At 68.8% G+C, this 223,420-nt stretch carries 227 protein-coding genes, 1 tRNA gene and 1 riboswitch (2 of these 229 cut by a window edge); of the genes, 116 read left to right on the top strand and 112 right to left on the bottom strand.

Annotated elements, in window-relative coordinates:
- A protein-coding gene (locus KXS11_RS08165; RefSeq protein ID WP_437385061.1) for an o-succinylbenzoate synthase crosses the window boundary here: on the top strand, positions 1-904 show its 3' portion. 74 nt of this gene lie to the left of the window's left edge; only the last 904 of its 978 coding nucleotides appear in the window; its start codon lies beyond the left edge, outside the window; the stop codon is at positions 902-904.
- 35 nt (positions 905-939) lie between these two features.
- Here KXS11_RS08165 and ccsB read toward each other — a convergent pair whose 3' ends face one another.
- From ccsB to KXS11_RS08190, 5 genes are read right to left on the bottom strand one after another with little or no spacing between them, the layout of a single operon-like run.
- On the bottom strand, positions 940-2,004 hold the full coding sequence (gene ccsB, locus KXS11_RS08170) for a c-type cytochrome biogenesis protein CcsB (RefSeq protein WP_437385062.1): 1,065 nt from the start codon (positions 2,002-2,004) through the stop codon (positions 940-942).
- Positions 2,001-3,665: a cytochrome c biogenesis protein ResB gene (gene resB, locus KXS11_RS08175; protein WP_437385063.1), complete on the bottom strand. Its 1,665-nt coding sequence runs from the start codon at positions 3,663-3,665 to the stop codon at positions 2,001-2,003. Before resB ends, ccsB begins: the two co-directional genes overlap by 4 nt.
- Positions 3,649-4,395 (bottom strand): cytochrome c biogenesis CcdA family protein, encoded by a 747-nt coding sequence (locus KXS11_RS08180; RefSeq protein WP_437385064.1) that lies wholly within the window; start codon positions 4,393-4,395, stop codon positions 3,649-3,651. Before KXS11_RS08180 ends, resB begins: the two co-directional genes overlap by 17 nt.
- Entirely contained in the window at positions 4,392-5,006 is a 615-nt protein-coding gene (locus KXS11_RS08185; RefSeq protein WP_437385065.1) for a TlpA family protein disulfide reductase, read from the bottom strand. Before KXS11_RS08185 ends, KXS11_RS08180 begins: the two co-directional genes overlap by 4 nt.
- A gap of 11 nt (positions 5,007-5,017) precedes the next feature.
- Positions 5,018-5,653, bottom strand: coding sequence for a histidine phosphatase family protein (locus KXS11_RS08190; RefSeq protein WP_437385066.1), 636 nt, complete (start codon positions 5,651-5,653; stop codon positions 5,018-5,020).
- A 104-nt stretch (positions 5,654-5,757) separates the two neighbouring features.
- Here KXS11_RS08190 and aspS point away from each other — a divergent pair, with 104 nt between their 5' ends.
- The 4 genes from aspS (at position 5,758) to KXS11_RS08210 (ending at position 8,667) form a co-directional block, all read left to right on the top strand.
- Complete coding sequence (gene aspS / locus KXS11_RS08195; RefSeq protein WP_437385067.1) at positions 5,758-7,098, top strand: aspartate--tRNA(Asn) ligase; 1,341 nt, start codon at positions 5,758-5,760, stop codon at positions 7,096-7,098.
- Positions 7,099-7,146: 48 nt separating this feature from the next.
- Positions 7,147-7,599 carry a flavodoxin domain-containing protein gene (locus KXS11_RS08200; RefSeq protein ID WP_437385068.1) on the top strand — a complete coding sequence of 151 codons (453 nt, stop codon included), beginning with the start codon at positions 7,147-7,149 and terminating at the stop codon, positions 7,597-7,599.
- Between the two features lie 88 nt (positions 7,600-7,687).
- Positions 7,688-7,870 (top strand): YegP family protein, encoded by a 183-nt coding sequence (locus KXS11_RS08205; protein ID WP_437385069.1) that lies wholly within the window; start codon positions 7,688-7,690, stop codon positions 7,868-7,870.
- Between the two features lie 44 nt (positions 7,871-7,914).
- Entirely contained in the window at positions 7,915-8,667 is a 753-nt protein-coding gene (locus KXS11_RS08210; protein WP_437385070.1) for a putative protein N(5)-glutamine methyltransferase, read from the top strand.
- 81 nt (positions 8,668-8,748) lie between these two features.
- On the opposite strand, the gene KXS11_RS08215 is transcribed toward KXS11_RS08210, so the two are convergent.
- Together KXS11_RS08215 and KXS11_RS08220 are read right to left on the bottom strand one after the other, a co-directional pair.
- Positions 8,749-9,057, bottom strand: coding sequence for a Dabb family protein (locus KXS11_RS08215; protein WP_437385071.1), 309 nt, complete (start codon positions 9,055-9,057; stop codon positions 8,749-8,751).
- A 48-nt stretch (positions 9,058-9,105) separates the two neighbouring features.
- Complete coding sequence (locus KXS11_RS08220; protein WP_437385072.1) at positions 9,106-9,366, bottom strand: glutaredoxin family protein; 261 nt, start codon at positions 9,364-9,366, stop codon at positions 9,106-9,108.
- Positions 9,367-9,558: 192 nt separating this feature from the next.
- Here KXS11_RS08220 and KXS11_RS08225 point away from each other — a divergent pair, with 192 nt between their 5' ends.
- Positions 9,559-9,858, top strand: coding sequence for a helix-turn-helix domain-containing protein (locus KXS11_RS08225; RefSeq protein WP_437385073.1), 300 nt, complete (start codon positions 9,559-9,561; stop codon positions 9,856-9,858).
- A gap of 13 nt (positions 9,859-9,871) precedes the next feature.
- On the opposite strand, the gene KXS11_RS08230 is transcribed toward KXS11_RS08225, so the two are convergent.
- The 4 genes from KXS11_RS08230 to KXS11_RS08245 all read right to left on the bottom strand — a co-directional run bounded on the left by KXS11_RS08230 (position 9,872) and on the right by KXS11_RS08245 (position 11,358).
- Positions 9,872-10,180, bottom strand: a complete 309-nt coding sequence (locus KXS11_RS08230) for a hypothetical protein (RefSeq protein ID WP_437385074.1) — start codon at positions 10,178-10,180, stop codon at positions 9,872-9,874.
- A gap of 211 nt (positions 10,181-10,391) precedes the next feature.
- Entirely contained in the window at positions 10,392-10,490 is a 99-nt protein-coding gene (locus KXS11_RS08235; protein WP_003792170.1) for a 30S ribosomal protein bS22, read from the bottom strand.
- A 138-nt stretch (positions 10,491-10,628) separates the two neighbouring features.
- Positions 10,629-10,823 (bottom strand): helix-turn-helix domain-containing protein, encoded by a 195-nt coding sequence (locus KXS11_RS08240; protein WP_056013890.1) that lies wholly within the window; start codon positions 10,821-10,823, stop codon positions 10,629-10,631.
- A gap of 130 nt (positions 10,824-10,953) precedes the next feature.
- Positions 10,954-11,358, bottom strand: coding sequence for an ArsR/SmtB family transcription factor (locus tag KXS11_RS08245; RefSeq protein ID WP_437385075.1), 405 nt, complete (start codon positions 11,356-11,358; stop codon positions 10,954-10,956).
- 70 nt (positions 11,359-11,428) lie between these two features.
- On the opposite strand from KXS11_RS08245, the gene KXS11_RS08250 reads away from it, so the two are divergent.
- Both KXS11_RS08250 and KXS11_RS08255 read left to right on the top strand, forming a co-directional pair.
- On the top strand, positions 11,429-12,871 hold the full coding sequence (locus KXS11_RS08250; protein WP_437385076.1) for a TrkH family potassium uptake protein: 1,443 nt from the start codon (positions 11,429-11,431) through the stop codon (positions 12,869-12,871).
- Positions 12,864-13,535, top strand: coding sequence for a potassium channel family protein (locus KXS11_RS08255; protein WP_437385077.1), 672 nt, complete (start codon positions 12,864-12,866; stop codon positions 13,533-13,535). Before KXS11_RS08250 ends, KXS11_RS08255 begins: the two co-directional genes overlap by 8 nt.
- A 128-nt stretch (positions 13,536-13,663) precedes the next feature.
- Here KXS11_RS08255 and KXS11_RS08260 read toward each other — a convergent pair whose 3' ends face one another.
- A complete protein-coding gene (locus tag KXS11_RS08260) occupies positions 13,664-14,140 on the bottom strand; it encodes a GNAT family N-acetyltransferase (protein ID WP_437385078.1) in 477 nt (158 codons plus the stop codon).
- Positions 14,141-14,206: 66 nt separating this feature from the next.
- Between KXS11_RS08260 and KXS11_RS08265 the strand changes: the two genes are divergently transcribed.
- Together KXS11_RS08265 and KXS11_RS08270 are read left to right on the top strand one after the other, a co-directional pair.
- A complete protein-coding gene (locus KXS11_RS08265) occupies positions 14,207-14,806 on the top strand; it encodes a TetR/AcrR family transcriptional regulator (protein ID WP_437385079.1) in 600 nt (199 codons plus the stop codon).
- On the top strand, positions 14,803-15,303 hold the full coding sequence (locus tag KXS11_RS08270) for a GNAT family N-acetyltransferase (protein WP_437385080.1): 501 nt from the start codon (positions 14,803-14,805) through the stop codon (positions 15,301-15,303). The genes KXS11_RS08265 and KXS11_RS08270 overlap by 4 nt, the downstream gene beginning before the upstream one ends.
- 15 nt (positions 15,304-15,318) lie before the next feature.
- Here the strand turns inward: KXS11_RS08270 and proC are convergent, their stop codons facing one another.
- The 3 genes from proC to tadA form a co-directional block, all read right to left on the bottom strand.
- Complete coding sequence (gene proC, locus KXS11_RS08275) at positions 15,319-16,161, bottom strand: pyrroline-5-carboxylate reductase (protein ID WP_437385081.1); 843 nt, start codon at positions 16,159-16,161, stop codon at positions 15,319-15,321.
- A 52-nt stretch (positions 16,162-16,213) separates the two neighbouring features.
- On the bottom strand, positions 16,214-17,401 hold the full coding sequence (locus KXS11_RS08280; protein WP_437385082.1) for a MarP family serine protease: 1,188 nt from the start codon (positions 17,399-17,401) through the stop codon (positions 16,214-16,216).
- 95 nt (positions 17,402-17,496) lie between these two features.
- On the bottom strand, positions 17,497-17,979 hold the full coding sequence (gene tadA, locus KXS11_RS08285) for a tRNA adenosine(34) deaminase TadA (protein WP_437385083.1): 483 nt from the start codon (positions 17,977-17,979) through the stop codon (positions 17,497-17,499).
- A gap of 51 nt (positions 17,980-18,030) precedes the next feature.
- Here tadA and upp point away from each other — a divergent pair, with 51 nt between their 5' ends.
- Both upp and KXS11_RS08295 read left to right on the top strand, forming a co-directional pair.
- Entirely contained in the window at positions 18,031-18,663 is a 633-nt protein-coding gene (upp, locus tag KXS11_RS08290) for a uracil phosphoribosyltransferase (RefSeq protein ID WP_437385084.1), read from the top strand.
- A gap of 491 nt (positions 18,664-19,154) precedes the next feature.
- Positions 19,155-19,865: a winged helix-turn-helix domain-containing protein gene (locus KXS11_RS08295; protein WP_437385085.1), complete on the top strand. Its 711-nt coding sequence runs from the start codon at positions 19,155-19,157 to the stop codon at positions 19,863-19,865.
- A 183-nt stretch (positions 19,866-20,048) separates the two neighbouring features.
- Here the strand turns inward: KXS11_RS08295 and KXS11_RS08300 are convergent, their stop codons facing one another.
- The 3 genes from KXS11_RS08300 to KXS11_RS08310 are packed head-to-tail and all read right to left on the bottom strand — an operon-like array spanning position 20,049 to position 22,791.
- The gene (locus KXS11_RS08300; RefSeq protein ID WP_437385086.1) at positions 20,049-21,047 is read right to left on the bottom strand and encodes a DMT family transporter; all 999 of its coding nucleotides are present in this window, start codon (positions 21,045-21,047) and stop codon (positions 20,049-20,051) included.
- Entirely contained in the window at positions 21,047-22,339 is a 1,293-nt protein-coding gene (locus tag KXS11_RS08305) for an AI-2E family transporter (protein WP_437385087.1), read from the bottom strand. Before KXS11_RS08305 ends, KXS11_RS08300 begins: the two co-directional genes overlap by 1 nt.
- Positions 22,336-22,791, bottom strand: coding sequence for an Asp23/Gls24 family envelope stress response protein (locus tag KXS11_RS08310; protein WP_437385088.1), 456 nt, complete (start codon positions 22,789-22,791; stop codon positions 22,336-22,338). Before KXS11_RS08310 ends, KXS11_RS08305 begins: the two co-directional genes overlap by 4 nt.
- A 148-nt stretch (positions 22,792-22,939) precedes the next feature.
- Here KXS11_RS08310 and KXS11_RS08315 point away from each other — a divergent pair, with 148 nt between their 5' ends.
- The 9 genes from KXS11_RS08315 (at position 22,940) to KXS11_RS08355 (ending at position 30,071) form a co-directional block, all read left to right on the top strand.
- Positions 22,940-23,518, top strand: coding sequence for an RNA polymerase sigma factor (locus KXS11_RS08315; protein ID WP_437385089.1), 579 nt, complete (start codon positions 22,940-22,942; stop codon positions 23,516-23,518).
- Positions 23,515-24,135: a hypothetical protein gene (locus KXS11_RS08320; protein ID WP_437385090.1), complete on the top strand. Its 621-nt coding sequence runs from the start codon at positions 23,515-23,517 to the stop codon at positions 24,133-24,135. The genes KXS11_RS08315 and KXS11_RS08320 overlap by 4 nt, the downstream gene beginning before the upstream one ends.
- Entirely contained in the window at positions 24,128-24,487 is a 360-nt protein-coding gene (locus KXS11_RS08325; RefSeq protein ID WP_437385091.1) for a hypothetical protein, read from the top strand. The genes KXS11_RS08320 and KXS11_RS08325 overlap by 8 nt, the downstream gene beginning before the upstream one ends.
- Before the next feature lie 326 nt (positions 24,488-24,813).
- Positions 24,814-25,155 (top strand): hypothetical protein, encoded by a 342-nt coding sequence (locus KXS11_RS08330; protein WP_437385092.1) that lies wholly within the window; start codon positions 24,814-24,816, stop codon positions 25,153-25,155.
- Positions 25,156-25,418: 263 nt separating this feature from the next.
- Positions 25,419-25,604, top strand: coding sequence for a hypothetical protein (locus tag KXS11_RS08335; protein ID WP_437385093.1), 186 nt, complete (start codon positions 25,419-25,421; stop codon positions 25,602-25,604).
- 365 nt (positions 25,605-25,969) lie between these two features.
- Entirely contained in the window at positions 25,970-26,401 is a 432-nt protein-coding gene (locus KXS11_RS08340) for a MarR family winged helix-turn-helix transcriptional regulator (RefSeq protein WP_437385094.1), read from the top strand.
- Between the two features lie 76 nt (positions 26,402-26,477).
- Positions 26,478-27,962: an AlkA N-terminal domain-containing protein gene (locus KXS11_RS08345; protein ID WP_437385095.1), complete on the top strand. Its 1,485-nt coding sequence runs from the start codon at positions 26,478-26,480 to the stop codon at positions 27,960-27,962.
- Positions 27,959-28,528: a methylated-DNA--[protein]-cysteine S-methyltransferase gene (locus KXS11_RS08350; RefSeq protein ID WP_437385096.1), complete on the top strand. Its 570-nt coding sequence runs from the start codon at positions 27,959-27,961 to the stop codon at positions 28,526-28,528. Before KXS11_RS08345 ends, KXS11_RS08350 begins: the two co-directional genes overlap by 4 nt.
- 172 nt (positions 28,529-28,700) lie before the next feature.
- Positions 28,701-30,071 (top strand): cryptochrome/photolyase family protein, encoded by a 1,371-nt coding sequence (locus KXS11_RS08355; RefSeq protein ID WP_437385097.1) that lies wholly within the window; start codon positions 28,701-28,703, stop codon positions 30,069-30,071.
- 10 nt (positions 30,072-30,081) lie between these two features.
- Here the strand turns inward: KXS11_RS08355 and KXS11_RS08360 are convergent, their stop codons facing one another.
- Entirely contained in the window at positions 30,082-30,747 is a 666-nt protein-coding gene (locus KXS11_RS08360; RefSeq protein WP_437385098.1) for a response regulator, read from the bottom strand.
- Between the two features lie 4 nt (positions 30,748-30,751).
- Positions 30,752-31,990, bottom strand: a complete 1,239-nt coding sequence (locus KXS11_RS08365) for a sensor histidine kinase (protein ID WP_437385099.1) — start codon at positions 31,988-31,990, stop codon at positions 30,752-30,754.
- Between the two features lie 176 nt (positions 31,991-32,166).
- Between KXS11_RS08365 and KXS11_RS08370 the strand changes: the two genes are divergently transcribed.
- From KXS11_RS08370 to KXS11_RS08380, 3 genes are read left to right on the top strand one after another with little or no spacing between them, the layout of a single operon-like run.
- Positions 32,167-33,258: an FtsX-like permease family protein gene (locus KXS11_RS08370; protein WP_437385100.1), complete on the top strand. Its 1,092-nt coding sequence runs from the start codon at positions 32,167-32,169 to the stop codon at positions 33,256-33,258.
- Positions 33,259-33,316: 58 nt separating this feature from the next.
- The gene (locus KXS11_RS08375) at positions 33,317-34,021 is read left to right on the top strand and encodes an ABC transporter ATP-binding protein (protein ID WP_437385101.1); all 705 of its coding nucleotides are present in this window, start codon (positions 33,317-33,319) and stop codon (positions 34,019-34,021) included.
- A 51-nt stretch (positions 34,022-34,072) separates the two neighbouring features.
- Positions 34,073-34,471, top strand: coding sequence for a hypothetical protein (locus tag KXS11_RS08380; RefSeq protein WP_437385102.1), 399 nt, complete (start codon positions 34,073-34,075; stop codon positions 34,469-34,471).
- 39 nt (positions 34,472-34,510) lie between these two features.
- Here KXS11_RS08380 and KXS11_RS08385 read toward each other — a convergent pair whose 3' ends face one another.
- From KXS11_RS08385 to thiM, 4 genes are all read right to left on the bottom strand, one after another.
- The gene (locus tag KXS11_RS08385) at positions 34,511-34,807 is read right to left on the bottom strand and encodes a pyrimidine/purine nucleoside phosphorylase (protein WP_437385103.1); all 297 of its coding nucleotides are present in this window, start codon (positions 34,805-34,807) and stop codon (positions 34,511-34,513) included.
- 46 nt (positions 34,808-34,853) lie between these two features.
- On the bottom strand, positions 34,854-36,455 hold the full coding sequence (locus KXS11_RS08390) for a bifunctional hydroxymethylpyrimidine kinase/phosphomethylpyrimidine kinase (RefSeq protein ID WP_437385104.1): 1,602 nt from the start codon (positions 36,453-36,455) through the stop codon (positions 34,854-34,856).
- Positions 36,452-37,159, bottom strand: a complete 708-nt coding sequence (thiE, locus tag KXS11_RS08395) for a thiamine phosphate synthase (protein WP_437385105.1) — start codon at positions 37,157-37,159, stop codon at positions 36,452-36,454. Before thiE ends, KXS11_RS08390 begins: the two co-directional genes overlap by 4 nt.
- Complete coding sequence (gene thiM, locus KXS11_RS08400) at positions 37,156-37,992, bottom strand: hydroxyethylthiazole kinase (protein WP_437385106.1); 837 nt, start codon at positions 37,990-37,992, stop codon at positions 37,156-37,158. The genes thiE and thiM overlap by 4 nt, the downstream gene beginning before the upstream one ends.
- Positions 37,984-38,087, bottom strand: a riboswitch (TPP riboswitch). (Overlaps the previous gene by 9 nt.)
- A gap of 60 nt (positions 38,088-38,147) precedes the next feature.
- Here thiM and KXS11_RS08405 point away from each other — a divergent pair.
- Positions 38,148-38,651, top strand: coding sequence for a DUF1622 domain-containing protein (locus KXS11_RS08405; protein WP_437385107.1), 504 nt, complete (start codon positions 38,148-38,150; stop codon positions 38,649-38,651).
- Here the strand turns inward: KXS11_RS08405 and KXS11_RS08410 are convergent.
- The 4 genes from KXS11_RS08410 to KXS11_RS08425 form a co-directional block, all read right to left on the bottom strand.
- The gene (locus tag KXS11_RS08410; RefSeq protein ID WP_437385108.1) at positions 38,648-39,331 is read right to left on the bottom strand and encodes an HAD family hydrolase; all 684 of its coding nucleotides are present in this window, start codon (positions 39,329-39,331) and stop codon (positions 38,648-38,650) included. The genes KXS11_RS08405 and KXS11_RS08410 overlap by 4 nt on opposite strands.
- A gap of 66 nt (positions 39,332-39,397) precedes the next feature.
- Positions 39,398-40,675: a CDP-alcohol phosphatidyltransferase family protein gene (locus KXS11_RS08415; protein WP_437385109.1), complete on the bottom strand. Its 1,278-nt coding sequence runs from the start codon at positions 40,673-40,675 to the stop codon at positions 39,398-39,400.
- A 100-nt stretch (positions 40,676-40,775) separates the two neighbouring features.
- Positions 40,776-43,037 (bottom strand): MSCRAMM family protein, encoded by a 2,262-nt coding sequence (locus KXS11_RS08420; protein ID WP_437385110.1) that lies wholly within the window; start codon positions 43,035-43,037, stop codon positions 40,776-40,778.
- A gap of 91 nt (positions 43,038-43,128) precedes the next feature.
- Positions 43,129-44,343: an alpha/beta fold hydrolase gene (locus tag KXS11_RS08425; protein WP_437385111.1), complete on the bottom strand. Its 1,215-nt coding sequence runs from the start codon at positions 44,341-44,343 to the stop codon at positions 43,129-43,131.
- A 159-nt stretch (positions 44,344-44,502) separates the two neighbouring features.
- On the opposite strand from KXS11_RS08425, the gene KXS11_RS08430 reads away from it, so the two are divergent.
- The 3 genes from KXS11_RS08430 (at position 44,503) to KXS11_RS08440 (ending at position 46,689) form a co-directional block, all read left to right on the top strand.
- Positions 44,503-44,952, top strand: coding sequence for a hypothetical protein (locus KXS11_RS08430; protein WP_437385112.1), 450 nt, complete (start codon positions 44,503-44,505; stop codon positions 44,950-44,952).
- A 124-nt stretch (positions 44,953-45,076) separates the two neighbouring features.
- Positions 45,077-46,054 carry a DMT family transporter gene (locus KXS11_RS08435; protein WP_437385113.1) on the top strand — a complete coding sequence of 326 codons (978 nt, stop codon included), beginning with the start codon at positions 45,077-45,079 and terminating at the stop codon, positions 46,052-46,054.
- Positions 46,051-46,689, top strand: coding sequence for a GntR family transcriptional regulator (locus KXS11_RS08440; protein ID WP_437385114.1), 639 nt, complete (start codon positions 46,051-46,053; stop codon positions 46,687-46,689). Before KXS11_RS08435 ends, KXS11_RS08440 begins: the two co-directional genes overlap by 4 nt.
- 24 nt (positions 46,690-46,713) lie before the next feature.
- On the opposite strand, the gene KXS11_RS08445 is transcribed toward KXS11_RS08440, so the two are convergent.
- A complete protein-coding gene (locus KXS11_RS08445) occupies positions 46,714-47,178 on the bottom strand; it encodes an SRPBCC family protein (protein ID WP_437385115.1) in 465 nt (154 codons plus the stop codon).
- Between the two features lie 102 nt (positions 47,179-47,280).
- Here KXS11_RS08445 and KXS11_RS08450 point away from each other — a divergent pair, with 102 nt between their 5' ends.
- Positions 47,281-47,712 (top strand): DUF1761 domain-containing protein, encoded by a 432-nt coding sequence (locus KXS11_RS08450; protein WP_437385116.1) that lies wholly within the window; start codon positions 47,281-47,283, stop codon positions 47,710-47,712.
- Between the two features lie 9 nt (positions 47,713-47,721).
- On the opposite strand, the gene KXS11_RS08455 is transcribed toward KXS11_RS08450, so the two are convergent.
- Together KXS11_RS08455 and KXS11_RS08460 are read right to left on the bottom strand one after the other, a co-directional pair.
- On the bottom strand, positions 47,722-49,353 hold the full coding sequence (locus KXS11_RS08455; RefSeq protein ID WP_437385117.1) for a sensor histidine kinase: 1,632 nt from the start codon (positions 49,351-49,353) through the stop codon (positions 47,722-47,724).
- On the bottom strand, positions 49,350-50,069 hold the full coding sequence (locus KXS11_RS08460; RefSeq protein ID WP_437385492.1) for a response regulator transcription factor: 720 nt from the start codon (positions 50,067-50,069) through the stop codon (positions 49,350-49,352). The genes KXS11_RS08455 and KXS11_RS08460 overlap by 4 nt, the downstream gene beginning before the upstream one ends.
- A gap of 182 nt (positions 50,070-50,251) precedes the next feature.
- On the opposite strand from KXS11_RS08460, the gene KXS11_RS08465 reads away from it, so the two are divergent.
- From KXS11_RS08465 to KXS11_RS08485, 5 genes are all read left to right on the top strand, one after another.
- The gene (locus KXS11_RS08465; protein ID WP_437385118.1) at positions 50,252-51,001 is read left to right on the top strand and encodes a GNAT family N-acetyltransferase; all 750 of its coding nucleotides are present in this window, start codon (positions 50,252-50,254) and stop codon (positions 50,999-51,001) included.
- Positions 51,002-51,339: 338 nt separating this feature from the next.
- Complete coding sequence (locus KXS11_RS08470) at positions 51,340-53,070, top strand: dihydroxyacetone kinase family protein (RefSeq protein ID WP_437385119.1); 1,731 nt, start codon at positions 51,340-51,342, stop codon at positions 53,068-53,070.
- A 62-nt stretch (positions 53,071-53,132) separates the two neighbouring features.
- The gene (locus tag KXS11_RS08475; protein WP_437385120.1) at positions 53,133-53,594 is read left to right on the top strand and encodes a ribose-5-phosphate isomerase; all 462 of its coding nucleotides are present in this window, start codon (positions 53,133-53,135) and stop codon (positions 53,592-53,594) included.
- On the top strand, positions 53,594-54,397 hold the full coding sequence (locus tag KXS11_RS08480; RefSeq protein WP_437385121.1) for a triose-phosphate isomerase family protein: 804 nt from the start codon (positions 53,594-53,596) through the stop codon (positions 54,395-54,397). Before KXS11_RS08475 ends, KXS11_RS08480 begins: the two co-directional genes overlap by 1 nt.
- Positions 54,398-54,502: 105 nt before the next feature.
- Positions 54,503-55,216, top strand: a complete 714-nt coding sequence (locus tag KXS11_RS08485) for a GntR family transcriptional regulator (protein WP_437385122.1) — start codon at positions 54,503-54,505, stop codon at positions 55,214-55,216.
- Between the two features lie 191 nt (positions 55,217-55,407).
- Here the strand turns inward: KXS11_RS08485 and KXS11_RS08490 are convergent, their stop codons facing one another.
- The 8 genes from KXS11_RS08490 to KXS11_RS08525 form a co-directional block, all read right to left on the bottom strand.
- Positions 55,408-56,778, bottom strand: coding sequence for an MFS transporter (locus KXS11_RS08490; protein ID WP_437385123.1), 1,371 nt, complete (start codon positions 56,776-56,778; stop codon positions 55,408-55,410).
- 233 nt (positions 56,779-57,011) lie between these two features.
- On the bottom strand, positions 57,012-57,779 hold the full coding sequence (locus tag KXS11_RS08495) for an SDR family NAD(P)-dependent oxidoreductase (RefSeq protein ID WP_437385124.1): 768 nt from the start codon (positions 57,777-57,779) through the stop codon (positions 57,012-57,014).
- A 65-nt stretch (positions 57,780-57,844) separates the two neighbouring features.
- On the bottom strand, positions 57,845-58,798 hold the full coding sequence (locus KXS11_RS08500) for a 3-hydroxyacyl-CoA dehydrogenase family protein (RefSeq protein ID WP_437385125.1): 954 nt from the start codon (positions 58,796-58,798) through the stop codon (positions 57,845-57,847).
- 114 nt (positions 58,799-58,912) lie between these two features.
- Positions 58,913-59,875 (bottom strand): sugar phosphate isomerase/epimerase family protein, encoded by a 963-nt coding sequence (locus KXS11_RS08505; protein ID WP_437385126.1) that lies wholly within the window; start codon positions 59,873-59,875, stop codon positions 58,913-58,915.
- Between the two features lie 221 nt (positions 59,876-60,096).
- Positions 60,097-60,792 (bottom strand): LON peptidase substrate-binding domain-containing protein, encoded by a 696-nt coding sequence (locus tag KXS11_RS08510; protein WP_437385127.1) that lies wholly within the window; start codon positions 60,790-60,792, stop codon positions 60,097-60,099.
- A 3-nt stretch (positions 60,793-60,795) separates the two neighbouring features.
- A complete protein-coding gene (locus KXS11_RS08515) occupies positions 60,796-61,341 on the bottom strand; it encodes a MarR family winged helix-turn-helix transcriptional regulator (protein ID WP_437385128.1) in 546 nt (181 codons plus the stop codon).
- Positions 61,342-61,428: 87 nt separating this feature from the next.
- Positions 61,429-61,698 (bottom strand): hypothetical protein, encoded by a 270-nt coding sequence (locus KXS11_RS08520; protein WP_437385129.1) that lies wholly within the window; start codon positions 61,696-61,698, stop codon positions 61,429-61,431.
- 174 nt (positions 61,699-61,872) lie between these two features.
- A complete protein-coding gene (locus KXS11_RS08525) occupies positions 61,873-62,412 on the bottom strand; it encodes a cysteine hydrolase family protein (protein WP_437385130.1) in 540 nt (179 codons plus the stop codon).
- Positions 62,413-62,545: 133 nt separating this feature from the next.
- On the opposite strand from KXS11_RS08525, the gene KXS11_RS08530 reads away from it, so the two are divergent.
- Positions 62,546-62,755, top strand: coding sequence for a hypothetical protein (locus tag KXS11_RS08530; RefSeq protein ID WP_437385131.1), 210 nt, complete (start codon positions 62,546-62,548; stop codon positions 62,753-62,755).
- Between the two features lie 9 nt (positions 62,756-62,764).
- On the opposite strand, the gene msrA is transcribed toward KXS11_RS08530, so the two are convergent.
- The 3 genes from msrA to KXS11_RS08545 all read right to left on the bottom strand — a co-directional run bounded on the left by msrA (position 62,765) and on the right by KXS11_RS08545 (position 65,201).
- Entirely contained in the window at positions 62,765-63,313 is a 549-nt protein-coding gene (gene msrA, locus KXS11_RS08535; RefSeq protein WP_437385132.1) for a peptide-methionine (S)-S-oxide reductase MsrA, read from the bottom strand.
- Between the two features lie 151 nt (positions 63,314-63,464).
- The gene (locus KXS11_RS08540) at positions 63,465-64,109 is read right to left on the bottom strand and encodes an MOSC domain-containing protein (protein ID WP_437385133.1); all 645 of its coding nucleotides are present in this window, start codon (positions 64,107-64,109) and stop codon (positions 63,465-63,467) included.
- Positions 64,110-64,166: 57 nt separating this feature from the next.
- Complete coding sequence (locus KXS11_RS08545; RefSeq protein ID WP_437385134.1) at positions 64,167-65,201, bottom strand: LacI family DNA-binding transcriptional regulator; 1,035 nt, start codon at positions 65,199-65,201, stop codon at positions 64,167-64,169.
- Between the two features lie 97 nt (positions 65,202-65,298).
- Here KXS11_RS08545 and KXS11_RS08550 point away from each other — a divergent pair, with 97 nt between their 5' ends.
- From KXS11_RS08550 to KXS11_RS08590, 9 genes are all read left to right on the top strand, one after another.
- Positions 65,299-67,290 (top strand): aldo/keto reductase, encoded by a 1,992-nt coding sequence (locus KXS11_RS08550; RefSeq protein ID WP_437385135.1) that lies wholly within the window; start codon positions 65,299-65,301, stop codon positions 67,288-67,290.
- 182 nt (positions 67,291-67,472) lie between these two features.
- Entirely contained in the window at positions 67,473-68,156 is a 684-nt protein-coding gene (locus KXS11_RS08555) for a LuxR C-terminal-related transcriptional regulator (protein WP_437385136.1), read from the top strand.
- Positions 68,153-70,438 carry a sensor histidine kinase gene (locus tag KXS11_RS08560; RefSeq protein WP_437385137.1) on the top strand — a complete coding sequence of 762 codons (2,286 nt, stop codon included), beginning with the start codon at positions 68,153-68,155 and terminating at the stop codon, positions 70,436-70,438. The genes KXS11_RS08555 and KXS11_RS08560 overlap by 4 nt, the downstream gene beginning before the upstream one ends.
- A 130-nt stretch (positions 70,439-70,568) precedes the next feature.
- Complete coding sequence (locus KXS11_RS08565) at positions 70,569-71,162, top strand: alternate-type signal peptide domain-containing protein (protein ID WP_437385138.1); 594 nt, start codon at positions 70,569-70,571, stop codon at positions 71,160-71,162.
- A gap of 124 nt (positions 71,163-71,286) precedes the next feature.
- A complete protein-coding gene (locus tag KXS11_RS08570; RefSeq protein WP_437385139.1) occupies positions 71,287-71,886 on the top strand; it encodes an alternate-type signal peptide domain-containing protein in 600 nt (199 codons plus the stop codon).
- 11 nt (positions 71,887-71,897) lie between these two features.
- Positions 71,898-72,497 carry a hypothetical protein gene (locus tag KXS11_RS08575; RefSeq protein ID WP_437385140.1) on the top strand — a complete coding sequence of 200 codons (600 nt, stop codon included), beginning with the start codon at positions 71,898-71,900 and terminating at the stop codon, positions 72,495-72,497.
- The gene (locus KXS11_RS08580; RefSeq protein WP_437385141.1) at positions 72,494-73,219 is read left to right on the top strand and encodes a hypothetical protein; all 726 of its coding nucleotides are present in this window, start codon (positions 72,494-72,496) and stop codon (positions 73,217-73,219) included. Before KXS11_RS08575 ends, KXS11_RS08580 begins: the two co-directional genes overlap by 4 nt.
- Positions 73,216-74,052 (top strand): hypothetical protein, encoded by an 837-nt coding sequence (locus tag KXS11_RS08585; protein ID WP_437385142.1) that lies wholly within the window; start codon positions 73,216-73,218, stop codon positions 74,050-74,052. Before KXS11_RS08580 ends, KXS11_RS08585 begins: the two co-directional genes overlap by 4 nt.
- Complete coding sequence (locus KXS11_RS08590) at positions 74,039-74,662, top strand: signal peptidase I (RefSeq protein WP_437385143.1); 624 nt, start codon at positions 74,039-74,041, stop codon at positions 74,660-74,662. Before KXS11_RS08585 ends, KXS11_RS08590 begins: the two co-directional genes overlap by 14 nt.
- A gap of 64 nt (positions 74,663-74,726) precedes the next feature.
- Here KXS11_RS08590 and KXS11_RS08595 read toward each other — a convergent pair whose 3' ends face one another.
- The 4 genes from KXS11_RS08595 to KXS11_RS08610 are packed head-to-tail and all read right to left on the bottom strand — an operon-like array spanning position 74,727 to position 79,493.
- Positions 74,727-75,806: an ABC transporter permease gene (locus KXS11_RS08595; RefSeq protein ID WP_437385144.1), complete on the bottom strand. Its 1,080-nt coding sequence runs from the start codon at positions 75,804-75,806 to the stop codon at positions 74,727-74,729.
- Positions 75,803-76,825, bottom strand: coding sequence for an ABC transporter permease (locus tag KXS11_RS08600; protein WP_437385145.1), 1,023 nt, complete (start codon positions 76,823-76,825; stop codon positions 75,803-75,805). The genes KXS11_RS08595 and KXS11_RS08600 overlap by 4 nt, the downstream gene beginning before the upstream one ends.
- Positions 76,822-78,459 carry a sugar ABC transporter ATP-binding protein gene (locus tag KXS11_RS08605; RefSeq protein WP_437385146.1) on the bottom strand — a complete coding sequence of 546 codons (1,638 nt, stop codon included), beginning with the start codon at positions 78,457-78,459 and terminating at the stop codon, positions 76,822-76,824. Before KXS11_RS08605 ends, KXS11_RS08600 begins: the two co-directional genes overlap by 4 nt.
- The gene (locus KXS11_RS08610) at positions 78,456-79,493 is read right to left on the bottom strand and encodes a sugar ABC transporter substrate-binding protein (RefSeq protein ID WP_437385147.1); all 1,038 of its coding nucleotides are present in this window, start codon (positions 79,491-79,493) and stop codon (positions 78,456-78,458) included. The genes KXS11_RS08605 and KXS11_RS08610 overlap by 4 nt, the downstream gene beginning before the upstream one ends.
- Before the next feature lie 243 nt (positions 79,494-79,736).
- Here KXS11_RS08610 and KXS11_RS08615 point away from each other — a divergent pair, with 243 nt between their 5' ends.
- Entirely contained in the window at positions 79,737-80,408 is a 672-nt protein-coding gene (locus KXS11_RS08615) for a FadR/GntR family transcriptional regulator (RefSeq protein ID WP_437385493.1), read from the top strand.
- A 78-nt stretch (positions 80,409-80,486) separates the two neighbouring features.
- Here KXS11_RS08615 and KXS11_RS08620 read toward each other — a convergent pair whose 3' ends face one another.
- The 3 genes from KXS11_RS08620 to KXS11_RS08630 form a co-directional block, all read right to left on the bottom strand.
- Positions 80,487-81,419 (bottom strand): carbohydrate ABC transporter permease, encoded by a 933-nt coding sequence (locus tag KXS11_RS08620; protein ID WP_437385148.1) that lies wholly within the window; start codon positions 81,417-81,419, stop codon positions 80,487-80,489.
- The gene (locus KXS11_RS08625) at positions 81,412-82,359 is read right to left on the bottom strand and encodes a carbohydrate ABC transporter permease (protein WP_437385149.1); all 948 of its coding nucleotides are present in this window, start codon (positions 82,357-82,359) and stop codon (positions 81,412-81,414) included. The genes KXS11_RS08620 and KXS11_RS08625 overlap by 8 nt, the downstream gene beginning before the upstream one ends.
- A 78-nt stretch (positions 82,360-82,437) precedes the next feature.
- On the bottom strand, positions 82,438-83,658 hold the full coding sequence (locus KXS11_RS08630) for an ABC transporter substrate-binding protein (protein ID WP_437385150.1): 1,221 nt from the start codon (positions 83,656-83,658) through the stop codon (positions 82,438-82,440).
- A gap of 237 nt (positions 83,659-83,895) precedes the next feature.
- Here KXS11_RS08630 and KXS11_RS08635 point away from each other — a divergent pair, with 237 nt between their 5' ends.
- Positions 83,896-85,245, top strand: a complete 1,350-nt coding sequence (locus KXS11_RS08635) for an alpha-L-fucosidase (protein WP_437385151.1) — start codon at positions 83,896-83,898, stop codon at positions 85,243-85,245.
- Positions 85,246-85,407: 162 nt separating this feature from the next.
- Positions 85,408-85,992, top strand: coding sequence for a hypothetical protein (locus KXS11_RS08640; protein WP_437385152.1), 585 nt, complete (start codon positions 85,408-85,410; stop codon positions 85,990-85,992).
- Between the two features lie 47 nt (positions 85,993-86,039).
- On the opposite strand, the gene KXS11_RS08645 is transcribed toward KXS11_RS08640, so the two are convergent.
- The 4 genes from KXS11_RS08645 to KXS11_RS08660 all read right to left on the bottom strand — a co-directional run bounded on the left by KXS11_RS08645 (position 86,040) and on the right by KXS11_RS08660 (position 90,494).
- The gene (locus KXS11_RS08645) at positions 86,040-86,834 is read right to left on the bottom strand and encodes an SDR family NAD(P)-dependent oxidoreductase (RefSeq protein ID WP_437385153.1); all 795 of its coding nucleotides are present in this window, start codon (positions 86,832-86,834) and stop codon (positions 86,040-86,042) included.
- 68 nt (positions 86,835-86,902) lie between these two features.
- Entirely contained in the window at positions 86,903-87,934 is a 1,032-nt protein-coding gene (locus KXS11_RS08650) for a diacylglycerol/lipid kinase family protein (protein WP_437385154.1), read from the bottom strand.
- A gap of 117 nt (positions 87,935-88,051) precedes the next feature.
- Positions 88,052-89,722, bottom strand: coding sequence for an MDR family MFS transporter (locus KXS11_RS08655; RefSeq protein ID WP_437385494.1), 1,671 nt, complete (start codon positions 89,720-89,722; stop codon positions 88,052-88,054).
- A 112-nt stretch (positions 89,723-89,834) separates the two neighbouring features.
- On the bottom strand, positions 89,835-90,494 hold the full coding sequence (locus tag KXS11_RS08660) for a TetR/AcrR family transcriptional regulator (RefSeq protein ID WP_437385155.1): 660 nt from the start codon (positions 90,492-90,494) through the stop codon (positions 89,835-89,837).
- 122 nt (positions 90,495-90,616) lie between these two features.
- Here KXS11_RS08660 and KXS11_RS08665 point away from each other — a divergent pair, with 122 nt between their 5' ends.
- Complete coding sequence (locus tag KXS11_RS08665) at positions 90,617-91,216, top strand: TetR/AcrR family transcriptional regulator (RefSeq protein ID WP_437385156.1); 600 nt, start codon at positions 90,617-90,619, stop codon at positions 91,214-91,216.
- Between the two features lie 88 nt (positions 91,217-91,304).
- Here KXS11_RS08665 and KXS11_RS08670 read toward each other — a convergent pair whose 3' ends face one another.
- From KXS11_RS08670 to KXS11_RS08700, 7 genes are read right to left on the bottom strand one after another with little or no spacing between them, the layout of a single operon-like run.
- Positions 91,305-94,349, bottom strand: coding sequence for a glycoside hydrolase family 2 TIM barrel-domain containing protein (locus KXS11_RS08670; protein WP_437385157.1), 3,045 nt, complete (start codon positions 94,347-94,349; stop codon positions 91,305-91,307).
- Entirely contained in the window at positions 94,346-95,794 is a 1,449-nt protein-coding gene (locus KXS11_RS08675) for an aldehyde dehydrogenase (NADP(+)) (RefSeq protein ID WP_437385158.1), read from the bottom strand. The genes KXS11_RS08670 and KXS11_RS08675 overlap by 4 nt, the downstream gene beginning before the upstream one ends.
- Positions 95,791-96,750 (bottom strand): 5-dehydro-4-deoxyglucarate dehydratase, encoded by a 960-nt coding sequence (locus tag KXS11_RS08680; RefSeq protein WP_437385159.1) that lies wholly within the window; start codon positions 96,748-96,750, stop codon positions 95,791-95,793. Before KXS11_RS08680 ends, KXS11_RS08675 begins: the two co-directional genes overlap by 4 nt.
- 2 nt (positions 96,751-96,752) lie before the next feature.
- Entirely contained in the window at positions 96,753-98,000 is a 1,248-nt protein-coding gene (locus KXS11_RS08685; protein WP_437385160.1) for an enolase C-terminal domain-like protein, read from the bottom strand.
- A gap of 4 nt (positions 98,001-98,004) precedes the next feature.
- On the bottom strand, positions 98,005-98,916 hold the full coding sequence (locus tag KXS11_RS08690; RefSeq protein ID WP_437385161.1) for a carbohydrate ABC transporter permease: 912 nt from the start codon (positions 98,914-98,916) through the stop codon (positions 98,005-98,007).
- Positions 98,913-99,875 (bottom strand): carbohydrate ABC transporter permease, encoded by a 963-nt coding sequence (locus tag KXS11_RS08695; RefSeq protein ID WP_437385162.1) that lies wholly within the window; start codon positions 99,873-99,875, stop codon positions 98,913-98,915. The genes KXS11_RS08690 and KXS11_RS08695 overlap by 4 nt, the downstream gene beginning before the upstream one ends.
- Positions 99,872-101,209, bottom strand: coding sequence for a sugar ABC transporter substrate-binding protein (locus KXS11_RS08700; RefSeq protein ID WP_437385163.1), 1,338 nt, complete (start codon positions 101,207-101,209; stop codon positions 99,872-99,874). The genes KXS11_RS08695 and KXS11_RS08700 overlap by 4 nt, the downstream gene beginning before the upstream one ends.
- 117 nt (positions 101,210-101,326) lie before the next feature.
- On the opposite strand from KXS11_RS08700, the gene KXS11_RS08705 reads away from it, so the two are divergent.
- The 5 genes from KXS11_RS08705 (at position 101,327) to KXS11_RS08725 (ending at position 105,779) form a co-directional block, all read left to right on the top strand.
- Positions 101,327-102,118 carry an NAD-dependent epimerase/dehydratase family protein gene (locus tag KXS11_RS08705; RefSeq protein WP_437385164.1) on the top strand — a complete coding sequence of 264 codons (792 nt, stop codon included), beginning with the start codon at positions 101,327-101,329 and terminating at the stop codon, positions 102,116-102,118.
- 2 nt (positions 102,119-102,120) lie between these two features.
- Positions 102,121-102,906, top strand: coding sequence for an IclR family transcriptional regulator (locus tag KXS11_RS08710; RefSeq protein ID WP_437385495.1), 786 nt, complete (start codon positions 102,121-102,123; stop codon positions 102,904-102,906).
- 100 nt (positions 102,907-103,006) lie between these two features.
- Positions 103,007-104,149, top strand: coding sequence for a hypothetical protein (locus tag KXS11_RS08715; protein ID WP_437385165.1), 1,143 nt, complete (start codon positions 103,007-103,009; stop codon positions 104,147-104,149).
- 206 nt (positions 104,150-104,355) lie between these two features.
- Entirely contained in the window at positions 104,356-104,928 is a 573-nt protein-coding gene (locus KXS11_RS08720; protein WP_437385166.1) for a hypothetical protein, read from the top strand.
- A 281-nt stretch (positions 104,929-105,209) separates the two neighbouring features.
- Entirely contained in the window at positions 105,210-105,779 is a 570-nt protein-coding gene (locus KXS11_RS08725; protein WP_437385167.1) for a PKD domain-containing protein, read from the top strand.
- Positions 105,780-105,904: 125 nt separating this feature from the next.
- On the opposite strand, the gene KXS11_RS08730 is transcribed toward KXS11_RS08725, so the two are convergent.
- From KXS11_RS08730 to KXS11_RS08750, 5 genes are all read right to left on the bottom strand, one after another.
- Complete coding sequence (locus KXS11_RS08730; RefSeq protein WP_437385168.1) at positions 105,905-106,489, bottom strand: dihydrofolate reductase family protein; 585 nt, start codon at positions 106,487-106,489, stop codon at positions 105,905-105,907.
- Positions 106,490-106,675: 186 nt separating this feature from the next.
- Positions 106,676-107,710 carry an aldo/keto reductase gene (locus tag KXS11_RS08735; protein ID WP_437385169.1) on the bottom strand — a complete coding sequence of 345 codons (1,035 nt, stop codon included), beginning with the start codon at positions 107,708-107,710 and terminating at the stop codon, positions 106,676-106,678.
- A gap of 246 nt (positions 107,711-107,956) precedes the next feature.
- A complete protein-coding gene (locus tag KXS11_RS08740) occupies positions 107,957-108,925 on the bottom strand; it encodes a hypothetical protein (protein WP_437385170.1) in 969 nt (322 codons plus the stop codon).
- A 64-nt stretch (positions 108,926-108,989) separates the two neighbouring features.
- Positions 108,990-109,346, bottom strand: a complete 357-nt coding sequence (locus tag KXS11_RS08745; RefSeq protein ID WP_437385171.1) for a GntR family transcriptional regulator — start codon at positions 109,344-109,346, stop codon at positions 108,990-108,992.
- A 261-nt stretch (positions 109,347-109,607) separates the two neighbouring features.
- Complete coding sequence (locus KXS11_RS08750; RefSeq protein WP_437385172.1) at positions 109,608-112,703, bottom strand: lamin tail domain-containing protein; 3,096 nt, start codon at positions 112,701-112,703, stop codon at positions 109,608-109,610.
- A 349-nt stretch (positions 112,704-113,052) separates the two neighbouring features.
- Here KXS11_RS08750 and KXS11_RS08755 point away from each other — a divergent pair, with 349 nt between their 5' ends.
- Together KXS11_RS08755 and KXS11_RS08760 are read left to right on the top strand one after the other, a co-directional pair.
- The gene (locus tag KXS11_RS08755) at positions 113,053-114,006 is read left to right on the top strand and encodes a patatin-like phospholipase family protein (protein WP_437385173.1); all 954 of its coding nucleotides are present in this window, start codon (positions 113,053-113,055) and stop codon (positions 114,004-114,006) included.
- Between the two features lie 67 nt (positions 114,007-114,073).
- Positions 114,074-114,910: a dienelactone hydrolase family protein gene (locus KXS11_RS08760; protein ID WP_437385174.1), complete on the top strand. Its 837-nt coding sequence runs from the start codon at positions 114,074-114,076 to the stop codon at positions 114,908-114,910.
- 3 nt (positions 114,911-114,913) lie between these two features.
- Here the strand turns inward: KXS11_RS08760 and KXS11_RS08765 are convergent, their stop codons facing one another.
- Positions 114,914-115,171 carry a hypothetical protein gene (locus tag KXS11_RS08765; protein ID WP_437385175.1) on the bottom strand — a complete coding sequence of 86 codons (258 nt, stop codon included), beginning with the start codon at positions 115,169-115,171 and terminating at the stop codon, positions 114,914-114,916.
- A gap of 194 nt (positions 115,172-115,365) precedes the next feature.
- Between KXS11_RS08765 and KXS11_RS08770 the strand changes: the two genes are divergently transcribed.
- Positions 115,366-116,544, top strand: coding sequence for a Fic family protein (locus KXS11_RS08770; protein WP_437385176.1), 1,179 nt, complete (start codon positions 115,366-115,368; stop codon positions 116,542-116,544).
- Positions 116,545-116,686: 142 nt separating this feature from the next.
- Here the strand turns inward: KXS11_RS08770 and KXS11_RS08775 are convergent, their stop codons facing one another.
- A complete protein-coding gene (locus tag KXS11_RS08775; protein WP_437385177.1) occupies positions 116,687-118,003 on the bottom strand; it encodes a GNAT family N-acetyltransferase in 1,317 nt (438 codons plus the stop codon).
- A 155-nt stretch (positions 118,004-118,158) separates the two neighbouring features.
- Here KXS11_RS08775 and KXS11_RS08780 point away from each other — a divergent pair, with 155 nt between their 5' ends.
- Entirely contained in the window at positions 118,159-118,689 is a 531-nt protein-coding gene (locus KXS11_RS08780; RefSeq protein ID WP_437385178.1) for a GNAT family N-acetyltransferase, read from the top strand.
- A gap of 43 nt (positions 118,690-118,732) precedes the next feature.
- Complete coding sequence (locus tag KXS11_RS08785; RefSeq protein WP_437385179.1) at positions 118,733-119,113, top strand: bleomycin resistance protein; 381 nt, start codon at positions 118,733-118,735, stop codon at positions 119,111-119,113.
- Between the two features lie 26 nt (positions 119,114-119,139).
- Here the strand turns inward: KXS11_RS08785 and KXS11_RS08790 are convergent, their stop codons facing one another.
- The 3 genes from KXS11_RS08790 to tdh are packed head-to-tail and all read right to left on the bottom strand — an operon-like array spanning position 119,140 to position 121,747.
- Complete coding sequence (locus KXS11_RS08790) at positions 119,140-119,361, bottom strand: hypothetical protein (protein WP_437385180.1); 222 nt, start codon at positions 119,359-119,361, stop codon at positions 119,140-119,142.
- 50 nt (positions 119,362-119,411) lie between these two features.
- Entirely contained in the window at positions 119,412-120,581 is a 1,170-nt protein-coding gene (locus KXS11_RS08795; RefSeq protein ID WP_437385181.1) for a glycine C-acetyltransferase, read from the bottom strand.
- Between the two features lie 53 nt (positions 120,582-120,634).
- On the bottom strand, positions 120,635-121,747 hold the full coding sequence (gene tdh, locus KXS11_RS08800; protein ID WP_437385182.1) for an L-threonine 3-dehydrogenase: 1,113 nt from the start codon (positions 121,745-121,747) through the stop codon (positions 120,635-120,637).
- A 208-nt stretch (positions 121,748-121,955) separates the two neighbouring features.
- Here tdh and KXS11_RS08805 point away from each other — a divergent pair, with 208 nt between their 5' ends.
- Complete coding sequence (locus tag KXS11_RS08805; protein WP_437385183.1) at positions 121,956-123,038, top strand: LysR family transcriptional regulator; 1,083 nt, start codon at positions 121,956-121,958, stop codon at positions 123,036-123,038.
- 174 nt (positions 123,039-123,212) lie between these two features.
- Here KXS11_RS08805 and KXS11_RS08810 read toward each other — a convergent pair whose 3' ends face one another.
- From KXS11_RS08810 to KXS11_RS08820, 3 genes are all read right to left on the bottom strand, one after another.
- Entirely contained in the window at positions 123,213-123,989 is a 777-nt protein-coding gene (locus tag KXS11_RS08810) for a GIY-YIG nuclease family protein (protein WP_437385184.1), read from the bottom strand.
- Positions 123,982-125,148 carry a DNA cytosine methyltransferase gene (locus KXS11_RS08815; protein WP_437385185.1) on the bottom strand — a complete coding sequence of 389 codons (1,167 nt, stop codon included), beginning with the start codon at positions 125,146-125,148 and terminating at the stop codon, positions 123,982-123,984. Before KXS11_RS08815 ends, KXS11_RS08810 begins: the two co-directional genes overlap by 8 nt.
- A gap of 83 nt (positions 125,149-125,231) precedes the next feature.
- A complete protein-coding gene (locus KXS11_RS08820) occupies positions 125,232-125,729 on the bottom strand; it encodes a suppressor of fused domain protein (RefSeq protein WP_437385186.1) in 498 nt (165 codons plus the stop codon).
- 651 nt (positions 125,730-126,380) lie between these two features.
- On the opposite strand from KXS11_RS08820, the gene KXS11_RS08825 reads away from it, so the two are divergent.
- The 6 genes from KXS11_RS08825 (at position 126,381) to KXS11_RS08850 (ending at position 132,955) form a co-directional block, all read left to right on the top strand.
- The gene (locus tag KXS11_RS08825; protein WP_437385187.1) at positions 126,381-128,060 is read left to right on the top strand and encodes a DUF262 domain-containing protein; all 1,680 of its coding nucleotides are present in this window, start codon (positions 126,381-126,383) and stop codon (positions 128,058-128,060) included.
- A gap of 253 nt (positions 128,061-128,313) precedes the next feature.
- A complete protein-coding gene (locus tag KXS11_RS08830; RefSeq protein ID WP_437385188.1) occupies positions 128,314-128,940 on the top strand; it encodes a hypothetical protein in 627 nt (208 codons plus the stop codon).
- A gap of 257 nt (positions 128,941-129,197) precedes the next feature.
- Positions 129,198-130,523, top strand: a complete 1,326-nt coding sequence (locus KXS11_RS08835) for a hypothetical protein (RefSeq protein ID WP_437385189.1) — start codon at positions 129,198-129,200, stop codon at positions 130,521-130,523.
- Positions 130,520-131,056, top strand: coding sequence for a flavodoxin domain-containing protein (locus KXS11_RS08840; RefSeq protein WP_437385190.1), 537 nt, complete (start codon positions 130,520-130,522; stop codon positions 131,054-131,056). Before KXS11_RS08835 ends, KXS11_RS08840 begins: the two co-directional genes overlap by 4 nt.
- 124 nt (positions 131,057-131,180) lie before the next feature.
- Positions 131,181-131,828: an NADPH-dependent F420 reductase gene (locus KXS11_RS08845; RefSeq protein ID WP_437385191.1), complete on the top strand. Its 648-nt coding sequence runs from the start codon at positions 131,181-131,183 to the stop codon at positions 131,826-131,828.
- A gap of 188 nt (positions 131,829-132,016) precedes the next feature.
- Complete coding sequence (locus tag KXS11_RS08850; protein ID WP_437385192.1) at positions 132,017-132,955, top strand: type IV toxin-antitoxin system AbiEi family antitoxin domain-containing protein; 939 nt, start codon at positions 132,017-132,019, stop codon at positions 132,953-132,955.
- 284 nt (positions 132,956-133,239) lie between these two features.
- On the opposite strand, the gene KXS11_RS08855 is transcribed toward KXS11_RS08850, so the two are convergent.
- On the bottom strand, positions 133,240-133,806 hold the full coding sequence (locus tag KXS11_RS08855; protein ID WP_437385193.1) for an OsmC family protein: 567 nt from the start codon (positions 133,804-133,806) through the stop codon (positions 133,240-133,242).
- Positions 133,807-133,970: 164 nt separating this feature from the next.
- Entirely contained in the window at positions 133,971-134,822 is an 852-nt protein-coding gene (locus tag KXS11_RS08860; protein ID WP_437385194.1) for an SDR family oxidoreductase, read from the bottom strand.
- Positions 134,823-135,136: 314 nt separating this feature from the next.
- Here KXS11_RS08860 and KXS11_RS08865 point away from each other — a divergent pair, with 314 nt between their 5' ends.
- From KXS11_RS08865 to KXS11_RS08890, 6 genes are all read left to right on the top strand, one after another.
- Complete coding sequence (locus tag KXS11_RS08865) at positions 135,137-135,655, top strand: DUF2510 domain-containing protein (protein ID WP_437385195.1); 519 nt, start codon at positions 135,137-135,139, stop codon at positions 135,653-135,655.
- Between the two features lie 131 nt (positions 135,656-135,786).
- Positions 135,787-136,476: an MmpS family transport accessory protein gene (locus KXS11_RS08870; RefSeq protein WP_437385196.1), complete on the top strand. Its 690-nt coding sequence runs from the start codon at positions 135,787-135,789 to the stop codon at positions 136,474-136,476.
- Positions 136,477-136,668: 192 nt separating this feature from the next.
- Positions 136,669-137,484: a hypothetical protein gene (locus KXS11_RS08875; protein WP_437385197.1), complete on the top strand. Its 816-nt coding sequence runs from the start codon at positions 136,669-136,671 to the stop codon at positions 137,482-137,484.
- A gap of 188 nt (positions 137,485-137,672) precedes the next feature.
- Positions 137,673-138,170 carry a hypothetical protein gene (locus KXS11_RS08880; RefSeq protein ID WP_437385198.1) on the top strand — a complete coding sequence of 166 codons (498 nt, stop codon included), beginning with the start codon at positions 137,673-137,675 and terminating at the stop codon, positions 138,168-138,170.
- Between the two features lie 156 nt (positions 138,171-138,326).
- Positions 138,327-138,575 (top strand): type II toxin-antitoxin system Phd/YefM family antitoxin, encoded by a 249-nt coding sequence (locus KXS11_RS08885; RefSeq protein WP_437385199.1) that lies wholly within the window; start codon positions 138,327-138,329, stop codon positions 138,573-138,575.
- The gene (locus tag KXS11_RS08890) at positions 138,572-138,832 is read left to right on the top strand and encodes a type II toxin-antitoxin system RelE family toxin (protein WP_437385200.1); all 261 of its coding nucleotides are present in this window, start codon (positions 138,572-138,574) and stop codon (positions 138,830-138,832) included. Before KXS11_RS08885 ends, KXS11_RS08890 begins: the two co-directional genes overlap by 4 nt.
- Positions 138,833-138,899: 67 nt before the next feature.
- Here KXS11_RS08890 and KXS11_RS08895 read toward each other — a convergent pair whose 3' ends face one another.
- The 13 genes from KXS11_RS08895 to KXS11_RS08955 form a co-directional block, all read right to left on the bottom strand.
- Positions 138,900-140,105, bottom strand: coding sequence for an acyl-CoA dehydrogenase family protein (locus KXS11_RS08895; RefSeq protein ID WP_437385201.1), 1,206 nt, complete (start codon positions 140,103-140,105; stop codon positions 138,900-138,902).
- A complete protein-coding gene (locus tag KXS11_RS08900) occupies positions 140,102-141,322 on the bottom strand; it encodes an acyl-CoA dehydrogenase family protein (RefSeq protein WP_437385202.1) in 1,221 nt (406 codons plus the stop codon). The genes KXS11_RS08895 and KXS11_RS08900 overlap by 4 nt, the downstream gene beginning before the upstream one ends.
- Entirely contained in the window at positions 141,319-141,984 is a 666-nt protein-coding gene (locus tag KXS11_RS08905; RefSeq protein WP_437385203.1) for a methionine ABC transporter permease, read from the bottom strand. The genes KXS11_RS08900 and KXS11_RS08905 overlap by 4 nt, the downstream gene beginning before the upstream one ends.
- Complete coding sequence (locus KXS11_RS08910; protein WP_437385204.1) at positions 141,977-143,056, bottom strand: methionine ABC transporter ATP-binding protein; 1,080 nt, start codon at positions 143,054-143,056, stop codon at positions 141,977-141,979. Before KXS11_RS08910 ends, KXS11_RS08905 begins: the two co-directional genes overlap by 8 nt.
- A 163-nt stretch (positions 143,057-143,219) precedes the next feature.
- Positions 143,220-144,212 (bottom strand): MetQ/NlpA family ABC transporter substrate-binding protein, encoded by a 993-nt coding sequence (locus tag KXS11_RS08915; RefSeq protein WP_437385205.1) that lies wholly within the window; start codon positions 144,210-144,212, stop codon positions 143,220-143,222.
- A gap of 261 nt (positions 144,213-144,473) precedes the next feature.
- Positions 144,474-145,397, bottom strand: coding sequence for a hypothetical protein (locus tag KXS11_RS08920; protein WP_437385207.1), 924 nt, complete (start codon positions 145,395-145,397; stop codon positions 144,474-144,476).
- The gene (locus tag KXS11_RS08925; RefSeq protein ID WP_437385208.1) at positions 145,394-145,747 is read right to left on the bottom strand and encodes a hypothetical protein; all 354 of its coding nucleotides are present in this window, start codon (positions 145,745-145,747) and stop codon (positions 145,394-145,396) included. Before KXS11_RS08925 ends, KXS11_RS08920 begins: the two co-directional genes overlap by 4 nt.
- Positions 145,748-145,804: 57 nt before the next feature.
- A complete protein-coding gene (locus KXS11_RS08930; RefSeq protein WP_437385209.1) occupies positions 145,805-147,196 on the bottom strand; it encodes an NtaA/DmoA family FMN-dependent monooxygenase in 1,392 nt (463 codons plus the stop codon).
- An 82-nt stretch (positions 147,197-147,278) separates the two neighbouring features.
- Positions 147,279-148,028, bottom strand: coding sequence for an ABC transporter ATP-binding protein (locus KXS11_RS08935; protein ID WP_437385210.1), 750 nt, complete (start codon positions 148,026-148,028; stop codon positions 147,279-147,281).
- The gene (locus KXS11_RS08940; protein WP_437385211.1) at positions 148,021-148,908 is read right to left on the bottom strand and encodes an ATP-binding cassette domain-containing protein; all 888 of its coding nucleotides are present in this window, start codon (positions 148,906-148,908) and stop codon (positions 148,021-148,023) included. The genes KXS11_RS08935 and KXS11_RS08940 overlap by 8 nt, the downstream gene beginning before the upstream one ends.
- Positions 148,905-149,864, bottom strand: a complete 960-nt coding sequence (locus KXS11_RS08945; protein WP_437385212.1) for an ABC transporter permease — start codon at positions 149,862-149,864, stop codon at positions 148,905-148,907. Before KXS11_RS08945 ends, KXS11_RS08940 begins: the two co-directional genes overlap by 4 nt.
- Positions 149,861-150,886: an ABC transporter permease gene (locus KXS11_RS08950; protein ID WP_437385213.1), complete on the bottom strand. Its 1,026-nt coding sequence runs from the start codon at positions 150,884-150,886 to the stop codon at positions 149,861-149,863. The genes KXS11_RS08945 and KXS11_RS08950 overlap by 4 nt, the downstream gene beginning before the upstream one ends.
- 3 nt (positions 150,887-150,889) lie before the next feature.
- A complete protein-coding gene (locus KXS11_RS08955; protein WP_437385214.1) occupies positions 150,890-152,488 on the bottom strand; it encodes an ABC transporter substrate-binding protein in 1,599 nt (532 codons plus the stop codon).
- Between the two features lie 381 nt (positions 152,489-152,869).
- Here KXS11_RS08955 and KXS11_RS08960 point away from each other — a divergent pair, with 381 nt between their 5' ends.
- Positions 152,870-154,216 (top strand): hypothetical protein, encoded by a 1,347-nt coding sequence (locus tag KXS11_RS08960; RefSeq protein ID WP_437385215.1) that lies wholly within the window; start codon positions 152,870-152,872, stop codon positions 154,214-154,216.
- Between the two features lie 126 nt (positions 154,217-154,342).
- Here the strand turns inward: KXS11_RS08960 and KXS11_RS08965 are convergent, their stop codons facing one another.
- Complete coding sequence (locus KXS11_RS08965; protein WP_437385216.1) at positions 154,343-154,819, bottom strand: GNAT family N-acetyltransferase; 477 nt, start codon at positions 154,817-154,819, stop codon at positions 154,343-154,345.
- A gap of 122 nt (positions 154,820-154,941) precedes the next feature.
- Between KXS11_RS08965 and KXS11_RS08970 the strand changes: the two genes are divergently transcribed.
- A complete protein-coding gene (locus KXS11_RS08970) occupies positions 154,942-155,391 on the top strand; it encodes a hypothetical protein (protein WP_437385217.1) in 450 nt (149 codons plus the stop codon).
- A gap of 24 nt (positions 155,392-155,415) precedes the next feature.
- On the opposite strand, the gene KXS11_RS08975 is transcribed toward KXS11_RS08970, so the two are convergent.
- Positions 155,416-155,712: a helix-turn-helix domain-containing protein gene (locus tag KXS11_RS08975; protein WP_437385218.1), complete on the bottom strand. Its 297-nt coding sequence runs from the start codon at positions 155,710-155,712 to the stop codon at positions 155,416-155,418.
- Positions 155,713-155,791: 79 nt separating this feature from the next.
- Between KXS11_RS08975 and map the strand changes: the two genes are divergently transcribed.
- Complete coding sequence (map, locus tag KXS11_RS08980) at positions 155,792-156,562, top strand: type I methionyl aminopeptidase (protein WP_437385219.1); 771 nt, start codon at positions 155,792-155,794, stop codon at positions 156,560-156,562.
- Positions 156,563-156,644: 82 nt separating this feature from the next.
- The gene (locus KXS11_RS08985; protein WP_437385220.1) at positions 156,645-157,166 is read left to right on the top strand and encodes a helix-turn-helix domain-containing protein; all 522 of its coding nucleotides are present in this window, start codon (positions 156,645-156,647) and stop codon (positions 157,164-157,166) included.
- 35 nt (positions 157,167-157,201) lie between these two features.
- Here KXS11_RS08985 and KXS11_RS08990 read toward each other — a convergent pair whose 3' ends face one another.
- Positions 157,202-158,473 carry a GNAT family N-acetyltransferase gene (locus tag KXS11_RS08990; RefSeq protein WP_437385221.1) on the bottom strand — a complete coding sequence of 424 codons (1,272 nt, stop codon included), beginning with the start codon at positions 158,471-158,473 and terminating at the stop codon, positions 157,202-157,204.
- A gap of 165 nt (positions 158,474-158,638) precedes the next feature.
- On the opposite strand from KXS11_RS08990, the gene KXS11_RS08995 reads away from it, so the two are divergent.
- Both KXS11_RS08995 and KXS11_RS09000 read left to right on the top strand, forming a co-directional pair.
- Positions 158,639-159,070, top strand: coding sequence for a MarR family transcriptional regulator (locus KXS11_RS08995; protein ID WP_437385222.1), 432 nt, complete (start codon positions 158,639-158,641; stop codon positions 159,068-159,070).
- Positions 159,067-159,729: a family 16 glycoside hydrolase gene (locus KXS11_RS09000; protein WP_437385223.1), complete on the top strand. Its 663-nt coding sequence runs from the start codon at positions 159,067-159,069 to the stop codon at positions 159,727-159,729. Before KXS11_RS08995 ends, KXS11_RS09000 begins: the two co-directional genes overlap by 4 nt.
- Positions 159,730-159,830: 101 nt before the next feature.
- On the opposite strand, the gene KXS11_RS09005 is transcribed toward KXS11_RS09000, so the two are convergent.
- The 3 genes from KXS11_RS09005 to KXS11_RS09015 form a co-directional block, all read right to left on the bottom strand.
- A complete protein-coding gene (locus tag KXS11_RS09005) occupies positions 159,831-160,181 on the bottom strand; it encodes a cupin domain-containing protein (RefSeq protein WP_437385224.1) in 351 nt (116 codons plus the stop codon).
- Between the two features lie 61 nt (positions 160,182-160,242).
- The gene (locus tag KXS11_RS09010; protein WP_437385225.1) at positions 160,243-160,695 is read right to left on the bottom strand and encodes an Lrp/AsnC family transcriptional regulator; all 453 of its coding nucleotides are present in this window, start codon (positions 160,693-160,695) and stop codon (positions 160,243-160,245) included.
- 104 nt (positions 160,696-160,799) lie between these two features.
- Positions 160,800-162,257, bottom strand: a complete 1,458-nt coding sequence (locus KXS11_RS09015) for an aldehyde dehydrogenase family protein (protein WP_437385226.1) — start codon at positions 162,255-162,257, stop codon at positions 160,800-160,802.
- 228 nt (positions 162,258-162,485) lie between these two features.
- Here KXS11_RS09015 and KXS11_RS09020 point away from each other — a divergent pair, with 228 nt between their 5' ends.
- The 3 genes from KXS11_RS09020 to KXS11_RS09030 all read left to right on the top strand — a co-directional run bounded on the left by KXS11_RS09020 (position 162,486) and on the right by KXS11_RS09030 (position 166,970).
- Positions 162,486-163,949 (top strand): APC family permease, encoded by a 1,464-nt coding sequence (locus KXS11_RS09020; protein ID WP_437385227.1) that lies wholly within the window; start codon positions 162,486-162,488, stop codon positions 163,947-163,949.
- A 36-nt stretch (positions 163,950-163,985) separates the two neighbouring features.
- A complete protein-coding gene (locus KXS11_RS09025; protein ID WP_437385228.1) occupies positions 163,986-165,419 on the top strand; it encodes an NAD(P)/FAD-dependent oxidoreductase in 1,434 nt (477 codons plus the stop codon).
- 171 nt (positions 165,420-165,590) lie between these two features.
- Positions 165,591-166,970 carry an NAD-dependent succinate-semialdehyde dehydrogenase gene (locus tag KXS11_RS09030; protein ID WP_437385229.1) on the top strand — a complete coding sequence of 460 codons (1,380 nt, stop codon included), beginning with the start codon at positions 165,591-165,593 and terminating at the stop codon, positions 166,968-166,970.
- 68 nt (positions 166,971-167,038) lie between these two features.
- On the opposite strand, the gene KXS11_RS09035 is transcribed toward KXS11_RS09030, so the two are convergent.
- Positions 167,039-168,610 carry a PucR family transcriptional regulator ligand-binding domain-containing protein gene (locus KXS11_RS09035; RefSeq protein ID WP_437385230.1) on the bottom strand — a complete coding sequence of 524 codons (1,572 nt, stop codon included), beginning with the start codon at positions 168,608-168,610 and terminating at the stop codon, positions 167,039-167,041.
- Between the two features lie 26 nt (positions 168,611-168,636).
- Here KXS11_RS09035 and KXS11_RS09040 point away from each other — a divergent pair, with 26 nt between their 5' ends.
- Together KXS11_RS09040 and KXS11_RS09045 are read left to right on the top strand one after the other, a co-directional pair.
- Positions 168,637-169,995: an aspartate aminotransferase family protein gene (locus KXS11_RS09040; RefSeq protein WP_437385231.1), complete on the top strand. Its 1,359-nt coding sequence runs from the start codon at positions 168,637-168,639 to the stop codon at positions 169,993-169,995.
- Positions 169,996-170,104: 109 nt separating this feature from the next.
- Entirely contained in the window at positions 170,105-171,637 is a 1,533-nt protein-coding gene (locus KXS11_RS09045) for a CoA-acylating methylmalonate-semialdehyde dehydrogenase (protein ID WP_437385232.1), read from the top strand.
- Here KXS11_RS09045 and KXS11_RS09050 read toward each other — a convergent pair.
- Positions 171,612-172,631, bottom strand: a complete 1,020-nt coding sequence (locus KXS11_RS09050) for a helix-turn-helix transcriptional regulator (protein WP_437385233.1) — start codon at positions 172,629-172,631, stop codon at positions 171,612-171,614. The genes KXS11_RS09045 and KXS11_RS09050 overlap by 26 nt on opposite strands.
- Positions 172,632-172,739: 108 nt before the next feature.
- On the opposite strand from KXS11_RS09050, the gene KXS11_RS09055 reads away from it, so the two are divergent.
- Together KXS11_RS09055 and KXS11_RS09060 are read left to right on the top strand one after the other, a co-directional pair.
- Positions 172,740-173,216, top strand: coding sequence for a VOC family protein (locus KXS11_RS09055; protein ID WP_437385234.1), 477 nt, complete (start codon positions 172,740-172,742; stop codon positions 173,214-173,216).
- A 73-nt stretch (positions 173,217-173,289) separates the two neighbouring features.
- Positions 173,290-174,396, top strand: a complete 1,107-nt coding sequence (locus KXS11_RS09060) for a DNA alkylation repair protein (protein ID WP_437385235.1) — start codon at positions 173,290-173,292, stop codon at positions 174,394-174,396.
- A 9-nt stretch (positions 174,397-174,405) separates the two neighbouring features.
- On the opposite strand, the gene KXS11_RS09065 is transcribed toward KXS11_RS09060, so the two are convergent.
- Both KXS11_RS09065 and KXS11_RS09070 read right to left on the bottom strand, forming a co-directional pair.
- Positions 174,406-175,029: a hypothetical protein gene (locus KXS11_RS09065; protein WP_437385236.1), complete on the bottom strand. Its 624-nt coding sequence runs from the start codon at positions 175,027-175,029 to the stop codon at positions 174,406-174,408.
- Positions 175,030-175,301: 272 nt separating this feature from the next.
- Positions 175,302-175,374 (bottom strand) — tRNA-Arg (locus KXS11_RS09070).
- Between the two features lie 208 nt (positions 175,375-175,582).
- On the opposite strand from KXS11_RS09070, the gene KXS11_RS09075 reads away from it, so the two are divergent.
- The 6 genes from KXS11_RS09075 to KXS11_RS09100 all read left to right on the top strand — a co-directional run bounded on the left by KXS11_RS09075 (position 175,583) and on the right by KXS11_RS09100 (position 180,538).
- The gene (locus KXS11_RS09075) at positions 175,583-177,337 is read left to right on the top strand and encodes a hypothetical protein (protein ID WP_437385237.1); all 1,755 of its coding nucleotides are present in this window, start codon (positions 175,583-175,585) and stop codon (positions 177,335-177,337) included.
- A 194-nt stretch (positions 177,338-177,531) separates the two neighbouring features.
- Complete coding sequence (locus tag KXS11_RS09080; RefSeq protein ID WP_437385238.1) at positions 177,532-177,861, top strand: PadR family transcriptional regulator; 330 nt, start codon at positions 177,532-177,534, stop codon at positions 177,859-177,861.
- 2 nt (positions 177,862-177,863) lie between these two features.
- The gene (locus tag KXS11_RS09085) at positions 177,864-178,226 is read left to right on the top strand and encodes a DUF1048 domain-containing protein (RefSeq protein ID WP_437385239.1); all 363 of its coding nucleotides are present in this window, start codon (positions 177,864-177,866) and stop codon (positions 178,224-178,226) included.
- Between the two features lie 174 nt (positions 178,227-178,400).
- Positions 178,401-179,216 carry an ABC transporter ATP-binding protein gene (locus KXS11_RS09090; RefSeq protein WP_437385240.1) on the top strand — a complete coding sequence of 272 codons (816 nt, stop codon included), beginning with the start codon at positions 178,401-178,403 and terminating at the stop codon, positions 179,214-179,216.
- 24 nt (positions 179,217-179,240) lie between these two features.
- Entirely contained in the window at positions 179,241-180,047 is an 807-nt protein-coding gene (locus KXS11_RS09095) for an ABC transporter permease (RefSeq protein ID WP_437385241.1), read from the top strand.
- 116 nt (positions 180,048-180,163) lie between these two features.
- On the top strand, positions 180,164-180,538 hold the full coding sequence (locus KXS11_RS09100) for a cupin domain-containing protein (protein ID WP_437385242.1): 375 nt from the start codon (positions 180,164-180,166) through the stop codon (positions 180,536-180,538).
- 87 nt (positions 180,539-180,625) lie between these two features.
- Here KXS11_RS09100 and KXS11_RS09105 read toward each other — a convergent pair whose 3' ends face one another.
- The 3 genes from KXS11_RS09105 to KXS11_RS09115 all read right to left on the bottom strand — a co-directional run bounded on the left by KXS11_RS09105 (position 180,626) and on the right by KXS11_RS09115 (position 183,893).
- Positions 180,626-181,447, bottom strand: a complete 822-nt coding sequence (locus tag KXS11_RS09105; RefSeq protein WP_437385243.1) for a carbohydrate ABC transporter permease — start codon at positions 181,445-181,447, stop codon at positions 180,626-180,628.
- Entirely contained in the window at positions 181,440-182,426 is a 987-nt protein-coding gene (locus KXS11_RS09110; RefSeq protein WP_437385244.1) for a carbohydrate ABC transporter permease, read from the bottom strand. Before KXS11_RS09110 ends, KXS11_RS09105 begins: the two co-directional genes overlap by 8 nt.
- A 102-nt stretch (positions 182,427-182,528) precedes the next feature.
- On the bottom strand, positions 182,529-183,893 hold the full coding sequence (locus KXS11_RS09115) for an ABC transporter substrate-binding protein (RefSeq protein WP_437385245.1): 1,365 nt from the start codon (positions 183,891-183,893) through the stop codon (positions 182,529-182,531).
- A gap of 228 nt (positions 183,894-184,121) precedes the next feature.
- Between KXS11_RS09115 and KXS11_RS09120 the strand changes: the two genes are divergently transcribed.
- From KXS11_RS09120 to KXS11_RS09130, 3 genes are read left to right on the top strand one after another with little or no spacing between them, the layout of a single operon-like run.
- Positions 184,122-185,588, top strand: a complete 1,467-nt coding sequence (locus KXS11_RS09120; protein WP_437385246.1) for an LLM class flavin-dependent oxidoreductase — start codon at positions 184,122-184,124, stop codon at positions 185,586-185,588.
- On the top strand, positions 185,585-186,880 hold the full coding sequence (locus KXS11_RS09125) for an acyl-CoA dehydrogenase family protein (RefSeq protein WP_437385247.1): 1,296 nt from the start codon (positions 185,585-185,587) through the stop codon (positions 186,878-186,880). Before KXS11_RS09120 ends, KXS11_RS09125 begins: the two co-directional genes overlap by 4 nt.
- Before the next feature lie 31 nt (positions 186,881-186,911).
- Positions 186,912-188,156 carry an acyl-CoA dehydrogenase family protein gene (locus KXS11_RS09130; RefSeq protein WP_437385248.1) on the top strand — a complete coding sequence of 415 codons (1,245 nt, stop codon included), beginning with the start codon at positions 186,912-186,914 and terminating at the stop codon, positions 188,154-188,156.
- 89 nt (positions 188,157-188,245) lie between these two features.
- Here the strand turns inward: KXS11_RS09130 and KXS11_RS09135 are convergent, their stop codons facing one another.
- On the bottom strand, positions 188,246-188,695 hold the full coding sequence (locus KXS11_RS09135; RefSeq protein WP_437385249.1) for a hypothetical protein: 450 nt from the start codon (positions 188,693-188,695) through the stop codon (positions 188,246-188,248).
- 142 nt (positions 188,696-188,837) lie between these two features.
- The gene (locus tag KXS11_RS09140; RefSeq protein WP_437385250.1) at positions 188,838-189,779 is read right to left on the bottom strand and encodes a LysR family transcriptional regulator; all 942 of its coding nucleotides are present in this window, start codon (positions 189,777-189,779) and stop codon (positions 188,838-188,840) included.
- Positions 189,780-189,936: 157 nt separating this feature from the next.
- Between KXS11_RS09140 and KXS11_RS09145 the strand changes: the two genes are divergently transcribed.
- The 7 genes from KXS11_RS09145 (at position 189,937) to KXS11_RS09175 (ending at position 195,943) form a co-directional block, all read left to right on the top strand.
- Positions 189,937-190,653 carry an SDR family NAD(P)-dependent oxidoreductase gene (locus KXS11_RS09145; RefSeq protein WP_437385251.1) on the top strand — a complete coding sequence of 239 codons (717 nt, stop codon included), beginning with the start codon at positions 189,937-189,939 and terminating at the stop codon, positions 190,651-190,653.
- Positions 190,654-190,703: 50 nt separating this feature from the next.
- Positions 190,704-191,462, top strand: coding sequence for an SDR family NAD(P)-dependent oxidoreductase (locus KXS11_RS09150; protein WP_437385252.1), 759 nt, complete (start codon positions 190,704-190,706; stop codon positions 191,460-191,462).
- 78 nt (positions 191,463-191,540) lie between these two features.
- Positions 191,541-192,431, top strand: a complete 891-nt coding sequence (locus KXS11_RS09155) for a substrate-binding periplasmic protein (RefSeq protein WP_437385253.1) — start codon at positions 191,541-191,543, stop codon at positions 192,429-192,431.
- A 78-nt stretch (positions 192,432-192,509) separates the two neighbouring features.
- The gene (locus KXS11_RS09160) at positions 192,510-193,295 is read left to right on the top strand and encodes an amino acid ABC transporter ATP-binding protein (RefSeq protein WP_437385254.1); all 786 of its coding nucleotides are present in this window, start codon (positions 192,510-192,512) and stop codon (positions 193,293-193,295) included.
- A 1-nt stretch (position 193,296) separates the two neighbouring features.
- The gene (locus tag KXS11_RS09165) at positions 193,297-193,935 is read left to right on the top strand and encodes an amino acid ABC transporter permease (protein ID WP_437385255.1); all 639 of its coding nucleotides are present in this window, start codon (positions 193,297-193,299) and stop codon (positions 193,933-193,935) included.
- Positions 193,935-194,579, top strand: a complete 645-nt coding sequence (locus KXS11_RS09170; RefSeq protein WP_437385256.1) for an amino acid ABC transporter permease — start codon at positions 193,935-193,937, stop codon at positions 194,577-194,579. Before KXS11_RS09165 ends, KXS11_RS09170 begins: the two co-directional genes overlap by 1 nt.
- A 56-nt stretch (positions 194,580-194,635) precedes the next feature.
- Positions 194,636-195,943, top strand: a complete 1,308-nt coding sequence (locus KXS11_RS09175; RefSeq protein ID WP_437385257.1) for a flavin-containing monooxygenase — start codon at positions 194,636-194,638, stop codon at positions 195,941-195,943.
- A gap of 131 nt (positions 195,944-196,074) precedes the next feature.
- Here KXS11_RS09175 and KXS11_RS09180 read toward each other — a convergent pair whose 3' ends face one another.
- A complete protein-coding gene (locus KXS11_RS09180; RefSeq protein WP_437385258.1) occupies positions 196,075-197,454 on the bottom strand; it encodes an LLM class flavin-dependent oxidoreductase in 1,380 nt (459 codons plus the stop codon).
- 87 nt (positions 197,455-197,541) lie between these two features.
- The gene (locus tag KXS11_RS09185) at positions 197,542-198,996 is read right to left on the bottom strand and encodes a hypothetical protein (RefSeq protein ID WP_437385259.1); all 1,455 of its coding nucleotides are present in this window, start codon (positions 198,994-198,996) and stop codon (positions 197,542-197,544) included.
- A 205-nt stretch (positions 198,997-199,201) separates the two neighbouring features.
- On the opposite strand from KXS11_RS09185, the gene KXS11_RS09190 reads away from it, so the two are divergent.
- From KXS11_RS09190 to KXS11_RS09230, 9 genes are all read left to right on the top strand, one after another.
- On the top strand, positions 199,202-199,849 hold the full coding sequence (locus KXS11_RS09190; RefSeq protein ID WP_437385260.1) for a hypothetical protein: 648 nt from the start codon (positions 199,202-199,204) through the stop codon (positions 199,847-199,849).
- Positions 199,833-201,797 carry a heavy metal translocating P-type ATPase gene (locus KXS11_RS09195; protein ID WP_437385261.1) on the top strand — a complete coding sequence of 655 codons (1,965 nt, stop codon included), beginning with the start codon at positions 199,833-199,835 and terminating at the stop codon, positions 201,795-201,797. The genes KXS11_RS09190 and KXS11_RS09195 overlap by 17 nt, the downstream gene beginning before the upstream one ends.
- 118 nt (positions 201,798-201,915) lie before the next feature.
- The gene (locus KXS11_RS09200) at positions 201,916-202,809 is read left to right on the top strand and encodes a universal stress protein (protein WP_437385262.1); all 894 of its coding nucleotides are present in this window, start codon (positions 201,916-201,918) and stop codon (positions 202,807-202,809) included.
- Positions 202,810-202,950: 141 nt separating this feature from the next.
- Positions 202,951-204,663: a GAF domain-containing sensor histidine kinase gene (locus KXS11_RS09205; RefSeq protein WP_437385263.1), complete on the top strand. Its 1,713-nt coding sequence runs from the start codon at positions 202,951-202,953 to the stop codon at positions 204,661-204,663.
- Positions 204,653-205,318: a response regulator gene (locus tag KXS11_RS09210; protein WP_437385264.1), complete on the top strand. Its 666-nt coding sequence runs from the start codon at positions 204,653-204,655 to the stop codon at positions 205,316-205,318. The genes KXS11_RS09205 and KXS11_RS09210 overlap by 11 nt, the downstream gene beginning before the upstream one ends.
- A gap of 218 nt (positions 205,319-205,536) precedes the next feature.
- On the top strand, positions 205,537-206,562 hold the full coding sequence (locus KXS11_RS09215) for a universal stress protein (RefSeq protein ID WP_437385265.1): 1,026 nt from the start codon (positions 205,537-205,539) through the stop codon (positions 206,560-206,562).
- 66 nt (positions 206,563-206,628) lie between these two features.
- A complete protein-coding gene (locus KXS11_RS09220; RefSeq protein WP_437385266.1) occupies positions 206,629-207,051 on the top strand; it encodes a pyridoxamine 5'-phosphate oxidase family protein in 423 nt (140 codons plus the stop codon).
- A 112-nt stretch (positions 207,052-207,163) separates the two neighbouring features.
- Positions 207,164-208,219 carry a pyridoxamine 5'-phosphate oxidase family protein gene (locus tag KXS11_RS09225; RefSeq protein ID WP_437385267.1) on the top strand — a complete coding sequence of 352 codons (1,056 nt, stop codon included), beginning with the start codon at positions 207,164-207,166 and terminating at the stop codon, positions 208,217-208,219.
- Positions 208,216-210,705 carry a phosphoketolase family protein gene (locus tag KXS11_RS09230; RefSeq protein ID WP_437385268.1) on the top strand — a complete coding sequence of 830 codons (2,490 nt, stop codon included), beginning with the start codon at positions 208,216-208,218 and terminating at the stop codon, positions 210,703-210,705. The genes KXS11_RS09225 and KXS11_RS09230 overlap by 4 nt, the downstream gene beginning before the upstream one ends.
- Positions 210,706-210,732: 27 nt before the next feature.
- On the opposite strand, the gene KXS11_RS09235 is transcribed toward KXS11_RS09230, so the two are convergent.
- A complete protein-coding gene (locus tag KXS11_RS09235) occupies positions 210,733-210,981 on the bottom strand; it encodes a hypothetical protein (protein ID WP_437385269.1) in 249 nt (82 codons plus the stop codon).
- A gap of 38 nt (positions 210,982-211,019) precedes the next feature.
- Between KXS11_RS09235 and KXS11_RS09240 the strand changes: the two genes are divergently transcribed.
- Positions 211,020-211,517 carry a MarR family winged helix-turn-helix transcriptional regulator gene (locus tag KXS11_RS09240; RefSeq protein ID WP_437385270.1) on the top strand — a complete coding sequence of 166 codons (498 nt, stop codon included), beginning with the start codon at positions 211,020-211,022 and terminating at the stop codon, positions 211,515-211,517.
- 10 nt (positions 211,518-211,527) lie between these two features.
- Here KXS11_RS09240 and KXS11_RS09245 read toward each other — a convergent pair whose 3' ends face one another.
- Positions 211,528-212,904 (bottom strand): MFS transporter, encoded by a 1,377-nt coding sequence (locus KXS11_RS09245; RefSeq protein WP_437385271.1) that lies wholly within the window; start codon positions 212,902-212,904, stop codon positions 211,528-211,530.
- A 69-nt stretch (positions 212,905-212,973) separates the two neighbouring features.
- On the opposite strand from KXS11_RS09245, the gene KXS11_RS09250 reads away from it, so the two are divergent.
- The 3 genes from KXS11_RS09250 (at position 212,974) to KXS11_RS09260 (ending at position 214,974) form a co-directional block, all read left to right on the top strand.
- Positions 212,974-214,254: a hypothetical protein gene (locus KXS11_RS09250; protein WP_437385272.1), complete on the top strand. Its 1,281-nt coding sequence runs from the start codon at positions 212,974-212,976 to the stop codon at positions 214,252-214,254.
- 202 nt (positions 214,255-214,456) lie between these two features.
- Positions 214,457-214,582 (top strand): hypothetical protein, encoded by a 126-nt coding sequence (locus tag KXS11_RS09255; RefSeq protein WP_437385273.1) that lies wholly within the window; start codon positions 214,457-214,459, stop codon positions 214,580-214,582.
- A gap of 173 nt (positions 214,583-214,755) precedes the next feature.
- Positions 214,756-214,974, top strand: coding sequence for a hypothetical protein (locus KXS11_RS09260; RefSeq protein WP_437385274.1), 219 nt, complete (start codon positions 214,756-214,758; stop codon positions 214,972-214,974).
- An 84-nt stretch (positions 214,975-215,058) separates the two neighbouring features.
- Here the strand turns inward: KXS11_RS09260 and KXS11_RS09265 are convergent, their stop codons facing one another.
- The 5 genes from KXS11_RS09265 to KXS11_RS09285 all read right to left on the bottom strand — a co-directional run bounded on the left by KXS11_RS09265 (position 215,059) and on the right by KXS11_RS09285 (position 220,549).
- Complete coding sequence (locus KXS11_RS09265) at positions 215,059-215,988, bottom strand: carbohydrate ABC transporter permease (RefSeq protein WP_437385275.1); 930 nt, start codon at positions 215,986-215,988, stop codon at positions 215,059-215,061.
- Positions 215,981-216,925 (bottom strand): carbohydrate ABC transporter permease, encoded by a 945-nt coding sequence (locus tag KXS11_RS09270; protein WP_437385276.1) that lies wholly within the window; start codon positions 216,923-216,925, stop codon positions 215,981-215,983. The genes KXS11_RS09265 and KXS11_RS09270 overlap by 8 nt, the downstream gene beginning before the upstream one ends.
- On the bottom strand, positions 216,922-218,253 hold the full coding sequence (locus KXS11_RS09275; protein WP_437385277.1) for an ABC transporter substrate-binding protein: 1,332 nt from the start codon (positions 218,251-218,253) through the stop codon (positions 216,922-216,924). Before KXS11_RS09275 ends, KXS11_RS09270 begins: the two co-directional genes overlap by 4 nt.
- A gap of 24 nt (positions 218,254-218,277) precedes the next feature.
- Positions 218,278-219,510 (bottom strand): Gfo/Idh/MocA family protein, encoded by a 1,233-nt coding sequence (locus tag KXS11_RS09280; protein ID WP_437385278.1) that lies wholly within the window; start codon positions 219,508-219,510, stop codon positions 218,278-218,280.
- Positions 219,511-219,760: 250 nt separating this feature from the next.
- Positions 219,761-220,549: a DeoR/GlpR family DNA-binding transcription regulator gene (locus KXS11_RS09285; RefSeq protein ID WP_437385279.1), complete on the bottom strand. Its 789-nt coding sequence runs from the start codon at positions 220,547-220,549 to the stop codon at positions 219,761-219,763.
- Positions 220,550-220,725: 176 nt separating this feature from the next.
- On the opposite strand from KXS11_RS09285, the gene KXS11_RS09290 reads away from it, so the two are divergent.
- The 3 genes in view from KXS11_RS09290 to KXS11_RS09300 are tightly spaced (each overlapping or abutting the next) and all read left to right on the top strand, a layout consistent with a single transcriptional unit that may run on beyond the window.
- Positions 220,726-221,610, top strand: a complete 885-nt coding sequence (locus KXS11_RS09290) for an SIS domain-containing protein (protein WP_437385280.1) — start codon at positions 220,726-220,728, stop codon at positions 221,608-221,610.
- The gene (locus KXS11_RS09295) at positions 221,607-222,482 is read left to right on the top strand and encodes an ROK family protein (RefSeq protein WP_437385281.1); all 876 of its coding nucleotides are present in this window, start codon (positions 221,607-221,609) and stop codon (positions 222,480-222,482) included. Before KXS11_RS09290 ends, KXS11_RS09295 begins: the two co-directional genes overlap by 4 nt.
- Positions 222,479-223,420, top strand: the 5' portion of a protein-coding gene (locus KXS11_RS09300; protein ID WP_437385282.1) for a 1-phosphofructokinase family hexose kinase. 27 nt of this gene lie beyond the right edge of the window; 942 of the gene's 969 nt are visible here — the first part of the coding sequence; it begins with the start codon at positions 222,479-222,481; its stop codon lies off the right edge, out of view. Before KXS11_RS09295 ends, KXS11_RS09300 begins: the two co-directional genes overlap by 4 nt.

Here is a 223,420-nt window from a genome sequence, read left to right on the forward strand (position 1 = left end):
GATCGACACACGCGAAGCGGTCCTCTTCAGAGGACCGGCCGGTTGGACGGAGTTCTCGCCGTTCATCGAGTACGACGACACCGAGTCCGCGGCGTGGCTCCGAGCCGCACTCGACTTCGGTTGGAGCGACCTCCCCGAGCTCCACCGGGACCGCATCGGCGTCAATGCGACCGTTCCAGCGGTCCACGCCGCCGACGTCCCCGCTGTCCTCGAGCGTTTCCCCGGGTGTCGCACGGCGAAGGTGAAGGTCGCCGAGCGCGGGCAGGTGCTCGCCGAGGACGTGGCGCGGGTCGCCGCTGTCCGTCACGCGATCGGGCCGGAGGGCCGACTGCGTGTCGACGCCAACACGAACTGGAACGTCGACGAGGCCGAGCGCGCCATCCACGCCCTGGCGCCATACGATCTCGAGTATGTGGAGCAGCCCTGCGCCACGGTCGAGGAACTCGTCGAGATCCGCGAGCGCGTCGCCTACATGGACGTCGCGATCGCCGCCGATGAGAGCGTCCGGAAGGCCTCGGACCCACTCGCCGTCGCGCGCGCCGGCGCAGCGGACCTCCTCGTCGTGAAGGCGCAGCCGCTCGGCGGCATCCGTGCCGCCCTCGGGATCGCGCGCGAGGCCGGACTGCCGATCGTCGTGTCGAGCGCTCTCGACACCTCGGTGGGGATCTCGATGGGCGCGCACCTCGCCGCAGCGCTGCCGGATCTGGAGTACGACTGCGGCCTCGGCACCACCGCGCTGCTCGCAGGCGACGTCACTCAGGCGCCGCTCGATCCGGTCGATGGCGGGATCGCGGTCCGTCGGGTGGACGTCGACCCCGCGCAGCTCGATCGGTTCCAGGCCTCGCCAGAGCGCACGGCGTGGTGGATCGACCGCCTGCGCCGCACCCACGCGCTGCTCCGCTGATCGTCTGCCGACGGCTCAGGGAGCGGCTCGCTGACCTAGAGCCCGCTGTAGGCGTGCAGACCCTTGAAGAAGACGTTCACGACGACGAAGTTGAACATGACGGCGGAGAAGCCGATGATCGCAAGGGTCGCGGCACGTGAACCACGCCAGCCGCGGGTCGCACGGGCGTGGATGTAGCCGGCGAAGATCACCCAGATGATGAAGGTCCAGACCTCTTTGGTGTCCCAGCCCCAGTACCGACCCCAGGCCCGTTCCGCCCAGATGGCGCCCGCCATGAGCGTGAACGTCCAGAAGATGAAGCCGATGATGTTGACGCGGTACGCGAGGTTCTCGAGGCGCTCGGCGGACGGCAGGGTCAGGAGGAAGCGGAGACGACCACCGGTCTGCACCGGCTTCACCAGACCGAGCTTGCGCTCGCGACGCCCCTGCAGGAGCTGGACGACGCTCAGGGCGAACCCGATCGCGAAGAAGGCCGTCCCGAGGCTCGCGACGAAGACGTGGATGACCAGCCAGGCAGACTGCAGTGCCGGGGGCAGTGGCACGACCTCGACGTAGAAGTTGGCCGTCGCGAGGCCGAGCAGCACGGTCACGAGGCCGATGACGAAGCTGCCGAGGAATCGGAGGTCGACCCTGGAGATGACGACGAGGAAGACCGCGACGATGAGCAGCGTGCCCGTCATCGCGAACTCGTACATGTTCGCCCACGGGACACGGCCCGCGGCGATGCCGCGGGTGACGTCGGCGGTGAGGTGCAGCAGGAAGGCGATGACCGTGAGGGAGACGCCGACACGGAGGCTCGGCGACTTGCGGGCCGCCGGTTGCTCGGGCTCGCCCTCGGCTGCCGGGCGACGCCCCTTGCTCCGAGCGACGCCGTCGTTCGTGACGATCGGCGACGCAGCGGCGACGGACGCGGACGACAGGACACCGACCCGTTCCTCGGCTGCCGCGGCGCGCTCGAGCTCTGCGCGTTCAGCGGCGTCCATGGCCGCCGTGACCTCGGCGCTGCGGCGCGCGAGATCGAACGTGAAGGCGATGAAGGCCAGCGCGTAGACGGCGACAGCCGACCAGAGGCAGAGGTTCGAGATTTCGACGAGGGTCACGGGGTGATTCTACCTTCGGGTTCGGACGGGACGGGTGTCGGGATGTGCGCCTCTGCGATGGCCGCGACCGCAGCTTCAAGACCTGGGTCCTCACCACGAGCGAGGCCGGCGTACTCCAGCGAGACGGTGCCGTCTGCTCCCGTGGTCGCCTTCACCCACACGCGGCGACGAGCCACGAAGAGGGAGGTGATGAGACCGGACAGCGACAGGATCGCGAAGGCCAGCACCCACAGCTGCGTCGGATCGTGGTGCACGTCGAACGACGCGAACCGCTTGACCGAGCCGGCGTAGTTGTCGGTCGACGGGTTCTCGGCGACGTTGTCGAACGAGACCGTGCCGAGGCCGTTCGGGAGGTCGGTGATCTGGCCGGGCAGGAGCTCGATCGAGTCGACGCCCGTGTCACCGCCCGTCAGCTGTGTCATGTCGTCGACGTCGAGGGCGTACACCGACTTCGGTGCACCCTCGTTGATCCCGAGGTCACCCGAGTACACGTTGAGCGTGAGCATCGGGTACGCGAGATCGGGATACGAAGAGAAGAACGGCGGCTTCGCTGCAGCTTGCGTCGGATAGAAGAACCCGATCATGCCGAGCTGCTCGGCGAGGCCGTCCGGCACCTTCACGATGCCGAGCGAGGTGAGCTGGGCGTCCTGCGGCAGGAACGGGATCGAGTCGCTGAACACCACGTCACCGGCGGGGTTCCGGATGGTGATCGTCGGTGCGTAGCCATTGCCCAGCAGGTAGACGTCGGTCCCTTCGAAGCGCAGCGGGTCGTTGACCTTGATGGTCGCGTCGTGCGGCTTCCCTCCCGGTGACGTCGCCGTGACGTTGGCCCGGTAGTCGATCGCCTGCCCGTACGCGTCGAGGTTCTCGGTCTCGTAGGTGACGCCGAACTCGTCGAGCGTCAACTTGTACGGCGCGAGCTCCGACTCGTTGAAGAAGCGGCCAGGATTGAACGAGTCGTAGTCGAGGAGCGTGTTGACGAAGGTCTGCCCCTCGACGAGCACGCGCTGGCCCGAGAAGCCGAAGCCGCCACCGAAGCCGACGGTGACGAGGATGCCCACGAGGGCGGAGTGGAACACGAGGTTGCCGGTCTCGCGGAGGAATCCACGCTCGGCCGACACCGAAGCCGAGCCAGCGGCGTCGTACCGCTCCACCCGGTAACCCTGGCGTTTCAGCTGCTTGGTGGCGTCGTCGATCAGCTCCTCGGCGGTCGCGCCGCTGTCGTCGCTGCGACGCTCGAATGCCGAGAGCCGCGACAGACGCGCCGGTGTCCGCGGCGGCTTCGAGCGCAGCGCCTGCCAATGGTGCTTCGTGCGCGGGATGACGCACCCGATGAGCGAGATGAACAGCAGCAGGTAGATCGCGGAGAACCAGGCCGAGCTGTAGACGTCGAACATCTGCACCTTGTCGAGGATCGGTGCGAGGTCGGGGTTGTCCGTGAAGTACTGGGTGACACCGTTGGGGTCGCTCGAACGCTGCGGCACGAGCGAACCGGGGACGGCGGCGATCGCGAGCATCAGCAGGAGGAACAGCGCGGTGCGCATGCTCGTCAGCTGACGCCAGAGGAACCGCAACCAGCCGACGAGACCGAGCTTCGGCTGGTTGACGCCGTCGTTCGAGGTGGGAGCGACAGAGTCGATGTGATCAGAGGGGCGTGACAAGGCTGCCCATCACCCCCTGCAACGAGTACATCCAGGCGGACCAGAGACCAGACACCATCAACACACCGATCAGGATGAGGAGCACGCCGCCGATGATGTTGATCACGCGGATGTGCTTCTTGAGGAACGTCAACGACCCCGTGACCCAACCGAGTCCGAGCGCGACGAGGAGGAACGGGATACCGAGTCCCAGACAGTAGAACAGCCCGAGCAGCGCACCGCGCCAGGCGGAACCGCCCGACAGCGACAGGGCACTGATCGCAGTGAGGGTCGGGCCGAGGCACGGGGTCCAGCCGATCGCGAAGACCATCCCGAGCAGCGGGGCACCGGCGATCCCCGTCTTCGGAGCCCAACTCGTGCGGACGGTGCCCTGCAGACGAGAGAACTGTCCGATGAAGATGAGTCCCATGAGGATGATGACCACGCCGAGGATGCGCGTGATCACACCCTCCCACTGCACCATCCACGCGCCGACCGTGCCGACGGCGGCGGCGATCGCGACGAACACCACCGTGAAGCCAAGGATGAAGAGACTCACTCCGAGCATCACGCGTCGGCGACCAGCTCGGGTCTTCCCCTCCTCGACGCTCGTCATGCCGCCGACGTAGCCGAGGTAACCGGGTACGAGCGGCAGGACGCAGGGTGAGAGGAACGACAGCAGACCGGCCGCGATGGCGATCGGGATCGCCACGAGGAGCTGGCCGCCGTAGACGAGCTCGCCCGGTGTCACTCTGGCGCGCTCTCGGCGATCGTGTCGCGGATGAGGGTGTCGAGGATGGTGCGGTCCTGCAGCTGGCCGAGGATCCGGGCGGCGACGCGTCCTTGGGCGTCGAGGACGATCGTGGTGGGGACGGCGTTCGGCGGGACGCTGCCCGTGAAGGCGAGCTTCGCCTCACCGCTGTCCACGTCGAGGATCGACGGGTAGGTCACGCCGAAGGTGCCGTTGAAGGACTTCGCCGTGTCGGCGGTGTCGCGGACGTTGACACCGATGAACGTCGCACCCTTGTCGGCGTAGGCGGCGTGCAGCGATTCGAGGTCTTCGGCCTCGGCGCGACACGGAGCACACGCCGCGTACCAGAAGTTGACGACGAGGACCTGGCCCGGGTAGTCGGCCGAGGAGATCTGTTCGCCGTCCTCGCCGACGCCTGCGAAGCTGATCGCGTCGCCACGCTCGTCCTGTGCGATCTCGGTGACGCTGCCGTCACCCGCGACGTAACCCTTACTGCTGCCCTCGCGATACTGCTCGGCGAGCGGGTCGCTGCCACAAGCGGTGAGGAGCAGCGCGCCGGCGGCCAGGAGGGCTGCGACGGCGAGCGCGCGGGAGCGACGGGCGATGGACATCCTGGGCATGCTCAGACTGCTCCGACATCGGTCGCGCCCGACGACAGGCGGGCGGCAGGGTCGACGTAGCCGACCTCACGGAAGCCGTGCTCGGTCCGCTCGAGGGTGGTGATGCTCGACAGCGCACAGCGGCGTTTTCGCGGGTCGTGACGGTAAGCCGCTCCGACGACGAAGCTGTGCATCATCCAGATCGGGAGCTGGTGGCTGACGATCACGACGTCGCCCGCCGGAGTGGCGCGCCAGGCGTCCTCGACAGCAGCCGTCATCCGGTTGACGATCGATGCGTACGGCTCGCCCCAGCTCGGACGCGAGGGGTTGCGGAGCTTTGGCCAGTTGAGCGGGTTGCGCAGCGCGCGGCTCATGCGCTTGCCCTCGAACTCGTTGAACGGCTCGATGACGCGTGGTTCGGCGACGATGTCGAGCCCGAACGCCTCGGCGACGGGAGCCGCGGACTCCTGGGTGCGCTGCAGCGGCGAGGCGTAGAGCGCGCCGACCGCGCGGCCACGGCTCACGAGCTCGTCGGCTGCGGCCTGCGCCATGCGCTCGCCGAGCTCGGACAGCCGGAACGCGGGGAGTCGCCCGTAGAGCACACGAGACGGGTTGTGCACCTCGCCGTGTCGCACGAGATGGATCTGGTCGGCTACCACCCTCCAAGTGTACGTTTTCCCAAGCTGCGCATTCGCCGTGATGATTCGAAGGGTGTCCTGACCTCGCCGGGATGCGCGCTCCCCACGACGGCTAAGCTGTCCGGGTGAGTGAACGCGTCGTTGTGAAGAACCTGGCCGCCCTGCCCGACGGTCCCGTCACCGTCTCCGGATGGGTCGAGACCGTCCGCGATCAGAAGAAGGTGCAGTTCGTCGTCCTGCGCGACGAGAGCGGTGCCGTCCAGCTGGTCAACCCGGCGGTCCGGGAGCTCGACCCCGAGGTCGAGGGCTCGGCCGAACGCCTGGCGATCACCGAGACCATCTCGGCACTCGCCCACGGCTCCTTCATCACCATCACCGGTGAGCTGAAGCACGACGAGCGCGTGAAGCTCGGCGGCATCGAGGTCAAGCTCGCCACCCTCGAGGTGGTCTCCGCCGCGGTACCCGAGACACCCATCGCCGCCGACTCCTCGCTCGACAAGCGCATGGACTGGCGCTTCCTCGACCTGCGCCAGCCGAAGCAGGCCCTCATCTTCCGCATCCAGACGACGTTCGAGCACGCGCTTCGTCAGTACTGGATCGACAACGACTTCATCGAGATCCACACTCCGAAGCTCATGGCGAGCGCGAGCGAGTCACGTGCAGAGCTGTTCGAAGTCGACTACTTCGAGGGCAAGGCGTACCTCGCGCAGTCGCCGCAGTTCTTCAAGCAGATGGCACAGCCCGCCGGCTTCGGCAAGGTCTTCGAGGTCGGACCGGCCTTCCGCGCCGACCCGTCGTTCACCAGCCGCCACGCGACCGAGTTCACGAGCATCGACGCGGAGATCAGCTGGATCGACTCCCACGAGGACGTCATGACGCTGCACGAGGAGCTCCTCGTCGCCGGCTTCACCGCGGTCAAGGAGAAGCACGGCGAGCAGATCTCCGAGCTGTTCGGCATCGAGCTCGAGGTCCCCGCCCGTCCGTTCCCGCGGATCCCGCTCGCCGAGGCCAAGCGCATCGTCGCCGAGCGCGGCTATGAGGTACCCCGCGCCGACGACGACATGGACCCTGAGGGCGAGCGTCAGATCGCGGCGTACGTCAAGGAGACGTTCGGCCACGACTTCGTCTTCCTCACCGACTACGCGTCGAGCATCCGCCCGTTCTACCACATGCGGAACGCCGAGGACGGCTCGCTCACGAACAGCTACGACCTCATCTACAACGGCGTCGAGATCTCGACCGGCGCTCAGCGCGAGCACCGCGTCGACATCCTCGTCGAGCAGGCCAAGGAGAAGGGTCTCGACCCGGAGGAGCTCGAGTTCTACCTCGACTTCTTCCGCTACGGCGTCCCCGCCCACGGCGGATTCGGCATGGGCCTCGCGCGCGTGCTGATGCTCATGCTGCACGAGACGTCGATCCGCGAGGTCACCTACCTGTTCCGCGGCCCGACCCGCCTCGCCCCGTAAGCGAGTGAGGGTGACCTAAGCTGGTCCTCGAACCACGGAAGGACCCCCATGCAGATCTGCATCCTCTACGGCACTGAATCCGGCAACGCCGAACGTCTCGCGGGAGACCTCGGGAAGGCCATCGGCGCTGAACACGAGTGGCGCGTCGTCGACCTCGGAGACGTCTCTCCCGAGGAGTTGTCCGTCGACGAGACGCACATCTTCATCACCTCGACGTACGGCGACGGTTTGCTCGGCGAGACCGGCCAGATCTTCTACGAGGCGCTCGAGGAGTCGGACGTACAACTCGACGGTCTGCGCTACGCGATCTTCGGTCTCGGCGACAGCAGCTACGAGGACACCTACAACCAGGGCAGCTCGTTGCTCGACGCACTCCTCACCGAGCACGGCGCCACCCGCTTCGGCGAGTTCGGCCTGCACGACGACGGCGGCTTCGACCGCAAGAAGGACGTCGCGCTCGCGTGGCTGCCGGGCATCCTCGCCGAGGCGGAAGCCAGGTAGGACACCCCTGGCGCAGCCCGACGCGCGACCCTATATTGACCTTGACGAACACGTGTCGTGTTCGCAGGGTTCAATCGAGGGGATCAGTATGGCTGGGAAATTCGAGTGGTTCCAGGACAAGAGCGGCGGATACCGCTTCAACCTCAAGGCCGGCAACGGTGAGATCATCGCAAGCTCCGAGAGCTACACGACCAAGGCCGCCGCGCTGAAGGGCATCGCCTCGGTCCAGGCGAACGCCGCCGACGCGACGATCGTCGAGCGCGACTCCTGAGCGTCGAGCAGCCCGCCGAACCGATCGCCGAGACCGCGTCAATCGTGGCACGGCTCCGGTCGGCGGGCTGCGTCTTCGCCGAGGAGGAGGCCGCACTCCTTCTCAATGCTGCACGCGACGCCCGTCGACTCGACACGATGGTCGCCGAGCGCGTCGCGGGGCGTCCCCTCGAACACGTCCTCGGGTGGGCGACGTTCCGCGGGCTGCAGATCATCGTCGCCGACGGCGTGTTCGTGCCGAGGCTCCGGACGGGGCTCCTCGTCGACGCCGCCCGTGAGCGGCTGCGCGACGGCTCGATCGTCATCGAACTCTGTTGCGGCGCCGGCGCCGTCAGCGCCGCACTCCTGACCGAGGCGCCGGGCCGGCTCACCGTCTGGGCGTCGGACATCGATCAGAGCGCGGTCGCGGTCGCACACCGCAACCTCGATCCGCTCGGGGGTCACGTCGTGCGAGGCGACCTGTTCGACGGGCTCCCGCAGTCACTCCGCTCCGTCGCCCACGTGATCGTCGCGAACGCGCCCTATGTTCCGACGACGTCGATCGCGATGATGCCGCCCGAGGCCCGCGAGCATGAGGCGAGGATCGCCCTCGACGGCGGATCGGACGGGCTCGACGTCCAACGACGTCTGATCGTGCAGGCTCGAGCCTGGCTTGCGCCGGGCGGTGCCGTGATCATCGAGACGAGCGAGCTTCAGGCTGAGAGCACCGCCGCCCTCATGTCGGCGGTCGGCCTCGCGCCGACGATCCTGCAGGACGAGCGCTTGGACGCGACCGCAGTCGTCGGCGTGATGGCGTAGCCCTTCGACAGGCGCAGGGATCGGGACGACAGGCGCTGGGATCGGGAGACACTCCCGATCATCGAGACTGTCGCGACGCGCTCAGTCGAGTTGGAAGTCGACCGCGGAGCGTGCGGAGACGAGCTGTCGCACGATCTGCACGACCCGCTGGTGCTCGGGGTGGACCTGGTACCGATCGAGCGCTTCGAGGCTGACGTAGTCGCCGACCAGCACGACGTCCCAGTTGCTCTCCGGGTAGGCGATGTTCCGCCCGACCTGCAGGGCGATGATGTCGTCGGGCATGAAGCCTGCGAGGGCCTCGAGCTCGGTCTGCATCGTGGCGAACGCGGCATCGCGCCCCGCTTCGTCAGTGGCGGTCAGTTTCCAGCTGACGATGTGGCGGATGGTCATGTCGGCTCCTGGCGATGTCGTGTCGGGGTGGGTACGGCGGTCGGGGTGTCAGTGCGTGAGGATCGCGGAACGGAGGCGGTCCGGATCGATGCGCCAGTAGTTGTGCACCTTGCCGTCGATCAAGACGACAGGGATCTCCTCCCAATGGCGGTCGTGCAACTCGGCGTCGTCGAGGATCGAGAGTTCCTCGCGGGTGATCGTCGGTGCGTCGGCGGGGAGGGATGCGACGACCTCGTCGATGACGGCCCGTGCGTCGTCGCACAGGTGGCAGCCGGGCTTGCCGACGAGGGTGAGCTGCAGAGTGGTCACGCTCCAACTCTACGGGCTGCCCGTCCCCAGCTTCACCCTGAGTGAGCAACACCTGTGGCCTTTCCGGGCGGGCTGTGACACGATGCGTGCATGCCAGCCATTTCGACCCTGAGGACACAGAAGCATCAGGTGGAGAAGCTCTGGGCTGGAACCCTCTGGCAGGCGCGCGTCATGGTCCGTTGTCATTGAGTCATGCCTGCACATTCCGACGCCGCGACGATCCTCGGCGAGCGACTCCGCACCGTCCGAAACGAGCGACAGCTCACGCTCGAGGACCTCGGCGACCTGGCGGAGATGCACTGGACGAACATCGGCAAGATCGAGCGCGGACAGGTGCACCCGAGCGTCGAGACGCTTGTCCGGTTGAGTACCGCGCTCGATGTCGACCCCGGCACGCTCATCGCCGGACTGCACGCGGACATGTACCCGGGGCGGACGCACAAACTGACCGCGCGCGACCTCATCGAAGCGCGCCGGGCACAGGAGAGCTGACACCGCTTCGGGATCAGAACGTCACTCGCCAGAGGTACTGACCACCACCGGGCCTGAACCAGGACACCTGCAGGCTGCTCGACCTCGAGAGGTCGCTCCCGAGCACCTCGACCTCCAGCGCACTGCCGGGCGGCACCCGGCACGGCGCGACGGCCGGGAGCAGCCCGGGACCGACCAGTCGCACCGTCACCCAGTGCGCTGCTTCGACACTCACGTTTCGCAGACGATAGCGCGGAGCGTCGTCGCGTTCGACGACGAACGGCACCCGGTACGCGAGCTCGCGACGGTTGCGGTGGGCGGAGAACGGCGGCTCGCTGGTCATGGGAACGACGCTACGGACGACCCCCGACGATCCCAGTCCGAATCGTGGCCGACCGACGCGCTCTGTGGACAATCACGCCTCACGGCACCCTGTGCAGCACGGTCGAACCGGGCAGGACGCGGAACCGACAACGCCAGAAAGCGCCGTGCCCGAATGGGCCGGCGCTTCCGGTGGACGCGAAGGCGTCTACAGCTCCTGTCGGAGCGGCAGGCTACTTCTTGTTGCGACGCTGGTGACGGGTCTTGCGAAGCAGCTTGCGGTGCTTCTTCTTCGCCATACGCTTGCGGCGCTTCTTGATAACAGAACCCACGGATTACCTCACAGAATTGGGGGGCTTGGCCGCAGGGATCGCGACCGAAGAGAACAAGTCTTGTCGACAGTCTAGCCGATCCGAGCGCGCGTCGTTCACACGACGTTCGCCGAAGGGCTGCTAAAAGGGGCTGGACGATCAGCCGGCATCGGCGACCGGGCGCTGCCGGACCGCGTCGACAGCCGTCTCCGGAACCCGGAACGATTTCCCGAACCGGATCGCCGGGAGCTCCCCCGAGTGCACGAGGCGGTACACGGTCATCTTGGACACGCGCATCATCTCGGCGACCTCGGCCACGGTGAGGAACCGGACATCGGCAGCATCCTGCGTCATCGAACCCCTCCTCGTCGCCTGGTCACAGTGTCGAACAGCGCTCCGACGACCGGTGCGCTGCATGGCAACTCTAGAGTGCCGAGCGGTGTCCTGTACATCCCCTGTGTGAACGGTATGGAACGCACCGGGGTTACGGGCGGAGCTTCTTCGTGACCGCCTGTACCGCGTGCGACATGTCCGCGGCCACCTTGCCGACGGTGCCGGCGACGGCTTTGGCCTGATCGGGCAGGGAGAGGCTCGCGAAATCGACGCCGTCGTCCGCGTAGTCGACGCTGAGGAACGGGATGAGCCAGTCCTCGACGTCTTCGAGCGGTGCGTAGTCGAGGCTGTAGTAGCGGTGCTGCCCCTCCTCGCGCACCTCGACGAGGTCCGCCTCGCGAAGCACCTTCAGGTGCTTCGACACCGTCGGTTGGCTGAGGCCGAGCTGCGCGACGATCTCGGAGACGCTCGTCCCCGCTCCGCCGTGCCGTTCGAGCAGCAGCGCGAGGATGTCTCGCCTCGTGGTGTCAGCGATCACGTCGAAAATGTCGGCCATGGCTCAACGATAGTGACCGATCGCACGGAGTACCATTGCCAGGCGCAGTCCGGAAGTGTTGAGGGGTCAGATGAGCGGCAATGCCATGCAGCGCCACCGCGACATCATCGCGCGCCACGGCTTCGCCCGCATCCGCGAGATGATCAGCGACTTCGCAGCGAAATCGACCTCCCGCTTCGCGATCCTGGTGTTCAGCTTCCTGATCTTCGTCTTCACTCTGCTGTTCTCACTGCCGATCGCGGCTGCCGACGGCAAGGCGACACCGCTCGCCGATGCGCTCTTCACCGCAGTGTCGGTCATCTGCGTCACCGGCCTCTCCACCGTCGACATGGCGACCCATTGGTCGTTGTTCGGACATGTGCTCGTCTTCATCGGCGTGCAGATCGGCGCGCTCGGCGTCCTCACCCTGGCCTCGATCCTCGGATTCGTCATCGCGCGGCGCCTCGGCCTCCGGCAGAAGCTCATGGCGGCCAGCGACACCAATCCGCTCCGCTCCCACCATGGCCCGGTCGCCGAAGGTCAGGCCGTGCGCCTCGGCGAGATCGGCAACCTCCTGGTGACCGTCGCCGTGAGCGCCCTCGTCATCGAGGCCGCGCTCGCCGTCCTGCTCTTCCCACGGATGCTGCTCGACGGCATCAACCCTTGGGACGCGGCCTGGAACAGCGTGTACTACGCGGCGATGGCGTTCACGAACACCGGCTTCACCCCGAACGCGGAGGGCCTCGCCGCATTCGAGAACGACTACTGGTTCTTGAGCATCCTCATGCTGGGCGTCTTCCTCGGGAGCATCGGGTTCCCGGTGATCTACGCACTCAGCCGCAACTTCCGCCGCCCGAGCCGTTGGTCACTGCACGTCAAGCTGACGCTCGTGACGACGGTCATCCTCTTCTTCGCCGGGGCGCTCGCCTTCATCCTCCTCGAGTTCAACAACCCGGAGACCTGGAACAAGTGGAACCTCTGGGACACGATCTTCCAGGGCTTCTTCCTCTCCGCGATGACGAGGTCGGGCGGCTTCTCCACGGTCGACATCGGAGACCTCAACGGGTCGACCCTCCTCGTCGCGGACATGCTCATGTTCATCGGCGGCGGGTCGGCGTCAACCGCCGGTGGCATCAAGGTCACGACGCTGGCCGTCCTGTTCCTCGCCGCGTTCGCCGAGGCGCGAGGGCGCGAAGGGGTCGAGGTCTTCCGCCGCCGCATCCCCCAGGACGTGCTGCGCGTGGCCGTCAGCGTCGTCCTCTGGGGTGCGACGATCGTCGCGCTGTCGACGATCATCCTCCTCCAGATGACCAAGGAGCCACTCGACCACGTCCTCTTCGACGTCATCTCCGGATTCGCCACGGTCGGCTTGAGTACCGGGCTCGCAGCGGACCTCCCCGACCCCGGCGTGTACGTCCTCGCCGTCACGATGTTCCTCGGACGCGTTGGTACAGTGACACTCGCAGCAGCGGTGGCCGCCAGCCAGAGCGGCCAGCTGTTCAAACGACCTGAAGAGAGGCCCATCGTTGGCTGACCGCATCAAGCACGACGCACCGGTGCTCGTCATCGGCCTCGGACGGTTCGGCGCCGCGTGTGCCGGCGAACTCGACCGCCTCGACCGCGAGGTCCTCGCCATCGACGACAACTCGGAGCTCGTCCAGAAGTGGTCGGACCGCGTCACCCACACCGTGCAGGCCGACGCCAAGAACATCGAGGCATTGCGCCAGATCGGTGCGCAGGACTTCTCCGTCGCCGTCGTCGCCGTCGGCTCGTCGATCGAAGCGAGCGTCCTGATCACGGCGAACCTCGTGGACCTGAAGATCCCGCAGATCTGGGCGAAAGCCGTCTCGCAGTCGCACGGCAAGATCCTGGCCCGCGTCGGCGCGAGCCACGTGATCTACCCGGAGCGCGAGGCCGGTGAGCGTGTCGCGCACCTCGTGTCGGGTCGCATGCTCGACTTCATCCAGTTCGACGACGACTTCGCGCTCGTGAAGATGTACCCGCCGAAGCCCATCCGCGGCTTGAACCTCACCGAGTCCGGCGTGCGCACGAAATACCGGATCACCGTTGTGGGAGTGAAATCGCCGGGCAAGCCGTTCACCTACGCGACGGCCGACACGGTCGTGTCGAACCACGATCTGATCATCGTCTCCGGCACCTCAGCCGACATCGAGCGCTTCGCCTCGCTCGAGGGCTGACCCTCCCCTTCCCCCTGTTCAGAATTCAGGGAACTGTGCGGCGCAACTCCCGTACAGCCCCGATTGCTGGCGGGAATCGGCCATGCGCGCGCGATCGGGACGAGAATCCCTGAATTCCGAACAGGAGTTCAGGTGAGGGATCGGGCGTAGCAGCGGGAGCGCGGTTCGTCGACATAAGCGCCGAAGCTCGGAATGGGCGAGTAGCCCTCGCGCTCGTAGAACCGCATCGCATCGGGTTGGGCCGTGCCCGTCTCGAGGAGCAACCTGCGCAGACCCAGCGCGCGCGCCTCGGCCTCGAGCGCACGCAGGATCGCCGTGGAGACACCGGTGCCCCGCGCGGTCGGTTCGACGTACATGCGTTTGACCTCTGCCGAGCGGTCCTGTCCTGACCGCTCGACATCGAGCAGCCGCAGGCCACCGCAGCCGACGCCGTGGCCCGTGGGGTCGGTCGCGACGAGGAACAGCTCGATGTCGCTGGCGGTCGGAGGACTTCCCGGCTCGTGGTCGTCGCTCCCGTAGCGTGCGTCGAGTTCCGCGCGCTGTGCCGTGCGGAGGCGCGTCCCCTCCTCGTCGTCCCAGTCGACCCGACTGATGCTGAACTCCATGTGACTCCATCCTCTGCATTCCGTAACAGACGATACGGTAACATGCGTTTCGAGGTGATCGAGAACATGGCGAGAACGAAGGACCCAGCGGCGCAGGAGCGCATCTCCCAGGCAGTCTGGGAGGTGCTCGGCGAGCGCGGCCCACAGGGCCTGACCTTGCGCGCCGTCGCCGCACAGGCCGGCTGCACGACCGGCCTGGTGCTGCACCGCTTCCCCGACAAGCGGTCACTCCTGCTGCACGCCCGCGACCTGCTCCACGAGCGGACGGCGGCGCGCACCGTCGCGCTCGAAGAGGCCGCCGACTCGTCGGCCGCGGCGCTCAGGACAGTCCTGCACCACGCACTCTCACTCACCGACGTCGCGCGGCAGGAGTCGCGCGTGTGGCTCGGCTATCTGGCTGCCGCCCTCGACGACGACGTGCTCGCCGCCCGGCACCGCGCCGGCCACACGGTGTTCGTGGAGCGCACCAGACGGTTGGTCGGCGCGATACGCCCCGAGCTCTCCACCACCGACGTCGTGTCGACCGCGACGATCCTGGTGTCCTACGTCGAGGGCGCGAACGCGCTCAGCACAGCGGACGACGAACGTTACGACGCAGCGGCCCAGCTCGCCGGGCTCGACCGGCTACTGTCGGTCCTCGGGCTCGACGGGGTGACGGCCCCGTGATCGTCGCCCCGCTGTCGATGACCGCGCCGGCGGTCCGTGCTGAGCTGTCCGCCCTCCTGCTCGACTATCACCGGCAGACCGAGGCCGAGAAGGCGACGGGTGGCACGATGACGGAACCCGCATCGGCGCAGGCTGATGCGCTTCCGGAGCGCTACCGCGCCGAAGTCGTGGACCCCGCACGGGCGTTCGCCGGACAGACCGTGCTGCTCGCGGCCGACGGTGCCACCCTGCTCGGGTGCGTGGTGCTGACCGGCGGACCGGAACCCGAGCTCAAGCGACTCTGGGTCACGCCCGCGGCGCGCCGACGAGGCGTCGCGGGCGCACTCATCGACCATGCTGCGACACTCGCGACGGAGCGCGGCGACCGAACCCTGAGATTGTCCGTCTGGTCGTGGCGCGAGGCGGCGATCGCGCTCTACGAGCGCAGCGGGTTCGCGCCAGCCGCCTCCTGGGACGACCGTCCGGAGCTCAGCTGCTTCATCCGTCGCCTCACCTGATGGCGGCGCGGCCGCTCAGGAGTTGGACATCTCCTGGGCACGGGCGATGGCTGCTGCGGCGGCCCGGTCGAAGGTCTCACGGAAGCCGGCGTCCGCCAGGACGGCGAGTGCTCGTTCGGTGCTGCCCTTCGGGCTCGTGACGTTGATCCGCAGCTGCTCAGGGCTCTCCCCCGTGCTCGCCAGCAGCTCGGTCGCACCGCGGAACGTGCCGTTCACCATGACCGCTGCCTGCTCCGGGGTGAACCCGAGGCCGATGGCCGTGCGTGTCAGCTCCTCGACGAGGTAGTACACGTAAGCCGGCCCCGAACCGGAGATGGCGCTGAGGGCGTCGATCTGCGACTCGGGGATGACGACGACCTGACCGACCGTCTCGAACAGGCGGGTGACGACCGCGAGGTCCGCGTCGCTCGATCGCGCCCCGGCGGCGAGCCCGGTGACACCGAGACCGACATAGGAAGGGGTGTTCGGCATCGAGCGGAGCACCGGGACGGACTCGGGGAGGGCTGCCTCGAACGCGGCACTGCGGATACCGGCGGCGAGGCTCACGACGATCGTGCCCGGTTGCAGCACATCGGCGATCTCGGCCAGCAGCTCCGCGACCATGTACGGCTTCACCCCGACGAGCACGATCTTCGCGGCGGCTGCAGCACGACGGTTGCCGTCGGGCTCCCGCTCGAGGGCGATGGAGGTCACTCCGGGCAGCTCGGCCAAGGCATCGGCCTTCGCGATGGTGCGGTTCGTGACGGTGATGCCACCGTCGACCTCGACACCCGGCTGGACGAGACCGCGCAACACGGCCCCTCCCATCGAACCGGCTCCGAGGATGGCGATGCTGGGCAGGCTGATCGTTTCACTCACCCTGCGAGTCTAGGCACGCGCGGGCGGCGCGGCACCTGCCCGACAGGGCGGTTCAGCCGGCGACGCAGGATCCCGACGGCACCGCGGCCTGGAGCGAGTCGGCGAGGGCGACGACGGGCAGGACCTCGTCCATCGCCAGGGCGTAGCCGATGGGTGCCGAGTTCGCGTCGCGGGCGAAGATGACGCCGGTCACCTCGCCCGCCTCGGTGAGCAGCGGCCCACCGGAGTTGCCCGGCTGCACCGATCCGGACAGCGTGATGACCTGACGGCTTGCGGGGTTCGCGCCCGTGATGTCGGCGACGAGGCTCGGGCCGACGATGATGACCTGCGCGCCGCCAGCGGTGTACGGCCCGCCGTAGGGGTAGCCGGCGACGACCGCCGTGGAGCCCGGCGCGGGATTCGCGACGAGCGGCAACGGGCGGGCGCCGAGGTCGTCGACGCGGATCACGGCGAGGTCGTCGACCGGGTCGAAGTACACGATGCGTCCGGCGCGTGGCATCTCGCCGGGCACCTCGACGACAGGGGCGGTGACGCCCGCGAGCACGTGCGCGTTCGTCATGACGAGGTCGTCGGCGAAGACGAAGCCGCTGCCGGTGAGACTGCGCGAGCAGGACTCGGCGGTGCCGCTGATGCGGACGACGGACTGCGCTGCCGTCTGCAGTGCTGCCGTCGAGGTGTCGAGCTGCGGGACTGCTGGGACGTCCGTCGTCCCGCCGAAGGCTTCGATGACACGCTGGGCTCCGCCATCGACGACGGTGGACCGGAGCTGTGCGAGCGTGCTCTTCACCTCGACGGGCGTGACGCGGTCGATCGTGCCGATGACCGCTGACGAACCGACAGCCTGAGCCAGCAGGGGGATGCCGAGCGCGCCGACGCCGAGCGCCGCCGTCACGAGGACGAGCGCGGTGACCACGAGGTTGAGCGCGGCACCGAGGAGCCGCTCGAGGCCGCGCAGAGGAGTCTGGCGGACGACCGAGCCGATCGCTCCGCCGATGAGCGCACCGAGGGTGTACCCGATCCCGAGGATCAGGACCGCAGCGCCGACGGCCGCCCAACCGCGCCACTGTGCGTCGGGCACCCAGGACGCGACGAGCGGGATCGCGAAGAAGGCGCCCACCCCGCCGGCGGCGAGACCGACGATGCCGCCGAGGCTTCCGAGGAGCCCTGCGCGCCACCCGCGGATCGTGAATCCGAGCAGGATGACGACGAGGACGATGTCGAGGATCACGCCGGGTTGCATCCTGCGATCCTGCCATCACCCGCCGACAACGGCCTCCGGGAATGCTGGGAGCCGGGGAACCCGGTCGCGGAACCTCGGCGCGCCCTCCGACCGACTCAGAGACCGCCGCCGGCGTCGGCGTCAGGGCCGCGGAAGAAGTCGGTGAGCAGCCGGGAGCACCGCTCGGCCTCGACGCCCGCGAACACCTCGACGCGGTGTTGGAGCCGACGGTCGCGCAGGACGTCGTAGACCGAGCCGACAGCGCCCGCCTTCTCGTCCCAGGCGCCGAAGACCACCCGAGGGATGCGAGCTGCGAGGATCGCACCGGCACACATGACACAGGGTTCGAGCGTCACCACGAGGGTGAGTTCAGTGAGATGCCAGTCGTCGAGAGCGGCTGCAGCACGGCGGATCGCGACGACCTCGGCGTGTGCGGTCGGATCGGTGTGCAACTCGCGCTCGTTGCGTCCCACCGCGACCACCGAGCCGTCGGGAGCGACGAGCACCGCGCCGACAGGCACGTCCTCCGTGGCGAGCGCGGCCTGCGCCTCAGCGAGCGCGAGCTCCATCCACGCGGCGAACTCCGCAGGTGCGTGCATCCGTCATCTCCCCGAAATCCTGGCCGCCGCGTGAGCGACTAGATTGATCGTATGCGAGTGCACGTAGCCGACCACCCTCTGATCACCCACAAGCTCACGGTGCTGCGTGACAAGACCACCCCGTCGCCCGTGTTCCGGGCCCTCACGGAGGAACTCGTCACGCTCCTCGCCTATGAGGCGACGCGCGAGGTGACCGTCGAAGAGGTGACCATCCAGACACCCGTCACCGAGACCGTCGGTGTCCGGATCAGCGAGCCCCGGCCGCTCGTCGTTCCGATCCTCCGCGCAGGCCTCGGCATGCTCGAGGGCATGGTCAAGCTCCTTCCCACGGCTGAGGTCGGCTTCCTCGGCATGGTGCGCAACGAGGAGACGCTCGAGCCGACCACCTACGCCGAGCGCCTTCCGGACGACCTGTCCGACCGTCAGTGCTTCGTCCTCGACCCGATGCTCGCCACCGGCGGCTCGCTCGCCGCGGCGATCGACTTCCTCTTCCAGCGCGGCGCCATGCACGTCACGGCCATCTGTCTCCTCGCCGCCCCCGAGGGCATAGAGCGTCTCGAGGCCGAGACCGCCGGTAAGGACGTCACCATCGTCCTGGGCGCCCTCGACGAAAAGCTCGACGAGAACGGCTACATCGTCCCGGGCCTCGGTGACGCAGGTGATCGCCTCTACGGCGTCGTCTGACCCAGGTTCCGCCGAGATGAGGCGGATCGTCGTTCTCCCGAGTGGAGCGACGATCCGCCTCTTCGTCATTCCGGGCCGACCTGGCAATCCCCACGCAATAAAACGTCATCTGACGCATCCGCTTGACAGGATCCGGGGGAATCCTGTTGTATTGCGAACTATGACGACCAACGCGCCCACCCCGACCTCCTTCGAGGCCCCAGGGTATGCCGGCATGATGATGCCCGGCCGCGCTGTCATGTGCTGTCGAATGTGTCGCTGAACCGACCCCAGCACCGGCACTGATTCCAGTCGCCACTGCTCTGAGCACCGCCGAGTCCGCCGCTCCCCCACCCGGTGAGCCGACTCCCGGACGAACCCCGTCCGCTCCCTGGCCCAGCGCCACCTCCCGAATCGCGGGACCGCATCACTGCCCACAGGCAGGCGGGATCACCGAAGCGCATCGCGCACGATTCGCCCAGCAGCATCATCATCTCCAAGGATTTCCGCTCATGTCTCTTGCAGCCGTTCAGACCCCCCGCCCCGCCCGCCAGCTCTCCGCCGTCGAGGACACCCCTCGCAGCGCTGCCCCGCACGTTCGCGCCGTGCCGGCCGGGCCCGAAGCTCGCGGCTTCGTCCTCTACGTCGGGCTCGACGAGGCCAAGGCGCAGGCCGCCGGAACGAGCCTCGGCGAGATCGTCGAAGCGATCAAGGCGCTGACCGCACAGTTCGCACCGGAGGCCGAGACGCACGCCGCCGTCGCCCTCGCGCCGCGCGGCGCAGGTGGCCGCGACCTCGACGTCGTCCGCCTGGCCCTCCAAGACCCCTCGGCACTCGCCGCCCACCGTGACGAGGTCGCGGACGAGGAGGAGCAGGACCGCGCCCACGCGGGTGTCGTCGTCGACATCTCGCGCAAGCGTCTCGTCCTCGACAATGAGGCAGCGCCGCTCACGTACAAGGAGTTCGAGCTGCTGCAGTACCTGGTGCTGCGCGAGGGCCGGACCATCGAGCGCGCCGAACTCATCTCCTCGCTGTGGAAGGCCGGCGACGAGGAGGAGGTGCCGAACGAACGCACCATCGACGTCCATGTCCGTCGCCTCCGCGCGAAGCTCGGCCGCTACGAGGACATCGTTCGCACCGTCCGTGGCGTCGGCTACCGCTTCGACCGCCACGCTGACGTCTCGATCCGCTACGCCAGCACGCCGTCGCCCGACCTGTTCTGAGCCGCCCCTCGACACGCTCGGGGAGAGCGCGGCGTTCGAGGACGGGCGCGACGTCCGGGGACCCCCCGTTCAGCTCGGAGGCCCACGGCACACGCCCGGCGCCGGGTCCATGCTCGCCTCGGGAAACACGACAGGCCCAGTGAACGGACATCCGTTCTCTGAGCCTGTCGAACGGCCGGGCCGCTACTTCACGCGGGGCCGCTCACCAGGCGCCGGGATCGGACGCATCGCGAGGGTCCAGACGCCGTAGACGGCGATCGCTCCGGCCACGACGAAGGCGACCAGCGCGTACCAGGGTGCGTTCGAGGCCTCACCGAGCACGACGATGCCGATGCCGACCGCGACGAGCGGATCGACGACCGTCAGGCCGGCGACCACGAGGTCGGGCTGGCCACTCTGATGCGCCTTCTGCACGAAGAAGCCACCGAGAGCTGCTGCGGTGAGCAGTCCGATGATGCCCACGACGGTGAGACCCTCGAAGTTCTGCGTGATGACGCGGTTGATGACGACCTTCGCGAGGGTCACGACGAAACCGTAGAGCACACCGGCCGCGACCACGTAGAACACCGTGTGCAGCTTTCGACGCCAGAGCGCGTACGCGGCACCGAGTCCGATCGTCACGACAGCCAGCATGATCAGGATGATGATGAGCTGCGGTTGACGGATGGGCTCCTCCACCGCGTACAGCGCGGCGACGATGACGAAGAGACCGATGCCGGCGACGCACAGGACCATCGCGCGGATCTGCTCCTTGCTGACCTTCACCTTCGTCACGCGTGCGTTCAGCAACGCGGTGATGACGAGGGCGATCGCACCGAGCGGCTGCACCACGATGAGCGGCGCGAACGCCAGCGCGACGAGCTGGAACACGATGGCGAGGCCGAGGAGCAGGGTACCGATCAGCCAGGACGGGCGACCGAGCAGCTTCGGGATCTGCTTGAGCCCGAACGCCGACGACGCCGCCTCGACCTTGCCGACGCCTCGCGACTGCAGCTGCGTCCCGACCGCGAGGAAGAATGCGCCGACGAGCGCGATCGGGATACCGATGGCCTGATACGGGGTCACGGAGATCGTGGGGATGTCGACCTCACCGACGAACCCCGCGGCCTGAGCGGCGACACCGAACGCACCCGACACGGCGAACGCTCCGAGCGCGAGTGCCGGGAAGGAAGCCGCCGTCATCACTGCACCGCCGACTTCGAACCGGCGGACGGCTTCACCGCGGCCGGGGTCTCCGCGTCACCGAGCTTGTGCTCCGGGACGAGTTTCGCGTCCTGGCTCGGGAAGACCACCTTCTGCACGATGATGATGACCGAGGCGGCCACCGGGATCGCGACCAGGGCCCCGAGGATGCCGCCGAGTGCGCCACCGCCGAACGCCGCGATGACGACGAGTGCACCCGGTACGGCGACCGCGCGGTTCATGATGCGCGGGCTCAGGATGTACGCCTCGACCTGCATGTAGACGAGGTAGTAGATGATCGCGATGAGTGCCACCTGCGGCGAGATGAACAGGCAGAGGGCGCTGTTCACGATCGAGGCGCTCAGGGTTCCGACGAGCGGGATCATCGACCCGATGAAGGCGAGCAGGGCGAGGAGCGGCGGGAACGGTGCACCGATGATGCTCAGGAAGATGAAGCTCAGCACACCGTTGACGAGCGCAAGACTGATCTGTCCGACCACGTACCGGCCGACCGCCTGGGTGATCTCCTCCGTGACCTGAGCGAAGCCCTCGCGACGGTAGGCGGGGACGAAGCGGTAGGTGACCGACTTCATCGAGCGCAGCGACGCGAGGAAGTAGAGGGTCAGGATGAGGACGATGATCGCGCCGGTGATGCCCGACGCGACACCAGCACCCACCGCGACGATGCCGCCGCCGATGTTCAGCAGGTTGTTCGGGTCCTTGAAGAAGGCGAACACGTCGGAGAGCGCGGAGTCGATGTCGAAGCTGCTACCGACCGTGCTCTGCACCCAGGCCACGAAGTCGCTGTTCAGGAACTGCTGGGAGATCTTCGGGTAGTCGTTCACGAGGTTGGTGATCTGCTCGACGAGCAACGGCACGATCGCGAAGATGATGCCGACGAACGCGCCGATGACGACCAGGAAGACGATGGCGATGGCGAGCGGCCTCGGCACCTTCTTCTCGAGCCAGGAGACGAGCGGGTCGAGGCCGAGAGCGAGGAACAGCGCCACGCCGACATAGATGAGCGTCGTGCTCAGTGTCGACACGATGCTGCCGAGCAACAGCGCCACGAGGACGCCGATGCCACCGACGAGGCCGATACGGAACGCGTTGATGCGAACGCTCGGTGCGGAGGGGCGCAGCGCGGCGATGGCCGCTGCAGAGGGCGCCTTCGATACGGCTTCCTTCGCAGCAGCCTGTTGGCGCTTGGCCTCCTCATGCTTGGCACGCCGCGCCTCGCGATCCTCCGGCGAAGCGGAGAAGCCGGGCAGCCGCAGGTTCAGACGCTTCATCGTGGGGTCTCCTCTGTCGTGGTTTCGGTGGTCTGATTCGCGGCGTCCGCGTCGACCGGGTCGATCTCGGTGACGTGGACGTCGTTGACGGTGACGTCGATCTCCCCGATGGTCATGCCGAGCAGGACGGTGATCGCGTTCGCGATCTCGCTGCGAACCTCGGCAGCGACCTCCTGCACGGGGTGCGGGTACTCGACGACGATGACGGCCTGGACGGAGATCGTCCCGTCGTCGTTCGTCACGCTCACACCCTGCGAGAGGTCGGCTTGACCGAGCACCTCGCGCAGCACGCCGATCGCGCGGGTCGTGACGTCGCCGAGCGCGTACACGCCCGAGACTCGGGAAGCGGAGAGGCCGATGACCTTGCCGACGACCGAGTCCTGCACGGTCGTGGTGCCGGGAACCTCTTCACCACCCGCCGTCGCGTCCGGGTCGGACTGGAATCTGTGCATCCTGCGTCTCCTTCGTGAGGCGGTCGCGTGGACCTGCTCTCTGTGCCTACAGTAGTGAGACGGAGCTCGTACCGGAGATGTCACGGTCGGATACAGGGAACCCCGTACAACTTTGATTCGGTGCTGGAACGACGACGGTGGAGGCTCGATGGTGGCGGCCGACTCGGTGCGCAGCGCAGGCGGGCTTCTGGAACACGCGACCGACCGCACCCTCGTCGAGCGCTGCGTCGACGGCGACACCAGGGCGTTCGAAGTGATCATCAACCGCTACGGCCGGATGATGAAGGCGTATGCGGTGAGACTCACCCGTTCGGCCGCCGACGGCGACGACGTCGTGCAGGAGGCGCTCATCTCCGCGTGGAAGCGCATCGACACCCTGGAGGACGGCGCCACGGTGAAGAGCTGGCTCATGCGGATCGTGAGTCGTCGCGCGATCGACCTCATGCGCCAGCGCAAGGACACCGAGTCCACTGACGACGCGATCATCGAGGCCCCGGAGCGCGACGGCCCGGAGCGCAAGGCCGAGGCGTCCTCGCAGCTGGGAGCGTTGTCCGCAGCGCTCGACCGACTGCCGGCCGGCCAACAGCAGGCTTGGGTCCTCAGGGAGATCGGCGGATACTCGTACGAGGAGATCGCCGAACAGCTGGGGCAGACCGTCGCGAGCGTTCGGGGCAGTCTCGCCCGCGCACGCACGACACTCGTACGAGAGATGGAGGGGTGGCGATGAACGACGATGATCCGGGCTCGGACCAGCTCGTGGCTGGCGGCTGCGCCCACGGCATCGACGCCCTGAGCGACTACCTCGACCGCGACATGCAACCGGCCGATCCGACGATCGACGACTCCCCCGAATGCCAGCGGGTGCTGCGTTCGCTCCGTCGTGTGCGTTCGCTCGCGGCTCCACTCCTGGCGGCCGACGAGGCCGCGGTCACGACCCTGGACCAGGGCTGGATCCGCGGAATCATGGAGAACATCGGGCGCGAGGCGAAGGCCGGGCGCGACATCCCGTTCGCCGAAGCTCCGGAGCAGGCGACGCTCGTCATCACGGAGGGGACCGTTCGCGGACTCGTCCGCGGCGCCGGCGATCGCACCCCGGGCATCCTCGTCGGACGCTGCGTCCTCGAGGGCGATGTGACGACCCTCGGTGAGCCGATCAGGCTGCGCGTGACCGTGAGCATCGGTTGGGGCCGCTCGGTGGCGGATGCCATCGCGCAGTTCCGCGAGGAGGCGTCGGCGAGCATCCATCAGCACACCGACCTCGTCCTCGCCGGCCTCGACATCGTGGTCGACGACCTGCACTTCGAATCCGACGAGACCGGGCAGGAGCCGACGGCCGATGAGTGAGACGACGAACCAGGGCGACGACGTCCGCGAGCTCGCACTCGCGCTCGACGAGATCATCGAGGGCGTGCCGGGCGTCGTCGGACTGACGGCCGCAGAACCGACGCTCCTGCGCGCGGCGAAGGAGTCGATCGGCGTGCTGATCGGCTCGAACACCCCCGCAGCACGGGTGAACGTCAAGCGCTCGAGCGGGAAGACGACGGTCGAGGCGAACATCGCGGTCTCCGAGGAACAGTCGGCACCCGCTGTCGCCCACGCGGTCCACGACGCGATCGTTGACGCGCTCCCCGCTCTCGACGCCGCTGGCGAGCGGGCGATCACCGTCCGCGTCGTCGACATCGCCCCTGCGGGCTGATCCCGCAGCCGACGAGCACGCACATCAGCTCAGCGCGCCGTTCGGACGGGCGGGCACACAACCGGGCCCGTTCGGGATCCAGATTCAGTGGCCGGAAATCGGCGGAGGACGCTCTCGCGCTCCGAGACGTCGTTCCACCTCTGCTCGGGTGCATCGCTCTGACACGCCTCGGTGGCTGCGGCGCGCGCGGTGATCAGCGATGTGGGACCGCTCTCAGCCAGACCACAAGTGTGCGATAAGAATAAAGAATCTTGAATTTAAGTAGGTTACCCTGCTAGTTTGTTCGACGTGCCGCCGCAACCCGCGGGGACAGTCAGGAAATATCAATGAAGATTCAGCTCATCGCGACCGCGATCCTTGCCGGGGCACTTGCCCTCGGGCCAACTCTGGGAACACCTGCGAACGCCGACTCAACAGCAACGGCCACAGGCGACGAATCAAGAGCGTCCAGCGCAGTGGTCACGATTGCCCCCAACGTGGGCTCAGTGACCGATGCCACAATGGGAGACTCAAGAAAACCCTGCGACTACGTCCACGGCGCTCAATGCGTTTCCTGGGTGACGAACTACTACACCTGTCACAACATCTTCCAGATCACATCCGATGCACGAAAGCACCGCGCGTGCACCCTCTTCTACAATCAAGGCATCGTGACGGTGTGGCCGTAAACCACCGCACGCGCGGCGCCCTCCGGTTTTCGGCAGGCACCGCGCTCGTCGTCTGTACCGCGTTCGCATGCTCAGCCTGCAGCATCGACCCCGAGCTGCAGGCCGAGACATGCTCTGCCTATGAAGCGTCGTGGGACGAGTTCACCTCGGTTCGGGATGACACCTCGCCGGATACCGAAGCAATGGTCGCCGCCGCGGATCAGCTGAAGCAGCAATGGGAGGACTTACAGTCCGACCCTGGAGCATCGACCGACGTTGCAGCAATGCTCGGCGTCTCAATCACGTCGTTCACCTCCGCTTGGTCAACGCCGTCGGAGGCGGCTCGCGCAGCGTTCGAGCGCTCACTGACGAACGAACGCGACTACATCGCAGGTCAGTGCTCGAAGATCGGCGCACCGATCGATTTCGACGGAGACGTAGCGCCGATCGCGATCCCGCGGATCCCGTAGCGTCCGCCATGCGGTATCCGAGACGGCTACCGCGCGCGAGACGAGCATTCACTCACGCAGCTCGTACGCCGATGACTCCGGTCGCGTAGCGTCACTCGGGCAACTCCCAGCAAAAATAACGGATTGATAACTACCGCTCGTTACCGATCCGTTATATGGTTTTGGAACGTTAGTTGTTTTGCTGTGGCAGCTGACGGAATGTGATTGCAGGACACTCTTGGTGCAAGGGAAAGAGAGCCGGTCGTAGCCTCTGCGACCGGCTCTCGTCATGTCCGCACCTCCCACCCGCAAGCGCTGAGGCACCATCGGGTCGCCGTCCAGGCTAGATTCAGGTAGTGGATCGTCGGACACCACCGGGAGGCAGCATGGACGACAGACGACTCGCGGTCGCCGCATGGGAGGCACTCTTCCGCGCCCAGGTGGACGTCATGCGTCACCTATCCCACGACTTCCCCGCGCACGGCATCTCCTTGAACGAGTACGACGTGCTCCACACGATGTCCCGTGAACCCGAGCGCCGGATCCGACTGCGCGATCTCAACTCGCGTGTCCTGCTGTCCCAGCCGAGCATCAGCCGCCTCATCGACCGCCTCGCCGCCCGCGGACTCGTCGGCAAGTGCCCCGACCCGGAAGACGGTCGCGGTACGTACGTCCGCATGACCGACGAAGGCTACGAGGTGTTCCGGAAGGTGGCCGTGAAACACGGCACGACGATCGCCGAACGCGTCACGACGTCGCTCAGCCCCGAGGAGATGGCCCAGCTCGCGGCCCTCAGCGACAAGCTCCGCGGCAGCTGACGACCCGATCGGAGCCGCCCACTGTCGTGTCCGATTTCCGCTAGTCGACTCCGATGCCGCGTGCAAGACTCGAAGCATGAACTTCGCAGAACGCTATCGGGCCATCCAGGCCAGGGATCAGCGCTTCGACGGGCAGTTCATCACCGCCGTGAGCTCCACGGGCATCTATTGCCGCCCGTCCTGCCCGGCGCGCACCCCGAAACCGGAGAACGTCACCTTCTATGCGACGAGCGCCGCAGCGCACGAAGCCGGCTTCCGCGCCTGCAAGCGATGCCTGCCCGAAGCGGTCCCCGGGACGCCCGCCTGGAATCTCGGTAACGACGTCGCCGCCCGCAGCATGCGCCTCATCGCCGACGGCGTCGTCGAGCGCGAGGGCGTGCCTGGCCTCGCCACCCGCCTCGGTTACTCGACCCGTCACCTGACCCGCGTGCTCACCGCGGAACTCGGCGCCGGGCCACTCGCCCTCGCACGCGCGCACCGCGCCCAGGGAGCCCGCCAGCTACTCACCGGCACCGATCTGTCGTTCAGCGACATCGCCTTCGCCGCCGGGTTCTCCAGCATCCGGCAGTTCAACGACACCATCCAGGAGGTGTTCGAACTGACCCCGGGCCAGCTCCGTGCGAAGCATCGCGTCAGTGGCGGACAGGAACCCGGATCGATCACCCTGGCCCTGCCGTACCGACGTCCGTTCGACGCGGCGGGAGTGTTCTCCTGGCTCGCCCCTCGCGCCGTCGAGGGGGTCGAGCTCGCTGGCCCCGACCACTACTCGCGTCTGCTCGCCCTCCCAGGGGGCTCAGCGTGGTTCGACGTCAGACTCGTCCGCGACGACCTCATCCTCACCGCGGAGGTGACCGATCTCGCCGACCTCCCCGTGCTCGTCTCACGAGTGCGGCGCCTCTTCGACCTGGACGCCGACCCGGCTGCTGCCGACGCGATCGTCGCCACCGATCCGCGCCTCACCGCCTCCGTCGAGGCCACCCCTGGCATCCGTCTGCCCGGTGCCGTCGACCCGGAGGAGATGCTGTTCCGCGCCATGGTCGGCCAGCAGATCACCGTCGCCGCCGCACGCACGCAGTTGCGACGGCTGGCCGAGGAGGTCGGCACCGTGGTCCCGGAGCGGCACGGACTCCATCGCCTCTTCCCGACCGCGACCCAGGTCGCCACCGGCGGACGCGCCGCCCTCGTGGGCCCGAGGGCGCGCATCGAGAGTGTGATCGGTGTGGCGGAAGCGCTGGCCCGCGGGGAGCTGACGATCGGATTCGGCGACGACCGCGACGATCTCCGCACCCGGTTGCTCGCGATGAAGGGCATCGGCCCGTGGACCGCCGACTACGTGAGCATGCGCGTGCTCGGCAACCCCGACGTGTTCCTCCCGGGCGATGTCGCGGTGCGGACCGGGGCCGGCCGCCTGGGACTCCCGGACGACGCGCGCACGCTCACCGCAGAAGCCTCGGCATTCGCCCCGTGGCGTTCCTACCTCTGCCTCCATCTCTGGAAGGCGGCGACCAAACCGGCCGCGACCGCCACCCCCGCAGCTCTCGAGAAAGGCCCAGCAGCATGACCACGATCACCTCCTCCCCCGCGATCGACACCCGGTTCCTGAGCGTGTCGAAGGGCGCTCCGACACGTCTCACCGCGATCAGTCAGACGCTCGACACCCCCGACGGCCCGTTCACCATCCTCGCCAGGGAGGACGGCGCCGTGCTCGCCTCGGGATGGTCGGCCGACCAGCAGACGATGCTGGAACGCATTCGGCCCGCCGACCGGCCCATCGGGACGACGCCGGGTGTCATCGCCGCCGCCGAGGCCGTCGTCGCGTACTACGACGGCGAGCTGACCGCCATCGACGACGTCCCGGTCGCACAGTTCGGTGGACCGTTCCGCACCCACGCGTGGACCGTCCTCCGGACCATCGCCGCCGGCCGACCCGTCACCTACACCGAGTTCGCTGCGGCGAGCGGCCGACCGTCGGCCGTCCGTGCTGCGGCGAGCGCCTGCGCGACCAATGCGCCCGCCCTGTTCGTGCCGTGCCACCGGGTGCTCAGGACCGACGGCAGCCTCGGCGGCTTCGCTTGGGGCCTCGACGTGAAGCGCTCGCTGCTCGACCGGGAAGCAGCGCTGAGCTGAGGCGGCCGTTCAGTGCAGGGGCGCCCTTCGACAGGCTCAGGGTCAGGCAAAAGGACTCGGGGACGGGACACGGACTGACCGGACCGGAGAAGCACTGACGGGACCGGAGGAGGGCGGAGCGCGTCGGCGCAACCCCGACGGTCCGGGTGACGCCACCCCGTAGGCTGACGTGATGGCCGCTGCTCCGACGATCGTCTGGTTCCGAGACGACCTCCGCCTTGCCGACAATCCCGCCCTGACCGCCGCCGTCCACCTCGGCGCACCGATCCTCTGCCTCTACGTCCTCGACGACAGCGAGTCCCTCCGTCCGCTCGGCGGCGCCTCGCGCTGGTGGCTGCACCACAGTCTCGACGCCCTCGGCACGGACATCGCTGCACTCGGTGGGTCGCTGGTGCTGCGATCCGGGGCTGCGGCGTCGATCGTCCCTGAACTCGCCGCCGCGATCGGTGCCGGCGCTGTGCTGTGGAACCGGCGATACGGTGCGGCCGAGCGCGAGATCGACGCCGGGATCAAGACCGCGCTGAAGGACGCCGGCCTCGACGCACGCAGCTTCGGAGCGAACCTCCTGGCAGAGCCGTGGGAGGTCGTCACCGGACAGGGCAACCCGTACTCGGTGTTCACGCCGTTCTGGAAGGCGTGCCTCGACCGCCACGCCACCCACCCGCCGCGGCATCCGCTCGCCGCACCTGAGGCGCTCGCCGGTCTCGACGGTGCGCCGTCCGGCGACGCGCTCGAGTCGTGGAGCCTTCTGCCGACGCACCCCGACTGGGCGGCCGGCTTCCGCGAGCACTGGACTCCGGGAGAGGCCGGCGCCGACGAACGACTGGCCGACTTCCTCGACGGTGGCGTCATCGGGTACGCCGAGGAACGCGACCTCCCCGCACGCCCGGCGACGTCGGGCCTGTCCCCGCACCTCCGGTTCGGGGAGATCAGCCCGCAGCAGATCTGGCACGCGGCACGCGACGGGCGCCGACACCTCGGCGATGACGGCGCGACGTTCCTCAAGGAGGTCGGTTGGCGGGAGTTCGCCTACCACTGCCTCTTCGCCTTCCCGGAACTGGCCACGAAGAACTGGCGCGAGTCGTTCGACCACTTCCCGTGGCCGGACGTCGACCAGGAGGCCTTCACCGCGTGGACGACGGGCCACACCGGCGTGCCGCTCGTCGACGCCGGCATGCGCGAACTCTGGACGACCGGCACGATGCACAACCGGGTGCGGATGGTGGTGGCGTCGTTCCTCACGAAGAACCTCCTCATCCACTGGCGACTCGGCGAGGACTGGTTCTGGGACACACTCGTCGACGCGGACCCCGCCTCGAACCCGTTCAACTGGCAGTGGGTCGCCGGCAGCGGTTTCGACGCCTCCCCCTACTTCCGGATCTTCAACCCGGAGCGTCAGCGAGAGCGGTTCGACCCGGACGACGCGTACATCAGGCGCTGGGTGCCCGAGTACGGGACGCCCGACTACCCGGAAGCGATCGTCGACCTCGGCCAGACGCGCCAGGCCGCCCTCGCCGCCTACGAGGAGACGAAGGGGCGCTGACCAACGTCGCTCACCTGGAGCGGAACAGGCCGGCGCGCTGGGCAGCGGCGATCGCCGCCGACCGGTTGGAGACGTCGAGCTTCGTGTAGATGTGGGCGAGGTGCGACTTCACGGTCGTCTCGCCGACGTGCAGCCTGCCGGCGATCTCCAGGTTCGTCAGTCCCTCGGCGGCAGCGGCGAGCACCTCGATCTCTCGCCCGCTCAACGCCTGTTGCGGCGCACTCACGCGCGCAACGAGCCGTGTCGCGACCGCAGGACCGAGCACCGAGTTCCCTGCGGCCGCCGAACGGATGCCGTCGATGAGCGCTTCGGGTGCCGCGTCCTTCAGCAGGTAGCCCGCGGCTCCCGCTTCGATCGCCCCGAGGATGTCGGCGTCGGAGTCGTAGTTCGTGAGGACGAGCACGGCGGGGCCGCCCGCCAGCGCCGTGATCTGCCGTGTCGCGTCGATGCCGGTGGGCCCGTCGCCGAAGCTCAGGTCCATCAGCACGAGGTCGGCGGTCGGGGCTGCCGCGACCGCTTCAGCAGCCGTCGCGGCCGTTCCCACCACGGACACGTCGTGGATGGGGGCGAGCACCGCGACGAGCCCGGCTCGGACGATCGGGTGGTCGTCCGCGATGACGACCCGGATCGGCCGCACGCCACCGCCCTCGCCGGTCTCCACGCTCTGCTCAGTCATCCGCTCATCCCTCCGTGTCCGGGCGTTCGGCGAACCGCACGGTGACCGTCGTGCCCGTCCCAGGCGCGCTCCGCACCTCGACGTCACCACCGAGCTCGGTGATCCGTCGTCTCATCGACACCAGCCCGAACGAGCCGCCGGCCTCGCGCTCACCGAGTCGCTCCGGCGCGAACCCGACACCGTCGTCGTCGATGTCGAGGATCACCTCCTCGTCGAGGTAGCTCAGGGTGACGTCGGCTCGGCTCGCGCCCGCATGCTGCACGACGTTCGCGAGGCTGCTCTGGGCGACCCGGAGGAGCGCCGTGGTCACCGGAGTGCTCAGCGAGATCGGCTCCCCCGTCACCGTCACGACGACGGGCACGCCGCTCTGCGCGCTCGTCGTGCTGGCGACGCGCTCGAGCGCGTCCGCGATGGTGGAGCCGACAAGCGCCGGCGGGCTCAGTTCGTCGATCAATCCCCGCGTCTCGGCCAGTGCCGTCGCCGCAGCCTCGCGCGCGAGTGCGAGGTGCGATCGCAGCTGCTCCGTGTCGGCGACACCGCCGCCGTCCGGAGTCGCCGTGCGCTCAGCGGCGTGCAGGAGGAGCTGGATGCTCGACAGCGCCTGGGCGACGGTGTCGTGCAGTTCGGCCCCGAGCCGTTCCCGTTCAGCGAGCTTCCCCGCCTCACGTCCCCGAGCGGCGAGTTCCTCCCGCGCGGCGACGAGCTCGGCGATCAACCGTTCACGTTCGACGGCTTCGCGGGCGAGCGCCTCGTAGCCGAGTCCGATCGCGACGGCGACCGCGGCACCGACGAGCGGCCCGATGACCCCTCCGACGCTGAAGCCGGAGTGCACACCGATCGCGACGATCGCCGCACCGGTCGACACGACGACGGCAGGGACGGCGACCGCACGCGGGAGCAGGTGCAGATACAGGAAGAACAGCGGGAAGACGAGATAGGCCGCGTCCGGGCTGAGCAGCACGAGGACGATCCACTCGACGGTCAGCACGGCGAGCCAGACGAACACGGCGGATCCATGGTGACGAGCACCGTCGGGCACCGGGACCGAGCGGGCACGTCGCGCCAGCAGCGTCCCGGCGGCGTACGTCGACAGCATCACGACCGCGAGCACGATCGCCGCGATCTCCGTCGGCCCGCCGAGCGTGAGGGCACGCAGGACCACGAGCGCGATGAGCGCGACGACGAGGGCGTGCAGACCGAGCCTGAGGGCGGTGAACACGGGGCTGAGAGCCGAGTGCGTCATCCGCCCAGCGTACGCGTGAGCCCGCCGCCGCGAATCATCAGAAAGGTGGAACGTCGCCTCCACCCGACGGGTCCGGAGGACCGTCCGGGTAGACGATGACCGGCACCCGCCCGCTCGCGAGCATGGAATGGTGCTGCACCACGAAGACTCCGTCGGGCGGCGCACAAGGAGATCCCATGTTCGTCGCCTGGCGCGACATGCGCTTCGCCACCGGTCGCTTCGTGCTGATCGGGGCGGTCGTCACGCTCATCACCCTGCTCGTCGGATTCCTGAGCGGCCTGACCGCCGGGCTCGCGAACCAGAACATCTCGGCGATCACGGGACTCGGTGCGTCGAGCATCGTCCTCGCCGCGCCGAGCGACGACGAGCAGGTGAGCTTCGCCGACTCCGCACTCGACCCCGACGCCGCGACGGCGTGGGCTGAGCTTCCCGGGGTCGAGCGGGTCCAGGAGCTCGGGATCAGTCAGACGCGCATGACCACGGACGACGCGCGCACCGCGGTCTCGGTGTTCGGGGTCGCTGAACACGGTGCTGCGGCTCACGGCTCTCCCGCCGACGGACTGACCGACGGCACCGTTCGGGTCAGCCGCAGCGCTGCCGAGGCGCTCCACGTCACCGAGGGCGACACGGTGTCACTCGGCGGCACGACCTTCGAGGTCGCCGCCGTCGTCGACGACCAGTGGTACAGCCACACGCCGGTCGTCTGGACCGGACTGTCCGACTGGCAGGCCGTCCAGTCGTCGATGGGAGCACCGGCTGACGGCGCGACCGCACTCGCCATCACCGGCAACTCGGATGCGACCGACGTCGCAGCGGCCGAGCAGCAGACCGGCACCGTCTCGAAGGACGTGCTGTCGTCGCTCCTCGCCATCGGTTCCTTCCGCTCCGAGATCGGCTCATTGCTCATGATGGTCGCGATGCTGTTCGGCATCTCCGCGCTGGTGATCGGCGCCTTCTTCACCGTCTGGACCATCCAACGCGCAGGAGACGTCGCGATCCTCAAGGCGCTCGGTGCGACGACCGGTCGGCTGACCGTCGACGCGCTCGGGCAGGCTCTCGTGCTCCTCGTGTTGGGCGTCGGGCTCGGTATCGGACTCACCGCCGTCCTCGGTGCCGCGGCGGGGAGCGCACTCCCATTCGTCCTGAGCCCGTTGACCACCCTCGTCCCGGGCGTCGTCATGGTCGTGCTCGGCCTCGTCGGGGCGGCATTCGCGCTCCGCTCGATCCTGTCGGCCGATCCCCTCACCGCGCTCGGCGGCAACCGATGATCACTCGGGCACCCATCCGCTCGTCCATTCCGACCACCCGCATCGCAGGAGGCACCGCATGATCCAGCTCACCGACGTCACCCTCACCTTCCCCGACGGCGACGGCCGCATCACCGCGGTCGACCGCGCACGCCTGCTCGTCCCCGCGGGAACCGTCGCAGCACTCACCGGCCCGTCGGGGTCCGGGAAGTCGAGCGTCCTCGCGGTCGCCGCCGGGCTCATCCGTCCGGACAGCGGCAGCGTCGAGGTCGCCGGCGTGGACGTCGCCGCGCTCTCGCCGAAAGCCGCGACGGACTTCCGCAGGACACGACTCGGCATCGTCTTCCAACAGTCGAACCTGCTGCCCTCGCTCACCGCGACGGAACAGCTGTGCGCCCTGCATGCGCTCGGCGGCCGCACCTCCCGGGCGAGCCGTACGGCCACCCGCGATCGGGCTGCGGAACTCCTCGCCGCCGTCGGACTCGCCGACCAGGCCGACAAACGGCCCCACCAGCTCTCCGGTGGTCAACGCCAGCGCGTCAACATCGCCAGAGCGCTCATGAACGAACCGGATGCGCTCGTCGTCGACGAACCGACGAGCGCACTCGACCACGAACGCGGGTCGGCGATCATCGACCTCATCCTCGAGCTGACCGCGACGTCCGGGGCAGCCACCCTGCTCGTCACCCACGACCGCACCCATCTCGACCGCATGGACCAGGTCCTCGTCATGCAGGACGGGCGCCTCACCGCGGGATCGGCCGAGCTCGCGCGCCAGGTCTGACGACCGCCACCACTCAGCGATAGGGTGAGGCCACGCCGAGAGAGGACCACCATGCGCAGCGTCACCCGAACCCTGACCATGATCGTCGTCCTGGGAGCGGTCCTCGGCACGAGCGCGTGCTCGGACGGCGCCGGATCATCGTCGGCGCAGAGTTCGGCGAGCGACGCCGGTGTCATCGCTCCGATCATCGTGCAGCTCGCCGATCAGGACGGTCGCACGGTGACCGTCGGCCTCGACAACGTGGTGGACCTCGTCGCCGTGGACCCGAAGGCGTGGACGGCGACGATCGCGGATCCGTCCATCGCGGAGTTCGTCGCAGGTGGTACCCGCGGCGGAGCGACGTTCAACCCGGGGCTGCAGCCGCTCGCCGCCGGCACCACCGAGGTGACACTGAAGAACGGCTCCGACGGCTCAACCGTGGTCTTCACCCTCGAGGTCACCGAGGAGTAGACCGCATCCGGTCCCTGAACCCGACGACGGCCGGCGATCCTACGCGTCGAGGTACCGGCAGAGGTACGCCGTGGCGACCTCGACCTCGAGCTGGAAGCTGCTGCTTCCGGGAACACTGAACTGGGTGCCCGGACCGAAGTCCTGCCACGCGGAGGTGCCGGGCAGCAGCACGCGGAGCTTGCCTGCGATCACCGTCATCTCCTCGGCCTTCCCGGTCCCGAACGTGTACTCGCCCGGCGCCATGACGCCGACGCTCGCGGTCTCGGCACCCGGCTCGTTCGTCGCGAAGCCGATCGACTTCACATTGCCGTCGAAGTACTCGTTGCTCGTCAGCATGGTGGCCTCTCCTCGTGATCCGCGACCGCTCCGGTCGATCCGCCCATCATCGTAGCGGCTCGGCGAAGAACGCCTCCTCGTGCGCCGACGACGCCAGGAACACCGCCCGCATCGACTCGAGCGCGTCCGCGTCGGCGCGGGCTGCGGTGAGCCCGACGATCTCGACCGCCCGCCGGTTGGCGACGGCGAACGACGGATCGGCGTAGGTGTCAAGCCACGCGGCGAACGGATGTCCGGCGTGCGACGACCCCACGAGACGTTCACCGAGGTCCTGGTAGATCCAGTAGCACGGCAGCAGCGCGGCCACCACGGTGCCGTAGTCGCCGGTGACCGTGGACGCGTGCAGATGGTCGAGGTACGCGGTCGTGGTGCTCGACGGCGCGACGTCCATGCCCGCCACGGCATACGTGCTCAGCCACGTACGGTGAAGCTCCATCTCCGCCTCGATCGAGCTCGCAGCGCCCTTCGCCCAGAACACCTGCTCGTCGGGGGTGGGGGCCAGTGCGCTCGCCCGGGCGAGGACACGTGAGTAGGCACGCAGATAGATCGCATCCTGCTGCAGGTACCAGGCGAAGCGCGCGGGATCGAGCGTGCCGTCCGCGAGGGCGACGACGAACGGCAGCTGATCGATGCGGGTCCTGAGCTCGACGATCTCCTCCCACCAGGCATCCGTGATCGCGGCGCCGCGCGCGGCCGGGTCACCCAGCCCACCGGCAGCCCAAAGGTCCGCGAAGTGGTTGATCGGCCCGTTGCCCGTACCGACCTCGAGCGCGTCGGCATGCTGCAGGCTCGACGTGAGCCAGGCCTTCGCCGATGAGAGCGCGGACGCCCACGACCCGGTACGCGCGGCGAGCGTCGCCATCGCACTCGACAGTGAGCAGCCCGTTCCGTGCGTGTTGCGGGTCGGGACCCGCGGCCCACTGAACTCGACAAGGGTGCGACCATCGCCGAGTCGCCCTGCTGCGTCGACGAGCGCGTCGGGACACGCCGCCGACTCCGCGCCCTTCGACAAGCTCGGGGACCGAGAGTCGGTCAGGGAGCGGGGGTCGGACAGGTGGCCGCCCTTGACGAGGACGATGGTGCCGGAGCGTTCCGAGACGGCGTGCGCTTGCGCGAGCGCATCCGACCAGGTGGTCGCCACGGGGCCCTCAGCGAGCACAGCGAGTTCAGGCAGGTTCGGCGTCACGAGGTCGACGAGCGGCAGGAGTGCGCGCATGGCGGCCTCTGCGTCGCTCTCGAGCAGGCGGTCACCGCTCGTGGCCACCATGACGGGGTCGAGGACGACGGGACCCGTCTCGGTCGTCTGCAACCACATACGCACCGCTTCGATGATCGCCGCGTCACCGAGCATCCCGATCTTCACCGCGTCGATCGCGACGTCGGCGGCGACGGCGTCGAGCTGCTCACGCAGGAACGCCGCGGGCGGCGTGTGGACGCTCCGCACCCCGTGCGTGTTCTGCGCGACGAGCGCCGTGACGACGGCCATGCCGTACCCGCCGTTGGCTGCGATGCTCTTGAGGTCTGCCTGGATGCCGGCCCCGCCGGTCGGGTCGGTGCCAGCGATGCTGAGCACCCGCGGCACCGACCGGGTCGTGATCGTGCGGTGCGTGGACGTCGGTGCGGTCGCGTCGGTGGTCAGTTCACTCATGCTGACGCCTCAGCCCACGCGTCGCCGAACGCCCGCGCGGCGACGGCGGGATCCTCGGCCCCGCAGATCGCGGAGACGACCGCGAGACCCGCAGCACCGGCGGCGTGGAGCGCAGCGGTGTCGGCAAGGGCCACCCCACCGATCGCGACGCAGGGCAGCTCGGTCGAGCCGGCGATCGCGGCGAACCCCCGGATGCCGAGCGGTGCCGGGTGGTCGGGTTTCGTGAGCGTCGGACGGATGACCCCGACCCCGAGGTAGTCCACGGTTCCAGCGGGCAGAGCCGCGACGGCATCGAGATGGGCGGCCGTGTTCGCGGTCAGCCCGACGACGGCGGCCTCGCCCACGATCCGGCGGACCGCGTCGACCGGCAGGTCGCTCTGCCCCACGTGGACGCCGTGCACGACGGCTCCTGCGGACCGCGCCGCGAGGAAGACGTCGACCCGGTCGTCGACGAGGAGGAGCGCGCGCCCCGCGACCACGTCCGCCGCGCGCACCGTCAGCTCGAACAGCTCACGTGCGCTGGCGTGCTTCTCACGCACCTGGACCGCCGTCGCCCCGCCGTCGACTGCGCGTCGCACGACGTCGAGGACGCCGCGGTCGCCACTCGCGGCTGCGTCCGTGACGAGGTAGGTCGCGAGCCCGCGGCGCACGAGTTCGGCGTGCGAACGGGCGGCGTCGACGGTCGATCCGGTCGTCGCACTCATGCGATCACCGCAAGCTCACGGACGGCGGACGCGTCGAGGAGGTGCAGACGGTCGAGGAACGCCGGGGCGAAGCTGCCGGGCCCCTGCACCGTCGCCGCAGCCTGCTGAGCGGCGATCGTGTAGGCGGTGGTCGCCGCGACCGTGGTCAGCAGGCGGTCGTCGTCGAGCGAGGCGTAGGCGGCGAACACCGCCCCGAGCGCGCACCCGCCGCCCGTGACGAGCGTGAGCCACGCATGGCCGTTCGAACAGCGCACGACACGGTCCCCGTCGGTGATGACGTCGGTCGGTCCTGAGACGGCGACGACCGCTCCCGACGCGCGGGCGATGCTCGTGGCCGCCTCGATGGCGCTGTCGACCGAATCGGTGCTGTCGACGCCGCGACCGCCAGCGCCCAGGCCGGCGAGCGCGATGATCTCGCTCGCGTTCCCTCGCACGATCGTGGGGCGGAGCGCCAGGAGTTCTGCGGCGAGCGCCGTGCGCACGGGCAGGAACCCGACGGCGACGGGGTCGAGGACCCACGGTGTGCCGGCGTCGTTCGCGGCCGTGGCGGCCTCGATCATCGCGACGCGCTGTTCGGCCTGCGGTGTGCCGAGGTTGACGAGGAGCCCGGACGCGATGCGGGCGAACGGTCCGGCCTCGCTCGGGATGTCGGTCATCGCCGGTGCTGCGCCGGCGGCGAGCAGCACGTTGGCGGTGAAGTTCGTCACCACCGCGTTGGTGATCGACTGCACGAGCGGTGTGCGCTCACGCAAGCGGTCGAGGAGCGCGGCGGACGCGGCGACGAGTGCGTCGGTGGACAGGTGGGCAGACTGCTGCGGTGTGCGAATGCTCATTCGCGACATCCCTTCGCTAGTACGAACTAGATCAGGTTCGACGGGTGTGTTCTCAGCCGAGATCGTCATGCGATCGGGCACCCCGTGTCACTCGCCACCACCCTAGCGTCTGCGGTCGGCTTCCCGTCCCGAGTCGGAGTGAGGATGATGGGGGCATGGATTTCTTCGAACTGGTCACGATCGTCTTCGAGGTCGCGGGCGTCGGCGCGATGGTCGTCGGCTTCGTCGTCGCAATCGTGCTGTCGGCACAGCTGTGGTGGCGCACCCGTGACGGCGAGCGGGCGTTCCGCATGTTGCGCGAGACGATCGGCTCGGTGATCCTCCTCGGCCTCGAGATCCTCGTGGCCGCAGACCTCGTGAAGACCGTCACCTCGACACCGTCACTGACGGATGCGCTCGTCCTCGCGATCATCGTGATCATCCGGACGCTCTTGAGCTTCTCGTTGCAGATCGAGATCGAGGGCACGCTGCCGTGGAGACGTCTCGCGACGACCGGCCCCCAGCAGTTCGCACGTGCCGTCAAGCGCGGCGGTGAGCGCACACGACGCCGCGCCGAGGAACAGGCCGACCAGTCACGCGCCACCGAGCCGTCCGCTCCGGTGACACCAGCGGTTCCGGACGACGAGGTGGGCTTCCCCGAACTCCGAGCGCGCGACTAGCCGACGACGGCCGCGGACCAGGTCTCGCGGATGAGCGCGGGCAGGTGCCGCATGTCGTCGAACACATGGGTGTCGGGTCCGGCGAGACGCTCGGCGGTCGTCATGCCACCGGCGTAGGCGTACACGACCATGCCGGCTGCGCGCGCAGCGAGCACCCCGGCGACGCTGTCCTCGACGACGGCACAGCGATCAGGCGCTGCGTCGAAGTCAGCGGCGGCATGCAGGAAGAGGTCTGGTGCCGGTTTGCCGACGGCGACGTCCGTGGCACTGAAGATCCGTCCGTCGAAGCGGTCATGGAGACCGATCTGGCTGAGGTTGCGGATGACGTCATGGCGCATGCCGTTGGATGCGACGCACAGCGCCACGCCGGTCTCGGCGATCCCGTCGAGCGCCTCGACGATCCCGTCGACGGGTTCGAGCTCACGCTCACAGATGCTCCGGAACATCGTGCTCCAGCGGGCGATCCAGTCGGCCTCGAGCGGCTTGCCGAGGCGGGCCTCCACGAGTGTCGCGTAGGTCTCGAGGGAGGCGCCGACGAAGAGTTCGCGGATCTCCTGCTCGGTGTAGTCGCCACCGACCTCGTTCAACAACTGCAGGTTCACCCGGACGGAGATGCGCTCCGTGTCGACGAGCGTGCCGTCGCAGTCGAAGATGACGAGATCGGGATAGTCGGCAGGCATGCTCCGAGCCTAAACGACGCGGGCTGTGGCGACGCCGGGTATCGACGATGCGCCGCGGACGTCGATTCAGCGACGCGCCGCGAGCCCCTGTCGCTGCCAGGTGACGAGCATGCGTCGCGCATACTGCGTCGCGGCGACGTAGTGGCCGATGAGCCCGAGCAGGATCGCGGCGAACCCGATGCCCGCGAACACCCCGTAGAGGGCGGAGCCGGCGTCGCCACCGCTGACCGCCAGTCCCGTGAGGAGTGCGAAGAACCCAGCGAACAGCAACACGGTCCGGATCTTCCCCGCGATACTCACCGGCACCTCGGGGGTTCCTCGGAAGGCGACGACGGCGATGAACGCCAGCAGGAGGTCGGGGACGATCATGACGACGAAGACCTGCCACGGGATGATCAGCCCGACGGCGAAGGAGGCGGCGACCACGACCACCGTGAGGCGGTCCGCCACACCGTCGAGCCAGGTGCCGAGTGCTGAGACGGTGCCCATCCGTCGGGCGATGGCGCCGTCCGCCACATCGCTCAGGAACACCACGGCCCCGACGATCAGCGCGGCGAGGTAGGAACGGGTGATCACGAGGGCCGCGAACACCGGGAGCAACAGGATTCGGGCAGCGGTGATGGCGTTCGGGAGGTTCTTCCAGTCGTCGTCGGCGAACAGCTGGGTGCGCAGGCGGGCGATCGGTGTCTTCTCGTGCAGGGTGACGGGGATCAGCGCTTCGTCGCCCGGGATGGCCGAGCCACGACGAACGCGCACGGCCGACACGATGACGACGACCACCACCAGCAGGAGCAGGAGCCCCCAGCCGGATGCGCCGAGGTACCGCTGCACGGCATCGAGCGACGAGCCGACGAGCACGCCGACACCGACGTAGACCGCCGACCACAGCAGCGCTCCCGACACGGACGCGAGGAGGAAGGACCGGTACGGAACGCGCGCGACACCGGCCGCGGTCGGGGTGAGCACACGGATGACCGGCACCAGGCGGGTGAGGAAGACGACCACGGCCCCACGGTGCTCGACCGCCTCGACCGTGCGATCCCACTTGTCGACGCCGACGAGCGCGACGAACCGCCCCGTCCGGAGACGGTCGCCCTGTCGACGACCGGCGAGGAACCCGACGTGGTCGCCGAGTGAGGCCCCGACGGCGACGACGACGAACAGCACGAACGCAGCTGGAGCGGTGTCGACCGTCGCTGCCAGGAGGAGCACGACCGTCTCACCCGGGACGAAGAGACCGAGGCCGAGGCCCGACTCGACGAACGCGAACACCAGGCCGAGCGCCCACACGAGAGGGTCGGGCAGGGCGGCGGCGAGATCGTTCGCCCAGCCGATGATGTCCACGGGTCCCCGTTCAGCAGTGCACTGCGCGCGTCTGTGCGGCGCGCGCCTCGCCCAGTCTACGGATGCGGAGGGGCGACGACGCCCCTCCGCTGACCCGTGCTCACTCGCCGGTGGACGCCGACTCGTTCCGGCGCCGCTTCCGGCGAAGGATGCCGGCGGTGGTGACCGAGCCTGCGCCGATGATGAACAGCGCGGCCGCGGCGGAGAGCCACAGTGCGGCGTTCGTTCCGGTCGAAGGCAGTCGACCCGAGGTGCCGGGCGCAGCAGGATCGCCCGACGGGCTGGGACTCGGGCTCGGAACGACGGCGTCGGGGATGAGGATGAAGGTCGGCACGGTCACGACGGAGCCGTCGTCGGGAACCACGACCGTCGCGGTTCCACCGCCCTCGGTGCCGCCCGGCAGCGAGTAGCCGTCCGGGACCGTCACCGTGACCTCGTGCTCGCCAGGGCTGAGCTCGTCGAGGCTGTACGCGCCATCGGCATCGGTGACGACCTCGACCGGACCACCCGGGGTGTCGACGGTCACGGTGACGCCTGCGACCGGATCTCCCGCGTCCGTCGTGACCGTGCCTTGGAGACCACCGAGCACGGCGTCCTGGTCGAGCACGAAGCTCGGGATCGTCTCGACCGTACCGTCGGCGCCCACCGTCACCGTGGTCGTCGTGACCCCGCCCTCCGGCACGGAGAAGCCGTCCGGTACGGTGAGTGTGACCTCGTAGTCGCCCGGGGGCACGTCGCCGAGGCCGTAGGATCCGTCGCCGCCCGTGGTCAGCTCGACCGGGCCCTCCGGCGTGGTGACGGTCACGATCGCTCCGGGGACCGGGTCCCCGCCGACCGTCACGACGTCTCCCGTGAGCCCGCCGAGCAGGGCGAGTTCGAAGTCGACGGCATCGAGACCGGCCTGCGTCAGCGACTCCGATCGGGTTCCGGCACCGCTCACGATGTATCCGCTGGGGGCGGTGATGGTCACCTCGTAGGGACCGACCGGAAGGCGCGGGAACGTGTAGCTGCCGTCCGCGGCGGTCACCGTCGACACCGGACCGTCCGGACCGTCGGCCGTCACGGTGACGCCGGCGACCCCGGTGCCGCCCGACGTCACGACCCCACCGAGGCTGGGGTCTGCGACGAGGACGAAGTTCTGATCGACGATGGGCGTCTCACTGTCTTCCGGGACCGTGAACGGGCCAGGCGTCTCCTGCACGCTGAACCCCGCGGGTGCCGTGATGGTCGCCGTGTAGGTGCCGACGGGGACGGTGTCGAAGAGGTAGTTCCCGTCGGTGTCGGTGACGACGCTGCCGACGCCGGGAATGGTGACGGTCGCGCCGACGATCGGCTGACCGTCGGTGTCGAGGGCCGTGCCGGACACGGCGACGGGGACGATGTCGCGGAGCGTGAAGTCGGCGACCGCGTCGGCGTCCGTGAGGTCTGCCGCCACTCGTGCGGGGCCGACCGCGATCTTGCCCGTCGGGGCGACGGCTTGGACCGTGTACCCCTCCGTCGCGAAGTAGCCGTCGAAGGAGTACGTCCCACCACCCGCGGTCGTCGTGGACGCCACGACGCGTCCGTTGGCGTCGATCAGTCGGATCGCGACCCCGTCGAGCGGGCCGTCCACCGCGTCGACGACCGATCCGGTGATGTCACGGGCGATCGACGCGAACCACGTCTGGTACACGGGGAACCCGGCGCGACGCTGGAAGGAGAACGTGAGACTGGAGATCGGTGCGGAGGGTTCGAACCACGCAGCGGCACCCTCGGTGTCCGCAGCGGCGGCGTTCCCACGCAGCACCTGGGTGGCGGCGTCCCAGCTCGGGATGTCGTCCGCGGCACCCGTGCAGGACGGTTTCCCGGCGAGCCCGGGAGCGCAGTAGTTGAAGCCGCCGTTGAACCCGAGCTCGTCGGCCGTGAGGGCGACCCCATCGGGGCCGATCGCCGTGATCCGCACCTGGTCCGCGTCGATGTCGCCGAGGACGAACGTCCAGCCGGAGGCCGGTGTCGGCGCGGCGAACGAGTACGTCGTCGTCGACGGAGATGCAGCGTTGTTGGCCTTCGGCCGGAGGTTCAGGTACTGCTGGTCGCGGCTGCTGCCGTACTTCGCACCCACCGGCGTCGATGCCGCGAGCCAGGTGGAGGCTCCGGAGATGAGCGCCGCACCGCCGAGCGAATCGCTCGTGAGCGCTGCGGTGAGGGCCGGTTCCCCTGCCAGCGTCATCGTGCCCTGGTACGAGCCGCTGGCGCCTGCGAACGTCGGCCAGGTGGCCCAGCTCGCCGTCGTGGCGGCGGACGCTGCAGGCACCGCCCCGGTCAGGACGAGGGCTGCAGCGCCGATCAGCGCGACGAGGGAGGCTCCGGTTCGGCGAGTCATGGCGTCAGGGTAGTTGCAGGCGCGTCACGCGCGAAAGCCCCTTGACCCGCATCCGAGGGTCGCCGAGGACGACCCCGAGGCGCGATGACGATCAGCAGGGTGTGCCGACGCTCGGGGCTCGGTCGTCGGCGAGCGCGGCATGGAACCATTCGAGCACCGCCGGGAGCGCTCGCAGCGCGACCATCCCATGGCCGGTCTTCGGGATCGTCCGATACTGCGTCTCGGTGCCGAGCGCGCACTCCGTCCGGACGAAGGCGGCGGTCGCGGACGGGTGCACGAGGGTGTCGACCTCGCCCTGCGCGACGAGGAGCGGCACCGGGATCCGGACCGTGCCGGGGGTGTTCTCACGGAGCATGGTCGCCCACGGCTCCGTGCTCGCAGGGTCGTTCTTCACGTAGCGACCGGCGAGGCCGTGCGCGACCGTCTGAAGCTCCTGGTGCCCACTCACGAGGCAGAGCTTCGCGAGCGCGGGCGTCGCCGCGACCCCGGCCGGGGTCAGGATGCTGTCGAGGGCGAGCCCCGGGAAGCGTTCGGCATAGACCTCCTGGTACGCCGTGAACGCGAAGGAGCCGATCGTCACGCCGGGGATCGCCTGCAGGTTGTCTTCCAGGAGCGCACCGAGATCGGCGGCGGGAGCCGCGACCGCGACCGCCTGCAGACGCAGTTCTGGTGCGTACGAAGCGGCGTCCTCAGCGGCGAAGAGTGCCGCCTGGCCGCCCTGCGAGTGACCCCAGAGCACGAGCTCGTCGCCGGCGTGCGTGCCGTCGATCGACCTGGCCGCCCGAGCCGCGTCGAGGACGCTGTTCCCCTCGGTGCGCCCGATCAGGTACGACGGCTCGCCCGGCAGACCCATCCCCGGGTAGTCCGTTGCGACGACGACATAGCCGGCGGACACGAGGTCGTCGAGGCCTTCGATGAGGACGAACGGGTCGACGGCGAGCGAGGGTGCGCAGTTCACCGCGGCCCCCGTCGTCGGATGCGCCCAGGACACGATCGGCCGGGCGGCGAGCGCCGGGCCGTCCGGCGCGACGACGACCCCCGACACGACCACGTCGGCACCGTTGAGATCCGTCGAGTGGTACAGCATTCGCCAGGCCCGCTGACCGTCTCCGACGCTCTCGATCGGTTCGACTCGGACGAGCTCACCGGGAACCCCGGGCGCGCGCGGTTCCTCGAGCGTGTAGAAGGGATGCTCCTCCGCCTGCTCCACGACCGACGCTGCCACCCTGCGGTCGAGCGAGGAGGTGCAGGCCAGCACGGCGACGGCGACGAGCACCGCCTGGAGCACGATGTATCGCCTGCGCATGGCTGGACAGTAGCACCAGCGGGGCATGAGCGCAGGCGGGAACATACCTCTCCAGGACGACGGCGGATCACGCTCGCGGGCGATCCGCGAGCGCGTCCGTTCGACGAGGCTTGAAGCATCAACCGAACCGCTCCGCACACCGCGGAGGAAGGAAAGACCATGTCCGCCTCAGCCACCACCGAGTCAGCCACCGCCTCGCCCGCCGAGGACGTGACGCTGGCCGACGCCCCCACTGAGCAGCTCGACTCCGAGCCGCTCGCCGACACGACCCGTCAGTACCCGGTCGAGCCCGTCCAGCCCGTGGTCGTCGCACCACCGGTGACCACCCAGGTGACGACTCCGACCGCCGACCGCGAAGGCGGGACCCAGACGCTGTCGATCATCGCGTTCGCGCTCTCGATCGCAGCAGTCGTCTCGCCGTCGTTCGTGCTGCTGCCGATCGCCTCGCTCGTGCTCGGCATCATCGCGCTGGCCAGGAAGCCGCGCGCGAAGGGCTTCGCCCTCACGTCCGTCATCATCTCGGGCTCGATGCTGGCACTGGCACTCATCGTCGCGATCGGTGCCGGGCTCGTGCTCGGCCTGTCGCTCTTCGGCGCCTACGTGAGCTGAGCGATCCCGACGACGCCCGCCTGCTCCTCGAGTCGGCGGGCGTCGTCGCGTTCGACGGTGCGGCGTCCGGTGGCTCCCGGGACTGTGTGTTGATTGTTACACAATCTTGCGGCAGGCTGTCGGGATGACGAGCACACCGGCCGCCCCCCGCATCGCGGCGGCGTCCGCGGCACCCTCGCGCTGGCCCGTCGTGGCGGCGATCCTGGCCGCGGTCTGCTTCGGCACCACGGGAACCGTGCACGCCCTGCTGCCCGTGGCGGTCGGCTCCGTCGCCTTCGGAGCCGCACGAATCGTCTTCGGCGGCGCTCTGCTCGTCGTGATCTGGGCCGTCGCGCGGCGGCGGACCACCCACCTGCCAGGCGACGCACGACGGCATCCCGTCAGGCTCCGACGACCGGCGCTCCTCGGCCTCCTCGCCCTCGGGACACTCGGCGTCGCCGCCTACCAACCGACGTTCTTCCTCGGCGTCGAGTCGAACGGCGTCGCGATCGGGACACTCGTCGCCCTCGGCTCGGCACCCGCGATCACCGGCCTGCTCGAATGGGCCCTGCGTCGGCAGCGACCGAGCGGGCGCTGGTTCCTCGCGACCGGTGTCGCCGCTGCCGGGGTCGCCGTGCTCTCCGGGCTCACCGGCGGCGCGCTCGGTGCGGTCTCCATCGGCGGTCTCCTCGCCTCGATCGGAGCCGGTGCCTCCTACGCGCTCTACACCCTTTGCAGCAAGACGTTGATCGAGCACGGCTGGTCGCCGCTCGGGACGATGGCCGCACTGTTCGGCACGGCCGGCCTGGTGTCGCTCCCGGTCCTGCTCACGACCGAGACCGCCTGGATCCTGACCCTGCCCGGAGCGCTCGCGGTGGCCTGGCTCGCGCTCGTCAACACCGTCGCCGGATACCTGCTGTTCGGCTACGCGCTCGGTGGGCTCCCCGCGTCCCGGGTCGCGACACTGACGCTCTTCGAACCGCTCACCGCGACCCTCCTCGGCATCCTGCTCCTCGGCGAGTCCTTCGGTGCCACGACGGTGTTCGGGGCGGCCCTCCTGATCGCCGGACTCGCGATCCTCGTGGTCCCGACCCGTCGACCGGTGCGACCGGTGCCGGCATGACCGCCGTGGACGGCGTCGTCGAGGCGCTCCGCGACGACATCCTGGACGGACGACTCGAAGCCGACGCACCCCTCCGCGAGACGAGCCTCGCCGAACGGTTCGGCGTCAACCGCCACACCCTCCGCGCGGCGCTGCAGGTCCTGGCCGCAGAACGCCTCGTCAGCTTCGAGGCGTATCGCGGAGCACGGGTCCGGACCTTCGACGACGCCGCGGTGATCGCGCTCCTGGAGTACCGCACGGCGATCGAGGTCGAGGCCACACGTCTGATGCTCGCGCGGGCGTCCGACACCGCATCACCCGTGCCGCGGTCCGTGACCGACGCGAACGACTCGCTCCGTCGGGCCTGCACCGAGCACCCGGAGGACCATCGGGCGATCGAGGAGGCCCACGCCGCCCTGCATCACGCGATCGTGGCGGCGGCGGCAAGCCCTCGACTGTTGGAGGCGCACGCAGGACTTCTCGCCGAGCTCGGCCTCTTCATGGTGCAGCTGCGCAGCGTGCTGCCGCCCACGGAGATGATCACCGGCCACGACCGGCTGGTCGAGGCGCTGGCGAGCGGCCCGCTCGCGGCCGAGTCCGAACTCCGGGAACACCTGCGGCACTCCACCGCGCAGTTGCTGGCGCTCCGGTCCTGAGGGCCACGCCGAGCAGGACCCGCACTAGGCGCTCGCAGCTCGTTCCTCGGCGAGCTGCGAGAGGCGCGCGAGCGCTCGCGGCCACTCGGCGGCGAACATGTCGGCGTACTCGTCCGGGGCCTCCAGATCGACGATGAGACGGGTACCCGTCTCCGAGGCGGTGAACGTGTACGCCTCGTGGAGGCCGGTGAACTGCTTCGCCGACTCGCTCGTCGTGTCGAGCTCGCCTCGAAGGACCTGGCCGTGGTACTCGATCTCGACGAACTCGTCCGGTCGGCTCCCCGTGATCGTGCCGACCAGCCCGCCCTCGGTCCCGTCTTCGTTCGGACCGACGAAGACGATCTCGGCGCCGAGGGCCCAACCGCCGCGGTAGGTGGAGCCCTCATGGAAGGCGCTCGTCCACTGCTCATAGGTGTCGAGGTCCAGCATGGTCGACCACACCGTGTGCACGGGAGCGGTGATGTCGGCGACGAACTGCAGCTTCTCCATGCGCGAGATGGTACCTCCGCGAAGACGTTCGGACCAGTGGGGAAACCGCCTGAGCGCTACACTCCGAAGCACCCGCGCACGCGGCGTTCGGAGGAGGACGACATGGTTCCGGCGATCAACTTCTGGGCGGTGCTCATCGCGACCGCGTCGAGCATGGTCGTCGGCTCGATCTGGTACACACCGAAGGTCTTCGGCAACTACTGGATGCGAGCCGCGAAGGTCACACCGTCCGGCGACGCCAAGGACGCGATCAAACCGATCCTCGTGACCGTGCTCGTGAGCTTCATCACGGCCTGGGTGCTCGCCGGCGCCGTGTTCCTGTCCTGGTCGTTCTACGACGGCAGCTTCCTCGTGAACGCGCTCGGCACCGGGCTCGTGCTGTGGGCTGGGTTCACCGCGGCGCGCTTCATCACCCACGATGCCTTCGACGGTCGTCCGACGGGCCTCACCGTGCTGAACGTCGCGCACGAACTCGTGACGATCCTGCTCATGGCACTCATCATCGGTGTCTGGCCACCGGCCGGCACCGTCTGACCTTCCCGATCAGCGGTCGACGGGTTCCCTGATCACCGGGCTCCCGGTGACCGGCGCAGGGTCGGTGAACTCGGTGCGGCGCCGCACGGCCGGATGCTCCTCGGCGGGCCCCGACCACGGCAGGGTGACGGTGAACGTCGTTCCGGCGGGCGAGGAGTCGACCTCGATGCCCCCCTCATGCCCTTCGGCGATCGACAGCGCGATGGCGAGGCCGAGCCCCGTGCTCCCAGCCGCCCGTGAACGCGACGAATCAGCGCGCGCGAAGCGGTCGAAGAGTTGCGGCAGGAACGCCTCGTTGATGCCCGGGCCGTCGTCGGCGATCGACAGGGACGCCCGCTGCGGTTCCTCGGTGCTCTTCGGGGCAGCGATGCGGGTGACGACCGAGGTGCCGGCCGGCGTGTGGACCGCGGCGTTCGAGAGCAGGTTCACGACGAGCTGGTGCAGCCGCTCGCGGTCACCTCGCACGACGATCGCGCGCTCGGGGACGTCCACCGACCAGTGGTGACCTGGCGCCGAGACCGCGGCGTCGCTCACCGCGGCGACGACGAGGTCGCTGAGGTCGACGTCGTCGAGGTGGAGGTCCTGGCCCTCGTCGAGACGCGCGAGCAGCAAGAGTTCACTGACGAGCGAACTCATCCGCGTCGCCTCCGACTCGATGCGGGCGAGCGCGTGCTCGGTCATCGGCGGGAGGTCCTCGCTGTCCTGGCGGGTGAGTTCGGCATACCCCTGGATGGCGGCGAGCGGCGTGCGCAGCTCGTGACTGGCGTCGGTGACGAACCGGCGCATGCGCTTGTCCGTCGCCGCCCGGACGGCGAGGGCGCGGTCGACGTGGTCGATGAGCCCGTTGAGCGCCTCGCCCACCTTGCCGATCTCGGTGCGCGAGTCCGTGTCGGCGTCGTCCACCCGCACCGTGATGCCGGTGTCGCCGCGCTCGAGCTGCAGTGTGGACACCTCCTCGGCCGCCGCCGCGACCCGGGACAGGGGACGGAGCGCGAGGCGCACGACGATGATCGTGCCGACGATGGTGACCACGAGCGCCAAGACCGCGAGCGCGGCGATGACGATCGTCTCCTGCAGCACGGCCGACCGTGCGGTGGCGAGCGAGACGCCCGCCACGAGGATGTCGCCGTCGCCGTGCGTGAGGAACTCGAGTCGGTAGCCGCCGAGCGAGCCCAGTTCCGTGTTCTCCCTCATGCTGCCGCCGTCAGCCACCGCCTCCTCGATGAGCGCCTGCGTGCGGACGTCGAGCGGGTTCGCGTCGGACTTCGTGAATCGTGCCGAGTCGACGACCTCGCCGTTCGACACGAGTGCGATCAAGGTGCCGGGGCCGTGCCCGACGTAGTCGACGAACGGCTTCACATAGCCGGGGTCCCCGCGGTTCGCATCGGGGTTGCCGACGGTACCGCCCGCAGCCTGCTGGTCGTAGAACTTCACCACGGAGTGCTCGAACGCTTCCATGGACCCGGTCAGTTGCGTGTCGACGACGGTCGTCACCGAGGCGTTCACCGTGACGACCGTGAGGACGCCCGACACCGCGAGCACCGCGGCGATGACCGCCGCGATGCCCGTGACCAGGCGTCGCTGCAGCGACCACGGATGGCGCCGGCCCTGCTTGGCCGTGTCCACCGACCCGGCGCTCATTCGACGGGCCGCAGCACGTAGCCGACACCGCGCACGGTGTGGATCATGGGCACCCGGTCGGCGTCGATCTTCTTGCGCAGGTACGACACGTAGAGATCGACGATGCTCGCCTTCCCCGCGAAGTCGTAGTTCCACACGCGGTCGAGGATCTGGGCGCGACTGAGCACCCGCTTCGGGTTGCGCATGAAGTAGCGGAGCAGTTCGAACTCGGTGGTCGTCAGGGCCACCGGTTCGCCGTCGCGCGTGACCTCGTAGCTGCGTTCGTCCAGGAAGAGCCCGCCGATGGTGATGCGCGAGTCGTCGTCGGACACCACATGGGCGGTTCTGCGGAGGAGACCTCGGAGCCGTGCGACGAGCTCTTCCAGCGAGAACGGTTTGGTCATGTAGTCGTCACCGCCGGCGGTGAGGCCCATGATCCGGTCGTCGACGGAGTCGCGCGCGGTGAGGAACAGCGTCGGGGTGCCCGGGGCGAGATCGCCCTGCGAGAATCCACGCAGTTGGCGGAGCACGCTCAAGCCGTCGATGTCGGGGAGCATGATGTCGAGCACGACGACGTCGGGCCGTTCGGCACGGTACTGCTGCACGGCCTCGCGACCGTTCCTGGCGACGTCGACGACCCACCCCTCGTACCCGAGGGCGAGGCTCACGAGGTCGGTGAGCACCGCCTCGTCGTCGACGAGGAGGACACGGATGGGCGAACCGTCGGCCCGATACATCCGCGGAAGCTTGGCGAGGACCGCCCGGCGGCGCCCGGACTCGACGATCTGCGTCGGCAGCTCGGAGGGCATGGCTCGATTATCCGCCGTCCGGCTGGGGGAACGCACTGCGACGGGCGATTCATAGAGGGCTCATATCTTTTCAGGCCGCGGGCATGGACGACGTGCCTACCGTGGAGGGCATGAGTCGAGCAGAACCCCTGGGGCCGTCGTTCCCCGCCCGCCGTCAGCCATCGGCGAGCGCGGTGACCGGTCGCACGGCTGAGCGCGCCGTCGACGAGCATGCCGCGAGCAGCACGCTCGGTGTCCTGCGGAAGCTCGTCCCCGACGCCGTGTCGCGTCCGCGACTCCTGCGTGGCCCACGGATCGAACAGCCGGTCGACGCCCGCCCCATCCAGACGCCGCGTCTCCTGCTGCGCCGACACGAGCTGCGCGATGCGGAGAGCTGGTACCGCATCCAGTCGAGCCCCGACGTGCTCGCACACCTGCCGTGGCCGGCACGCGACCGCGCGGCCTCCCGCGAGCACCTGCGGCACCGGACCGGGCACACGCGGTTGTGGCAGTCCGGCGACTTCCTCGCGCTGGCGATCGAGCACGGCGGCCGCCTCATCGGCGACGTCTCCCTGCATCTGCGCCAGGTGCGCACAGCCGACCGTTCGGCAGAGATCGGGTGGGTCCTCGACCCGGCCGCGGGTGGCCACGGTTACGCGACGGAGGCGGCGGGCGCCATGCTCGACCTCGCGTTCGAGCAGGTGCGGGCGACCGTCGTCACGGCCGTGATCGAGCCGGAGAACACGGCCTCGATCGCGCTCGCTGAGCGGCTCGGGTTCCTCCGCACGGCGGGTCCTCGGCGGTCGTCGAGTCTCGGGTTCGCGATCACGCCGCCGTTGCTGGCGGCTCGACGTGCGGAGCGTGCCGGGCTCGGGCACTGAGTCGGGCGTCCGCCGCCGGCGACCGGGTCCGTCCCGTTCGCCGGGTCTGCCGGGGTCGTGTCTCCCCCACACACCTCGACAGGCTCGGCGAGCAGGACGGGCCCACCCGTCCCGATCCGCCACCTGTTGCCTGGGCCGGCGCGGTGCGCTGGACCGAACGCGCCCCACTGGCGCGAGCGCGGGTCTCCAGAGGGGCGCGCTCGTGCGCCTGAGCCGCGCCCGGTCCAGCGCATCGCGCCGGCAGCGGCACAGGGTTTCGCTCGATTCCAATATCCTATAGGATTATCGCGATGTGCCGGCGTGGCCGGACCGATGGACTCGACGACGAGGAGAAGCAGATGACCAGGCTCTGGAACCGACCGGCCGACTTCGCAGACGAGATGGTTGACGGCTTCGTCCGGGCCAACGGCCGGTGGGTGCGCAAGGTGTCCGGCGGCGTCTCACGCTCCACCCGTGCCGCGGAGCCTGAAGTCGCACTCGTCATCGGTGGCGGCTCGGGGCACTACCCCGCCTTCGCCGGGCTCGTCGGCCCTGGCCTCGCGCACGGCGCCGCGATGGGCAACCTCTTCGCCTCACCCTCCGCCCACCAGGTGGAAGGCGTCATCCGAGCGAGCGAACAGGGCCAGGGCGTCCTCCTCAGCTACGGCAACTACGCCGGAGACGTGCTCCATTTCACGGCAGCCCAGGACGCCGTCCGAGCCGACGGCATCGACTGCCGCACGGTGACCGTCACCGACGACATCTTCAGCGCACCGCCGTCCGAGGCCGCGAAACGCCGTGGCATCGCGGGTGACCTGACCGTGTTCAAGGTCGCCGGCGGAGCAGCATCGACCGGGTACTCCATCGACGACGTCGAGCGCGTCGCGATCCTCGCCAACGCTCGCACCCGATCGATGGGGGTCGCCTTCACGGGCTGCACCCTGCCAGGGGCCGACGAGCCGCTGTTCTCCGTGCCGGAAGGACGCATGGCCGTTGGCCTCGGCATCCACGGCGAACCCGGCATCGACGAGACGGACATCCCGACGGCCGACGGCCTCGCCGAACTCTTCGTGCACCATCTCCTCGCCGAGGTGGAGATCCCCGACGGCGTCACCGTGCACGGCGCGCGCGTGGTGCCCATCCTCAACGGCCTCGGTTCGGTGAAGTCGGAGGAACTCTTCGTCGTCTACGACCGCATCGCGACGCTCCTCGAGGACGCCGGAGCCGTCCTCGTCGACCCGCAGGTGGGCGAGTTCTGCACGAGCTTCGACATGGCCGGCGTCTCCCTCACCCTGCTCTGGGTGGACGAGGAACTGGAAGCACTGTGGTCGGCGGCCGCCGACACCCCGGCGTTCCGCACCGGCGCGTTCGACACCGGCGCACTCGAGACGGTGACCGCTGCGGACGTCGCCGTTGCGGCGTTCGTCGTCCCTGAGGCTTCCGCCGAGTCGCAGCAGGCGGCGGTGTTCGCGGCGTCAGCGCTCACCGCGATCCAGGTACTCCTCGCCGAGCACGCCGACGAGCTCGGCCGACTCGACGCGATCGTCGGTGACGGCGACCACGGCATCGGCATGGACCGCGGCGCGACAGCGGCCGCCGAGGAGGGCATCCGCATGCGCGATGCCGGGGCCGGCACCGCGACCGTCCTCGACCGAGCTGGCGACGCGTGGTCGGATCGTGCCGGCGGCACCTCTGGTGCGCTGTGGGGCGTCATGCTGCGGACGGTCGCCGAAGCGCTCGGCGACACGCACGCGCCGACCGCCGCCTCGGTGAGCACGGGCGTCACCGCCGCGAAGGACGCCGTGATGAGCTACGGCAAGGCCTCGGTCGGCGACAAGACCCTCGTCGACGCCCTCATGCCGTTCGCCGACACCCTTGCCGCACGCGTCGCCGCCGGTGACGACCTCACGACCGCATGGACCTCCGCCGCTGCCGCCGCCACCACGGCTGCGGCCGCGACCGCAGGCCTCATGCCGGGCATGGGTCGCGCTCGCTCCCACGGCTCGAAGGCGCTCGGGGTCGAGGATCCCGGCGCGATCTCACTCGCCCTCATCGTCGAGCGCGTCGGCGTGCTCCTCGCTGATCACTGAACCTGCTCGGGTCGGCGCGACTCGGCCCGACACCACGTACACCACGCAACGGAAGGAACACCATGACCCGCACCTGGCGCGTCGTCATCGGCTCGGATGAGGCCGGCTACGACTACAAGGAGATCATCAAGCGCGACCTGGGGGTGAGCGATCTAGTGGTCTCCGTGGTCGATGTCGGCGTCGCCGCCGATGGTCGCACGAACTACCCGACGGTCGCCGTCACCGCGGCCGAGCTCGTCGCCAGCGGGGAGGCGGACCGCGCTGTGCTTATCTGCGGCACCGGTCTCGGGGTCGCGATCGCCGCGAACAAGGTCGCGGGCATCCGAGCCGTCACTGCGCACGACTCGTTCTCGGTCGAGCGCAGCGTGCTGTCGAACGACGCGCAGGTCCTCTGCATGGGTCAGCGCGTGGTCGGCATCGAGCTCGCCCGCCGCAATGTGCGCGAGTGGCTCACCTACGAGTTCGACACCACGAGCGCGTCGAACGACAAGGTGCAGGAGATCTGCGCGTACGAAGGGTCCTGATGTCCACTGAGCGTCCCGTGCTCGTCGGCGTGAGCCTGAAGATGTACTTCGGGCACCGCCAGACCCTCGACTGGTGCGAGGCGGTCGGCGGCATCGCGGCCGGGCACGAGGCGGTCCGGACGGGCGCCGTCGAGCTCTTCGTGATCCCCGGCTACCTCTCGGTCACGGGCGCGGTCGAACGTCTCGCCGGCCTCGCGGCGGTCGGCGCCCAGGACCTCTCGACCGCTGACCGCGGCGCGTTCACCGGCGAGGTGAGCGGGACCGAACTGCGGGAGGTCGGCGTGAGCGTCGTCGAGGTCGGGCATGCGGAGCGTCGCAGACTCTTCGGCGAGACCCCCGAGGTCGTCAGGGCGAAGACGACGGCGGCGCTCCGGAACGGGCTCGCGCCGGTCCTCTGCATCGGCGAGTCCCACCAGGGCGATCCGTCCACGGCCGCGGCGGACTGCGTCGCCCAACTGGACGACGCCCTGCGTGAGGCGGCGGCGGCCGGGATCACCGGCCGGGTCATCGTCGCCTACGAACCGCACTGGGCGATCGGCGCCCCGGCTCCGGCCGACGGCCACCACATCACGACCGTCTGCGAGGCCATCCGCTCGCATCTCGACGATCTGGCCGGGTCAGGGGTCGTCTGGGCATCCTCAGCGGTCATCTACGGCGGGAGCGCCGGCCCCGGCCTGCTCACCGACATCCGGGCCGGCGTCGACGGCATCTTCCTCGGACGATTCGCCCACGACCCCGCCGCACTCACCCTGGTCCTCGACGAGGCCCTCGCTCTCGGGACATCGGAGCCGCGCCTGCCGTGAGGACCGCGGCGCGCCCCGTAAGCTTGATTCCGACGACCATCGCGGCCGATCGAGCGGGGGTTCCCTCCCGCGACGACGACGCGAGCACAGACTCCGGAGGCTGCTGTGGCTGACGCCGTCTTCCCGCTGGGCGCTTCGTCCTCGCTCGAACGACGGGGCCTGCGCGACCGCGTCTACGACCTCGTGCTCGACATGCTGCTCTCCTCGGGCATCGAGCCGGGAGCGCGACTCTCGATCGACGCCATCGCCCGCGACCTCGACGTCTCGCCGACCCCGGTCCGTGAAGCACTCGTGCAGCTGGAGCGCACCGGCCTCGTGACCCGCGTCACGCACAAGGGCTACCGCGTCGCCGCCCCACTCGCCGACGATCAGCTGGAGTCATTGTTCGACGCCCGGATCATCCTCGAGAGCGGGGCGACCGCGCTCGCAGCGGCGCACGCCGACGAGCTCGTTCCCGCGCTGGAGCTCGCGCTCGCCGAGCACGTCGAGATGACGGCGCGGGTTCGCGCAGCGTCGACGAACGGGCCCATCCCCGTCGAGTTGCTCCGCGAGTACTTCGCGGTGGACTGGAACTTCCACCACCTCATCTTCGAGGGGACGCACAACCCGTTCCTCCTCGACATGTCCGAGGGCATCTCCACGCGCGTCCACCGCATGCGACAGACGGTGGAGACGGGTGTGACCGACGCCGCGCAGGCCGTCGTGGAGCATCGGGCGATCGTCGACGCCTTCGTTGACGGTCCGGAAGCGGCCGCGGCGGCCATGCGTTCGCACATCGAGCTCGTGCGCACGCGCGCTCGCACCGACGCCGAGCACTGACGTCCGTCCCTCTTTTCGTGTTCAGAATTCAGGGAGACCGCGCGACCGGATCCGCATCACCGCGGAATACTCGCGGGAATCAGACATCCGGACCGTTCGGCACGCAGAATCCCTGAATTCTGAACCACGAGCTGGGGGGAGGCAGAACGGGGCCGAGCGCCGAAGCGCCCGACCCCGTCCGGGAGGTGGAACTAGTGCGTGCGGTTGGCCGTCGTCTCGAGGAGCTCGTCAGCCTTGGCTCCACGGAAGAACTTGGTTCCGTACAGCATCGCCGCGGCGAGGAAGGCGAAGACGCCGAGTGACACCACACCCCAGACACCGCTGTCGGTCGGCACGCTCTCGTTGATCCCGGTGCGCATGATCGGGGCGACGAAGCCACCCAGGTTGCCGAGCGAGTTGATGAGTCCGATGCCGGCTGCTGCCGCGGTCCCGGTGAGGAACGCCGTCGGGTAGGCCCAGGTGATCGGCCCGACCGAGAGGAAGCTCGCCACCGCGATGGTGATGAACAGGATGCCGAGGAATGGCTGGTTGTTCGCACCCGCCCACGCCGAAGCCAGGATGAACACACCCGTCGAGATGTAGAACATGGTGCCCCAGTTGCGCCGGCGGAGGACGGTGTTCGCGTTGCGTCCCACGTAGAAGCAGGCGAACAGACCGACGAGCCACGGAATGGCCGCCACGAGACCGACCTGCCAGCCGACGTCCTGCCCGATGAGGTTCGCGACCTGCTGCGGCAGGTAGAACGTCGTGCCGTACACCGCGATCTGGAGGCAGAAGTAGATGATGGTGAAGTACCACACCTTCCAGCTCGTCATGGCCTTCCCGATGCCGGTCGGGCCGTCGGACTGCCGGACGGTGTCCTCGCGTTCCATCGCCGCCGTCAACGAGTCCTTCTCCTGCTGGTTCAGCCACTTCGCCTGTTGTGGCGAGTTCGTGAGGAAGTACAGCGCCGCGAACCCGGCGATCACCGCGAGCATGCCCTCGGCGAAGAACATCACCTGCCAGCCGTGCCACGGGGTCAGCGCGTCGCCGAAGCTGATGAGTCCACCACTGAGCGGCGCACCGAGCATCTGCGAGAACGGCTGCGCGAGGTAGAAGATCGAGAACATCTGGACGCGGACCTTGTTCGGGAACCACTCCGACAGGAACATGATGACGCCGGGGAAGAGGCCCGCTTCGGTCACACCGAGGAGGAAGCGCAGGATGATGAACATCGTGTCGCCGGTAGTGAACGCGAACAGTGCGGCCACGATGCCCCAGGTCACCGCGATGCGGGCGAGCCAGAACCGTGCGCCGAACTTCTTCAGCAGCAGGTTACTCGGGATCTCGAAGATCGCGTAGCCGATGAAGAAGATGCCGGCACCGAGCGCGAACGCTCCGTTGGAGATGCCGCGGTCGACGCTGAGCGCCTCCTCCGCGAACCCGACGTTCGTCCGGTCGAGGAACGCCACGAAGTAGAGGATGACGAGCATCGGCATCAGGTGCTTCGACGCCTTGCGGATCGCTGATTTCAACGCTGGATCGTGCGTGGAGCCGATCGCAACCGGGTTGGGTGTGGACAAGACACTCTCCTTTGAGATGACTGGTGCTGGGTGGGTCGTGCTGATGCGCGGGCCCTCGGCCCGGGCGAGGGGTTAGGAGCCCATCGCGGGCAGGATCATCCACAGGCCGATGCCGACGAAGACGAGTCCGAGACCGAGGAAGATGAGCCGGGACTTGGTCCAGCCGCTGGTGAGGTGCTGCATGGTGCTGCTCCGTTCGCTCGTGATGCTGAGGGTGTGACGGCGTATGCCGATCAGTGCATGTAGAGGCCGCCATCGACGTTGAGGGTCTGCCCGGTGACGAATCCGGCGTCCTCGCTGATGAGGTAGGCGATGGCGGCAGCGATGTCGCGCGGTGTCCCGATGCGCGGCAGGACACCGTCTGCGGCCATCGCGGTCTTCCGCTCCTCGGTGAGGGTGCCGCCCATGATGTCGGTGTCGATGGGGCCGGGAGAGATCGCGTTGACCGTGATGCCGTCATGGCCCAGTTCGCGGGCGACGCTGCGGGTGAAACCGATGACGCCCGCCTTCGCCGCGGAGTACGCCGTCTTGCTGAAGGTGCCGCCACCTCGCTGGGCGGAGACCGAGGAGAGGCTGACGACCCGGCCGACACCGTTGCGCACCATCGACTCCACCGCACGACGCGTCGTGTAGTGGACACCGTTGAGGTTGATGTCGATCACCCGCTTCCACTCGTCGGCGGACACCTCGAGGTAGGGCACCGGCGAGGCCACGCCTGCGAGGTTCACGAGGGCGACGAGCTGCGGGAGCTCGGCTTCGAGGGTGTCGAACGCCGTGCGCACCGCGGCCTCGTCGGCGACGTTCGCGCCAGCACCAGCGGCCTGGACACCGTGCTGCTCGGCGATCTCCGCGGCGACCGATCGGGCGGCCGATTCGTCGAGGTCGATGATGCCGATGTTCCAGCCGAGCTCGGCGAGGTAGTGCGCCGAGGCGCGACCGATGCCGCGTGGAGATGCCGCACCGGTGAGGACCACGGTCTTGGATTCGGGGAAGGAGGTCATTGCAGGCCTTTCTGCATGAGGGATGGGCTGGGGGCTGGAGTCATCCGGGGGTTCCGGAGGACGGATCAGTGGATGGGCGCCGGGCCCAGGTCGTCCATGAGCTGCTTGATCGCGACATACGCCTTGTTGCGGTAGGCGACGAGCTCTGCCGTGCGGTCCGCCGGCACGTCGAGGTAACCGGCACCCGATTTGGTACCGAACTTGCCGGCGTCCACGAGCTCCTTGAGCGAGTCCGGGGTGGCGAACCGCTCCGGCCAGCGGGTCTGCAGCGAGGCGTAGCAGAACGAGTACACGTCGAGGCCGGCCATGTCGGCGATCGCGAACGGACCGAACACGGGCAGACGGAAGCCGAACGTCGTGCGGACGATCGTGTCGATGTCCTCCGGTGTCGCGACGCCCTCTTCGACGAGCTGCGTGGCCTCGTGGAACAGTGCGTACTGGAGCCGGTTCAGGACGAAGCCGGTGGAGTCCTTGACCCGTGCGGTCTCCTTGCCGGTCTCGGCGACGATGGCCTCGACGGCGGAGACGGCGGCGTCTGCCGTGGTCTCGTGCGGGATGAGTTCGACGCCCGGGATGAACGGAGCCGGGTTGGAGAAGTGCACGCCCAGGAAGCGCTCGGGGTTCGTGACGGCCTCGGCGAGCGAACCGATGAGGATCGTCGAGGTGTTCGAGCCGATGATCGCCTCGGGCGACGCTGCGGCACTGATCCGGCGAAGGGTCTCGTGCTTGATCTCGATCTTCTCGGGGACCGCCTCCTCGATGAAGTCGGCACCGGCGACCGCGGCCTCGATGGAGGCAGCGGGCGACAGGTTCGCTCGAAGCAGCGCGACCGCGTCGGCCGGGAAGAGGCCGTCCGCGACGAACTGCTCGGCCTCGGCGATGAGGCGGTCGAAGTTCTTGCGCGCGATCTCCTCGGAGATGTCGGCGATGCGCACGGTGTGTCCGGCGAGCGCGAGGACCTGGGCGATGCCGCCGCCCATGTAGCCCGAGCCGATGACGGCGATGGTGTGTGAGGTCATGATGAGTCTCCTTGGGTTGATGCCCCTCGACGGGCTCAGGGACCGACGCTGGCTCGAGGAGCGGCTTCGCATCCCCCGCCCACCGAGTCCGTCGAAGTGCGTTGGGACGTGCGGTCAGGCCTGCGGCAGCAGGGTTCGGATGTACTTCTGGTTCGTGCCGCACATGCCGAGGCTGTCGCCGCCGTAGTGCTCCGCGAGGATGATGCCGTTGAACCCGACCTCGACGGCGTCGCGGAACACCTGACGGTAGTTGATGAGTCCGGCCTCCATCGTGGAGGGCACGGAGGTCGCCCAGCTTCCGTCGGCCGCCTCGTCGCGCGTGTAGTTCTTCACGTGCATGTAGTTGGCGTAGGGCAGCGTCTTCGCGAAGAGCTCGCGCCAGTCCTCCACGGGACGGTGGAGCCGGATGAGGTTCGCGACGTCGGGGTTCAGTCCCACGTTGTCGAGTCCGACCTCTTCGACGAACCGCACCGCGCTGTCGGCCGTACCGAGGTAGGTGTCCTCGTAGAGTTCGAGCGAGAGGGGCAGTCCGACGTCGGCAGCGTGCTTGCCGAGTTCACGGATACGACTGACCGCGGCGTTCCAGACCTCGGGGTCGTCGGGGTCCTTCGGGCCCTGCGCGGTCCAGAACCAGAGCGCTTTGCGCTGCGCTTCGTTGAACGGCTGGTGCAGTCCGGTGGAGAACACCTGCATGCCCCACTCGGCGGCCGCGTCGATCGTCCGATGCGCGTACTCGAGGTTCCGCTCCTCGTGGCCCGGCATGATCACGCTCTGGCGCTGCAGGTGCACGGAGGGGACGCCGACGCCGTGGGACTTCGCGATGGCCAGGAACTCGTCGCGACGAGAGGGCTCGAGGTCGGCCGGCCGCACGTGGCTGTCGGGCAGCTCGGCGAGGGTGAACCCGACGCCCGCGACCTGAGCGAAGAGGTCGTCCCAGGCCTCCGGCTCGGCGTCGTGGAGCGAGACGCCGTTTCGGTCGACCGGCGGGATGCCGTGGAGGCAGGTGGCGATGGGCCAGGTCTCCGCCGTCCAGGCCGATGAGGCCTGCTGCGGTGCGGTCACGGTCTTATCCGTCATGATGCTCCATTGCGCTCAAGGTGTTGCTCGGGCTCTCGCCCCGGTGAAAAAGATCCTATAGGAAATAGCAAACGAAACACAAGCACTGATGATCCTGTCCCTTTCTCAGGAACGCGACGGCGTGTCGGGGCCGAGGAGCCCCGATGCAGGACGACACGCCGCGGCGCTCCTGAGTTGGGTACGGGCGAGGAGGCGGAGCGGAGGAGCAGGCGACGGACGGCTCAGCCTTCGAGGAGGCCCCAGTCCTCGTCGTCGGCGTCGGCGATGCCACCTGCGATGAGCGCCTCGCCAGCCTCGGTCGAACGATCGCGCACCTCCACCAGCAGTTCGTCGAACGAACCGGCCGCGAGGAACCTCATCTGGTCCAGGTCTCCCACCGGAGCGATGCCGGCGAGCTGCCAGCACGATTCGAGCGGCTCGTCGGAGAGCTCGACGACGGAGGCCCACTGCTGTTCCGTGAACTCGCTCGCCACGGCCAGCGAACGACGAACGGCCGCCTCGGTCTCGAGGCGCAGCGGCTCCCAGGTGTCATCCCAGTCGAGGTCGTCGAGCATGCGGATCTCTGCGCGAGGATACGGGTCGTCGGGCAGCCAATCGACGACCTCGAACCGCCGCCCGCCCTCGGCGATCACGGCGACGAAACCCTCACCGCCGTCGACCTCGACGATCTCCGCGATGGTTCCCGTCCGGAAGCGGTGCTCGCCCCCGCCCATCTCCTGGCCGCGCTCGATGAGTACCACCCCGAACTCGGGTTCCTCCGCCTCGAGCAGGTGGGCGAGCATCGTCAGGTACCGCTCTTCGAACAGACGCAGAGCGAGCGGCATGTGCGGGAAGAGCACCGTGCCGAGCGGGAACATCGGCATCTCCAGCACGGGCAGCCCCGGCTGCCACGGATCGGTGCTGAAGGAGTCCGTCATGGGTCAGACCCCTCCGCTGCTCGTCGCTTCGGACGCATCGGCCCCGCGCGACGTCGATCCCGAAGGCTCCACCGCGCTGACGGCTTCGATCATCCCGGTGAGGAACCTGGAGACGGCCGAGGCCTCCTCGGGGGTCATCGACTCGGCCACCGCGATGATCCCTCGATGCATCGAGCCGAGTGTGGCGCGGACGTCGTCGTCAGTGGCGATCGTCGGCACGACCCGGGTGGATCTGCGGTCGCCAGGGTGCTGTTCACGCTTCGCATGCCCGCGACGCACGAGTCGGTCGATGAGGGCGGTCGTCGAGGCGGTGGAGATCTGCAACCGGTCGGCCAGCTCCCCCGCGGTCATCTCGTGATGGTGGCGCTGTGCGGCGAGGAGATGGCGGACGGCGGCGAGGTCGGTCTCACCCATGTTCATCGAGACCCTGGTGCGCCGACGCATGCCCTGCTCGGCTTCGCGGTACTGGCGCAGCAGGTCGAGGAGCGCGCTCGGCGCCGCCTGTTCGGCGCCGTACCAGTAGCCGGCGCGTTCCTGCGGCTGCGTCATACCGGCCTCCGTCGATCGCATCGTGTTGCGATCATAGTCGCCAGTTCCCGGATGCGACTCAGGCTGAGTGACGTGACGAGGTTCGGCTCAGGCGACGAGGAGCGCGCGCAGCGCCTGATCGAAGCGGATGGCCCGGTCGACCTCGACCGCGGTCTCGTAGGCCTCGCCGCGCAAGGCGACGTGCAACGGGCCGTCGACGTCGATGAAGCCGATACGACGATCGCCGACGAAGACGCCGTACCGATCGTCGGAGAGCTGCTCGAACCAGGCGCGGCGGAAGGCGGAACCTCCCTCAGCCTCGGGAACCGGTTCGGCGTCCGGCTCGAGGCTGCGCACCACGACATCCTCGGAACCCATGAAGACCCTTTCGACGGCGTGCGGACGATGGACGGACAGCTGCTCGCTCGAAAGTATCTCGACAGACTAGCTATTCTCGTCGTGGCTCATCTTGCCAGGCATCCACGGGTTCGCCAAGCCGACCGACGAGCCCGTCCGGCAGGGCCGGGCCCGTCCGCTCGAGAGACGGGACGCTCAGCCTCGTCCGCGTGAGACGACGCTCGCACCGGCATCCCGCAGCGCAGCCATGAACGCCGCGTGCACCACCTCACCGGGCACCTCGACGCCACCGAACTCGAGGTCGGGCGCCGCGCACCCGTCTTCGACGACGGTGACCGCGAGTCCGAGGTCGAGCGCGGCTCGTACGGTCGCATCGACACACATGCTGCTCATCATGCCCACGACGGTCAGTTCGTCGATGTCGCGCTCCGCGAGGATGCCCTCGAGACCGGTCGCGATGAAGCTGTTCGGGCGCGTCTTCTGGATGATCGGCTCGTCATCGCTCGCGGGCGTCAGCGTGGGCAGCAGGTCGGCGCCGGTCGTCCCGGCTACGAGGAAGGAGCCCTCGCCCGGCTCTGCGAGGTGCTGCACGAAGCCCACCCAGTCGCCGGCGGCGCGAGCATCGTCCACGACCGATCGGGCGACCTCGGCCGCAGGCCCCGGGCCGGAGAGCGGGTAGGCGCCGCCCGGGAAGTAGTCGAGCTGAATGTCGATCACGAGCGTGCCTCTGGCCATCGTTCATCCTCACATCACCCGACGGCCGAGCGCCACAGGGGGAGCCCCAGTCTCGCACCCGCGCGCGACATCGTTGTGAGATCGTTCCGCAACGGTCCGCTGATCTTCAGAAACGATTTGTAGGATGCTTCGTGTGGGGTGGAAGTGGCCGTGGCGACGCAAGCGCATCGACGATGCGCCGGTCGATGCCGGGTCCGACCCCTACCTGCAGTACCTGGAATGGGTCGCCGCAGGCAAGCCGTCGCTCGCCTCACCCGACGACCCGCCGCTCCAGATCGACCCGCGCTTCGCGCCACGGCTCGCCTCAGACGCCGTCAACGCCTCTCGCGCCGACGGCGTCTGACAGCCGAACCTACGCGGTCGCCCGCTCAGTCGCCTCGTCGCGGTGCGGGAGCTTCCAGCCCGGACGGACGAAGTGGCAGGTGTAGCCCCACGGGATACGCTCCAGGTAGTCCTGGTGCTCGGGCTCAGCCTCCCAGAACTCCGACACCGGCTCCACCTCGGTGACGACCTTCGCCGGCCAGAGACGAGAGGCGTCGACGTCGGCGATGGTGTCGCGCGCGACACGCTCCTGCTCCGGCGACGTGAAGAAGATCGCCGAGCGATAGCTGGTGCCGACGTCGTTCCCCTGACGGTTCTTCGTCGACGGATCGTGGATCTGGAAGAAGAACTCCAGCAACTCGCGGAACGACAGCTTCGACGGGTCGAACACGACCTCGAGGGCCTCGGCGTGCGTGCCGTGGTTGCGGTAGGTGGCGTTCGCGACGTCGCCGCCGCTGTAGCCGACGCGTGTGGAGATGACGCCGGGCATCTTGCGGACGAGGTCCTCCATGCCCCAGAAGCATCCGCCGGCCAGGACCGCGCGCTCGGTCGTTGCGTGCTGCTCAGTCGTTGCACTCATCGTGACTCCTCCTTCGTGCCGAGCACCGTGCGGGATCCCCGCGTGCTCCGGTCTTCGGCTCCATGGTATGCAACAGCCTCGCCTTCCGAGGTGTTCCGACGAACAGTTCGGACACAGACGCCACCCAGCTTGGTCGCTCCTCGGCGACGGCTCAGGCGGAGCGCTTGCGGAGGCGCGCGATCGACTCGTGGATCTCGGGCGCCAGCGTGAGGGAACCGTCACGTTCCGCCTGTTCCAGCGCGTCGGCCTGCTCGGGGTCGGCGGCGGCGAACCACGAGGAGATCGTCACGCCGTGGCCGGGCCGACGCACGAGCTCGATGGCGTCACCGGCCTGCACCGTCCCGCTCTTCACCACCTTGAGGTAGGCGCCCGGCCGGGCGGCGTCGGTGAAGCGCTTGACCCAGCGGGGTTCGCCGAGCCGCCGCTGGAAGGTGCCGCATGGCGTGCGCGGGCAGGTCACCTCCACGACGAGCTCCTCACCGATCCGCCAGCGCTCGCCGATCTCGGCGCCGTTCACGTCGAGGCCGGCGGTGCGCAGGTTCTCGCCGAACAGCCCCGGTACGATCTCGCGGTCGAGTTCGGCGGCCCAGTACTCGGCATCCTCCTCGGCGTACGCGTAGAGCGCCTTCGTCGTCCCGCCGTGGTGCTTGCGGTCGGCCTGCACGTCGCCGTAGAGACCGAGCGGACGGACGTGCAACGGTTCGGCGACGGGGCGCTTGTCGATCGCCGTCACCCCGATCGTGCCGTCATCGGGGAGCAGTCCGTCGACGCGGCAGAGGGCGATGAGAGCAGCCATGCGACCAGTCTGCCGTGCGGGCGCGGCGACGGCCAGCGGCCACGCGCGTCAGATGCGTCAGGCGGACTCGCGGAGCACGAGCGAGACACCCACCGAACGGCGCACCAACGGCCCGGTCAACGGGAGGCTGCCCGCGATCATGCCGTCGAGCAGCTCGAGGCTCGCCCGCGCGATCTCCACCTTGTCGACCGCGATGCTCGTGAGCTCGGGCGTGACGAAGCGACCGAGGTCGAGCCCGTCGACGCCGACGACGGCGACGTCCTCCGGCACACGGACACCGGCGCGGGCGAAGCCTTTGAGGACGCCGACGGCCATGACGTCGTTGAAGACGAGCACCGCGTCGACGTCGGGCAACGCGGACTGACAGCGCTCCGCCGCCGCGACGCCTCCCTGGTGGGTGTCCTCGGCCCAGGTCTCCGATGCTTCGGACCACGGGAGGTCGAGCTCGCGCAGCTGCTGCCGGTAGGCGAGCCGTCGGCCGGACGGCACCTCGGAGGCGTCGATCATCGCGATACTCCGGCGCCCCGTCGCCGCGAGGTGGGCGACAGCCGCGCGGATGCCGGCCTCGAAGTCGATGTCGACACCGGCGACCCGGGTCGCCGCGTCGCCGCCGTCGACGGCGTCGTGGTCGGTGCCGAGTGACACGAACGGCACGGAGGCGAAGGCACCTTCCAGCCCGACGCGGTCGGCTCCGCTCCGCCCGACGACGGCGTCGACCTGGCGTGCGAGTTCGGTGAGCTGTGCCCGTTCGGTCTCCACCGGACCGCCGACCTCGGCGACGAGCACCGTCCAGCCTCGCTCGGAGGCCTGCTGCACCAGCGCCGCGGCGAGTTCGGGGTAGTACGGGTTCCTGAGGTCGTCGACGACGAGGCCGAGCGTCGTCGTCCGCCCGCTCACGAGGTGTTGCGCGGCGCGGTTCGGGCGGTAGTTGAGCGAGGCCGCGACCTCGATCACCCGCTGCCTCGTGGCTGCACTCACGTCGCGCATGCCGTTGAGTGAACGGGTCACCGTCTGGCGGGAGACACCCGCGACGCGGGCGACGTCGATGATCGTCGCGCGTGCCGGCGATTGATCGTCTCGAGCCCTGGTCATGGTCACATCGTACTGATACGCTCATCACCGTGAACGTTCACGGTGCGTTCGCCATCGATCACCCAACCGCCCGTCAACGTCGAGGAGCACACACAACATGGAACACGTCGCCTGGGGAATCATCGGACCCGGAACGATCGCGGAGCGCTTCGCGACCCAACTGCACGCGAGCCGCACCGGTCGCCTCGCGGCCGTCGCCAGCCGCACCACCGCCCGCGCCGCGGAGTTCGGCGAACGCTTCGGCGACGGCAGCGCACCGGTCCGCGCGTACGGCTCCGTCGCGGAGCTGCTGGCCGACCCGGAGATCGACGCCGTCTACATCGCGACGCCGCACACCGAGCACGTCCGCCTCGTCGTCGAGGCCGTCGAGGCCGGCAAGCACGTCATCAGCGAGAAGCCGCTCTCCGTGAACCGTGCCGGCGCCATGCTCGCCGTCGAGGCCGCCCGCCGCGCGGGGGTCTACCTCGCCGAGGCGTACATGTACCGCTTCCACCCGCAGACCGCGAAGCTCGTCGAACTCGTCTCCTCGGGTGTCGTCGGCGACGTCCAGCACGTCGAGGCGTCCTTCGCGTTCGCGGCGGACCTCCCGGCGGAGCACCGCCTCATGAACCCCGAGCTCGCGGGTGGGGGCATCCTCGACGTCGGCGGATACCCCGTCTCCATCGCCCGGCTCCTCGCGGGTGCTGCCGTCGGCGCACCGTTCGCCGAGCCCGTCGAACTGACGGCCGCCGGCACCGTGGGCGCCACCGGTGTCGACGAGTGGGCGAGCGCTTCCCTCACCTTCCCCTCCGGCATCACCGCCCATGTCACGAGTGGTGTGCGCGTCGCCGACGACAACCGGGTCGTCGTCTCGGGGTCCACCGGCCGGATCGTCGTGAACGACCCCTGGCTGCCCTCCGCCGAGGACGGCTCGACGATCGAGGTGCACACCGTGTCCGGCACCGAGTCCATCCACATCCCCGGTGCCTCCCAGTACGCGATCCAGGCCGACGCCGTCGCCGAGTTCGCCGACGCAGGTCAGGCTCCGCAGATGGGCTGGGCGGACTCCCTCGGAAACGCCGCGACGCTCGACCGCTGGCGCGCCGCCATCGGCCTCGAGTACCCGTTCGAGTCGATCACAGCCGTCGTCCCGACGAGCACCGGACGCCCGCTCGCCGTGCGTGCCGAGCTGCCCATGCCCACCGGCCGGATCGCAGGCATCGACCACGACATCTCCCGACTCGTGCTCGGCGTCGACAACCAGCAGACACTCCCCCACGCCTCCGCGATGTTCGACGACTTCTTCGAGCGCGGCGGCAACGCCTTCGACACCGCCTGGCTGTACGGCGGAGGGCTGCAGGAGCGCCTCTTCGGCCGTTGGGTGGCGAACCGCGGCGTCCGCGACGACGTGGTGCTCATCGGCAAGGGCGCGCACACACCGTTCTGCGATCCGGAGTCGATCACGCGTCAGCTGTTCGAGAGCCTCGAGCGACTCGGCACCGACCACCTCGACCTCTACCTGATGCACCGCGACAACGCCGAGGTGCCGGTGGGTGAGTTCGTCGACGTGCTGAACGAGCACGCGGAGGCTGGTCGGATCCGGGCGTTCGGCGGGTCGAACTGGTCGATCGAACGCTTCGAGGAGGCCAACGCCTACGCCGCGGCCAACGGCAAGCAGGGCTTCGCCGCTCTCAGCAACCACTTCGGTCTCGCCCGCGCTCTCGACGTGCCGTGGGAGGGTTGTGTGCAGGTGACCGCGCCCGAGAGCCGCGCGTGGCTCGAGGAGACGAAGACGCCGCTCCTGCCGTGGTCGTCGCAGGCTCGCGGCTTCTTCACGGGCCGTGCGGAACCCGGCGACCTGTCGGACCCGGAGCTCGTGCGCTGCTACTACAGCGACGACAACTTCGAGCGTCTGGCGCGGGCTCGTTCGCTGGGCGCCGAGCTCGGTGTCGCTCCGACGGCGATCGCGCTCGCCTACGTGCTGGCGCAGGACTTCCCGACCTTCGCGCTCATCGGTCCGCGATCGATCGAGGAGACCCGTTCGTCGACCGACGCCCTGTCGCTGCGCCTCACGCCGGAGCAGGTCGCCTGGCTCGACCTCCGCAGCTGAGGGGTCGTTCCAGCGCGGTGCGCTGGACCCGGTGCGTGGCACCGGCGCGACCGCGGGCCTCTGGAGGCCCGCGGTCGCGTCAGTGTGGCGCTCTCGGTCCAGCGCACCGCGCTGGCCGCACAGGAGGCTATGCGACAGGTGGTGTTTTGCCCCTAGTCTGATCACATGTGGACCCGGATCCGATGACCGTCGCGGCCCAGGCGCGCCCGAGCGAGGGCCCGACAGCGCCCCGCCGCGTCGTGCTCGTCGACGACCACGCCCTCGTCGCCATGGCGATCAGCCCCGCGATCGAAGCCGACCCGGAGCTCCACTACGCCGGCCACGTCCACGACGTCACCGAACTGGAACGACGCCTGCTCTCCCCCGACCTCGTCGTCCTGGACCTCATGCTGCGCGACGCCTCCCACCCCGCCGACAACGTCGCCCGCATCCGAGCCCTCGGCGCGGAGGTGCTCATCCTCACCTCCGGCGACAACCGCTACCTCGTCCGCGAGGCCCTCCGTGCTCCGACGCTCGGCATCGTGCGCAAGTCGGCGAAACCAGCAGACATCATCTCCGCGATCCGAGCAGCAGCCTTCCGCCAGGACATCGTCTCCACCGAATGGGCGATGACCGTCGACACCGACCCCGAGATCCGCAGCGCCGCACTCACCGACCGGGAACGCGAGGTGCTCTCCCTCTACGCCTCCGGTGCCGGCGCGAAGAACGTGGCCCACGCGCTCGGCATCACCGAGAACACCGTCAACGACCATCTGAAGCGCATCAAGTCCGTGTACCAGCGCATGGGTCGTCCGGCGAACACGAAGGTCGAGCTGTACCGACGCGGTATGGAAGACGGGTTCCTCCCGGTCCCGAACTCGGCATGAGCACCACCCGCACGGCCCACCAGCGGGAACGCAACCTCGCCGCGGTGTTCTCGATCGGCCTCGGAGTGGTCGCCGCGGTCAGCTTCACCGGCATGTTGACCGTCGTCGTGCAGCCCCAGGCGATCGTCCTGCCGTGGCCGTACCGCGCGCTCCTCTTCGCACTCTTCGGGATCGCCATCGTGCTCGGCGTCTCCGCGGTACGCGCACGTCTGGAGACGATCCGACGGCTGGCGGGTGCGTTCGTCGTCGTGTCGCTCGTGGCGTATGCGGCGCTCTGGCCGTCACTGCTGCTCTTCGGCTCGACCGGACGGCCGGGCCAGCTCACCTGGGTGCTGACGACGACCGCGCTCCCCGTGATCGCCGCCGCCATCGCCTGGGGACCGGTCGGCGGCTGGACGCTCCTCGGGATCGTCGCGATCGTCGTCCCGGTCCTGCGCGCGCTCGTCGGCGACACCTCACCGAACGGTGTCGTCAACGACGTCCACTCGATCGCGTTCGCCATGCTGTTCTGCGTGATCACGACGACGCTGCTCGAGTCCGCGAGGCTCGCCGACGTCGCGGCGAGCGCGGCGCAGGCGACGACGGCGGAACGCACGCAGCAGCTCGCCCGCGAGGCGTCTCAGGTCCGGACCCATGCACTGGTCCACGACGAGGTCCTGGCGACCCTCGGTTTCGCTGCGCGGGCGACGCCGGAGATGAGGCCGCTCCTCGCAGACCAGGCACGGCGGGCACTCGCAGCGATCACGGCGCTCACAGGGGCCGCACCGCCGGCCGTCGGCACGGAGCCGACCGGCTCCGAGCCGACGGGATCGACGACGACGGCCGATCCCGAATCCGACCCCGAAGCCCGCGCCCTGCGGCGGGATCGTCTGGCGCACATGGTCCGGCACGTCGCTGCGGAGCACGGGGTCACCGCGCAGCTGCTGTCCGAGGAGTCGACCGATTCCACCCACGGCACGGCGCCGATGATTCCGAGTGAGGCGACCGCGGCGCTCCTCGGAGCGCTGCGGCAGGCGCTCGTGAACGCCGAGCGCCACGCCGGCCCCGCAGCACGCGTGCGCGTGATCGCCGAGCTCGCAGACGACCGCGTGCGGCTGATCGTCCAGGACGACGGCGTCGGCTTCGATCCGGACCTGCGGGTCGACGGGCGGATGGGCGTTCCCGTGAGCATCCTCGCGCGCCTCCGCACGGTGCGCGGCGGATGGGCGAGCGTCTCCTCGGCGCCCGGAGCCGGCACCACCGTGGTGCTCGAGTGGTCGCCGCCACCTGCGACGCCGGATCGGTCCGCTCGACGTCGACGCACCCTGCCGGTCGCCGAGGGGTCGGTGTGGCGGAAACGGCGGATGTCCGGGTTCGTGTCCGTGACGTTCCTCGCGATGCTCGGCCTGCTGGCGACCGTGGCCGCGCTGCGCACCGGTTCGCCGGCGCCGTTCGTGCCTGCAGCCCTCCTCGGCGCGGGGCTCGTCGCGCTCGCTCCACGAGCCGAGGACCGGGCCACGCCACGGGTGGCCGTCGCAGCCCTCGCCCTCGCCACGGGCGCTTCCGCCGTGGGCATGTCCTCCCTGCCGACCCCGGTGACCCTCGTCTACGCCGACGCGTGGTTCGTCCCGTGCACGGCGTTCGTCCTCGCACTGCTGGCGTTCCGTGGCCGCCCGGTCAGCGCCGCCGTCGGGGTCCTGCTCGTCGTCGCCGTCGTGGTCATCGGTGTCGGGATCGCGGACGTCGACGTGAAGCAGCTCGTGTCGGCCGTGGTGCGGCTGCTCTTCATCACGGCGATAGCGATCGCGCTCGTGTACACCGACGGCGCACTCAACAGCCGGGCGGAACGCGACCGCGCGACGGCACTCGCCGCGGCCGAGGATCGGGCCTGGGCGGTGACCACCCGTGCCGAGCTCCGGACGAGAGGGCTGGCGCTCGTGGCCCTCGTGGAGCCGTTGCTCCTCCGGATCGCCTCAGGTGACGAGCTGACGCGCTCCGAGGAACGCGAATGCCAGGTCCTCGAGGGTCGCCTGCGCGACGAGTACCGCAGTGGACGGCTCGCCCGCGAGCCCCTCATGGCTGCGGCGGCCGCGGCCAGACGACGCGGCGTCGACGTCGTCCTCCTCGACGACGTGCCGGAGCGCAGCATCCCCGAGGAGACCCTCGTCGCGGTCGTCGCATGGCTGGCGCTCGCTCTCGACGACGCCAGCTCCGACCGCTTCGCCGGCCGCCTCCTCCCGGACGGCAGGAGCGGCGTCGCAGTCGCGATCGACGGTGAGCGGGCCACAAGTTTTGGTGGCTGAGGACCCCTCATTCGGGGGCGGGTGATCCCTAGGCTGGCCGCGAGAACAGTGCGCGAGCTCTCGGCCCGATGATCCCCGAGCCAGACCGGCACAGCTCCGCACAGTCGTGCGCTCAGACGGAAGGCACTTCATGAACCGGTTCACCAAGGGCACGATCGCGATCGGAGCAGCAGTCGCGCTCCTCCTCGGCGGCGCAGGCTCGCTCGCCTACTGGCAGCAGACGGACACGATCAGCAGCGGCTCGCTGTCGTTCCAGACGGGCGAGTTGAAACTGATCACGCAGGGCGAGACGTGGACGATCAACGGCGTCTCCAAGACGCGGGACGAGGCTGCCGACATGCGACTGGTGCCCGGCTCGACCGTCGTCTACACGAAGCAGTACTCGGTCGACAAGACGGCCGACGACCTGCACGTGACGTTCAGCGCCGCGATCGGCGGGCTGAACGCGGTCAACATCGACGAGACCGATGTCACCACGGACGCGTTCGACGGCGTCATCGTCCCGAGCGTGCAGATCACCGGCGACCCGGTGCAGTACACCTCGACGCCGGGCGAGGTGTACCTGAAGAGTGCCGGCAGTATCCTCGTCACGATCACCCTCGCCTGGCCGTACGGCTCCGCGGACTCCTCCGAGGCGACCATGTCGAAAGCGATCTCGCTGACCGACACCGTCATCACGTTGAAGCAGGTCCCGGAGGCCCCGGCCGACCCCTGCGCCTGCTGACCCGAGCAGAGCGACCGACGGCGCGGGCCCGACCGCGTCCAGGGGCGGGCCCGCGACCCGAGCGACGGAGCCCGCCCCTCCCCTGATCCAGCCACTCCACGCAGCACCCACGGAAGGCACCGCAGTGCATCGCATCACGAAGGGCGTCATCGCGGTCGTCGCGGCGACGGCACTCCTGATCGGCGGCGGTGGCTCGCTGGCGTACTGGCAGCAGACGGACACGATCGCCGACGGTTCGCTGTCGTTCGGCACGGGTGAGCTGTCGTTCGAGCAGACCGGCTCGGACGTGTGGCGCCTCGACGGCGTCGCCCAGACCTCGGACGACCAGTCGACCCTCCTCCTGGTCCCCGGGCGGACCCTGTCGTTCGAGCGGCAGTACGAGATCACCGCCGACGGCGACGGCCTCTCCGCGGAGATCACCGCGACGCTCGGCGCGCTCACCGCCACCGACGCCGACGCACCGGGCCCCGACCCGGCGGCGTTCGACGGCGGTATCGTCCCCACCTTCACCGTCACGGGGGACGCGATCGCTCCGAGCCCCACGGACGGCGTGTACCGCATCACGGGCTCGGGCACGATCACCGTGGTGATCACCCTCGCCTGGCCGTTCGACGCCGAAACCGACGCCTCCACGATGGACCAGTTGCTCCGTCTCGAGGCGACCACGGTGACGCTCACGCAGGTACCCACCCCGATCGTCTCCGACCCGTGTGCCTGCCCGTGACCACGCCACCGATGACGACAGGGACCCCTGTGCGCTCCACCATTCCAGGCCGATTCCGCATCGGTCGGCTGACGGGACTCATCGTCGGCGCCGTTCTCGCGACCGTCATCGTCACCCCGTTGAGCATGGCCTTCTGGACAGCGGGCGACACCGTCCCGGCGTTCTCGATCCGAACGGGCTCCGCGTCGCTCTCCGTCAGCGGCGGCGACGACAGCGCACCGCCGTCGTTGTACCCGGGTGCCTCCGAGCCGTTCGCAGGGCACCTTGATCCGGTCGTCGTCGAGAACACCGGCGACGTCGCGCTCACCGTGCGTTTCCGCGTCGAACGGGCAGGGACGGGGAGCGAGGCCGACATCGCCTTCTCGAACGCGCTGGTGGTGACCGCATGGTTCGGCGAGGATTGCTCCACGGGGGTCGGGGACGCCGCATCGTTCACCGGAAGCACGTCGGGCCCGACGTCCGACGACGACGTGCTCGGAACCCTGGAACCTGGAGCGCTGGAACGACTGTGCGCGGTCTTGAGCCTTCCCATCGACGCGGACGCGTCACTGCAGGCGGCGACGGCACCGTCACTCGTCCTGATCCTCGACGGAGAGCAGGTCCGACCATGACGAGGACACGATCGACGACCAGTCCGCTCCGGCTCGGTCTCGTCGCCGGCGCCGGTGCAGCCGCACTCCTCGTGGGAGCGCCGCTCGTGTCGCAGGCCGCTTGGAACGCGACGGCGAGCACCACCGTGACCACGTCGGTCGCCCCGTTCGGCGCCGGCGTGTCTTCCGAGGCGACCATCACGTTCGCCTCCTCGGCCGCCGAGGCGACGAGCCCGTTCCTGTTCTATTGGGTGCCGAGCGGGAACGTGCTGCCGACGAGCCTCGGCGTCTCGGTCACCGTCCTGAACGAGGACGCGGAAGCCATCGGACTCCAGGCGCATGTGGTGGACACGTTCTCGGGCGAGACATGCGAAGCGAGCCCGGAGAACGTCGTGCCGTTCGGCTCGATCACGAGAATCACAGCGCCCGACAGCACGATGCCGCGGCAGCTGTGCCTCATCCTCACCCGCACCGACACCTCGGACATCGGCGAACGCAGCCCGATCCCGCTCACCGTGACCCTGACCAGCGGCCTCGGACAGCACTGGAGCACGACAGCCGACCTCGCACTCGCCGTCGAATTCACCCCCATGGCGGCGGGACGGTCGACCGGGCCCGATGCCGCGACCGACGACACGACCGGCACAGCCGATGCGACATCCGCTGGCGCGACCGACGAGCCGACGGATGAGCCGTCCGACGAGCCGTCGGACGGCGCGACCGACGCAGAGGTCGGCGAATGAGCGCGGCGCCGATCGGTCGTCCCGTGCGAGCACTCGTGACCATCGGGATCGCCGCAGCCGCCTGCCTCGGAGCGTTCGGCCCGGCCGCGGGAGCCTCCGCCGAGAGTGCCGCGCCGCTGCTGTACAGCGCCGACGGGGTCAACTGGTCCCCGACCCCACCCGCGTCGCTGTTCCCCGGATGGCGCCCCGTCCCCGGCGACTCCAGGACGGCCACGCTGCACGTGCAGTCGACGCGCCCCGGTGACACCATCGTCGCCGTGTACGCCGGCCGAGCGAGCGGCAGCGATCCCGAACTCCTGCAGCACACCCGGGTGTCGAGCGGCTCGACCGACCTCTCACTCGACACCCTCGTCGACGGACCAGTGTCCACCGGCACCTGTGCCCTGCTCGGCACGCAGAGCGTCCTACGACCCGGTGAGCAGCTCTCCGTACCGGTCACGTTCAGCATCTCCGCCGACCTCGGCGCGGCGCAGGGCGCCAGCGTCGGCCTCGGCCTCCTCGTCGCCCTGAGCGAGACCGGCCCGATCGCCCTGTCGAACGGGTGCCCGGTCGACGCCGAGATCATCGCCGCGTTCCCGACCGCTCCCCCGACGACGCTCCCGACTGCTCCGTCGACGGCCGAGCCCGCTGCGCCCAACGCTCACTCTGGTGCGGGCGGCTCTGGTGCGCTGCCGCGGACCGGTCTCGACGCAGGGTCCGGAATCGGCGTGGCCGCGCTCGCGCTCCTGCTCGGCGGGGTCGCGGTCGTCGGGAATGCCGCCCGTCGGAGGAGACTGCGGGCACTGCCGACAGCCGCTCATGGATCCACCGGGGACGCCGATGACGCAGCGTGAGACGACCGCGACGCCGCAGGACGGCGTGTTCCCGTCGGGTGACGGCACGACCCCGATCGATGCGCCGACGAAGCACGACGGCTGGTTCTTCTGGGTGCGCCGCGGGCTCTCGCTCGGGTTGCTCGGACTCGTCGTCATCGTGGCGCTCGCGGCGGTCGTCGTCCCCCTCGTCACCGGATCGCAGACGTACACGATCGCCGGTGGATCGATGGAGCCTCGCCTGCCACTCGGCTCGCTCGTCGTCGTGCAGGACGTCGACCCGTCGGACATCGCCCTGGGCGACGTGATCACGTTCCAGCTCGCGTCGGGCCAGCCGACGGTGGCCACGCATCGTGTCGTCGGATTCGAGGATGCCGCCGGCGGTGAGCGTCGCTACATCACCAAGGGCGATGCGAACGGGAGCGAGGACGGATCACCCGTGCGTGTCGAACAGCTCCGTGGTCGCGTGTGGTACTCGATCCCGCTCCTCGGGTATGTGAACGCCGTCGTGAGCGGATCGACCCGCGCCGTCGTCGTCCCGCTCGCTGCAGCAGCCCTCCTCGGCTACGGCGCATGGATGATCATCAGCGGCCTCCGAGCCCGCCGCCGCCAGCCGTCGGCCAGCGGATAGCGGGTAGCGGGAGCAGGTAGCGCCCGCACCAGCGCATCGCGCTGGCACGGACACCAGACGCGGGTCAGGTGAGGGGTTTGCGCGCGCGGTCTCGGGCGAGCAGGACACCGAGGAGCAGGATCAGGATGAGGACGACACCACGCGCCAGGCCCTGCCAGTAGAAGGACAGCCCGATCAGGTTCATGCCGTTGGTCAGCAGTGCGAAGATCAGCACGCCCACGAGCGTGCCGAAGAGGTTCGGACGACCCGTCCGGCTGAGCGTCGTCCCGATGAACACCGCACCGATCGAGTCGAGCACGTACAGTTGCCCACTGTTCGCGACGAAACCGTTGCTCCGCGCCGCGAGGATGAGCCCGGCGATCGCCGCGATCCCTGCTGCGAACACGAAGGCCGTCGCCATCGACGTCCCGGCCATCCGCCCCGCGATCCGCGTCGCCGTCGGCTGCTCCCCCGCCGCCGTGAGCACCCGCCCCCAGCGACTCCGCTCGAGCGCCGCCCACACGATCAACAGGACGAGCACGGCGATCAGGATCGGCGCCGCAACACCGAGCACCGAACCGGCGCCCAGCCAGGCGAACTCGTCCGGGACGCTGCTCCGCGACAGGTAGATGGGCGAACCGCCGTCGGTCGCGACCTGCTGCACACCACCCCCGATGAACCAGACGCTGAGCGTCGCGAGGAACGGGCGGATCCGCAGCACCACGATGAGGAAGGCGTTCACCGCCCCGACGAGCAGCCCCACGAGCAGACCACCGACGATCGCGACCCACGCCACGTAGTCGTCCGCGAGCAATGCCGAGGCGGTGAGCGCCGCGAGGTCGATCGCGACACCGATCGAGAGGTCGATCCCGCCCGCTCGCACGACGACGGTCATCGCGACGGCTGCCAGCAGGAGCAGCGCGTTCTGGTTCAGCACGCCGAGCAGGTTGTCCGCCGTGAGGAACGACGGCGACAGCACCGCGAACACGATGAGGAGGGCGGCGAGCACCGCGGGTGCGAGCGCCTGGGGAACCGCAGCACCCAGGCCACGGATCGTCAATGACGACAGCGGACCGTCGGGGCGCCTCGACGTGCGCGAGCCGCCAGCGCCCGCGGGTGACGGCGTCGTCGGCGCGGTATCGGCCCGCTTCGTGTCGATGCTCATCGTCGGACGCTCCGCTCACGGATGGCGGCGACCGCGAGCACCAGCAGGATCAGGACACCCTTGGTGATGCCGATCCACTGGCTCGGGACGCCGAGCTGACTGAACCCGTTCGTGAGGATCGCGACGAACACCGCACTGAACAGCGTGCCGGTGATCGTGACGACGAGACGACGGGAGAACGCGATCGAGAGGAACGTCGCGAGGAGGATGTCGATGAGCGACTGCTCGCCGATACCCGGCAGCGCCGCCGACAGTCGACTGGTCATCAGCACACCGGCGATGCCCGCGAGGACGGCCGCGAGCACGTAGCTGACGACGATGTGCCGGTTCACGTCGACACCGGCGACGCGCGCAGCGGTGGGGTTCTGGCCGACGGCCGCGTTCTTCACCCCCCAGCTGGTGCGGCCCGTGGCGAACGCGACGACCGCGAACACGAGCAGGAGGACGACGACTGCGGCCGGGACGCCCGCGACATGACCGCTCCGCAACCACACGAGGCCGGCATCGGAGACGGGCACCTTCACATTGTTCGTGATGACGATCGTGAGGCTCGTCACGATGCTCATCATCGCGAGCGTCACGAGCAGCGGACGGATGCCGGCGACGACCACGAGCCCGTTGACGAGGCCGATCACCGCTGTCGCGCCCAGGCCGATGAGCAGGGCGAGCGGCAACCCGAGCTCGGCTTGCAGCAGCACGGCGACGAGCGCACCGGAGAAACCGAGGACGGCCCCGATGGAGAGGTCGATGCCACCACGGACGACGTCCTCACCGCCCGTCACGACGACGATCGACAGACCGAACGCCGCGATCGCGTAGACGGCGGACTGCGTGAGGATGGTCGCGAGGTTGGCTGGGTCGAGGAAGCCCGGTGAGGCGACGGCGAACACGACGACCTCGATGACCACGATGGCGTAGCCGATGAGGCCGAGGCGGGACACCGGGCGACGGCGCTTCGTCGCCGACTCGGTGGCGGCCGACGGGGCCGGAGCGGTGGGCCGTGGTGCGATGGCGGTCATGCGGAGTCTCCTCGGTCGGGCCCGTCGACAGGCTCAGGGAGCGGGGCGGCCTCAGCGGAGGAAGACGACGCCGCACCGGTGGACCAGGCGAGGATCGTGTCGGCCGTCGCCTGCGAGCGCGGCAGCTCGGTGCGGATGGTGCCGCGGTACAGCACGAGCACGCGGTCGGCGAGGCCGATGAGCTCCTCGAGGTCGACGCTCACGAGCAGCACGCCGGCCCCCTGGGCGACGAGGGCGTCGATCTCCGCGTAGATCTGCTGGCGGGAGCCGATGTCGACGCCCGAGGTCGGCTGGTCGAGCACGAACACGGTCGACCCGGCGGCGAGCCACCGGCCGAGGACCACCTTCTGCTGGTTGCCGCCCGACAGGCTGCCGGCGACGGCGGTGTCGTTCGCGGGCCGCACGTCGAGGCGTGTGACGAGGTCGCCGGCGATGGCGCGCTCACGCCGGCCGCGCAGCAGTCCGCCGAGTCCGGTGATGCGGTCGAGCGCCGCGAGCGTCAGGTTCTCCCGCACGGACTGTCGGTTCAGGATGCCGTCGCGGTGTCGGTTCGCGGGGACGCACGCTCCGCCCGCGCGGACGAACGCGCGGGGCGAACGGATCGTGGTGCGGCCGAGTCGCACCGTTCCCCCGTGCGTGCGCAGCCCGGTGACGGCGTCGGCGAGTTCTTCGAGCCCTGAACCGACGAGGCCCGTCACCCCGACGATCTCTCCGGGTCGGACCGCGATCGAGACACCGTGCAGGCGCTCCGCGACGGTGAGGTCGTCGATCGCGAGCACCGGTTCCGCCATCGAGCTCGGGGCGACGCGCTCGCGGTCGCCGAACTCCTCGACGCTCCGGCCGACCATGAGCTGCACGATCGCGTCGAGTGTCGCGTCGCGGTCCGCGAGGTCGAGTTCGCCGACGCGCTCGCCGTTGCGCAGCACGACGACGCGGGAGGCGATGTCCCGCACCTCCTGCAGGTAGTGGGAGATGTAGATGACGGCCACACCCTGCTCCTGCAGCGCACGGACCGTCGCGAACAGACGGTCCACATCTCCTGCTGCGAGTGGTGCGGTCGGCTCGTCGAGCACGAGGACACGCGGCCTGGTGATCGTCGCGATCGCGAGTTGCAGGAGTTGTTGCTCGGCGACGCTGAGCTCATCGACGAGCGTGCTGCCCGGCACGTCGAGGCCGACGAGGTCGAGCAGTTCCCGCTCCGCGCGGCGGTCGAGCGCGCGCCCGGTGAGGAACGCGGAACGCGAGCCGAGGAAGAGCTGCTCGGCGACCGTCAGCCGACCGGCGAGGTGGCGGTCCTGGTGGATGACCCGGATGCCCAGACGCTCGGCGTCGGCGGGATTCCGGATGAGAGCCGATTCACCGTCGATCTCGATCGATCCTTCACTCGCCGTGTACAGGCCAGTGAGGATCTTGATGAGCGTTGACTTGCCTGCGCCGTTCTCACCGACGAGGGCGACGACCTCGCCCGGGTGGACGTCGAGATCGACGTCGTTCAGCACTCGGACGCCGCCGAAGTCCTTCGCGATGCCGCGCATGGCCACGACCGGACGGGCCGATGCGGTGCGCACGCCGGCGGGCCGGCCGCCCAGCTCCTGCTGGTCGACCGGTCCGTCGATCTCGATGTCGTGACTCATTCCAGGCCGAGGCGCTTGCGCTCGTCGGCGACGTTCGCCTTGTCGATGAAGACGGCGTCGAGGTAGGTGCTGAGCGGCACCTCGTCCTGCTTGCCACCGAGGTACAGTGCCACGTTGTTCGCGCTGGTGGTACCGAACAGCGTCGGCTGCTGGGCGACCGTGAACTGGTAGACGGAGTCCGGGTCGGCGATCAGGTCGAGGGCACCGGGCTCGGCGTCGACGCCGTAGACCTTGATCTCGTCGCGTCCGGCAGCGTCGATGGCCTGCGAAGCGCCGATCGCGGGGAGGTCCCAGCAGGACCACACGGCCGAGATCTCGCCCTTCGGGTAGCGGGTGAGTGCGTCGTTCGTCTTCTGCTTGGCATCCTCGATGGTGCCCTCGTAGACGTCCTGCAGCTCGGGCTCGATGATCTCGATGCCCGGGTAGTTCTTCAGCACGAGCTTGAACTCGTCGTAGCGGATCTGGCACGGCGTGACGTCGTAGAAGCCGTTGAACACGAGCACCTTGCCCTTGCCGCCGATGTCCTCGGCGAGCGTGCGCGCGAGGGTGGAGCCGATCTGCCAGTTGTCGGACCCGATGTTGTTCACGGAGTTCTCGCTGGCGTGGTCGATCGTGAAGACCGGGATGTCGGCGTCCTTCGCCTGCTGCAGGGCGGGAGCGAGCGTCGTGGCGTCGCCGAGGATGACGACGATCGCGTCGACCTTCTGCGAGACGAGGTTCTCGACGTTCGCGAGGTGCTTGTCGTCCTGCGCGTCTGCCTGCGTGGCGACGACCTTCGCACCGAGCTCCTCGAGGCGGTCCTGCACGCCCTGGTAGGTGAGACGACCGAAGTCACGGACGACGTCCTTCGCGGCGACGCCGACGGTCTTGCCCTCGAGCGAGGGGACATCGACGTCCGACGCGGCGGAGCTGGCTGCGGCGCCACTCGTCGACTCGGACGAGGAGCCCTGCTTGAGGCCGGAACAACCGGTGGCGAGGCCGGCGACGACCGCCAGCGAGAGGATGGACAGCGCGAGGCGCGATCGACGACGCATGGGGAACTCCAGAGGAAGGTGGGGTGCGGGACGGTACTGGGGAGGTGGTGCCGGCCGCGACGCCTGCTGTCGGTGCGATCGGGGGCGCTCCGCGACGTCGGGTTGCAGCAACAGTAGGGAGAGATCAGCGTCCAGGCGAGGGGCCGTTAACCTGACGTAACACAAGCGCCGGCAAACATCGGATGTATCATGACGCACAGCGTCACGATCCCGGAGCGGCGCTGCGAGCGAGCAGGGGGAGACATGGCCGTCACCGACGAAGCGATCGCGAAGATCCAGGCGATGATCGTCGCCGGCGACCTGAAACCCGGTCAGCGCCTCCCGCCGGAGAAGGAGCTCAGCGAGACGCTGGGACTGTCCCGCAGCTCCCTGCGCGAGGCCGTGAAAGCGCTCGAGCTCATCAAGGTGCTCGACGTGCGCCGCGGCGACGGCACCTACGTCACCACGCTCGAGCCGAGCCTGCTGCACGAGGCGATGTCGTTCGTCATCGACATGCACGCCGACGGCTCGCTCATCGAGATGTTCGAGGTGCGGCGCATCCTCGAACCGTCCGCCTCGGTCATGGCGATCCAGCACCTCGACGACGACACGATCGCCGAACTGCGCACCATGGTCGATCGGGTGGACGAGTCGACGACGGTCGAGGACCTCGTCGCCCACGACCTCCAGTTCCACGCTCGCGTCATCGAGCTGAGCGGCAACGCGTACCTTGCCAGCCTGCTCGCGGCCCTCGGGAGCAAGACGGTCCGCGCTCGCATCTGGCGCGGCCTGACCGAGGAGAAGGCGGTCGACCGCACCCTGCAGGAGCACCACGCGATCGTCGATGCCCTCGAGAAGCGCGACACCGAACTCGTGCGCGCCCTGGTGACGGTCCACGTGTCCGGCGTCGAATCCTGGCTCCGCCGCTCGCTCTAGCCCGCGAGGGGTCCCGAATGGCTGGCGTCCGACCCGCCGGGCCAGCCATTCGGGACCCCTCGCGGGCTGAGAGGAGGGTCAGCGACCTCCGAGGCCGCTCGTCACGATGCCCTTGATGAGGTGCTTCTGCAGGAGGATCAGCATGAGCACCGTGGGCAGCATCGAGATCACCGAGGCGGCCATCACGAGGTTCCACTGGCTGCCCTGCTGGCCGAAGAACTGCTGCAGACCGAGCGGGATCGTGCCGTAGGTGTTGACGTCGTTGATGATGATGAGCGGCCACAGGAACGAATTCCAGTAGGCGATGAAGGAGAACACCGCGAGCACGGCGAGGGTCGGACGCGCGAGCGGGAGCATCACGTGCGTGAAGGTCCGAACGACGCCGGCGCCGTCCACGCGCGCCGCGTCGTCGAGCTCCTGGGGCACCGTCAGGAAGAACTGCCGGCAGAGGAACGCGCCGAGAGCGGTGAACGCGAACGGGATGATGAGCGCCTGGAACGAGTCGACCCAGCCGAAGCCCTGCATCATGACGTACAGCGGGATGAGGAGGACGTCCTGCGGGATCATCATCGTCGCGAGGAACAGCACGAACACGACGTTGCGGCCGCGCCACCGCAGCCGTGAGAACGCATAGCCGCTGAGCACCGACACGGCCATGTTGATCATCGTGCCGATCACCGCGACGAACAGCCCGTTCAGGAGGAAACGGCCGAAAGGCAGGTAGCTGAAGGCCTCCGAGTAGTTCTCCCAGCGGATGGACGAGCCGAACAGCGTCGGCGGCGTCGTGAAGGTCTCCGCGGCTGGCTTGAGGGAGGTCGCCACCATGTACACGAGCGGTGAGATGAACGCGAGCGCGACGAGGCACAGCACGACGTAGGAGATGATCGAGCGGACCCGACTGCCCGACGTGGACGCTCCGCGCCGGAGTCCGCGGGGGTTCACGGTCACGAGCGACGAGGTGGGCGGGTGCTGGCGAACGGCGGCTCGGCGAGCCTCGGTCTGACTACTCATAGTGGACCCACTTCTTCTGGCCGAGGAACTGCACGGCGGTGATGGCCAGGATGATGATGAACAGGACCCAGGCGGCTGCGGATGCGACGCCGAGCTGCTGGAAGACGAATCCCTGGTTGTAGATGAACTGGACGAGCGTCGTGGTCGAGGAACCCGGACCGCCCTTCGTCAGGATGAACGGCTGCGCGAACACCTGGAATGCGGTGATGAGCGTCATCATCGCGGCGAAGAAGATCGAGGGCGAGATCATCGGGAACTTGATCCTCCAGAACGACGTCCAGGCGCCGGCGCCGTCGAGTTCGGCCGCCTCGAGCTGACTCTCCGGCACGGAATCGAGCGCTGCGGAGAAGATCAGCATGTTGTACCCGAAGCCCTGCCAGACACTCATCGCGACGATCGCGAGCATGGCCCAGTTCTCGTCGGCAAGGAAGTTCGGTGCCGAGATGCCGAGGGTCGATTGCATCGTCGCGTCGATGAGTCCGTCCGGCTGATAGATCATCCGCCAGATCACGGCGTTGGCGACGATCGGGGTGACGGTGGGGATGAAGAACAGCACGCGGAAGATCTGTCGATGCTTGATCTTCGGGCTGAGCCAGGCCGCGAGCCCCATCGACACGATGAGGTTGAGCGGCACGTACAGCACGACGAAGAGCGTGGTGTTGAGGACGACGGTGCGGAAGATCGGGTCGGCCAACAGGGTCGCGTAGTTGGCGAATCCCACGAACTCCGGGGAACCGAGCATCGGCCAGTTGTTCAGGCTGATGACGAGCGAGGCGATGATCGGCACGACGGTGAACAGCGCTAGACCGATCGCGTGGGGGCTCGCGAAGCCCGCTCCCCACCAAGAGCGTCTCGCATGGGCCGCGTCCGGATCGACACGCGCGCCGCGCTTGGACAGCCGCGCGACGACGCGGGGTGGGGCTGTGGTGGGGGTTGCCATGCTGGTTCTTCCTGTGCGGAGGCGCCGGATCGGACGACGGAACGGGCAGGCGACACGTGCCGCCCACCCGGTTCGGCGCTACTTGGGCAGTTGGCTCGCGATCTGCTCGAGCACCTCTGCGCCGCTCTGCTGACCGTTGATCGCCTGGATCGCATACTGCGAGAACAGCTGGGCGAGCTGGTCGCTGTTCTTGTTGCCTGGCAGGGGCACGGAACCCTCCTGGGCCGCCGCGAAGCTCGTGTCCACGCCCGCGATGCCTGCATTGTCGAACCACGCCGACTGCGAAGCGGTGCGCGATGGGAACGCCCGCCCCTCCTCGCCGAGCTTCGACAGGACGGCGTCGCTCGTCATGGTGGTGATCGCCTGGTAGGCCTGCTCGGGGTATGCGCACTCCTTCGAGATGCCGAAGCCCGAACCGGCGGAGAACGTCGCGGGCGCACTGCCCGCGGGAAGCGTTACGACACCGACGTCGAAGGTGGCCTTGCCCTTGGTGTTGAGCAGCGACCACGGTCCGTCGACGAAGGTCGCCGCCTGTCCGTTGATGAACGCGTTGTCGTCGGCCGAACCGTCGGCGCTGGCCTGCGTGGCGTACCCCTCCTCCACGAGGCCCGCGAGCCAGTCCAGACCCTCCGCGAACGCCGCGTTCGTGACGTCGAGTTCACCGTCGTCGGTGATGACCCGTCCACCGTTGTAGGAGAGGATCATCGACTCGAGGTAGAGGTCCTCCACGCTCGTGGCGTAGAGCTGCTTCCCGGCGGTCTTGAGGGCGGCGCCGGCCGCTTCGAAGTCGTCGACGGTCCAACCCGGCTGCGGTTCGGCGACCCCGGCTTCGGCGAAGAGGTCCTTGTTGTAGAACATGACGAGCGGGCCGGTGTCGTAGGGCAGCGCGTACAGCTTGCCGTCGACCTTCATCGCATCGAGGGCGGTGGTGTCGAACTCGTCGAGCGCCGTGCCGCCGCTCTCCGCGAGGTCGTCGAGCGGGAGGAGAACGTCGGTGTAGTTCGCGGCGCGCAGGCTCTGCACGGTGACGATGCAGGGGGCGCTGCCCGTGCTGAGCTGCGTGCGGAGCTTCGTCCAGTAGTCCGTGAACGGGGAGCCCTGGATGGTGACGTCGATCTTGTCCGCTGCCTTGACGTCGTCGGCGACCGTCTGCCATGCGGCCTGGTCCTCCTGGCCGGAGATCCACATGGACCAGACGAGCGAGTCCTCGCTCTGCGAGCCGGTGGCGCTGCCCCCGGAACATGCGGTGAGGGCGAGGATTCCGGCCATCGCCGCTCCAGCCATGAGCTGTCGTTTCATCGGTTGCTTCTCCACTTCGTCGTGTGTGCTACTCGGGTGTCCGACGCCGCTCACGAGTCACAGAGGCTGGACGTGAAGTGATCTAAACATCCGATGTCTTTTCTGTCAACTCTTGAAATCCGGCCAGTTTTGCGACAGTTTGGACGTGTTCGCCCCGGAGAGTACGGATGAATCGCGTTCGCCGGCTCCCCGGCTGCACGCCGCACCACCCGACCATCAACGATGAAGGATCCCGCCATGGCCATGTTCAAGGACGACTCCGTCCGACTGTCCGAGTTCGAGGAGTTCGCGCGCGAGACGCCCGAATGGTTCTCCGATGCGAAGCTCGGTGTCTTCGTGCACTGGGGCGCCTATTCGGTCGCCGCGTGGGCCGAGCCGATCGGAGAGCTCGGAGCAGACGACCACGCCCACGACTTCGCTCACAACCCCTATGCCGAGTGGTACGCGAACTCCATCCGCATCGAGGGCAGCCCGGCCCAGCAGCACCACCGGGAGACGTTCGGCGACGTCGACTACGACCACCTGCTCGATCTGTGGAAGGCGGAACGCTTCGACGCCGACGACGTCATCGCACTCGTGAAGCAGACCGGCGCCCGCTACTTCGTGCCGACGACGAAGCACCATGACGGCATCACCCTGTGGGACGCACCCGCGACGGACGGCCGCAACACCGTCGCGCGCGGCCCGAAGCGCGACCTCGTCGGTGAGTTCGCCGACGCGACGAAGCGCGCAGGTCTGAAGTTCGGCGTGTACTACTCCGGCGGTCTCGACTGGCACTTCTCCCCCTCAGAGCCCGTCGTCGAGACGGACGGGCCGGAGGGCTGGACGAACCGCGCCAATGACGACCCGTACGCGAAGTTCGCCTACAACCACATCGTCGATCTGATCGACCGCTACCGGCCCGACATCCTCTGGAACGACATCGAGTGGCCCGACCCGGGCAAGGACGCCGGCCCGCACGGACTCGTCCCCCTCTTCGACCGTTTCTACGCTGCGGTGCCGGACGGTCTCATCAACGACCGGTGGGGTGACACCCACTGGGACTACCGGACGACCGAGTACCAGATGGGGGATGTGACCGAAGGGGCGTGGGAGAACTGCCGTGGGATCGGCTACTCGTTCGGCTACAACCAGCTCGAGGACGCCTCGCACATGCTCGACGGCGAGGCGGCGATCCGCTACTTCGTCGACATCGTGGCGCGTGGTGGCAACCTGCTGCTGAACATCGGGCTCAAGGCCGACGGCACCGTGCCGGAGGAGCAGCGGGCGACGCTCGAGACGCTCGGTGCGTGGAACGCCACGAACGGTGCCGCGATCTTCGGGTCGCGTCAGCTTGACGCCTCAATCGCCTCGGGTTCCGAGAGCCCATGGACGCGCTGGACGCGAGCCGGCGGCACGGCGAACGCGATCGTCGACGCCGACGGGTCCGTGACGCTGACGGTCGCGCCCGATGCCCTGGCGGTGGACTCGGCACGTCTGCTCGACGGCACCCCGATTGCGGCTGCGGTCATCGACGGCGGCGTGCGTGTCGACCTCCCGGCCCGCACCACCCCCGGCCCGCAGGTCGTCACCTTCGACCTCGTCTAGCACCCCGGACGCGGTGCCGCCGCGGTGCGCCCGTCCCAGCGCGGGGCACTGGTGCGAGCGCGGGCCTCTGGGGACCCGCGCTCGCACCCATGGCCCGCGGCAGCGGCCAGCGCACCGCGCTGGTCACCCGTCGGAGTTCCACTGACGCGCGATACTGGACGGATGAGCACCGAGTTCCCGCAGCAGCCGACGTTCCCGCCCCTCGTGGTCGCCTCCGACCCGGTCGCGAGCGATCGGGCCACGCGCGGCGCGTTCATCGCCACCGTCGGGCTCGCGGTCGGCAGCGGTCTGCTCGCCATCGTGTTCGCCGCGCTCGGCGCCTCCGTCAACGGCTTCGCCCTCGGCGCCCTCTCGGTGTTCCCCTTCGCCGTCGCATTCGCGTACGCGTTCTTCCTCGCGCTCCGCCTCGCCTGGGTCCGCGGCCTGCAGTCGGTCGAGCGCACCGTGCTCGTGCTCGACGCGTCCGGGCTGCACGGAACACTGCCGCAGGGCACCGTCGACATCCCGTGGGTGGCGTTCGACCGCCTCTCCCTCCGCAGCCGAGGCAATCACCGCGTCATCACCTTCCACCTGCTGCCAGGGGTGACGACCACCAGCCCCGGTATCCGCACGACCCTGTCGCCCAGACTCTTCGCCACCATCGCCGAGCGCGGCTTCCCGATCGGCTCGGCCGCCGTGTCGACACCGCTCGAGACGATCGCCGACGCGTCGCGCGCCTTCACCGCCGGACGACTCGTCGTCCGCTGACCCAGGACCCCGCGGCACGCGGCCGGCAGGTGCCCGAGCAGGCCGGGTCAGCTGAGGAAGGGGCGCAGGTCGGGGTAGCCGGTGGTCGACCAGGCACCGTCGACGACGAGGTTGTCGCCCGAGATGTACGACGCGTCGTCGCTCGCGAGGAACAGGGCCGCCGCCGCGATCTCCTCAGGCTGAGCCGCACGGCGCACCGGGATGCGCTCGTCGTACGCCGCCTGCACACCGGGGATGTCGGTGAGCGACGCCGTCAGCGGCGTCGCCACGAGGCCTGGCGAGACGGCGTTCACGCGGATGCCGTGCTCACCGAGCTCGAGTGCGGCCTGCTTCGTGAGCATCACCGCGCCCGCCTTGGCCGCCGTGTATCCGACACCGAAGTGCATCGGGACGATGGAGTTGAGCGAGGCGATGTTGACGATCGCGCCCGCCTTCCCCTCGGCGAGGAACTGCCGCGCCGCGAGCCGCGTGCCGTTGAACGCGCTGTAGAGGTTCAGCCGGACGGTGAAGTCCCAGTCCTCGAACGAGATGTCGGTGAGTGTGCCGGGGCGCGAACCGCCGGCGACGTTGAAGAGCAGGTCGAGGGTGCCGAATCGTTCGACGGTCTCGGCCACGAGGCCCGCGAAGTCGCCCTCATCGGTGACGTCGGTTCGGCGACCGTGGACCTGGGCGCCGAACGTCTCGCTCGCGCTGGCGACGAGGTCGGCGTTGATGTCGGCGACCACGACCGACGCGCCTTCGGCGACGAGTCGTTCGGTGATCTTGGCGCCGATGCCGGAGACGCCTCCGGTGACGATGGCGACCTTGCCGGCGAACCGGCCCTGGATGGTGTGGTTAGACATGATGCGGTTCCGTTTCTGCTCGCCCGCTCTGGCCAGCGGTTCCAGCATACGCCTCTATAAGTCACATGTCAGATAGATGTGGACGCTCGCCCCGCGGAACCGTCTGAGACCGCGACCGCCCGAGGCACCCGCAAGCTCAACCCGTGGTGGTGGACACTCAGGGACGCACCGAGGACCAGCCCCTGGGCGTCGCCGTCGAGCTGGATCTCCTGCGCCTCGGTGAACCGCACCCGCATCCGGGTCGCCTGCGCCCAACGGATCGCGCGCGGCTTCGGCGTGACACTCGCGAGCAGGCGTCCGAAGCGCGTGCGGTGCAGCATCCGGTTGAACGCCAAACGGTACCCGATGTTCGTCCACCCCGAGCCGCGGCCTGGCCGGAAGATGACGGCGTCGAGGCGGCCGTCGTCGATCACCGCGTCCGGCAGCAGCAGCATGCCGCCCGTCAGTGTGCCGGAGTTGCCGACGATGACGGTGTGCGCGCGGGATGACACCTCCGGCCGCTCATCCAGCTGGTAGCGGAGGTCGAACTGCCGGTTGCCGACGACGCTCCGCGCGATGGGGTCGGAGTAGGCGAGCCAGCCGATGCGGCGCTTCAGCCGCTCGTTCGTGTGCCCGGCCATGTGGGCGTCGAGCCCGATGCCGGCCATCACCAGGAAGACGTGGTGCGTCTCGGTGCCGTCCGCGCGCTCCAGCACCGCGAGACCGACGTCGACTGCGCGGTCGCCGCCCTCGAAGGCGGTCGACACGGACTCGGCGAGGTCGTTGAGCGGCAGCCGCAGCTCACGCGCGAAGAGGTTCCCCGTGCCGGACGGCAGCAGACCGAGCGGGACACCGGTCCCGGCGAGGGCCTGCGCCGCCGCCCGGAGTGTGCCGTCGCCACCGGCGACGAGGATGAGCGCCGGCTGCGAGGCGACGGCAGCGGCAGCCGCTGCCAGGCCGTCGTCGGATCGGTCCGTCTCGAACCACTCGGACGCCGCCCAGCCGGCCGTCGACTCGCGCGCCGCCACGGCTGAGCGCAGCGCGGCGACCGACACCTTCGCAGGGTTGAACACCACTGCGGCCCGCCGTACGACTGACGCCTGCTGAGGTTCCCCGTTCACGTCCTTCAGGATAAGCGCGTTCGCTGCGGGTGGGATGCCAGGAGCCCCGGGCACGCTTCACGTGTGCACGGGGCTCCAGGAGGACGACCGAGGTCCGGGTGTCCGCCCGGACCGGGGTCAGCGCTCTCCGCGATCCACGGCCGGGGCCTCGGCCTGCGGCTCGGAACCGTCTCCGACGGCCGGAGCCGACTCGGCTGCACCGTTCGCCGATGCGAGCACCTTGCCGCGCTGCTGCGCTTCGATCGCCTCGGCCTCGTCGCCGCCGACGGCCTCACCGCGTGCGACGAGCCCGGCGACGTCCGACAGCGGGATCTGCTTCAGGAACAGCGAGAGCAGGAAGGCGGCGCCGATGAACGGCAGCAGGTACCAGAACACCGGGGCGAGGGCGTCGGCGTACGCACCGACCACACCATCGCGGATGGCGTCCGGCAGCTGACTGAGCGTCTGCGGGTCGATCGTCGCCGCAGCGTTCGACGCATCGCCGGCACTCGCACCGGAGCTCGCGAAGACGTCCGTGAGGTTCGCTGTGAGACGCGTGGTGAAGATCGTGCCGAACACGGCCACGCCGAGCGACGCACCGACCTCGCGGAAGTAGTTGTTCGTGCTGGTCGCGGTTCCGACCATCGAGGCGTCGACCGAGTTCTGGGCGACGAGCACCACGACCTGCATGATGAGGCCGAGACCGATGCCGAAGACGAACAGGAACACGCAGATCAACCAGATCGGGGTGTCGGCGCTGAGCGTCGTGAACGCGACCATCGCCGCGGCCGTGATGATCGTCCCGAGCACCGGGAACAGGCGGTACTTGCCCGTCTTGGTGATCAGGTTTCCGGAGACGACGGACGCACCGATGAGGCCGACCATCATCGGGATCATCAGCAGACCAGAGGCTGCGGCCGAGGTGCCGGACGACATCTGGAGGAACGTCGGGACGAAGCCGATCGCGGAGAACATACCGAGACCGAGGGTGAGGCCGATCGCGGTCGCGTTGATGAACGTGGGGTTCTTGAACAGCGACAGCGGGATGATCGGGTCCTTGGCGCGCGCCTCAGTGATCACGAACAGCAGTGCGGCGAGCAGCATGCCGATGCCGAACAGCCAGGTCTCGATCGCACCCCAACCGTGCGTCGCATCGCCGCCGAAGTCGGTGAAGAAGATGAGGCAGGTGGTGAAGGCGGAGAGGAAGATCACACCGAGGATGTCGATGGGTGCTGTGGCCTTCTTGTTCGGCAGCTTGAGCGTGAACCAGGCGACGGCGAACGCGGCGATACCGACGGGGATGTTGATGTAGAACGCCCACTGCCAGGTGAGGTGGTCGACGAAGAACCCACCGAGGAGCGGGCCACCGACGGCCGACAGACCGAAGACCGCACCGAGCGGGCCGAGGTACTTCCCGCGTTCGGAGGCGGGGACGATGTCGGCGATGATCGCCTGCGACAGGATCATCAGACCACCACCACCGAGGCCCTGGACGGCGCGCCAGACGATGAGCTGCGTGAAGTCGCCCGCGAAGGCACATCCGATCGAGGCGATCGTGAACAGGGCGATCGCGACGAGGAACAGTCGGCGCCGGCCGAGGACGTCGCCGAACTTGCCGTAGACGGGCATGACGATCGTCGTGGCGAGGAGGTAGGCGGTGGTGAGCCAGACCTGGTGGTCGACGCCGCCGAGCTGACCGACGATCGTCGGCATGGCGGTGGACACGATGGTCTGGTCGAGGCTCGAGAGCAGCATGCCGGCGATGAGGGCGGCGAAGATGATCCAGATGCGGCGCTTGGTGAGCAGCATCGGCGCCTCAGCGGGCGCGGCGGTGGCGGCGGTCACGGGCGTTCCTTTCGGTGAGTGGTGGGAGTCGTTTCGGGGCGTTCGGGGAAGACGGGGGGCGAAGCGCTGGAGCGGGTCAGTGCGGCCGGTCGGTGCGGCTGGCCGGATCGAGCACGGTCCGGAAGGCGGCGAGTGAATCGTTGATCGACCCGACGATGTCGAAGTCGGTGCCGTGGTCGAAGTCGGCTCCGCTTCTGAGGAGGCGAACCATCGTGGTCTTGATGGCGACCCCGAAGAGCTCGGCGCAGGCGCGCGCTCGCGGGTCGTCTGCGGCGACACCCTCGCGCTTGGCGATCACCGCGACGAACTGCTGCTCGCGTTCGCGATTGAGGCCCATGAAGCGGATGAGGAGCTTCGGTTCGCGCTCGAGAGCGGCGTGGAAGTCGACGTGCTCAGCGAGGCCGAGGCCGATGTGCTCGGCGTGGGCGGCGACGATGTCGACGAGGTCGTCGAGGACGGCGCGCCACCCGCGGGAGCCGAGAGCGAGGAACTCCGCGACGATCCGCTCGGCCTGCTCGGATTCGTCGATGCCGAGGACGGCGTCCTCTTTGCTCGGGAAGTAGTTGAAGAAGGTGCGGCGGGAGACGCCGACCTCGTCGCAGAGCTCTTCGATGGTGAAGCCGTTCAGGCCGTTGGCGGCGGTGAGGCGGCGGGACACGGTGGTGAGTCGCGCGGCAGTCGCGGCCATCCGTTCGGACAGTCGCGAGCCGGGCTCCACATTTGCACTCTGTGTCATAGAGTGCAGTATTGCACTCTCCGCAATATGGTGCAATTCCGGTGGCCCGAGTCTCAGGAATCCTCCAGCTCAGGCGCGGATCCGAGCTGCGTCGAGACTCGCCCGGCACCTAGAGTGAACGGATGGACCCTCGCCAAGCGCGCACCCGTCGTTCGCTGCGCGATGCCATCTACGTGCTGGCCGCGGAGAAGCCGATCGAGCAGGTGACGGTGGCGGAAGTCGCACGGGCGGCATCCATCACCCGCGACACGTTCTATCGCCATGCGCCGACACCCGTGCACCTCCTCGCGGACTTCCTCGGCGAAGAGCTCGACGAGTTCCTCGCCGCGCACGCCGATCTCCCCGACCGGAGCGACACGGAGCTGAGCGTGTTCGACGAGTCAGAGCGCGACCTCCTGCAGCACGTCGCCGGGCACGCGACCATCTACCGCAATGCGATGAGCCCGCGGCTGGTCGGCCCCCTGCGCGACGCACTGATCAACCGCATCGAGAACGCCCTGACACACCACCTGACCCGGCATCCGCACATCGCGCCGATGCGGGAGGCTGGCATCTCCCCAGAACGCCACGCCCGGATGCTCGTCGCCTACGCAGGAACCGGGACCGTCGGCGCGATCGAGGAGTGGCTGCTCTCCGGCGACCTCGACGACATCGATGCGGCCGCCCGCACGATCATCGCCGCCTCCCCCGGCTGGTGGCTGGGCCGACACCCCACTCCCTGACCGCCTTCGTGGGGCGTGCCAGCGCGGTGCGCTGGACCGAGCGCACCCCACTGGCGCGAGCGCTACCCTCCGGAGACCCGCGCTCGGTTCAGCGCATCGCGCTGGCCGTCGAGAACCACAGGCGGGCGCGGGCCGCACGGGGCGACAGCCGGTACGGGTGCAGCACACCGGGCCCGCACGCCGAGGTGCCGACTCCGTGCTGCGCGAGGTCCAGCGACAGGTGCGTCCGGCCGTCGGCGACCAGTGCATCGGCGTGCGTCGTCGCAGCGATCTGCGCTCGCGAGAACTCCGACACCGTCACCGCGAGTCCGTCGGGCCAGAACTCCGCGTCGTTGCGCACGAGCAGCGACCACCCGTCGGTGAGCTCGATCACGGCGTCCTGGACGGCTCGCCTCGACCCGCTCTCCTGGGGTCGCACATGGTCGGTGCGGAGCGCGCTCACGTCCGCCTCGAACCGGCCGGGAAGCACCCCGTCCGCGACGTCCGGCCAGCTCTCCCCCGGCCCGGCACCCCACCACCGCATCGATCGGGGCGCCGCGTCGACGCTGAGGTCGAGGCCGAGGCGTGCCCAGTCGATGGTCCATGGTCCGGTCGGCTCCACTGTCAGGTCGAGCAGGAGCCCGTCCGCCGCAGCCTGCCAGCGGTATTCGACGTCGACGCCGACATCGAACGTGGGCGGAGCGGATCTCGTGCGCACGAGCAGGGTGCCGTCATGTTCCTCGATACCGACCAGGCGTTCTTCCAGGCGGTCGAGGCCGCCCGTGCGCCAGCGCTCCTCCATCGACGGCAGGCTCGGCTCGTCCCATCCGGGAGCGAGGTCGTTGTCGACCGGCGCGCGCCAGAGGCCGAGCAGCGGACCGTCGACGCCCAGACCGCCGAGCGCACGGAGTCGGCCCGTCCGCCGGTCGAACCGGGCACCCGCGAAGGCGATCTCCCGGTCGACGACCACGGCTCTCGCTGACGCCGCCTGGGGCAGCGCCTTCGAGCCCTGCACACGAGCAGCCGATGCGACGACATGCCCTGCGGCGGCCCACGGCGAGGCGACCCGCAGGACCACGGAGACCGTGAACACCTGACGCCGCTCTGCGTCCGCGAAGCCCGGGAGGACGATGCGCACCGTGTCGCCCGGACGAACCGCCGACAGCGGCACCGTGCCCTCCGCCGACTCCTCGTCGCTCACGAGTGTCCAGCGCAGGTCGAGGTGGGAGAGGTCGAGGTGGTCGTGCTTGTTGGTCACCCAGACGCTGACGGCGTCGTCGGCCAGCGCGAGCCCGACCGGAGCGATGAGCGTTGCATAGGCGACGAGGCCTGGTCTCGGCTCACGGTCGGAGCTCACCAGTCCGTCGATGACGAAGTTCCCGTCGTGCGTCGTCTCGCCGAAGTCTCCGCCGTAGCGCAGCACGCGTCGACCGTCGGTCAGCGTCACGGCGAGACCGTGGTCCGCCCACTCCCAGATGAACCCGCCGGCGATGCGCCGGTGCCGTTCGAACAGTTCCTGATACTCACGGAGCCCACCGGGGCCGGCGCCCATCGCGTGTCCGTACTCGCAGAGCAGGAACGGCAGCGTGCGGCGCCGGCGCTCACGCTCGCCCTCCTCCGCCGGAGGTTCCTCGTCGATGGCGCGGCCGATCTCCTCGACCTCCTCCTGTGAGGCGTACATGCGCGAGTACACGTCGACCGATCCGCTCGACCAGTCGCCCTCGTAGTGGATGAGCCTGCTCGGGTCGATCGTGCGTGCCCGCTCGGCCATCGCGTCGAGGTTCGACCCCGTGCCCGCTTCGTTGCCGAGCGACCACATGATGATCGAGGCGTGGTTGCGGTCGCGGGCGACGGTCCGCTCGATGCGATCGAGGAAGGAGGGGAGCCAGCGCGGGTCGTCGCTGGGATTGCCTCGCCAGCCGACGTACTCGTAGCCGTGGGTCTCCAGATCGCACTCGTCGACGACGTAGAAACCCAGCTCGTCCGCGAGCTCGAAGAAGTGCGATTGCGGCGGGTAGTGCGCCGTGCGGATCGCGTTGATGTTGTGCTGTTTCATCAGCAGCAGTTCGGCGCGGGTGTCCTCGCGGAGCACGGCCCGTCCACGCTCCGGGTGGGACTCGTGACGGTTGACCCCGCGCAGGAGGATCGGTGCGCCGTTGACGCGGAGCACGCCGTCGACGACGTCGACCGTGCGGAACCCCAGGCGCAGCTCGACGGCCTCGGTGGCCGTCGCGACGGTTGCACGGTAGAGGCGCGGCGTCTCGGCCGTCCACGGTTCCACCCCCGTCAACGCCATCGTCCCGACACCCGTGTGCCCGAGTTCCTGCCGGAAGCCGAGCTCGGGGATCTCCACCACGACGGCGTCGGATCCGCCGGCTTCGCGCTCGACCGCCAGCTCGAGCGTCGCATCGCCCTGCTGGGCGCCGATGCCGCCGACCCATGACGTCGTGACGTGGACGTCGCGCAGGCCACCGGCAGGGCGGGCGAGGAGCGAGACCTCCCGGAAGATGCCGGGCAGCCACCACATGTCCTGGTTCTCGAGGTAGCTCATCGCGGAGAACTGGGCGACCCGCACGGCCAGCACGTTCCCGTCCGCTCGCAGCACCTCCGTGATGTCGAACTCGTGCGCGAGTCGGCTCCCCCGCGTCGTCCCGAGCTCGATGCCGTTCAGCCACACCGTCGCGGCGCTCTCGACGCCGTCGAACCGCAGCAGCACCCGATGCGGGAGCACCGCGGCGTCGGCATCGAAGACCAGACGGTAGTCGCCGACCGGGTTCTGCTGCGGGGCGTGCGGCGGGTCGATCGGGAACGGGAACTGCACGTTCGAGTAGGCGGGCGAACCGTAGCCCTGGAGGTTCCAGTGCGCCGGCACCTGGATCTCGCCCCAGCCGATCGGGTCCGCCGTGGCCGCGACGTCGTGCAGCCACCCATCGTCGATCACGTCGCGCGGGGTCGGCACGAGCCGGAACGCCCACGTGCCGGCGAGCGACTGCCTCGGAGCGTCGGACGACAGTGCGGCGCGCGGCGGGATCGAGCCGCGCCCAGGCCCACGGTCGTCGATCTGCGCGAGGAGGTCGGCACCGGCGGCGAGTTCGGCGGGCACCGTATCGGGCGCTGCGGACGGGGACTCGGGCTGGAGCGGGGCTTGGGTCACGGGACCAGCTTGCCATCCACCCGGCGGGGCACGGTCGTGTCGTCGCGGAGGACGGGCGGCAGGATCGCCGTCGGTGCGTCCTGGAACACGAGCGGCCGCTGGAACCGACGCACGGCGGTGACGCCCACCGAGGTGTGCTGGGTGTTCGTCGACGGCCACGGTCCACCGTGGTGCTGCGCCCAGCTCACGGCGACGCCGGTCGGCCAGCCCTGGAAGAGGACGCGTCCGGCCCTCTCCGAGAGGATGGCGACGAGGTCGTCGACGGACTCCTGCGGTTCAGCGTGGAGCGTCGCGGTGAGTGAACCGGGCAGCTGCTCGAGAGCTGCTGTGAGCTCGGCCGGGGTCGAGTAGCGCACGACGAGCGTCGTCGGTCCGAAGACCTCCTCGCTCAGCGCCTCCGCCTGCTGGAGGAAGGTGTCGACCGAGACGGCGAAGAGCGACGGCGTGCCCGGTTCGGTCGCGGGCACGATCGCCTCGACACCGTCGAGGGCCGTGAGTCGGTGCGCGCCGTCGACGTAGCCGCCGGCGATCGCATCGGTGAGCATCGTGCCACCGGTCGACGGGACGAGCGGGACGAGCGCCGTTTCGAGCGCAGAACCGACGGGCGCGAACACGATGCCGGGCTTCGTGCAGAACTGCCCGAGACCGAGCGTGAACGACCCGGCGAGCCCGGCGGCGAGACCCGCACCACGAGCGTCGTCCGCCGCCTGTGTCACGACCACCGGGTTGATGCTGCCCAGTTCTCCGAACATCGGGATCGGCCGCGGTCGGGCCGCGGCGAGGTCGGCGAGCGCCCGGCCACCGCGCACCGAACCGGTGAACGCGGCGGCGGCGATCCGCTCGTCCTGGATGAGCGAGACACCGGCGTCGAACCCGGAGACGAGCGCGAAGACACCGTCGGGTGCACCCACTGCAGCGAGCGCCTCGGTCACGAGCTCCGCTGTGCGCTGCGAGGTGCGAGCGTGCCCGGGGTGCGCCTTCACGACGACCGGGCAGCCGATCGCGAGAGCTGATGCGGTGTCACCGCCGGCGACGGAGAAGGCGAAGGGGAAGTTTGACGCGGCGTACACGGCGACGACGCCGACCGGCACGAGCATGCGGCGCAGCTCCGGCTTCGGCGGCGTCGCTGTCGGGTCGGCGTGGTCGATGACGACCTCGAGGTAGGAGCCCTCGTCGAGCGCGTCGGCGAACAGGCGGAGTTGTCCGGTCGTCCGCCCCACCTCGCCCTGGAGGCGCGCCTCCGGCAGGTGGGTCTCGACGACGGCGAGTGCGACGAGCTCATCGCGTGCGGCGTCGAGGCGGTCGGCGACGGCGCGCAGCCAGGCGGTCCGCTCCGCGCTGCTGCTCGCGGCGGCAGGACGGCGCGCGACGACGGCAGCGTCGAGCACGCGGTCGAGTTCAGACGGTGAGGTGACGACCGTCGTCGTGGTCTCGGTCAGGCTCATCGGACGAGCTCCTCGCCGCGCTCGAGGATCAGCCGCAGCTGCTCGGTCTGGGCTGGCGACGGGTCGACGAGTGGGGCCCGCACCGATCCGACGTCGAGGCCGCGCAGCCGCAGACCCGTCTTGATGAGGGAGACGGCGAAGCCTGGAGTCTGGTCGCGGAGGCGCACGAGCGGCGTGTAGAACCCGTCGAGGAGACGCGCCTGCTCGTCGTTGTCGCCCGCCTGGTACGCGGCGTAGAAGGCGTTCGCGATCCGTGGGGCCATGGCGAACACGGCCGAGGAGTACAGGGGAACGCCGACCGCGCGGTAGGCCGCCTGGCTCGCCTCGGCGGTGAGCAGGCCGTTGAAGAACTGGACGTCGTCGCGACCGGCGCGGCGCGCGGCGAGCACGAACTGCTGCATGAGTGCGACGTCGCCGATGCCGTCCTTGATGCCGACGAGGTTCGGCAGGGCGAGCAGGCGCTGCACGGTGGCCTCGCTGAAGTGCGCCGTTCCGCGGTGGTAGGCGATGATCGGCAACGAGGTGGACTTCGCGATGGCCTCGATGTAGGACGCGATGCCGTCCTGCGGTCCGCGGACGAGGTACGGCGGCAGGACGAGCAGACCGTCGACGCCCGCTTCCTCGGCGATGCGCACACCGTCTCGGGCGTGGCCGAGCGGACCGCCGACGCCGGCCAGAACCACCCCGGTACCGGCAGCGGCCTCGACGCCGGCGTGCACGGCGACGCGGTACTCGTCGAGCGAGAGCGCGTGGTACTCACCGGTGCCGCACGCGACGAAGGCCGCGCCCGCGCCCTGAGCGAACCCCTCGCTGACGTGACCGACGAGCAGGTCCCGGTCGACCCGGTCCTGTGCGTCGAAGGGCGTCACCGGGAAGAAGAGCACGCCTCGGAGGTCGCGCACTCCGTCACGGGCGGCCGTCTCGGTGGCTGGTGCGATGGACGTGGTGGTGGTCATGTTCAGAACCTCGGCAGAGTCGGTGAGTAGTCGGGCTGGATGCGGCGCATGTATCCGGTGTCGTCGCGGCGGGTGCGGCCGGACGCCAGGTACACCTGGTGCTGTCGTTCGAGGGCGTCCGGGTCGAGCTCGACTCCGAGGCCGGGGGCCCGCGGGACGGCGATCGAACCGTCGACGATCTCGAGCGCACCGGGACGGACGATGTCGTCGCCGCGGTTCCACGGGTAGTGCGTGTCGCAGGCGTACGACAGCTCCGGGCTCGCGGCGGCCACGTGCGTCATCGCCGCGAGCGAGATGCCGAGGTGCGAGTTCGAGTGCATCGACAGTCCGACGCCCCAGGCCGAGCACATCGCGGCGAGCTCACGGGTGTGGGCGAGACCGCCCCAGTAGTGGTGGTCCGACAGCACGATCTGGACGGCGTCCTTCGCGAAACCCTCCTTGAGCTGCTCGAAGGTGACGACGCACATGTTCGTCGCGAGTGGCAGCGGGGTCTCCCGGGACACGGCGGCCATGCCGTCGATGCCGAGCACCGGGTCCTCGAGGTACTCGAGCACCGGCTCCAGCTCGCGGGCGACGTGCACCGCGGTCTCGTGCGTCCAGGCCCCGTTCGGGTCGATGCGCAGGGGGAGGCCGGGGAAGGCTTCGGCGAGCGCCCGGATCGCGGCGATCTCCTGCTCCGGCGGGAACACGCCGGCCTTCAGCTTGATGGAGCGGAACCCGTAGCGGTCGATGAGGGCACGCGCCTGGCGCACGATCCCGTCGGGGTCGATCGCCTCGCCCCACTCGTCACCGGTCGCGGCCTCGCCGTCGAGTGCCGGGTGCTCCGCCCACTTGTAGAACAGGTACGCGCTGTACGGCACGGCGTCGCGCACGGCACCACCGAGCAGTTCACTGACGGGCAGACCGACGATCTTGCCCTGCGCGTCGTGCGCGGCGACGTCGAGCGGCGAGTACACGACCCGGCGTGCCCGGCGGTCGAGCGGCCCCTCGTCGCCACCGAAGACGGCGTTCACCGCGGCCTCGATGCCGTGGAGGTCGAACACGCTCTTCCCGATGACCGCGTCACGGACGGCGAGCAGGCGCTCGGTCACCTCCTCGCCACCTGAGCCCTCGCCGAGCCCGACCACACCGCCGTCGACGACCAACTGCACGATGTTGCGGAGCGCGAGCCGTTCGTGGACGCCGTCGGAGTTCAGCAGCGGCGGATCGCGGAAGGCGATCGGGGTGATGATGACATCACGGATGATCATTCGGTTATCCCTTCGTCGCGCCCGAGGTGATGCCTCGGATGAGCGACTTCTGCATGAGCAGGTAGATGATGAGGCTGGGGAGCAGGGCGAGGAGCGCACCGACGAGGAGCACACCGGAGCCCACCTGGGCGTCGGAGCGCAGGACGCTCAGCGCGACGGTGAGCGTGTAGTCGCTCGGATCGTCGGCGGCGATGAGCGGGAGCAGGTACTGGTCCCAGATCATCATGAAGCCGAAGATGGTCACGACGCCGAGGACGGGCTTGCACAGCGGCAGGATGATCGTCCACAGCATCCGGAGCTCGCCGATGCCGTCGAGGCGGGCGGCCTCCTCGATCTCGAGCGGGATCTCCTTCATGAACTCGGTCATGAGCAGGATGGAGAAGCCCCACACCGCCACCGGCAGGATCACGCCCCACGGGGTGCCGCGGAGGTTGATGAGCCCGAGCCCGCCGACGTCACCGATGACCTGCGACAGCGGGATCGCGATGACCTCCTCCGGCAGCATCATCGTGAGCAGGAACAGCAGGAGCACGAACGACTGCCCGCGGAAACGGTGCCGCGCGAGCGCATAGGAGGTGAGGATCGCGATGGCGATCTGGAGCACGAGGCCGCCGCCGACGATGATGACGGAGTTGAGGTAGTAGCCCCAGATCCCGCGGTCGCCGGCGAGCTTCCACGGTTCGAGCGACGGGTTCGTCGGGAAGAAGTTCAGGGTCGTGGAGTTGCCCGACGCGTCGAACGCCCCGGAGGCGATGAGCACGAACGGCGCCGCGAAGATGAAGAACACGGCCGCGCACAGCACGAAGCGCAGGACGTTGCTCGCACGCCATCCCGGCTTCCAACCGAGGGCGCTGTCGAACTGCCCCTCCGTGCTGACACGCTTGACGGTCTTGCGCGGTTCGTTGAGCACGCTCATCGCGTCCGCTCCTTCCGGTTCGACAGCATGCGGACCGCGACGGTGAGCACGAGTGTCGTGATGAGCAGGAGCACGGAGGCGGCGGACGCCACACCGAGGTCGTTGCTCTTGAAGCCGAGGGAGTAGACACGGGTCATCCAGACCTCGGTGGAACCGGCCGGACCACCACCCGTGAGGACGTAGACCTCGGTGAAGATGCGCAGGCTGCGGATGGCGGCGAGCGTCAGGACGACGCTGAGGGCCGGTCGCAGTGCGGGCAGCACGATGTAGCGCAGGCGCTGCCGGGTGGTGACGCCGTCGACGGCCGCCGACTCGTAGAGCGAGCGGTCGATGCCGGCGAGACCGGCGAGGATGATCACCATGTTGTAGGGCGCGGAGATCCACATGCCGACGACCATGACGTAACCGAGGGCCGTGTTCGGGTCGCTCAGGAACCCCTGAGCGTCGATCCCGACCATGCCGAGGATGCTGTTCACGAAACCGGACTCGGTGGGGAACAGCAGGATGCGCCAGATCTCGCCGACGACCGCGACCGCGGTGACGACGGGGAGGAACACGGCCGTGCGCACGAACCAGAGTCGGCGCGTGGTGCCCTCGAGCAGGAGGGCGAGCGCGGTGCCGAGGATCAGGGCGCCGATCGTCTGTCCGCCGCCGATGAGGACGGTGTGCGCGAGGGCGTCCATGAACCGCTGATCGGCGAGCACCTTCGCGTAGTTGTCGAAACCGATGAAGACGTCGCCGAGGAACGGCTGCACCTTCACGAAGCTCATCCTGATGCCCTCGACCATCGGGCCGAACTTGAAGATCACTCCGAGGAGGAGACCCGGCACGAGGAACAGCCAGGGGATGAGCGTGCGACGCGTGAAGCGGCGCCGACGCTGCGGGGGACGGCCGACCGACCCGGTGGGACGCGCGGGGCGCTCCACCGGGACGACCGGACCGGTGCTGAGGGTCGTCACCGAGACAGACCCTGGTTGTCGAGCTCCGCGACGAAGCCGGCGTCGATGGCCTCGAGGCCCGCGGGGATGTCGCTGCTGCAGTCGGCCAGGAGGGCGTTCAGTTCGTCACCGGCGATCTGACGGAACGGCAGGAAGTCGATCGCGTAGGGGAAGTACTGCGAGTCGCTGTACGCGTCGGCGACGACGTCCCAACGCGGGTCGTCCTTCACCGCTGCGACGTCGACGTTCTGGTTGACGGGCAGGCGCACGACCGGCTGGGTGACGACACCGGAGTCGGTCTTCTCGACCTTCATCGCGAGCTCCTGCGCCTCTGGCGTGATCAGGAACTCGGCGAGCTGCTTCTGCAGGTCCGCCTTCTTCGAACTCGCACCGAAGTAGATGTTCTCGCCCTCGGCGAGGCTTGTCACGCCGCCGTCGGGACCCGCGGGCATCGCGATGACCTCGACGTTCTCGGCGCCGACCGCGGTGTCGAAGGAGCTGATGTTGTACGGACCCGTCTGGTAGATGCCGGCGATGCCCTGCGCGAAGAACGGGGTGTCCGCGGTGGTCAGGTTGATCGAGCCGGGCACGACCACACCGGGCGTGCAGAACTGTGCGCGCATCCACTCGACAGCGGTCTCCGTCTCGGGCGAGTTCACGACCGAGGTGTACGTCCCGTCGCCGTTGTTCTCCAGCAGGCCCCCTCCGGCCTGGAAGATGTAGGAGGCGCCCCAACGGATGGAGTAACCGTTCTGCGCGCTGCCGGGGACGACCATGCCGTAGGTGTCTGCGACGCCGTTGCCGTCCGGGTCCTGCGTCGCGAAGGCCTCGCCGAGCGCGGTGAGCTCGTCCCACGTGGTGGGTACCGCGAGGCCGAGCTTCTCGCGCCAGTCCTTGCGGATGATGGTCACGTTGGCCTGGCGCGACCACGGCACGCCATAGGTCTCGCCGTCGGTCCCGACGTTCTCCTCCCAGGTGGCGTCGCTGATCTGGTCGTTCCCGGCGATCGACGTGCGGTCGATGGGGAGGAGGAAGCCCTGGGAGACGTAGTTGCCGAGGGAGCCGGCGTCGTTGATGAGGACGTCGGGGAGGTCCTTCTGTCCGGCGCGGGCCTGCAGCTGCGTGTCGAATTCGGTGACCGGCTTGTAGTCGATCTTGATGCCGGTCTTCTCGGTGAAGGCGTCGAACACCAGCTGGTAGCTGGCAGCCGATTCGGCGGCACTGCGGGTCCAGACCTCGAGGCTCTGGTCATCACTGCTGGAGCTGCCCGAGGTCGAGCAGGCGGCGAGGGTGCCGACCATGCCGACGGTGATCGCAAGAGCGACACCGGACCGGACGGTTCGAGTCTTCATCATTGAATCTCCATTTATATATGTGAATGCATCACACCTACGTGAATGCTTCCGCTATAGTAGGCAACGTTCGACGAAGATGTCAAAGGTCTGCGAGACCGGATCCGAAAGGCGAAGCTCGTGCACGTCCCCACCCGCATACTCATCACCGGAGCCGCCGGGCTCGCCGGAACCGGTGTCCGCCCCCTTCTCCTGGAGCGCGGCCACGAGCTGGTCCTGCTCGACCTGGCACCGATCGACGCACGCCCGGGCGAGCGCGTGGTCACCGGCTCCTTCACCGATCCCGACGTGCTCGCGGACGCCCTCGACGGCGTCCACCTCGTCGTCCACTTCGGTGGCTACAGTCGCGAGCAGACGTGGGAGGACATCGCACGGGTGAACATCGACGGCACCCGCCTCGTCCTCGACGCCGCCCATCGCGCCGGTGTCCGTCACGTGCTCCTCGCGAGTTCCACGCACGCGGTCGGCTACCACCCGGTGCCCACCACCCCGGTCCGCGCACTCGAACCGCGACCGGACAGTCTGTACGGCGTCGGCAAGGTCGCGATGGAGGCCCTCGGTGCCGTCTACGCCGACCGCCATGCCATGCGTGTCGTCAGTGCGCGGATCGGCACGGCAGAAGTCCGACCGAACAACGTGCGCTCACTGTCCACCTGGCTGTCGTTCCCCGACCTCGTCCGCCTCATCGAGGCCACCGCAGCACTCGACGCCCCCGGCTCGCACACGGTGTGGGCCATCTCCGCCAACACGCGGGCATGGTTCGACCTCTCGGACGGTCAGGGCATCGGTTACTACCCTGTGGATGATGCGGAGTTCGTCGCCGGTGAGGTCGGCGAGCCCGACGAGGTCGGCAACGGACTCATCGGCGGAGCATTCGCCGATCCGGAACACGAATTGGGGGTGCCCTGGTGAGCATGTCATCGGAGGAACGCACGGTGGGCAAGCCGGTGAAGTCGGCCGAGCGGACGCTGCAGCTGCTCGAGACGATGTCGGCGGCCGGTGGCCCGATGCCCGTCACCGAACTGCACCGATTGACCGGATTCCCCCGTTCGAGTCTGCACCAGCTGCTGCACACGATGGGTGCGTCGGGCTGGGTGGAGTTCAGCAGCGACGGCAGCATGGTCGCCGTCGGGACCCAGGCACTCGTCGTCGGCACCTCCTACCTGGACCGCGACGCCGCACTGCCGCTCGCCGCCGCGACCCTGGAACGGGTGCGGAGCGAGAGCGGATACACGACCCACTACGCGCGCCGCGAGCGCGGCGACGTGCTGTACCTGTCGACGCGGGAGACCTCGGAATCGCATCGCACGGCGTCGCGGGTCGGCCGCATGCTGCCGGCGAACGCGACGGCGCTCGGCAAGGCGCTGCTCGCCGAACTCAGCGAGGTCGAACGCGAGGAGGAGATCGGCACCGGCACCCTCCCCGCGCTCACCGCGCACACCCTGACCGACCCGACCGCGCTCGGTCGCGACCTCGAAGCCGCGCGAGCAGCAGGGTTCGCGGTGGAACGCGAGGAGAACACCCTCGGCGTGAGCTGTGTGGCCGCCGTCGTGCCGTACCGGATCCCCGCGACCGACGCGATCAGCTGCTCGATCCCCATCGACCGTGCCGACGGCGCCGAGATCGCGCGCGTCGCCGAAATCATCAGGCGGAACGCGGCAGAGCTCGCCGCGCAGCTGCGCACCGCGGGCGTCCGATGACCGCGGTGCTGCACGCGGTCGGGACCCGTCCGCGGGTGGTGGCGGCGGGAGCGGCTGCGGCTGCAACAGCCGTCACGGCTACGGCGATCGGTCGACTCGCATGACCGCGGCGACCTGGTGCGCGTACCCGTGGGACCTCCTCGGCGACCCCGGGGTCGTCGGGAGGGTGCGGGCGAGCGGCGCGACGGGTGTCGCGATCGCCGCCGCGTATCACTCGGTGCGCGCGGCGACACCGCTGCACCCGGAGCATCGGATCGTCGATGCAGCCCACGCGGCCCTCTACGTCCCGGTGCGCGACGAGGCATGGGCCGCGGCGCGGCTGCGACCGACGAGCGGCGCGGCATGGGCGGGCGAGGACGCGTTCGGGCGGGCGGCCGAGGTCGCGCGAGCCGGCGGGCTCCGGGTCGAGGCGTGGATCGTGCTGACCCATTCGAGCATCGTCGGCGCTTCGGCACCTGATGTGTGCGTGACGAACGCGTTCGGCGAGGTCTACCCGTACGCGCTCTGCCCGAGTTCGGTGGAGGTGCGCGAGTATGCGACCCGGCTCGTGCAGGAGGTCGTCGCGGCCGCACCGCTCGACGGGGTGATGCTCGAGGCGTGCGGCCCACTCGGCGTCGGCCACCTCGGGCACCATGAGAAGACGCAGGGTGCCGATTGGAGTGCGCTCGACGAGGCGCTGCTGTCGGTGTGCTTCTGCGCAGCGTGCGTCATCGCCCTCGGTTCGTTCGGGGCCGACGTCGAGCGGTCGCGGACCGAGATCCGTGCGGCGGTCGGTGCGACTGCCGCGGATGCGTCCTCCCCCGACGACGTCCTGACCGATGCGGCGGCCGTCCTGATGGTTCGCTCAGCAGCGCGTCGTGCGTTGCTCGAGGCGACGGTAGCTGCTGTGCGGGCGGCGGGCATCGCGCGGGTGACGGTGCACGCTTCGCCCGACCCGTGGGCGACGGGTCCGTTCGCGGCACTGTTCCCGGAGGCATCGCTCGTCGACGAGCTGGTGCTGCCCGGGCATGAGCTGCTGGGCGCGGATGACGATCGTCGAGCAGAGCTGCGTGCCATGGCTGGGGGTGCATCGCTCGCGGTGTACCTGCCGGCGCTTCCGCCTGAGACGCCGGAGACGATCGCCGAGCGCTGGCCGTCGACGATCGCGTTCGTCGACCACGCCTACCTCTACCACCTCGGCCTGCTCTCCTCCCCCCGCCTCGAAGCAGTCACCCGTTCTCTGGAGGCCAGCGCGATGCGCTGAACCGAGCGCGGGCCACTGGCGCGAGCGCGGGTCTCCGGAGGCCCGCGCACGCGCCAGTGACCCGCGGCCGAGCCAGCGCATCGCGCTGGCGCCGGAGACGTTGGGCAACACGTGAAGCTTAAAGTGCTGGCCAGGATCGCTTTCGGGGTACATCTGCTCTGTGGATAACTCGATTCCACGCGCGCACGACACCTAGCGTCGAGGGCATGCCAATTCATCTCCGTCGATGGTCGCGTGCGACCGCCCCTCTCGCGCTCTCACTCTTCGCCCTCACCGCCTGCACCGGCGGCGAAATCACCCCACCCACGCCGACCTCGACGACCGAACCCGTGTTCGCGAACGAGGAGGAGGCGCTTGCGGCGACAGTAGCCACATATCAGGCCTACCTCGACGTCGCGAACCAGATTCTTCACGACGGCGGTTCGAATCCCGAGAGGATCGACGCGGTCGTGTCCGCCGAGGTGGCGGACATTGAAAGAGAGTCATTTGCGCGCATGCTCGACCGTGGCTTTCACACGGTCGGAGACATCGTGCTCTCCGAGCCCAAGCTTCGCGAGTACTACAAGCACCCCGATGCGCTCGGCGTCGTAGCGCAGATGTTCGCATGCGAAGTCATCTCTGGCGTCGACGTCCAGACTGCAGACGGCATTTCACAGGTGCCCGAAGGCCGACCGGAAGCCGTAGGTTTCAACGTCTCGATCGGCCTCACGTCGAGCGCGCCTCAAGCGTTCACCATCACCGCGAAAGAAGCCGAAGAAGGAGACTCCTCATGCAGATAAGCACCGCGCTGAAACGCGCCGCATTGATACTCGCCATCGCGACAGGTGTTGCCATCGCCGCCCCAACTCCTGCTCTGGCAAGCACATGCGGTTCAGCCGACACCGTGTGGGGATGTGTCAGTCCGGGCGGGGTCGATATCGGTGGAAGCATCGCGCAGCCTGGCTCGAACGGATCGGGCAGCGGATCCCCCGGCGAGCCAGGGTGGACTCCTCACCCGGATTGGGAGCAGGGCGGAGACGGAACGCCAGGTTCCAACATCGGCCCAGGAGGCGAAACCGCCGTGTGCAGCATCATCTACCCCAAGGAATGCACGATCTTCGTCCCACCCCCGGCCGAGGCCGCCGAGGCCCTGCCAGCCGCTCCGCCCGTCACCATCAGCGACATCGCGAGCTTCGTCCCTGATGCCCCGACCGTCACGACGGAGCCGGGCGGGTGGGGAATCGTGAAGCTGCACACGAACGTCATCGCGAATGCCGCACAGCATGTCCGCTCGGGCACCCTCCTGGGTGGCTCTGCAGAGGTCAACTTCATCCCGCTCGGCTACACGATCGACTATGGCGACGGCGAATCGACAACCACGGCCACGGGCGGCGACAGCTGGGCCGCGCTCGGTCTGGCGGAGTTCTCGAAAACCCCCACGAGCCACCGCTACACCACGCCGGGCACGAACACGATCACCGCCGAGGTCACCTACGCCGCCGAGTACCGTGTCGGAGGCGGCGCGTGGCTTCCCGTCATCGGCACGCTCACCGTTCCGACCGACACCGCGCACACCATCACGATCCTGCGCAACTCGACGGTCGGTGTCGACAAGCCGTGCCGCCCGGGAAGCGTCGCCGTCGGCTGCTAGCAGCGCGTCGCGAGCGCACCCCACTGGCGCGAGCGCGCCGCTCCGGAGAGGTGCGCTCGCGCCACAACCCCGCGCCCACACCAGCGCACCGCGCCGACATACTCACCCACCGCACGGCACCGCGCTCAGCGCTTCACGGCGTACTGCGCGATGATCACCCCGGTCGTCGTCGTAACACTGCGTTCGAGTTGCAGGTCACTCCGGGAACCGTCGGCGAACAGCTTCGCGCCGGAGCCCAGCACGATCGGGTGGATCTGCAACACGTAGCCGTCCATGAGGCCGGCGGCATGCAGGGAGCGCACCAGCTCGCCACTCCCGATGATCGACAGCGCACCGTCGAACTGGTCCCGCAGCGCCCGCACCGTCTCGGCAGCCTCCCCGACGAGCAGTGTCGAGTTCGGATACGCGAGCGTGGTTTCCGACGACCGAGTCACCACGTACTTGGTCGCGTTCAGCAGGTGGTCGGTGAACGGGTTCGCTTCGGTCACACCTGCCCAGTGCCCGACGACGTCCTCGTAGGTTCGGTGCCCGAAGAGCATTGCGCCGGTCATGCTCATGCCCTCGCTCATGAACCGCATTGCGACATCATCCTGGTAGCCGTCGGCCCAGCCTCCCTCGGTGAACCCGCCGCGGGTGTCCTCGTCGGGCCGCCCGATGCCCTGCATGACGCCGTCGAGCGTGATGCTCTCCGTCGCAGTGATCCGAGCCATGGCAGACCTCCTCGCGCACCACGCAGTGCGGCGTCTCTGCTCCAGTCTCCCGCCGCACGGCGGAGGAGTCCAGGGTCCGATCAGTCGCTCACGGTCCGGGCGAGGGGCGTCAACCGTCTTCGAGAAGCAACTCGACACCGATGCGGCGGCGACCGGCTGAGTTCGGCTTCCTCCTGGCCCGTCGGATCAGATGAGACCTTCGCGACCGCCGGAGACCCAGTTCGGGTCAGAGGCGCGCGGACCGCTCACCCGTGCGGCGTAGCCGTCGATCTCGGCGCGCGTCTCGTCGCTCAGCTCCAGCTGCAGGGCCTCGAAGTTCGCGTGCAGGTGCGCGACGCTCCTCGTGCCGGGGATGGAGACGACGCGTGCGCCGAGCTGCTCGGCGCGGTCGTGGACCCAGGCAATGGCGAGCGCCTCGGAGGTCGTCCCGAGGCGGTGCGCCAGGCTGCGGAAGTGCGCCGCGAGCTCGAGGTTCGCGCCGAGGTGCTCCGGCTGGAACCTCGGGAAGTTCGCTCGGGTGCCACCGAGGTGGACGTCTTCGGGGCCGAAGGAGTCGGTGAACAGCCCTCGTGACAGCGGCGAGAAGGCCACGACGGTGACGCCGAGCTCCGCGGCGGTCGGAACGACGTAGGTCTCGATGTCGCGGCTCACGATGCTCCACTCCGACTGGATCGCGGCGATGGGGTGCACGGCGTGTGCGCGACGGAGTTCGTCTCCGGTGGCCTCGGACAGACCGATGCGACGGATCTTGCCAGCCGTGACGAGTTCGGCGAGCGCCCCGACGGTCTCCTCGATGGGGATGTTCGGGTCGACGCGGTGCTGGTAGTAGAGGTCGAGGTGGTCGGTGCCGAGGCGGCCCAGCGACAGGTCGATCTGCTCGTGGATGTACGCGCGGTCGCCGCGGATGCCCCGCTTGCCGATGCCGCCACCGTTGACGATGCCGACTTTCGACGCGAGCACCACGTCATCGCGTCGGCCGGCGAGGTAGCGCCCGAGGAGCTGTTCGCTGCGACCGTCGCCGTAGACGTTCGCCGTGTCGATGAGGTTCGCTCCGGCCTCGATGCTGGCATCGAGCACGGCGGTGACGTCGGCATCGGCGATCGCGCCGTACGTGCCGGCGATCGACATCGCCCCGTAGCCGATGGCTCCCACGGTCGCGGGCTCGTCGGCGGGACCGATGGTCGTGGTGGGGAGGGCAGTCGGGGTGCGCACGTCGCTCATGCCTTCACCGTATTCGCTCCTGGCCACAGCGGGCACCTCAGGCGTCATGCATCGCAACGATGCGGCGCTGACGGCGGAAGCGGGATGAGTGCTGCCAGCGCGATGCGCTGGACCGAGCGCGGGTCACTGGCGCGAGCGCGGGTCTCCGGAGGGGCGCGCTCGCGTCAGTCCGGCGCGGCCGAGCCGGTTACCCGTCGCTCGGTCCAGCGCACCGCGCTGACCGACGAATCGCCAGGCGGCGTGCGCCTAGACGCGCGCCGCGAGCGCCTGCAGCAGGCCGGCCGGCCGCTCGGGTTCGTCGATCGTGATCGCGAACTGCTTGTCGGCGGTCGTCGTCACCACAAGTCCCGCGCCGGCGCGCAGCACCACGGCCGACCGGCCGGGCATAACGCGGTATCCCCACCCACCCCAGTCCATCGGACGGATGTCGGTCGCCTCGACCACGTCGACCCGATCGAGCGGGATCCGCTTGAGGGGGATGCCGAAGAGGGAGACGACGCGGAGCCCTCGCCAGTCGACACTCACCCGGAGTCGGATGAACGAGGCGCACACGAGCGCCGCGGCCACCATCACGACGAGTCCGAACACGGCGACCTCGACCTCGCCCTGCAGCACGATGGGGATGTAGATCGCGGCCGTCAGCGCGACGACCACGGCCGTCATCCAGGCGAACATCGTCGCCGTGATCGTGCGACTCCACGCGCCGACCTCCGTCTCGCCGAGTTCCATCGACACGGGCACCGCACCCGGCAGGTGCAGAGGTTGCGCTGGCAGGATCGCCGCGGGGATGACACCCCAGAGCGAGCTCACCGCGAGCGGAACGATCCAGAGGCCGAGGACCGCTCCGTCGACTGAGCCGGCCTGCACCGTGAGCCAGGTGGGGATGATCCAGACCGCTGCGGCCATTCCCGCGACGAGCCCGATGAGGAGCACGATCATGCGCTTCGTGCGCATCTGCGGCCTCGGGACGGCGAGCAACACGATCGTGGCGACCGCCGAGACGAGCGCGACGACGAGCGTGGTGATGAGGACGGGCATCGTCGGCAGGCTGTCGTCGGGCGCGCCGGCGCCGGACCAGTGCGACGCGACCTCTGCCGGCAGCACCGGAGCCCAGGCGAGATAGCTCAGCCCGATCGCGAGCGCCGGGACCAGCATCGTGAGCGCGGCGATCACAGCCCGCAGGCGGGTGGGTTTCGGCGTGGCGGTGTCGGACATGTGCTCCCCCTGAGCGTGTTGATGCGGTTGGTCGAACGAACTGGGTTGCTGGTATTTCATTGTGTCACGATGGTCGCGAGCGCTCGATCATCCGCCCGAGCTCCTGTGGAGACAGCCCGACTTTGCGCGCTTCGGCGACGAGCTCCTCCACGAGCTCGTTCACACGGATGAGCCCCGGAGCCGCATCCTCGCGGACCCACGCGCCACGGCCCTGGCGCATGCCGACCAGGCCGTCGTCGCGCAGCTGCGCGTACGCACGGAGGACCGTGTGCATGTTGACGCGGAGCCCGGTGGCGAGGTCGCGGGCCGGAGGGAGCCGCTCCCCCGGCGCGAGCTCGCCGGCAGCGATGCCCGCGCGCACCTGGACGGCCACCTGCTCGGCGAGCGAGACGGCCGAATCGGGGTCGATGCGGAACAACATGTTTGCAATGCTACTAGAACAATACTTCTTCTGGGAAGGGTCTGGCCAGCGCGATGAGCTGGCGCGAGCGACGCGAACCCGCCGTCACCGCGGGCCTCTAGCGCGAGCGCGCCCCTCCGGAGACCCGCGCTCGCGCCAATGACCCGCGCTCGGACCAGCGCACCGCGCTGGCGCCAGCACACACAGGCTGGGGGACGCCGAAGGCCCCGGCCGCGCACGAAGCGCGACCGGGGCCGTCAGGTCGTTCAGACGGTCAGCTCATCAGGCCGCACGACGACGCGCACGCGCCACGAGCAGCGCCGCACCGAGCAGGAGCAGCAGCACGCCGGCACCGATCGTCCCGAACGGCAGCTCGGCACCCGTCGTCGCGAGCGCACCACCAGCGGACGAACCCGTGCCACCGTCGACCGAGCCAACTGCAGCGACGACGTCCAGCGCCGCCCAACCGAGCAGCGTCCCGTCGGCGGCGTAGACCACGATGCGGTGGGCACCGAGCGGGGCGTCCGTGGGGATCGTCGCCGAGAGGTCACCCGACGCGTTCGCCGTGCCCGCAGCGATCCGCTCCGGCGTCGAGTACAGCCACACCTCGGCGGCCGTTCCCGCACCGGACGCACCGAGGCCGACGGTGATCGTCTCACCGGGCTTCGCCGACGACGGCACCGTGATCGTGCCGCGGTTCCCCTCGTTCAGCGCAGACTCCGGCAGCGGGGTGACCCCACCGGTCGGCGGTGTGACCGTCGTGCCAGGCAGCGAACCCTGACGCAGCGCCTGCGACGCGAAGCCGTCCGCAAACCAGAACGCGGCACGCTGACCGTCGATCGACTGCGAAGCCGGCAGGGTCGCGAACCCCTCGTTGTTGATGTCGGGCAGGCCCGCCGGTCGCGCGACGTGCGCGACGGCCGGCTGTTCGGTGCCGTTGAGCGTGATCTGCGCACCCAGCCCGGCGCATCCGTCGTCGCACACGGCCCACAGGACACCGAGAGTGGTGTCGTAGTCGAGCGCCATGACCGCCGGGAGACCGGGGTCGATGGTCGAGACGAGCTGCGCGGAACCATCGGCGTTCAGCGCGAACGCGTAGACCCCACCGGTGTCCTCGACACCCACGAAGAACAGCCCATCTCCGTGCCCCGGGTAGTCGGCCGGGTCGTAGGTCGTCTTCGTGGTGTCGTCGAACAGCTTGCCGGCGAGGTCTCCGTCTGCCACCCACTCGACAGCCTCGACACCCAGGTTCGCGCCCACGGTCGGCAGGAGGGACGTGAGGTCCCACTCCTGCGTGGCGACGACGTCGGGGCCCGCGGCGTTCGGATCCATCTTGAGCACCGCGTTCAGGGTCTCGCCCTTGACGCTGTTGTCGCGCTCGACGCCCAGGTACACCCAGCCGTCACCGTCGACCGTGATGCCCTCGGTGTCGGGGCCCGCAGCGGAGGGGTTGGAGGCGTCCTTCTGGAAGCGCGCACGCTTGCCGGCCTCCCAGCCGTCGGCGAAGGAGACCGACCCGTCGGCCGCGATGGCCAGCTTCCAGAACGAACCGGTGCCGTTGTCGACCGCCCAGAGGAACGCGCCCTGGTCGGTGACCTGGGTGTCGAGGCCGGAGCTGTCCTCGAGGAACATCGGCGCATCGTCGATGACGGTCACGTCGGGCGAGCCGGGCCAGGCGCCAACGGGGATCTCGCCTGCGCAGAGGTTCGCAGCACCCTTGGTCGCCTCGGCGGTCACCGCGAAGGTGCCCGTGATGTCAGGGCAGCGACCCCAGGTCGTTGCCGCGTGACCCTCGCCCCAGGTGGTCGAGTCGAGCAGCGCGTCGCCCTCGAAGAGACGGACGGTGTCGCCGCCGCCGAGACCGAAGCCGAGCTGAGCGCGCTCGATGACGAGGTAGCCGGACGGCGCGATGGTGGTGCCGGCGGGGATCTCGTAGGCGTGGGTGTCGTCATCGTCCTTCACGACGATGCCGGCGACGTCGAGCACAGAGGCGGTCGGGTTGACGAGCTCGATCCAGTCGTCGGGCGATCCGCCGTCGGACTCGACCTCGTTGATGCGCACGGGGTTGCCGCACGCGTTGCGCAGGCCCTTGGTGGAGACGGCGGTGTCGACGAACTCGCCGGTGCCGTCGGGGCAGCGTGCGAGCACACCGTCGGCGTGCGCCGCGTACGCCTGCTCGACGACCGTGGTGCCGGCGGCGTTCCGCACGGTGGTGGTGTCGCCGTTGCCGAGGCCGAAGACGAAGTCCACGTTCTGGTCGAACACGAAGTACGCGCCGGGCTGGAGGACGGTGCCGGCGGGCAGCGGAGTCGTCTGGTCGGCGTGACCGACCGGGTCGTTGTCCATGAGGGTCCAGCCGGAGATGTCGACGGCCGTCTGCTCGAGGTTCACGATCTCGACCCAGTCGGTGGCGTCACCGTTCGACTCGATCTCGTTGATCGCGATGTTCGGGAGCACGCAGTCGTTCGCGGCGCCCTTCGTGATGCGGGCGAGCGTGAACGAACCCTCACCGTCGGGGCAGCGGGCGAGCGTCGCCGAGATGAAGTCCCCGTCGATCGCGGCGTGACCAGACCAGGTGCCGGAGCGGTCGAGCAGCGTGCCGCTCGCGTCGAACAGGCGGATCTCGTCGGCGCTGCCGATGCCGATCGGGTCGCGGAAGGCAACTTCGGAACCGCCGGACAGCCCGATGGTCGACTCCTCGACGACGAGGAACTCGCCGGGCGCGATCGACGTGCCGGGCAGGAACTGCCAGCGGTGGTCGTCGGAGTTGTCGCGGATCTCATAGCCGGAGATGTCGAGGGCCTCGGTGCCGGGGTTGAAGAACTCGACCCAGTCGGAGGGCTGTGAGTCGATCTCGTTGATGCGGATCTCGCCCGGTGTCGTCGGGACCTCGGGGGCCGCGAAGACGTTCGCCGCACCCTTGGTGGACTGGGTGGTCTCGGACCAACCGGAGCGGTCGGCGAGGACGCCGTAGGTGACCTGGGCGTGCTGCGTCCACGAGAAGTCGTCGGCGAGGGTGAGGCTCGGGTCGAACAGGCGGACGGAGTCCTCCTTGCCGAGGCCGAAGCCGAGCGCGTCCTCCTCGACGACGAGGAAGGCGCCGGGCTCCACCGTCGTGCCGACGGGGAAGGTGTAGACGCTGTCGTCCTTGTTGTCGCGGACGATCCAGCCGTCGAGGGCGACGGCGGTGGAGGCGGTGTTCGTGAACTCGATCCAGTCGCCGGGCGTGCCCCCGGACGATTCGACCTCGTTGATGCGGATGCCGCCTGCTGCTGACGGGTCCGGGTCGGCGATGGCGGCTGCTGGTGCGGCGATGAGGGCGGTTGCGCCGATGGCGCACGCTGCCGTCATCGTCAACACGCGTCTGAGCGTGGGCATGGATCTCCTGAGGAAAAGGGGTGCAGGGGGTCCCTTCGATTCCATCGGCGCCGGGTTGCCGCCCGGAGGATCGGACGTGACGCGCAGGTGAACGGCAGGTGAGCGGACGCACGGATCGTATGAGTGGCATGTGAAACGTGCTGTTCCGGGCACGTGCCCGGAACGGTCGACAGTGGGTGGTGCGCTCACTGGCCCGTCGTGCTACCGTCATGCCGATCGTGATTCGACCGTTGGAGGTGAGCCCCATGAACGCAGTACCCGCACTGGGCGCTCCCCGCAGCACACGATCGCGCGACTGACCTCGTCGTAGCCGGGAGCGCTCGCCAGCTCATCGCGAAAGGCGACTCCCATGGACAATTCCTCCTCCTCACACTCCTCCGACACGTCGACACGGCTGCGCGGCCGCGCACTCGTCCTCGGTGGTGGCGGTTCGGCCGGCAACGCCTGGTTGATCGGCATCATCGCCGGGCTCCTCGACGGCGGTCTCGACGTCACCGACGCCGATCTCGTCATCGGCACCTCGGCGGGTGCGACCGCGGCCGCGCAACTCGCCGGCGCACGCCCCGACCGGCTCCTGGCCGACATCCTCGACGCGGGGTCGCAGCAGCCACCGGTGCGCCCAGCCGACGGACGTCCGCTCACGGGTTCCCGCCCTGACGGCGGTGCTGCTGCTGCTGGCCCGATGGTCGACCACCTGCAGCGCACGAACGACGTCATCGCCTCATCGTCGGGCCCCGAGGACATGCGACGCCGCCTGGCAGCGTCGGCACTCGCCCTCGGAACCACGCCAGAGGCCTCGGCTCGGTGGCGCGAGATCGTCGGGGCCCGTTTCCCGAACCGCGATTGGCCGACCGAGCAGCGCCTCCTGCTCACCGCGGTCGATGCCCGCACGGCTGAGCCGATCGAATTCGACGGGAGCGACGGGGTCGATCTCGTGGACGCCGTCGCTGCCAGCACCTCGGGCGGTGCGCCGTACCTCATTGGCGACGATCGCTACATCGACGGCGGCTACCGGCGTTCGAGCGAGAACGCCGACCTCGCCCTGGGCTCCGAGCGGGTCCTCGTCCTGTCGCCGCTCGGCGGTCGCACGCGCGCACCGCTCGAGTGGGGCCTGCAGCTCGCCGTGCAGGTCGAAGAACTGCAGGTAGGCGGCAGCCGCGTCGAGACGGTCCTGCCGGACGCCGCGTCGCTGGACGCGTTCGGCCCGAACATGATGATCCCGACGACGCGCGTACCCGCGGCGCGCGCCGGCTTCGCCCAGGGTCGCGCATTGGCTGATTCACTGACCGTGTTCTGGGGGTGACGCGAGCGACGGCGGCGCTCGGCAGGGCGTCGCCGTCGCGCACGGTTCCGAGGACTACGCTCCCCACATGACCGACATCGCGCCTCGCGCTGACCTCACGGACTGGATCCGGACGCCGTTCACCGGCGGCGGTGTGACGCACGACCGCTTCGAGAAGGGATCTGGGCCGGGCGTCGTACTCATCCCCGAGCTTCCGGGCCTCACACCGGAGGTGCTCGGGCTGGCAGAACATCTCGTCGCCGAGGGCTTCACCGTGTCGATCCCGTCGCCGTTCGGCACGCCCGGTCGCGAGACGAGCACCGGCTACATCCTCGGGAGCGTCTCGAAGGTGTGCGTGTCGGCGGAGTTCAAGGCGTTCGCGACCGGCGCGCACCGGCCGATCGCCGACCATGTGCGTGCGCTCGCCTCCGACCTCAACACCCGCACACCGGGCGCTGGGGTCGGCGTCATCGGCATGTGCTTCACGGGCGGTTTCGCGTTGGCCGCAGCGGTGGACGACAGCGTGCTCGCATCGGTGATGAGTCAGCCGTCGACGCCGTTCCCGATCAGCCGTGCCAGACGGATCGACCCGGGGATGTCCCCTGGCGAGTTCGACGCGGTCGCCACCCGTGCCGCTGCGGGATCGGTGTGTGCGCTCGGACTCCGGTTCAGCGAGGACCGGGCTGTCCCGCGCGAACGGTTCGCGACCATCGCGGCGCGACTCGGCGACGCGTTCGAGGTCATCGAGCTCGACTCCTCACCCGGCAACCCGGGTGGCTTCTCGAAGACCGCCCACTCGGTGCTCACGGGCGAGGTCCGTGAACGCGACGGTCATCCGGCCTTCGAGGCGCGGCGTCGCGTGGTCGAATTCCTGCGAGAGCGCCTCGCGGGAGCAGAACCCGGGACCACCGGAGAGAGGCCGTAGCCCTTAGGAGCGCACCGAGACGGAGAACTTCCAGACGACCTTGCCGGTGTCCGTCATGGTGAAGCACTGGCTTGCGCTCGTCCACGAGGAGTTCATCGTCAGACGCTTCGTGTTGCAGGCGGAGTACGAACTGAAATCGGTGGGGTACAGGTACGTGTAGCCCGCAGCTTGGGCCGGTGCCGCGGTGGCGAGGAGCCCGCCAGCGGCGAGGGCGATGGCGGCTGCGAACCCGATCAGGGTCTTGCGAGGCTTCACGGTCATGATGTTCCAACTCCTTCGTTCGACGTCCGTACCCGGCCAGTGTAGCCAGGACGCACTCCGTGATGAACCCCTGACGGGGGACTCGCAACGTCTCAACCCCGAGGTCATCAGGCACTGCATTTAGTGAACTTTAGTGGGCTAAACTTCACTAAGGAGATTCCAAGTGAAGGTTGAACGCGGGAACGGAGGCTGACATGACGACGGCGATCACCCACGAGAGCCTGCCCTGGCAGTCACGAATCTCGCCCGACGCACTCCCGAAACGGCAACGTGATCTGCTCCGCGAGCCGTACCGGGCCGCGATCACTCCCCCGATCTCGGGCCTCGACATCGACATCGACGACGACCTGGTGGACGAGTTGAGCGAGGCACAACAGCTGATCGTCCGTTTCGACACCGAGGTCGGACACATCACCGCCCCGTTCTCATCCATCCTGCTGCGGAGCGAATCAGCATCGAGCTCACAGATCGAGAATCTGACGAGCAGCGCGAAGGCGATCGCGGAGGCCGAGCTCGACGAGCGCGACACCGGAAACGCACCACTCATCCTCGCGAACGTCCGCGCGCTGGAAGCCGCTCTCGACGCGTCCGACGAGCTGTCGAACGAGAGGATCATCGCGATGCAGCACCAGTTGCTCGGAGCCTCTGCACCCGAGATCACCGGACGCTATCGCGGCGAGCAGGTCTGGATCGGCGGAGGGAACTACAGCCCGCACGATGCCGACTTCGTCCCACCCCACCACGACCGCGTCCCCGCCGCGATGGACGATTTCATCGCCTATTCGCTCCGCCCGGCCCCCTTGCCGCTGGCTGCGATCGCGATCGCCCACGCACACTTCGAGACGATCCACCCGTTCCCCGACGGCAACGGACGAACCGGCCGGGCGCTCGTCCAGGCCGCCTTGCGCCGCACCGGGCTGACCCGCGGGGTCACCGTGCCGATCTCGGCAGGAATCCTGCAACAGCGCGACGCCTACTTCGCTGCGCTGACGAGCTATCGCGCCGGGCGCGTCGAGCCGATCTTGCGCGTCTTCGCAGACGGCGCGTTTCTGGCGATCGGAAACGGGCGCACGCTCGTGGCGGACATCGAACGGATTCAGGCGGACTGGCGCGCAGCGCTCGTCGGCGTCCGCTCAGACTCCGCCGCGCACCGGATCACTGCGCTCGCACTCGAGCACCCCGTCCTCAACAGCCGGGTGGTGCGCGAACACCTCGACGTCTCCGACCGCACCATGTTCAGCGCCCTCGACACACTCGTGGATCGTGGCGTCTTGCGAGTCGGCACGTCACGTCAGCGGAATCGGCTGTGGTCTGCGCCCCTGGTACTCGCCGCGCTCGACGGGTTCGCAGCGCGGAGCATGCGCCGGGGCTGACGGGACCCTGCTCCTCGGGGGTGTCCAGAATTCAGGGAATTCTGAACGGTTCACGCCCCAATGTCCGAAGCCCGCTAGGAATCGCGCGATTCCATAGGTCGGTCCGCAAGATTCCCTGAATTCTGCGCCGCCCCGAACGACCTCAGAAGTACGTGATCCCGTGCGGCGTGCGCGCCGGTGTGAGCATGGACCGGAGCGTGAGCACCGACGCCGGGTCGCCTGCCCGCAGCAGCCCGGATGCGGCGAGCGTCACCGGTGAGACTGAACCGAGCAGCAGTGCGCCGAGTTCGGCGACGTCGAGAACGATGTCGGCGTCGGAGCCGTCGGCGATGCGTTCCACCTGACCGCGACCATCGTTCACATCGAGGCGGTAGGTGCCGCGCGCGAAGCCGAGGGCGTCCACGACCTCGATCGTGAGCGAGCCGTCGGCAGCGTAGGGGCGCGACTGGAGCGTCGCCGGCACGTCGAGGACGCGCAGCCACACGTGGTCCTCCTCGTGATCGATGTCGAACGCTCGGGAGTCGGCGAGCGCCGTGACGATCGGATCGTCGAGGCGCGCACCGCGGTACTTCACGAGGTCGTTGAGGTCGATGGAGAGCAGGAACTCCCAGAGCGACAAGTAGGCGGCATCCGTCGCGTAGACGAGGTCGATGATCTCGACCGCCGTCTGGCCGCTAGGGCGCTCGGCGATCCGCCAGGTGACGTAGCCGTCGGCCTCGCCGGAAGCAGACGGACGGTGCACGGCGGCGCGGACGTTCCGCACCGGCTCGCCGTCGCGTCCGCGCAGCCCGAGCACGAAGGGCCACGTGGCCGTGTTGCGCACCATGGAGCCGATCGAGCGCTCGGTGAAGCGGTCGAACACGCGACGACCGACGCCGCTCTCACTGAGGGACTCGGGGGTGACGACCGACACGACACCGGTGGTCGGCGTGAGGAACGGCAGTGCCCGCGCGCGCTTGACGGTGATGTCGCGCTCACGGATGGCGACGCCGAAGCCGAAGCGCCGGTAGATCGTGCCCTCGCTCGCGGTGAGGGCGGCGAGCGCGAACCCCTCGGCGGCGCCGCGTTCGAGGGCGTGCGTCATCATGCGGCGGAGGATGCCACGGCGGCGTTCCGTCGGGCGGACGGTGACGTCGGAGATCGCCTGCGTGTCGATGGTGGTGCCGTCGCCCCAGCTGAGGGCCTTTGAGAACCACGCGAAGGTACCAGCCGGCCAGGTCTCGTCGATGGACCCCGCCACGGGCTCACGGAGGTAGACGCCGAGCAGCGTCACGCCGTCAGCAGCGAGCCCCTCTGCGATGCGCTTGAAAGCACCGGGCTTCGGGTTCGGCTCGTGGAATCCGAAGCCGACCTGGGCGAGCGATGCAGCGGTCTCAGGGGCGGGCTCGCCATCGGCGCCGAGGGCGGCGGGGAACTCGCGGAGCTCGTATCGGGCGGTGAAGTCGTCGTTGTCAGGCACAGCCCCACCCTATCCGGGTGGTCTGACCGGGGCCGGTGGCTCCGGGCACCTGCCCGTGTGCCGGGCCCTGCTCTGCTCTCGCGGCACGCTCTGCACGACATGCCCCGAGCGTTGCGCAGTGCCGCGAGAGCCGAAGCGGCGAGTAGCGTGATTGCATGCTTCCGGCACCCACCTCTCGGCTTCGTTTCCGGGAGATGACCCTCGCGGATCTCGACGCGATGGCGGCCCTGCTCGGCGACCCGGAGGCGATGGCGGCCCTGCTCGGCGACCCGGAGGCGATGGCCTTCTACCCGGCGCCGAAGACACGCGAGCAGGCGGCCGCGTGGATCGCCTGGAACGAGGACAACTACGCCCGCTACGGGTTCGGGCTGTGGATCATTGAGACGCTCGACGGCGAGTTTGTCGGCGACTGCGGGCTCACCTGGCAGCAGGTCAACGGCGTGAGCAGCCTCGAGGTCGGCTACCACGTGACGATCGCCCACCAGGGGCGCGGGTTCGCGACCGAGGCCGCCGCAGCGTGCCGGGACTTCGCGCGCGACCATGCCGGAGCATCTGAGCTTGTCGCGATCATCAACCCCGACAACATCGCTTCGCAGCGGATCGCCGAGAATATCGGTCTGCGACGGGTCGAGGACGATCGGGGATCGGACGGGTCGATTCGCTGGGTGTTCAGCGCGCGGCTCTGAGCGGAGCGTTGTCGCATCGGCGCCGAGGTGGAAGCATGGCCGCATGTCACCCACCCGCCACCCGGATCGCGCAACGCCGAACCTCCCGTCACGCGACTTCGACGCGACCGAGGGGTTCTACGCGGGGTTCGGCTTCGCGTGCGAGTTCCGCGACGACGGCTGGATGATCCTCACCCGCGGCTCCGTGCAGTTGGAGTTCTTCCCCTTCTTAGACCTCGACCCGCTCGCGAGCAACTTCATGTGCTGCGTGCGGGTGGCCGACGTCGACGAGCTCTACGGTGCAATGGCGGCATCGGGCGTACCCGTCGCGACGACCGGCGCCCCGCGACTCCACCCGGTGCGCATGCAGGACTGGGGTCTGCGCGCGGGGTTCCTGATCGACCCCGACGGAACGCAGCTCACCCTCATCGAGCAGCGCGACTGAGGCCGACCCCGCTGCGGAAACCGCGATCAGGGGAACGACTGCACGACGTTCACCACGCCGATCACGATGCTGGCGATGGACGGCAGGATCAACGCGGCGGGCGGTGAAGGCTTGCCCGTTGAGAGCTTGCCGGGAAGCTGAGCGTTGAAGCGATCGAAGAACGCGGCAACCCGCGCCCTGAACACGAAGGCGAATCCCCCGGCGAGGATGAAGAACACACCGCCGAGCATGAAGCGACCGACGTTCATCGCCGTTCCCCTATCGAGTTGCGCATGGCTCGACGATAGTGCGGCGGCAGCTACCCCCGCGCCGCGACGAACGCGTCCACGCAGTCGAGGATGTCCTGCTCGCTGTGCGCCGCACTGATCTGCACGCGGATGCGGGCCTCGCCTCGCGGCACGACGGGGAAACTGAACGGGATCACGTAGATGCCCTGCTCCAACATGCGCGCGGCAACTCGCACGGACTGCTGCTCGTCGTCGAACATCACCGGGATGATCGGGTGCGAACCCTCCAGCAGACGGAAGCCCGCGGCCGTCATGCGCTCGCGGAAGAGGTCGGCCTTGCGGAAGAGTCCTTCGCGCAGCTCGTCGCCCGATGCCGCGAGCTCGACCGCCCGACGTGCTCCGGCCACCAGCGACGGCGCAAGGCTGTTCGAGAACAGATACGGCCGGCCCGACTGCCGCAGCACGTCGACGATCTCCTGCTTCGCACTCACATACCCGCCCGATGCGCCGCCGAGTGCCTTGCCGAGGGTTCCGGTGAGGATGTCGACGCGGTCCTGCACGCCGAACAGCTCGGGCGTTCCGCGCCCGCCGGGGCCGACGAAGCCCACCGCGTGCGAGTCGTCGACGAGCACCAGCGCGCCGTACTTGTCGGCCAGGTCGCAGATCTCGTCGAGCGGAGCATAAAAGCCGTCCATCGAGAACACGCCGTCGGTGACGATGACGGTGCGGCGCGCGTCGGCGGTGTTCAGCAGCTGCTGCTCGAGGTCGGCCATGTTGCGGTTGCGGTAGCGCAGGCGGCGGGCCTTGCTGAGGCGGATGCCGTCGATGAGCGATGCGTGGTTGAGGGCGTCGGAGATGATCGCGTCGTGCTCGTCGAACAGGGCGCCGAACACGGCCCCGTTGGCGTCGAAGCAGGAGGAGAACAGGATGGTGTCCTCCGTGCCGAGGAAGGCGCTGAGTTCCTGTTCGAGGTCGCGGTGGATCTGCTGGGTGCCGCAGATGAACCGGACGCTCGCCAGGCCGTAGCCCCAGTCGTCGAGGGCCTGCTTCGCAGCGTCGACGATGGACGGCTCGTTGGCGAGGCCGAGGTAGTTGTTGGCGCAGAAGTTCCGGACCTCGCGCCCGTCGATCGTGACGTGGCTGCCCTGCCGGGAGGTGATCGCGAACTCGTGCTTGGTGAGGTCGTCGGCCTCGATGCGGTCGAGCTGGTCGCGCAGCTGGGTCTTGATGGTGCCGTACATGTCGTCTCCTCGGGGTCGAGTGGGCGGTGGGTCGTTGTGGCCTGCGGGGCCGCTCAGGCTGCGGTTGCTGCGTCGAGCGCCGGGCTGGCGGTCTCGTCGATGACGCCCGTGATGACGACGTCGCGGGCGTCGGTCCAGTCGATGAGCACCTTGCCGGCCGCTCCCCCGCGTGCGGCATCGAAGGCGTCCTCCCAGCGCGCGAGCGGGAAGCGGGCGGTGACGAGCGATTCGAGTGCGTGGCGGAGTTCGGGGCTGTGGTCGACCATGGCGCTGGCGTGATGCCAGGTGTCGAACATCTCGCGACCGTAGATGCCCTTGATGGTGATCATGCGGGTGATGACCTTGGTCCAGTCGATCTCGATGTTCGTCGACGGCAGGCCGAGCAGCGCCACCTTGCCGCCGGTGTTGAGGTTGTCGATGAGTTCGCTCGCGGCGGCGGCCTGGCCGGACATCTCGAGTCCGATGTCGAAGCCTTCGAGCATGCCGAGGGCGGCTTGGGCGTCGGCGACGCGTTCCTTCGAGACGTCGACGACGCGGTCTGCGCCCACGGCGAGCGCTTTCTCGAGGCGGTCGGCGACGACGTCGGTGGCGACGATGTTGCGAGCTCCGGCGACCCGGCAGACGGCGATCGCCATGAGGCCGATGGGGCCGCAGCCGGTGATGAGGACGTCTTCGCCGAGGATGGGGAAGCTGAGGGCGGTGTGGACGGCATTGCCGAGGGGGTCGAAGAGGGCGCCGACGTCGGGGGTGACCTGGGGGCCGTGGACCCACACGTTGGAAGCGGGGAGCACGACGTATTCGGCGAAGGCGCCGTCGAGGTTGACGCCGAGGCCGCGGGTGTGGCGGCAAAGGTGGCGGCGGCCCGAGCGGCAGTTGCGGCACGTGCCGCAGACGAGGTGGCCTTCGCCGGAGACTGGTGCGCCGATGTCGATGCCCTCGACACGATTGCCGACTTCGACGACCTCGCCGTAGAACTCGTGGCCGGGGACGAGTGGTGCGTCGACGGCGCCGGCGGCCCATGGGTCCCAAGACTGGATGTGGAGGTCGGTTCCGCAGATGCCGGTGCGGTGCACGCGGATGAGGACGTCGTCGGGGCCCATGGACGGCATGTCGCGCTCGACGAGTTCGAAACCGGCGGTGTCGGGTCGTTTCCAGAGGGCGAGCATCGGTGGTCCTTCCTGCGTTGGGCGGCGAGGGCTGGCGGCGGGTCGTGCGTGCGGCGCTGGCCGGTGGTGCTGGCCTGTGCTGGTGCTGCTGCGACGTGCTGTCGGGCTCTCGCGGACGGGCGACGTTGCGCTGTCCTGGCACTCACGGTAGCCGCGATGATCAGTCATGAATATTGAGGGTTTCGACGTAACCAGTTAGCTTGAGCTGATGAATCTCTCTCAGATGCGGATCATGCGCGAGCTCGCGGAGCGCGGAACGATCGCGGCCGTCGCGCGGCACCTGCATGTGACGGCGCCGGCGATCTCGCAGCAGCTCGCCGCGCTGCATCGCGAGATGGGTGTCGCGCTGACGTATCGGGTGGGGCGGGAGATCCGGCTGACCGAGGCGGGCTTGGCGTTGGCCGAGATGGCCGGCACGGTGCACACGCTCATCGATCGCGCGGCGGAGACGGTGCGCGAGTATGGCGACGACGCCGGTGCGCGGGTGCGGGTGGCGGCGTTCCAGAGTGCGGGGCAGGCGTTGTTGCCGGGGTTGCTTGGTTCTTCGTCTGGTTCGTCGTCTGGTTCGTCGTCCTCGCCTGGCTTGGTCTTCGGTGAGCACGACGTGGCTCAGCCGGAGTTCGCGGCGCTCGTCGACCAGTACGACCTCGTCATCGCACACCGCATGGACCATGACGAGCCGTGGCCGTCGGAGCAGCTGTCGGTGACGACGCTGTTGAGTGAGCCGTTCGACGTCGCGATGTCCGCGGACCACCCACTGGCCGGACGGTCGTCGGTGTCGGCGGCAGAGCTCGCGGACGAGTCGTGGATCGCGGCGCACGCGGGCTTCGCGCCCGACGTGGCGCTGGGCGTCGTGGAGGCGACGGCTGGCGTGCGGTTCCAGCGCGCGCACCGCGTGAACGACTACCACCTGGCGGCGTCACTCATCGTGGGGGGCGAGCTGCTGGCGCTGTTTCCGCGCTACACGGCACCGCGGGCGGATCCGCGACTGGTGCTCGTGCCCCTGGAGGATGTGCGCATCGCGCGCAACATCGACGTGCTCGCACGGCCGCATGCGCTCGCGCGGGTTGCTGTTGCGGGAGTGTTGGCGCGGTTGCGTGGGGCGGCGGATGTGCTTATCGAGGGGCACGTTCAGTCACCCAGGACGCAGGACCGAAACAGTGAGGCCAATCTCTTGCGACAGACTCGTGTGAGCGTGTCGAATAATCGTGGCTTCCTCAGATACCGCTTACCCTCCGCTCATTCGGAGCGACCACCGACTCCCCACAAAGGGTCCCGAGCTCGGACGTAGCCAGGAATGATCCTCGCTCGGCTACGTCGCGGCGAGGCAAATCGGAATACTGTGCAGTTGAGCGGTTGACTATAGCCGACGCGACCATAGGGCGCAGAGCGTGAACTCCGGCTTCCGAAGCGCCACCGGCTGAACTGATGTCCCAGTTCGACCTGCGAAAGGCGGTCAGGGCCCTCATTCCTCGTCGTCGTCGCCAAACTCGGCCATCACATTGCCCACGAGTGCGTGCATGTTCATCGCGCTGGGATCGGGCCGACGACGCCCTTCTGCGTATGCCAGTCGCGCCGCCGCCAAGTCAGCGAGTCTCACGGCTTGAATGACGATGACTCGCCGAAGACCGACGGACACCTCCCCACGCTCGTGGGCTACGGCGGCTACGCGCGAAAGCGTCTCGGCGCGACGAGCAATACGAACGTCGGGGTGCTCTCGCTCCTCGCGCAGCTCTGCATCGATGAGGTTGAAGCGGTATGAACTCGGGATCTCGATTCGCGGCGACACGGGCGGAATCTTCTCGTTCAGAATCGCTCGGTAGCGGGAAGACTCAATCGCTGCTAGGTACACGGAATATTCAAGGGCGTCGATCTGCTCGCGACGTTCCGCCTTCGGAAACCCCCGCACGGACTCCATCGGCCAGAGCTCGATCTCCGCAACCTCGAACGGGTCGAGGATGCGATAGGCGAGCGTGTCCGACCGCTGGCCTGTCAGGTGACGCCCGATTCGGGTTCCAAAGGACTCAGTCGTCTGCCCCACGTAGATGGGTTCACCGTCGTAGTCGTAAAACGCGTATGCGCCGATGCAAGAGCCCAGCCGCTTCCCACTCTCCGCGTCTGTCACCTTCAGCGCATCGCTCAGCAGCGATCGAAAGTATCGGACGAACGGTGTTGGCATCGACTTCTTCGCGGGCAGCGCACCTTCTGGTTCGTTGTACGACGCTATTCCGCGGCTACCCATGCGCAATCTCCGTTCCAACGGCAACGTTCGCGAACTCGCCTCGGACCGCACGGATGAGATAGTTCCGGGCGAGCCAGCTCACTGCCGGCACCGCCACAGCGTCGCCGAAGCCAAAAAGAGCCTGATTCGTTCTTGCCCCATCGAGCACGTATTCATCGGCACCCATGAGCCGTGCATACTCACGCGGTGTCATCCAGCGCACTTTGAGCTGGCCGTCGCCCAAACAGACAACCGCCTGCTTTGAAGAACCGCCGCGCGCAGTTCGAAGGCAACCAGAGACATCATCTGGCCGCACTTCCCACACCGCAATTCCGTTGCGAGTGCGCCGATAGGCGGTGCGGAATCGAATGCCTTCAGCAAGTTGCATCTCGGTTACACGAGCAAGCTGCATGGGCGAGAGCGAGTTCACGAAACGTGCGGTGCGATCCGTATCCCACCATCGCTCGTCATCATGCGCCATGCGTTCCGTTAGGTCACCGAAGCCAGAAAGTTTCACCGCAGGAGCGCTTGGCAAACTCGTTCTGTGCGTCCGCAACTTCGTATCGTCGAAGACCCATTGCAGCCAATCTGGCCTCAACTCGGAGATCCCCTCGGGGTCATCGCGTGGATCGACAACTGCAATGAGGAACAGACGCGGTCGCGACTGCGCGACGAACCGGCGCGCATCGATGGCCAACACATCAACCGAATAGCCGAGGTCGTTGAACGCGGTGATCGCAGCGACGAGGTCATCTCCACCATGGGAAGTGGCCAGCCCGACGACATTTTCCAGAACCGCGACCGGCGGCAAGACACCGCGATCCTTGAGCTCCCCGAGGAGACGAATGTACTCCCAGAACGTTCCCGACTCACTGCCTGCGAGCCCTGCACGACCGCCTGCAAGCGAGAGATCGGTGCACGGTGACGAAGCCCATGCGAGGGCGGCATCCTGAGGGAGCTCATCGACGGAGACAGTGCCAATATCGCCGAGTCGGAACTCGTGTGAGCCCTGGGGGTCGCGAAAATGAGTCTGGTACATCGATCGTTTGTCGGCCTCGTAATCGTTCGACCAGGTGACTTTGAACCCAGCGGCCTCAAGCCCTATCCGCGCGAGCCCGATACCTGCGAAGAACTCAAGAACCTTCGGCTTCGCCGCGTCGATCGATGTCACGTTGTCCACCCGTTCAGACTAGGTGGTGCCGCCGACATAAGGGCCACGACCGTCCGGTGAACGAGGCACAGATCAGAGGTCGATCCGATGACTCACCGCTCCGCCCGCTCGACATCCAGCAACGCATCCACGGACCCCACCGCCGCAACCAACGCATCCCACCCACGCTCAGACACCACTGCCGCCTCGCCGTCGGTCAGCATCCGCAACGTCCGCACGTACCCGACGAGCTTCCCGCCCTCACCTCGGATCTCGTCGAACGACGCACCCCACCGCGACGGCGACACGACCAGTGCCGAGATCGCCGTCCCCTTGAGGAAGGGCGTCCCGTTGCGCCACGGCGCGAGCACCGGCGGAACCCGACGGTTCATCGCGATCTCGTCACACACAAAGCGCAGCGCGACGAACGCCGCGCCCTGCTGACCGTCGACCACCTCGACCGCCAGCTCAACCCGCTCGCCCGATTCAGTCTCGATGCGCGACACCCCCGACGTCATGATCGTGATCGGACCGTCCCCCGGACGCTTCTCGACCACCATCACCGAACCACCGATGCGCTCATCGAACGGCAGCGGCGGCACACCGAGCACATCGAAAATGTGACCAGGGAACGCGTCGTCGGGGCGGGCGAGTGGGATATCGTCGGTCATGCCCCGAGCCTAACGAGTCGGTCGCTCCACTCACTAGGTGCAAGCGCACGACTCATAATCGTGAGGTACAGGCACAGCAAGCGCACGACCGAATAGGTGAGGTCACGGGATCCACGCCCGTCGGAGCCACTAAACCCCACCTAGCTTCTACATGGTGGGGTCTTGCTCTTCCTTGGTGAGCGCTGGTTTCGCCGTCTGAATCCCATGCTCCGACTCCGCGGCATGTGAACGTTCCCGGTCGCTACGTGAGCAACGCGAGACGACGCGTACCGCGGATCGTTGTGCCGAGAAGGTGTCTGGAGACGCGACCAACCCGATTCTGCCACTCCCGGTGCAGAGGAAGTTCTAGGCATGTTCCTCTCCGGCTTACGGCGCAGCCCAACCGCCGGCTGCGCTTCTTCGTCGGGGCTGCGGCGCGTCCGTCTTCGCTGCGCTCCGGTTTGGTGCTCCTCGCCCGACGCGCACGCCACACGGGCGGTAGAGATCTCTAATGTCGCGTGATGCCAGCGCCGTGAGCACGGCCACGGAAGATCACACGGGGTTTGAATCCCAACGCTAGAGTCGGGCAAGGCCACGCGCGATTGGAACTACATGACTTCTAGCTCAATAGACTTCGGACTCGCCGGAATCGGTGCCCAGCTCAAACAGCGTTTGCTAAAGGTGCCGCTCTATCAGCGCTCCTACGCATGGGAGAAGGACCAGGTCGACGAGTTCTGTGGTGACGTCCGTAACGCGTTCAACAGTGAGCAGCGTGAACACTTCATGGGCACGATAGTCCTAAGCGAGGACGGCTCACGCGCGACCGTAATCGACGGCCAGCAGCGGCTGGCAACCACAGCGCTCCTCCTCGCGGCGCTGCGCGACCACTATCGCGAGCAGCACGAGACCAATCGTGCCGACAGCATCAACCGAGAGTTCCTCAACTCATACTCGGATGACGAGGACGACTTCATACCCCGACTGACTCTTAACTCCGAGGACGATGAGTTCTATCGCCAGTTCGTCATCGAAGGGTCCCCGGAGGTTGCACCAACACGTGACTCGCATGCGCTGATCGCGGCGGCATACAAACAGCTGCGGAAGTTCTTGGCCGATGAGGCGGCCAACGCCGGCTCGAGTTGGGTGCAGCGCCTTATCGCTTGGCGCAAGTTCATCGAGGAGGGCCTGAATGTCATCTACGTCTTGGTAGCGACGGAATCTGACGCCTTCCTAATCTTCGAAACACTGAACGATCGAGGCGCAAAGCTCACCCTTGCCGATCTCCTTAAGAGTTACTTGTTCGGTAGGGCATCCGGCGCAGCTGGCGGGCTGGATCAGGTTCGCGAGCGGTGGCTACTGGCTCTTGGCGCCCTCGAAACCGACCAGGACCTGTTCATCACTTTCCTTCGGCAGTACTGGAGCTCGAGGTATGGTGCGACCCGTGAGCGCGACCTCTACCGCAAGATCAAAGACGAAGTTGTCAGCCCTGCCCAGGCCATCTCGTTCTCGGGCGATCTCGAGAAGGCTTCGACGCTCTACGCAGCATTGCGCGACCCGGGGCACAGTTATTGGCAGGGATGGGGGACCGAAACCAAGGTAAACATCGAGACTCTGAATCGTCTCGGACTCGAGCAGAATCGTCCGCTCTTGCTCGCCGTCCTTCAGCACTTCCGTCGAAGCGAAGCTCAGAAGGCGCTGCGCTTGGCAGTCAACTGGGGAGTTCGTGGCCTGGTCGTCGGGGGCATAGGCGGTGGCACGGCAGAGAAGGCGTACTGCGAGGCCGCGATCAGTATTCGCAATGGTACAACCAAGCTCGCATCTGAGCTGCTGGCGTCGTTGGTCGCGATCGTTGCTACCGACGAGGAGTTCGCAAGTGCTTTCGCCACGATCCGCGTACCAAAGACAAACATCGGCCGCTATTACCTGCTCGCGCTTGAGCGCGAGTCCCAAGGAGACGCAGAGCCGGAGCTCGTCCCAAACGCGGACGAGAACGCCGTGAACCTCGAGCACGTGCTGCCGAAGCGCGCGACGGCGTCGGCCTGGCCCGAGTTCGCGGGCGACCTCCGAGCCGAATGGGTAGATCGACTCGGCAATCATTGTCTCTTGAAGAAGTCGGAGAATGACGCGATCGGCAACCAGCCGTTCAGTGTGAAGAAGCCTGTGCTGCTGGCGTCGAGCCTCACTCTCACGGAGGAGATCGGGGAGGCGGCCGGCTGGACGCCGAAAACGATCGCAGACCGGCAACTCCGGCTTGCGAATCTTGCCGTTCGCGCTTGGAAGCGCAGCCTCTAAGAGACCAACATCCGTGCCGGATCTGTGCCGACGGCTCCACATAAATAGCCCCTTCAACCAGCGGTGCCCGATCATGATGACTTCCGCAGACTCACACGGCGAACGACGATCAACAACCGCCCACTAACCCGCCGAATCCGACTCAAAATCGTGAGGTTCGCGGTGCACGACGACCAACAAGGCTTCGTAGGTTCTCCACAGGCACCGTCTCGAGCCAGCGGCCAAATCCACCCCCTCCGTACACTTGATCGGCATGGAGCAACGGAGCGCACCACGGACCGAGTCGATGCACGTCTGGTACGTCGCCGGCGGGCTGCTCGTCGCATCCGTGCTGCTCGGCCCCTACGTGCGGTTCGAATCGCTCGTCGGCCTGGACGCCGGCCTCATCCCAGCGCTGATGTTCTCGGGAGCGCTCGTCCTGTTCGCGATCGGCGCCAATCGCTCGACCAGCGTCACCGCGCGCCGCCCGTTCGGCACGATCGCACTCATCGCCCTGGCGATCTGGACACTCATCTCCACCTTCGTCCTCGGTGCCGCCAGAGTCCCACCAGCGACCGAGTCGTTTCTGAGCTTCGGATACATCGACCAGCTCGTGCAGTTCGTCCTCGCCCTCATCGCCGCGACGCAGATCGCTCGCGTGGGAACCGTTCCTCGGGCCGCGAGCCTCGTGCCGCTCTGGGTGGTCGCCGCGACGACTGGCTCCTGGATCATCCAACAGGTCGTCACGGTTGCCGCAGGGTCGAACGTCTCACTGTTCGTTCCGTTCCTCGTGATGCTCGACTCGCTCGTGCGCGTCACTGGGCCGGTGCTCCTCGGCATCCTGGCCATCGCGCTGGCGAGCCGGGCGACGGCCGGGCGCGCCGCAGCGACGACGGCCTAGACCGGCAACGAGCGACGGTTCAGGGGCGGGGCGCTCCGCGCGGCCCTGGTTTTCGAGAGCAGGGTCGCACCTCGACGAGCTCGGTGACCGGTGAGCGCCCCACCCCGTAGGACGTTCGGCCCACGCCCGCCCTCCCGCGGCTGCGCATACTGGGCCACGGGGGCTCCACGGCAGTTCAACGCAGCAGCCGGTCCTCCCGTTCGCATGATCCAGTCGGCGCATCGCACTGGTGCGCCCCGAGATTCGAAGGGAATGCCATGAGCGTTCCAGCACGTCGTCGTCACGTCGCCCGGGTCTGCGCCGCACTCGCGGCCGGCTTCCTCATCGTCACCGCAGGAACAGGTGCCGCCGCCGGGTCCGCTCCGGCCGCACCCGGCCAGGTCACGGCCGCCACCGACGACCGCGAGGGCCCGCAGTTCTACACGGGCACGGTCGTCGACGTCACCGGCACCATCGACGGCGACGTCTACGCCGCAGGCCAGGACATCACGATCAGCGGCGACGTCACCGGAGACGTGATCGCCGCAGGCCAGACCATCACCGTCAACGGCTCGGTGGACGGCAACGTCCGACTCGCCGGCCAGAACGTCACGATCAACGGCGACGTCACACGGAGCAGCACGGTCTTCGCATCGACGATCACCGTCAGCGACACGGGCACACTCGGCGAGGACCTTGTCGGAGGCGCAAGTGACATCCGCATCGCCGGCGACGTCGGACGAGACCTCGTCGTCAGCACCGGAACGCTCAGTATCGACGGCACGGTCGGCGGCGACGTCACCTACACCAGCGACAGCACCGCGCGCATCGCCGACGGTGCCGTGAGCGGCAGCGTCACGCAGGTGGAACCACCCCAGACGAAGCCCGTCGAGATCTCACCCTGGGCCGCATTCCTCGCCTGGGCACTCGGCGTCCTCTACGCCCTCGTGGCACTGAGCCTCATCACCCTGGTCGCCGGACTGCTCGTCCCGCGCGTCCTGCAACGGGTCACCGACCGACTCGTGCCGTCGCCCTGGAAAGCACTGCTTGTGGGGTTCGTGGCGTGCATCGCCGTCCCGGCCCTGCTGATCGCATTGCTCATCACCGTCGTGGGCGCCCCGCTGGCGCTCGCGGGCATGCTGATCTGGACGGTCGTGGTCTTCAGCACGTTCCTCTACGGCTCCTACTGGCTCGGTCGGCTGCTGTTCCGCGACCGACACCACCCGGTGGTGAAGTCCCTCGTCGGCGGCATCATCCTCATCGTCGCCCTGCAGATTCCGTGGCTGAACATCCTGGTGTGGTTCGCGATGGTCTGCTTCGGAGTGGGCGCGCAGCTGCTGGAGATCCAACGCCGACGCCCGTGGGTCCTGCGGTCCGAGTCCGATCGAACGCCGGCACCGGTCCCAACCGGCGTGGGGATGCCAACCGCGACATCGACGCCGAGCGACACCCCGACGCCGACGGACACCCCGGCACCGACTGGGATCCCGATGCAGACGGCGACGGCAACGGCGGAACCCGACACGGAAAACCCGACCATGCATGACGAATCGCCGCACCCCGAGCCACGACCGCGGAACACCGAAATCGGAGGAACATCATGAAGGCACTGGTCGCCTACGACAGCAAGTACGGCGCGACTGAGGGCATCGCGGAACGCATCGGCGAACGGCTGCGCAGCCGCGGTCTCGAGGCCGACGTCACCCGCGCGGGCCACGTCCCGGACGCGAACGCGTACGACGCCTACGTGGTCGGGTCCGCGAGCTACGAGTCGAACTGGCGGAAGGACGCACGCGCATTCGTGAAGCACCACGCCGATGTGCTCGCCACACACCCCACCTGGCTCTTCAGCAGCGGCCCGCTCGGCACCGAGACGGTCGACAAGGAGGGGAAGGACGTCCTCAAGGGCGCTGAGCCACGGCAGTTCGCCGAGCTCGCCGACCGACTTCACCCGAAGGGCACCCAGGTGTTCCGCGGTGCGTACCACCACGACGAGGTCCGCGGGGCCGACCGGGTCATCGCGTGGCTGCCGGCCGTGCGAGACATACTGCCCGAGGGCGACTTCCGAGACTGGGCTGCCATCGACGCCTGGGCGGACTCGATCGCCGACGAACTCGGAGCCCCCGCCAGCGAGTGAGGATCAGGCGGGGACGGTCAACACCCGACCGGAGCGCTCCTTCCGATCGGATACGTTGCCGCAGGTCTGCTGAGAGAGCGCGCGACCTCGGAATGCATCCACCACACACTTCGTTCCCCCAACCATGACAACCATCGGAATCATCGGCGCCGGTCACATCGGCTCCCAGCTCGCCCGCCTCGCCGTCGCCCAGGGCCACGACGTCGTCATCGCCAACTCCCGCGGTCCCGAGACCCTCGCGGACCTCGTCACCGAGCTCGGTGAGCACGCGACCGCCGGCACGGCCACGGACGCAGCGGAACGCGGCGACCTCGTCATCGTCACCATCCCGCTCCACGCCATCGACACGATCCCGGCCGCCCCGCTCGCCGGCAAGGTCGTCATCGACACGAACAACTACTACCCGCAGCGCGACGGCAACATCGCCGCCCTCGACGACGAGACCACGACCACTGCGGAACTCCTGCAGGCCCACCTGCCCGAGTCGCACGTGGTGAAGGCGTTCAACCACATCTACTCCGCCGACCTCACCACCAAGGGCAAGCCCTCAGGCACCCCGAACCGTCGCGCCCTCATCGTCGCCGGAGACGACGCCGAAGCGAAGGCCACCGTCGCCGCCCTCATCGACTCCTTCGGCTTCGAGCCCGTCGACATCGGCGCCCTGTCCGAAGGATGGCGCATCCAGCGCGACACCCCCGGCTACGGCCCCGACTTCAACGCCGAGCAGCTGCGCGACGCCGTCGCGAACGCCAAGCGCTACCGCGACGCGTAAGCCGCGAGGTCGCACAACGACGAAGCGCCCCTGATCCGTCAGGGGCGCTTCGTCGTGTCATCGTTCGGTCTCCCCAGTTGACGCGCGTCGGAGCCACCCGCTGATTCGACGGCCTGGCTCGCGGGACAATATGCGTCAAACAAGAATCACAGCTTGGAAAATCACACCCAGATCGTTAGAATCCAAGCATGAAAGCACGCGAGGCACTCAAGAACCTGGCGGAGGTGACCGAGTCCCAATGGGGCATGGCCACCACCGCACAAGCTGGTGCGCGCGGAATCAGCCCCATGAACCTCAGTCGCCTCACGGAGGCAGGCGACCTGGTCCGGCTGGCGCAGGGCGTCTACCGCGACGCGGGCGCTCCCAGCGACGAACACGAAGCGCTCCGCGCCGCTTGGCTTGCGATCGAACCGACGAAACTCGCATATGAACGCCTCAACGAACACCCGCACGCCGCGGTCGTCTCCGGCGAATCGGCGAGCAGGCTTCACGGCATCGGAGATCTGCGGGCGACGAGGAGCGAGTTCACCACTCCGACTCGCAAACAGACGCAGCGACCAGACGTCCATTACCGAACCCGTTCACTTCCCGCACAGGATGTCACCGTCCGCGATGGACTTCCCACGACGACCCGCGAGCGCACTCTTGCCGACCTGGTCGAGGATCGACAAGACCTCAGCGTCGTCGGCGACGCCCTCCGCGACGCGGCACGGCAAACCGACCTCGACCTGGAACGCCTGAGTGAGCTTCTCGCCCCGCTCGCGGAGCGGAACGGCCATCGCAAACACGATGGTGATGCGCTGCTCGAAGAACTCCTGCAGATCGCCGGGCTGAGCATGGAGGACCTCGCGCGGAAGGTGTCCGCGATGCCCGGTCTCGCCCTCCTCATCACGGCTCAGTACCTCAGTGAGCTCCCGAAGATCGATACCGCTGCACTCGCGGGGAGCCTGCTCCCGCTCACGAACCACCTGAACCAACTCCCGAAAGTCGACACCGCTGCACTCGCCGCGAGCCTGCTCCCGCTCGCCGTGGCGGCGAAAATGTCCGCCACGCCCCGGCTTCCGGACCTGAGTGCGCTCGACACGGCGACCAGCGCAACGCGATCCGACGCGGCTGCCGAACGGTGAACGACGAGCACTACTCCAGCCCGGCCGCCGTGGAAGCAGCCATCGCCGCTGCAGCGCGCAAAGCGTTCGACGCTGACGGCTCCCTCACGGTCTCGGAGAGGATCCGACTCGAGTACTTCCATCGCTTTCTGAGCCGCATCTTCACAGAATCGGAGGACTCGTGCTGGGTACTCAAGGGCGGGACGGGGATGCTTGCGAGGGTCGCTTCAGCTCGCGCGACCACCGACGTACCCAATGACGAGTCCGCTCGCCACTATCGGTAATAGTGACGAGCAGAATCGTCTTTACACCTTCGAGACGGACACCTCCACGGGGGTCGGGTTCTGGAAGAGGTCGAGCACGGGGCAGTGCGCGTCGACCGCGGCACGGAGCTCCTGATAGCGCTCGTCCGTCTCGGGGCCGGTGAGGCTGATGTTGAGGCGGATCGTCGAGAAGCCCGGACGCACCTCGTCGGTGATGCCGAACAGGTTGCGCACGTCGAGGTCGCCCTCGGCGTCGATGCTGATGTCGTCGAGCTGGATGCCGAGCGCGTTCGCATACAGGCGGTACACGACGATCTGGCAGGAGATGAGCGCCCCGAGCGCGAACTCCACCGGGCTCGCCGCGACGTCGTCTCCGGCGAGCGCTGCCGGCTCGTCCACGATGAAGCGGTGCTTGCCCGCGGTGATCGCACTCGCGACCGAGCCTTCACCGGAACCGGACACCCGGTAGGTGAGCGCGGCACTCGACGGGGCGGAGGCGATGCGCTCGGACCAGGAGGTGCCGGCGGCATTCAGGCGGTCAGCCCGCTCGGCCGGCGAGGATGCGGGGACGGTGGGGACAGTGGGGGCGTCGTTCGTGAGGAGGGTCATGCGGACAGCTAAGACCGCCGGTCTGGACGGCGCCAGTGGGGTGCGTCACAACACGTCATAGAGGGGACGCACGGTGTGGTGGCGACGGTCCTCCGGGGCACGCCTCGACAAGCCCGGCGACCGGGCGGGCGGCGAGGGGATGCTGAGGTTGGCGGCGACGATCGTCAGCGCGGGGTCTCTCGCAGGTAGCCCTCGAGGGAGCGGGGTGCCGCGCCCGTGATCGTCTCGATGTCGCGGCTGACGGCGGCCATGTCGCCGCTCGCGATCGCGGTGTAGGTGCTCACCCAGGCGTCGACCTGCCAGTCGGGCGCGCCGTAGCTGGCCCGTGAGGCGTAGGCCTCGTCGAGGGTCTCGTTCACGAAGGAGACCTCCCTGCCGCGGACGGCTGAGATGACCGCCGCGACCTCGGTGAGGCTCAGGGCCTCCGGGCCGGTGAGCTCGTAGGTGCGATCGACGTGTTCGCCGGGTGCGGCGAGGATGGTCGCGGCGGTCCTGGCGACATCAGCGCGCGCGACCACCGCTGCTCGCCCGTCGCCGGCAGGACCGCGGATCACGCCGTCCTCCCCCACGAGCGCCTCCATGAAGTCGATGTAGAAGTTGTCGCGCAGGAACGTCCACCGCATGCCCGAAGCGCGGATGTGCTCCTCCGTCGCGAAGTGGTCGCGGGCGAGCGTGAACACGGCGTCGGGCGCCGCGGCGACGAACGAGGTGTACACGATGTGCTGCACGCCGGCCTCGGCCGCCGCGTCGATGAACGTGCGGTGCTGGTCGAGACGGTCGGCGCTCTCCGACGCGGACACCATGAACAGCGTCTCAACACCCTCGAGTGCAGTGCGAGCCGCGGCGCTGTCGCCATAGCCGAGCTGATGGACCGTCGACCCGTCGAGCTGCGGTGCCTTAGCCGGCGTGCGGACGAGGAGCCGCTGCGTCAGCCCGCGCTCGGCGAGATCCCTCGCGACCAGGCCACCGACGACACCGGTCGCCCCCGTCACGGCGAGAGTGGAGGAAGCAGCCATGTCGGCATCCTTTCGAAGCGTCGAGAACGGTTCAGCAGTGCCGCCGCCGCTCCTGCAGGCTACCGGCCGCAGGGGTTCTGTGGCCGCTCAGCGACGGACGAACCCGTGCAGATGGGCCGCTTCATCGCTGCGGGATCGATGTAGGGACAACCCGAATACACGAATTCAGTCGGGTGCCCTACATTGAAGAGGTTGTCCCCCACGTTGCGGACAACGGACTGATGTCACCGGGGCCCAACGGCGTGATCCCCAACTCCGTCCCACGCCCGCCGACTCTCTCGTCCGGGCTCCTGCTGCCCTTCCGAAAGACTCCCATGACACACATCCCGCAGCCGCCTGCCCACATCCCGGCCGGCTGGTACCAGCACCCGAACGACCCGACGCAACAGCAGTTCTGGGACGGCTCGGCGTGGACGGCGGCGGTCGCACCACGCACGGACATCGCCGCACGCACCGACATCGTTCCATTCACCCCCACCAGCGCACCCGCATCCAACATTGCGCCGAACGCGCCGGTCGCCTACCAGCAACCGTCGCCCTACGTGCAGACGCCGTACGGCGGCATCCCCTACGCACGCCCCCTCAAGGAGAGCGGCACCGCATACCTCCTCGCGATCCTGCTCGGCGGCGTCGGCGCCCACCAGTTCTACCTCGGGAACGTCGGCGCCGGCATCGGGTTCATCGCCCTGTGGTGGGGTGGCTGGGCACTGAGCTTCATCGGCATCGGCTTCCTCGCGATTCTCGCCGCGGTCATCTGGTGGATCGTCGACCTCTGCACCATGCAGTCGCAGGTCGACACCGCGAACCGACGCCTCATCACCGGGACGTACTGACCCGCCCACAACCACTCGCCACCGATTTCCATCGGCGGCGCAGAAACGCCCCCTGCCCGCTCCTTCCCTTCCGAACCACCGGTCGAGCCGCGAACGAACGCACCGACACCACACCGCAGAAAGGCACACCCATGTCCTACCCGAACCAGCCTCCCGCCCCTCAGCAGCCCTACGCGCAGCAGATGCCGCCAGCACCGAAGAGTGGCAACGGCCTCGGTCTCGCGGCGCTCATCATCGGTGTGGTCGCGTTCGTGGGCGCGTTCATCCCGTTCGTGAACTTCGTCTCCGGTTTCCTCGCGTTCGTCGGCCTCGTGCTCGGCGTCATCGCCATCTTCCTCAAGGGCAGGTCGAAGGGCCTCGCGATCGCCGGCGCCGCGATCTCCTTCGTCGCGATGATCCTCAGCATCATCCTCGCCATCACCTACACCGCGGGCTTCGCGGGTGCGGTCAGCGAGGGCATCAAGACAGCGCAGGCCGAGGCTTCCGTCGAAGCCGACCGCGACGTCACCGTGCTCTACGAGGTCACGGGCGCGTCCACCGCGTCGTCGATCACGTACGCGACGTTCACCGACGGCAACAGCGGCACCGAACAGGCCAATGACCAGGTGCTGCCCTTCACGAAGGAGCTCACCATCAAGGCCGGCGGCGCGTTCGACTACAGCTCGTTCTACCTGCTGGCGATGAACGGTGCGGACGACGCCGGCGACATCTCCTGCAAGATCACCGTCGACGGCCAGGTCGTCGCCGAGCAGACCTCGACCGGCGCCTACGCATCAGCGTCCTGCTCCGCGTCGAGCATGGACCTCGAAGACTCCGAGTAACGACGTTCCTGCGCAACAGCAGACACAGCGCGAACGCTCCGTCGATCTCTCACAATCGGCGGGGCGTTCGTCTCGAACACGATTGCGGCGGGTACGGCGGCGGACAGAAGGACCATCACCAACCCCAGCACCGCTACTGTTCAGAGCCAACGACCCTCTCAGCCGCCGCAGCACACAACCGGAGAATGAGCGATGAACCTGATCGAAACCTTGTGGACGAACTACATCGCGTGGGCCTCGACATGGACCGAGTCCTGGTTGAAGGACCTCCTGTGGCCAGCGGTGGTGGTCATCGCACTCATCCTGTTCCGCAAGCCCATCAGCTCGTTCATCGACGAGATCTCAGAACTCGGGTTGTGGGGAGCGAGTGCGAAACGCAGAGGCGATAGAGCCGCCGAGAAGCTGCGCGAAAGACAGGAACAGAACCTCACGTCCGAGGAGACCGACGACTCCCCCTCTCCGAGCGACCTCGACGAAGCAGGCGAGTCGAACTCAGAAGCTGACGCAACAGCAGACACCCAGAGCACCGCGGAAGAGACAGCGCCCGGCGCACCCGAAACCGACGACGCTCACAGGCAGCCAGCGCAGCTCGTCGAATTCATCGAGTTCTACCGGTCGATCTCCCTGCTGCAGCTGCGGGGCAACCGGAAGAACACCGCATCGACCACCTCGACCCGTGTGGCTCGGGAGGTCGTTCGCAGCACCTACAGCGACTATCTCGCGGTTGTCCGTGTCATCGCATTCTGGATCCAGGGATCGTCTGCCGTCAGCGGATCCCGCGGACGGAAGGCGAACTCCCATGTCACGCTGCAGCGGATCGGGGCGCCGTCAGAGCTCATCGAGGCGACGGTGACCCTGCGAACCTTCGCTGTGGACGTCGCGGACGGTACGGTCACCCTCACCGGCGACGGCGCCAGGAGCTACGTCGACACAGTCGACGGTGCGATGGTCGACCTATTCACCTGGGCGAAGCAGGTGGCGGAGGAACGCGCGGCAGTCACGAGCTGACCTGGTCACCGAGCGCAACAGGAGGTCATCGCGAAGCCCGGCCGCCGAGCCGACCGCGTCGGGCTCCGCGGTTTCCTTGAGATCCGACACCACGCGGTCGAGCAGCACGTCCCACTCCGACGCGGGAATCGTCAGGACCCGTTGGGCCAGTTCGGCGAGCGCCGCACGCGGCTCGGTAGGGTGGCCGGATGTCGGACGCACGTCGAACGGAACTGCGGCGCCGCTATCTGAGCCTCGGGCTCGGCGAGCTGGTCGCCGCGGCGGTGTTCGCCGGGTTCGCCGCCCTGGTCCTCACACCACGGCTCGACGGCACACGGGAGTTGCTGTCCCTCTGGTCCGCGCTCACGCCCCTGCTCATCGTCCTCGTCCAGGCAGGCGTCTACTGGCTCCTCGCCCGGGGCTGGGTCGAACGGGCCACGATGCCACCGACCCTCGCCAGCGTCTACCGCGCGTTCCGGGTGCTGAACGTCGCGATCCTCGCCGCCGGGTTGATCGGCGTCGTCGTCTGGTTCCCCGAGCAACCACTGATCGCTGCCCTCACCGTGTTCGTGTGGGCGTTCGGCGTGGTCGAATACGTCAACTACTTCGCCGTACGCCTCGCCTACCCCGCGGGCGCCTGGCTGCGCCGGGTCGGGACGTGGCAGACGCCGCGCCTCGTGCAGGACCTCCGTTCCGCCGGCCAGTAAGCCGTGCCGGGCGTGCCGAGGAGCCACCGTGACAGACGGTTCCTGAGTTCGCCAAACGGCACCGACTGAGGTTTTCCACAGCCCGAAACGGCGTACGCGCGACTCACGTAGGCTTGCTCGATGTACAAAACAGCGCCCCAAACGTACACTTTCGACATGTCGACGTTCAACCTCAGCGATGCTCGCGCGAACTTCTCGGATCTGATCAAGCAGTCGCGGACCGAGGCCGTCTTCGTCGAACGGCGAGGTCACACCGAAGCCGTGATTATCAGTCCAGAGCAGTACGAACGCATGATGGAGGCGCTCGAAGCTGCTGAGGACGTCCGGAACTTCGACGCCGCCATGGCCGAAGAGGGAGAGAACGTCCCCTGGGCACAGGCGAAAGCCGACCTCGGCTGGGCATGAGTCGCTACCGCATCGAGCTGCGGCCCGCAGCCCTGAAGGCCCTCCGCAGAATCGACCGTCAGGACGAGAGTCGCATCCGCGCAGCGATCGCCCTCCTCGGCGAGGAGCCGCGTCCCCCGGGAGCACGGGCGCTCCAAGGGCGCACCGGGATGCGCGTCCGTGTCGGCAACTACCGGATCATCTACGAGATCAACGACGGCGTGTTGCTCGTCGTGGTCGTCACTGTGGGGTATCGGAGAGACGTGTACAACGCCTGACTGGTCAGCGGCGCGATCCCGGCAGCCGGGGACACCTCGACAAGCTCGGTGACCGGAGACGCCCCGCTCACGCCTCGCCGGTGCTCCACCAGGACTGGATCTTCGTTCCGTTGACGATGTGGTCGCCGACGGCGCGTGCCTTGAAGCGCGCGGGGTTGTGGGAGGCGAGGGTGCGGGCGTTGCGCCAGTGGCGGTCGAGGGCACGCGGAGTCTCCACCGCGCTCGCACCGCCGACCTCGAACAGAGCCGTCGCCGCGTCGAGCACCGCCGGGAGGATGACGAGCTGCGCACGGGTCGTCGCGAGTTCGACGTCGGCGACCGACCACTCGACCTCCTCCGCAGACGCGTCACCGAGCACCGCCGCACTCGAGCGGCCGAGCGCGGCAACCGCTGCCGCGAACGCCGAGTCGGCGGCGAACGACTTCGCGGAGAGGTCGCCGACGACCTCCTGCACGATCGGATCCGCGGCCGCCGTCGGCGCCGCACCGTGGCTGTAGTTGCGGGTGCGCGAGCGGACGAACTCCCCCGCGTCGTCGACGATCGCTCGACCCACTCCCGTCACGGCCGCGAGGAGCACCAGCTGCACGAAGGCTCCGGCATGCGAGGGACGCTCCAGTTCCCGCCTGGTCACATCGGCCGGATCGACGACCACGTCGGTGAAGACGGTCGTGCCGCTGCCCGTGAGGCGTTGTCCGAAACCCTTCCAGTCGTCGATGCGTTCCACGCCCGGCGCGTCCGACGGCACGAGCACGGACACGAACTCGCCTTCCTGCTCCGCCGCCACGGCCACGAGGTCGGCGAACAGGGTGCCGGTGCTGTAGAACTTCGTGCCGTTCAGGCGGAGCGAACCGTCGGGGGCCGTCGTCAGCTGCGTCGCCAGGGAACCGACCTTCGCCCCGGAACGCTCATGGCTGGCGTTTCCGATGATCGCTCCACCTGACAGGCGCGCGAGCTTCGCCTCACGCTCGGGCGACTCCGGCGCGTGCACGGTGCGATCGATGTAGGAGAAGTGGGAGCGCAGGAGCTGCGCGAGGTTCGGGTCGCGACGCGCGAGCTCGGCGAGGAGCTCGAAGAGCTCGGCGTGGGAGGCTCCGTCGCCACCGTGGCGCTCGGGCAGCGTGATGCGCGTGAACCCCGACTCCCGGAGGAGGTCGACGGCGGCGAACGGCAGGATGCGCGACTGCTCGCGCGCGATCGCACCCCGTCCGACCTCGTCGAAGACCGCGGTGAAAGGGGTGAGGAGGTCGCGGCTGCTGGTGAGGGCGGTGGTCATGCGGGAGTCTCTTCACGGTTCGAGGTCGAGCGGTCGGACGGGTCCTTCGCGCCCGGCGCCTGCCACTCGGGGAGGGTGCCGTTCAGCTCCCACTGCCCGAGGGCCGCGGCGCGCTGGGCGGCCGGGTTGTGCGACGCGATCGTCCGCACGTTCCGCCAGTGCCGATCGAGTGCGTGCGTGCGGCTCACCGCTGACGCGCCGCCCACCTCGAACAGCCTGCTCAAGGCGTCCAGCACGAGCGGGAACACGGTCTGCTGCAGACGGAACACGTCGAGCAACACCACCCGCGAGCCCTCCTCAGTGCCCGCCGGCGACTCCAGGGCACGCGCACTCGACAGCACGAGCGACCGTGCCGCGTGCGCCGCACTGCTCAACTGACCGACCACCGACTGCACGAGCGGATCCTCACGTGGCAGGTGCTCCCCCGCGAACCCGACGGTCCGCCGGCGCGACTGCACATAGGCGACCGTGTCCTCGAGGGCGCGCTGCGCGATCCCCGCGACGACGCCGAGGAGGATCAACTGCTGCAACGCCCCCGTGTGGTACCAGCCGGCAGCGCCACCCCGCAGCTCGACGACGTCGCGCGGGTCCACCGCCACCCGGTCGAACGTCGTCGTCCCGCTGCCCGTGAGCTGCTGGCCGAACCCGTCCCAGTCGTCCGTCGAACGAGTGCCGGGATCGTGTGCCGACACCGTCAGCCCGATGCGCGCTTCACCGTCGAGCGCCGACAGGTGGATCCAGTCGGCGTAGATGGAACCGGTCGTGTAGTACTTCGTCCCCGTCACGAAGAGGGCGTCGCCGTCACGCTCGAGCGTCGTCTCCAGATGCGCGGTCGCATGCCGCTCGGACTGCGCGTTGCCGACGAAGTCACCGGCCAGCAGACGGTCGAACCACAGCTGCCGATACGCCTCGTCCGGTTCCGCGCGGAGCGCCTCGACGAACAGGATGTGCCCGCGCCACACGTGCCCGAGGCTCGAGTCGGCCGCCGACAGGTCGATCAGCCGCTCGAACACCTGCTCCAGCGTGAGACCCAGACCACCGGACTCGACGGGCACCCGCAGGCCGGCGAACCGCAGGGCCCGCAGTTCGGCGAGCTCGTCGTGGAGCAGACGCCGGTCGGTCTCGCGAGCGGCAGCCCCACCGCGCACCCGTTGCAGGAACTCCGCGAACGCCGTGTCCGAGAACCGGGCGGCTCGTGCGTCCTCCGCCCCGCTCATCGGTGCAGCACCGTCTTCGCGAGCAGGTTGCCGACCCACTGCGCCAGCTGCACGAGCAGGATGAGGGTGATGACGACGAGCCCGACGACGATCCAGTCGAACCGCTGATAGCCGTAGGTCATGGCGAGGTCGCCGAGGCCACCGCCGCCGATCACCCCGGCCACCGCCGTCGCATCGACGAGCGCGACGAGGATGTAGGTGAGCCCGAGGATGAGCGGCCCGAGCGCCTCCGGCACCACGATCGTGAACAGCACGCGTGCGGGACTCGCACCCATTGCCGCGCCGGCCTCGATCGCACCGGGCGACACCGCCACGAGGTTCGACTCGGAGACGCGACCGATGGCGACACTCGCGACGAGGATCAACGGGATCGTCGCCGGCAGGGGCCCCAGCCCCGTGCCGAACACGAGCCGGGTGAGCGGGATGAGCGCGATGGCGACGATGAGGAACGGCACCGGACGGATCACGTTGATGATGAAGTTCAGAACGCCGAAGACGTACCGGTTCTCCAGGAGGTTGCCGCGCCGGCTCGCATAGAGGAGCAGGCCGAGGAGGATGCCGATGACGGTGGCGATCGCGAACGACACCGACACCATGAGGCCGGTCTCGCCGATCGCCTTGAGCAGGCGCGGGAAGAACGCTGCAGGATCGAAATCACGCATTGACGGGCTCCTGTTCAGGGTGGTCGATGTGGTCGGTGCTCGTCGGCGACGGGTCGATCGCGGTGACCGTCGCCGTGGCTCGTAGGCCCTCGATGGCCGCGTCGACCCGGGCGTCGGGGCCGAGGAGTTCCACGGTCAGGCTGCCGAACAGCCGCCCCTGCAACTCGTCGACGCCGCCGAAGACGACGTTGAAGTCGATGTCGTTCTCTCGCGCCACCCGGGAGAGGAACGGGTGGTTGGTGTCGCGGTCCTCCACGTGCAGCTGCACAAGCCGACCGTGGTGGACGGAGCGGATCTTCGTGAGCGCGTCCTCCGACGGGATGTGGTGCAGCACGCTCGACACGAAGCGGCGGGCGACGGCGGTGCGCGGCGCGGAGAACACCTCGTAGACGCTCCCCTGCTCCACCACCTCGCCGTTCTCCATCACGGCCACACGGTCGGCGATCTCGCGGATCACGTCGATCTCGTGGGTGACGAGCAGGATCGTGATCCCGTACTCCTCGTTCACCCGCTTCAACAGTTCGAGCACCTCTCCGGTGGTCTGCGGGTCGAGTGCGCTCGTGGCCTCGTCGGAGATGAGGATCTCAGGCCTCGTGGCGAGCGCGCGAGCGATGCCGACGCGCTGCTTCTGCCCGCCCGAGAGCTGCGAGGGGTAGGAGAGCGCCTTGTCGCTGAGTCCGACGAAGGCGAGCAGTTCCTCCACCCGGTCGACGATCTCGGCGTCCGACAGTTTCGCGAGCTTCAACGGGTAGGCGATGTTCTTGTACACGTTGCGCGATTCGAGCAGGTTGAACTGCTGGAAGATCATCCCGATCCGCTGACGCGCGGCGTACAACTCTCTGCCGGCGAGCGCCGAGATCTCGCGCCCCTCGACGACCACGCGACCGGTGGTCGGCCGTTCGAGCGCGTTCACGGTGCGCAGCAGGGTGGACTTCCCGGCGCCGGAGAACCCGACGATGCCGAAGATCTCCCCGCGTTCGACGGTGAGGTCGACGTTCCGGAGCGCCTCGAAGCTGCGTCCCTTCACGGTGAACGTCTTGCTGACGTCCTCGAAGGCTACTGCTGTGGTCATCACGTGCTCCTCATGACGGTCGCGCTCTGCGTCGAGCGCTGCTGGGTTCAGGGGCTGCTGGAGTTCAGGGGCGGTCGGGCCGGGCCCGGCTCACAGCGGAGGGCTGCCGGGATGGTGATCCGCGGCAGCCCCTGCGCCGGTGGTGGCGTGCGCCACCGAGGCGTTACTTCGCTTCGTCCTGCAGCTCGGCGAGCTTGTCCCGGAGGTCCTTCACGGGCACCTTCACGAGGATCGAGTTGCCGGCGAACTCGTCGTCGAGGGCCTTCTCGACGCGCGGGTCGGCGTAGGCCTCTTCGAGGATCTTCCAGGCCGGGTTGTCCTTGTTGTCCTCGCGGGTGGCGATGACATTGACGTAGGGCAGGTTCTTCGCGTCGAGCGAGTCGTCGAGGAAGAGCGCGTCGTCCTTCGTGATGCCCTGGCTCGGGTCGAAGTAGGAGGTGCCGACGACGACGGCTGCGAGCGACGGGTCGTCGAACTGCTGCACGATGCTCGTGGCGGGCAGCGGAACGAACTGGATGTTCTTCGGGTTGCTGGTGACGTCCTCCACGGTGGGGAAGTTGCCGGCGTCGTCCGCGATCTCGAGGAGACCGGCGGCAGCGAGGATGTTGAGGGCGCGACCGCCGTTGGACGGGTCGTCGGGGATGGCGATGCGGGCGCCGTCGGCGAGGTCCTGCACATCGGTGAGCGTCTTCGAGAAGATGCCCCACTGGGTGATGACGGTGGAGAACACCGGGGTGAGGTCGGCGTCGTTCTCGGCGTTGAAGGCCGACAGGTAGAGGATGTGCTGGAACGCGTTGGCGTCGACGGTGCCCGCGACGAGCTCGGTGTTCGGGAGCACCCAGTCCTTCACGTTCACCCACTCGACGTCGAGGCCCTTCTCGGCTGCGACCTCCTTCACGGCGTCCTGGAACTGCGTGTCCTCGGAGACGGCGATCTTCACGCTCAGGCGCTCAGCCGGCGCCGCGGACCCTCCGGCAGCTTCGGCGGAGCTGTTCTGGCTGCCGACGACGACGGACACGACGACCGCGATCGCTGCGACGGCGACGACCGCGATGGCGCCGATGACGATGTTGCGGCGCTTCTTCTTGCCCGAGGCGAGCGATGCGCGCAGCTCGCTCTGCTCGGGGTTCGGTCCGGGTCCTGTGCTGTCGCTCATGGTCGTCATCCTCTGGGTCGCTTCGATGTGGTGCGGCGCTGATCCACGCCTGGATGACAGTTTGGGCAAACTCCCGGTCAGCGCCACATCGTGTTACCGAAGGCGGTCACAGAGCGAGACATCTCGTAACGTGCTGCGGCGGAGGAGCCGTTCTGCCTAGGATTCTCCGCCCACCGTGACACTGTCGGTGACGACCGTTCGCGACTGATGCCAGTGAGCGAGCAGAGCGGGACCTGAGCACCTCGACCCCGTAAGCGACCCTTACTGGTCGGTCGGCGTCGGTGAGCCACTTCTTGCGTTGATCCAGACTGGAGCAGGGGAGGAACGTTGCGCGCTGCCCGTGCGCTCCGCTCGGCGCTCCTGCGCACGCGGAAGGTGCGAGTGAGAGGCCTTCACGACGTCGGTCAGCGCGGCAAGGAGACGAGACCTTCCGAGTTTCTGCAGGCTCCGGACATCGAAGTCGCTGGCGCGCTCGCTTTCGAAGACGATGAGGCCGATCTTCTCGCGACCCGAATCGAGGCGCTTCGCGAGAATACTGCGTGAGAACATGCTCAGGAGCCGAGCCTCCGCTGCGGTGAACTGCGATTCCGCGACCAGTTCGGCTTCCCATTCCGCGCGGCTGCCGCTGTTGAAGCTCGCCAAGGACGATCCGGACTGCCAGGCGCGTCCGATGTGACCCTTGTGCAGAGGATAGGAACGCCGCCCGCGCTTCTCGAGTTCTGGGTTGCGAGATACCCGCGCTTGGAGTACGAACTCGTCGTTCTCGACGGAGTATACGGACACACGGGTGTCAGCGCGCTCGTCGCCGGCCACATGCTCGCACAGCTGCGAGGCAAGTTCGTCGATCGCCCCTTGGAGGGATTGACGATAGAGAGAGATGTCCTGCTCGGCCGACGCGAGCTGCCGCGAGAGCTGGGCGTAGGTCGGTTTCAAAAAAGTGAATCGCCCGATGACCAGCACGCCTCCAGCCAGGCCGGCGCCAATCCACCACAGGAGGCCTGGCCACGCGCTCGCTTCAGCGATGGTCTGCATAGATCCGACGGTGACGAGCACGGATGTCGCCCCGACCAGGATGACTTGAGCGCTATCGCGAAGTGATTTCAGGAACCAGTGCGTCCGAACCACCCCCGCTGAGATGTGCTGCGGGGACACCACCACGGCTCGAGCGCGCTCGGCTTCCCTCATGCCCCAACGAGTTGTGAACTGAGGCGGACGAGCGCTGGATGCGCGCCAGCGGTGTCGCCTCGCGCGTGCGACAACGCTTCCTCGAGAACATCGTCGGCCCGTTGTTCGACGAACTCAGGATTCATGCCCTCGATCCTCAGCCCAAGTCGAATGGTGGACGAGTGTTCGTCGGCCTGAACAAAGTACGCCGTCATCGCTGGCATCTCCAGGAGCGCGACGCGAACGCCCTCTTCGAATCGCTCCGCGAACTCGCCGACGTTCCGCGAGTCGACGGATTCCACGGTGAACGCCGTGATGATCTCGATTGCCACTGGTGCCGCTCGCTTTCTTGGAGAGTTCGCGTTCGTCACGATGCTATCCGAAGAGGGATCGCTGACGTCGAGGTTGTCCACATCCCGGCGACGGACCTACCAGCGGTACCCGGCGGCGGGGTGACTGGCGTGGGCTCGCGCCCCGCTGCCGAAGTTCTCACGCAGCGTCCCCTGTGGGGCGTCCTCGCGGTACACACCGCGCTTGATGAGCCGCGGCACGATGTGCTCGGCGAACTCCTCGAGCGACCCCGGCGACAGGTAGCTGCGGAGCACGAGGCCGTCGACGCCCGAGTCGCCCGCGTAGGCCGTGATACGGTCGGCGACGTCGTCGGGCGTGCCGATGAACACCGTCGGGTTGTCGCCGGCCAACGACCGCATCGACTCCCTCACCTGCCCCGCGGTCGGCACCCCACCGGCGCGCGCTGCGCGATCGGAGACCCCGGACTGCGTGTGGTCGGTGCTGGAACGGTTGATCGGCTCGTGATCGGCGTACTTCGACAGGTCGACGCCGGTCCACCCGGCGAACGCCGCGACCCTGGCCTCGAACCCCGAGTCGTGGATGTCCTGCAGCCGGTCGTACTTCTCCTGCACCTCGATCGCGGTGCGCGCCGTCACGAGCGAGAACGCGCCGAGGAAGCTCAACTCATCGGTGTCGCGGCCGTTCGCCACGGCCTGTCGACGGATGTCCGCAGCACCCTCACGCATCGACTCCGCCGACTGGCTCCCCGCGAACACGACCTCGGCGTGCTTCGCCGCGAAGCGCTTCCCCCGGGGCGACCAGCCGGCCTGGAACAGCACCGGCGTGCGCTGCGGCGACGGATGCGACAGGTGCGGACCCTTCACGCGGTACGCGTCCCCCACATGGTCGATCGTCCGGACACGATCGGCCCGAGCGAACAGCCCCGACGCCTTGTCGCCCACGTACGCGTCGTCGGCCCAACTGCCCTCCCACAGCTTGTAGGCGACGTCCAGGAACTCGTCCGCCCGGTCGTACCGGCTGTCGTGCTCGAGCATCTTGTCGAGCCCGAAGTTCGCCGCGGCGTTCGGGAGGTACGAGGTGACGACGTTCCACCCGATACGGCCCTCCGAGAGGTGGTCGAGGGTGCTGAAGCGACGCGCATGCGAGAAGGGGTGCTCGTACGTGGTCGACGCCGTGACGGCGACGCCCAGACGGCTCGTCGTCGCGAGGATCGCCGGCACGATGCTCAACGGGTCGTGCGCCGGCAACTCCTTCCCCGTCTCGATCGCGATGGCGGCGGAGTCCTGGTAGACGTCCGTCATGCCGAGCACGTCGCCGAAGAACAGCAGGTCGAGGTTCGACTCCTCGGCGACGCGGGCGAGGTTCAGCCAGAACGGGAAGCCCGTCGACTCGAGTCGGTCGTCGGTGTGGTCCCGCCAGAGCACGGTCGAGCCGTAGCTGAGGCCGACGCAGGCCTGCTCGTACAGGCCGAACTTCAGTGGGCGGATGGGGGTGGATGTGGCGCTCACGGCGACGTGTTCCTGTCTGGTCGGTGGGGGTGCAGCGTGGTGCGAGGACGGTGATGGGTTCTGGGCCAGGACATCGCGCGGTTCAGTCGAGCAGCAGTTCGGCGACCGAATCGCGCAGACGCCGGGTGTACTCGTGCTGCGGGTCGTCGATGATCTGCGAGCGCGAACCGGATTCGACGATCTCACCCTGTCGCAGCACGTGCACCGTGTCGCACAGGCGGTCGATGATCGCGAGGTTGTGGGAGATGAGCACGTAGCCGAGCTGTTCATCTGTGGCGAGCGCCTCGATCAGATCGACGATGTGCGCCTGGGTGGTCGGGTCCAGCGCGCTCGTGGGTTCGTCGAGCACGAGGACGGACGGCCCGACGGCCAGCGCCCGCGCGATCGACACCCGTTGCCGCTGCCCACCCGACAGTTCGGACGGGCGTCGCTCGGCGAACTGCGGGTCCAGTTCGACGAGGCGGAGCAGCTCGTCGACGGTCCGGGTCTGCGCGGTGCCGAACCGTCGGGCGGCGGTGAGGCCGTCGGCGAGCGAGGCACCGACGAGTCGGCGTGGGTTCAGGGTCTCCGCGCCCTCCTGGAACACGGGCTGCACGGCGGCACGGAAACGCCGCTTTCTGGCGCGGTCGAGGTCGGTGAGCGAGGTGCCCTCGAAGGACACCGTCCCGGCGGTCGGACGGACGAGTCCGAGCAGCGCCCGGCCGATCGTCGTCTTCCCCGAGCCGCTCTCCCCGATGAGGCCGATCCGTTCTCCGGGCTCGATGCGCAGGTCGATGCCGTGCAGCACCTCGGTGCCGCGGTAGCTGATGCGCAAGCCGTCGATCTCAAGCATGAGCTGCACTCCCGTCGATGCTCGGCCGACGCTCGCGCAGCCGGGGGACGGCGGCGATCAGTTCGCGCGTGTACGGTTCGGTGCTCGTGCGGAGCAGTTCGAGTGTCGGCCCCGCTTCGATCACCCGGCCGGTCTGCAGGATGATGACGCGGTCGGCGAGGTGCGACACCATCGCGAGGTCATGCGAGACGAGGAGCAGCGACAGCCCGGTCCGGTCGCGGAGTTCGGCGAGCAGCTCGGTGATCTCGGCCTGGTGGATCATGTCGAGAGCGCTCGTCGGCTCGTCTGCGACGATGAGGTCCACCCCGAGGGACAGGATGAGCGCGATGGAGAAGCGCTGCGCCTGCCCGCCGGAGATCTGATGCGGATACCGCGAGAGGATGCCCTCGTCGAGGCCCACCTGCGCCAGCGACGTGCGTGGATCCACCGCGGCATCGCGCGATCCGAAGCGACGCCGCCCGCCGAGTGCTCCCTGCGCATGGCGTCGGTGCACGTGACGGAAGATCGTCCCGAGCGTCATCACCGGATTCAGGGCGGCCACCGGGTTCTGCATGATCAACCCGACACGGCGCCCGAGCACCGTCGCCAGCCTCGCATGTCCGGTCCCGATCGCGTCGACGCCGAAGAGCGATGCGCGGCCGGAGGCCACCGCCGTCCTGGGCAGCAGGCCGAGGACGGCGTTCAACAGCGTGGTCTTGCCCGACCCGCTCTCGCCGACGATCGCGACGCACTCGCCGGCGTCGACGTGGAGCCGCGGGATCGAGACGGCGAGCACCCCGGTGGCGAGGTCGCCGCCGTAGGAGACGCGCAGGTCCTCGACGTCGAGCGGACGCACGGGCATGGCTTCGACGCGCGTCGTGTCGGTTCCCGCCGCCGTCATGCGCCGCGTCCTTCCGCGATCCGCAACCGGAGTCGTTCGCCGAGGACGCTGAAGGCGAAGGCGGTGAGCAGCACGACGACGCCGGGCACGACGGCGAGCCACCACTGCGCGTTCAGATACGACTGCCCCTGGAAGATCATGAGGCCCCATTCGGCCGTCGGCTCCTTCACCCCGATGCCGAGGTAGGAGAGCGAGGCGACGGCGAGGATGATGGTGCCGGCGTCGAGCGAGAGCTGCACGATCACGGGTGGCAGGGAGTTCGGGAGGACGTGCGAGAACACGATCTTGTGCCAGGGCTCGCCGAGGCAGGTGGCGGCTTCCACGTAGCCGCGACTGCGCACGGAGGCGGCCATCGCGGCCGCGGTTCGTGCGTACCAGGGCCACCAGGCGATCGACAGTGCGACGATGACGGTCACGAGCCCGGCCTGCATGATGCTGACGAGGACCACGGTGAGGAGCAGCGTCGGGAACGCCAGGAAGACGTCCGTGACGCGCATGATGATCTGCTTCGCGACCCCGCCGAGGTATCCCGCGATGGTCCCGAGGGTGACGCCGACGACGGCCGATCCGATGAGCACCCCGATGACGATGAGCACCGAGGTGCGGGCGCCGAAGATCACTCGCGTCAGGACGTCGCGGCCGACGACGTCGGTGCCGAACCAGTGCGCGGCGCTCGGGGGAAGCAGCGCCTCGTTCGGATGCGTCGCGGATGCGCCGTCCGCCGGGTAGGGCGAGATCCAGGGTGCGAACACGCCTGCCAGCACGACGACGGCGAGGACCACGATGCTCGCGACAGCGACCGCGTCGGGACGGGCGACCGCCGTTCGGAGACGCACCGTGCGTGCCACCCATCGCGGCGAGCGCGCCGGCAGCCCACCTGTTGCGACATCGGCCACCGGCGTCGTCCGTGCGACCGTATCCGGTCCGGTGCGCTCGCTCTCGGTCGTCGTGCTCATGCGAGGCTCACTCTCGGGTCGACGGCCGCCTGGACGAGGTCGGCGACGAGGTTGATGAGGACGTAGGCGACACCCACCACGAGGGTGACGCCGACGACGGCCGCGGTGTCGATCGCCCGGATCGCCGCGAAGATGTAGGAGCCGAGGCCCGGCCAGTTGAACACGGCCTCGGTGAGCGCGGAGTTGACGAGCGTCGAGGCGAGGACGAGTCCGCTCACCGCGATGAGCGGGGTGAGGGCCGGACGCAGCGCGAACCGTGCGATGAGCTCGTTCTCACCGAAGCCGAGCGCCCGCCCCATCGTGATGTGCGGCAGGCGCATCTGCTCCGACACCGCACCCCGTGTCAGTTGGGCGATGAGGCCGATCGGGTACGCGGCGATGACCACGGCCGGCAGGACCACGTGGAGCCCTGCGCTCTGCAGGACCGCCCAGTTCCCGGTGAGCAGCGCGTCAACGATCGCGACGTTGGTCACCGCGCTCAACGGGTGCTGCTGCTCGACCCGGGAACTGAACTGCCCGGCGACCGGCAGCCACCCGAGCTTGGACGCGAACACGCTCTGCAGCAGGAGCGCCAACCAGAACACGGGGAAGGAGATGGCGAGCACCGAGAACACCTGGATGATCCGGTCGAGGGCTCGGCCGGCGAAGCGCACCGACACGAGCCCGAGGAGCACCCCGCCCGGCACGGCGATGAGCATCGCCACGAGCGAGAGACCGAGCGAGGCGGGGAGCGCCCGCGCGAGGTCGTTCGCGATCGGCTGCCGGGTGCTGATGCTCACGCCGAGGTCGCCGCGGAACGCGTCGCCCACGTAATGGAAGAGCTGCTGGAACAGACCGTCGTTCAACCCGAACTGCTCCCGCACCTGGGCGAGCTGCGCCTCCGTCGCGCGTTCGCCCGCGTAGACGACCGCGGGGTCTCCGGGGAGGACCCGCACCATGAGGAAGGTGAGGATCACGACTCCGAGGACCACGACGGCTGCCTGCGCGAGGCGCGCGAGGACCTGCGTGCTGCGACGCGACATCGCCTACTGCGCGCCCGAGCTGAGCTGGTACACGAACACGACGTTGGCGTACGGCAGATTGTCGACGTACCCGGTGATCCCGTCGGCGAGCACGCGCTGGCTGTTCTGCACGACGACGCCGGTCGTCGCGGCCTCCTCCTGCACCACCTGCCGGTTGAGCTGCTCGTAGAGCGCCTGCAGGGCGTCCGGGTCGGTGGCGCTGAGGCCCTCGATCGTGTCGATCTGCGCGTCGATCGCGTCGTTCTTCAGGTAGCTGTAGTTCGCCCGCGTCGGCTCGGCACTGTGCACGAGGTCGATGAACCAGCTCGAGGAGTCCGGGTAGATCGGCCACCAGTTGCGCAGCGACAGGTCGGGGCGTGCGGACTTGTCCTCGTTGCGGACGGCCGCGATCTTCGCCGGGCCGTCGTAGTACTGGGCGTCGAGCGTGATGTTGAGTTCCGACAGCGTGGAGCTGAGCAGCGTCGCGAACTGCTCGTCGGTGGTGTTCGACGCGCTCGCCGCAAGGTGCAGCGTGAGTGGATCGCCCGACGGACCGTAACCGGCCTCCTCGAGGAGGGCCTTGGCGCCGTCGAGGTCCTTCACGAGTTCGAGCCCCGGCGTGTAGCCCGGCAGCCCCTCGGGGATCAGACCGCTCGCCGGGTTCACCGCGCCGTTCAGCACGGTCGCGAGTTCCTCGGCGTCGATCGACTTCAGGATCGCCTTCCGCACACGGATGTCGGACAGCGGGCCGGTCTCGGTGTTGAGCGCCAGGATCGTGTTCTGGAAGCTCGGCGAACTGACGGCCTGGGCCTTTCCGCTCGCCTCGACCTCGTCGAAGAGCTGCGAGCTCACCTGCTTGATGAAGTCGACCTCACCCTGCTGGAGCAGCTGCCAGGCCGTGGTCTCGGAGGGCACGACCTTGTACTCGACGCGCTGGTACTGGTCGGGCTTCCACCCGCCCCAATAGTCGTCGTAGGCGCTGAGCTTCACCTCGGTGTCGGCGCCCTTCTGGAAGTCGGTGACGGTGTACGGGCCGGTGCCGGCGTCGTTGCCCTCGTTGAACCAGGCGATGAGGTCTCCATCGGTGGCCTCGACGTCGTAGATGTGGGCGGAGAAGCCCGACGCCGCGTGCACCGCGAGCGGCACGGGCTTCGACAGGTGGAAGACGACCTCGGTCGGCGACGGGGTGTCGATCGACGTGACGGCGTCCCACTCGTAGCTCGCCGCCAGGCCGAGTTCCTTCGTGCGCTCGATCGACTCCTTCACCGCGGTGGAGTCGAACGCGCGGCCGGTGTGGAAGGTGACGTCGTCGCGCAGCTGGAACGTCCACGTGAGCTGGTCGTCGCTCGACTCCCACGAGGTGGCGAGCAGGGGGTCGATCTCGTTGGTCTCGGCGTTGTTCACGGTGAGGGTCTCGTACACGTTGTCGAGCACGACGTCCTCGTTGCCGTAATACGACGCGGGGTCCCAGTCGCTGATGAAGGTGGTGTTGCCGGCGTAGACGAAGGTGCCGCCGCCGTCTTCGGCCTGCTCGGCGCTCGCGGCGCAACCGGTCAGCGCCAACACGGCGGTCGAGAGGATGGCAGCGGGCAGGAGCACACGGCTAAACGGCCTGGAGGGCATGGGGGTTCGCTTTCTCGCAAGGGGGAAGACCCACACGGTATTGGCGGCTGCATCCGCGACGGCCACCGTGTGAAGTTCTGTTGCAGGCGAGCAGTCGATGTGACGTTTCATTGCTGGCGGCCTCGTCAGATGGACCGGTGTGGGGCAGACCCCGACGCAGGCGAGGGCAGGCACTCCCCCACTTCATGGGGCGGGCACCGATGCCGACTCAGCCCCAGAGGAGCATGATCGTCCCCACGAGCCCCGAACTCGTCGCAACCCGATCTCGCACTCCACGCCTGCGCCCCGTCTGCTCCGATGCTCCCGGCCCGCAGCCCGCCCCAGCTGTCGAGGCGCCCCCGCTGCACGTCCTGCTCCACCTGCCACGATCCGAGTCCACCCATGCCTGCTCGTCTTGTCCAGATCACCATCCGCAACAACACCTCCTTCCCACTGCGTTGGATCACCGATTCCGACGACACGACCACCTGGCAGGACCCGTGGTTCCCGTCGAAGCTCAACGGTCTCCGGCCCGGCCAGCAGGCCGCGTTCCGGTCGGAATCACCGGACTTCGGTGTGTTCGTCGGCACCGAGGGAAGCGCAGTCTTCGAGGTCGGGAGACCGGTGAGCGAGCAGTTCCCCGGCCCGCCCGACCGCCTCGAGGTCCGCTGGGAGCTGCCGTACATCGGCGTCCCGCACTGCTGGCCCGAGATCAAGCGAGGCGGCAACGACACGGTGTCCGCTCTGGCGAAGGTCGTCGGCATCCTGAACATGGAGGGGACGTCACGCCAGGAGTTCGGCTGGGAGGCACTGACGGTGCTCGGCAACCTGCCGCTCGCCTGGGCGTCTGAGATCAGCCCCAACGCCGTCGAGTTCATCGTCGAGGTGCGCGACGCGGCGACCGTGAACCTGTTCCCGACAGGCACGCCCGCCCCGAAGGCGAACCCGGCAGACGCCTTCCACTTCCTGGCGCAGCACCTCGACGGTGCGGTCGGCGGCTTCCCGAACTTCATCGACCCGAAGGTCGGCCCGAACTTCATGCGCGGTGGCGTCCTGCTCACCGCGGCGGCGGCCGAGTGGCGCGACGTGCCGCTCTCCCAGCTGGGCAGGCCGGAGTTCGAACGCCAGGACGGACCGATCCTGGTCGATCGGCCGAACCGCATCGACCGTCCCCCGATCAGCGGCCCGGTGCTCGTCGACCGACCGGCGGTCGTGGGCAGGCAGCGGTTGGTCACACGGCCGAGCGACGTCAGCGGACCCGCGGTGACCCCGAGGCTCGACCCGGGCCGCGTCGTCGTCGACGAGCCCGTCGTCGTCGTACCGCCCGCGCCCTCCGGCGGAAACCGCACGGTCGGGTTCACCCGGTTCACGAACCAGCCCTCGCTCGACGACTTCGCCGCCCGCATGCGCGCGAGCAACGACCACGCCGCACGGCACGGGTTCCTCAGCGGCTTCCCCACGTTCTTCCACGCCGACCACGGGCAGGGGATCGTCTGCGGCACCGTCCTGATCCGTCGCGATGCGGGTGAATGGCGGGACGTGCCGCTGAGCGAACTCGGCGTCGCCCTCGACGACATCCCTGGCCGCTTCCGGGCGACACAGCAGTGGGCGAGCTCCCGCGGGTTCATCGGCGGGTTCCCGAACTTCTTCCACGCCGACCACGGTGCCGGCATCGTGTGCGGGACCATCCTCCTGAAGGCTGGGCCCGCGAAGCGAGTGGAGATCATCGCCGGGCGCGACCCGAGATAGGCGCCCGGCGATCCCGCCGCCGGGAACCCGAGCCCGGCGAGCCGTTCGCCCCGGGCGGTCGCACTGCGTCCAGCTGAGTGACCGTCCGGGGCGAACCCGCGCGTGTGACCGGTCGGTCCGAGCCGGTCAGGAGTCCGGGTGTCCGACCCGTCGCTCCAACAGGGTCGGCTCCTCCGCGAACCCCGCGCGCAGATACATCGGTGCAGCGTCGGCGTTCGCACTCACCGTCACCCGCAGCACGCCACGCTCGTCCGCCGCGGCGAGTGCCGCCTCGACGAGCCGCTGCGCCACCCCGCGGCTACGGAACTCCGGCCGGACGAACACGCTCTGCACGTCCCCGGTGAGGCGTCGTCGAGCGTCGTAATCTGGTGCGCGTTCGAAGACCACCAGCCACGCCATGCCGACGAGCTGCTCGCCGACCGCCGCGACGAAGCACACACGCGCGTCGGGCTCGGCCGCGATCCACTGCCGCAGATCGTGGGCGAATAGCGCGCGCTCCCACTCCTTCGGTTCGATGACGGGCGGCGACCACAGGAGCTTCAGCTCCGCCACCTGCGCGGCGTCCTCCGGCGCGGCGCCACGGATCACGACATCGGCTTCCATGCGAGGAGTGTCGCACGCCCGCCCCACCGCGGTCAGGCCCTTGCGTGCGCCTCCCTCGCCGTCAGCACGCGTCCTCGCCCGGGCTGAGTAGGCTGTGCGGAACTGACATCGGGGGACGTCACATGCGCAGACGCATCACAACAGCACTCGGGGCACTCGTGCTCCTGGCCGCACTCACCGGCTGCACCGGCACTGGGCAGAACGCGACCACCTTCGCAGACCTCGACCGCGAGCAGACCTCGAAGGACCAGCTGACGGCCGACGAACTCGGCGACGGTGGCGGCAGATTCGAGATCGACCCGGACTCGACCCGCTTGGTCGCAGTGCAGGGCGACACCGAGATCTTCCTCGCAGCAGCGACCGAACAAGGACACGATCGGATCTGCCTCATCGTGTTCGGCGCGCAGGGCCCGTTCCAGAGCTGCGGCGCCGACGACATCACGATGGGCGACAGCGTCGACTCCTACCGGGTGCTCTCGGACGCGGTCGTCGACACCGCCCTCGACCCGGACGAGGGATGGACGCGGCTGAGTGACAACGTCTTCACCCGCCCGGTGGTCGCAGGCGAGTAGCGGTCGTCGCGGAGCGCCGCTTCGCTACGAGACGAGGCGCTCGCGCAGGCGACCGGCTTCGCGTTCGGAGCCGTGATCCGCAGGGTTGATCGCAGCCCACACCTCGTCGAGCGAGAGCCCGAGGACGCCCGCGACCGCCGCGATCGTGGAGAACGACGGCGTCGCGACCCTGCCTGATTCGATCTTCCGCAGCGTCTCCGGCGACAGTCCCGCATCGAGCGCCGTGTCGAGCATCGAGCGCGCACCGCGAGCCTCACGAAGGAGCGAGCCGAGGCGCTGGCCGCGTTCGACGTCGGCGGGGGTGAGTGGGAGGCGGACCATGCCCCGAGTGTAGTACGGGATACTTTGACCGGTATAGTTATTGGCTGCACGACGTTCGCAGCCGATGAGAGGCACCCCCATGATCGAGATCCTGACTCCCGCCGAGATCGACAAGGCCCGGCGCACCGGTGAGCTCGTCGCGAACATCCTGCACACACTCAAGCGGCGGGCGACGGTCGGCACGAACCTCCTCGAGATCGACGCCTGGGCGAAGCAGATGATCCTCGACGCCGGCGCCGTCTCCTGCTACGTCGACTACGCACCCTCGTTCGGCCGCGGCCCCTTCGGCCACTACATCTGCACCGCCGTGAACGACGCCGTCCTCCACGGCCTGCCCCACGACTACGCCCTCGCCGACGGCGACCTCCTCACCCTCGACCTGGCCGTCCTCCTCGACGGCATCGCAGCCGACTCGGCGATCAGCTTCGTCGTCGGCACGGCGAACCCCGACGACCTCGCCATGATCGAGACCACCGAGCGCGCCCTTGCCGCCGGCATCGCCGCAGCCCGCCCCGGCGCGAAGATCGGAGACATCTCCTTCGCGATCGGCAACGTGCTGAGCGCAGCCGGCTTCCCCGTCAACATGGAGTTCGGCGGCCACGGCATCGGCACCACCATGCACCAGGACCCGCACGTCTCCAACGACGGTCGCGCCGGCCGCGGCTACAAGCTCCGGCGCGGACTCATGCTCGCGATCGAACCGTGGGTGATGGTCGGCACCGACGTGCTCGTGACCGATCCCGACGGCTGGACGCTCCGCAGCAAGACCGGCAGCCGCACCGCACACAGCGAGCACACCATCGCCATCACCGACGACGGCGCAGAGATCCTGACGCTGCCGACCGTCTGACACAGGACTGTCGGGTCGGTGTCGGGTGATCGTCGGGTCGATGTCGTGGCCCTGTCGCCCCGCCTGTTCCTAGGGTTGCAGCATGAATGAGACACGAATCGGCGAACTGCGCAGGGCGAGGGGCTGGACGCAGGAGCGCCTCGCCACCGAGAGCGGCGTCAACGCCCGCACCATCCAGCGACTCGAGGCCGGGAGCGATGCCAGCCTGGAGACCATCGGGCTCATCGCGGACGCACTCGGCGTCCCCGTCGGCGAGCTCTTCACCCGCGTCGAGACGAAGACGTTCGAGGACTCGATCGATGGGCTCGACGCACGCAAGCGCACCCAGCAGGCCAGCCGCGACGGCGTCTCACGCGGTGTGGCCCTCGCCTTCCAGGGCGTCGGCATCCTGGTGACCCTCGGCACGGTGGTGCTCGTCTTGACCGGCGCCTTCCGTGGTCTCGGGTGGCTCGGCTGGTTGATCATCCCCGCCTACTGGGGCGCTGGCGGCGCGCTCCTCAACGGCGTCTTCGCGGCCATCGTCGATCCTCGCCTCGACGCGAAGTACCCGCTGTCGGTCCGGTCGCCGATCAGGTGGTACCAGCCGGGCACCGAACGCAACTGACGGCCGCGCAGCGCGCGGCCGTCGACTGTCCCGTCCTAGAAGTGGGTGCGCAGGAACGGTGCCCGTTCCGTCGCGAAGGCGAGGTCGAGTGCGCGCACGGCATCCGCATCGCCGGTGATGAGCGCCGCATCGGCCAGGGTGGACACTCGTGAGCCGCCGAGGAGTACGGCTGCGAGGTCGTTGATCGTGAGGCGCACGGCTGCGGCTGCCGCGGCATCCTCGCTCTCCTCCGCGGCGACGTCGCCGAGACGCTCGACGGTCGCACTCCCGTCCTCGGCGACACGCAGGACGAAGCGGCCACCGGCGATGCCGAGTGCGTCGACGACGTCGAGGACGTACTCACCTGAGACGGCATAGCGGCGGGAACCGAGCACCGCGGGTACGTCCACGATGCGCAACCAGAGCGCGTCGCCCTGCACCGTGGTGGAGACGGCACGGCGGTCGACGAGACGCCAGAGGATCGCCTCCTCGGCCGAGGCCTGATGGAAGGTGACCCGCTTCGTGAGACTGATGCCGGTGAGGTGACGCCACAGCGCGAAGCGTGCCTCGGGTGTCGTGCTGACGAGGTCGTCGACGACGAGGTTGCCGTACTCCTCGTTCGGCGCGACGCGGTAGAGCGCGTAGCCCTGCGGTGTGCCGTCGGCGTCGTCGTAGCGGAGGGCGAGCGTCACCCCTTCACCGTGGCTGAAGTGTCGGAGCTGCACCTCGCGGAGGGCCTGCTGCCACCAGGCGACGCCGCGGTCGATGTCGCCAGCGGTCCGCGTGCGTTCGAACAGTTCCTGCGCGACCCCGGCGAGTGAGCGCGGGTCGATCGTGTGGACGCGACCGGTCGGCTTGTCACTGCGCCAAGCCACGCGTTTCGTGTCGACCACGTGCGTGTACTCCCAGCTTGCCGGGGCGAAGCCGAACCTGCCGTAGATCGTCGCTTCACTCGCGGTCAGCGCGACGATCGAAGCGCCGGTCTCCACAGCGTGGTGCAGACGCCCCTCGAGGAGGGAACGGGCGATGCCGCGGCGCTCGTGGGCGGTCGACACGGTGACCTCGGTGATCGCGACGGCCCTCACGGATCCACCCGGGACGGTGAGCACCATTGGGTATGAGCCGAGCGTGCCGACGGGGATCAGCGGCTCGGCAGCGGTGTCGTCGTAGACACCCAGCACCGAGACGCCGACGAGGGCTTCTCGGCGCTCGCGCCGCTCGGTCTCGTCGGGCACATGCCGCATCAGGAAGCCGCGTTCCGCAGCGGAGCCCCATCGGTCGAGGGCGGCGGTGTCGGTGTGGTCGAGCTCGACGGTGCGCAGGTTCATGCGTCAAGCCTATTGGCCGCACCTCCGCACCCGCCGGGGCGGCTCGAGGACAGGACGTCCGCGCGAGCGCAGGACGAAAGCACGCGGAAGGTCCGGCTGTCGTGCAGATCTCCTGCTCCCGCGATGCCCTCGACGTGACTATATTCCATGGAATAGACTCGGCTCATGCCAACCGACTCCGCGCAGCTCCTGCGCTTCTTCGACGCCCTCGTCCGCTCAGAGACACTGCTCTGGACGGGCGCCGACGCCCACGTCCGCGCGAGCGGCAGTCCTGCGCTGGGATCACTCAGTGCACTCCGGGTCATCGAACGCCGTGCCGGTGCGTGCCGCGTGCAGGAGGTCGCAGACGACCTCGTGATCACCGTCGGAGCCGCCAGCAAGATCGTCGACCGCCTCGTCCGCGACGGGCTCGCGGAGCGACTGCCGCACCCGACCGATCGTCGCAGCTCCTTCATCGGCCTCACGCCGGGCGGCGCCGCAGCGGTCCGTGAGGGCACGGACCGCCTCGGCGAAGCGATCCGTGAAGCGGTCGGCGAGACGATCGCGCCGGAGCTGCTCCACGACCTGACCGATGCGCTCGAAGGGATCGGGCGATGAACGGACCGGACACGACCCACGCGATCGACATCGTGTCGGACTCGCAGCTCGAACTCCGCTCCGTCGTCGCTGCTCCCGACGCCTCTGCGGGCCGCTCCTGCGTGCGGGTGCGGTTGGACCCTCAGGTGGAAGCGCACGGCGTCCCGGGCGTCGACTACGTCGACCAACCCACGTTCGCGATCCTGCCCGACATCACGACGGATGCCGTCATCGAGGTCGAGATCCTGAGCCGACTCCGCCCCGACGCCCCGGAGTACGCACGCGGGTTCGCCGGCATCGCGTTCCGGATCAGCGACGACGCCGAGCGGTTCGAGGCGGTCTACCTGCGGCCGACGAACGGCATCCGCACCGGAGTCGACGAGCCGCGCCGGAGTCGAGGCCTCCAGTACTTCGCCTATCCGGACTGGCCGTTCGACCGCCTGCGCACCGAACGCCCGGACGGTGGCTACGAGTCGGCGGCCGACATCGCACCAGACGAGTGGATCAGGCTGCGCATCGAGGTGCGGGGGCGCCACATCACCGCGCGGGTGAACGACGACGAGGTGGTCGAGTTCGGCACGGGCCTCGCGGAGCCACGACCGGGACGCATCGGGTTCTGGGTCGACATCGGCACCGACGCGGTCTTCTCGAAGCTGCGGGTGACGCCACTCGACGACTGACGTCCCACCTCCGCCCGGCAACAGGACATCCGCGCGGGAGCAGGATGGACGCACCGGGAACGTCCTGCTGCCGTGCGCATCTCCTGCTGCGGAGCGCGCACTCAGGCGATGTAGACCTTCCGGAGCGTCTCGCGGACGGTCCACGTGGTCCGGCTGCCGGCGGCGAGCCGTCCGACGGAGCCGGCGCGGAGGTCGAGGGATGGCGTCCCGTCGGCGAAGTCGACGGTGGCCTCGCCCGACAGCACCACGAACACCTCGTCGACCTCGGTGTCCTGCACCACACCGACGCCCAGCTCCCAGATCCCCACCTCGGCTCCGCCGACGGTCGCGAGCGACGCGATGCCGCTGCGGGGAGCACCTGCGACCACGTCGTCGGGCGCGAGCGGATTGTCGGCGAGGACCACGTCGGCACCCTGGAGAACGGCGTTGTGAGCGAGCGCATGGTGGGTCATGAGGGGTCCTCTCAAAGTACGGGACGGAACAGCGGATCGCGACGGCAGAGCAGGCGACGGACTACCCGACGCCCCAGCCGTAGGCGAGCTTGTGGGCTTCGAGCACGAAGAACGTCTCGGTAGACCGCACACCGGGCGTCGTCTGGAGCGTGTCCAGGAGGAAGGTCTTGTAGTGCTCCATGTCGCGGCACACGACCTCGACCATGACATCGAAGCCTCCACTGGTGAGCACGACGTAGCTCGTCTCGGTGTGCGTGGAGAGCTCCTGACAGACACCGCGTGCCGCCCCCGGCTCACACCGGATGCCGATGAGCGCCAGGTGGTCGAAGCCGATCGACAGCGGGTTCGCGATGCCGACGATCTGCAGGATCCCGGTCTCCTCGAGCCGCTGGATGCGGTACCGCACCGAGGATGCGGGGAGGCCCGTCTCGGCGGCGATCTCCGAGAAGGCCTTGCGGCCGTCCTGCTGCAGGATGGCGATCAGGCGACGGTCGATGTCGTCGAGGTCGTTCACGGTCGCTCCTCCAGCAGTGGGCGTGTGTGCATCTCGCAAGCGTATCGAGGAAGCGAGACGGCCCGGGCGGAACGAGGACCGCCCGCCTGGGTCGACATCGTCGCTCAACCGACGTGGATCGCGCCGGTGCGGAGGTCCGTCATGTCGTGCAGCGTGTACATGCCGCCGATCCGACCCCAACCGGTGCCCTTGCCGCCCGCACCACCGAACGGCATGTTGATGTCCCACCAACCGTTGGAGTCGTTGACGATGACCTGGCCGGTCTCGAGTTCCTCCATGAAGCGGTAGGCCTTCGACAGGCTCTCGGTGAACACGGCCGACTGCAGCCCGAGCGAGTCCGCGTTCGCGATCCGGAGGATGTCGTCGTCGTCCTTCGCCGTGAGGATCGGCAGGACCGGCCCGAACGACTCCTCGCGTGAGAGCAGGCTGTCCTCGGAGACGCCGTCGACGATGGTGAAGTCGTAGTACAGGTCGGTGGGGTGGCCCGTCGCACGACCGCCGCCGAGCAGGACGTCGAAGCCGAGGGCGCGCGCCTCGTCCAGGTGGCGGTCCATCTTCGCTGCGACACCCTCGTTGTTGAGGGGGCCGAGGTTGATCCCCTCGTCGAACGGGTTGCCGAGGCGGACGGTCGCCGTGGCGTGCGCGAGCGCGGCCTCGACGAAGGCGTCGTGGACGCGGTGGTGCACGATGAGCCGTTCGGTCGCACAGCACACCTGGCCGCCGCTGTAGAAGGCCGAGTCCACGGCCGCCTTCGCCGCACGCTCGATGTTCGCGTCCTCGAGGACGACGATCGGCCCGTTCCCGGAGCACTCCATGAGCGAGCGCTTGAGACCGGCGGTCCGGACGATCTTCGCGCCGGTCGCCGACGAGCCGATGAACCCGATCGCGTCGATGCCGTCGTGCGCGACGAGCTCGGAACCGAAGGGACCGTCGCCCGGGAGGACGCTGACGAGACCGGCGGGGACCCCGGCCTCGACGAGGCAGTCCATGGCGGCGAGGACGGCGAGGGGCGTGTTGCTCGGCGGCTTCACGATGCACGCGTTGCCGGTGGCGAGCCCCGGGGCAACGAACTCGGAGAACATGAGCAGGGGGAAGTTCCAGGGCGTGATGATGCCCCAGACGCCGACCGGCGCCCGCCACGTGAACATGCGCTTGTCGATGTCGCTCGACGGCAGGGTCTCACCGTAGAGGCGGAGCGCGTCCTCGGCGTGCAGGTGGAAGAGCTGCGCGGCTTCGGAGATGTCGGCGATCGACTCTGCGAGCGGCTTGCCCTGCTCCAGCGTCTGCAGACGGGCGAGCTCGTCGACCCGCGCCGCGATCGCATCTCCGACACGGTGGCAGATCTCCGCTCGCTTGAAGACGCCGAGCTTGCGCCATTCCCGCTGCGCCTCGTGCGCCCGCCGCACCGCCTCGTCGAGTTCGGCGGCGCCCGCGAGCGGGATCGAGGCGATGACCTGGCCGGTCACCGGGCTGATCACCTCGGTACGCTCCGAGCTGGATCCGTCGGTGAACTCACCGGCGATGAAGAGCTGGGTGCGAGTGGGAATCGGCAGCGTGGTCATTGCGAACCTCCTGTGTCGTGTTTCTCTGCTGGGGACGCAACGGTGCGTCTGAAGAATCGGGTTCAGCCTAGGACCTTGCGATTCCACGAACAAGCAGTATTGTTTCGTCAAAGTTACGATTACAACAACTGCAACGTCTTGATCTTGTTGTACCAGCAATACTTCGGCACGGTAGTGCCATCCCGGCGAGACAGAGACGTCTCCCTCCCACGAATCGAGAAGAGCGACATGTCGACCGAACACATCGAACAGACCGAACAACCCGATCACCTGCCGAAGCGCATGCGCTGGTTCGACGGCTTCGCCATGGCGATGACCATGCCAGCGGCCCTGATCGCCACCCTCGGAGCCTCCATCACCGGCCTCGGCGGCTGGGGCGCTGCGGTGCTCTGGGCCATCTCCATGATCCTGGCCATGGGCGTCAACTGGATCTACACCGAGCTCGCGACCATGTTCCCGAACTCCTCCGGAGGCATCTCGTACTACGCGGCCGAGGCGTGGAAGTCCCGCGCACCCTGGGTCGCGCCGCTCACCGGCGTCGGCTACTGGCTCCCCTGGGGCACGAACCTCGCCACCTACGGCGCCGTCACCGGAGCGCTCGTCCAGGCGCAGTGGTTCCCGAACGAGGACTGGGTCATCCAGCTCGGCCCGATCTCCATCACCTTCCCCATCCTCATCGGCCTCATCGTCATCGGGGTGATGTACCTCATCAACATCATCGGCGTCCGCGTCACCATGGCCTTCGTCTACGTGACGGCCGGCATCCTGATGATCCCGCTGTTCGTCTTCATCGTGTTCCCCCTGTTCAGCGCCGACTGGGCACCGCTCGACCTCACCTGGAAGCTCAACGGCTTCGAGGGCCTGCACACGGCGATCGTGTGGCTGTACATCATGGCGTGGACCACGTTCGGCATCGAGGTCTGCGCGACCTTCGCGCCGGAGTACCGCGACTCCGTGAAGGACACGACGAAGGCCATCAAGGCCTCGGTCCTCTTCTGCCTCGGCATCTTCTTCGTCATCCCGCTCACCCTCGGCGGATACGCGGGCGAAGCCGCCATCGCGGACAACCCGGCCACGTTCTTCGTCGCGAGCTTCGCCTCGCTCGTCGGTGGCGCTGCAGACGTCATGGTGCTCTGCCTCATCGCCTCGCTGCTGCTGATCATGACCACCTCGGTGGCCGACGCCTCCCGCGTGCTGTTCAACATGGGCAAGGAACGGGTCACCGTGCCGGCGCTCGGCGTGCTGAACCGCCGCGGGATCCCCGTGCGCTCGCTCAACGTGATGCTCGTGATGAACGTCGTCATCCTGGTGCTGCTGCAGAACCCGCTGGCGATCATCGTCACCGGCAACCTCGGCTACATCCTCACCCACTTCTTCGCCGTCTCGGGCTTCTTCCTGCTCCGCAAGGACCGTCCGAACGCCGTCCGTCCGATCCTCCTGCCGCGGTTCTTCGTCCCGCTGTCGGTCGTGCTCTCGGTGCTGCTCGCCATCATCCTCGTCGTCGGCGCCACCGGCTTCTCGATCACCGGATACGGCGGCTTCCTGGAACTCGGCGTCGCGCTCGGGCTGCTGGCACTCGGGGTCGTGATCTGGGTGTTCGTCCAGCGCCGCACCAAGCGCGAGGCCGGGATCAGCGGCTCCGGTGCGGCGCGGACCGACACCGAACGCACCGACGCCGCACGCACCGACTGACCACATCGAACCACGCACCACAGGGGAACCCACACCATGAGAACCACCTACGAACTGGCCGAAGAGCACGCCGACACCGCACACCTGCGGAGACAGCTGGCATCGGCCGCACCCGAGCCGTACTGGCTCGACGACCCGGCACGGCCCGAGCCGCTCCCCCGTCTGGAAGCGGACATCGACACGGACCTGGCCGTCGTCGGCGGTGGGTACTCGGGCCTGTGGACAGCGTTGCTCGCGAAGGAGCGCGACCCGGGCCGCCGGGTCGTGCTCCTCGAGGGCCGGCGGATCGCCTGGGCGGCGTCCGGTCGCAACGGCGGGTTCTGCGAGCCGAGCCTCACCCACGGTGCGTCGAACGGCAGGAGCCGTCTGCCCCACGAGTTCGACCGCCTGGAGGAGCTGGGGCGCGAGAACCTGCGCGAGATCGGCGAGACCATCGCCCGGTACGACATGGACTGCGACTGGGAGGAGACCGGGCTGCTGCAGGCCGCGACGGCCCCCCACCACGTCGACTGGCTGCGGGAGAGCGCCGAGGAGCACGGCGCCCGGTTCCTCGACCGCGAGGAGATGCAGGCGGAGGTCCACTCGCCGATCTTCCGGGCGGGCCTGTTCGAGCCGTCCGGTGCGGCGCTCGTGAACCCGGCGAAGCTGGCCTGGGAGCTCCGTCGGGTCTGCATCGAGCTGGGGGTGGAGATCCACGAGCACACGCACGTGCGCTCCATCCGGTCGGATGCGACATCGGTGACCCTCACGACGACGCACGGCTCGGTCACCGCGAAGCACGTCGCCCTCGGAACGAACGTCTTCACGGCGCTGATCCCGAGCGCACGGAAGTACACCGTCCCGGTCTACGACTACGCGCTCATGACGAACCCGCTCTCGCCCGAGCAGCTCGATGCGCTCGGCTGGAAGGGCCGGCAGGGCATCTCCGACCTGGACAACCGCTTCCACTACTCGCGGCTGACGACCGATGCCGCCGGGGCGACCCGGATCCTCTACGGCGGCTACGACGCGGTCTACAACTACGGCGGCCGGGTGGAGCCGCGGTTCGACCAGCGGGAGGAGTCGTTCCTGAAGCTCGCCGCCCACTTCGCCCACACCTACCCGCAGCTCGCCGACCTGGGGTTCTCGCACAAGTGGGGCGGCGCGATCGACACCTGCGGTCGCTTCTTCTCCTTCTTCGAGACCGCCCACGGCGGGCGGGTCGCCCATGCGGCAGGCTTCACCGGCCTCGGCGTCGGCGCGACGCGGTACGGGGCGAACGTGATGCTCGACCTCCTGAGCGGCGAACCCACCGAGCGGACGTCGATGGACTTCGTCCAGACGAAGCCAACGCCGTTCCCGCCGGACCCGCTCGCGTTCATCGGCGCGCGCATCTCGCTGTCGGAGATGGCGAGGGCCGACCGCAACGAGGGCAAGCGCGGCCTCTGGCTGCGGACGATGGATGCGGTCGGACTCGGCTTCGACTCCTGACACGGGCGTCGTGGTTCGCTACGGTCGGAGCACGAGCAGGAGCGCGAGCGCGATCGCCACACCGACGGGCCAGCGCCCCGGCTCGACCCGCAAGACCCGCACCACCCGCACCACCTGCACCACCTGCACCACCTGCACCGACAGGACGCACCCCGACAGAAGGAGCCAGCTGTGAGCCAGTACGCCGTCGTCAATCCCGCGACCGGAGAGAACCTCAGCGAGTACCCGACCATCACCGACGATGAATTGGGGAACGCGATCGCCTCGGCAGCCGCAGCGCACGAGGAGTGGTCGCGACGCGCATCGGTGGCCGATCGTGCCGCGCTCATCGCCCGCGTCGCCGCCCTCCACACCGAACGTCGCGGGGAGCTCGCCGAGATCGCGGTCCGCGAGATGGGCAAGACCTACGAGCAGGCGCTCGGTGAAGTCGACTTCGCCGCCGCGATCTACCAGTACTACGCGGACAACGGCGAAGCGTTCTCGGCCGACGAGCCGATCGAGCTGTCGGACGGCACCGGCTCGGCGTTCGTCCGTCGCGCATCGCTCGGCGTGCTGCTCGGTATCATGCCGTGGAACTTCCCCTACTACCAGGTCGCGCGCTTCGCCGGCCCGAACGTCGTCAACGGCAACACCATCCTGCTCAAGCACGCTCCGCAGTGCCCGGAGTCGGCAGCCGCGATCGCGCAGATCTTCGACGACGCGGAAGCCGAGCTCGGCGCACACGACGCGGTGTACGTGAACATCTTCGCGACGAACGACCAGATCGCCACCGTCATCGCAGACCCACGCGTGCAGGGCGTGTCCGTGACGGGCTCCGAGCGAGCGGGTTCCGCCGTCGCAGAGCTGGCCGGCAAGCACCTCAAGAAGGTGGTGCTGGAGCTCGGCGGGTCAGACCCGTTCATCCTGCTGTCCACCGACGACCTCGACGCCGCCGTGCAGGATGCGGTGAACGCGCGCCTCGACAACAACGGCCAGTCCTGCAACGCCGCCAAGCGGTTCATCATCATCGACGAGCTGTACGACGCCTTCGCCGAGAAGTTCACCTCGGTCTTCACGGCCAACGCTCCGGCGGACCCGATGGCGGACGACACCCAGCTCGGCCCGCTCTCCTCCGCGGCGGCGACCGAGCGACTCAGCGAGCAGCTGGGGCGCGCGAAAGCGCAGGGTGCGACGATCCTCGCCTCGGGCGAGCCGTCCGGCAACTTCTTCCCACCAGCCGTCCTCGCGGACGTGACACCCGAGATGGACGCCTTCCACGAGGAGTTCTTCGGGCCGGTCGCCGCGCTGTACCGCGTCGCATCCGAAGAGGACGCCGTCCGTCTCGCGAACGACACCCCGTTCGGCCTCGGCTCCTACGTCTACACGACCGACCAGGAGCAGGCCCTTCGGGTGGCGGACTCGATCGACGCCGGCATGGTGTGGATCAACCTCGTCCTCGGCGACGCGGCGGAGCTGCCGTTCGGTGGCGTGAAGCGCTCCGGCACCGGCCGCGAAATGGGCCGCCTCGCCATGGACGAGTTCGTGAACAAGAAGCTCATCCGCATCGCGTAGACACCTCGACAGGCTCGGTGACCGGACCGAACGGCCTCACCCGGTCCCTGAGCCTGTCGAAGGGCGCGTCAGTCGGTGGCCGCCTCAGCGAGCTGGAGTGCGCTCCAGAGCTCGGCTCGGCCGGCGAACCGCGAGAGGTCGAGATCGAGCAGCGACTCGAGCGTGCTGATGCGCGCGCGGAGCGTCTGCCGGTGGATCCCGAGGCGGGCAGCGGCCTGGTCGGTCACGCAGTTCGCCTCCAACCACACCCGCGCCGTGTCCACGTGGACCTCGCGAGCCTCGGCGCCGAGTCCACCCAACGGCTCCAACAGCCGGTTCGCGAGCACCGAACCACCCGAAGCACTCAGCAGCCCGAGCAGCCCCTGCTCCGCGAGCGCCTCGTACCGCACGAGTCGCGGCGTCTCCCCGGCAGACGCCCGAGCCCGCGCGGCCTCAGCCAGCCCATCGCGCAGGCCCTCCCAGCTCGTCTTCGCCGACACCCCGCCCGACAGTCCGTGGCGGCTGACGACCGCGTCCCAGAGCCCGGTGTCCGCGTCGCTCGACACGATGACGATCCGGTCGTCCTGCTCCGCGAAGAACAGCTTGCCCCCGTGCGCCGCGGCCTGGACGTCGAGCTCCGACAGGAAGCCCAGCTCACCCTCCGGGATGTCGACGACCGCGACGCGGATCGGGTCGGGTGGCAGTGGGCCCCACAATCGCTGGGCGGTGCGTTCGGCGACGGCGCGGTCCCCGGAGAGCAGCAGTTCGAGCAGCCCCGAGCGCAGCTGGCGCCGCGCGAGGTCGAGCGCGCTGTGCTGTTCGAGCGCGATGCTCGCCAGGCCGATGACGCTTGCGACGAGGTCGTGCTCGGCATGGTCGAGCGGCACACGGGACCCGACCGCGAGGATGCCTCGGAGCTCGCCCCGTCGGCCGAGCGTCAGCAGCGTCGCCCCCTCGGCCCCGTCGGCGAGGTGGAGGCCGGCTCGCGACCCGCGGCGCAGCACATCGGCGACAGCGGCTTCCACCCCCTCCGGCACCGGCTCCCGCGTCCTCGTGGTGACCCGGTTGCCGAGCGCGTCGTACAGCGCGACCCAACAGCCGAGCTGCTGGCCCAGTTCCTCCAGGATCGCGGTCAGTCCGTCCGGTCGGAGCGCCGCCCTCGCAACGGCGCGCTGAGCCGCGAGCGACCATTCGAGCGATGCCACCCGGGCTGCCGCGACAGCGTCGGCCACGAACCGGATGATCCCGATGAACGGCGTGCGCTCCCCCACCTCGAGCAGGGTGAAGCCGTGTCGCTCGCACGCGTCGACGAGCCGCTTCGGGATGTCGGCGTGGATGATCCCGGTGGCGAAGCCGAGCGCGAGCACCCCGCGGGCGGCGAGGCGGCGGACGTATTCGTCTGCGCGACGGTCGGCGAGCTCCTCGCTCATCGTCCCGGAGAACTGCAGGCCGTCGGTGAGCAGGAGCTGGTCGGCCTCCAACCACGGCGTCGGGTCGCCGAGATCCGAGTTGTGCACCCAGGCGATCTCGCGGTCGAGCACGTCGGCGTCGCCCGCAACCACCAGGGTGAGTTTGAACACCGGCTGGGCCATGAGCGTGCGCAGGGAGACGTTCGAGGACGCGCGACCGGCGTCGTCGATGATCACGGAACCAGTGGACATCTGCCGAAGCTATCACCAATTCCGCCATGTACATCGGTGGCGTCGCTTGCAAAGCTGCACAGGTGATCAACGACTTCCTCTCCGGCCTCGACAACGCCAGCGTCCGCGACGCCGACACCCAGCGCGTCCTCCACTCCTGGTCCACCCAGAGCACCCTCAACCCCCTGCCAATCGCAGGCGGGCTGGGCAGCACGGTGTGGGACCACGACGGACGCAGCTACCTCGACTTCTCGAGTCAGCTCGTGAACGTCAACCTCGGGTACCAGCACCCGAAGGTGGTGGCAGCGATCCAGGAGCAGGCCGCGCGGCTGACGACCATCGCACCAGCCGCTGCCAACGCGACCCGCGCCGAGGCCGCTCGACTCATCCTCGACCGCGCGCCCGACGGCTTCGAGAAGGTCTTCTTCACCAACGGCGGTGCCGACGCCAACGAGAACGCGATCCGCATGGCGCGCATCGCCACCGGGCGCGACAAGGTCATCTCCACCTACCGCTCATATCACGGCAACACCGGTGCGGCGATCGTCGCGACGGGTGACTGGCGGCGCATCCCGAACGAGTACGCGCGCGGACACGTGCACGTGTTCGGCCCCTACCTCTACCGCTCCGAGTTCTGGGCGACGACCGCGGAAGAGGAGTCGGAGCGGGCGCTCCGCCACCTCGAACGCACCGTCCAGGCGGAGGGGCCCGGCTCGATCGCCGCCATCCTGCTCGAGACCATCCCGGGCACGGCCGGCATCCTCACGCCGCCTCCCGGCTACCTGGCGGGCGTCCGCGCTCTCGCCGATCGCTACGGCATCCTGCTGATCCTCGACGAGGTGATGGCCGGGTTCGCCCGAACCGGCGAATGGTTCGCGTTCGACGCGTTCGACGTGCGTCCCGACCTCATCACCTTCGCGAAGGGCGTGAACTCCGGATACGTGCCACTCGGTGGCGTCATCGTCTCCGAGCAGATCTCGCGGGTGTTCGACGATCAGGTGTTCCCCGGCGGTCTCACCTACTCCGGGCACCCGCTCGCCGCCGCGAGCGTCGTCGCGACGCTCACCGCGATGGCCGACGAGGGTGTCGTCGAGCACGCGAAGGCGATCGGCGCCGATCACCTCGGGCCTGCACTCCACTCCCTCGCCGAGCGTCACGAGCTCATCGGCGAGGTCCGAGGCAGCGGCGTGTTCTGGGCCGTCGAACTCGTCGAGGACCGCGACACCCGCACACCTCTCGATGCGGCGGCGATGGGCCGGTTCAAGTCCTCGCTCCTCGCGGCCGGCCTGCTGCCCTTCATCAGCGAGAACCGTCTCCACGTCGTGCCGCCGGCCGTCATCACGACCGACGAGGTCGCCAACGGCATCGCGATCATCGATGCCGCCCTTGCGGAGCTTCGCGCATGAGCGGCGGCCCAGAGCAGTTCTGGGACGCGGTCTCGGGACTCCCGACGCCCGCCCCGGCACCACACGAACCCAGCACCCCTGCAGCCCCCGACTCCCAGGAGCACTCCGCATGACCACCACCGCACTGAACACCTCCTCCTCCGACGCCGCCGAACTCCCCGTCGTCCCGCACTGGATCGACGGCGCCGAGGCGCCCTCGACGTCCGGCCGCACCGCGCCCGTCTACGACCCCGCCCTGGGCGTCGCGACCAAGCACGTCGCCCTCGCGAACGCCGCTGAGATCGAGCGCGCGGTGGCGTCCGCCGCTGCGGCGTTCCCGGCTTGGCGCGACGTCTCGCTCGCGAAGCGTCAGCAGATCGTCTTCAGGTTCCGTGAGCTGCTGGACGCGAAGAAGGGCGAGCTCGCGGAGATCATCACCTCGGAACACGGCAAGGTCGTCTCCGACGCACTCGGTGAGATCACCCGCGGTCAGGAGGTCGTGGAGTTCGCGACCGGGCTCGCGCACCACCTCAAGGGCGAGTTCTCCGAGCAGGTGTCCACCGGTGTCGACGTGTACTCGACGAAGCAGCCGCTCGGCGTCGTCGGCATCATCTCGCCGTTCAACTTCCCGGCGATGGTGCCGATGTGGTTCTTCCCCATCGCGATCGCCGCCGGGAACACGGTCGTCCTGAAGCCGAGCGAGAAGGACCCGTCAGCGGCGATCTGGCTCGCGAAGCTCTGGAAGGAGGCTGGTCTTCCCGACGGCGTGTTCACGGTGTTGCACGGCGACAAGGAGGCCGTCGACGGGCTCCTCACCCACCCGGAGGTGCGGTCGATCTCCTTCGTCGGCTCGACCCCGATCGCGAAGTACGTCTACGAGACCGGCACCGCGCACGGCAAGCGTGTCCAGGCGCTCGGCGGCGCGAAGAACCACATGCTCGTCCTCCCGGACGCCGACCTCGACCTCGTGGCCGACTCCGCGATCAACGCGGGCTTCGGTTCCGCGGGCGAGCGGTGCATGGCGATCAGCGTCATCGTCGCCGTCGAACCCGTGGCCGACGAGCTCATCGCGAAGATCGCGGAGCGCGCGGCGACGCTGCGCATCGGCGACGGCCGCCGCGGCTGCGACATGGGACCGCTGGTGACGAAGGTGCATCGCGACAAGGTCGCCTCCTACCTCGACATCGCCGAGGCCGACGGGGCCACGATCGTCGTCGACGGCCGGAACACGCCTGTCGACGGCGACCCGAACGGCTTCTGGCTCGGCCCCACCCTCATCGACCGAGTGCCCACCACCTCGAAGGTGTACACGGAGGAGATCTTCGGACCCGTCCTCGCCGTCGTCCGCGTCACCTCCTACGAGGAGGGCGTCGCACTCATCAACGGCGGCGCATTCGGCAACGGCACCGCCATCTTCACCAACGACGGCGGGGCGGCGCGCCGCTTCCAGAACGAGATCCAGGTCGGCATGATCGGCATCAACGTGCCGATCCCCGTCCCGGTCGCGACGTTCTCCTTCGGCGGCTGGAAGGACTCCCTGTTCGGCGACACGAAGGCCCACGGGGCGGAAGGGGTGCGGTTCTTCACGCAGCAGAAGGCCATCACGTCGCGCTGGCTCGACCCCTCCCACGGCGGCATCAACCTGGGCTTCCCCCAGAACTAGCCACTGTCCCACCGGGCGCGGATGCTGCCGCTGCGGCGAAGCGGCGGCCCAGGGTGGCGAACGCCTCGGCGAGTTCTGGCGGACCCACGACTTCCACGTCCGCGTCGAATCGGCCGATCGTGGCGGCGAGTCCCGGCCACGACCACGCGCCGAGGAAGAGCCGACACCGACCGTTGGGGAGTTCCTCCACCACCCCGTCACCGACGTAGGGCGACACGTCGCGCGCGGGCAGGTGGAGGATCACCTCCCCGTTGCACGGCCACACGTCCGCGCCGTCCGACCCCTTGAACCGGGCCGCGACGAATGCGCGCACGTCGCGTCCCGGCACCTGGCGGGGCTCGAAGGTGGGGCCGGTGTGCGTCCGCGGGATGATGCGGTCGGCTCGGTACGTCCGCCAGTCCTCCCGATCGAGGTCCCATGCCACGAGGTACCACCGGCCGGAGCGGGTGACCACGTGGTGCGGCTCCACTCGGCGCAGGGGCCTCGGCTCGCCTGCAGGATCGGATCGATCGGTGACGTACTCGAACCGCAGCACCTCGCGCGCCCGCACCGCGGCACCCAGCGCGAGGAGGACATCGGTGGCGACCGGGTGGTCTCCGGCGGTGTGCGATCCGGGAACGGCGGTGACTCGGAGTGCGTCGATGCGGTGTCGTAGCCGCGCCGGCATCACCTGCCGCACCGTCGCCAGCGCTCTCGACGCTGGTTCCTCGAATGCCGTTCCGCTCACCCCGACGGACTGCAGCGCGACGGCCAGGACGACCGCCTGATCGTCGTCGAACAGCAGCGGCGGGAGTTCGGATCCGGCGTCGAGCCGGTACCCGCCATCGGGGCCTTTGATCGCCCGGATGCGATAGCCCAGCTCCCGGAGACGGTCGACGTCGCGACGAACGGTGCGATCGCTGATACTCAGGCGTTGCGCGAGCACGTGCGCAGGCCAGTCGCGGCGAGCCTGCAGCAGGGACAGCAGCGTGAGCATTCGGGAAGACGGGGCCATCTCCCTATTCTCGGTGCAGAAGCGGACAAGAACTGGCCGCTTTTGCTGGGAGTGTGGGCTCCGCACGGCACCTCCGCCGTGCTTCACCCCGACAGGAAGTGGCTCATCATGACCGCATCTCTCGCTCCCCACCTCAACTTCGACGGCAACGCCCGCGCAGCCCTCACCTTCTACGCCGACGCGCTCGGCACGGCGCCCGTCATCCGCACCTACGGCGAATTCGGCATGCCCGACGGACTGCCCGACACCGACAAGGTCGTCTGGGGCCAGGTCGCCACGGACGACGGGGTGCGGATCATGGCCTACGACGTGCCCTCGCAGACGACCGAGGGTGCCACCACGCAAGCCGGCGCCACGCGTCGCGAGAACGGACTGACCGTCACCGATCAGCCCTACTTCCTCGCGCTCAGCAGTGCCACGCTCGACGACGCCAAGCGACTCTGGGACGCCCTGGCCGTCGGTGCCACCGTGCTCGAGCCACTTGCCGCGTCGGCGTGGTCGGCCGGCTTCGGCATGCTCACCGACGCCTTCGGTGTCACCTGGGTCATCGACGTGACGAGCGCAGACGCCCACTCGGAGGCCTGACCGTCAGGGTGCGGTGCCTGCTTCGAGCGCGGTGCTCGGAGCAGGTGTCGGCGGCATCGGGGAGGATCGGAACATGCCCTTCGCAGACGAACTCCTCGGCGTCGACGCCGCCCGCACCCTGACGCACTCGCTCAGGAAGGCCGCGCCGGGCAACCCGTTCGCGGCTGTGGCTGCGGCGTCGGAAGATCTCGGCGAGCGCCCGTTGCGTGAGCGCGCAGACCTGTTGCGCGACGCGATTCTCACGGACGTGCCCGGTGATTTCGACACCCTCGCGCGCATCGTCCGCTCGGCTGCAGCCTCGGGTCCGTCGTTCGCAGGCTGGCTGATCTGGCCGGTGGCGGGAGCCGTCGCGTCCCGCGCGATCAGCGACGGCGGCACCGCGTCCTTCGATGATGCGATGCGTCTGCAAGCCGAGCTCACCGGTCGACTCACGGCGGAGTTCACGATCAGGGCGTTGCTGCAGCACGATCTCGACCGCGCGATGCCGATCGTCCGCTCGTGGACCACCTCAGACGACGAGCATGTCCGGCGCCTGGCGAGCGAGGGCACCCGGCCGTTCCTGCCGTGGGCGATCCGTGTGAAGGCGATGCTCGCGCAGCCGCAGCTCACCGTTCCGATCCTCGATGCGCTGTACCGCGACGAGAGCGAGTACGTGCGGCGTTCGGTCGCGAACCACCTCAACGATCTGAGCCGCGACCACCCCGACCTCGTGATCGAGACGGTCGGCCGCTGGATGGAAGCACCTGCACCCGAGACTCCGGCGCTCGTGAAGCACGCGTTGCGCACGCTGGTGAAGCGAGGGCATCCCGGTGCCCTCGCCGTTCTGGGCTTCACGCCAACGACCACGGAGGTCGAGGGGTTCACCATCGACGCGACGGATGTGGCGTTCGGTGGTTCGGTCCGCTTCTCGGCGACCGTCCGCAACACGGACGCGCTCCCGGCACGCCTCGCCATCGACTACGTCGTCATGCACCAGAAGGCGAACGGCTCGCAGACTGGGAAGACCTTCAAACTCACGACACAGACGCTCGCGCCCGGTGAGCACGTCCGGATCGCCCGCGAGCACTCGTTCCGCGCCATCACGACCCGCCGCTACCATCCCGGTGCCCACGCCGTCGCGCTCCAGGTCAACGGCGTCCTGTCGGAGCCGCTCGTCTTCGAACTGCTGCCGCCCGCCTGACGCCACGCCTCACGGGATGTAGCAGCCCTCGGAGGCGACGATGTGGAGTCGGTCGGCCGCGCCGGTCTCTTCGAGTGTGATCGTCACCGCGTCGTGAGCCACCTGCGCCTCGAGATGATTGAACGAGTGCGGGGTGGGTCGGCGCACCTCCCGCGAGTCGTCGCTCCACTCCGCCGGTGCCATCTCGCTGAGATCGAGTGCGGCGATCTGCGTCAGGACGGCTGCTCCACGGCCGAGCTCCACCTCGATGACGGTGGTCATCTGCGCGGCGTACATCTGCTCCCCCTTCTGCCCGGGAAGGTCGCATGGGGCGGCGCTCAGGACCGGCTCGGAGATCACGGTTCCTCCGTCGATCGTGCCGGCCACGTTCGTGAGCAGACGCGTGGCGATCGCCTCTGCATCCACCTGGATCTGCGCGCGGTCCTCGCCGTCCATCCGGATCTGCTCTCCCGCCATCGACCAGATCGACCCGATGAAGACATCGGCGACGACTCTGGTCCCGAGTCCGGTGAGCAGCGAGTTGATGAACAGCTGACCGATCACCGCCGCGATGATCACCAGCGTGAGGCCCAGCTTCGCCCGCCACGCGCGCGGCGTTCGAATCGGCGTCTTCGGTTCGTCGGTGTTCGTCATCAGCGTTCCTGTCAGATCGAGTGAACGACCACTCTCGCAGAACAGGGCACAGAACTCCTATGCCTTGATGCACTACAAACAGTGACACGGTCGTGACGCTCCACCGGGGAGAGCTCGTTCACGCGATTAACCTAGGACGCGCCGATCGACGACCAGCGGGCGCGCGCACGATCTGTGGAGAGCCGGTCCGCGGCGGCGCCTGTGGAGGACGACACTCGGCTTTGGAGGGCAAAACAAAAGCGGCCCACCGAAGTGGACCGCTTTCATATCTGTGCGCCCGAAGGGATTCGAACCCCCAACCTTCTGATCCGTAGTCAGATGCTCTATCCGTTGAGCTACGGGCGCATTGCTTGCTGAGAGAAGTGAACTTCGGCTCTGCAGGCCGAAGTAGAGCCTACAACACGGAAGCCGAAGACGCGAATCCGCCCCTCGACAGGCTCGGGGACCGGCGGGAGGAATCCTCCGCGAACGGCGACGCGATGGGGAGCGCTCCCCTCGACACGAGGATCGCATACATGGAACAGTCGATGACACCACCAGGAGAAGGAACGACGTGACCGCAGCACCAGCGCCGACCACCGACGGCTTCACCCTCATCGGCCGCCACCCGGTCCGCGCCAACCTCCTGCTCATCGGCATCCTCTCCGGCATCGCCGCGGCCGTGCTCGGCGGCATCGGCGGAGGCATCCTCGGCGCGGCCCTCGACATCGAAGGCGCACCGGCCGTCGCCATCGCGGTCTGCTTCCTCGCCATCGCGGGCGCCTGCCTCACCCACCTCGGTGTCGCCTATCGCCGGGTCGGCATCGACGCCGTCCGCGGCACAGCCCTCATCGACGGCCAGACGATCCCGCTGCGCTCCATCACGACCGGCGCACTCCTCACCAGAACACCGGCCGCAACCACGCCCGTGCTCAGCCTGCGACTCACGACGGACACCGGCACCCAAGCGCGGATCATCGTGAACGGCGGCTGGCTGCGCCACCTCCCGACCGCCGACCTCGCACCACTCGCCGCACTCATCGCCGGGAGCGGCATCCCCGACGACACCGGCGAGGATCCGCTGGACACCGGCAGGGAACGCATCTCCCGCACCCTCGCCGGCAAGGGCACGGACGTCACCATCAGCCGACGCGGCTTCATCATCGACTGCATCTCCGCAGCCGAGGCCACCGGCGACGCGACACTGCTCGACGCCGTGATCACGGCAGCCGGCCCCATCGGACGACAGATCCGGGACGAGAGCGAGCGGATCGGGCGGGACACGACCGGCGGGCAGGACGACGCCCGCACTCCCCTGACGACGCCCGAAGCAGAACCCACACCACTGGTTCCACCGCCGCCGCGGTATGGAGCGGTCGATGGCGGCGCGACGGGTGCGATCGACACCGCGGCGTCGGACGACGACCGGTTCCGGCGCCCGGACGATCCGGCCCGAGTGGCTGCGGCGGGGACAGTCGACCGGGGGCACATCGACAAGCCCGGCGACCGGAGTGGCGAAGTCGGCGACCGGATCGGCGAGCTCGACGACCGGGACACTGGGGTCGGCGAACAGGGCCCGGAGTTCAGGGGACCGAACGCCGCAGGAGGCGCGCAGGGCACGCCGCCGAGCGACCGAGGCGCGGAGGTCGAACTGCCGTCGTGGGTGCAGCCCAAGGACCAGGCGCGGATGCGCGCCTGGCTCGCCGACGACGAACTGGTCGTCCACATGCAACCGATCGCGGAGACCACCGGCGCACGAACCCTGCGTCGCGTGTGCGACTGGATCCTCATCGGACTCGTCGGCGTCGGCTTCCTGGCGATCATCGTCGCAGCCGTCGCTGAACGGGTGATCGACAGCCTGCTGCCGTCGGACGCGAACGGCCTCGTCGGTGCTGCGGTGATCGGCGCGGCACTCCTCGCGTTCGTCACCTGGATCCTCGGCGGCATCGCCCGGTCCAGCGAGATCCGCACTGCGCAACGTGTGTCGCTCGATTGGCTCGACGAGCGCGGATCGGAACAGCGACGCCGCGGCCTGCCTCCCGTCCTGCTCCAGCACTTCCTCGGACCGATCCCCGGAGCGCGCCTCCTCGCGGCCGGAGCGTACGGCCTCAGCGTGCTCGGCGGCATCGGGATCATCGCCGGGGCACTGCTCACCGTGGATCCGGAAGACCTCGGTGCCGCAACGGGACCGATCATGCTCGGCGTCAGCATCGCGCTCGCGGCCGCCGGAACGGCACTGTTCCTCCTGCGCTGGCACCGCGTGAAGCGCCAGCGCGCGTTCGCGATCGAGCTCGGCGGCGAACGGTTGGCGTTCCTCGGGAACCTGTAAGGCCACCTCGACAGGCTCGGTGACCGGAGACGAGTCCGGCGATTGGAGACGAGCTCCGCGATTGGGCTCGACGGCCGAGCACCAAGCTCGCGACCGGCGCGCCTCATGCACCGCAGAATTGCCTGTTGCGCATCCGGTACTCAGTGTTACTATCTACCAGTACCTAGTGACACCGAGTAGCCGGAGGAGGCGCCATGGCGAAGCAGATGACCGAGATGCTGAAGGGCACGCTCGAGGGCATCGTCCTCGCCCTGCTGGCCGGCTCCCCCGCCTACGGCTACGAGATCACCGCCCGCCTCCGCGACACCGGCTTCGCCGACATCGCCGAGGGCACCATCTACGCGATCCTCGTGCGGATCGAGCAGAAGGGCCTCGTCAGTATCGAGAAACGCCCGTCCGAGAAGGGTCCGCCGCGCAAGGTGTACTCCCTCAACCCCGACGGCGAGGCCTACCTCGCCGATTTCTGGAACAGCTGGAGCTTCCTCGCCGAACGCCTGGAACAGCTCCGAGACGGAAAGGCCTGAGCATGTTCATCACCCGCATGATCGAGGAGAAGCGCCACTACAACCGGTTCCGGGCGCGCACGAAGGCGCTGCCGGCGAACTACCGCACCACGGTCGAGGCGCTCGAGCGCTACATCTACTACTTCGCCTCCTCCCGCAGCACGAACCTCCTGGCGCTGCTCGACAACCTCGTCGACCTCTTCGAGGACGCGAGCGCGAACGAGACCCCGATCCGCGACATCGTTGGTGAGGACCCGGTCGAGTTCATCGAAGAGCTCATCCGCAACTACCCACCGAGCGAGTGGATCGCGAAGGAACGCGCCAAGCTCACCCGGATCGTCGACACCGCCACGGCGGGCACCGGCCCCGGCAGCGACCACAGCTGACCCTCGCGTGGCGCCCCGCACCGGGACGCCACGAACACCCTCCGAACACATCACGCGCCTGAGGAGCGCTGGTCGTCGTGCCCGCAGAACATCGTGGTCACGAGCGGCTCCCGCTTCGCTCCGCGCATCAGCGCCCATGCAGGGCGTGCCTCGTCGACCCCGAAAGGCACCGACATGTCCACCACCACCCCCGGCGCGGCCATCCGCGTCCACGGCCTCGAGAAGTCGTTCAAGGACCTCCACGTCCTCCGCGGCGTCGACTTCGAGGTCGAGCGCGGCAGCATCTTCGCCCTGCTCGGCTCGAACGGCGCCGGCAAGACCACCGTCGTCAACATCCTCTCCACCCTGCTCCGACCGGATGCGGGAACCGCGAGCGTCGGCGGGTTCGACATCGACGACCAGTCAGGTTCCGTCCGCGAGACGATCAGCCTCACCGGTCAGTTCGCCGCCGTCGACGACACCCTGACCGGTCGGGAGAACCTCGTCCTCGTCGCCAGGCTGCGACACCTGCCGCAGCCGACGCGCATCGCGGACGACCTCCTCGCCCGGTTCTCCCTCACCGAGGCCGGTGCACGTCGAGCCGCGACGTACTCGGGCGGCATGCGTCGTCGTCTCGACATCGCCATGAGCCTCGTCGGACGCCCGTCCGTGATCTTCCTCGACGAACCCACGACCGGTCTCGACCCCGAGGCCCGCATCGAGGTCTGGAAGGTCGTCGAGGAGCTGGCCGGGCAGGGCACGACCGTCCTCCTCACCACCCAGTACCTCGACGAAGCCGAGCACCTCGCCGACCGCATCGCGATCCTCCACCAGGGACGCATCATCGCGAACGGCACCCTCGCTGAACTGAAGCAACTGCTGCCGCCGGCCGAAGTCCAGTACGTCGAGAAGCAGCCGACGCTCGAGGAGATCTTCCTCGCGATCATCGGCAGCGATGCGACCACCGACGCCGGCGCTCCCGGCACCCAGCCCGAGAACGTCACCGAGTAGCACGACACCACGCAAGGAGCCATCATGTCCACGCTCGCCGCACCCACCGCGCGTCCTGTTCCGCAGGCGCAACGCACCCACTTCCTCACCGACACCCGCATCCTCACCGGTCGTTCGATGCGCCACATCACGCGGAGCCTCGACACCATCATCACGGTGACGATCACTCCGATCGCCCTCATGCTGCTGTTCACCTACGTGTTCGGCGGTGCCCTCGCCGCGGGGACCGACACCTATGTCACGTACCTGCTGCCGGGCATCCTGATCATCACGATCGCGTCCGGGATCGCCTACACCTCGATGCGACTGTTCACCGACCTCCAGAGCGGCATCTTCCAGCGCTTCCACTCGATGCCCATCTCCCGTGCGTCGGTCCTCTGGGCCCACGTGCTCACCTCGCTGGTGTCGAACGGGCTCTCCCTCGTCATCATCGTGGCCGTGGCGCTCGTGATGGGCTTCCGTTCGCCGGCCGGACCACTCGCCTGGCTCGGCGTGATCGGGATCCTCGCCCTGTTCACCCTGGCGCTGACGTGGGTCGCCGTGATCGCCGGCCTCTCCGCGAAGAGCCCCGACGGCGCCGGAGCGTTCGCGTACCCGCTGATCTTCCTGCCGTTCATCAGCTCCGCGTTCGTCCCGACGGACACCATGCCGGGACCGGTGCGCTGGTTCGCCGAGAACCAGCCGGTCACCTCCATCGTCGACACCATCCGCAACCTGCTCGCCGCGCAACCGGTGGGCGGCGACATCTGGGTGGCCCTCGCCTGGTGCGTCGGGATCCTCGTCGTGGCGTACGGGTTCGCCATGGTCGTCTACCGGCGTCGGGTCGCCTGAGCCAGATCGGCGCCGGACCGGGGTCCACCTCGCTCCGCGGAGCAGCATCGCCGTCTCGGCGATGGCGCTCGAAAACGGAGCTGCGGTGGACTCCGGCGCGGGCGTACAGTCGCCGCATGATCACCGACGATCCCACGCTCACGAACCCCGACCACTACCGCACACTGTGGGAGAACGAGCATGTGCGCGTGCTCGAGTACACCGACGAACCGGGCGACCGCACCACGCCGCACGACCATCCGAACAGCGTCCTGGTGGCCCTGAGCGACTTCTCCCGGCGCCTCATGGCCGGCGGGCGGACCTTCGACACCGCCCTCGTCACCGGGCAGACGGTGTGGATTCCGGCACAGCGCCACTCGGGCGAGAACACGGGTGCGACACCCACCCACACCATCCTGATCGAACTCAAGGGTGACGCCGCTGGGGAGGCCTCAGCGGGGGCACTCGGACCACAACCGACCGCCCCAGAGGACTCCTCGCCGGCGGTGTAGCTCGGCGTTCGAGGGGAACGGTCGAACACAGGGCGGCGGCCCCGAGAAGCGTCGACCCCTGCGCCTGTCGACGGACGAATACCAGCTCTACCTCACGCTCCCCGATGTGAGCCCGGCGACGAGCCATCGCTGGAGGAACACCGCGGCGGCGAACACCGGGATCACACCGATGAGCGACGCGGCGGCGATCTTGCCGAAGTCCTGGATCCGCTCGCCGAGCATCAACGACAGCACGACCGGCACCGTCTGCGCCTGCGGGCCCTGCGTCAAGAACGTCGCGAGCACGAACTCGTTGTAGTTGAGGACGGCGACGATCACGCCGACCGCCACGAGTGCGGGCGTCAGCAACGGGGTGACCACGCTGAACAGCACCCGGAACGACCCGGCGCCATCGAGCTGAGCGGCCTCGTCCAACTCCACCGGCAGCTTCCTGACGAAACCTTCGAGCAGCCAGACCGCGACCGCCGTGTTGGCCAGCGCGTACACCAGCGTGAGACCGGCGAGCGTGTTGTTCAGCCCGAGCACGCGAAGCAGCGTGAAGATCGGGATGACGGCGACGATCGGCGGCAGCAGCCACGGGCTGAGGATGGTGCCGGCGAGTGTCCTCCCGCCGGTCCGGTAGCGCACCATCGCCCACGACGCAGGCAGGGCGAAGACGAGCGTCAGTGCTGCACCGAGGATCGAGGTGACGAGCGAATTCGCAACCCCCTGCGGCAGGTTCGACTGCGAGAAGGCCGTCGACCAGTTCGACCACTGCGGGTCGGTCGGGAACAGGATTCCCGCCGCCACGTCGCCCCGCGACATGAGCGAAACGGACACCAGGTAGGCGATCGGCACGAGTGCACCGAGCAGGGCGATCACGAGGAACCCGGTCGCAGCCGGCGATGAGCGACGCCGACGTTCAGTCATGGTGCAACCTCCGGGTCACGGCGACGATGGGGAGCGTCACGACGGTGACGACCACGGCGAGCAGCAGCGTGATCGTCGCCGCACGCCCGACGTCGAACTGCTGCAGCGCCGCCTGGTAGATCAGGTACGACGGCGTCGTCGTCGAGGTGCCCGGCCCTCCGGACGTCATCACATAGACGAGATCGAACACCTTGAACGCGAGCACCACACGGATGAGGAACGCCGCGGCGATCGTTCCGGCAATGGCGGGCAGGGTGATGTGCCGGAACAATCGCCAGCCGGATGCGCCGTCGAGCAGCGCGGCCTCGGTGACCTCCGGGTGCTGCCCGAGCAATGCGGCGAACACGAGCAGCGTGATGAGCGGCGTCCACTCCCACACGTCCGCGAGTGCGATCCCCCCGAGCGCGAAAACGGGCGACGCGAGCACCGACACGGGTTCGCCGCCGGCCCCCAGCAGCCCGAGGCCGCCGAGCAGCGTGTTCAGCAAGCCGCCCGAGGGATTGAAGATGAGCTTCCACAGGATGCCCACCACCACCGGCGGAGTGATGAGCGGCAACAGCAGCAGGGTGCGAACGAGCGATCCGGCACGGACGCTGCGGAACAGTGCAACAGCGGTCGCCACTCCGAACACGACGCTCAGCACCGCGACGAGCAGGGCATAACCGATGTTGCGGACGAGCGATGCCGTGACATCCGCATTCGTCAACGCCTCCGCGAAGTTCTCCGTTCCCACCCAGTCCTGGAACGGCTTGCCGAGACTCGACTCGCTGAAGGCCGCGAGTGCGATGAACACCAACGGGAACACGCCCAGCACGATCAAGGCGAGCACGCCGGGTGTGATGAACGCGCGATGCGCCCATCGGCCCCGTCCCGCTGCTGCGCTCTGGACGCGGCGACGGGCCGGGGAACCGATGGGCGTCTTCTGCGGAGCAGCATCCCCCGATGGCTGCTCCGCCGCGGCCTCGGCCAGGGCGGTCATGTCGACCATCAACCGGGCCCCAGACCACGACTGTGCGTCGCGACCAGGCCGGCCGGAGCGCCGAAGCGCACCGACCCGGCCGGGCGGACGTGACGCGGAGGGCTAGTCCGCAAGGATCTTCTCCCACTTCGCCTGCACGCCGTCGAGCGTCTCCTGGGCGGTGCCGCCCTCTCCGGCCAGGAGCTTCGCGAGGTCGTCGGTGAGGACCTGGGCGAGCTCGGTCGCGTGCTTACCGGTCGGCCAGGCGAGCGCACCGTTGAGGGTCGTGCGGTTGACCTCTTGGATGCTCGGGAACTCCTCGCCGTACGTCGCGTCGTTGAGGGACGACTCACGGTTCGGGTCGATCCCGGTCGGCGGGAGCGCCGTCAGCAGCGCTGCGTTCACCTTGCTCGACGCTGCCCACTTGATGAAGGCCTTCGACAGTTCGGTCTTCTGCGTGTTGGCGGCGATCACCCAGCTGAAGCCGGCGACGAGCGAGGCCCGCGGCGTGCTGTTGTCGCCACCGACCGGCAGGGTCGTCACACCCCACTTGTCGACGACCTCGGAACCGCTCTCCGGATCCTGTGAACGGACTCCGAGGTCGGTCCAGTTCTCGATGAAACCGACCTTGCCGGCGAACCAGGCGCTGTTGCCTGCACCGAAGTCGGTCTCAGCCGGCGTCGGCAGTGCGACGTCGTTGACGTCGACGAGGGCCTGCGCCGCCGCGACGGCCTCCGGCGAGTTGATGGTCGGTTTGCCGTCGGCATCCAGGAACTCCCCGCCGAAGCCGGCGAGACGGTTCGCGAAGCTCGCGCCGAGGATGAGCGGCGACTTCTGGCCGAACACCGCGGCACCGTAGACACCGTTCGCCGACTCGTTGGCCGTGATGGTGGTGACGTCCTGGAGGTACTCGTCCCAGGTCGTCGGGGGCTCCGAGATGCCGTTCCGAGCGAGGATGTCCGTGTTGTAGAACAGCACGTGCGTGTCGCCGTCGAAGGGCAGACCGTAGCGCTGGTCACCGACGAAGCTGTACGGCTGATCGATCGCCGGAATGAAGTCGGCGGTGTCGATGTCCTTGTCCGAGTCGACCCAATCCGTCAGGTCCTGGATCGCCCCGTCCGAGGCGAGGTCCCCCAGCGACACATACCAGGGCGCTGCGACGTCGATCGTGTTCGCACCCGACTGCTGGTCGAGCGCGAGCTTCGAGCCGATCTCGTCGTAGGGGACGATGACGGGGTTGATCTTCGCGCCGGTCTCCTTCTCGAACTCCTCGGCGAGCCACTTCGACGCGCCCTCGTGCGAGGCGATCATCAGCACCGTGAGCTCCTGCCCGCTGAAGTCGCCGTCGTCACCACCGGAGGTGTCCGCGCCGGCCGAGCAGCCACTCAGAGCCAGAGCGCCGATGCCGACGATGGCGGGGATGGTGACGCGGAGCGCGCGGCGACGGCTGAACGCTCCCGACGAAGTTGGGGTGTGCGGCTTGGGCATGGGGACTCCTGGGCTGTGCGGGGGATTCGGGTGGTGGTGATGGGTGCTGTAGCGGGAACGTTATGGCCTCCACCGAACGCCGAGGAAGATCGGACGTCACGAATCGTCACACGCATGTGACGCTCTGTTTCGGCCGCCTCGCGAGGGATCCATCCGCGCGAGTAGCGTCATCGACGACGGCACCCGACCCTCCCACCGAGCAACACCGAGACCTCCGGCGGTACCCCTGTGAGCAAGCGCATCATCCTCAACGCGTTCGACATGAGCTGTGTCACGCACCAGGCACCGGGCCTGTGGAAGCACCCCGACAACCAGGCGCACCGCTACAACGACCTCGACTACTGGATCGACCTCGCGAAGCTCCTCGAGCGCGGCACCTTCGACGCGCTGTTCATCGCCGACGTCGTCGGCATCTACGACGTCTACCGGCACTCCTCGGCTCCGGCGCTCATCGACTCCGCCCAGCTGCCTGTCGGCGACCCGATCATCCAGGTCTCCGCGATGGCGAAGGCGACCGAGCACCTCGGCTTCGGCGTCACCGTCGCATCGACCTACGAGCTGCCCTACGCCTTGGCGCGTCGCTTCTCCACGCTCGACCACTTCACCAAGGGGCGCGTCGGATGGAACGTCGTCACCTCGTACCTCGACTCGGCCGCCCGCAACCTCGGCCTGACCACGCAGATCAAGCACGACGACCGCTACGGCATCGGCGAGGAGTTCCTCGATGTCACGTACAAGCTGTGGGAGGGCTCGTGGGAGGACGGCGCGGTCGTCATCGACCGCGAGAGAGGCGTCTACACCGACCCGAGCAAGGTGCACCCGATCAACCACCAGGGCGAGCACTTCCAGGTGCCGGGCATCCACCTGTCGGAGCCGTCGCCGCAGCGCACCCCGGTGATCTTCCAGGCCGGCGCATCTGCCCGTGGCCGCCAGTTCGCCGCAACACACGGTGAGGCGATCTTCATCAACGGCCTCGTCCCCGAACTCACGCGCAAGACGACCGACGACATCCGCGACCGCGCGGAAGCCCTCGGCCGCCCGCGCGACAGCGTCAAGATCCTCACCCTCGCCACGGCGATCGTCGCCGACACCGACGAGGAGGCGCAGGCGAAGTACGAGGAGTACCAGCAGTACATCTCGCTCGACGGCGCCCTCACGCTCTACGGCGGGTGGTCCGGCCTCGACCTCTCCGGTTTCGACCCGGACGAGCCGCTCAAGTACGTCGACACCGACGCCGCCCGCTCGGCGCTCGCGATCTTCACCCTCGCCGACCCGGATCGTGAGTGGACACCGCGCGACATCGCCCACTACATCGGCATCGGCGGCATCGGGCCGGTGTTCGTCGGCAGCGCCTCGACGGTCGCAGACGAGATCGAGCGCTGGATCGAGGTCGCCGGCACCGACGGCTTCAACCTCGCGTACGTCGTCACCCCGGGCACCTTCGAAGCGGTCGTCGACCTCCTCGTGCCCGAGCTGCGCCGCCGCGGCCGGGTGTGGGAGGAATACCCGGAGGGCACGCTCCGCGGCCGCCTCAACGGCACCGGTTCGCCCGTGATCCCGGAATGGCATCCCGCCCACCAGTACCGCGGCGCCTACGCCGGCCTGCCGAGCGCCGCCGACGACACCGCCCCATCACTCTTCGCGGCCGACGACGCCGACGACGCCCTCTACGCCACCGAAGGAGCCTCAGCATGAGCATCACGACGCAGACCGACACCTCGACAAGCTCGGCGACCGGGGGTTCGGTCCCCGAGCCGACCACGTCGGTCCCTGAGCCGGTCGACGGGCGCACGTTCTGGTCGGGGCAGGCGGACGACGCCGAACTCGCGCACTGGGACGCCGTCGCCACCGAGGTCGCGACCAAGCTCGCCGTCGACGTCCTCGACCGTGACCGCGCGAACCTCGACCCGACGGCCGAACTCGATCTGCTGCGCGACGCAGGCCTCGTGAACCTCCTCGACCCTGCCGAGTTCGGCGGTGGCGGCGGCCACTGGGAGAGCGCCTTCCGGGTGATCCGCATCCTTTCGCGTGTGGACGCCTCGATCGGCCAGCTGCTCGCCTACCACTACATCAACGCGGGCAACATCGGCTTCACCGCCGAGCCGTCGACGCAGGCCGCCTGGCACCGCAAGACCGTCGAGGGTCGCTGGATCTGGGGCGACTCGGTCAACCCCACCGACCCCGACCTCTCACTCACGCCCGACGGCGACGCCTTCCGTCTCAACGGGCTGAAGCGCTTCTCCACGGGCGCGTCGGCGGGCGACGTCATCCTCGTCAACGCCGTCGTCCGCGGCGGCGACCACGACGGCCGGATCCTGCAGTTCGTGCTCGACCACGACCGCGACGGCATCGCCTACCTCGGCGACTGGGACGCCCTCGGCCAGCGCCTCTCGGCCTCGGGCTCGGTGAGGTTCGACCAGGTGCTCGTCGAGCAGTCCGACGTGCTGGGCGTCGTGGGCGACGAACCGTTCTCCTCGCTCGTCACCCCGGGTATCCAGCTCGCCTTCGGCAACCTGTACCTCGGCATCGCGGAGGGCGCGCTCGCCCAGGGCACGGACCTCGTCCGCGCCCGGAAGAACGCCTGGTTCCTGAGCCACGCCGACAGCTACCGCGACGACCCGTTCGTGCAGCGCGTCATCGGCGAGTTCGTGTCGTCGATCGCCGCCGTGGAAGCGCTGGCCGACCGCACGAACGCCCGCTTCGACCGCATCATCGCCCGAGGCGCAGCGGTGACCGCAGCCGACCGCGGTGCCATCGCCATCGAGATCGCGAAGCTCAAGGTCGTGTCGACGGAGCTCGGCATCGAGGTCGCCAACCGCATCTTCGAGGTCACCGGGTCCAGCTCGGCCAAGGCCTCCGTCGGACTCGACCTGTTCTGGCGGAACGTGCGCACGCACTCCCTCCACGACCCGGTGGACTACAAGAAGCTCGAGGTCGGTGCGAACCACCTCAACGGCGAACTGCAGCCCATCTCGCTGTACACGTAGGCCCGACGACCGGGTCCGAAACGGAGATCACATGACCACCGCATCCAGCACCACCGCACGGCCCGTGGGGCTGCAGGCAGCCCGCGAACACCTCCTGCCGCTGTTCACCGAGATCCAGGCCGGCGCCGTCGAGCGCGAACTCGAGCACCGACTGCCCCGCGAGGAGGTGCGGAAGCTCGCCGAGGCAGGCTTCGGCGCGCTCCGAGTGCCGACCGAGTTCGGCGGCTCCGGTCTCACCTTCCCGGAGTTCACCGAACTGCTCATCGAACTCGCTGCAGCGGACTCGAACCTGCCGCAGATCTTCCGTGGTCACATCGCCCTCGTCGAGGATCAGCTCGTCGCGGCGCCGAGCGCGCAGCGCACGGCCTGGCTCGAGCGCTTCGTCGCGGGTGAGCTCGTCGGGAACGCCTGGAGTGAGGTCGGATCCGGCGCCCTCGGCGTCTCCGGAACGGTCGTCTCCGTGCGAGACGGCGCCTATGTCGTCAACGGCCGCAAGTTCTACACCACGGGCAGCATCTACGCCGACTGGACCGACGCGACCGCGCGCCTCGTCGTCGACGGCGAACCCGACACCGAGGTCACCGTCCTCGTGCGAACGAACCAGCTCGGCGTCACCATCGCCGACGACTGGGACGGCTTCGGCCAGCAGCTCACCGGCACCGGCACGATCGTCTTCGAGGACGCCGTCGTGGACGCCGACCAGGTACACGCGTTCACCGACCGCTTCCGGTACCAGACGGCGCTGTACCAGCACGTGCTGATCGCCGTGCACGCGGGCATCGCCGCCGCAGTCGAACGCGATGCCGGTGAGCAGATCCGCGCCCGCACCCGCGTCTACAGCCACGGGCTCGCGCCGCTCGTGAAGGACGATGGTCAGATCCAGGCCGTCGTCGGCGAGATCTCCTCGATCGCGTTCGTCGCCCGACAGACCGTGCTCGGCGTCGCGGCAGCGATCGAGCGGGCCTCCGCCACCGCTGCCGACCGAGACTCGGCCGACGACCTCCACGCCAACATCGAGGCGGAGATCCGCTCGGCTCAGGCTCAGGTGGTGCTGTCCGAGCTCGTGCCGAAGGCTGCGACCCTGCTCTTCAACACGCTCGGCGCCTCCGCGGTGAGCCGCAAGAACGCACTCGACCGCCACTGGCGCAACGCCCGCACGGTCGCGTCGCACAACCCTGTGATCTACAAGACCCGCATCGTCGGCGACTGGTCGATCAACGGCACCCCGCCGCCCTTCGTCTGGGCCGTCGGAACCGCGAAGCCCGACGCCTCGTAGCCCCGCCGCCCTTCGACAGGCTCAGGAACCAGACAGACAGAGCACAGGGATCAGACAGACGTCGGTCCCTGAGCGTGTCGAAGGGCAGCTCACCCGAGCGTCGCGAGCACCTCGGGCCGGAGACGCTTGGCGCCGAGCAGCGACAGCCACACACCGAGCGCGGACGTCACCGGCACGAGCAGCCAGAGGCCCACGGTCGACTGCGGCACCAGCAACGCACCGACCATGAAGGCCACGATCCCGAGCCCGAGGAGCACTGCACCGACGATCCGCAGGACGAGGTTGCCGTCGTCGAGCCACTCGGCGGGTTCCCTGACGCGGCGCGAGCCCACGTAGATCGACCCTGCGGCGAACGCGATGCCGACCGGAGCGATCAGGAACAGCGGGAGCGCGTTGAGTGCGGTCGCCTGGGACACCAGGAGCGCCATCGAGCCGAAAACCGGGATGAACCCTGCCGCCACCAACCTCGCCGCGTCCCCCTGCGGCAACGGTCCTCGTCCGTCGTTCGGAATCCTGCTCTCGGTCGTCGTCGAACCCATCCGCTTCCCCTCGATCGCGTCCGCACGACGATACCCGTCGAGCGCACGAGACGCGACCTCGCCCCGTGAGTCGCCCGAAGATGCACAGTTTCGCGCCGAAAACGTGCACATTCGGGCGACTCAGAGGGCGCGCGCCGACGTCTCAGCCGTCGATGACGAGCTCCCGCGGCGTCGTGGCATGGATGCGCGCGAGGATCTGCTGCGCCATGCGCATGAACGCCGCGGTGGCCGGCGAGATCGCACCCGCGCGCCTCGTCACGAAGGCGTAGTGCTCTTCGACGGGCGGATCGAGCGGTGCCCAGAACAGGCCGCGGCGAGCGATCATCGAGCGCCCCACGTGGAACGACACGAGCGAGTCCCCCACCCCCTGCGCCGCGAGTTCCAGGGCATGCGTCTGGAACTCGACCTCGACGATCGGATCGAGGACCACCCCGGCCCGCTGCGCGCGTTCGAGCATCGACACCCGGAGCGGGTCGTCCTGCGACCACCGTGCTTCCGAGAGGATCAACGACCGCTGGGAGAGCGTCTCGATATCGATCGGGACCAGGGTGTTCTCACGATTCTGCGACACGTACACGGCCTGGTCGACGAACACGGTCGGCGTGAGTGTGAGCTCGCGGTCGTCGATCGGCAACTGCACGAGCCCGGCCTCGATCTCACCGTCGCGAACGGCGTCGGCGACCTCTGAGGAGTTCAGTCCCGTCACCCGGATCTGGACGGCCGGGTGCTCCGCGTGGAACTCGCGGATGAGCTCCGTGAGCAGGTACAGGTGGGCGCTGTTGAAGGTGCCGAACGACACCGTCCCCTCGTCCACGGAGCGCACCCGCTTGCTCATCTCGGCGAGCTCGACCACGCCTCCGATGGCTCGTTCCGCGAGCGGCAGGAGCTGCTTCCCGGCATCGGTGAGGAAGAGACGGCGGGAGGAGCGGGTGAAGAGCACGAGTTCCAGCGACCGTTCCAACGCGCCGATCTGCTCGGACAGACTCGGCTGCGCGATGTGGTGCTCGGCGGCTGCGGCGGCGAACGTCCCGCACCGAGCAGCGGTGACGAAGTACTCCAGTTGGCGCAGGGTCGGCAGGCCCATCGACGGTGTCCTTTCTCAAGGTTTTGCCTATGTCTAACACAAGAGAGTCAGGATTGCCCTGTGGCTGGCAAGCCGCTTCACTGGGTCAACAAGCCGAATCGGCTGAGGAACACCCCACGACCAGCGCCCGCCCCGCAGCCCGACAGGACCCACCACGATGCACGACAACACAGGTATCGCCCTCATCACCGGAGCCTCCAGCGGCATGGGCCGGAGCACCACCGAGCGGTTCCTCGCGGCCGGTTGGACCGTGGTCGGCGTCGACGTCACCCCCTCCACCGCTCCGGACGACGCACCCGGCACGCTGCTCTCCGTCGTCGCCGACGTGCGTTCCCGAGCCGATCTCACGAGCGCGGTCGACGCGGCCCTGCCGCCAGGTGCACGGATCGACGTCATCGCCAACATCGCCGGCGTCTACCCACCGACGACTCTCGACAGCTACGACGACGCCACCTTCCACCGCATCTTCGACATCAACGTGCTCGGCGTCCTCAACGTGATCGCGGCCGCTCGCCCCCGCCTCGACGCCGGCAGCTCTGTCGTCAACTTCGCCTCGGTGGACGCCTTCACGGTCTCCCCGGGACAGTTGCTCTACGGGGCGTCGAAAGCCGCTGTCGTGATGCTGACGAAGTCGCTCGCGCTCGAGCTCGCTCAGGCAGGCATCCGCGTCAACGGCATCGCGCCGGGCTGGGTCGCCACCCCCGGCAACGCCGCGACGGGACGGATGGAAGCCGCGAGCGCCTCCATCCCGCTCGGTCGCGTCGCGCAGCCCGAGGAGATCGCGGAGTGGGTCTGGCTGCTGTCCACCGGGATGCACTCGGCCTTCATCACGGGCGAGACCATCGTGCTCTCCGGCGGCGACGTGATGCGCTGACGCCACCGACCACCGACCATCCGACCTCTCGCCCCACCGAACGGAACCCCATGTCACAGACCGGACGACAGCACCCCGGCACCGTCCTCATCACCGGTGCCGCCCGCGGGCAGGGTGCCGTGCACGCAGAGCACCTCGGCCGTGCGGGCTACCGGGTCGTGCTCACCGACGTCCTCGACGAGGCGGGCGAGGCGACCGCGGCGCACCTCCGCGACACGGGGATCGAAGCCGTCTACCGCACCCTCGACGTCGCCGACGAGACGGCGTGGGCCGAGCTCGCCGCCTGGGTGACCGCCGATTCGGCGAGCGCCGCTGCACCCCTCACCGGCCTCGTGAACAACGCCGGCATCCTGCGCTACGCGCCGATCGAGGACACGACGGTCTCGATGTGGGAGCTGCACCAGCGGGTCAACGTGCTGGGTCCGTTCCTCGGTACCCGGGCCCTCGCCCCGCTGCTCACCGCCGCCCCGGCGGGCGGGGCGATCGTGAACGTCTCGTCGACGGCGGCGCTCGTCGGTTCGGCAGGGTACGCGGCCTACGCGTCGTCGAAAGCCGCCGTGATCGGCCTCACCCGGGTGGCCGCGGTCGAGCTGGCACCGACGGTGCGCGTCAACGTGATCTGCCCGGGCGGCGTCGCGACGCCGATGAACGACGACGAACCCGTCGGAGGGACGAGCAGCAACGCCCCGCTCGCCCGTCGAGCGTCGCCCACCGAGATCTCGCCCTTGATCGCCTACCTCCTCTCCCCGGCGTCGTCCTTCGTCACCGGGTCCGTGTTCACCATCGACGGCGGCCTCACCGCTGTCTGACCCCGCACCAGAACGGCTCTCCCTGCACCACCTGCACGCGCACCATCCACCTCCCCCGAAGAGAAAGCACTCACCACCATGATTCGCTCCGCCTCGTCCACCAGCAGTACCCGCGCCCGCAGCATCCGCGTCGCCGCCGTCTTCGGTGCCGCCGCCCTCGCCCTCGTCGGCTGTTCGTCGACGTCCGCCTCCCCCACCGCCGTCGCGGCCGACTGCTCCCCCGAGCACGACGGCCTCACCACCTTCACCGAGGGCACGCTGACGGTCGGCGTCCCGGAGAACCCGCCGTACACGAAGACCGAGGGCACCGGCGCCAGCGGTCTGGAGATCGGCGTCATCGAGAAGCTCGCTGCGGCGGAGTGCCTCGACATCGCCTACGTGCCGATCACCTACGCGAACGGTATCCCGATGATCAGCGAGCAGAAGCGCACGGACATCGCCACCGGCGGCTGGTATGTGACCGAGGCCCGCGCCGAGCAGGTCGGTTTCACCACCCCGACCTTCTTCGACACCATGGGCATCGTCTCCAAGGACGGTGCGACCACCGTCGAGGAGCTCACCGAGATCGGCACCGTCGGCACCGGCACGGGCTTCTCCTGGCAGGACGACATGACGAAGGTCCTGGGCGACAAGCTGACCCTCTACCCGGGCACCGTCGAGATGAAGCAGGACCTCGAGAGCGGCCGCATCCAGGCGATGCTCGATGGTTACGCCGTCGCCGTCGAGGCGTTCAAGGGCACCGACTGGAAGGTCGAGCCGGCAGCCGAGGACCCGCGGATCGCGATCACGACGGACATGCCGAAGATCGCCTTCCCGGTGTCGAAGGACAACCAGAAGCTGTCCGACGCCTTCAGCGAGCTGATCGACACCTACCGCGAGGACGGCACGCTCGCGGACCTGCTCGCCGAGTACGACCTTCCGGCCGATCTGCTCGTCCCCGCCGACCAGGCGGCCACGTCCATCCGCTGACCAGGCCCCGCCGACCCATCCGCGCATCTGGGCCGGTCGACCACCTCGGTCGGCCCGGATGCGCGGGGAGGAATCCTCATGAAACAACCACTCATCACGCAGTCGAACGAGCTCGCGATGGCCGGGGTCACGATCTCGAACCTGTCGAAGAGCTACGGCGACAACCTCGTCCTCGACGACATCTCGATGACCGTGAAGCCCGGCAGCGTCACCGCCCTCATCGGTCCGTCCGGGTCGGGGAAGAGCACGCTGCTCCGGTGCGTCAACCTGTTGGAGCAGCCAGACCGCGGCACCATCACGGTCGGCACGCAGACCATCACCGCCGGAGCGAAGGTGCCGGACCGCGACCTCCTGGCGCTCCGCCGGCAGGTGGGCATGGTGTTCCAGTCCTTCAACCTGTTCCCCCACATGAACGTGCTCCGCAACATCGCCTTCCCGCAGGAGCAGGTGCTCGGACGGAGCAAGGAGGAGGCGGAGGCCCGCGCGCTCGTGCTCCTCGACCGCGTCGGCTTGAAGGACAAGGCGTTGCAGCACCCGAGCAAGTGCTCCGGCGGGCAGCAGCAGCGCATCGCCATCGTCCGTGCGCTCGCCCTCAACCCGCGTGCGATCCTGTTCGACGAGCCGACGAGTGCGCTCGACCCCGAGGTCGGCGTCGAGGTCCTCGCGGTCATGCGCGAACTCGCTCAGGCCGGCATGACGATGATCGTCGTCACCCACGAGATGCAGTTCGCCCGCGACGTCTCCGACCACCTCGTGGTGATGGCCGACGGGCACATCATCGAGGAGGGCGATCCGACCCGGATCCTGGCCGACCCGCAAGAGGAGCGCACGAAGCGGTTCCTCAACGCCGTGCTGGAGCGCTGACATGGAGGCGCTCCTCGCCGTCCTGATCGGCCTGCCGATGACGCTCGTGGTGACGGGCGCTGCGTTCGGCATCGGGCTCATCGGCGGCATCCCCCTCATGCTCGGCCTCCGGTCGCCGCTGAAGCCGGTGCGGGCGGTGACCCGACTCGTCGTCGACATCATCCGCGGCGTACCGACGATCGTCTGGCTGTTCCTCCTCTACTTCGGCGTCTCGATCGGCGGACTGCGACTCGATTCGCTGACGGCGGCGATCGTCGGGCTCGGCGTCATCGCGAGCGCCTACCTCGCGGAGATCTACCGGGGCGGTTTCTCCACCGTCGCCCGTGGGCAGGCTGAAGCCGCGCAGGCGCTCGGGCTCACCCGTGGCACCGTCTTCCGACGCATCCTCGCGCCGCAGGCGCTCCGTACCTCACTGCCGTCGATCACGACCTTCCTCCTCGCACTGCTGAAGGACTCGTCGATCGCCTCCACCATCGGTGTCACGGAGATGGTGTTCGCCGCCACGACCTTCGCCCGCCAGAACCCCACGACGGCCGGCCTCACCCCGTTCTTCCTGGCCGCCGGCGTCTACGTGCTCGTCAGCATCCCCCTGGCGATCGTGGCCCGACGACTCGATGCACGACTCACCAGGAGCCGATGATGGACCTCGCGCAATACCTGCCCCAGCTCGGCTCCGGCCTCCTCGTCAGCCTGCAGCTCACCGTCATCTCGGTGGTGTGCGGGTATCTCGTCGGCCTCGTCTTCGCCCTCGGCGTCTCGTCGAGGAGGCCGTGGCTCCGCTGGCCCACCCTCGTCGTCGTCGAGATCGGTCGCGGGATCCCGGCCCTCGTCGTGCTCTACATCGTCTACTACGGGCTCCCGTCGATCGGCGTCCTGTTCGCCAACTTCACCGCGGCAGCCATCGGTCTCACCTTCACGGTGGCCGCGTACTCCTCGGAGATGATCCGCGGCGGCATCCAGTCGGTGCCGATGGCGCAGCGTGAAGCGGCGAGCGCCCTCGGTCTCCCCCGTTTCGTCGGATTCACCCGCATCGTGCTCCCGCAGGGTCTGCGGTCGTCGATCCCCGGCCTCATGGGGCTCGCGATCCAGTCCTTCCAGGGCACCTCACTCGCCTACTCGATCTCGGTCAACGAGCTCATGAGCCAGGCGTACCAGGTGAGCACGGTGACCTTCCAGTACCTGAGCGTGTACGCGATCACGGGCGCCATCTACGTGGTGATCGCCGTGCCGTCCACCTGGCTGTCGATGGTCGTGGAGAAGCGACTCGCCCGCGGCCACGTGTGACCCACCCTGCCTGCTCCATCCCTGCTTGGCCCAGCACGATCGAAAGGAACACCCCCATGACCCGTTACTGCGTGATCGGTGCCGGAGCCGCCGGCATCTCCGCCCTCCAGCAACTGCGCGAGGCCGGCTACGACGTCGACTGCTACGAGCAGACCGATCGGGTCGGCGGCCACTGGCACACCGACTACGAGGCACTGCACCTCATCACCTCGCGCGACATGACGGGGTTCGAGAACTTCCCGATGCCGGCCCACTACCCGCACTTCCCGCGTCGCGACCAGGTGCGCGCGTACCTCGAGTCGTACGCGGAGCACCACGGGCACTACGACATCATCCGGTTCAACACCTCGGTCGACTCGGTGGTCCCGATCGCGACGGACGGACCGGCGGGTTCTGCGGGGTGGACGGTCACGCTCGACACGGGTGAGCGCATCGACTACGACGGCGTGCTCGTCGCCAACGGTCACCTGTGGGATCAGAAGGTGCCGACGTTCCCGGGCACCTTCGCCGGCAAGCAGCTCCACTCGGGCTCGTACCGGAACACCGAGGACATCGACGGCGACCGGGTGCTCGTGGTCGGTGCGGGCAACTCGGGCTGCGACCTCGCCGTCGACGCCGCCCAGCATCGGATCGACGCCGACATCGTGATCCGCGAGGGCACCTACTTCCAGCCGAAGACGTACTTCGGTGTTCCCCGGCAGGAGGTCGCGTGGATGGGCGAGTTCTCAGCGGACGAGCAGGACCTCATCGCTCGGTTGCTCGCCCGGGTGTCGATCGGCGAGTGGAAGGACTACCCGGGCATGCCGGAGCCGAAGTTCCGCACGCTGGCGGAGGGGCGCACGGTCGTCAACGACCTGCTCCTCTACTGGCTGCACCACGGCCGTGTCTCGGTCGTCCCCGGCATCGAGCGCTTCGAGGGCTCGACCGTGCACTTCACCGACGGCACGGCACGCGAGTACGGCACCATCCTGTGGGCGACGGGTTTCCACGCGTCGCTGCCGTTCCTCGACGAATCGCTGCTGCAGCGCCAGCGTGCGGTGCCGCTGCGCTTCGGTGCCGGCGTCGTGCCGAAGGGCCTCGAGAAGCTGTACTTCATCGGGCTGGCGGCGCCTCGTGGCCCCCAGATCCCGGTGTACGGCGTGCAGGCGAAGCTCGCGATCCGCATGATCGCCCTGCACGAGCAGGCACCCGACGGTTACGCGAACGTGCAGGGGTACCTCTCCACGCTGCAGGACGGTGAGGATCGCGTCGACATCCCCAGCGTGATCTGGAACGAGCAGTTCGCCGACACCGAGCGTCTGCTCGATGCGTTCACCGAGGCACGGTCGATCGGTGCGTCCCCCAGTGCCGAGGCGCTGGTCTGATGCAGGGCGACGCGGTCCTGGAGGTGGAGTCCCAGCTCCAGGACCCGCTCGGCACCGAGACGGCCGCGATCGTCATCCTCGGCTACGACTGAGCGGACCGGCTCCTGAGCCGCCCACCTGACCAAGCAGTCTCAGGAGGCGAACGCGCCGCGGTACGCGCGCAGCGGGTGCGACTCCGGGAGCGTGGCGTCTGCACCGAAGAGCTTCTCGCGGAGGGTGCCCGGTGCGTACTCGCGCTGGGCGAGTCCGCGCTCCTGCAGGACCGGCATGACCTCGTCGACGAACACCTCGTAGCTCGACGGGATCATCCAGTTCGCGACGTTGATGCCGTCGATGCCTGCGGCTCGCCACTCGGCCAGATGGTCGGCGATCTGCTCCGGGGTGCCGACGACTCGGCCCCGCAGCTTGGCGGTGAGCTTCGCGAGGTCGCGCACCGTCGGCTCGCGGTCGGGCGAGAGCGCCTGCAGAGCCTCGAGCATGCTGTGCCCACCCTGCGTCTGCACCTGGCTGAGCGGGGTCTCGGGGTCGATCGGCTTGCCGGTGGCCTGGTCGGTGCCGAGGTTCGAGTGGGCGAGGAACGCGTCGGCCGAGAGGTACTCGTCGTACTCCGCCTCGATGCGCTTCGCCTCCTCCTCGGTGCTGCCGACGATGAACGACATCGCCTGCCAGAACTTCACGTCACGCGGGTCGCGACCGGTCTCGGCGACGAGCGCCCTGGTCGACTCCGCCGAGGCCCGCGCGGCCTCGATGCTCGGCGCCATCATGAACTGCACCTCGGCGTTGCGGGCGGCGAACGCCTTGCCCGCACCTGACGACCCCGCCTGGAACAGCAGCGGGGTGCGCTGCGGCGATGGCGAGGACAGGTGCGGTCCCTCCACGCGGTACCGCTCGCCGACGTGGTCGATGCGGTGCACCTTCGTCGGATCGGCGAACACACCGCGAGCCTTGTCCGCGAGGAGGGCGCCGTCGTCCCACGACCCCTCCCACAGCTTGCCGACGACCTCGACGTACTCCTCCGCCCACGCGTACCGCTCGTCGTGCTCCACGAGGCGGTCGAGCCCGTAGTTGCGCGCCGCGTTCTCCAGGAAGCTGGTGACGATGTTCCAGCCCACGCGACCACCGGAAGCGTGGTCGATCGTGGAGATCTTGCGGGCGAAAGTGAACGGGTGCTCCTGCAGGATCGAGGAGGTGAACGCGAGACCGAGGTGTTCGGTGCTGATGGCGAGCGCTGAGAGCAGCATCGACGGATCGTTGCTCGGCAGCTGCATCCCTTCGCGTGCGTTCACGTCGAAGGGTGCGCCGGCTCCGCCGTACACGCCCACGACGTCGGCGAAGAAGACGGTGTCGAACCGACCGCGCTCGAGCGTCTTCGCGAGGTCCACCCACAGGCCGATGTCGTCGAAGGTGTGCTGCCGCGCGTCGGGGTGCCGCCACAGTCCGTGCTGCATGTGCGACCCCGTGTCCATTACGAAAGCGCCGAACTGGAGACGGGAGGGTTGCTGAGTGGTCACCCGTCCACGGTAGTCCAGCCCGCTGAGTCGCCCGGTTCCGTTCGTCTTCTCGTCGAAAGCGTGCTCTTTCAGGCGACTCAGTGGACGTCAGCCGAACACACCCTCCAGGACGATGTCGCCGTCGGGGCCCGAGGTACGGATCTGGTACTCGACCGGGACCCCCGACGGGCTCGTCCCCGCGAGCGCCGGGTCCTGCAGGATCGCCTCGATCGCTGCCGCCGCCTCGGGCGTGACGTGGTCCACCGACAACTTCGGCTGCTCCGTCACCTCGTACTCGGCGTCGGGGTTCGCAGCGACCGCGGCGAGGACGGCGTCCACCATCGGGCGGCTCAGCGTGCTCGGCGACAGGGCCATCGAGAACCGGTCGGCCACCGAGTAGTACGCACCGTCGGGATAGATCTCCTCGAGGGCGTGGACGGCGTCGGGCAGCGCGGCGATCGACGGCACGGTGATGGCCGGACGAACCCCCGTGTGCACGACGGTCACCCCGAGCGCCTCCGCGGCGAGCGCCCGCTGGATCTGCGTGGGCAGGGTGTCGGACGGGAACTCACTCGGCACGAGCTGCACACGCCATTGACCGGTCGCCGGGACCGTCCTCGACGCCGCGCTGCCGGGGAGCGCCTGTCGCTCCAGCACGACGAGGACGATCTCCGAGTCGGCATCGGCCGCATCACGGGCGGCTTCCGCTGCGGCGATCACCGAGGCTGCGTCGGCTTCGGCCGCGACGACCACGGTGGCCCCCGCGCCGAGCACGTCGACCGACACGACGCCGGCGAGCCCGCTGATCTCGCGTTCGAACTCGGCGACCGCCGTCGCGGGGCCGTCGCGGTCGACAGCCGTGTCCTCGCTCGCGGGGCGGAAGACACCGATCGATCCGATGACCACCGCGACCGTGACCACCGCGGCCACCACGAGCACGACGATCTGCATGACCCGGTGTTCGGCGAGCGTCGCCAGCCCGATCACGAACGCCGCGACGAGGAGGATCGGCACCCCGTAGACGACGGAGATCCAGGCACTCGTCGCTGCCGCGGATCCGAAGAACGAGAGGGCTCCACCCGAGGAGAGTCCGATCGAGACGAGGACGCTGACGCCGACACCGACCACCGCGATCGGTACGAGCCCCAGCAGGGCGCGCAGACCGGCCGAGGACACCCAGCGTCGGCTGACCTCCATCGCTGGCTGGACGAGCAGCAGCATGATCGCTGCGGCGACCGGCAGGAACGCACCGAGTGAGCCGAGCATCGCATACCAGTTGCCGGCTACGGAGTACCCCGCGACGCTCGACCAGGTCGCCTCCCCCTGCCCACCGGTGGTGAGGTAGCCGTCTGTCTCGTCGTACCGTCGAACGCTGTTGCTGATGCCCCAAGCGGTCATGGCCACGACGACGACCGTCACGATGATGATGGTCGACGCGACGAGGAGGAGGCTGCGCAGGAGGTAGCCGCTCACCCGTGGGTGGCGGGCGATGAGTCGTCGCGGACCACGCGCCGGTGGCGCGGTCGAAGCCGATGGTGCGACCGTCGCCAGTGTCTCCTCCACCGTTCCCCCTGTTCCCCGCTCGTCAGTCTGCCACGCGCGCAGCGAGTCGCCCGGAAATGCGCGTTTTCGCGGCGAAAACGTGCATTTCCGGGCGACTGAAGCTCCACGGACGGTCGCCAGGACCTTCGGCTCTGGCGGCTCCCGTCTGCCGGGTGCAGGCTTCGGCCATCCGAGCATGCACGACTCGATGAGAGCTGGAACGACTATGCAGACCGCAGAACAACCGCGCAGCACGAGTGGGGCGCGCATCGTCGTCATCGGCGACGAGTTCCTCGGTCGCACGGATTGGGACACCTGGTTCCGGCCTGCGCAGGTGCTCGATCTCCGCGGCACACCGCTCACCCCTGGCGAACTCCCCATCCTCACCTCGGTGTTGGCGTTCGTCGACACGCACACCGTCATCCTCACCACGGGGAGCATCGACGGCACGGCCGGGATCGTGGACCTCACGTCCTCGGAAGCGACCGTCGACGCGTTCGCGCACGTCCTGAGCGCGCTTCGCACCGCGCTCCCCCAGGCTCGACTGGTTCTCCAGGCACTGCCGCCGGCCGACCGGGCACACGCCCGGATCATCCGCGAGACCAACGCCCTCCTGCAGCGGCTCTGCGAGAGCACCGATGTCGGCTTCCTCCCGCTCTGGGAGCATTTCGCCCAGCACGACGGTTCGATGAACCCCGATCTGGTCGTCCCGTCCGGTGACCTCAACGCGAACGGATTCGAGACCTGGATCGAGATGCTCGACCACGAAGGCGTCCTGCCCTCGACGGATCGTCCGCGGCGCCTCCCGTCCCCGCACCACATCTACCGGGCGCCGGAGCACACCGACGTCGCTGCCGATGCGCCCTCCCACTGATGGTCACCCGCGCGCGGACCGCGCAGCCGACGATCTCGACGATGATGGCCGACCGCTGAACCGCGAGCGCTCGTCGAACCGACGGGTCGGCCCGACCGCACGGCTCGTGCCGCTGGTCCTGCGTTACCCCTTCGTCCTGACGACGGTGATCGCGATGCTCGTCGGCGGCACCCTCGCACTGATGGGCGCGACGGTCGCGTCATTCTGGGTCCTCGCCGGCTCAGCACTGCTGATCGCAGGTGTCCAGGCCGTCGGCATGGTGCGTCGGATCCGCTCAGGGGCGTGGGGGCTCGACGTGCTCGCGATCATCGCCATCGTGAGCACGACGGTCCTCGGGGATGTCTGGGCCGCGGCAGTCGTCGCCCTCATGTTGACGGGTGGTCAGGCACTGGAGGCCTTCGCGTCCACGCGGGCGCGCCGAGAGGTGAGTGCCCTGTTGGCGACCGCTCCGACGTCCGCGCATCGATCCGGCCCCACGGGCGACACCGAGGACGTCGAGGTCACCGACGTGCGCATCGGCGACGTGCTCGTCGTGCTTCCGGGCGAGGTCGTCCCGGTCGACGGAGCGTTACTGAGCGCCACTGCCGAGGTGGACGAATCCTCGCTCACCGGTGAGAGCCTCCCCGTCACGCATGTGCGCGGGCAATCGCTCCTCAGCGGCACCGTCAACGGCAACCTGCGGGCGGAGATGCGTGCGACGGCGACCGCGGAGCAGAGCCAGTACCAGCTGATCGTCGAACTCGTCGAGGCTGCGGCGAACAGCAAGGCGCCCTTCTTGCGCCTCGCTGACCGCTACGCCATCCCGTTCACGATCTTCGCGCTCCTCCTCGCCGGACTCGCATGGTTGCTGAGCGGCGAGCCAGCGCGCTTCGCCGAGGTCCTCGTCGTCGCGACGCCGTGCCCACTGCTCATCGCGGCCCCGGTGGCGTTCATCGCCGGCATGAGTCGCGCCGCCCGGAACGGCGTCATCGTCAAGAGCGGTGGCACACTCGAACAGCTGTCGAGGGCGCGCACCGTGGCCTTCGACAAGACGGGAACGCTCACGAGGGGCGCACCGGTCGTCGACCGGGTGGAGGTGTTCGGAACACGCAGCGCCGACGAGGTCCTCGCGTTGGCCGCAGCCGTCGAGCGGGAATCCACGCACGTCCTCGCGCGCGCCGTCGTCACCGCCGCCCGCCTGCGGTCACGCGTCGGACCGACCGCCGATCATGTCGTCGAGGTCCCCGGACACGGGGTGAGCGCGACCGTCGACGGTGAACGCATCGACGTCGGCAAGGCGCCGCCCGAAACCTCGCAGACCACGCCACGCGGCGCGCCGCTGTCCGCCGGAGAGATGGCGGTGTTCGTCACCGCAGACGGCACGCTCGTCGGACGGATCGTGTTGCGGGACGAAGTCCGGGCTGAAGCGGCTCAGGTGGTGGACGGTCTTCGCGCGCTCGGCGTGCAGCACCTGTTGATGGTGACCGGAGACGCTGGTGTGACGGCCGAACACGTCGCGACGGCCGTCGGCATCACCGACGTGCACGCGAGCCTTCTCCCGGCGGACAAGGTCGCCATCATCGCCGCGGTCTCCGAGCGGCCGGTCGTCATGGTGGGCGACGGAGTCAACGACGCGCCGGTGCTCGCCGCCGCAGACGTCGGTGTCGCTCTGGGGGCACGTGGCGCCACCGCAGCGTCGGAAGCAGCGGACGTGGTCGTCCTCGTCGACGACCTGCGGCGCACCGTCACGGCGGTCGCGATCGCGCAGCGCACCGTCCGAGTCGCCCGTCAGAGCATCGGCATCGGCATCGGCCTCAGCATCGGTCTCATGCTCGTCGCCACCTGGGGCGTGCTGCCCGCGATCATCGGCGCGACCCTCCAGGAGGTCGTCGACGTCGTCACCATCCTGAACAGCCTCCGCGCGCATCGATCCCCTCGCGGTCTGCCGGACGGCGAGCGACGCCGCTGAGGCGGTGGGCAGCAGGGCCGACGCCATGGGACCTTCGGCTCCCCTCGAGCGGTCCGGAGTGCGCGATGCTGCACGGACGGACGCTCACTGCGACACGGGCACGACGAAGGAGCAGATCATGACCAGTCACACCGTCATCGGATGGGATGGCCTGGGAGCCAGCCGCCATGCAGCGAACTGGGCGACGGACCGGGCAGCCCTCACGGGCGAGCCCGTCCGGATCGTGCAGGTCATCGCCCCCGGCCACTCCGCGTCGGATGACGAGACGCTGGTCCGCGCAGTCGAGTCGACTGAGGACGAGGCGATCAGGCTTCGCAACGAACATCCCGGATTGCAGATCCGTGCCGACGTCTTCGTCGGGGATGCGCTCCGCGAGCTCGAAGCGCTCTCGGGCGAGGACGTCCTCATCGCGGTCGGCACAGACGAACTCGGCACGGCCTCCCGGACCTCCGGTTGGTCGCTCGGGACCCGCCTGGCCGCATCGTGCAGCGGGCCGGTTGCTGTGATCCCGCGGCTTGACAGCGCGGAACGCCACGGCATCGTCCTCGCGATCGAGGGCGACGAGACCGACGACGCCGCAACGGACCTCGCCGCTCGGGAGGCCATCGCCCGGCAGGAGACGCTCCACCTCGTGCACGCCTGGCACCAGCCGGTCACCAGAGGCGCCAAGGGGCTCAATCCGGAGTTCATCGCCTGGCTCGCCGAGACCCATGAACAGGCACTGACAGACGCTGCGCGGCGCGTCGCGGAGGCTTTTCCGGAGGTCTCGCTGCAGCAGCACCTCTCCACAGGGACCCCGGCCGAAGCCCTCCACGCGTTCGCCGCTTCCGCGAGCGCGCTGGTGGTCGGGACACGCGGACACGGCGCTGTGCTGCGTTTCATCCTCGGCTCGACCAGTCATGACCTGCTCCTGTACATCGACGCGCCGACGATCGTGGTCCCTCGTCAGCAGCGTGACGCCGCCGAAGGTGCGGAGGCGACCGCGTCCCGACGCGACCGCACGATCGTGTAGTCGCGTCGCGATGAGGTGAGGTGACTCAGCATGGACACGTCGGCGGACCGGCGTCGGTCCTCGCGCCGGCGGCGATGGCAGCTCACGTGCAGCAGGTCTATGCTCGGCAGCGAGCAGGGCCGAAGCGCACCGGAGGTGTCGATGGATGCCGACGATCCACTGAACTACTCCGATCCGGCGCGCGCCGAGCTCGACCGCACCCTCGAGGCGCTCGTCGCCCAGGCGTCGCACGTCCTCAAGACCCAGAGTCGATTGCGTGCCCTCATCAAGGCCAACCGGGCCATCACCGAGGGTCTCGAGCTGAGCAGTGTCCTGCGCAGCATCGTGGACGCTGCGGTCGAGCTGGTGGATGCCGAGTACGGCGCGATGGGGGTGATCGCGCCGCACGGAGGGCTCGAGCAGTTCATCCACGTCGGGATGTCCACCGACGCGGCTTCGGTCATCGGCCACCTTCCCGAGGGGCATGGTCTTCTCGGCGCCGTGATCGACGATCATCGGACGATCCGTCTGGACCATCTGGCCGACGACCCACGTTCGGTCGGCTTCCCGGCGCACCACCCCGCGATGACCTCGTTCCTCGGCGTGCCCGTTCGCGTGCGGGACGACGTGTTCGGCAACCTCTACCTGACGAACAAGCGCGACGGTTCCTTCTCCGTCGAGGACGAACACCTCGTGAAGTCGCTCGCGTCCACCGCGGGTATCGCGATCGAGAACGCCCGCCTGTTCGAGGAGAGTCGCCGTCGGCAGGCGTGGACCGCTGCGTCCATGGAGTTCACCCGCGCCGTCCTGACCGGTTCGACGGACTCGGAAGCGCTCCTCTGCCGGACGGGCCTCACCCTCGCCGAAGCGGACATCGCAGCGGTCGTCTCGGCGGAGCTCGAAGTGTCCGTCGCGCGCGACGCCGGGGACGATGTCATCATCGACGAGTTGCCGCCCCATGCCCGGTCGACTGCGGCCGCGGCGCTCGACACCGGCGACGCTCGGAGCACCCGCGCGCCCGAGCAGCCCGATGCGCCGACGGGTCCGCCCGCGGTCCTCGCCGGCCCGTTGCTGGCGGTCCGCGTGCCGCTGGACCCTCCCAAGGTCCTGGTGCTCGGACGTTCGCCAGGCCGTCCGCCGTTCACGCCGTTCGACGCACGGATGGCCACGGCGTTCTGCGCACAGGTCGCCGTCGCGGTCGAACTGGCGGCTGCACGGGCAGACCAGCAGCGCATGCTCATGTTGGAGGATCGAGGTCGCATCGCCCGTGATCTGCACGACCACGTCATCCAACGCTTGTTCGCGACCGGGCTCGGCCTCCAGACCCTCGCCTCGGGGACGTCGGGTGACACCAGCCGCGCCCTGACCGACGCCGTCGAGTCGCTCGACGCCAGCATTGCTCAAATCCGCACGGTCGTCTTCGCGTTGACCGGCAACCCGTCGAGCCAACCCGGGCTCAGGATCCGACTGGTCTCGCTGGCCGACGAACACAGTGCCGCCCTCGGCCATTTCCCCACTGTCACCTTCGCCGGCGCCATCGACCATGCCACGACACCACGACAAGCGGATGAGTTCCTCGCGGTCTGCAGGGAGGCGTTGAGCAACGCAGCACGCCATTCCCACGCGACGGCGACGAGCGTCCATCTTTCCCTGAGGGACGACCGGCTGCAGCTGACCGTCACGGACAACGGCGACGGGTTCGACCCCGGCCGGACCGTCCGACGCAGCGGCATCGCGAACCTCCGGGAACGCGCACAACGCCTCGGCGGCGACTGCACGATCGGTTCGTCGTCTGCCGGCACCACCGTGGACTGGTGGATCCCGATCTCGGCTGACACCGCAGAACTCTCGATCGGAGTGTCGAATGACCGATGACACGATCAGGGTGTTCCTCGTCGACGACCACGAGATCGTGCGCCGCGGCGTCGCGGAACTGCTCGGCAACCACCGCGACCTCGACGTCGTCGGTGAGGCGTCGACCGTGCGGGACGCGATCGCCAGAGTCGCTGCGACGAGGCCACGGATCGCGCTGCTCGACGTCCGCCTGCCCGACGGGAGCGGGGTCGACCTCTGTCGGGAGCTCCTGTCCGCCGACCCTGATCTCAGCTGCATCATGCTGACGGCCTACGACGATGAAGCCGCCATCACCGCCGCTGTGCTCGCCGGAGCGTCGGGGTACGTGCTCAAGGACATCGGCGGCAGCGCCCTCGTCGACGCGGTGCGCGCCGTGGCGGGCGGTCGCCGGCTGCTGAGCACGACGCTCGCCAAACGGGTGTCGACCTCGCTCGCCCAGGAGCACCGGGACGATCCACGACGAGAGACCCTGGGCCTGCGAGAGACACAGATCCTCGCGCTGATCGCCGACGGGCTGACCAACCGACAGATCGGGGAGCACCTCGGCATCGCGGAGAAGACCGTCAAGAACTACGTCTCCTCACTCCTCAGCAAACTGGGGATGCAACGTCGTACCCAGGCCGCGGCCTACGAGGCCGAGGCCCGCTCGCGCCCTCGTGGCAGTGGACGCCCGTGATGCCGTCATGTGCGGTCGGTGGCACTGTGGGCGGCGTGCGGGTGCGGCGCCCGATGCACACCCGATGAGACGTCCGCCGCCGCATCGCTGAACACGAGGTGGTTCCGCGACGCCGTGGACACCCCTGACACCGAACACCGCCCGCCGAACTGCGGACGTCGGGACGAGCGGGACGTTCGACCCTGGAGGCGGTCTCGCGGGTGGAGGACACTGCCGCTATGAGCAACGGTGCACATTCCCCAGTCCAAGCGACGGCGACCCCGACCGCCGCGGCGATCACGCCGACCACGATGCCGATCGTCGTCGGCGTGGACGGTTCCGCGGAGTCCTTGGCGGCGTTCCGCACTGCAGCACGCCTCGCCGAGCTCTTCCATGCCCCACTCCAAGCGGTGCTCGTCTGGCAGTTCCCCAACGTCGGATACGCGGGCTATCCGCCGGTGGCGGATTGGTCCCCCGACACGGATGCGCGGGAACTGCTCGACGCCATGACGACCGAGGTCTTCGGTTCAGCCGCGCCTGCCTGGTACTCGTCGGCGCTCAGGATGGGCGCGCCCGCGCAGGTCCTCGCGGAGACGGGGACGCACGCGCAGCTGCTCGTGACGGGCGGCCGCAGCCACAGCGGGCTCGCCGGGGTCCTACTGGGGTCCGTCAGCGAGGCGACGACACGGCATGCCCCGTGTCCCGTCCTGGTGCTCCGAGGCGACGGTCACGAGCTCCTGACGCCGTCGGCGGACGACGACCGACGCCCGGTCATCGTCGGCGTCGACGGATCCCCGGCTTCCCTCGACTCCCTCAGACTCGCAGCGGACTTCGCGCAACGTCTGCACGCGCCACTCCACGTGATCGTCGCCTGGCATGCGCCCCTCTCCTTCAGCGGCTACCCGCTCGCGCTGGCATGGTCGCCGGAGGTCGACGCGCGCACGACCCTGGCGGCCTGCCTGACCGACGTCTTCGGCCCCGACGTCCCGTCGAACGTCTCCTCCGTGGTGCGAGAGGGACGAGCGGCGTCGGTGCTCACCGCTGCCGCTCGAGACGCACGCCTCCTGGTGATGGGTGCCCGCGGACGCGGGGGCTTCTCGGGACTGCTGCTCGGCTCCGCGACCGAGGCCTGCGTCCGGCATTCCCCGGCACCCGTGCTCGTCGTCCCGGATCGCGAGGCTCGCGCCGAACGCCTCGCCCAGGCCGACCACCTCCCGCCCACCGACCACGACGACCCACGTCCGAGCAACCGACCGAGAGAGTGAGGAACGCGTCATGCGAGTAGCGCAGGAGACGAGGATCGGGGCACCAGGTCGAACGGTGGTCATCCCATGAACGACGCGACGCCCGTGTCCGTGCTCGACGAACACGACAGCTGGGCACGACTGGCATCGACGTCCATCGGCCGACTGGCCGTGAGCGTCGCCGGACGACCGGACATCTTCCCGATCAACTACACCGTCGACGGACGTTCGATCGTCATCCGCACCAATCCCGGCGACAAGCTCGTCGAACTCACCATCAACGAGCACGTCGCGATCGAGGTCGATCACTACGACGACGCCGAGGCATGGAGCGTCGTCGTGAAGGGCACGGCCGCGCAGCTCGAACACGGCGCCGAGATCGACGTCGCCGAGCGGCTGGCGCTCACGACGCTCGTGCCGATCACGACGGCCGTCTTCGTGCGCATCACGCCGACGTCCGTCCACGGACGTCGCTTCGACCTCACCCGTGAGCGGCCCGAAGCGGAGTGAATCCCGGAAGGCGCTCACGACGCCGACGGGACCAAGGTCTCACCGCCGAGCGGACACGACGTGGAGTCTGGGAACACTGCGCCGGATGTGCGCTCCGAAGAAAGGACCCGAGATGGCCGGACCTCGAGACACCGCACGCCCGCAGACCGACACGATCGATGGAGCGGAAGTGACCAACCCCTACTGGCAGGACACCACCCTCATCCGTCCCGTCGACGCCGAGCCGTCCGCGATCGAACTCCTCTCCGAGGAGACCTGTTGGGCGCTCACCGAAGCGTGCGACATCGGTCGCATCGCGGTCGTCAACGACGACGGGAGCCCGGAGGTCCTGCCCGTGAACTTCCTCGTCCACGACCGGCACATCTACATCCGGTCTGCACCCGGCTCGAAACTGATGAACATCACCAGCCGCCCGCTCGTGACCTTCGAGGTCGACGGGCACGACGACGAGAACTGGTGGAGCGTCATCCTGCACGGCGGCGCCCGTCGGCTCGCGATCGACGCCGAGATCGACGAGTCCGGGGTGCTCGGCCTCGACTCGTGGAATCCGACGGAGAAGAGCAACTTCGTCCGCGTCACCCCGTCGCGCCTCTCCGGGCGCCGGTTCCCGAAGCGCTCACCACGCCCGCAGGACGAACCTCCGGCGCTCGAACCGAACTCAGCCGCCCCCGCGCAGATCGTGCGCGGTGCCACCGACCGGTTCAGGACGACGATCGCGTGGGGGCTCGTCGTCGTGACGGTCTTCAACGTCCTGTCGGCAGTCGTCGGCGGTGTGGCCATGCTCCTGACGAACGGGCTGGGCATGCCGACCTCCTTCCTGGCGGGCGGCCCCTTCACCGGCTTCCTCGTGCCTGCCCTGATCCTCGTGCTGGTCGTCGGGGGCACCCAGACGGCCGCCGCCGTCCTGCTCCTCGCCCGACGGGAGGCAGCACTCGTGTGGACGGCCGTGGCCGGCTTCGGCCTGGTGATCTGGATCGTCGTGGAAACGGCGATGATCCGCGGGTTCTCCTGGCTGCAGCTCGTCTACTTCACCACCGGCGTGCTGCAGGTCATCCTCGTCGTCGCGCTGCTCGGGGCCGTCGCGTGGCTTCCACGTCGGCCGCTGTCCGACGCCTTCCGTCCGAACGACCCGCGCCTCGGGGCGTCGACTGTACGGATGACGTCATGACCGTCACGACAGATCGGCTCGCGGTTCCAGGTCCGTGGCGTCGGACCGGCCCGGTCGGCCTGGACGCGCATTCGCTCGCATCGATCGACGCCTGGTGGCGGGCGGCCAACTACCTGTCCATCGGGCAGATCTACCTCCTCGACAACCCGCTCCTCCGAGAACCCCTCCGGCCCGAGCACATCAAGTCGAGGCTGCTCGGGCACTGGGGCACGACGCCCGGGCTGAACTTCGTCTACGCCCACCTCAACCGGGCCATCCGTCAGCGCGCTCTGAACGCCATCTTCATCGCCGGCCCTGGTCATGGTGGACCCGGTGTCGTCGCCAGCACCTACCTGGACGGCACGTACACCGAGGTGTACAGCCACATCGACCAGTCCACGGACGGCCTGCGGAACCTGTTCCGACAGTTCTCCTTCCCCGGAGGCATCCCGAGTCACGTCGCACCGGAGACCCCCGGCTCCATCCACGAGGGCGGTGAACTCGGGTATTCCCTCTCGCATGCCTACGGTGCCGTCTTCGACAACCCGGACCGCCTCGTCGCCGCCGTCGTCGGTGACGGCGAGGCCGAGACGGGCCCGCTCGCGACGAGCTGGCACTCGAACAAGTTCATCGATCCGCTGCACGACGGCGTCGTCCTCCCGATCCTGCACCTCAACGGCTACAAGATCGCCAACCCGACCGTGCTCGCCCGCATCCCGGAAGCGGAACTCGAACAGTTGATGCGCGGCTACGGCCACACGCCACACCTCGTGTCCGGTGGGTTCGACGGTGAGGATCCGCTGCTCGTCCACCGCCGGTTCGCCGTCGTCCTCGACGAGGTGCTCGACGAGATCGCGCAGATCAAGGCCGACGCGGCATCGGACGCCGCCGCAGGCGCTCCGGTCCGGAGACCCGCCTGGCCGATGATCATCCTCCGCACACCCAAAGGGTGGACGTGTCCACCCTTCATCGACGGCAAGGCGGCTGAGGACAACTGGCGATCACACCAGGTCCCGTTGGCGAACGCCCGTGACACCCCGGAGCACCTCGCCGTCCTCGAGACGTGGATGCGGTCGTACCGGCCGGAGGAACTCTTCGACGAGCACGGCGCCCCCGTCGAGCTGGTCAGAGCCCTGGCCCCGCTCGGTGACCGGCGGATGAGCGCGAATCCGGTTGCCAACGGTGGACTCCTGCGCAGAGAACTCCGGCTCCCCGACTTCCGGGAGTACGCCGTGGAGGTCGACCGACCGGGTGGGACGACCAGCTCGGCCACCGGCGTGCTCGGCACCTGGCTGCGCGACGTCATCGTGGAGAACCCGGACACCTTCCGCATCTTCGGTCCGGACGAGACGGCGTCCAACCGGCTGCAGGCCGTCTTCGAAGCGACCGACAAGCAGTGGGACGCGCTGTCCGAACCGGCCGACCTCGACAATCATCTGGCCCGCTCGGGGCGCGTCGTCGAGATGCTCAGCGAGCACCAGTGCGAGGGCTGGCTGGAGGGCTACCTGCTCACCGGCCGTCACGGGCTGATCAACTCCTACGAGGCCTTCATCCACATCGTCGACTCCATGTTCAATCAGCACGCCAAGTGGCTGAAGACCTCCAGGGCGATCCCCTGGCGACGCCCGGTCTCCTCCCTGAACTACCTCCTCAGCTCCCACGTGTGGCGCCAGGACCACAACGGCGCCTCCCATCAGGATCCCGGCTTCATCGACCACGTCGTCAACAAGAAGGCCGACGTCGTGCGCGTCTATCTGCCCTTCGACGCGAACACGCTCCTCTCCACCTACGACCACTGCCTGCGGTCGGTCGACTATGTGAACGTCGTGGTCGCCGGCAAGCAGCCCCAACCCGACTGGTTGACGATGGATGAGGCGGTCGCGCACTGCACGCGGGGCCTCGGGATCCTCGAGTGGGCCGGGACGGAACGGGCGGGCGAGGAGCCCGATGTCGTGCTGGCTTGCGCTGGCGACGTGCCGACACTCGAGGTGTTGGCCGCCGCGCAGCTCCTGCATCAGACACTGCCGTGGTTGCGGGTGCGTGTCGTGAACGTCGTCGACCTCATGCGTCTCCAGAGCGAGGGTGAACACCCCCACGGGCTCAGCGATGCCGCGTACGACGCGGTCTTCACAGCCGATCGGCCCGTCATCTTCGCCTATCACGGCTATCCGTGGCTCATCCATCGCCTCACCTACCGCAGGCACGGGCACGGCAACCTCCACGTCCGCGGCTTCATCGAGGAGGGGACGACGACGACCCCGTTCGACATGGTGATGATGAACGGTCTCGACCGGTACCAGCTCGTCATCGACGTGATCGACCGCGTGCCGGGGCTCGCGGCTCGGGAGGCGGGGCTCCGGCAGGAGATGCAGGACAACCGGCTCCGCGCCCGGGCCTACACGCGTGAGCACGGCGAGGACATCCCGGTCGTCGCGGACTGGACGTGGGACGCCGATCGACCGGTTCTCCACACGGACTCGATCGAGCGCGCAGCGGGCCTGGAGTAGCAGGCGCTGAGGCGATCGACCTGCGGCTCAGGCCGCGGGGGCGGTCGTCTCGGGGCAGTGCAGCTGCGTGCGCGGGCCGCTCGTGCGATCGATGATGTGCTCGGACATCGGGAGCCCGCAGATGGGGCACCCCGACTGCGCGGCCGGAGGCAACGGCTCCTCGTCGTACGGCCCGAGGGGCGGCGGGCCGAGCACCTTCCACATCCGACCGTTGACCCAGCCGTACAGGCCGCCGGCCTCGCGGACCGACTCGCGGAACGATCGCTTCTCACTCATATTGATGAGTGTACTAATCATTTGACTACGATGGAACCATGACCGCCGCCGACGCTCCCCTCGCGAACACCGCAGCAGCCCCGTCCGACGACCTCCTGAAGCTCGAGAACCAGGTCTGCTTCGCCCTCGCCGTGGCGTCCCGCAGCGTGATCTCGCTGTACCGCCCCATCCTCGAGCCACTCGGCCTCACCCACCCGCAGTACCTCGTGATGCTCGCGCTCTGGCAGGCCAGCCCGCGCTCCGTGAAGGACCTCGGCGCCGCACTGCAGCTCGAGCCGGCGACCCTGTCGCCCCTCCTCAAGCGCTTGGAGGCGGCCGGGCTCATCCGTCGGGATCGCAGCCGACTCGACGAACGTGTCCTCGACGTCACCCTCACCGCCGCCGGCCGCGAGCTCCGCGCACAGGCAGAGGAGATCCCGCCACGCGTCATGAGCGAACTGCGGATGGGGGTCGACGAACTGACCCGGATGCGCGAGATGCTGCACGCCGTCATCGGTGCGGCGGTCACCGCCCCTGCAGTGACCGAGCCCCGCTGACGGAGGCCGCTCAGACCGACGGGCTCGCCTCCGCCGACGCTGTGCGCTCGGGGTTGCGGATACCGATGAATGACACGACGCCGCCGATGAACATGAAGACGGCCGTCGCGAGGACGACGCGGGAGAAGCCTCCGACCCCGAGGCTGCCGCCCGCGATGATGCCGACGAGCGCGACCGTCACGAGGCCGGCCACGCGTGAGACGGCGTTGTTCACAGCCGAGCCGATGCCCGCATGCGACGGATCGATGGAACCGAGGATGCCGGCCGTCAACGGTGCGACGGTGACCGCGAGCCCGAGGCCCACGAGGAGGATGCCCGGGAACAGCTGCAACCAGTAGTCGAGGTCCTGCTGGGCGGTCATCATGAGCAGGAATCCGACGCCAGCGACGATGGGGCCGACGGTCATGAACAACCGCGGCCCATGGACACCCGCGAGCTTGCCGAACCAGGAGGCCAACGCGAGCATGACGAGCGTCGGAGGCAGCGTCGCGATCCCCGCGAGCGTCGCGCTGAAGCCCGCCGTCTGCTGGATGAACACGGCGATCGAGAAGAATCCGAGCGACAGTGCGCCGTAGATGAAGACCGTCGCGATGTTGCCGTACGCGAAGTTCCGAACCCGGAACAGCGACAGGGGCAGCATCGGATCCGGGTGGCGACGCTCCCACCAGAGGAAGACGATGAACGAGACCACACCGCCGATGAGTGGAACCAGCAGCACCGGGCTGTCCCATGAGTACCGGCCCTGCTCGATGAGCGCGAAGACAGGGCCGCCGAGTCCGATGGCGCCGAGGATCGCCCCGACGACGTCGATCCGAGGACGGTGTTCAGGCTCCGGCACCCGATCGGCGCGCGCCATCAGCACCAGCGTGACGACGATGGGGATGATGTTGATCGCGAAGATGAGCCGCCACGAGACGGTGTCGACCAGCACACCACCGAGCAGCGGGCCGGTGATGCCAGCCGCCCCCGTCCACGCGGTCCACGTGCCGATCGCCTTGCCCTGCGCGACACCACCGAAGGTGGAGATGATGATGGCGAGCGAACTCGGGACGAGCAGCGCCGCGGCACCACCCTGCAACAGCCTCGCGACGATGAGGAACTCAGCACTCGGCGCCACCGCGCACAGGATGGATGTCACCCCGAACCAGACCAGTCCGATCCGGAGGATGCGCATGCGACCGAAGGCGTCGGACAGGGACCCGGCGAGCAGGATGAGCGAGCCGAGGGTGATCAGGTAGGCGTCGACCACCCACTGCTGCACGACGAGCCCGCCACCGAGTTCGCGGGTCATCGCCGGGAGGGCCACGTTCACGACCGAGCCGTCGAGGAACGCCACGAAGGAGGAGAGGATCGCGATCGTGAGCACGAGGCGTTGCTGGCGGGTCATGGGGTCAGCGTAGACCCGAGGGGCGACGCTCCCAGCCGATCCTTGAGCTGGATTCGTAGACTGAGCAGCATGGATGACCTCTGGTGGCTGCCGTCGCTGATCGTGTTCGCCGGAGCCGGCATCGTCGTCTGGCTGCTCGTCTCACTCCTCCGACGACGCAACCCGAAAACCCCTGTCGCATCAATCGACGACCTCCACCGCCGAGCGGGCATCGCCCTCGTCCGGACCGACGACGCCGTGCGGGAGGCCGAGGACGAGGTCGGGTTCGCCGAGGCGGAGTTCGGGCGCGCGGAGGCCCGCGGATACGCGGCCGATGTGGCGGCGGCGCGTGCGGCACTCGGTGAGGCGTTCCGGCTGCGGCAGGCGCTCGAAGACGAGATCCCCGACACCGAACTGCAGCGCCGCGAGTGGAACGAGCGCATCACGCGCATCTGCGAGGACGTCGATCGCACCCTCGCCGCCCGACTCAAGGGATTCGCCGAGCGGCGCGTCGAGGAGCGGTCGGCGCCCGACCAGCTCGAGGAACTGCGTGCACGCATCGAGGGCGCCCGTGAGCGGCTCACGACCACGGGACTGAGCATCGCGTCCGCCGCCGAACGGTACGCGGCGGCAGCCCTGGCGGATGCGAGTGCCCTCCGGCGAGCAGCGCAGGAGGCCGTCGACCGCGCCGTCGCCGATGCCGAGCAGGCCACGCAGCGCATCGCCTCGGGTCAGGCCACGACGTCGACACTCAAGACCCTCGCGCGCGACGTGCAGCAGGCGGAGCAACGGCTCGAGGCCGTCGAACGCTCACTCGCCGGCATCAGCGCAGCCGAGACCGAGCTCGCCGTGGCGACTCGGGAGCTGCAGTCGGTCATCACCGAGGCCGATGCCCTGCGGAGCCGGGTGGAGCGGCCGGAGTCGGCGGACGTCATCACCTCCGCCGTCGAGCACGCCCGGCGCTCACTCCTGCACCTCGCGGCACCGAGGATCGACGGCGACGCCTCCGCACTGCCCGACCCGGTACGCCGCCTGGAGCTGCTCCGGGCCGCCGAGGTCGAGCTCGACGCCGCCCTCGCCACGGCCAGGAGCGCGCAGCAGCGCATCGAGAACGCCCGCGAGGCCATGCGCGGCGCGATCTTCACAGCCGACAGCCACATCCAGTCGGCCGTCGACTACATCTCGGCCAACCGGAACCGCGTCGGCGCAGACGCCCGCACGCGCCTGGCAGAAGCGATCCGCCAGTTCTCACTCGCAGAGGCTGCGGCCGGCGACGATCCGGTCGAGGCGCTCGACATCGCGCGCCGGGCGTCGCGCATCGCCCAGGACGCCGACGCCCTCGCGCGGTACGACGCCGGCAGCGGGTACTGACCAGCGCGGACAGCCGCGTCCCCGACCGCTCGCTTCGCGAACCTCGACGCCACCACCGGACATTCCGGCGGTGGCGTCGTCCGCTCTGCCGTCACACGATGGCGATTTCGCATTCCCAGCTTCTTTTCAGCACAACTCTTCGTCTCATATTCTAGAATATCAATGTCGCGATCGCCCGATCGTGCAGTGAGGAGAAGAGATCATGATCGTCCGCATCAACCAGGCACTCCGCCGCCCCGCCCGAACCCTCGGCCGTCGTGGCATGATCGTCGCCGGCTGGCTCGCTGCCGCCACCCCCGTCCTGATGCCGGCACTGCTCGACATCTGACCGCCCGCTCGAGTCCACCTCCGCTCGTCCCCGAAGACGACGGTCACGCACGACGCGAACCCGGATCCGGACCGCACCCGACGCGGCCCGGCGCCACAACGATCCGCCACCCGAACCGGATCAACCCGACACCCGACACCCGACACCCGACACCCGACACCCGGAGGATCATCATGCAGGCCACGCTCCACGCCCCGTCCCACGACACCGTCTCGCCGATCTTCACCACGCTGGCACGTCGTTTCGAGAGCGCCGGCTCGGCCTCGACAGCGGAGCGCACCCCGAGCACGGGAGGCAGCGACACCGTGGCTTCGGTGAGCGCTCAGGAGAGCCCCCGCTCCCCGATCTTCGAGCAGCTCGCGGGCCGTGCGTCCGTTCGCGTGTTCCGCTGACCGCGACAGTCCCGCCCCACTGAGTCGCCCGGAATTGCACGAAATCCGACGTTTTTCGCGCAGTTCCGGGCGACTCAGTGGGGTCTACTTCAGCCCGGAGAATGCGAGTCCGTCGATCACACGGCGCTGGAGCACGATGAACAGGATGAGCACCGGCGCCATGGCGAGGATCGACGCCGCCATCATCACCGGGTAGTCGGTGGTCTTATCACTCGACAGCGTGGCGAGGCCGGCGGCGAGCGGCATCGAGTTCGCATAGGTCGAGACGACGAGTGGCCACAGCAACTCGTTCCACGACCACAGCACGGTGGTGATCGCCAGCACGCTGATGCTCGGCTTCGCGAGCGGCAGCATGATCTTCCAGAAGATCTGGAACGGACTCGCACCGTCGATGCGCGCGGCTTCCTCGAGCTCGTTCGGCAGGTTCAGGAACGCCGTCCGCATGAGGAAGGTGCCGAACGCGCTGAACAGGCCCGGGGCGACGATCCCGAGCGTGGTGTTGAGCCAGCCGAAGCCCTGCACGATCTGGTATTGCGAGATGAGGTAGGCCTGGGACGGCACCATCAGGATCGAGAGCGTCACGGCGAGCAGCACGGCACGACCCCGGAACCGCATGCGCGCGAACGCGTACCCGGCCAGCGTGCAGAGCACGATCTGGGCGACGGCCCGGATGACCGTGATGACGATCGAGGTGCGCAGTTGGTCGAGGAACGGGAGCCGTTCGAACACGGCAGCGTAGTTCTGCCACTGCAGCTCGGCCGGCCAGAACGTCGGGACGACGCTCTGCACCTCGGCGTTCGTCGACAACGACATGATGATCTGCCACAGGAACGGGAACGCCATGATGAAGCCGCCGACCCCGAGGACGATGTGCGCGACGACGTGCGACCCGCCACGACGGCCGGGTCGCCCCGCGTCACGTCGTCGGGCAGCTGCTGCCGTCGAGCGGCCGGAACCCGGGACGGTCACGGCGCGTGTCGTGAGCGGTCGGGTGGCTGTGAGCTGCTCAGTCATTGTTCACCCATCGTTTCTGGAGCCGGAACTGCAGGAGCGTGACGAGCCCGATGATCACGAAGATGACGATCGCGATGGCGGCCGCATACCCCTTGTCGTTCTGCACGAAACCCTGGTTGTAGAAGAAGTAGACGAGCGACATGCTCTTCGGCAGCACCGGGTTCGTGCTGCCGAGGATCGCGTACAGCAGGTCGAACAGCTGGAAACTGGAGATGACCGTGATGATCGTCACGAAGAAGATGCTCGGCGTGAGCAGCGGCACGGTGACCGAGCGGAACTGCCGCCACCGCGTCGCACCGTCCAACTCGGCCGCCTCGTACAGTTCCGGCGGGATGTTCTTGAGACCGGAGGCGAGGATGATCATCGAGAAGCCGAGCGACGACCAGAGGCCGACGATCGCGACCGCGAACATCGCCGTGCCGGGAGTGCTGATCCAGTAGGGCCCGTCGATGCCGACGAGCGACAGCGTGTAGTTGAGGATGCCGAAGTCGCCGTTGAAGATGATGCGCCAGACGATCGCGACGGCGGTCGGCATGGCGACGTACGGCAGGAAGAACAGCACGCGGTAGAAGCTCGCGAACCGCAGACCGGGGAGGTTGAGCAGGCTGGCGAGGTACACCGCGATCGGGATGCCGAGCAGGACGACCGCCGTGTAGATGAGCGTGTTGCCGAGTGACGCGTACAGACGGGGGTCGGCAAACAGACGTGCATAGTTCTCGATGCCGATGAACGTGGTCCCGCCGAAGACACCCCACTCCGTGAAGGAGTAGTACGCGGTCTGGATCATCGGCCAGATGAAGAACACGCCGATGCCGGTGAGCAGTGGGAGGACGAACACCCACGGCCAGGCACCGTCGCCGCGGGCGGCGCCCCGCCGGGCCGGCTTCCTGGTGGAAGCCGAGCCCGCCGGGGTGCTGCTCAGGGTCTGGCTGGTCATTTCTTGGCCAGCGCCGCGTTCATCTGCTCGGCGATGTCCTTCGCGACGTCGGCGACGGGTGTGGCACCACTGAAGGCGTCGGGCAGCAGCTCGGTCTCGAGCGCGTTCCACGCCGCGGTGTTCTGCGACACTGGCAGCGGCTTGGCGTAGTCGAGCGCGTCGAGGAAGACCTGCAGGTTCATGGTCGGGTAGGAGTCGACGAACGACGCCTGCGTTCCGGTGAACGCGGGGATGACGGCACCGAGGTCTCCCTGTTGCTGCTGGGCCTCCTTGCTCGCGAGGAAGACCTGGAGCGCCTGAGCGGCCTGCTTGTTCTTACTGGCGGCGGCGACGACGTTCGAGACCCCGTGGATGACCGTCGCCTGCTCCTTGCCGATCGGGAGCGGGTAGGCGGTGGTGGTGGCTGCGACGTCGGACTCGCCGATCAGTGGGCGCACCCAGCTGCCGCCCCAGTACATCGCGAGCTTGCCGGAGGTGAACCACTGGTCAGCCGGGGTGTCGGTCAGCTGCTGCATGCTCGGCGAGGAGCCGTCGGCCATGAGGTCCGTCCAGAACTGCAGACCGGCCTGGGCCTCGGGGCTGTCGTATCCGGACTCCGTCTGATCGGCGTTGATGACCTCGCCGCCCGCCTGGAGGATCGTGTTGTAATACGTCGTCTGGCCGTCCATACCGCCAGCGGCACCATAGACGCCCTGGTCCTTGAGGTTCGTCGAGATCGCTGCGGCTGCGGCGTCGAAGTCGTCCCAGGTCCAGTCGCCTGCCGGCAACGCGACACCGGCCTGCTCGAACAGCGCCGTGTTCACCCAGACGCCGACCGTGTCGAAGTCCTTCGGGACGCCGTACTGCGTGTCGTCGAGCGTGTACAGCTCGTTGAGCGCCTCTGGGTAGTTCGCCGGATCGATGTCTCCCGCGGAGACCTCGCCGGTGATGGGTTCGACCTTGCCGTTGGCCGCGTAGACCTGGAAGTTCGGCCCGTTCAGCCAGAAGAGATCGGGCAGGGTGTCGCTCGACGCCTGGGTCTGCAGCTTGGACCAGTAGGAGGCCCACGGGGTGACGTTCACATTGACGGTGATGTCGGGGTAGACCTCGTTGAAGGCCTTGATGTTCGCGTCGATGGCCTCGACCTGCGCCTGATCCCAGACGCCGTAGGTGATCTCGGCTTTCAGGTCTTTCGGTGCCGCGGCGTACTCACCGCCGCTTGCGCCACCACCGCCGGTACTGCAGCCCGCGGTGAGGGCTGCAGCTGCGAGGAGGCCGATACCGCTGAGGACGGCGCGACGGACGGCACGGTTGCCGGATGAGGAACTGCGGTGCATGGACGATGGCATGGCTGGAGTCCTTTCGAGGTGGCGCTACCGGGTGGCAGCGTCGAGGGCGTTCGATGCGGTGCTGGTGGTGAGGGAGGAGAAGTAGGTCACGAGCTCGGGGGCGAGCTGAGGGACGTCCATCGGGATCGAGCCGTTTCGGAGCGAATGGGCCGCCAGAGCACCCGCGGCGACGGCCTCGCGGGCGGCGACGGGCGAGAGCGTGGTGGGCGCACCGTCGGCGACGTGGGCCAGGAACTCGCACATCGTGTCGAAGTCGGCGTCGGCGTGCCCCTCCTCGACGCCCGAGATCGGATACTCGACATCGCCCTGGGTGCTCCAGGTGCGGCGACGGTTCCAGACCTTGACGGTGCCACCGGCGGTGTCCCCGATGTTCTCGAGACGCCCCCGCGTGCCGATGACGGTGTAGTTGCGCCAGTAGTCGGGCGTGAAGTGGCACTGCTCGTAGCTCGCAGTGATGCCGTGGTCGAGGCTCATGAGCATCATCGAGACGTCCTCGACGTCGACCACGGGGTTGAGGCCCCGCTGCTCCTCCGGCGGCCAGTTGTCGTAGGAGAACCAGTCGGACATCGTCTGGTCGCTGCGATCGGCTCGATCCTCGATCGCCCCGTAGACCGCGAGCTCTCCCATACCGACGACGCGACGCGTGTACGCGCCGGCGAGCAGGTGGATGACGTCGATGTCGTGGCTGGCCTTCTGGAGCAGGAGCGTGTTCACCCGCGAACGGTCGGCGTGCCAGTCCTTGAAGTAGTAGTCGCCGCCGTTGCCGACGAAGTGCCGGACCCAGACCGCCTTGACCTCACCGATCTCGCCCCGCGCGATGATCTCGTGCATGAGGCGCACGACCGCCGCGTGCCGGAAGTTGTGCCCGATGGAGAGCGGCGTGCGGGTCTCATACGCGGCCTGCAGCACTGCGTCGGCGTCTTCGAGCGTGATGGCGAGCGGCTTCTCGAGGTACACCGCGATGCCGGCCCGGAGGAGGTCGACCGCGATCTCGGCGTGCGTCCAGTCCGGTGTCGTCACGATGGCCGCGTCGACACCGCCGCGGGCGATGAGGGCGGTGTGCGAATCGAGGACGTCGATGTCCGTACCGAACAGCCCCCGTGCCCGAGCGTGCCCGGCTTGCGTGGTGTCGACAGCTGCGACGACCGAGGCGGGCGTGGGGCTCGACGCCACATGCTCGGCGATCTGGGCTCGCTGGCCGGTGCCGATGACGGCGACCCGGAGCCCGATCGGGGTGGGAGTTGGTGCAGTGCTCACTCGATCACATCCGCTTCCTTGCGTGAAGTTGATTCATATGATGCCAAAACGATCATGAAATGACAATAGGCGATCACGGCGATCATGCAAGCCCGTGGGCGGATGATGTGGAAAGTGTTTACGAAGGTGAAACATGTGGAGGACGTTCACGCGCCGAGAGGCTCGGTGAACGGGCGCGCCGAAGCGTCGGCCCGATCACCGAGCGGACGCCCGGCCGCCCGGCCCGTCGAGGTACCGCTGCCGACGACGCCTACGCCGCGATGACGACCTCGACGCCGGCCGCGGCGAGCGCCTCGGCGAGCGCAGCCTCGACGGGCGCGTCGGTGACCAGCACGTCGATCGCCGCGAGTGGGCAGATGCGGGCGAACGTCGCCTTCGTCATCTTCGTGCCGTCCGCGACGACGATCACCCGCTTGGCGACCTTGACGAACTCCTGACTCACCGCGGCTTCGCCCTCATGCAGGGTCGTCGCGCCGAACTGGGCACTCAGCCCGTCGACGCCCAGGATGGCGACGTCGAGGGCGATCTCCGCGAGGGCGCCGGCGACGAGGGAGCCGACGAGTTCGTAGGACTGTCGTCGCGCGACGCCGCCGGTGACGACGATCTTCACGTGCGATCGGACCGACAGTTCGTAGGCGATGTTGAGTGCGTTGGTGACGATGGTGATGGAGGCGTCGCCGTCGGTGCGCAGCAGATGCTCGCTTCGTCCGAGCACGCGGGCGACCTCGCTCGTCGTCGTCCCGCCGTTCAGGCCGACCGCGTCACCCACACTGACGAGCGCGGCGGCGGCTTTGGCGATCGCCACCTTCGCATCGGCCTGGCGGGCGATCTTGTACTGCAACGGCAGCTCGTACCCGGTGCCGAGTGCCGCCGCCCCGCCGTGCGTGCGGGTGACGAGTCGCTGTTCGGCGAGCGCAGTCAGGTCACGGCGTGCGGTGGCGGCCGAGATCCCGAGCGCGTCTCCGATCTCGGCGATCGTCACGTTGCCGCGTTCGCTCACGAGTTCGAGGAGGGCGTTGAGTCGCTGTTGTTGCGTCATTTCTCCTGCGATTCCGGTGCGGTCGGGCGTACTCTGACCATCATATGGGCGCGTGGGCGACGCGAGCATGATTGAAAATGATGATTTGCACTGGTATCGATCAGATTCGATCCGCTAGGCTGACACCAACGCATCGTCATGTCGCGATCGCGTCCTCCTCACGCGAAAGGCACGTTATGCCCGAGACCTTCGTCGCCGCCGAACTGGCGTCGCAGCCCGCTTCCTGGCGCACTGCCGCCACCCTCGTCCCCGAGGCTTCGGCGGTGCTGCCGCAGCCCGGTGAGCGCGTCGCCGTCGTCGGCTGCGGCACGAGCTGGTTCATCGCCATGAGCTACGCGGTCCTCCGCGAACAGGCCGGTCTCGGTATCACCGACGCCTTCGCCGGTTCAGAGTTCCCGGGTGTCCGCGACTACGACCGCATCGTCGCGATCTCGCGCTCCGGCACGACCACGGAGATCGTCCAGCTGCTGGAGACCGTCGGCGACAGTGTGACGACGGTCCTCATCACCGCCGTGCCAGACTCCCCGGCGTCGGTGCCGGCGGCGCACGTCATCGCGCTCCCCTTCGCCGACGAGCAGTCCGTCGTGCAGACCCGGTTCGCCACCACCACACTCGCCCTCCTGCGCGGCTCGCTCGGGCACGACGTCGAGGCGCTGGCCACGCAGGCGGAGCAGGCGCTGCTCATCCCCATCGACGACTACCTCGGCGCCGACCAGGTCTCGTTCATCGGCCTCGGTCACGCCGTCGGCCTCACTTTCGAGGCGGCACTCAAGACCCGCGAGGCGGCACAGTTCTGGGCCGAGTCCTACCCCGCCATGGATTACCGTCACGGGCCGATCGCCATCGCGCAGCCCGGCCGACTCGTGTGGTCGCTCGGTGCCGCACCCGCAGGGCTGCCCGACGACGTGGCGGCCACCGGGGCGACCTTCGTGCAGCACGATCTCGACCCGCTGGCCGGATTGGTCGTCGCCCAGCGCTTCGCGATCGCCCTCGCCGAGGCGCGCGGGCTCGACGCCGACAACCCGCGCTCGCTCACGCGCTCCGTCATCCTGACGCCGTGACGTCCGCTGCGGTCCTCGGCATCGACGTCGGCGGCACGGGCATCAAGGCCGCGCTGACCGCCGTCGACGGTACCGTGCTCGCGAGTTGGCGGGAGCCGACGCCGATCGGCGACCCGAGCGGCGAACGCACTCGCGACGTCGTCGTGGGTCTCGTCACTGCGGCGGGAGCCGTCTCACCCCCGCAGGCGGTGGGTGTGGTCGTGCCGGGTGTCGTCGATGAGGATCGCGGCGTGTGCGTGCACGCCGTCAACCTGGGCTGGCGCGATCTCGCGTTCCCCGAGCTCCTCCGGCCGGCACTCGACATCCCGCTCGCGTTCGGTCAGGACGTGCGCGCGGGCGCGTTGGCGGAGGCCGTCTCCGGAGCGGCCGCCGGGATGGACGGCACGATCGCGTTCGTCCCCGTGGGTACCGGACTCGCGTCAGCACTCGTCATCGACGGCGTCCCGTTCGCCGGAGGCGGTTGGGCTGGCGAGATCGGGCAGCGGGTGCTGCGCGAAGGACCGTATCGCGGTCTGCGGGTCGAGCAGGTGGCGTCGGCTGGTGGCATCGCGAGGCTCGCGGGTGCCGCCGACGCGAAGACGGTCGCCGCGGCCGCCCTCCGGGGTGAGTCCGAGGCCGTCCGGATCTGGGAGGCCGCGGTCGATGCACTCGCGGAGGCCCTCGCCGGGATCACCGTCGTCGCCGCTCCCACAGCCATCGTCGTGGGTGGCGGGCTCGCCCTCGCGGGGGAGCTGCTGTTCGGCCCACTCGAGCAGGGCCTCCGCGAACGACTCGAGGTCGTGCGCGTGCCGAGAGTCCTGCCCGCGTTGCACGGCGACGAAGCAGCGACCGTCGGCGCCGGCATCCTGGCGCGGCGGCTGGTGGCGGCATGAGTTCGGCCGGCCACCCGGATGCGCCCCGTGCGACCGACTCGCGCCCGGTCGTCGTCGTGACGCCGAACCCGGCTGTCGACGTCACCTACACGGTCGACGAGCAGCAGCTGGGGGTCACCCAGCGCGTGCGGTCGATCGCTCGGCGCCCCGGTGGCAAGGGTGTGAACGTCGCCAGCGTCCTCGCCGCGCTCGACGTCCCGACGATTCAGGTGTTGCCGCTCGGCGGAGCCTCGGGGGCCTGGATCGGCGGGTCCCTGCGCGCGGCCGGCTTCGACGTGCGGGTCGCACCGGTCTCGGGAGACACACGCTCCACCGTCACCGTCGTCGACGACCACCAGCATCCGACGCTGTTCGCCGAGGCCGGCCCGACGATCACCGCCCGTGAGTGGGTGGTGCTGACAGCGGAGCTGCGCGACGCCCTGCGCCTGGCGAGTCATCTCGTCATCTCAGGGTCCTTCCCTCCCTCCACGCCCGACGAGGTGGTCGAGACCCTGGTGCGCGCGGGAGTCGAGGCGGGCGTCCCGGTCGTCGTCGACGTGAGCGGACCCGCGCTGCTCGCCGCAGCGCGCTCGGGGGCCACGATTGTGAAGCCCAACCTCGACGAGGCGATGACCGCGACGGGCGAATCCGACCTCGAATCCGCACGCACGGCACTCCTGGAGCTCGGAGCACGCACGGTCGTCATCTCGCGTGGCGCCGACGGCTTGACCTCCGGCGACGGCGACAGCGCCCACGATGTTCCCGCCGTCCCCGGCGTGACCGGCAACCCGACCGGCGCCGGCGATGCCACGACGGCCGCCCTCGTCGCAGCGCTCCGTGCCGGTCTCCCCCTCCCGGACGCGCTCCGACGAGCAGCCGCCGCCGGCGCGGCTGCCGTCCTCGAACCGGTCGCCGGCGCGATCGACCTCGAGGCCTTCCACCGTTTCCTCGGCAGTCCC

The organism is Plantibacter flavus, assembly GCF_051487245.1.
Taxonomy (GTDB): domain Bacteria; phylum Actinomycetota; class Actinomycetes; order Actinomycetales; family Microbacteriaceae; genus Plantibacter; species Plantibacter flavus_B.

Coding starts and splice junctions, on each gene's coding strand:
- KXS11_RS08465 (WP_437385118.1), top strand. CDS start 50,252: ATGAGTCGAGCAGAACCCCTGGGGCCGTCGTTCCCCGCCCGCCGTCAG.
- KXS11_RS09210 (WP_437385264.1), top strand. CDS start 204,653: ATGACCGATGACACGATCAGGGTGTTCCTCGTCGACGACCACGAGATC.
- KXS11_RS08525 (WP_437385130.1), bottom strand. CDS start 62,412: ATGGCCAGAGGCACGCTCGTGATCGACATTCAGCTCGACTACTTCCCG.
- KXS11_RS08655 (WP_437385494.1), bottom strand. CDS start 89,722: ATGCTGCTCACCAAGCGCCGCATCTGGATCATCTTCGCCGCCCTCATC.
- KXS11_RS08335 (WP_437385093.1), top strand. CDS start 25,419: ATGCTCGGCGTCTCAATCACGTCGTTCACCTCCGCTTGGTCAACGCCG.
- KXS11_RS08565 (WP_437385138.1), top strand. CDS start 70,569: ATGAACCGGTTCACCAAGGGCACGATCGCGATCGGAGCAGCAGTCGCG.
- KXS11_RS08320 (WP_437385090.1), top strand. CDS start 23,515: ATGAACGACGATGATCCGGGCTCGGACCAGCTCGTGGCTGGCGGCTGC.
- KXS11_RS08380 (WP_437385102.1), top strand. CDS start 34,073: ATGCGCAGCGTCACCCGAACCCTGACCATGATCGTCGTCCTGGGAGCG.
- KXS11_RS09200 (WP_437385262.1), top strand. CDS start 201,916: ATGACCAGTCACACCGTCATCGGATGGGATGGCCTGGGAGCCAGCCGC.
- KXS11_RS08810 (WP_437385184.1), bottom strand. CDS start 123,989: ATGGGTAGCCGCGGAATAGCGTCGTACAACGAACCAGAAGGTGCGCTG.
- KXS11_RS09245 (WP_437385271.1), bottom strand. CDS start 212,904: ATGACCCGCCAGCAACGCCTCGTGCTCACGATCGCGATCCTCTCCTCC.
- KXS11_RS08365 (WP_437385099.1), bottom strand. CDS start 31,990: ATGACGCACTCGGCTCTCAGCCCCGTGTTCACCGCCCTCAGGCTCGGT.
- KXS11_RS09000 (WP_437385223.1), top strand. CDS start 159,067: ATGAACGGACCGGACACGACCCACGCGATCGACATCGTGTCGGACTCG.
- KXS11_RS08645 (WP_437385153.1), bottom strand. CDS start 86,834: ATGTCTAACCACACCATCCAGGGCCGGTTCGCCGGCAAGGTCGCCATC.
- KXS11_RS08540 (WP_437385133.1), bottom strand. CDS start 64,109: ATGGCTGCTCTCATCGCCCTCTGCCGCGTCGACGGACTGCTCCCCGAT.
- KXS11_RS08445 (WP_437385115.1), bottom strand. CDS start 47,178: ATGGAGAAGCTGCAGTTCGTCGCCGACATCACCGCTCCCGTGCACACG.
- KXS11_RS08390 (WP_437385104.1), bottom strand. CDS start 36,455: ATGAGTGAACTGACCACCGACGCGACCGCACCGACGTCCACGCACCGC.
- KXS11_RS08825 (WP_437385187.1), top strand. CDS start 126,381: ATGACTTCTAGCTCAATAGACTTCGGACTCGCCGGAATCGGTGCCCAG.
- KXS11_RS08325 (WP_437385091.1), top strand. CDS start 24,128: ATGAGTGAGACGACGAACCAGGGCGACGACGTCCGCGAGCTCGCACTC.
- KXS11_RS08200 (WP_437385068.1), top strand. CDS start 7,147: ATGCAGATCTGCATCCTCTACGGCACTGAATCCGGCAACGCCGAACGT.
- KXS11_RS08265 (WP_437385079.1), top strand. CDS start 14,207: ATGGCGAGAACGAAGGACCCAGCGGCGCAGGAGCGCATCTCCCAGGCA.
- KXS11_RS08835 (WP_437385189.1), top strand. CDS start 129,198: ATGAGCGTTCCAGCACGTCGTCGTCACGTCGCCCGGGTCTGCGCCGCA.
- KXS11_RS08300 (WP_437385086.1), bottom strand. CDS start 21,047: ATGACGGCGGCTTCCTTCCCGGCACTCGCGCTCGGAGCGTTCGCCGTG.
- KXS11_RS09040 (WP_437385231.1), top strand. CDS start 168,637: ATGTACATCGGTGGCGTCGCTTGCAAAGCTGCACAGGTGATCAACGAC.
- KXS11_RS09205 (WP_437385263.1), top strand. CDS start 202,951: ATGGATGCCGACGATCCACTGAACTACTCCGATCCGGCGCGCGCCGAG.
- KXS11_RS08520 (WP_437385129.1), bottom strand. CDS start 61,698: ATGGGTTCCGAGGATGTCGTGGTGCGCAGCCTCGAGCCGGACGCCGAA.
- thiM (WP_437385106.1), bottom strand. CDS start 37,992: ATGAGCATTCGCACACCGCAGCAGTCTGCCCACCTGTCCACCGACGCA.
- KXS11_RS09105 (WP_437385243.1), bottom strand. CDS start 181,447: ATGACTGAACGTCGGCGTCGCTCATCGCCGGCTGCGACCGGGTTCCTC.
- KXS11_RS08885 (WP_437385199.1), top strand. CDS start 138,327: ATGTCGACGTTCAACCTCAGCGATGCTCGCGCGAACTTCTCGGATCTG.
- KXS11_RS08685 (WP_437385160.1), bottom strand. CDS start 98,000: ATGATCATCCGTGATGTCATCATCACCCCGATCGCCTTCCGCGATCCG.
- KXS11_RS08610 (WP_437385147.1), bottom strand. CDS start 79,493: ATGCGTCGTCGATCGCGCCTCGCGCTGTCCATCCTCTCGCTGGCGGTC.
- KXS11_RS09080 (WP_437385238.1), top strand. CDS start 177,532: ATGGCGAAGCAGATGACCGAGATGCTGAAGGGCACGCTCGAGGGCATC.
- KXS11_RS08620 (WP_437385148.1), bottom strand. CDS start 81,419: ATGAGTAGTCAGACCGAGGCTCGCCGAGCCGCCGTTCGCCAGCACCCG.
- KXS11_RS08735 (WP_437385169.1), bottom strand. CDS start 107,710: ATGAGCGACGTGCGCACCCCGACTGCCCTCCCCACCACGACCATCGGT.
- KXS11_RS09290 (WP_437385280.1), top strand. CDS start 220,726: ATGCCCGAGACCTTCGTCGCCGCCGAACTGGCGTCGCAGCCCGCTTCC.
- KXS11_RS08505 (WP_437385126.1), bottom strand. CDS start 59,875: ATGACGGATAAGACCGTGACCGCACCGCAGCAGGCCTCATCGGCCTGG.
- KXS11_RS09265 (WP_437385275.1), bottom strand. CDS start 215,988: ATGACTGAGCAGCTCACAGCCACCCGACCGCTCACGACACGCGCCGTG.
- KXS11_RS08910 (WP_437385204.1), bottom strand. CDS start 143,056: ATGACCACAGCAGTAGCCTTCGAGGACGTCAGCAAGACGTTCACCGTG.
- KXS11_RS08420 (WP_437385110.1), bottom strand. CDS start 43,037: ATGACTCGCCGAACCGGAGCCTCCCTCGTCGCGCTGATCGGCGCTGCA.
- KXS11_RS08245 (WP_437385075.1), bottom strand. CDS start 11,358: ATGGCCGACATTTTCGACGTGATCGCTGACACCACGAGGCGAGACATC.
- KXS11_RS08575 (WP_437385140.1), top strand. CDS start 71,898: ATGACGACAGGGACCCCTGTGCGCTCCACCATTCCAGGCCGATTCCGC.
- KXS11_RS09115 (WP_437385245.1), bottom strand. CDS start 183,893: ATGCCCAAGCCGCACACCCCAACTTCGTCGGGAGCGTTCAGCCGTCGC.
- KXS11_RS08715 (WP_437385165.1), top strand. CDS start 103,007: ATGACCGCGGCGACCTGGTGCGCGTACCCGTGGGACCTCCTCGGCGAC.
- KXS11_RS08860 (WP_437385194.1), bottom strand. CDS start 134,822: ATGGCTGCTTCCTCCACTCTCGCCGTGACGGGGGCGACCGGTGTCGTC.
- KXS11_RS08985 (WP_437385220.1), top strand. CDS start 156,645: ATGAATGAGACACGAATCGGCGAACTGCGCAGGGCGAGGGGCTGGACG.
- KXS11_RS08475 (WP_437385120.1), top strand. CDS start 53,133: ATGACCCGCACCTGGCGCGTCGTCATCGGCTCGGATGAGGCCGGCTAC.
- KXS11_RS08240 (WP_056013890.1), bottom strand. CDS start 10,823: ATGACGCAGGATGCTGCCGATGTCCGGTTCCTCACCGTGGCCGAGGTC.
- KXS11_RS08675 (WP_437385158.1), bottom strand. CDS start 95,794: ATGAGCCTGACCGAGACCACGACGACGGTCGTCACCTCACCGTCTGAA.
- KXS11_RS09275 (WP_437385277.1), bottom strand. CDS start 218,253: ATGCCATCGTCCATGCACCGCAGTTCCTCATCCGGCAACCGTGCCGTC.
- KXS11_RS09260 (WP_437385274.1), top strand. CDS start 214,756: ATGCAGGCCACGCTCCACGCCCCGTCCCACGACACCGTCTCGCCGATC.
- KXS11_RS08480 (WP_437385121.1), top strand. CDS start 53,594: ATGTCCACTGAGCGTCCCGTGCTCGTCGGCGTGAGCCTGAAGATGTAC.
- KXS11_RS08425 (WP_437385111.1), bottom strand. CDS start 44,343: ATGCGCAGGCGATACATCGTGCTCCAGGCGGTGCTCGTCGCCGTCGCC.
- KXS11_RS09130 (WP_437385248.1), top strand. CDS start 186,912: ATGACCACCGCATCCAGCACCACCGCACGGCCCGTGGGGCTGCAGGCA.
- KXS11_RS09100 (WP_437385242.1), top strand. CDS start 180,164: ATGATCACCGACGATCCCACGCTCACGAACCCCGACCACTACCGCACA.
- KXS11_RS09230 (WP_437385268.1), top strand. CDS start 208,216: ATGACCGTCACGACAGATCGGCTCGCGGTTCCAGGTCCGTGGCGTCGG.
- KXS11_RS09150 (WP_437385252.1), top strand. CDS start 190,704: ATGTCACAGACCGGACGACAGCACCCCGGCACCGTCCTCATCACCGGT.
- KXS11_RS08990 (WP_437385221.1), bottom strand. CDS start 158,473: ATGAACCTGCGCACCGTCGAGCTCGACCACACCGACACCGCCGCCCTC.
- KXS11_RS09165 (WP_437385255.1), top strand. CDS start 193,297: ATGGAGGCGCTCCTCGCCGTCCTGATCGGCCTGCCGATGACGCTCGTG.
- KXS11_RS09140 (WP_437385250.1), bottom strand. CDS start 189,779: ATGGGCCTGCCGACCCTGCGCCAACTGGAGTACTTCGTCACCGCTGCT.
- KXS11_RS08890 (WP_437385200.1), top strand. CDS start 138,572: ATGAGTCGCTACCGCATCGAGCTGCGGCCCGCAGCCCTGAAGGCCCTC.
- KXS11_RS08960 (WP_437385215.1), top strand. CDS start 152,870: ATGCCTGCTCGTCTTGTCCAGATCACCATCCGCAACAACACCTCCTTC.
- KXS11_RS09085 (WP_437385239.1), top strand. CDS start 177,864: ATGTTCATCACCCGCATGATCGAGGAGAAGCGCCACTACAACCGGTTC.
- KXS11_RS09160 (WP_437385254.1), top strand. CDS start 192,510: ATGAAACAACCACTCATCACGCAGTCGAACGAGCTCGCGATGGCCGGG.
- KXS11_RS08355 (WP_437385097.1), top strand. CDS start 28,701: ATGGCCGCTGCTCCGACGATCGTCTGGTTCCGAGACGACCTCCGCCTT.
- KXS11_RS08450 (WP_437385116.1), top strand. CDS start 47,281: ATGGTTCCGGCGATCAACTTCTGGGCGGTGCTCATCGCGACCGCGTCG.
- KXS11_RS09135 (WP_437385249.1), bottom strand. CDS start 188,695: ATGGGTTCGACGACGACCGAGAGCAGGATTCCGAACGACGGACGAGGA.
- KXS11_RS08750 (WP_437385172.1), bottom strand. CDS start 112,703: ATGCCCACGCTCAGACGCGTGTTGACGATGACGGCAGCGTGCGCCATC.
- KXS11_RS08455 (WP_437385117.1), bottom strand. CDS start 49,353: ATGAGCGCCGGGTCGGTGGACACGGCCAAGCAGGGCCGGCGCCATCCG.
- KXS11_RS09215 (WP_437385265.1), top strand. CDS start 205,537: ATGAGCAACGGTGCACATTCCCCAGTCCAAGCGACGGCGACCCCGACC.
- KXS11_RS09270 (WP_437385276.1), bottom strand. CDS start 216,925: ATGACCAGCCAGACCCTGAGCAGCACCCCGGCGGGCTCGGCTTCCACC.
- KXS11_RS08745 (WP_437385171.1), bottom strand. CDS start 109,346: ATGTTGTTCCGCATCGACCCCGATTCGGCCGTCTCGCTCGCCGAGCAG.
- tadA (WP_437385083.1), bottom strand. CDS start 17,979: ATGCACGCACCTGCGGAGTTCGCCGCGTGGATGGAGCTCGCGCTCGCT.
- KXS11_RS08875 (WP_437385197.1), top strand. CDS start 136,669: ATGAACCTGATCGAAACCTTGTGGACGAACTACATCGCGTGGGCCTCG.
- KXS11_RS09155 (WP_437385253.1), top strand. CDS start 191,541: ATGATTCGCTCCGCCTCGTCCACCAGCAGTACCCGCGCCCGCAGCATC.
- KXS11_RS08600 (WP_437385145.1), bottom strand. CDS start 76,825: ATGACCGCCATCGCACCACGGCCCACCGCTCCGGCCCCGTCGGCCGCC.
- KXS11_RS08345 (WP_437385095.1), top strand. CDS start 26,478: ATGAACTTCGCAGAACGCTATCGGGCCATCCAGGCCAGGGATCAGCGC.
- KXS11_RS09095 (WP_437385241.1), top strand. CDS start 179,241: ATGTCCACGCTCGCCGCACCCACCGCGCGTCCTGTTCCGCAGGCGCAA.
- KXS11_RS08805 (WP_437385183.1), top strand. CDS start 121,956: ATGAATCTCTCTCAGATGCGGATCATGCGCGAGCTCGCGGAGCGCGGA.
- map (WP_437385219.1), top strand. CDS start 155,792: ATGATCGAGATCCTGACTCCCGCCGAGATCGACAAGGCCCGGCGCACC.
- KXS11_RS09145 (WP_437385251.1), top strand. CDS start 189,937: ATGCACGACAACACAGGTATCGCCCTCATCACCGGAGCCTCCAGCGGC.
- KXS11_RS08740 (WP_437385170.1), bottom strand. CDS start 108,925: ATGTCCGACACCGCCACGCCGAAACCCACCCGCCTGCGGGCTGTGATC.
- KXS11_RS08510 (WP_437385127.1), bottom strand. CDS start 60,792: ATGACGGACTCCTTCAGCACCGATCCGTGGCAGCCGGGGCTGCCCGTG.
- KXS11_RS09240 (WP_437385270.1), top strand. CDS start 211,020: ATGACCGCCGCCGACGCTCCCCTCGCGAACACCGCAGCAGCCCCGTCC.
- tdh (WP_437385182.1), bottom strand. CDS start 121,747: ATGCTCGCCCTCTGGAAACGACCCGACACCGCCGGTTTCGAACTCGTC.
- KXS11_RS08580 (WP_437385141.1), top strand. CDS start 72,494: ATGACGAGGACACGATCGACGACCAGTCCGCTCCGGCTCGGTCTCGTC.
- KXS11_RS09255 (WP_437385273.1), top strand. CDS start 214,457: ATGATCGTCCGCATCAACCAGGCACTCCGCCGCCCCGCCCGAACCCTC.
- KXS11_RS08260 (WP_437385078.1), bottom strand. CDS start 14,140: ATGGAGTTCAGCATCAGTCGGGTCGACTGGGACGACGAGGAGGGGACG.
- KXS11_RS09110 (WP_437385244.1), bottom strand. CDS start 182,426: ATGACCGCCCTGGCCGAGGCCGCGGCGGAGCAGCCATCGGGGGATGCT.
- KXS11_RS08370 (WP_437385100.1), top strand. CDS start 32,167: ATGTTCGTCGCCTGGCGCGACATGCGCTTCGCCACCGGTCGCTTCGTG.
- KXS11_RS08940 (WP_437385211.1), bottom strand. CDS start 148,908: ATGACGGCGGCGGGAACCGACACGACGCGCGTCGAAGCCATGCCCGTG.
- KXS11_RS09195 (WP_437385261.1), top strand. CDS start 199,833: ATGCGCCCTCCCACTGATGGTCACCCGCGCGCGGACCGCGCAGCCGAC.
- KXS11_RS08760 (WP_437385174.1), top strand. CDS start 114,074: ATGACCGACATCGCGCCTCGCGCTGACCTCACGGACTGGATCCGGACG.
- KXS11_RS09190 (WP_437385260.1), top strand. CDS start 199,202: ATGCAGACCGCAGAACAACCGCGCAGCACGAGTGGGGCGCGCATCGTC.
- KXS11_RS08660 (WP_437385155.1), bottom strand. CDS start 90,494: ATGACACAGAGTGCAAATGTGGAGCCCGGCTCGCGACTGTCCGAACGG.
- KXS11_RS09045 (WP_437385232.1), top strand. CDS start 170,105: ATGACCACCACCGCACTGAACACCTCCTCCTCCGACGCCGCCGAACTC.
- KXS11_RS08405 (WP_437385107.1), top strand. CDS start 38,148: ATGGATTTCTTCGAACTGGTCACGATCGTCTTCGAGGTCGCGGGCGTC.
- KXS11_RS08945 (WP_437385212.1), bottom strand. CDS start 149,864: ATGAGCACGACGACCGAGAGCGAGCGCACCGGACCGGATACGGTCGCA.
- KXS11_RS09015 (WP_437385226.1), bottom strand. CDS start 162,257: ATGACCACGCTGCCGATTCCCACTCGCACCCAGCTCTTCATCGCCGGT.
- KXS11_RS08785 (WP_437385179.1), top strand. CDS start 118,733: ATGTCACCCACCCGCCACCCGGATCGCGCAACGCCGAACCTCCCGTCA.
- thiE (WP_437385105.1), bottom strand. CDS start 37,159: ATGAGTGCGACGACCGGATCGACCGTCGACGCCGCCCGTTCGCACGCC.
- KXS11_RS08865 (WP_437385195.1), top strand. CDS start 135,137: ATGACACACATCCCGCAGCCGCCTGCCCACATCCCGGCCGGCTGGTAC.
- KXS11_RS08495 (WP_437385124.1), bottom strand. CDS start 57,779: ATGACCTCCTTCCCCGAATCCAAGACCGTGGTCCTCACCGGTGCGGCA.
- KXS11_RS08410 (WP_437385108.1), bottom strand. CDS start 39,331: ATGCCTGCCGACTATCCCGATCTCGTCATCTTCGACTGCGACGGCACG.
- KXS11_RS09025 (WP_437385228.1), top strand. CDS start 163,986: ATGAGAACCACCTACGAACTGGCCGAAGAGCACGCCGACACCGCACAC.
- KXS11_RS08340 (WP_437385094.1), top strand. CDS start 25,970: ATGGACGACAGACGACTCGCGGTCGCCGCATGGGAGGCACTCTTCCGC.
- KXS11_RS08360 (WP_437385098.1), bottom strand. CDS start 30,747: ATGACTGAGCAGAGCGTGGAGACCGGCGAGGGCGGTGGCGTGCGGCCG.
- KXS11_RS08500 (WP_437385125.1), bottom strand. CDS start 58,798: ATGACCTCACACACCATCGCCGTCATCGGCTCGGGCTACATGGGCGGC.
- KXS11_RS08975 (WP_437385218.1), bottom strand. CDS start 155,712: ATGGTCCGCCTCCCACTCACCCCCGCCGACGTCGAACGCGGCCAGCGC.
- KXS11_RS08855 (WP_437385193.1), bottom strand. CDS start 133,806: ATGACCCTCCTCACGAACGACGCCCCCACTGTCCCCACCGTCCCCGCA.
- KXS11_RS08305 (WP_437385087.1), bottom strand. CDS start 22,339: ATGAAGCGTCTGAACCTGCGGCTGCCCGGCTTCTCCGCTTCGCCGGAG.
- KXS11_RS09235 (WP_437385269.1), bottom strand. CDS start 210,981: ATGAGTGAGAAGCGATCGTTCCGCGAGTCGGTCCGCGAGGCCGGCGGC.
- msrA (WP_437385132.1), bottom strand. CDS start 63,313: ATGAGTGCAACGACTGAGCAGCACGCAACGACCGAGCGCGCGGTCCTG.
- KXS11_RS08460 (WP_437385492.1), bottom strand. CDS start 50,069: ATGTATCGGGCCGACGGTTCGCCCATCCGTGTCCTCCTCGTCGACGAC.
- KXS11_RS08630 (WP_437385150.1), bottom strand. CDS start 83,658: ATGAAACGACAGCTCATGGCTGGAGCGGCGATGGCCGGAATCCTCGCC.
- KXS11_RS09020 (WP_437385227.1), top strand. CDS start 162,486: ATGTCGACCGAACACATCGAACAGACCGAACAACCCGATCACCTGCCG.
- KXS11_RS08920 (WP_437385207.1), bottom strand. CDS start 145,397: ATGAGGGAAGCCGAGCGCGCTCGAGCCGTGGTGGTGTCCCCGCAGCAC.
- KXS11_RS08720 (WP_437385166.1), top strand. CDS start 104,356: ATGCCAATTCATCTCCGTCGATGGTCGCGTGCGACCGCCCCTCTCGCG.
- KXS11_RS08765 (WP_437385175.1), bottom strand. CDS start 115,171: ATGACCGTGAAGCCTCGCAAGACCCTGATCGGGTTCGCAGCCGCCATC.
- KXS11_RS08905 (WP_437385203.1), bottom strand. CDS start 141,984: ATGCGTGATTTCGATCCTGCAGCGTTCTTCCCGCGCCTGCTCAAGGCG.
- KXS11_RS08555 (WP_437385136.1), top strand. CDS start 67,473: ATGACCGTCGCGGCCCAGGCGCGCCCGAGCGAGGGCCCGACAGCGCCC.
- KXS11_RS08840 (WP_437385190.1), top strand. CDS start 130,520: ATGAAGGCACTGGTCGCCTACGACAGCAAGTACGGCGCGACTGAGGGC.
- KXS11_RS08350 (WP_437385096.1), top strand. CDS start 27,959: ATGACCACGATCACCTCCTCCCCCGCGATCGACACCCGGTTCCTGAGC.
- KXS11_RS08895 (WP_437385201.1), bottom strand. CDS start 140,105: ATGACCACCGCCCTCACCAGCAGCCGCGACCTCCTCACCCCTTTCACC.
- upp (WP_437385084.1), top strand. CDS start 18,031: ATGCGAGTGCACGTAGCCGACCACCCTCTGATCACCCACAAGCTCACG.
- KXS11_RS08435 (WP_437385113.1), top strand. CDS start 45,077: ATGACGAGCACACCGGCCGCCCCCCGCATCGCGGCGGCGTCCGCGGCA.
- KXS11_RS09285 (WP_437385279.1), bottom strand. CDS start 220,549: ATGACGCAACAACAGCGACTCAACGCCCTCCTCGAACTCGTGAGCGAA.
- KXS11_RS08935 (WP_437385210.1), bottom strand. CDS start 148,028: ATGCTTGAGATCGACGGCTTGCGCATCAGCTACCGCGGCACCGAGGTG.
- KXS11_RS08280 (WP_437385082.1), bottom strand. CDS start 17,401: ATGCAACCCGGCGTGATCCTCGACATCGTCCTCGTCGTCATCCTGCTC.
- KXS11_RS08690 (WP_437385161.1), bottom strand. CDS start 98,916: ATGAGCGTGCTCAACGAACCGCGCAAGACCGTCAAGCGTGTCAGCACG.
- KXS11_RS08375 (WP_437385101.1), top strand. CDS start 33,317: ATGATCCAGCTCACCGACGTCACCCTCACCTTCCCCGACGGCGACGGC.
- KXS11_RS08385 (WP_437385103.1), bottom strand. CDS start 34,807: ATGCTGACGAGCAACGAGTACTTCGACGGCAATGTGAAGTCGATCGGC.
- KXS11_RS08710 (WP_437385495.1), top strand. CDS start 102,121: ATGTCATCGGAGGAACGCACGGTGGGCAAGCCGGTGAAGTCGGCCGAG.
- KXS11_RS08470 (WP_437385119.1), top strand. CDS start 51,340: ATGACCAGGCTCTGGAACCGACCGGCCGACTTCGCAGACGAGATGGTT.
- KXS11_RS09050 (WP_437385233.1), bottom strand. CDS start 172,631: ATGGCCCCGTCTTCCCGAATGCTCACGCTGCTGTCCCTGCTGCAGGCT.
- KXS11_RS08965 (WP_437385216.1), bottom strand. CDS start 154,819: ATGGAAGCCGATGTCGTGATCCGTGGCGCCGCGCCGGAGGACGCCGCG.
- KXS11_RS09125 (WP_437385247.1), top strand. CDS start 185,585: ATGAGCATCACGACGCAGACCGACACCTCGACAAGCTCGGCGACCGGG.
- KXS11_RS08640 (WP_437385152.1), top strand. CDS start 85,408: ATGAGCACCGAGTTCCCGCAGCAGCCGACGTTCCCGCCCCTCGTGGTC.
- KXS11_RS08205 (WP_437385069.1), top strand. CDS start 7,688: ATGGCTGGGAAATTCGAGTGGTTCCAGGACAAGAGCGGCGGATACCGC.
- KXS11_RS08870 (WP_437385196.1), top strand. CDS start 135,787: ATGTCCTACCCGAACCAGCCTCCCGCCCCTCAGCAGCCCTACGCGCAG.
- KXS11_RS08440 (WP_437385114.1), top strand. CDS start 46,051: ATGACCGCCGTGGACGGCGTCGTCGAGGCGCTCCGCGACGACATCCTG.
- KXS11_RS08665 (WP_437385156.1), top strand. CDS start 90,617: ATGGACCCTCGCCAAGCGCGCACCCGTCGTTCGCTGCGCGATGCCATC.
- KXS11_RS08295 (WP_437385085.1), top strand. CDS start 19,155: ATGTCTCTTGCAGCCGTTCAGACCCCCCGCCCCGCCCGCCAGCTCTCC.
- KXS11_RS09220 (WP_437385266.1), top strand. CDS start 206,629: ATGAACGACGCGACGCCCGTGTCCGTGCTCGACGAACACGACAGCTGG.
- KXS11_RS08635 (WP_437385151.1), top strand. CDS start 83,896: ATGGCCATGTTCAAGGACGACTCCGTCCGACTGTCCGAGTTCGAGGAG.
- KXS11_RS08755 (WP_437385173.1), top strand. CDS start 113,053: ATGGACAATTCCTCCTCCTCACACTCCTCCGACACGTCGACACGGCTG.
- KXS11_RS09060 (WP_437385235.1), top strand. CDS start 173,290: ATGCCCTTCGCAGACGAACTCCTCGGCGTCGACGCCGCCCGCACCCTG.
- KXS11_RS08970 (WP_437385217.1), top strand. CDS start 154,942: ATGCGCAGACGCATCACAACAGCACTCGGGGCACTCGTGCTCCTGGCC.
- KXS11_RS09225 (WP_437385267.1), top strand. CDS start 207,164: ATGGCCGGACCTCGAGACACCGCACGCCCGCAGACCGACACGATCGAT.
- KXS11_RS08900 (WP_437385202.1), bottom strand. CDS start 141,322: ATGAGCGGGGCGGAGGACGCACGAGCCGCCCGGTTCTCGGACACGGCG.
- KXS11_RS08430 (WP_437385112.1), top strand. CDS start 44,503: ATGTCCGCCTCAGCCACCACCGAGTCAGCCACCGCCTCGCCCGCCGAG.
- KXS11_RS08560 (WP_437385137.1), top strand. CDS start 68,153: ATGAGCACCACCCGCACGGCCCACCAGCGGGAACGCAACCTCGCCGCG.
- KXS11_RS08590 (WP_437385143.1), top strand. CDS start 74,039: ATGACGCAGCGTGAGACGACCGCGACGCCGCAGGACGGCGTGTTCCCG.
- KXS11_RS08850 (WP_437385192.1), top strand. CDS start 132,017: ATGAAAGCACGCGAGGCACTCAAGAACCTGGCGGAGGTGACCGAGTCC.
- KXS11_RS08225 (WP_437385073.1), top strand. CDS start 9,559: ATGCCTGCACATTCCGACGCCGCGACGATCCTCGGCGAGCGACTCCGC.
- KXS11_RS08995 (WP_437385222.1), top strand. CDS start 158,639: ATGCCAACCGACTCCGCGCAGCTCCTGCGCTTCTTCGACGCCCTCGTC.
- KXS11_RS08215 (WP_437385071.1), bottom strand. CDS start 9,057: ATGACCATCCGCCACATCGTCAGCTGGAAACTGACCGCCACTGACGAA.
- KXS11_RS08545 (WP_437385134.1), bottom strand. CDS start 65,201: ATGACCAGGGCTCGAGACGATCAATCGCCGGCACGCGCGACGATCATC.
- KXS11_RS08550 (WP_437385135.1), top strand. CDS start 65,299: ATGGAACACGTCGCCTGGGGAATCATCGGACCCGGAACGATCGCGGAG.
- KXS11_RS08830 (WP_437385188.1), top strand. CDS start 128,314: ATGGAGCAACGGAGCGCACCACGGACCGAGTCGATGCACGTCTGGTAC.
- KXS11_RS08780 (WP_437385178.1), top strand. CDS start 118,159: ATGCTTCCGGCACCCACCTCTCGGCTTCGTTTCCGGGAGATGACCCTC.
- KXS11_RS09065 (WP_437385236.1), bottom strand. CDS start 175,029: ATGACGAACACCGACGAACCGAAGACGCCGATTCGAACGCCGCGCGCG.
- KXS11_RS09170 (WP_437385256.1), top strand. CDS start 193,935: ATGGACCTCGCGCAATACCTGCCCCAGCTCGGCTCCGGCCTCCTCGTC.
- KXS11_RS08950 (WP_437385213.1), bottom strand. CDS start 150,886: ATGTCGCGTCGCAGCACGCAGGTCCTCGCGCGCCTCGCGCAGGCAGCC.
- KXS11_RS08770 (WP_437385176.1), top strand. CDS start 115,366: ATGACGACGGCGATCACCCACGAGAGCCTGCCCTGGCAGTCACGAATC.
- KXS11_RS08880 (WP_437385198.1), top strand. CDS start 137,673: ATGTCGGACGCACGTCGAACGGAACTGCGGCGCCGCTATCTGAGCCTC.
- KXS11_RS08680 (WP_437385159.1), bottom strand. CDS start 96,750: ATGACCACCACCACGTCCATCGCACCAGCCACCGAGACGGCCGCCCGT.
- KXS11_RS08915 (WP_437385205.1), bottom strand. CDS start 144,212: ATGAGCGACAGCACAGGACCCGGACCGAACCCCGAGCAGAGCGAGCTG.
- KXS11_RS09055 (WP_437385234.1), top strand. CDS start 172,740: ATGACCGCATCTCTCGCTCCCCACCTCAACTTCGACGGCAACGCCCGC.
- KXS11_RS08315 (WP_437385089.1), top strand. CDS start 22,940: ATGGTGGCGGCCGACTCGGTGCGCAGCGCAGGCGGGCTTCTGGAACAC.
- KXS11_RS09035 (WP_437385230.1), bottom strand. CDS start 168,610: ATGTCCACTGGTTCCGTGATCATCGACGACGCCGGTCGCGCGTCCTCG.
- KXS11_RS08625 (WP_437385149.1), bottom strand. CDS start 82,359: ATGGCAACCCCCACCACAGCCCCACCCCGCGTCGTCGCGCGGCTGTCC.
- KXS11_RS08250 (WP_437385076.1), top strand. CDS start 11,429: ATGAGCGGCAATGCCATGCAGCGCCACCGCGACATCATCGCGCGCCAC.
- KXS11_RS08615 (WP_437385493.1), top strand. CDS start 79,737: ATGGCCGTCACCGACGAAGCGATCGCGAAGATCCAGGCGATGATCGTC.
- KXS11_RS08585 (WP_437385142.1), top strand. CDS start 73,216: ATGAGCGCGGCGCCGATCGGTCGTCCCGTGCGAGCACTCGTGACCATC.
- KXS11_RS08310 (WP_437385088.1), bottom strand. CDS start 22,791: ATGCACAGATTCCAGTCCGACCCGGACGCGACGGCGGGTGGTGAAGAG.
- KXS11_RS08185 (WP_437385065.1), bottom strand. CDS start 5,006: ATGTCCATCGCCCGTCGCTCCCGCGCGCTCGCCGTCGCAGCCCTCCTG.
- KXS11_RS08230 (WP_437385074.1), bottom strand. CDS start 10,180: ATGACCAGCGAGCCGCCGTTCTCCGCCCACCGCAACCGTCGCGAGCTC.
- KXS11_RS08845 (WP_437385191.1), top strand. CDS start 131,181: ATGACAACCATCGGAATCATCGGCGCCGGTCACATCGGCTCCCAGCTC.
- KXS11_RS08595 (WP_437385144.1), bottom strand. CDS start 75,806: ATGAGCATCGACACGAAGCGGGCCGATACCGCGCCGACGACGCCGTCA.
- KXS11_RS08700 (WP_437385163.1), bottom strand. CDS start 101,209: ATGATGAAGACTCGAACCGTCCGGTCCGGTGTCGCTCTTGCGATCACC.
- KXS11_RS09250 (WP_437385272.1), top strand. CDS start 212,974: ATGGATGACCTCTGGTGGCTGCCGTCGCTGATCGTGTTCGCCGGAGCC.
- KXS11_RS08795 (WP_437385181.1), bottom strand. CDS start 120,581: ATGTACGGCACCATCAAGACCCAGCTGCGCGACCAGCTCGACCGCATC.
- KXS11_RS09005 (WP_437385224.1), bottom strand. CDS start 160,181: ATGACCCACCATGCGCTCGCTCACAACGCCGTTCTCCAGGGTGCCGAC.
- KXS11_RS09090 (WP_437385240.1), top strand. CDS start 178,401: ATGTCCACCACCACCCCCGGCGCGGCCATCCGCGTCCACGGCCTCGAG.
- KXS11_RS08790 (WP_437385180.1), bottom strand. CDS start 119,361: ATGAACGTCGGTCGCTTCATGCTCGGCGGTGTGTTCTTCATCCTCGCC.
- KXS11_RS08730 (WP_437385168.1), bottom strand. CDS start 106,489: ATGGCTCGGATCACTGCGACGGAGAGCATCACGCTCGACGGCGTCATG.
- KXS11_RS08515 (WP_437385128.1), bottom strand. CDS start 61,341: ATGACGCAGCCGCAGGAACGCGCCGGCTACTGGTACGGCGCCGAACAG.
- KXS11_RS09175 (WP_437385257.1), top strand. CDS start 194,636: ATGACCCGTTACTGCGTGATCGGTGCCGGAGCCGCCGGCATCTCCGCC.
- KXS11_RS08330 (WP_437385092.1), top strand. CDS start 24,814: ATGAAGATTCAGCTCATCGCGACCGCGATCCTTGCCGGGGCACTTGCC.
- KXS11_RS08955 (WP_437385214.1), bottom strand. CDS start 152,488: ATGCCCTCCAGGCCGTTTAGCCGTGTGCTCCTGCCCGCTGCCATCCTC.
- KXS11_RS08605 (WP_437385146.1), bottom strand. CDS start 78,459: ATGAGTCACGACATCGAGATCGACGGACCGGTCGACCAGCAGGAGCTG.